General features: G+C 59.9%; 177 protein-coding genes, 5 tRNA genes and 4 pseudogenes (1 of these 186 running past the window's edge). 89 read left to right on the forward strand and 97 right to left on the reverse strand.

Annotated elements, in window-relative coordinates:
* A protein-coding gene (locus ABH944_RS13885; RefSeq protein WP_404607076.1) for a hypothetical protein crosses the window boundary here: on the reverse strand, window positions 1-210 show its 5' portion. It extends 12 nt beyond the left edge of the window; the window shows 210 of its 222 coding nt (coding positions 1-210); it begins with the start codon at window positions 208-210; its stop codon lies beyond the left edge, outside the window.
* Between the two features lie 289 nt (window positions 211-499).
* Here ABH944_RS13885 and ABH944_RS13890 point away from each other — a divergent pair, with 289 nt between their 5' ends.
* Together ABH944_RS13890 and ABH944_RS13895 are read left to right on the forward strand one after the other, a co-directional pair.
* The gene (locus ABH944_RS13890; RefSeq protein WP_404607077.1) at window positions 500-898 is read left to right on the forward strand and encodes a DUF1090 family protein; all 399 of its coding nucleotides are present in this window, start codon (window positions 500-502) and stop codon (window positions 896-898) included.
* A gap of 70 nt (window positions 899-968) precedes the next feature.
* Window positions 969-1,331, forward strand: a complete 363-nt coding sequence (locus tag ABH944_RS13895) for a hypothetical protein (protein WP_404659400.1) — start codon at window positions 969-971, stop codon at window positions 1,329-1,331.
* 18 nt (window positions 1,332-1,349) lie between these two features.
* On the opposite strand, the gene ABH944_RS13900 is transcribed toward ABH944_RS13895, so the two are convergent.
* Window positions 1,350-1,517 (reverse strand): hypothetical protein, encoded by a 168-nt coding sequence (locus ABH944_RS13900; protein ID WP_404607081.1) that lies wholly within the window; start codon window positions 1,515-1,517, stop codon window positions 1,350-1,352.
* Window positions 1,518-1,643: 126 nt separating this feature from the next.
* Window positions 1,644-2,330, reverse strand: coding sequence for a TetR/AcrR family transcriptional regulator (locus tag ABH944_RS13905; RefSeq protein WP_404607083.1), 687 nt, complete (start codon window positions 2,328-2,330; stop codon window positions 1,644-1,646).
* A gap of 172 nt (window positions 2,331-2,502) precedes the next feature.
* Here ABH944_RS13905 and ABH944_RS13910 point away from each other — a divergent pair, with 172 nt between their 5' ends.
* On the forward strand, window positions 2,503-2,988 hold the full coding sequence (locus ABH944_RS13910; protein WP_404607085.1) for a hypothetical protein: 486 nt from the start codon (window positions 2,503-2,505) through the stop codon (window positions 2,986-2,988).
* Window positions 2,989-3,008: 20 nt separating this feature from the next.
* On the opposite strand, the gene ABH944_RS13915 is transcribed toward ABH944_RS13910, so the two are convergent.
* Window positions 3,009-4,415, reverse strand: coding sequence for a sensor domain-containing diguanylate cyclase (locus tag ABH944_RS13915; protein WP_404607344.1), 1,407 nt, complete (start codon window positions 4,413-4,415; stop codon window positions 3,009-3,011).
* A 365-nt stretch (window positions 4,416-4,780) separates the two neighbouring features.
* Here ABH944_RS13915 and ABH944_RS13920 point away from each other — a divergent pair, with 365 nt between their 5' ends.
* From ABH944_RS13920 to ABH944_RS13945, 6 genes are all read left to right on the forward strand, one after another.
* The gene (locus ABH944_RS13920; protein WP_404607086.1) at window positions 4,781-5,284 is read left to right on the forward strand and encodes a YbhB/YbcL family Raf kinase inhibitor-like protein; all 504 of its coding nucleotides are present in this window, start codon (window positions 4,781-4,783) and stop codon (window positions 5,282-5,284) included.
* A 121-nt stretch (window positions 5,285-5,405) separates the two neighbouring features.
* A complete protein-coding gene (locus tag ABH944_RS13925) occupies window positions 5,406-6,773 on the forward strand; it encodes an MFS transporter (protein ID WP_404607088.1) in 1,368 nt (455 codons plus the stop codon).
* A 130-nt stretch (window positions 6,774-6,903) separates the two neighbouring features.
* A complete protein-coding gene (locus ABH944_RS13930) occupies window positions 6,904-7,158 on the forward strand; it encodes a type 1 glutamine amidotransferase family protein (protein ID WP_404607090.1) in 255 nt (84 codons plus the stop codon).
* Window positions 7,159-7,162: 4 nt separating this feature from the next.
* A complete protein-coding gene (locus ABH944_RS13935; protein WP_404607091.1) occupies window positions 7,163-7,522 on the forward strand; it encodes a DUF1488 family protein in 360 nt (119 codons plus the stop codon).
* A 67-nt stretch (window positions 7,523-7,589) separates the two neighbouring features.
* Entirely contained in the window at window positions 7,590-8,195 is a 606-nt protein-coding gene (locus ABH944_RS13940) for a hypothetical protein (protein WP_404607093.1), read from the forward strand.
* A gap of 264 nt (window positions 8,196-8,459) precedes the next feature.
* Complete coding sequence (locus tag ABH944_RS13945) at window positions 8,460-8,912, forward strand: PA2169 family four-helix-bundle protein (protein WP_404607094.1); 453 nt, start codon at window positions 8,460-8,462, stop codon at window positions 8,910-8,912.
* 224 nt (window positions 8,913-9,136) lie between these two features.
* Here ABH944_RS13945 and ABH944_RS13950 read toward each other — a convergent pair whose 3' ends face one another.
* Together ABH944_RS13950 and ABH944_RS13955 are read right to left on the reverse strand one after the other, a co-directional pair.
* Window positions 9,137-9,454 carry a hypothetical protein gene (locus ABH944_RS13950; RefSeq protein ID WP_404607096.1) on the reverse strand — a complete coding sequence of 106 codons (318 nt, stop codon included), beginning with the start codon at window positions 9,452-9,454 and terminating at the stop codon, window positions 9,137-9,139.
* A 188-nt stretch (window positions 9,455-9,642) separates the two neighbouring features.
* Complete coding sequence (locus tag ABH944_RS13955; RefSeq protein ID WP_404607098.1) at window positions 9,643-9,975, reverse strand: BON domain-containing protein; 333 nt, start codon at window positions 9,973-9,975, stop codon at window positions 9,643-9,645.
* 483 nt (window positions 9,976-10,458) lie between these two features.
* Here ABH944_RS13955 and ABH944_RS13960 point away from each other — a divergent pair, with 483 nt between their 5' ends.
* Window positions 10,459-11,943, forward strand: coding sequence for an RNA polymerase factor sigma-54 (locus ABH944_RS13960; protein WP_404607100.1), 1,485 nt, complete (start codon window positions 10,459-10,461; stop codon window positions 11,941-11,943).
* Between the two features lie 63 nt (window positions 11,944-12,006).
* Here ABH944_RS13960 and ABH944_RS13965 read toward each other — a convergent pair whose 3' ends face one another.
* From ABH944_RS13965 to ABH944_RS14000, 8 genes are all read right to left on the reverse strand, one after another.
* Complete coding sequence (locus ABH944_RS13965; protein WP_404607102.1) at window positions 12,007-12,888, reverse strand: YihY/virulence factor BrkB family protein; 882 nt, start codon at window positions 12,886-12,888, stop codon at window positions 12,007-12,009.
* Between the two features lie 186 nt (window positions 12,889-13,074).
* The gene (otsA, locus tag ABH944_RS13970) at window positions 13,075-14,517 is read right to left on the reverse strand and encodes an alpha,alpha-trehalose-phosphate synthase (UDP-forming) (RefSeq protein ID WP_404607104.1); all 1,443 of its coding nucleotides are present in this window, start codon (window positions 14,515-14,517) and stop codon (window positions 13,075-13,077) included.
* 200 nt (window positions 14,518-14,717) lie between these two features.
* A complete protein-coding gene (locus ABH944_RS13975) occupies window positions 14,718-14,978 on the reverse strand; it encodes a hypothetical protein (RefSeq protein ID WP_404607106.1) in 261 nt (86 codons plus the stop codon).
* 170 nt (window positions 14,979-15,148) lie between these two features.
* Window positions 15,149-15,436 (reverse strand): hypothetical protein, encoded by a 288-nt coding sequence (locus ABH944_RS13980; protein WP_404607107.1) that lies wholly within the window; start codon window positions 15,434-15,436, stop codon window positions 15,149-15,151.
* A gap of 340 nt (window positions 15,437-15,776) precedes the next feature.
* On the reverse strand, window positions 15,777-17,183 hold the full coding sequence (locus ABH944_RS13985; protein WP_404607109.1) for a sigma-54-dependent transcriptional regulator: 1,407 nt from the start codon (window positions 17,181-17,183) through the stop codon (window positions 15,777-15,779).
* Between the two features lie 334 nt (window positions 17,184-17,517).
* Window positions 17,518-17,778 carry a hypothetical protein gene (locus ABH944_RS13990; RefSeq protein ID WP_404607110.1) on the reverse strand — a complete coding sequence of 87 codons (261 nt, stop codon included), beginning with the start codon at window positions 17,776-17,778 and terminating at the stop codon, window positions 17,518-17,520.
* Window positions 17,779-17,854: 76 nt separating this feature from the next.
* Window positions 17,855-18,172 (reverse strand): ElaB/YgaM/YqjD family protein, encoded by a 318-nt coding sequence (locus tag ABH944_RS13995; protein WP_404607112.1) that lies wholly within the window; start codon window positions 18,170-18,172, stop codon window positions 17,855-17,857.
* Between the two features lie 101 nt (window positions 18,173-18,273).
* Entirely contained in the window at window positions 18,274-18,606 is a 333-nt protein-coding gene (locus ABH944_RS14000) for a hypothetical protein (RefSeq protein ID WP_404607114.1), read from the reverse strand.
* 525 nt (window positions 18,607-19,131) lie between these two features.
* Between ABH944_RS14000 and ABH944_RS14005 the strand changes: the two genes are divergently transcribed.
* The 3 genes from ABH944_RS14005 to ABH944_RS14015 all read left to right on the forward strand — a co-directional run bounded on the left by ABH944_RS14005 (window position 19,132) and on the right by ABH944_RS14015 (window position 21,538).
* Complete coding sequence (locus ABH944_RS14005; protein WP_404607115.1) at window positions 19,132-20,202, forward strand: sigma-54 interaction domain-containing protein; 1,071 nt, start codon at window positions 19,132-19,134, stop codon at window positions 20,200-20,202.
* A gap of 269 nt (window positions 20,203-20,471) precedes the next feature.
* Window positions 20,472-21,026: a hypothetical protein gene (locus ABH944_RS14010; protein ID WP_404607117.1), complete on the forward strand. Its 555-nt coding sequence runs from the start codon at window positions 20,472-20,474 to the stop codon at window positions 21,024-21,026.
* Window positions 21,023-21,538 (forward strand): hypothetical protein, encoded by a 516-nt coding sequence (locus ABH944_RS14015; protein ID WP_404607118.1) that lies wholly within the window; start codon window positions 21,023-21,025, stop codon window positions 21,536-21,538. Before ABH944_RS14010 ends, ABH944_RS14015 begins: the two co-directional genes overlap by 4 nt.
* A 181-nt stretch (window positions 21,539-21,719) precedes the next feature.
* On the opposite strand, the gene ABH944_RS14020 is transcribed toward ABH944_RS14015, so the two are convergent.
* Together ABH944_RS14020 and ABH944_RS14025 are read right to left on the reverse strand one after the other, a co-directional pair.
* On the reverse strand, window positions 21,720-23,054 hold the full coding sequence (locus tag ABH944_RS14020; RefSeq protein WP_404607120.1) for an ABC transporter ATP-binding protein: 1,335 nt from the start codon (window positions 23,052-23,054) through the stop codon (window positions 21,720-21,722).
* Window positions 23,055-23,177: 123 nt separating this feature from the next.
* Complete coding sequence (locus ABH944_RS14025) at window positions 23,178-24,971, reverse strand: ABC transporter permease (RefSeq protein ID WP_404607122.1); 1,794 nt, start codon at window positions 24,969-24,971, stop codon at window positions 23,178-23,180.
* 708 nt (window positions 24,972-25,679) lie between these two features.
* Between ABH944_RS14025 and ABH944_RS14030 the strand changes: the two genes are divergently transcribed.
* Both ABH944_RS14030 and ABH944_RS14035 read left to right on the forward strand, forming a co-directional pair.
* Window positions 25,680-27,356, forward strand: a complete 1,677-nt coding sequence (locus tag ABH944_RS14030) for a sensor domain-containing diguanylate cyclase (RefSeq protein ID WP_404607123.1) — start codon at window positions 25,680-25,682, stop codon at window positions 27,354-27,356.
* A gap of 117 nt (window positions 27,357-27,473) precedes the next feature.
* Window positions 27,474-27,737, forward strand: coding sequence for a double-stranded DNA-specific endonuclease (locus ABH944_RS14035; protein WP_050381213.1), 264 nt, complete (start codon window positions 27,474-27,476; stop codon window positions 27,735-27,737).
* Between the two features lie 66 nt (window positions 27,738-27,803).
* On the opposite strand, the gene ABH944_RS14040 is transcribed toward ABH944_RS14035, so the two are convergent.
* Both ABH944_RS14040 and ABH944_RS14045 read right to left on the reverse strand, forming a co-directional pair.
* Window positions 27,804-29,156, reverse strand: coding sequence for an ATP-binding protein (locus tag ABH944_RS14040; protein ID WP_404607125.1), 1,353 nt, complete (start codon window positions 29,154-29,156; stop codon window positions 27,804-27,806).
* Window positions 29,140-29,862 carry a response regulator gene (locus ABH944_RS14045; RefSeq protein ID WP_047896230.1) on the reverse strand — a complete coding sequence of 241 codons (723 nt, stop codon included), beginning with the start codon at window positions 29,860-29,862 and terminating at the stop codon, window positions 29,140-29,142. Before ABH944_RS14045 ends, ABH944_RS14040 begins: the two co-directional genes overlap by 17 nt.
* Window positions 29,863-30,081: 219 nt before the next feature.
* On the opposite strand from ABH944_RS14045, the gene ABH944_RS14050 reads away from it, so the two are divergent.
* Window positions 30,082-30,663: a Spy/CpxP family protein refolding chaperone gene (locus ABH944_RS14050; protein ID WP_404607127.1), complete on the forward strand. Its 582-nt coding sequence runs from the start codon at window positions 30,082-30,084 to the stop codon at window positions 30,661-30,663.
* Window positions 30,664-31,030: 367 nt separating this feature from the next.
* Here ABH944_RS14050 and ABH944_RS14055 read toward each other — a convergent pair whose 3' ends face one another.
* Window positions 31,031-31,729 (reverse strand): pirin family protein, encoded by a 699-nt coding sequence (locus ABH944_RS14055; protein WP_404607129.1) that lies wholly within the window; start codon window positions 31,727-31,729, stop codon window positions 31,031-31,033.
* Window positions 31,730-32,426: 697 nt separating this feature from the next.
* Here ABH944_RS14055 and ABH944_RS14060 point away from each other — a divergent pair.
* The 4 genes from ABH944_RS14060 (at window position 32,427) to ABH944_RS14075 (ending at window position 36,416) form a co-directional block, all read left to right on the forward strand.
* The gene (locus ABH944_RS14060) at window positions 32,427-33,116 is read left to right on the forward strand and encodes an ABC transporter permease (RefSeq protein WP_404607130.1); all 690 of its coding nucleotides are present in this window, start codon (window positions 32,427-32,429) and stop codon (window positions 33,114-33,116) included.
* 138 nt (window positions 33,117-33,254) lie between these two features.
* Window positions 33,255-33,968 (forward strand): ABC transporter permease, encoded by a 714-nt coding sequence (locus ABH944_RS14065; protein WP_404607132.1) that lies wholly within the window; start codon window positions 33,255-33,257, stop codon window positions 33,966-33,968.
* A 20-nt stretch (window positions 33,969-33,988) separates the two neighbouring features.
* Window positions 33,989-34,768, forward strand: a complete 780-nt coding sequence (locus ABH944_RS14070; RefSeq protein WP_404607133.1) for an ABC transporter ATP-binding protein — start codon at window positions 33,989-33,991, stop codon at window positions 34,766-34,768.
* 538 nt (window positions 34,769-35,306) lie between these two features.
* On the forward strand, window positions 35,307-36,416 hold the full coding sequence (locus ABH944_RS14075) for a porin (RefSeq protein ID WP_404607346.1): 1,110 nt from the start codon (window positions 35,307-35,309) through the stop codon (window positions 36,414-36,416).
* Between the two features lie 293 nt (window positions 36,417-36,709).
* On the opposite strand, the gene ABH944_RS14080 is transcribed toward ABH944_RS14075, so the two are convergent.
* From ABH944_RS14080 to zwf, 3 genes are all read right to left on the reverse strand, one after another.
* Window positions 36,710-38,638, reverse strand: a complete 1,929-nt coding sequence (locus tag ABH944_RS14080; RefSeq protein ID WP_404607134.1) for a bifunctional transcriptional regulator/glucokinase — start codon at window positions 38,636-38,638, stop codon at window positions 36,710-36,712.
* The gene (gene pgl, locus ABH944_RS14085) at window positions 38,616-39,338 is read right to left on the reverse strand and encodes a 6-phosphogluconolactonase (protein WP_404607136.1); all 723 of its coding nucleotides are present in this window, start codon (window positions 39,336-39,338) and stop codon (window positions 38,616-38,618) included. Before pgl ends, ABH944_RS14080 begins: the two co-directional genes overlap by 23 nt.
* Window positions 39,339-39,522: 184 nt before the next feature.
* Window positions 39,523-40,983, reverse strand: coding sequence for a glucose-6-phosphate dehydrogenase (gene zwf, locus ABH944_RS14090; protein ID WP_404607138.1), 1,461 nt, complete (start codon window positions 40,981-40,983; stop codon window positions 39,523-39,525).
* A 529-nt stretch (window positions 40,984-41,512) separates the two neighbouring features.
* On the opposite strand from zwf, the gene ABH944_RS14095 reads away from it, so the two are divergent.
* The 4 genes from ABH944_RS14095 to ABH944_RS14110 all read left to right on the forward strand — a co-directional run bounded on the left by ABH944_RS14095 (window position 41,513) and on the right by ABH944_RS14110 (window position 45,963).
* Window positions 41,513-42,766: an ABC transporter substrate-binding protein gene (locus tag ABH944_RS14095; protein ID WP_062087514.1), complete on the forward strand. Its 1,254-nt coding sequence runs from the start codon at window positions 41,513-41,515 to the stop codon at window positions 42,764-42,766.
* A gap of 193 nt (window positions 42,767-42,959) precedes the next feature.
* The gene (locus ABH944_RS14100) at window positions 42,960-43,883 is read left to right on the forward strand and encodes a carbohydrate ABC transporter permease (protein WP_306427183.1); all 924 of its coding nucleotides are present in this window, start codon (window positions 42,960-42,962) and stop codon (window positions 43,881-43,883) included.
* Window positions 43,873-44,730 (forward strand): carbohydrate ABC transporter permease, encoded by an 858-nt coding sequence (locus ABH944_RS14105; protein WP_062087516.1) that lies wholly within the window; start codon window positions 43,873-43,875, stop codon window positions 44,728-44,730. The genes ABH944_RS14100 and ABH944_RS14105 overlap by 11 nt, the downstream gene beginning before the upstream one ends.
* A gap of 114 nt (window positions 44,731-44,844) precedes the next feature.
* Window positions 44,845-45,963: an ABC transporter ATP-binding protein gene (locus ABH944_RS14110; protein ID WP_404607140.1), complete on the forward strand. Its 1,119-nt coding sequence runs from the start codon at window positions 44,845-44,847 to the stop codon at window positions 45,961-45,963.
* A 50-nt stretch (window positions 45,964-46,013) separates the two neighbouring features.
* Here ABH944_RS14110 and ABH944_RS14115 read toward each other — a convergent pair whose 3' ends face one another.
* Window positions 46,014-47,042, reverse strand: coding sequence for a hypothetical protein (locus tag ABH944_RS14115; protein ID WP_404607142.1), 1,029 nt, complete (start codon window positions 47,040-47,042; stop codon window positions 46,014-46,016).
* A gap of 921 nt (window positions 47,043-47,963) precedes the next feature.
* On the opposite strand from ABH944_RS14115, the gene ABH944_RS14120 reads away from it, so the two are divergent.
* Window positions 47,964-50,099, forward strand: a complete 2,136-nt coding sequence (locus ABH944_RS14120) for a prolyl oligopeptidase family serine peptidase (RefSeq protein WP_404607143.1) — start codon at window positions 47,964-47,966, stop codon at window positions 50,097-50,099.
* A gap of 75 nt (window positions 50,100-50,174) precedes the next feature.
* Here ABH944_RS14120 and ABH944_RS14125 read toward each other — a convergent pair whose 3' ends face one another.
* Window positions 50,175-51,398, reverse strand: a complete 1,224-nt coding sequence (locus ABH944_RS14125) for a Bcr/CflA family multidrug efflux MFS transporter (protein WP_404607144.1) — start codon at window positions 51,396-51,398, stop codon at window positions 50,175-50,177.
* 422 nt (window positions 51,399-51,820) lie between these two features.
* Between ABH944_RS14125 and hemL the strand changes: the two genes are divergently transcribed.
* Genes hemL through ABH944_RS14140 form a run of 3 tightly spaced genes read left to right on the forward strand, consistent with a single transcriptional unit; the run spans window position 51,821 to window position 54,931 of the window.
* Window positions 51,821-53,104 carry a glutamate-1-semialdehyde 2,1-aminomutase gene (gene hemL, locus ABH944_RS14130; RefSeq protein WP_404607146.1) on the forward strand — a complete coding sequence of 428 codons (1,284 nt, stop codon included), beginning with the start codon at window positions 51,821-51,823 and terminating at the stop codon, window positions 53,102-53,104.
* A gap of 10 nt (window positions 53,105-53,114) precedes the next feature.
* On the forward strand, window positions 53,115-54,251 hold the full coding sequence (gene ribD / locus ABH944_RS14135; protein WP_404607148.1) for a bifunctional diaminohydroxyphosphoribosylaminopyrimidine deaminase/5-amino-6-(5-phosphoribosylamino)uracil reductase RibD: 1,137 nt from the start codon (window positions 53,115-53,117) through the stop codon (window positions 54,249-54,251).
* 38 nt (window positions 54,252-54,289) lie between these two features.
* The gene (locus ABH944_RS14140; protein WP_404607150.1) at window positions 54,290-54,931 is read left to right on the forward strand and encodes a riboflavin synthase; all 642 of its coding nucleotides are present in this window, start codon (window positions 54,290-54,292) and stop codon (window positions 54,929-54,931) included.
* A 109-nt stretch (window positions 54,932-55,040) separates the two neighbouring features.
* On the opposite strand, the gene ABH944_RS14145 is transcribed toward ABH944_RS14140, so the two are convergent.
* Window positions 55,041-55,337 (reverse strand): cytochrome-c peroxidase, encoded by a 297-nt coding sequence (locus tag ABH944_RS14145; RefSeq protein WP_404607152.1) that lies wholly within the window; start codon window positions 55,335-55,337, stop codon window positions 55,041-55,043.
* Between the two features lie 32 nt (window positions 55,338-55,369).
* Window positions 55,370-56,467 (reverse strand): annotated as a pseudogene (locus tag ABH944_RS14150) (cytochrome c peroxidase).
* Between the two features lie 739 nt (window positions 56,468-57,206).
* On the opposite strand from ABH944_RS14150, the gene ABH944_RS14155 reads away from it, so the two are divergent.
* The 3 genes from ABH944_RS14155 (at window position 57,207) to ABH944_RS14165 (ending at window position 60,009) form a co-directional block, all read left to right on the forward strand.
* A complete protein-coding gene (locus tag ABH944_RS14155; RefSeq protein ID WP_404607153.1) occupies window positions 57,207-58,187 on the forward strand; it encodes an ABC transporter substrate-binding protein in 981 nt (326 codons plus the stop codon).
* 89 nt (window positions 58,188-58,276) lie between these two features.
* On the forward strand, window positions 58,277-59,251 hold the full coding sequence (locus tag ABH944_RS14160; protein WP_404607155.1) for an ABC transporter permease subunit: 975 nt from the start codon (window positions 58,277-58,279) through the stop codon (window positions 59,249-59,251).
* Entirely contained in the window at window positions 59,248-60,009 is a 762-nt protein-coding gene (locus tag ABH944_RS14165; RefSeq protein ID WP_404607157.1) for an ATP-binding cassette domain-containing protein, read from the forward strand. Before ABH944_RS14160 ends, ABH944_RS14165 begins: the two co-directional genes overlap by 4 nt.
* 30 nt (window positions 60,010-60,039) lie before the next feature.
* On the opposite strand, the gene ABH944_RS14170 is transcribed toward ABH944_RS14165, so the two are convergent.
* The 3 genes from ABH944_RS14170 to ABH944_RS14180 are packed head-to-tail and all read right to left on the reverse strand — an operon-like array spanning window position 60,040 to window position 66,667.
* Window positions 60,040-61,608: a flavin monoamine oxidase family protein gene (locus ABH944_RS14170; RefSeq protein ID WP_404607159.1), complete on the reverse strand. Its 1,569-nt coding sequence runs from the start codon at window positions 61,606-61,608 to the stop codon at window positions 60,040-60,042.
* 37 nt (window positions 61,609-61,645) lie between these two features.
* Window positions 61,646-64,525 (reverse strand): toll/interleukin-1 receptor domain-containing protein, encoded by a 2,880-nt coding sequence (locus tag ABH944_RS14175; protein WP_404607161.1) that lies wholly within the window; start codon window positions 64,523-64,525, stop codon window positions 61,646-61,648.
* Window positions 64,526-64,585: 60 nt separating this feature from the next.
* The gene (locus ABH944_RS14180) at window positions 64,586-66,667 is read right to left on the reverse strand and encodes a PGDYG domain-containing protein (RefSeq protein ID WP_404607162.1); all 2,082 of its coding nucleotides are present in this window, start codon (window positions 66,665-66,667) and stop codon (window positions 64,586-64,588) included.
* A gap of 695 nt (window positions 66,668-67,362) precedes the next feature.
* On the opposite strand from ABH944_RS14180, the gene ribBA reads away from it, so the two are divergent.
* Genes ribBA through ABH944_RS14200 form a run of 4 tightly spaced genes read left to right on the forward strand, consistent with a single transcriptional unit; the run spans window position 67,363 to window position 70,741 of the window.
* Window positions 67,363-68,535 carry a bifunctional 3,4-dihydroxy-2-butanone-4-phosphate synthase/GTP cyclohydrolase II gene (gene ribBA / locus ABH944_RS14185; protein WP_062087547.1) on the forward strand — a complete coding sequence of 391 codons (1,173 nt, stop codon included), beginning with the start codon at window positions 67,363-67,365 and terminating at the stop codon, window positions 68,533-68,535.
* A 45-nt stretch (window positions 68,536-68,580) separates the two neighbouring features.
* The gene (ribH, locus tag ABH944_RS14190; protein ID WP_047896193.1) at window positions 68,581-69,084 is read left to right on the forward strand and encodes a 6,7-dimethyl-8-ribityllumazine synthase; all 504 of its coding nucleotides are present in this window, start codon (window positions 68,581-68,583) and stop codon (window positions 69,082-69,084) included.
* Window positions 69,081-69,518, forward strand: a complete 438-nt coding sequence (nusB, locus tag ABH944_RS14195; protein ID WP_062087549.1) for a transcription antitermination factor NusB — start codon at window positions 69,081-69,083, stop codon at window positions 69,516-69,518. Before ribH ends, nusB begins: the two co-directional genes overlap by 4 nt.
* A 20-nt stretch (window positions 69,519-69,538) precedes the next feature.
* Window positions 69,539-70,741 (forward strand): pyridoxal phosphate-dependent aminotransferase, encoded by a 1,203-nt coding sequence (locus ABH944_RS14200; RefSeq protein ID WP_404607164.1) that lies wholly within the window; start codon window positions 69,539-69,541, stop codon window positions 70,739-70,741.
* Between the two features lie 144 nt (window positions 70,742-70,885).
* Here ABH944_RS14200 and ABH944_RS14205 read toward each other — a convergent pair whose 3' ends face one another.
* Window positions 70,886-72,043, reverse strand: coding sequence for a transglycosylase SLT domain-containing protein (locus tag ABH944_RS14205; RefSeq protein WP_404607166.1), 1,158 nt, complete (start codon window positions 72,041-72,043; stop codon window positions 70,886-70,888).
* Window positions 72,044-72,706: 663 nt separating this feature from the next.
* Here ABH944_RS14205 and ABH944_RS14210 point away from each other — a divergent pair.
* From ABH944_RS14210 to ABH944_RS14220, 3 genes are all read left to right on the forward strand, one after another.
* Window positions 72,707-74,314 carry a UbiD family decarboxylase gene (locus ABH944_RS14210; protein ID WP_404607168.1) on the forward strand — a complete coding sequence of 536 codons (1,608 nt, stop codon included), beginning with the start codon at window positions 72,707-72,709 and terminating at the stop codon, window positions 74,312-74,314.
* The gene (locus ABH944_RS14215; RefSeq protein WP_404607169.1) at window positions 74,311-75,336 is read left to right on the forward strand and encodes an asparaginase; all 1,026 of its coding nucleotides are present in this window, start codon (window positions 74,311-74,313) and stop codon (window positions 75,334-75,336) included. Before ABH944_RS14210 ends, ABH944_RS14215 begins: the two co-directional genes overlap by 4 nt.
* A gap of 109 nt (window positions 75,337-75,445) precedes the next feature.
* Window positions 75,446-76,123, forward strand: a complete 678-nt coding sequence (locus ABH944_RS14220; protein WP_404607170.1) for a LysE family translocator — start codon at window positions 75,446-75,448, stop codon at window positions 76,121-76,123.
* 18 nt (window positions 76,124-76,141) lie between these two features.
* Here ABH944_RS14220 and ABH944_RS14225 read toward each other — a convergent pair whose 3' ends face one another.
* From ABH944_RS14225 to ABH944_RS14235, 3 genes are all read right to left on the reverse strand, one after another.
* Window positions 76,142-77,107 (reverse strand): threo-3-hydroxy-L-aspartate ammonia-lyase, encoded by a 966-nt coding sequence (locus ABH944_RS14225; protein WP_404607172.1) that lies wholly within the window; start codon window positions 77,105-77,107, stop codon window positions 76,142-76,144.
* Window positions 77,108-77,329: 222 nt separating this feature from the next.
* On the reverse strand, window positions 77,330-77,656 hold the full coding sequence (locus ABH944_RS14230; protein WP_404607174.1) for a hypothetical protein: 327 nt from the start codon (window positions 77,654-77,656) through the stop codon (window positions 77,330-77,332).
* Window positions 77,657-78,039: 383 nt separating this feature from the next.
* The gene (locus ABH944_RS14235) at window positions 78,040-78,201 is read right to left on the reverse strand and encodes a hypothetical protein (RefSeq protein WP_165087753.1); all 162 of its coding nucleotides are present in this window, start codon (window positions 78,199-78,201) and stop codon (window positions 78,040-78,042) included.
* Window positions 78,202-78,420: 219 nt separating this feature from the next.
* On the opposite strand from ABH944_RS14235, the gene ABH944_RS14240 reads away from it, so the two are divergent.
* The 4 genes from ABH944_RS14240 to ABH944_RS14255 all read left to right on the forward strand — a co-directional run bounded on the left by ABH944_RS14240 (window position 78,421) and on the right by ABH944_RS14255 (window position 80,810).
* On the forward strand, window positions 78,421-79,338 hold the full coding sequence (locus ABH944_RS14240; protein WP_404607176.1) for a Rossmann-like and DUF2520 domain-containing protein: 918 nt from the start codon (window positions 78,421-78,423) through the stop codon (window positions 79,336-79,338).
* Between the two features lie 305 nt (window positions 79,339-79,643).
* The gene (locus ABH944_RS14245; RefSeq protein WP_404607177.1) at window positions 79,644-79,967 is read left to right on the forward strand and encodes an EthD family reductase; all 324 of its coding nucleotides are present in this window, start codon (window positions 79,644-79,646) and stop codon (window positions 79,965-79,967) included.
* 121 nt (window positions 79,968-80,088) lie between these two features.
* Complete coding sequence (locus tag ABH944_RS14250; RefSeq protein ID WP_404607178.1) at window positions 80,089-80,661, forward strand: YggT family protein; 573 nt, start codon at window positions 80,089-80,091, stop codon at window positions 80,659-80,661.
* Between the two features lie 75 nt (window positions 80,662-80,736).
* Window positions 80,737-80,810: transfer RNA gene (locus tag ABH944_RS14255), tRNA-Gly, on the forward strand.
* Between the two features lie 138 nt (window positions 80,811-80,948).
* Here the strand turns inward: ABH944_RS14255 and ABH944_RS14260 are convergent.
* From ABH944_RS14260 to ABH944_RS14280, 5 genes are all read right to left on the reverse strand, one after another.
* Complete coding sequence (locus ABH944_RS14260; RefSeq protein WP_404607180.1) at window positions 80,949-81,521, reverse strand: hypothetical protein; 573 nt, start codon at window positions 81,519-81,521, stop codon at window positions 80,949-80,951.
* Between the two features lie 28 nt (window positions 81,522-81,549).
* The gene (locus ABH944_RS14265) at window positions 81,550-82,923 is read right to left on the reverse strand and encodes an HdeD family acid-resistance protein (protein ID WP_404607181.1); all 1,374 of its coding nucleotides are present in this window, start codon (window positions 82,921-82,923) and stop codon (window positions 81,550-81,552) included.
* A gap of 146 nt (window positions 82,924-83,069) precedes the next feature.
* The gene (locus tag ABH944_RS14270) at window positions 83,070-83,735 is read right to left on the reverse strand and encodes an Lnb N-terminal periplasmic domain-containing protein (protein WP_404607182.1); all 666 of its coding nucleotides are present in this window, start codon (window positions 83,733-83,735) and stop codon (window positions 83,070-83,072) included.
* 420 nt (window positions 83,736-84,155) lie between these two features.
* Window positions 84,156-85,061 (reverse strand): LysR family transcriptional regulator, encoded by a 906-nt coding sequence (locus ABH944_RS14275; RefSeq protein WP_404607184.1) that lies wholly within the window; start codon window positions 85,059-85,061, stop codon window positions 84,156-84,158.
* A 72-nt stretch (window positions 85,062-85,133) separates the two neighbouring features.
* Window positions 85,134-85,907, reverse strand: a complete 774-nt coding sequence (locus ABH944_RS14280; protein ID WP_404607186.1) for an SDR family oxidoreductase — start codon at window positions 85,905-85,907, stop codon at window positions 85,134-85,136.
* An 833-nt stretch (window positions 85,908-86,740) separates the two neighbouring features.
* On the opposite strand from ABH944_RS14280, the gene trmB reads away from it, so the two are divergent.
* A complete protein-coding gene (gene trmB, locus ABH944_RS14285) occupies window positions 86,741-87,490 on the forward strand; it encodes a tRNA (guanosine(46)-N7)-methyltransferase TrmB (RefSeq protein WP_404607187.1) in 750 nt (249 codons plus the stop codon).
* 136 nt (window positions 87,491-87,626) lie between these two features.
* A complete protein-coding gene (locus tag ABH944_RS14290; RefSeq protein WP_404607189.1) occupies window positions 87,627-88,949 on the forward strand; it encodes an IS5 family transposase in 1,323 nt (440 codons plus the stop codon).
* Window positions 88,950-89,099: 150 nt separating this feature from the next.
* Here the strand turns inward: ABH944_RS14290 and ABH944_RS14295 are convergent, their stop codons facing one another.
* From ABH944_RS14295 to ABH944_RS14305, 3 genes are all read right to left on the reverse strand, one after another.
* Entirely contained in the window at window positions 89,100-89,933 is an 834-nt protein-coding gene (locus ABH944_RS14295; protein ID WP_404607191.1) for an undecaprenyl-diphosphate phosphatase, read from the reverse strand.
* 79 nt (window positions 89,934-90,012) lie between these two features.
* Window positions 90,013-90,600: a DUF1439 domain-containing protein gene (locus ABH944_RS14300; protein WP_404607193.1), complete on the reverse strand. Its 588-nt coding sequence runs from the start codon at window positions 90,598-90,600 to the stop codon at window positions 90,013-90,015.
* A gap of 59 nt (window positions 90,601-90,659) precedes the next feature.
* A complete protein-coding gene (locus ABH944_RS14305; RefSeq protein ID WP_404607194.1) occupies window positions 90,660-90,953 on the reverse strand; it encodes a YkgJ family cysteine cluster protein in 294 nt (97 codons plus the stop codon).
* Window positions 90,954-91,089: 136 nt separating this feature from the next.
* Between ABH944_RS14305 and hemN the strand changes: the two genes are divergently transcribed.
* The 3 genes from hemN to ABH944_RS14320 all read left to right on the forward strand — a co-directional run bounded on the left by hemN (window position 91,090) and on the right by ABH944_RS14320 (window position 97,024).
* The gene (hemN, locus tag ABH944_RS14310; RefSeq protein ID WP_404607196.1) at window positions 91,090-92,475 is read left to right on the forward strand and encodes an oxygen-independent coproporphyrinogen III oxidase; all 1,386 of its coding nucleotides are present in this window, start codon (window positions 91,090-91,092) and stop codon (window positions 92,473-92,475) included.
* Window positions 92,476-92,585: 110 nt separating this feature from the next.
* Entirely contained in the window at window positions 92,586-93,794 is a 1,209-nt protein-coding gene (locus ABH944_RS14315) for an efflux RND transporter periplasmic adaptor subunit (RefSeq protein ID WP_404607197.1), read from the forward strand.
* Between the two features lie 14 nt (window positions 93,795-93,808).
* On the forward strand, window positions 93,809-97,024 hold the full coding sequence (locus ABH944_RS14320; RefSeq protein ID WP_404607199.1) for an efflux RND transporter permease subunit: 3,216 nt from the start codon (window positions 93,809-93,811) through the stop codon (window positions 97,022-97,024).
* Between the two features lie 46 nt (window positions 97,025-97,070).
* On the opposite strand, the gene ABH944_RS14325 is transcribed toward ABH944_RS14320, so the two are convergent.
* Both ABH944_RS14325 and ABH944_RS14330 read right to left on the reverse strand, forming a co-directional pair.
* Window positions 97,071-97,538, reverse strand: a complete 468-nt coding sequence (locus tag ABH944_RS14325; RefSeq protein ID WP_404607201.1) for a DUF2442 domain-containing protein — start codon at window positions 97,536-97,538, stop codon at window positions 97,071-97,073.
* On the reverse strand, window positions 97,522-97,773 hold the full coding sequence (locus tag ABH944_RS14330; protein ID WP_404607203.1) for a DUF4160 domain-containing protein: 252 nt from the start codon (window positions 97,771-97,773) through the stop codon (window positions 97,522-97,524). The genes ABH944_RS14325 and ABH944_RS14330 overlap by 17 nt, the downstream gene beginning before the upstream one ends.
* A 383-nt stretch (window positions 97,774-98,156) precedes the next feature.
* Between ABH944_RS14330 and ABH944_RS14335 the strand changes: the two genes are divergently transcribed.
* The 9 genes from ABH944_RS14335 to ABH944_RS14375 all read left to right on the forward strand — a co-directional run bounded on the left by ABH944_RS14335 (window position 98,157) and on the right by ABH944_RS14375 (window position 110,329).
* Window positions 98,157-99,533: an amidase gene (locus ABH944_RS14335; RefSeq protein ID WP_404607205.1), complete on the forward strand. Its 1,377-nt coding sequence runs from the start codon at window positions 98,157-98,159 to the stop codon at window positions 99,531-99,533.
* Between the two features lie 133 nt (window positions 99,534-99,666).
* On the forward strand, window positions 99,667-100,179 hold the full coding sequence (locus ABH944_RS14340) for a disulfide bond formation protein B (protein WP_404607348.1): 513 nt from the start codon (window positions 99,667-99,669) through the stop codon (window positions 100,177-100,179).
* A gap of 426 nt (window positions 100,180-100,605) precedes the next feature.
* Window positions 100,606-102,108, forward strand: a complete 1,503-nt coding sequence (xdhA, locus tag ABH944_RS14345) for a xanthine dehydrogenase small subunit (RefSeq protein ID WP_404607207.1) — start codon at window positions 100,606-100,608, stop codon at window positions 102,106-102,108.
* A gap of 56 nt (window positions 102,109-102,164) precedes the next feature.
* Window positions 102,165-104,597, forward strand: coding sequence for a xanthine dehydrogenase molybdopterin binding subunit (gene xdhB / locus ABH944_RS14350; protein WP_404607209.1), 2,433 nt, complete (start codon window positions 102,165-102,167; stop codon window positions 104,595-104,597).
* Between the two features lie 19 nt (window positions 104,598-104,616).
* Window positions 104,617-105,642: a xanthine dehydrogenase accessory protein XdhC gene (gene xdhC, locus ABH944_RS14355; protein ID WP_404607211.1), complete on the forward strand. Its 1,026-nt coding sequence runs from the start codon at window positions 104,617-104,619 to the stop codon at window positions 105,640-105,642.
* Between the two features lie 28 nt (window positions 105,643-105,670).
* Window positions 105,671-106,696, forward strand: a complete 1,026-nt coding sequence (locus tag ABH944_RS14360) for an adenosine deaminase (protein WP_404607212.1) — start codon at window positions 105,671-105,673, stop codon at window positions 106,694-106,696.
* 11 nt (window positions 106,697-106,707) lie between these two features.
* Window positions 106,708-108,069, forward strand: coding sequence for an NCS2 family permease (locus ABH944_RS14365; protein ID WP_404607213.1), 1,362 nt, complete (start codon window positions 106,708-106,710; stop codon window positions 108,067-108,069).
* 35 nt (window positions 108,070-108,104) lie between these two features.
* On the forward strand, window positions 108,105-109,436 hold the full coding sequence (gene guaD / locus ABH944_RS14370; protein ID WP_404607215.1) for a guanine deaminase: 1,332 nt from the start codon (window positions 108,105-108,107) through the stop codon (window positions 109,434-109,436).
* Window positions 109,437-110,053: 617 nt separating this feature from the next.
* Complete coding sequence (locus ABH944_RS14375) at window positions 110,054-110,329, forward strand: hypothetical protein (RefSeq protein WP_404607217.1); 276 nt, start codon at window positions 110,054-110,056, stop codon at window positions 110,327-110,329.
* Window positions 110,330-110,433: 104 nt separating this feature from the next.
* Here ABH944_RS14375 and aepY read toward each other — a convergent pair whose 3' ends face one another.
* The 7 genes from aepY to ABH944_RS14410 all read right to left on the reverse strand — a co-directional run bounded on the left by aepY (window position 110,434) and on the right by ABH944_RS14410 (window position 117,606).
* Window positions 110,434-111,609 (reverse strand): phosphonopyruvate decarboxylase, encoded by a 1,176-nt coding sequence (aepY, locus tag ABH944_RS14380; protein WP_404607218.1) that lies wholly within the window; start codon window positions 111,607-111,609, stop codon window positions 110,434-110,436.
* On the reverse strand, window positions 111,606-113,306 hold the full coding sequence (gene aepX, locus ABH944_RS14385; protein WP_404607219.1) for a phosphoenolpyruvate mutase: 1,701 nt from the start codon (window positions 113,304-113,306) through the stop codon (window positions 111,606-111,608). The genes aepY and aepX overlap by 4 nt, the downstream gene beginning before the upstream one ends.
* Complete coding sequence (locus ABH944_RS14390) at window positions 113,303-114,070, reverse strand: phosphocholine cytidylyltransferase family protein (protein ID WP_404607220.1); 768 nt, start codon at window positions 114,068-114,070, stop codon at window positions 113,303-113,305. The genes aepX and ABH944_RS14390 overlap by 4 nt, the downstream gene beginning before the upstream one ends.
* Before the next feature lie 21 nt (window positions 114,071-114,091).
* Window positions 114,092-115,099: a flippase-like domain-containing protein gene (locus ABH944_RS14395; RefSeq protein ID WP_404607221.1), complete on the reverse strand. Its 1,008-nt coding sequence runs from the start codon at window positions 115,097-115,099 to the stop codon at window positions 114,092-114,094.
* Window positions 115,096-115,914 carry a HalD/BesD family halogenase gene (locus ABH944_RS14400; protein ID WP_404607222.1) on the reverse strand — a complete coding sequence of 273 codons (819 nt, stop codon included), beginning with the start codon at window positions 115,912-115,914 and terminating at the stop codon, window positions 115,096-115,098. The genes ABH944_RS14395 and ABH944_RS14400 overlap by 4 nt, the downstream gene beginning before the upstream one ends.
* Entirely contained in the window at window positions 115,911-116,609 is a 699-nt protein-coding gene (locus tag ABH944_RS14405; RefSeq protein ID WP_404607223.1) for a CDP-alcohol phosphatidyltransferase family protein, read from the reverse strand. Before ABH944_RS14405 ends, ABH944_RS14400 begins: the two co-directional genes overlap by 4 nt.
* 250 nt (window positions 116,610-116,859) lie before the next feature.
* Window positions 116,860-117,606 (reverse strand): DUF4136 domain-containing protein, encoded by a 747-nt coding sequence (locus tag ABH944_RS14410; RefSeq protein WP_404607225.1) that lies wholly within the window; start codon window positions 117,604-117,606, stop codon window positions 116,860-116,862.
* Between the two features lie 254 nt (window positions 117,607-117,860).
* Between ABH944_RS14410 and pepN the strand changes: the two genes are divergently transcribed.
* The 12 genes and pseudogenes from pepN to ABH944_RS14470 all read left to right on the forward strand — a co-directional run bounded on the left by pepN (window position 117,861) and on the right by ABH944_RS14470 (window position 130,263).
* Window positions 117,861-120,569, forward strand: a complete 2,709-nt coding sequence (gene pepN, locus ABH944_RS14415; RefSeq protein ID WP_404607227.1) for an aminopeptidase N — start codon at window positions 117,861-117,863, stop codon at window positions 120,567-120,569.
* Window positions 120,570-120,766: 197 nt separating this feature from the next.
* Window positions 120,767-121,792: a class 1 fructose-bisphosphatase gene (locus tag ABH944_RS14420; RefSeq protein WP_062090553.1), complete on the forward strand. Its 1,026-nt coding sequence runs from the start codon at window positions 120,767-120,769 to the stop codon at window positions 121,790-121,792.
* Between the two features lie 53 nt (window positions 121,793-121,845).
* A tRNA-Thr gene (locus ABH944_RS14425) sits at window positions 121,846-121,921 on the forward strand.
* A gap of 322 nt (window positions 121,922-122,243) precedes the next feature.
* The gene (locus ABH944_RS14430) at window positions 122,244-122,390 is read left to right on the forward strand and encodes a hypothetical protein (RefSeq protein ID WP_404607228.1); all 147 of its coding nucleotides are present in this window, start codon (window positions 122,244-122,246) and stop codon (window positions 122,388-122,390) included.
* Window positions 122,391-122,459: 69 nt separating this feature from the next.
* Entirely contained in the window at window positions 122,460-122,846 is a 387-nt protein-coding gene (locus ABH944_RS14435; protein WP_404607229.1) for a hypothetical protein, read from the forward strand.
* A gap of 196 nt (window positions 122,847-123,042) precedes the next feature.
* A complete protein-coding gene (locus ABH944_RS14440; protein WP_404607231.1) occupies window positions 123,043-123,300 on the forward strand; it encodes a hypothetical protein in 258 nt (85 codons plus the stop codon).
* 366 nt (window positions 123,301-123,666) lie between these two features.
* Window positions 123,667-123,987, forward strand: a complete 321-nt coding sequence (locus tag ABH944_RS14445) for a hypothetical protein (protein WP_404607350.1) — start codon at window positions 123,667-123,669, stop codon at window positions 123,985-123,987.
* Window positions 123,984-125,069: pseudogene (gene mdtN, locus ABH944_RS14450) on the forward strand (multidrug transporter subunit MdtN). The gene ABH944_RS14445 and the pseudogene mdtN overlap by 4 nt, the downstream one beginning before the upstream one ends.
* Window positions 125,050-127,073, forward strand: a pseudogene (locus ABH944_RS14455) (FUSC family protein). Before mdtN ends, ABH944_RS14455 begins: the two co-directional pseudogenes overlap by 20 nt.
* Window positions 127,060-128,626: pseudogene (locus ABH944_RS14460) on the forward strand (TolC family protein). The pseudogenes ABH944_RS14455 and ABH944_RS14460 overlap by 14 nt, the downstream one beginning before the upstream one ends.
* A 622-nt stretch (window positions 128,627-129,248) precedes the next feature.
* Window positions 129,249-129,395 carry a hypothetical protein gene (locus tag ABH944_RS14465; protein ID WP_165936517.1) on the forward strand — a complete coding sequence of 49 codons (147 nt, stop codon included), beginning with the start codon at window positions 129,249-129,251 and terminating at the stop codon, window positions 129,393-129,395.
* Between the two features lie 259 nt (window positions 129,396-129,654).
* A complete protein-coding gene (locus ABH944_RS14470; RefSeq protein WP_404607234.1) occupies window positions 129,655-130,263 on the forward strand; it encodes a chorismate mutase in 609 nt (202 codons plus the stop codon).
* Here ABH944_RS14470 and ABH944_RS14475 read toward each other — a convergent pair.
* A complete protein-coding gene (locus ABH944_RS14475; protein WP_404607236.1) occupies window positions 130,260-131,405 on the reverse strand; it encodes an exonuclease domain-containing protein in 1,146 nt (381 codons plus the stop codon). The genes ABH944_RS14470 and ABH944_RS14475 overlap by 4 nt on opposite strands.
* A 399-nt stretch (window positions 131,406-131,804) precedes the next feature.
* Between ABH944_RS14475 and ABH944_RS14480 the strand changes: the two genes are divergently transcribed.
* Together ABH944_RS14480 and ABH944_RS14485 are read left to right on the forward strand one after the other, a co-directional pair.
* The gene (locus ABH944_RS14480; RefSeq protein WP_404607352.1) at window positions 131,805-132,062 is read left to right on the forward strand and encodes a hypothetical protein; all 258 of its coding nucleotides are present in this window, start codon (window positions 131,805-131,807) and stop codon (window positions 132,060-132,062) included.
* A 548-nt stretch (window positions 132,063-132,610) separates the two neighbouring features.
* Window positions 132,611-133,756 carry a porin gene (locus ABH944_RS14485; protein WP_404607237.1) on the forward strand — a complete coding sequence of 382 codons (1,146 nt, stop codon included), beginning with the start codon at window positions 132,611-132,613 and terminating at the stop codon, window positions 133,754-133,756.
* Between the two features lie 97 nt (window positions 133,757-133,853).
* Here ABH944_RS14485 and greB read toward each other — a convergent pair whose 3' ends face one another.
* Window positions 133,854-134,414, reverse strand: a complete 561-nt coding sequence (gene greB, locus ABH944_RS14490) for a transcription elongation factor GreB (RefSeq protein WP_404607238.1) — start codon at window positions 134,412-134,414, stop codon at window positions 133,854-133,856.
* Between the two features lie 139 nt (window positions 134,415-134,553).
* Between greB and ABH944_RS14495 the strand changes: the two genes are divergently transcribed.
* Both ABH944_RS14495 and ABH944_RS14500 read left to right on the forward strand, forming a co-directional pair.
* Window positions 134,554-134,630 (forward strand) — tRNA-Arg (locus tag ABH944_RS14495).
* Window positions 134,631-134,707: 77 nt separating this feature from the next.
* Window positions 134,708-134,784: transfer RNA gene (locus ABH944_RS14500), tRNA-Arg, on the forward strand.
* Window positions 134,785-134,916: 132 nt separating this feature from the next.
* Here the strand turns inward: ABH944_RS14500 and ABH944_RS14505 are convergent.
* The 5 genes from ABH944_RS14505 to ABH944_RS14525 all read right to left on the reverse strand — a co-directional run bounded on the left by ABH944_RS14505 (window position 134,917) and on the right by ABH944_RS14525 (window position 139,892).
* Complete coding sequence (locus tag ABH944_RS14505) at window positions 134,917-135,408, reverse strand: phage protein NinX family protein (RefSeq protein WP_404607240.1); 492 nt, start codon at window positions 135,406-135,408, stop codon at window positions 134,917-134,919.
* Between the two features lie 122 nt (window positions 135,409-135,530).
* On the reverse strand, window positions 135,531-137,963 hold the full coding sequence (locus ABH944_RS14510; RefSeq protein ID WP_404607242.1) for a RelA/SpoT family protein: 2,433 nt from the start codon (window positions 137,961-137,963) through the stop codon (window positions 135,531-135,533).
* A gap of 62 nt (window positions 137,964-138,025) precedes the next feature.
* Window positions 138,026-138,229 carry a DNA-directed RNA polymerase subunit omega gene (gene rpoZ, locus ABH944_RS14515; protein ID WP_031359151.1) on the reverse strand — a complete coding sequence of 68 codons (204 nt, stop codon included), beginning with the start codon at window positions 138,227-138,229 and terminating at the stop codon, window positions 138,026-138,028.
* Between the two features lie 57 nt (window positions 138,230-138,286).
* Complete coding sequence (gmk, locus tag ABH944_RS14520) at window positions 138,287-138,952, reverse strand: guanylate kinase (protein ID WP_097261609.1); 666 nt, start codon at window positions 138,950-138,952, stop codon at window positions 138,287-138,289.
* Window positions 138,953-138,959: 7 nt separating this feature from the next.
* Window positions 138,960-139,892 carry a YicC/YloC family endoribonuclease gene (locus ABH944_RS14525; RefSeq protein WP_404607244.1) on the reverse strand — a complete coding sequence of 311 codons (933 nt, stop codon included), beginning with the start codon at window positions 139,890-139,892 and terminating at the stop codon, window positions 138,960-138,962.
* Between the two features lie 368 nt (window positions 139,893-140,260).
* Between ABH944_RS14525 and rph the strand changes: the two genes are divergently transcribed.
* From rph to ABH944_RS14550, 5 genes are all read left to right on the forward strand, one after another.
* Window positions 140,261-141,007 (forward strand): ribonuclease PH, encoded by a 747-nt coding sequence (gene rph / locus ABH944_RS14530; RefSeq protein ID WP_404607353.1) that lies wholly within the window; start codon window positions 140,261-140,263, stop codon window positions 141,005-141,007.
* Complete coding sequence (gene rdgB / locus ABH944_RS14535; RefSeq protein ID WP_404607245.1) at window positions 141,000-141,629, forward strand: RdgB/HAM1 family non-canonical purine NTP pyrophosphatase; 630 nt, start codon at window positions 141,000-141,002, stop codon at window positions 141,627-141,629. Before rph ends, rdgB begins: the two co-directional genes overlap by 8 nt.
* Window positions 141,626-142,873: a radical SAM family heme chaperone HemW gene (hemW, locus tag ABH944_RS14540; RefSeq protein WP_404607247.1), complete on the forward strand. Its 1,248-nt coding sequence runs from the start codon at window positions 141,626-141,628 to the stop codon at window positions 142,871-142,873. Before rdgB ends, hemW begins: the two co-directional genes overlap by 4 nt.
* Before the next feature lie 46 nt (window positions 142,874-142,919).
* Window positions 142,920-144,110, forward strand: coding sequence for an MFS transporter (locus ABH944_RS14545; protein WP_404607249.1), 1,191 nt, complete (start codon window positions 142,920-142,922; stop codon window positions 144,108-144,110).
* Between the two features lie 112 nt (window positions 144,111-144,222).
* A tRNA-Ser gene (locus ABH944_RS14550) sits at window positions 144,223-144,312 on the forward strand.
* A gap of 991 nt (window positions 144,313-145,303) precedes the next feature.
* Here ABH944_RS14550 and ABH944_RS14555 read toward each other — a convergent pair.
* From ABH944_RS14555 to ABH944_RS14585, 7 genes are all read right to left on the reverse strand, one after another.
* Window positions 145,304-145,522 (reverse strand): hypothetical protein, encoded by a 219-nt coding sequence (locus tag ABH944_RS14555; RefSeq protein ID WP_404607250.1) that lies wholly within the window; start codon window positions 145,520-145,522, stop codon window positions 145,304-145,306.
* A 1,115-nt stretch (window positions 145,523-146,637) separates the two neighbouring features.
* Entirely contained in the window at window positions 146,638-147,105 is a 468-nt protein-coding gene (locus ABH944_RS14560) for a hypothetical protein (RefSeq protein WP_404607251.1), read from the reverse strand.
* Window positions 147,102-147,524, reverse strand: coding sequence for a hypothetical protein (locus tag ABH944_RS14565; RefSeq protein WP_404607252.1), 423 nt, complete (start codon window positions 147,522-147,524; stop codon window positions 147,102-147,104). The genes ABH944_RS14560 and ABH944_RS14565 overlap by 4 nt, the downstream gene beginning before the upstream one ends.
* Window positions 147,517-147,732 (reverse strand): hypothetical protein, encoded by a 216-nt coding sequence (locus ABH944_RS14570; protein ID WP_404607253.1) that lies wholly within the window; start codon window positions 147,730-147,732, stop codon window positions 147,517-147,519. The genes ABH944_RS14565 and ABH944_RS14570 overlap by 8 nt, the downstream gene beginning before the upstream one ends.
* A complete protein-coding gene (locus ABH944_RS14575) occupies window positions 147,725-148,057 on the reverse strand; it encodes a hypothetical protein (RefSeq protein ID WP_404607255.1) in 333 nt (110 codons plus the stop codon). Before ABH944_RS14575 ends, ABH944_RS14570 begins: the two co-directional genes overlap by 8 nt.
* Window positions 148,050-148,334 (reverse strand): hypothetical protein, encoded by a 285-nt coding sequence (locus ABH944_RS14580; protein ID WP_404607257.1) that lies wholly within the window; start codon window positions 148,332-148,334, stop codon window positions 148,050-148,052. The genes ABH944_RS14575 and ABH944_RS14580 overlap by 8 nt, the downstream gene beginning before the upstream one ends.
* A 51-nt stretch (window positions 148,335-148,385) precedes the next feature.
* Window positions 148,386-148,823: a hypothetical protein gene (locus ABH944_RS14585; protein ID WP_404607258.1), complete on the reverse strand. Its 438-nt coding sequence runs from the start codon at window positions 148,821-148,823 to the stop codon at window positions 148,386-148,388.
* Between the two features lie 93 nt (window positions 148,824-148,916).
* On the opposite strand from ABH944_RS14585, the gene ABH944_RS14590 reads away from it, so the two are divergent.
* The gene (locus ABH944_RS14590) at window positions 148,917-149,174 is read left to right on the forward strand and encodes an Arc family DNA-binding protein (protein WP_404607259.1); all 258 of its coding nucleotides are present in this window, start codon (window positions 148,917-148,919) and stop codon (window positions 149,172-149,174) included.
* A 438-nt stretch (window positions 149,175-149,612) separates the two neighbouring features.
* Here the strand turns inward: ABH944_RS14590 and ABH944_RS14595 are convergent, their stop codons facing one another.
* The 19 genes from ABH944_RS14595 to ABH944_RS14685 form a co-directional block, all read right to left on the reverse strand.
* The gene (locus ABH944_RS14595) at window positions 149,613-150,185 is read right to left on the reverse strand and encodes a DUF2335 domain-containing protein (protein WP_404607260.1); all 573 of its coding nucleotides are present in this window, start codon (window positions 150,183-150,185) and stop codon (window positions 149,613-149,615) included.
* Window positions 150,145-150,480, reverse strand: a complete 336-nt coding sequence (locus ABH944_RS14600) for a hypothetical protein (RefSeq protein ID WP_404607262.1) — start codon at window positions 150,478-150,480, stop codon at window positions 150,145-150,147. Before ABH944_RS14600 ends, ABH944_RS14595 begins: the two co-directional genes overlap by 41 nt.
* A 219-nt stretch (window positions 150,481-150,699) precedes the next feature.
* Window positions 150,700-151,185 (reverse strand): AP2/ERF family transcription factor, encoded by a 486-nt coding sequence (locus ABH944_RS14605; protein WP_404607263.1) that lies wholly within the window; start codon window positions 151,183-151,185, stop codon window positions 150,700-150,702.
* A gap of 2 nt (window positions 151,186-151,187) precedes the next feature.
* Window positions 151,188-151,928 (reverse strand): hypothetical protein, encoded by a 741-nt coding sequence (locus ABH944_RS14610; RefSeq protein ID WP_404659404.1) that lies wholly within the window; start codon window positions 151,926-151,928, stop codon window positions 151,188-151,190.
* 245 nt (window positions 151,929-152,173) lie between these two features.
* Window positions 152,174-154,033, reverse strand: a complete 1,860-nt coding sequence (locus ABH944_RS14615) for a hypothetical protein (RefSeq protein ID WP_404607265.1) — start codon at window positions 154,031-154,033, stop codon at window positions 152,174-152,176.
* The gene (locus tag ABH944_RS14620; RefSeq protein ID WP_404607267.1) at window positions 154,030-154,239 is read right to left on the reverse strand and encodes a DNA-binding protein; all 210 of its coding nucleotides are present in this window, start codon (window positions 154,237-154,239) and stop codon (window positions 154,030-154,032) included. Before ABH944_RS14620 ends, ABH944_RS14615 begins: the two co-directional genes overlap by 4 nt.
* Window positions 154,240-155,029: 790 nt before the next feature.
* Entirely contained in the window at window positions 155,030-155,362 is a 333-nt protein-coding gene (locus ABH944_RS14625; RefSeq protein WP_404607268.1) for a hypothetical protein, read from the reverse strand.
* A complete protein-coding gene (locus ABH944_RS14630) occupies window positions 155,359-156,171 on the reverse strand; it encodes a hypothetical protein (protein WP_404607269.1) in 813 nt (270 codons plus the stop codon). Before ABH944_RS14630 ends, ABH944_RS14625 begins: the two co-directional genes overlap by 4 nt.
* Window positions 156,172-156,362: 191 nt before the next feature.
* Entirely contained in the window at window positions 156,363-156,899 is a 537-nt protein-coding gene (locus ABH944_RS14635; protein WP_404607270.1) for a hypothetical protein, read from the reverse strand.
* Window positions 156,862-157,071 (reverse strand): hypothetical protein, encoded by a 210-nt coding sequence (locus ABH944_RS14640; protein ID WP_404607272.1) that lies wholly within the window; start codon window positions 157,069-157,071, stop codon window positions 156,862-156,864. The genes ABH944_RS14635 and ABH944_RS14640 overlap by 38 nt, the downstream gene beginning before the upstream one ends.
* A 150-nt stretch (window positions 157,072-157,221) precedes the next feature.
* A complete protein-coding gene (locus ABH944_RS14645) occupies window positions 157,222-157,440 on the reverse strand; it encodes a hypothetical protein (RefSeq protein WP_404607273.1) in 219 nt (72 codons plus the stop codon).
* Between the two features lie 154 nt (window positions 157,441-157,594).
* Window positions 157,595-158,014, reverse strand: coding sequence for a hypothetical protein (locus tag ABH944_RS14650; protein WP_404607274.1), 420 nt, complete (start codon window positions 158,012-158,014; stop codon window positions 157,595-157,597).
* Between the two features lie 3 nt (window positions 158,015-158,017).
* Entirely contained in the window at window positions 158,018-158,377 is a 360-nt protein-coding gene (locus ABH944_RS14655; RefSeq protein ID WP_404607276.1) for a helix-turn-helix domain-containing protein, read from the reverse strand.
* A 13-nt stretch (window positions 158,378-158,390) separates the two neighbouring features.
* Window positions 158,391-158,594 carry a helix-turn-helix transcriptional regulator gene (locus tag ABH944_RS14660; protein ID WP_404607277.1) on the reverse strand — a complete coding sequence of 68 codons (204 nt, stop codon included), beginning with the start codon at window positions 158,592-158,594 and terminating at the stop codon, window positions 158,391-158,393.
* 91 nt (window positions 158,595-158,685) lie between these two features.
* On the reverse strand, window positions 158,686-159,399 hold the full coding sequence (locus ABH944_RS14665; protein ID WP_404607278.1) for a hypothetical protein: 714 nt from the start codon (window positions 159,397-159,399) through the stop codon (window positions 158,686-158,688).
* Window positions 159,400-159,490: 91 nt separating this feature from the next.
* Window positions 159,491-160,723: a tyrosine-type recombinase/integrase gene (locus ABH944_RS14670; protein ID WP_404607280.1), complete on the reverse strand. Its 1,233-nt coding sequence runs from the start codon at window positions 160,721-160,723 to the stop codon at window positions 159,491-159,493.
* A 232-nt stretch (window positions 160,724-160,955) separates the two neighbouring features.
* Window positions 160,956-161,243 carry a BrnA antitoxin family protein gene (locus ABH944_RS14675; protein WP_404607282.1) on the reverse strand — a complete coding sequence of 96 codons (288 nt, stop codon included), beginning with the start codon at window positions 161,241-161,243 and terminating at the stop codon, window positions 160,956-160,958.
* Window positions 161,230-161,442, reverse strand: a complete 213-nt coding sequence (locus ABH944_RS14680; RefSeq protein ID WP_404607284.1) for a BrnT family toxin — start codon at window positions 161,440-161,442, stop codon at window positions 161,230-161,232. The genes ABH944_RS14675 and ABH944_RS14680 overlap by 14 nt, the downstream gene beginning before the upstream one ends.
* Before the next feature lie 147 nt (window positions 161,443-161,589).
* Window positions 161,590-161,748 carry a hypothetical protein gene (locus ABH944_RS14685; RefSeq protein ID WP_404607286.1) on the reverse strand — a complete coding sequence of 53 codons (159 nt, stop codon included), beginning with the start codon at window positions 161,746-161,748 and terminating at the stop codon, window positions 161,590-161,592.
* Between the two features lie 114 nt (window positions 161,749-161,862).
* On the opposite strand from ABH944_RS14685, the gene ABH944_RS14690 reads away from it, so the two are divergent.
* Both ABH944_RS14690 and ABH944_RS14695 read left to right on the forward strand, forming a co-directional pair.
* Window positions 161,863-162,342, forward strand: a complete 480-nt coding sequence (locus tag ABH944_RS14690) for an energy transducer TonB family protein (RefSeq protein ID WP_404607288.1) — start codon at window positions 161,863-161,865, stop codon at window positions 162,340-162,342.
* Between the two features lie 364 nt (window positions 162,343-162,706).
* On the forward strand, window positions 162,707-163,966 hold the full coding sequence (locus tag ABH944_RS14695; protein ID WP_404607290.1) for an MFS transporter: 1,260 nt from the start codon (window positions 162,707-162,709) through the stop codon (window positions 163,964-163,966).
* An 83-nt stretch (window positions 163,967-164,049) separates the two neighbouring features.
* Here the strand turns inward: ABH944_RS14695 and ABH944_RS14700 are convergent, their stop codons facing one another.
* Entirely contained in the window at window positions 164,050-165,183 is a 1,134-nt protein-coding gene (locus ABH944_RS14700; protein ID WP_404607292.1) for an OpgC domain-containing protein, read from the reverse strand.
* A 99-nt stretch (window positions 165,184-165,282) separates the two neighbouring features.
* On the opposite strand from ABH944_RS14700, the gene ABH944_RS14705 reads away from it, so the two are divergent.
* Window positions 165,283-165,570, forward strand: coding sequence for a hypothetical protein (locus tag ABH944_RS14705; protein ID WP_404607294.1), 288 nt, complete (start codon window positions 165,283-165,285; stop codon window positions 165,568-165,570).
* Between the two features lie 297 nt (window positions 165,571-165,867).
* Window positions 165,868-167,238 (forward strand): chloride channel protein, encoded by a 1,371-nt coding sequence (locus ABH944_RS14710; RefSeq protein WP_404607296.1) that lies wholly within the window; start codon window positions 165,868-165,870, stop codon window positions 167,236-167,238.
* A gap of 238 nt (window positions 167,239-167,476) precedes the next feature.
* Here the strand turns inward: ABH944_RS14710 and ABH944_RS14715 are convergent, their stop codons facing one another.
* The 6 genes from ABH944_RS14715 to map all read right to left on the reverse strand — a co-directional run bounded on the left by ABH944_RS14715 (window position 167,477) and on the right by map (window position 171,669).
* On the reverse strand, window positions 167,477-167,782 hold the full coding sequence (locus tag ABH944_RS14715) for a YXWGXW repeat-containing protein (RefSeq protein WP_404607298.1): 306 nt from the start codon (window positions 167,780-167,782) through the stop codon (window positions 167,477-167,479).
* A gap of 243 nt (window positions 167,783-168,025) precedes the next feature.
* The gene (gene minE, locus ABH944_RS14720; RefSeq protein ID WP_031359136.1) at window positions 168,026-168,280 is read right to left on the reverse strand and encodes a cell division topological specificity factor MinE; all 255 of its coding nucleotides are present in this window, start codon (window positions 168,278-168,280) and stop codon (window positions 168,026-168,028) included.
* A gap of 9 nt (window positions 168,281-168,289) precedes the next feature.
* Window positions 168,290-169,105: a septum site-determining protein MinD gene (minD, locus tag ABH944_RS14725; RefSeq protein ID WP_031359135.1), complete on the reverse strand. Its 816-nt coding sequence runs from the start codon at window positions 169,103-169,105 to the stop codon at window positions 168,290-168,292.
* Window positions 169,106-169,201: 96 nt separating this feature from the next.
* Entirely contained in the window at window positions 169,202-169,960 is a 759-nt protein-coding gene (gene minC, locus ABH944_RS14730; RefSeq protein WP_404607301.1) for a septum site-determining protein MinC, read from the reverse strand.
* Window positions 169,961-170,167: 207 nt separating this feature from the next.
* Entirely contained in the window at window positions 170,168-170,689 is a 522-nt protein-coding gene (locus ABH944_RS14735; RefSeq protein ID WP_404607303.1) for a GNAT family N-acetyltransferase, read from the reverse strand.
* Between the two features lie 197 nt (window positions 170,690-170,886).
* Window positions 170,887-171,669 (reverse strand): type I methionyl aminopeptidase, encoded by a 783-nt coding sequence (map, locus tag ABH944_RS14740; RefSeq protein ID WP_404607305.1) that lies wholly within the window; start codon window positions 171,667-171,669, stop codon window positions 170,887-170,889.
* Window positions 171,670-172,067: 398 nt separating this feature from the next.
* On the opposite strand from map, the gene ABH944_RS14745 reads away from it, so the two are divergent.
* Window positions 172,068-172,304, forward strand: coding sequence for a hypothetical protein (locus ABH944_RS14745; RefSeq protein ID WP_404607307.1), 237 nt, complete (start codon window positions 172,068-172,070; stop codon window positions 172,302-172,304).
* 83 nt (window positions 172,305-172,387) lie between these two features.
* Here the strand turns inward: ABH944_RS14745 and ABH944_RS14750 are convergent, their stop codons facing one another.
* Entirely contained in the window at window positions 172,388-172,882 is a 495-nt protein-coding gene (locus ABH944_RS14750; protein ID WP_404607309.1) for an outer membrane beta-barrel protein, read from the reverse strand.
* Window positions 172,883-173,394: 512 nt separating this feature from the next.
* Between ABH944_RS14750 and ABH944_RS14755 the strand changes: the two genes are divergently transcribed.
* From ABH944_RS14755 to ABH944_RS14775, 5 genes are all read left to right on the forward strand, one after another.
* Window positions 173,395-173,691 (forward strand): hypothetical protein, encoded by a 297-nt coding sequence (locus tag ABH944_RS14755; RefSeq protein WP_404607311.1) that lies wholly within the window; start codon window positions 173,395-173,397, stop codon window positions 173,689-173,691.
* A 304-nt stretch (window positions 173,692-173,995) separates the two neighbouring features.
* The gene (locus tag ABH944_RS14760; RefSeq protein WP_404607355.1) at window positions 173,996-175,192 is read left to right on the forward strand and encodes a tyrosine-type recombinase/integrase; all 1,197 of its coding nucleotides are present in this window, start codon (window positions 173,996-173,998) and stop codon (window positions 175,190-175,192) included.
* A gap of 368 nt (window positions 175,193-175,560) precedes the next feature.
* Window positions 175,561-175,809, forward strand: a complete 249-nt coding sequence (locus ABH944_RS14765; protein ID WP_404607313.1) for a helix-turn-helix transcriptional regulator — start codon at window positions 175,561-175,563, stop codon at window positions 175,807-175,809.
* On the forward strand, window positions 175,806-176,813 hold the full coding sequence (locus tag ABH944_RS14770; RefSeq protein WP_404607315.1) for a hypothetical protein: 1,008 nt from the start codon (window positions 175,806-175,808) through the stop codon (window positions 176,811-176,813). Before ABH944_RS14765 ends, ABH944_RS14770 begins: the two co-directional genes overlap by 4 nt.
* Before the next feature lie 810 nt (window positions 176,814-177,623).
* Window positions 177,624-179,798 (forward strand): hypothetical protein, encoded by a 2,175-nt coding sequence (locus tag ABH944_RS14775; protein ID WP_404607317.1) that lies wholly within the window; start codon window positions 177,624-177,626, stop codon window positions 179,796-179,798.
* Between the two features lie 249 nt (window positions 179,799-180,047).
* Here ABH944_RS14775 and ABH944_RS14780 read toward each other — a convergent pair whose 3' ends face one another.
* Both ABH944_RS14780 and ABH944_RS14785 read right to left on the reverse strand, forming a co-directional pair.
* On the reverse strand, window positions 180,048-180,686 hold the full coding sequence (locus ABH944_RS14780; RefSeq protein WP_404607319.1) for a hypothetical protein: 639 nt from the start codon (window positions 180,684-180,686) through the stop codon (window positions 180,048-180,050).
* A 74-nt stretch (window positions 180,687-180,760) separates the two neighbouring features.
* Window positions 180,761-180,916, reverse strand: coding sequence for a hypothetical protein (locus tag ABH944_RS14785; protein WP_404607321.1), 156 nt, complete (start codon window positions 180,914-180,916; stop codon window positions 180,761-180,763).
* Between the two features lie 138 nt (window positions 180,917-181,054).
* Between ABH944_RS14785 and ABH944_RS14790 the strand changes: the two genes are divergently transcribed.
* Window positions 181,055-181,375, forward strand: a complete 321-nt coding sequence (locus ABH944_RS14790; RefSeq protein ID WP_404607323.1) for a helix-turn-helix transcriptional regulator — start codon at window positions 181,055-181,057, stop codon at window positions 181,373-181,375.
* A 127-nt stretch (window positions 181,376-181,502) separates the two neighbouring features.
* Here the strand turns inward: ABH944_RS14790 and ABH944_RS14795 are convergent, their stop codons facing one another.
* From ABH944_RS14795 to ABH944_RS14810, 4 genes are all read right to left on the reverse strand, one after another.
* A complete protein-coding gene (locus ABH944_RS14795; RefSeq protein WP_404607325.1) occupies window positions 181,503-182,126 on the reverse strand; it encodes a hypothetical protein in 624 nt (207 codons plus the stop codon).
* Window positions 182,127-183,286: 1,160 nt separating this feature from the next.
* On the reverse strand, window positions 183,287-184,327 hold the full coding sequence (locus tag ABH944_RS14800; RefSeq protein WP_404607327.1) for a hypothetical protein: 1,041 nt from the start codon (window positions 184,325-184,327) through the stop codon (window positions 183,287-183,289).
* A gap of 740 nt (window positions 184,328-185,067) precedes the next feature.
* Window positions 185,068-185,856 (reverse strand): IS21-like element helper ATPase IstB, encoded by a 789-nt coding sequence (istB, locus tag ABH944_RS14805; protein ID WP_404607329.1) that lies wholly within the window; start codon window positions 185,854-185,856, stop codon window positions 185,068-185,070.
* A gap of 8 nt (window positions 185,857-185,864) precedes the next feature.
* Window positions 185,865-186,581: Mu transposase domain-containing protein (locus ABH944_RS14810; protein ID WP_404607331.1), on the reverse strand; the 717-nt coding region annotated here is incomplete at its 5' end.

Below are 186,581 nucleotides of genomic sequence, written 5' to 3' on the forward strand. Positions count from 1 at the left end.
CGCCTCGCACCAGTCGAGCGCCCACGCCCGCGCGCATGTAATGGCGTCGCCGTCGTTATCGAATGCGTCGATGTCGCCCGACTCATGTTTCTCCGGATGCCCCTCGCCCGTTGTCGGCATACGGATCAGGCGAGCCTGCGCGTAATACATGCCATCCTGATCGTGTCTGGAGCGGCAGTCGATGTGAAAACCCTTGTAATCGAAACGCATCGGCGTATTCCTCGCGAAAAATGTAAACGTCTGAGAGGTTTCAGCAGGTTTGCGCAAGACGCATTCCGCATGGACGCGTAATCACGTGCATTATTGGTTGGCACACGGTTATCGCATTGGCCCCATCGGTCCCCATAGCTCGTTAAAATACGCCGACTCTGCCGGGATGAACGGATAAGCGAGGGCTATTTATTAATACCCCGCACTGTCGCGACCGATCGAGAAAATACTTCGTATCGGGTTAGACACCGTTTGCCCCTGCCCAATCTCGCCAGCCACGGATTCCGCTATGAAATTGCTTGCCGCTGTCGCCTTCAGCCTGTGTTTGTCGACTGCACACGCATCGCAGGAAACCGATGCCTGCGATGCCCATCGCCAGGCACTCGAAAGGCAAATGGCCACCGCACTGGAACAGGACAACTCGGGCCAACTTGACGCCCTGCAAGCCGAACTCGACAAAACCAATGCCGAATGCACGCCCGACGCCATTGCGCAAAAACGCGCAGATGCACTAAGACGCCACGACAGCGCCATAGCCGAGGCCAGGAATCGCTTGCGTGATTGGGAAGCCGAACTGGAGCGGGCCAGGAAAAAAGGCACGGATCAACTCAACATTGCGGCTTGGGAACGCAAGGTGAAGCGGGCGCGCACGGATCTGGACCGCGCAGTGGCAAGACCCATTCAATAATCCGCCAATTAGGGGTTTGTACTAATCTAAAATTTGCTAAAGTTTTTCCCGCCACTACCGTTAGGCATTGATGGACCCACTCATCGACATGAAACTCCAAGGCACGCCTTCCGCACTGTTGGCGGACCAGGAACTGACGCACCTCGAATTGGTGCTGCGGCGTTCATTGGTCGACGACGCCCTGAGCCCCATCATGCCGCCGAACTACTGGCGCGAGCGGCTTGCGGTGGTCGCGCGGAGTTCGCATCTTACGCACACGCAATTACAGACGATTCACCGGCTGTATTTGCAGATCGATGCCCACGAAGCGGATCACCGGACGCGCGACACCGCGCCCGAACTCACCCCCGATTCCACGTCGCCAATGCTTCCCGTGCCACGTATGGTTCTGCAACGGGGCCCGGCACATCCCTCCGGAAACGACGGGTCGTAAGCCGGTTCACACAGGCGCTCAGTGCCGGTGCCGAAGCCACCAGTCGCGTAACGTGCCGTAGCTGCCATGACTGCGGCGGCCCAGCATGCGTTTGCGGAATCCACCACTCCAGTCGTGCGCCAGCACCGCGATCGCGAGCACGGCAAGAGCCGCAAGCCCAACGAGGATATTCGCCAAACCCTCCATGGCGCCCTCCCTATCGGTCGACTGCCATGATTCAAGCATAGGTCAAGCGCCCGCAATCGGGGCGCAGACCGCGGACATGATCCGCTCGTCGCGTGTCATCGAATATTCTGCTTGCCGGCGCTGGACTCAGCGCTGCATGAACCGCATGACGGCGTCGACAACCATCTCGCGATGCCGGGCCCGCGATTTCGCTCCGGATGGATCACGCCCGAAAGCGACGGCGAATGTATGCCGGTTCGAGACACGATGAAAACACAGCGCGCTGATAAACAGATGCAGGTCCACGGGATCCACGTCGCTGCGAAATTGCCGCGCCGCGACGCCACGAGCGATCAGGTCCGCGATGGTTTTCACCACGCTTGCGTTACGCGTCCTGAACGTCTTCAACTGGCTCACATGCTTCGCGCCATGGATGTTTTCGATCGTCACGAGGCGGACGAAATCGCGCTCTTTATCGTGGAAGTCGAACGTGAGTTCGACAAGCTCGCGCAAGCCCTCGCGCGGGTCCATGGCGTCCAGATGCAACGACTGTTCAAGCGCGCGGATCCTGCCATACGCCTCCTCGATCACCGCTTCGTACAGCCCTTCCTTGCTGCCGAAGTAGTAATACAACATGCGCTTCGTTGTATTGGTGCGCTCCGCGATAGCGTCGACCCGTGCACCGCTCAAACCCATTGCCGCGAACTCCTCCGTGGCAATCTCAATGATGTTGCGTTTGGTTTGTTCCGGGTCGTACTTTCGCTTGATGTCCGGTGCCTTGCCCCGTACCTTGCTCGCACGAACCGGCGCTGCCACTTTGCTTGCTTTTTTCATCGTTTATTGTGCAGAGCGCCCCAGGGTAGAGAAGATTTTAGCATGGGGATTTGGGCGTTAATCGCAGGGGAAGTCCTCACGCAAACCCTTGTTTCAAGGGGTTTCGCCGGGGTTTCGCTATACTTCCGCAGAATTTTGCAGACCTCGGCTGCACGCCCCCACAAGGACCCGAATGACTCACAAGCAAGCCCTGCCGCGCATTGCGTCGGCCTTTAACTTGATGCTCAAGCCAACCCTGATTACATGTCTGATCGCAGGGAGCGTGTGCGCCCTGTCATTGAACGCCAACGCACAAAACGCGCCTGCCCAGCAGCCGTTTCCCGCTCAGGCGCTGCCGCCGGGTCATCCCGGAATGCAGCAGCCGACACCGCAAAGTCTCGCTGCCGAAGGCGTGCGGACGAGCGCCAACATTGCGCGCGGGGCAGCGGATATCTGCAACATCGACCGCAAGAAAATCGACCGGTTCAAGGTGCTGACGCGCAAGAATTTTCCCGCCGCGCCCGATTTCGACGGCGAGTGGAATCTCGGCTACAAGGAAGCGCAGTCGACCGTCGATCGCTTCACGGCGATGAAAACCAATAACCCCACCGAGTATGCAAAAGAGATCGGCGAGGCGTGCCCGGCGCTGACCCAGGGTATCGACGACCTGACGAAGTAACGAAGTGACGCCGCGGGGGCTCAGTCGGATGCGCCGTAATGAGCGCGCTTTTCGGCATACATGACGGCGTCGGCGCGCTGCAGCATGACTTCCAGCCGCTCGCCGTCCTGCGCGGTGGCTGCCCCCATCGCAAAACTCAAGGGCATACCCGAGTAGAACTGGTTATTGACCTCCAGCAGTTGCCGGATGCTTTCGATCACCGCCACGCCACCGCGCTCGTCCACGCCGGGCAGGAGCAGCACGAACTCGTCGCCGCCAATGCGCGCGGCGTGACTCGGCTTCTCCACCGCCTTGCCGAGTACTTCGCCTGCGCGCCGCAACAACGCGTCGCCGGCTGCGTGGCCGAGTTGATCGTTGACGGCCTTCAGACCATTCACATCAACGGCTACCGCGGTCACCGGGAACGGCCCCTTGCGCTCGAGCCGGTTCATTTCATCGATGTAGAACGAACGGTTCTTGAGCTTCGTCAGCGCGTCGTGCTTGCCGAGAAACTCCAGGTACGCCTCCGCCTTCTTGCGCGCGGTAATGTCGGTGAGCGCGACAAGAACGAGATCCCAGTCGGCTTCGTGACCCGGAAACACCGAGAATTGCAGATGCACATGCAACTGCTGCCCTTCCAGCGAATAGTTGACCACCTCGCGCTGATGGAAAAGCCGGTTCTCCCATAGATCGATGAGCTGCTCCTGGAAATGGCCCACCATCTCGTCGCGGAAGACGTCGCCGAGGCGAGAGAGCAAAGCGGCTTTATCCGGTGCGCCGAACATGGTCAGCGTGTGCTGGTTCACGTCGAGCACATGAATTTCCTGCATGCAGCGCTCGATGAATTCCGGATGAACATTCGTGAAGGTCCGGAAGTCGACAATCCCGCGTTCACGTATATCGTCGAGCAGCGCCTTCACGGTGCTGAAGTTTTCAACCCACAGGGAAACGGGCGAATGCTCGAACAGGCCGCGCGCATAAAGCTCGCTCAGCGCGGCCTTGCGGCGCACATTCTCCAGTTCGGTAATGTCCTCCACCGTCACGAGCACGCGGTCCCAGGTTGCTTCGTGGCCCGGCAGGATCACCGCTTTCAGCAACACGTCGAGCCGCTTGCCGTCGAGCGTGTAGTTCACCGTCTTGCTGGTGAAGGCCGACAGACCCGACCACAATTGTTCGAGTTCATCGACGTGAGTCAGCAGCATGTCGTCGCGGAAGACGGTGCCGAGATTGCTGACAAGATGGTCGACATCCTTCGCGCCGAACAGCGTGAGCGTGCGCTGGTTGACCTTGATCAGCCGGATACTCGACGAGCATTCGGCCACCCGCGCCAGGTCCTCAAGCAGAAAAGCGCGTAGATCGGCAATGCCTTGCGCGCGCCAGCCTTCGAATATCTCGCGCACGGCGCTGAAATCCTCAAGCCACAGCGAGACGGGCGCGAGGTCGAACATATCGGCATCGTCCGCCGGTGCGCTCGATGCCGTTGTCGATGCCGTCCCCACGTTCTGCAAGACGCGCCCCTGGTTGTTCGGCATGTCCATCCTTTTCCTATGATCCAGCTTGATATGGTCCGGTTCCGCCATTTTATGCGCAGACGTGGCGGAAAAAAGCTGAACGAAATACCGCGGGCGACGCGCTCGCGGCAGCGTTGAGCAACAATGGATGCACTTCAGGCATGTTTGCTGCACGAAGGCGCTGAACGGCCGCAGGCCATGCGGCCTCCACACGCCCGCGCGAACGGACTGAACGCGGCCAGGCGCCGGGGTTTCAAACCCCGTCAAACCCTGTTAAACCCCGTCAAAGGAGACACCCTTCCATGGCTGACTTCCACATCTGGTCCGATGAATTCGCGGCCAACGGACATCTCACGAAGAATCACGAGTTCGATCAGCAAGCATTCGGCGCAGACGGCAAAAACGTCTCGCCCGCGCTGCAATGGGACGGCGTGCCGCCCGAGGCCAAGAGCCTCGCCCTCACCGTCTACGACCCCGACGCGCCCACCGGCAGCGGCTTCTGGCACTGGATCGTGGTGAACATTCCGGTGGACACGCGCTCGCTGCCGCAAAACGCCGGCAAGGCCGACGGCAGCCTGCTGCCGGCCGGCGCGCTCCAAATGCGCAACGACTACGGCACCGTCGGCTTCGGTGGCGCCGCGCCGCCGCGCGGCGACAAACCGCACCGGTATATTTTCCGGATCCATGCGCTAAAGGCAGATCACTTGTCGCTCGATGCCTCCGCGACCAATGCAGTCGCGCGTTTCATGGTGCATCTGAACGAAATTGATTCGGCTACCTATACCGGCCTGTACCAGTTGAAATAAGCGCCGGATCACGGGGACGCGCGTTGGCTTGCCTGGCCGCGCGCGGCCCTGCGTGTGTTGCAGTAACCCGTCTGAAAGGCGCGAGCCTTACACTTCGCCGCTCCCCTCCTCTTCCCTACCGATGGACGCAGAACACGGTCTTCCTCTTCCCCAGCGCTATTGGGCCATTCTGGTCGTGGCGCTCGGCATCACGCTCGCAGTACTCGACGGAGCCATCGCCAACGTCGCGCTTCCGACCATCGCCCGCAATCTGAACGCCAGTCCCGCCGACTCCATCTGGGTCGTCAACGCGTATCAGCTCGCCATCACCGTCTCGCTGCTGCCGCTCGCCTCGCTCGGCGACCGGATCGGCTACCGGCGGGTGTATATGTCCGGACTCGCGCTGTTCACCATCGCGTCGTTCGGATGTGCGCTCTCGGGCTCGCTCACGTCGCTCGCCATTGCACGGGTGATACAAGGCTTCGGCGCGGCGGGCATCATGAGCGTCAACACGGCGCTGGTGCGCATGATCTATCCCTCCGAGCATCTGGGCCGCGGCGTGAGCATCAACGCCTCCGTGGTCGCGATCTCGTCGGTCATAGGGCCCACGGTCGCGTCCGGCGTCCTCGCGGTTGCACCGTGGCCGTGGCTCTTCGCGATCAACGTGCCGATCGGCGTTGCCGCATGCGCCGTTGGCTGGCGAGCGTTGCCGCGCACGCCGGGACACCGGCAACCCTACGACTATCTGAGCGCGGTAATGAACGCGGCGGTGTTCGGCCTCGCAATCACTGCTGTCGATGGGCTCGGCCACGGCGAGCATCGTCTGTATGTGTTCGCCGAGTTCCTGGTGGCCGGCGCGATCGGATACTTTTTCGTGCGGCGCCAACTGACCCAGGCCGCGCCGCTCCTGCCTATCGATCTGCTGCGAATCCCGGTGTTCGCCCTGTCGATCATCACCTCTTTTTGCTCGTTCACCGCGCAGATGCTGACGTTCGTCTCGCTGCCGTTCCTGCTGCAGGACACCTTCGGCATGAGCCAGGTGCAGACAGGATTCCTGATGACGCCGTGGCCGCTGGTGATCGTATTCATCGCGCCACTCGCCGGCATGCTGTCCGACCGGTATTCGGCGGGCATGCTCGGCGGCATCGGGCTGGCCATCATGTCGGTCGGCTTGCTGCTGCTCGCGACAACCGGTGCGCATCCTGCCCCCTTCGATATCGCGTGGCGCATGGCGTTGTGCGGCCTCGGCTTCGGTTTGTTCCAGTCGCCGAACAATCGCCAGATGCTGTCGGCGGCGCCGCGTCATCGCAGCGGCGGCGCAAGCGGCATGCTCGGCACTGCGCGGCTCTCCGGACAGACGCTGGGTGCGGCGCTCGTCGCGCTGATCTTCGGCATTGCACCGCAGCACGGCACGACCATTACGCTGGTTGTCGCGGCGGGCTTTGCTGCCGCGGCGGCAATGGTCAGCCTGATGCGCATTTCGCGCAGCGAGACGCGCGCGACAGCCTGAAGCTATCGCACATCCGCTCCTGTCATCCAGACCCGCATTACAGCTTTGTAGGCACACCCTTTGCTGAATTGAACGAACATGGCCCCGCTTGCGGGGGGCCGCTTTGTTCAATGCATCAGGGAGCTTATTCATGGCTGATTTCCTCGCCAGTTACAGGGTCGCGATCCTCGCTGTCGATGGCTTGGAACAAACCAAACTCGTCGCACCGCAGAAGGCGCTGAAAGCAGCCTGCGGGCAAGTCCACGTGATCTCGCAAAAGCCGGGACAAACTCGGGGTCTCGTGCACGCCCACAACGGCGACATGGTCAAGGTCGACGTCCACGCGCTGCCAGTTATCAAGCATCACTACGCAATGGCGCAGCAACTCGCCAGGCTCAAGGGGTGACGCCATGACGGCCTCCTCCGCTTCGCTCACCCCTGCATCCTTTCCGCAACCCCGGCCGGCCTACGAGGACTCGACCATGCACATCCGGTTTTCCGACGACGCCCCCATCTACGACGGCGACGATCTGGCGCTTCATTTCACTGCGCTGATCGACGCCCAACCGGTCGTGTGTTCCATCACGGCTGAAGCGCTCGAGGATCATTTCGGCGCCGCTTCGGCGCGGGAAGACGATCTGCTCCCGGCGTTCGAACACGGCCGCGCGAGAATCCGCGCGGTGTGTGCGGAAGCGCTTGACAGCAATGGCGGAGAGAGCGTCGTATTACGTAGCGGATTGTTCCGCGTGGCGGGCATGGAACCGGAGTGAGCGCGCGCTTCGTCCGTCATGGTTCATCGACGCGTTTCATTGAAACAAACGCTTCCTGGAGGTCCTCATGTCCCTCATCATTGCAGGACGGTTTCAAACCTTTCCCAAAGCAGAAGCCGCAGCCCAGCGCCTGTTCGCGGGCGGGTTTGTCGAAGAAGACGTCACGCTCTTTTATGTCGCCCCGAGCGGCCAGCACGCACGGATCGAGACGGGCGGCGACCACCACGCCGACGCCGGCGCCAAGGACGCGTCGAAGGGAGCAGGCAAAGGCGTCACGATTGGCGCGGTGATCGGCGCGATTGTCGGCGCAGGGGTTTTCGTATTGTCCAAGGCGCCCTGGCTCGCCGCAGTGCTTGCTGCCGGAGCAGGCGCTTATGTCGGGTCGCTGATCGGCGCCATGTCGCATGCGCGGTCCGGCAAACGCGACCCCGCCCAATGGACTACCGCAGAGAATCACGGGTCGGCCAATGCCCTTGACGCGAGGCATTCCGGGGTTGTCGTAGCCGTGCATGTCGGACCGGAATTGCAGGCGCAAGCAGCAGCCATTCTTCGCGACGCGGGCGGCATAGAAGTCGAACGTGCAACGGGTCAATGGCGCAATGGCCGCTGGGCCGACTTTGATCCGGTCAAGCCGCCGGAACCGGTTCGCGAGTTCGCCGAACCGCGTGCGTAAGGTTGTACATTGTGCGTGGGCCAGGAGATTCTGGCCGCTTTCCGGGCGGCCTGCATCACCTTTCGCGCAAAGCACGTGCTACATATTGGCTCTCTCCTTCAAGACGATGCGTAACCGCGAAGCGCGGCTTGTTTGTACGGATTTGCGACATCGAACAGGGTCAATCAGGTGGTATCGGGCACGGCCGTTGCGACTCTCCTGTGGACCGCGATGCAGGGATTCAGAAGATCGCGGGCCATCTTCGATCACTCACAGGAGGTTCATATGAGCACAAACGTCGTATCGGTATTGAACGATCTGGTTGAAACGTCGAAGGACGGCGAAAAGGGCTTCCGGAAGGCCGCGGAAGACACCAAGAACACGACCCTGAAGCAACTTTTCGCAGACCGCGCTGAGGACTGTGCGCGGGGTGCACACGAGTTGCAGGATGTGGTCGCGCGATTGGGCGGAAAGCCGCAGACCGGTGGCACGGTAGGTGGAGCGTTGCACCGTGGCTGGGTGGACATCAAGTCGGCGGTGACGCATCGGACCGATCACGCAATCCTTGAGGAATGCGAGCGCGGTGAAGACGTCGCGAAGAAGAACTATCGTGAAGCTCTGGACAAGGAACTACCGGCGGACGTGCGCGCTATCGTCGAGCGTCAATACCAGGGCGTAATCGAAAATCACGACCGTATTCGCAATCTGCGAGACCAATACGCCGTAGCGAAACCGTAGTTATTGACCGTATGCCGCCATCAAGCCGCTGCGTTGAAATTCGCAGCGGCTTTTTTGTTGGAGCGCGTTTTCATATATCGATTCGTTATACGTAATAAATTCTCGTATACCCAACCCGCTTGGCAATGCAAGCACGTGCCTGGCCAACATGCCAGCGCGTAAAAAACCCGCCGGTTGTCACAGCGGCGGGTCCTGTCATACCAACACCTGCATGCATAACCAAATCACTGCGGCGAGCCCTTGTCGTTGGTGCCCATTGCCGATGCTGCCGCGGCCGCCGACGCACCCCTGGCATGCATCGCCTTGTTCTGCTTGTGCAGGGTCGTCCCATGCGTGCCCTTCTTGCTCATGCCCATGCTCCCGGAAGCCGCCATCCCGCCTTCGGTGGGCGCCGCCGTTGCGCCAACGTGCCCACCTACTTCACTCGCGCCCGCGCCGGCCGTGGGCCCACCAGAAGAGCCGCCCGCGGATTGCGCCAACACCGGGCCTGAGAGTGCGAGAGACAGTGCACCGAGCACAGCCATATTTTTCTGTCGAGTCATGGAAATCTCCTTTTCCTGAGGATCTGGTTAGTCGATATTGACTCGAAACCAGAGCAGTTATGAGTGGTGGACTAGATCGGCATCAATGCAATTCGTACTTCTTATTAATTACTTCCTGAAACAGCCCCACTGGCAACCGGGTAAAAACAAAACGGGCAGCAAGCACGCTGCCCGCTTTTCTACAACACTTACTCTACGATCTTCAGGTGATTGCGCACCGACGCCACGCCGTCCACCTTCGACACCACGTCTTCCGCGCCGCTCTTGTCTTCAGCCGACGGCACCGTACCGGTCAGCGACACCACGCCTGCACGCGTCTTCACATGGATATGCGTCGACTTTACGTTCTTCGCGCCCAGCAATTCCGCCTTGACCTTGGTCGTGATCGCCGTGTCATCGACCTTTGTGCCAATCGACGTGGAGGCGCCTGTCGACGTCGTGGCGGTTTGTGCACTGACGTTGAGTGCAAACACGACACACGCGATACTGCCGGCTGCCTTCAGGATTTGGGTCGATTTCATCGTTGCTCTCCTTCTAGAGTGATTTAAAAAACTGCGGCGTTACCGCTGTCTTATTTGAGCGCAGGCCGCCTCGTACGGCCGCAGCATCTTTGCTGCAAGCCCTGCTCGTTTTCATACCGGCAGCGCCAGGCGCTACGAGTAGTGATAGGTCATACGCAATCAGCGTGCCGCATCGTCCGCTGCAATCGGCAAATGTAACCCGAAAGCGCGTTGAGACCATGCGCGGCAACGCTTACCCGCTTTTTTATCGATGCACTGTTTATTCACGGAGGAGGACCCGGACTGACCCTCCATACCCGCAGTGCTTTTGCCTGTGCGCGTGTAAAAAGTGCGCGCATTTGGCCGCCGATCGAACGCCTGGGCATACCGCCGGCGAACGAAAATCGTATTGAAATCCAGTGCTCACGCGCTCTGCAGCGTGCATGGCATGACTGTTGCTCTTAAAGGACCCACGAAAGTCCCAACATTGAGGAAAAACACGCAATGCCGCCTTCCCTCGAACTACGCACCAAGCAAAGTCTTGCGCTCACGCCGCGCCTTCAGCAATCGGTCCGTCTGCTGCAACTTTCATCGCTCGAGTTTCAGCAGGAATTGCGCAACGCGCTTGATACGAACCCCTTCCTCGAATACGACGAGACGCAAGCGGAAGACAACGCGCTCTCCACCGACAACGGCAACTCCATGGGCGACACGCCTGTGGCCAGCGATCAGACCGCGCCTGTCGATGCCCCCATGAGCGCCGAGAGCAACACCGACACATCGGACAGCAGCGAGTCGTCGTCGCACGAGGATTCGATGAACGAGTTCTCGTCGGACCCGTTCGGCCGGACCTCGACGCGCAACAACGGCGATGGCGAAGGCTCGGACCCGGCTGACTGGGTCCGCATCGAACCCTCGCTGCATGAAACGCTGCACGATACGCTGCGGCTCTATCCCATCAATGATCGCGACCGGGCGGTGGCGCAGCTCATCATCGAAGCACTCGATGACGACGGCTATCTGCGTCAGGATCTGCAGGAACTGTCGGAGCTGGTGGATATCGAGCCGGCGCTGTCAGAAGAAGAGTTGAGTATTGCGTTGAAGCTCGTGCAATCGCTCGACAAGCCCGGCGTGGGGGCGCGCAACCTGTCCGAATGTTTGTCGCTGCAACTCGACGCGCTGGACCCGGAAACGCCCGGACGCGAAGTCGCACTCGAGATCGTCACGCATCATCTCGAGCGGCTTGCGCGACGCGAGCAAGCCGAGTTGCAAAAGAAGATCGGCTGCAGCGCGGAAGAACTGCGCATTGCCTGCGCGCTCGTGCGCAAGCTCGACCCGAAGCCGGGCGCGAACTACGGCGTGGCCGAAGACAACTATGTGGTCCCCGACGTGATCGTGCGCCAGGTCAAGAAGAACTGGGTCGTGACGATCAACCCGGCCGTGCTGCCTCGCGCCCGTATTCATCGCATGTACGCCGAGTTGTTCGCGCAGTCGGCGGGCACAAGCCGCTCGCCGCTTGCTCAGCAACTGCAGGAAGCGCGCTGGCTGATCCGCAACGCGCAGCAACGCTTTACGACGATCCAGCGCGTGGCCGAATGCATCGTCTCGCATCAGAAGGCGTTTTTCGACTACGGTGAAATCGCGTTGAAGCCGCTGGTTCTGCGCGATGTCGCCGACGAACTCGAGCTCCACGAGTCGACCATTTCCCGCGCGACGGGCAACAAGTACATGTCCACGCCGCGAGGCATCTTCGAGTTCAAGCACTTTTTCCCGCGCGAACTCAGCACCGAAAGCGGTGGCACGTGCTCGGCCGCTGCCGTGCGCGCCCTGCTGAAGGAAATGATCGCGAAGGAGAGCAGCACGGACCCGCTGTCCGACGTGAGCCTCGCGAAGATGCTTGCGGATCAGGGCGTGATTGTGGCGCGCCGGACCGTGGCGAAGTATCGCCATTTGATGAAGGTGCCGCCGGCGGAACTGCGTCGCGGTTGAAGTAAAAACGTCCCGCTTCGTTGCCTGTAAAAAACGCCCCCGGAAGACTTCCGAGGGCGTTTTTTATCGCCAGCCGGAGACTCTTTGCGTGCGTCTGCGCGCGATCATTGCCGATACCTCCGCGCCCAGCAGGAAGACCGCCGCCGAGTAGTACAGCCACATCAGGATGATCGCAAGCGACCCTGCCGCACCGAAGGTATTCGCCGTGCCCGCGTGCTGCAGATAGAACGCAAAGAGCCGCTTTCCCCCCTCGAACAGCACCTCCGCGGTCAAGGCGCCGAGCGCGGCATCACGCCATTGCATGCGTGCGCTGGGCAGGAATTTAAGCAGCACCGCGAAAGCCAGCACCATCATCAGCAGGGAAATGGCGCGCTGCGCTACCGCCGCGATCAGAAAGGACGGGCCGCTCGTGCCCAGCACCCATTGACCGACCAGGACCACGAGGGCGTCGAGCACGAGCAACGCGACAATCAGCAAGGCCGCGCCCAGGACAAACGCGAAGGAGATCGCCCGGACTCGCAGAATCGCGATGATGCTGGCGCGAGTGCCGGTGATGGGCGCGGGCCAGATGACGTTGAGCGCGGTGTAAAGCGATGAAAAGGTCGCCGACGCCCCGACCAGCACGCCCACGCCCGACAAGATTGCAGTGCGCGTGGCTATATCAGCATGCCAGGCGTTGGCGACGATCGCTTCCAGGCCGTGCGCGGCGTCGGCGCCTACTATCCCGGCAATTTCACCGAACAGCCGCCCCTGGACCGCATCGGCGCCGAAGAAGATGCTCGCCACCGCGATGATGATCACCAGCGTCGGCGCCAGGGAGAAAGCCGCAAAAAATGCGATTGCCGCCGAAAACATCGCGCCGTGATCCTGCGACCATTGGACGATCGGGTCCTGTATCCAGGACCAGAAGGACTTTAGTCTTTGGTCTTTTGCTGCTGTGTTCAAGGCTTGGCGCTCCGCAAATATCGCTTCCGCGATGGTAGCGCGAATTTTAAGTTTGGCCGCGGCCGTCGGATTGGCGGGAATTCCGGCCAGTTTATTTAGTATTTCTGATTATTTTCCGCAAACAAAAAGCCCCGCGCCGTTTTATCGGTGCGGGGCTGGATTCGTCTTACGTTTTTATGTCTGCGTTCAGCTCGACGCGCGCGCCGGGCGTTTCGCCTCGGTCACTTGCCGCACCGCTTTCTTCGTGACCGACGCAGCCGTCGCCACGCTGCGCAAATCGCTCAGGAACGAGTCGCGCCACACCGACAGATTGTTCTCGCGCAGCGGCGCCATCATGTCCGTATGACGCGCCTGCCGTTCGGCGAGAGGCATGGACAACGCGCGCTCCAATGCCTCGGACATCTGCGACAGGTCGAACGGATTGACGACCAGCGCGCCCGGCAGCTGATCCGCCGCGCCGGCGAACTGCGATAGCACCAGCGCCCCCGGATCGGCCGGATCCTGGGACGCCACATATTCCTTCGCCACGAGGTTCATCCCGTCGCGCAACGGCGTCACGTACCCAACCTGCGACAACCGGAACAAGGCCATCAGCAAACTGCGATCGTACTTGCGGTTGAGATACTGGATCGGCGTCCAGTCGAGCTGGGCAAAACGGCCGTTGATGCGTCCGGCCTCCCCTTCCAGGTTCTGCCGGATGCGCTGGTACGTCTGCACGTCGGAACGCGTTGGCGGTGCGATCTGCACCATCGACACGCGCCCGTGCCACCCCGGCGCGTGCAGCAGCAACCGTTCGAATGCCTGGAAACGCTCGGCAAGCCCCTTCGAATAATCGAGCCGGTCCACGCTCATGATCAGCTTGCGGCCGCGCAAACTGTCGCGCAGGCTCTTCACCGGCTTGCGATTCGAAAATTGCTCGGCGGCCTTTGCAATGGCGTCCGGATAAATGCCGATCGGATAGGCCCCGACCTTCAACATGCGCCCGTGGGCCTGCAGCATCCCGTCTTCGCTGAGATGCCCCAACTGCCCGCGCTCGATGTAGTCGACAAACGACTGCTTGTCCGCCTCGGTCTGGAAACCGACGATGTCGTAACTGCACATCGCCTTGATCAGCTCTTCGTGCGGCGGCACGGTACGCAGGATCTCAGGCACCGGAAACGGGATATGCAGGAAAAAACCGATGGGATTCGTGATGCCCGCCGCCCGGCATTCCTGCGCGAACGGAAGCAAGTGATAGTCGTGCACCCAGATGATGTCGTCGGGTTCGAGCAACGGCTTGAGCTGTTTGGCCAGCGCCTCGTTGACCCGTGCGTAGCCTGCATATTCCTCACGATCGAACCGCGACAGATCGTTGCGATAGTGAAATGTCGGCCACAACGTCGCATTGGAAAAGCCGCGGTAGTACTGGTCGTAATCGCGCCGGGTGAGCCCGACGGTCGCATACGTCACGTTGCCGCGCTTCTCGATGACCGGCGCCGAGGCCTCGCCCACAATCTCGCCGCTCCAGCCGAACCACACCCCGCCTGTCTCCTTCAACGCGTCCAGAACTCCGATCGCCAAACCGCCTGCGGCAGGTTTGCCTTCCTGGATCGGCGCGACGCGATTCGATACCACGATCAATCTGCTCATTACTGCTTCACCTCATCAGTTGTCGTTGCTCGTTCGAATTGACCGACATAGCAACGCAAGACACGTGCCTTTTTTACAATTTGGAAAATAAAAATTGTGTATAAATGTGACAGACGAACGAAAACACGCGACGATAACGCGCCACGCAGAAGATTTTCATGGTGACGCGCATCGCACGATCTGGCTGCTTCAGGCCCGGTTCAGGCGTCTTGCTCGGACCCGAGATCCCGCTGGTAGTCGATTCCTTCCTTCCGGATGCCGCCCTGGTTATGGTCGCCGTCCGGCGGCACGCCCGGCGCCGGGCGGTTCTGCCCGGCTGGATCATGCAACGGCGGCACGGCGCCTGGATCGGCCGGATCGGTTGGAACAGCAGCGTCGGCTGGGATCATTTTGGCTGGATCGGGCCGCGGCTCACGCTTCGACGAATGGCGTGCTGAACGACGGAGTGCGGGGTGCCTCATGGGTGCCTCCAGGAAAGAAGGCCGTCGGAGAAGTGGTCGGCGGCAGATTACCAACAAAATCCTGCAGAAACGACCGGACTCAATGCTTAAACCCGGTCATTCTTGCCTAATGCGTTGTAATGCCTACAGCGGCGATGAAATATGTTCACAGCCTCTGCTAGCGAGCGGTTTCAATGCAGCGTGCCCGGAACCTGCGGCGAAACATGCGGCGTTTCGTTCGGCCCCGGAGGCGGATCGCCGATCGGTTGACTCGGCGGTGACGGCGGCTCGCGCGTCGGGTCGGGAATCGTGTCCGGGGGTTCTTGCGGCGACGGCGGCGGCGGCGTATCGGGATTGAATGGCGGGTCGGGCGGCTGCGGTGTCTGAGCGCGGACTGGCGTGAAGTACGCCGGCCACACAATACGCGACACATGCAGTACGTTCCGGGATTGGCGTTGATGCGAGACGAGATCGGTCATGGCGGGCCCCCTGGATCTTATGATGATGACACTCGTTCGGATCGGGCGCAGCGGCCAATCCGGCCAAGGACTCTCGAGCCGGGCTCCATGCCGGCGCGGTAGCGCACCGCCGGCGAGCCAGGCCATTGCGTCACAGCAAAGGCCATGCCCCAGGTTCAGGTCCCTCTCATTCAACCCATGGGCCTTGAAACATTATCGGCGCTGCATTCGCGCGCACCAACGAAAATCGCCCGTCCAAAGCGGACATCTTTCGAAGTCCCAATGACACGGGCGTCTCACGCATTCACTGCACGTCGCCGGCGACTACGCCAGCGATTACATCGACAACAAACCCTGACCCTCAGGGGCCACCCGCGTCGGCATCGCCTACTTCGCTGGCTTCGCTTAGCGCCGCCTTGTTCGCTGCGTCCTCGCCGTACTCAACCAGCCGGTTGTACAGCGTCTTCAGGCTGATCCCGAGAATCTCCGCGGCACGTGTCTTCACGCCGCCGCACTGTTCAAGCGTGGCGAGGATCAACTGGCGATCCGCTTCGGCGAGCGACGTGCCGAACGCGATGGTGACAGCCGTTCCCGCCGATGGCTTCGCCAGCGAGATCTGCAGCGGCACGGTCGCGGTACTGTCCGACTCCGCGCCCGACATGATGTACGCGCGCTGCACGTAGTTCTTCAGCTCGCGCACGTTACCCGGCCACGGATACGACGCAAGCATGTCGCGCACCGAAGCCGGAAACGTCTTCTTGGTGTTGTAGCGGGAATTGAGCTCGTCGAGGAACGCCTGGCCCAGCAACTCGACGTCCGTGCCGCGATCGCGCAAAGGCGGCAGGTTGATCGGGAAGACGTTGAGCCGGTGATAGAGGTCGAGCCGCAACTTGCCTTCGAGCACCGCCTGCTCCGGGTCGCGATTGGTCGCGGCGATCAGGCGTACATCCGTCTCGAGTTCTTTCGTTGTACCCACCCGCATGAACATGCCGGTCTCGAGCACGCGCAGGAGTTTCACCTGCAGTTCGATCGGCATCTCGGTGATTTCATCGAGGAACAGCGTCCCTCCGTTCGCGCGTTCGAAGTAGCCCTTGTGCTGACGATCCGCGCCGGTGAACGAACCGCGCTCATGCCCGAACATCTCGGACTCGATCAGGTTCGGCGAGATTGCTCCGCAGTTCACCGCAATAAACGAATGCTTGCGACGCAGGCTCAACTCATGAAGCGTCTGCGCCGCGACTTCCTTGCCCGTACCCGACTCACCGATCAGCAGGACCGACGCCGCCGTGGGCGCTACCCGGCCGATCTGGTCGTAGACCGTTTGCATCGCTGGCGAATTGCCGAGCATGAGGCCAAAGCGGCCCATGCGGCGCAATTCGCCACGCAACGTGCCGATCTCCGCCTTTAGGTCGCCGGGACGCGGCAGACGGCTCAGGATCGCCTTCACGCGTTGCATGTTGATGGGTTTGACGAGGTAATCCGTCGCACCCATCTTGAGCGCGCTGACCGCGGACTCCACCGTGGCATGTCCGGTGATGACGATGATTTCCACGCCGGATCGGGGATCGAGATCCTCGAACAGGTCCACGCCCAAACCATCGGGCAACTTGAGGTCGGTGAATACGACGTCCGGCGTCTGGCGCACAAGCTGAATCCGCGCTTCGCGCAGATCGCCCGCCGTAGCTGTCGTCAGTCCGTCTTCGCCGATGATCGCGGCTAGTGCCTCGCGGGTACTGGGATCGTCATCGACAATCAATACGTGTGGCATGCGTCTCGAATTTATCCAAAGCGTTGAGGGTCACACGGCGCAGAAAGCGTCGTGGAGGTCTCTGGGACGGTGCTTATAAGAGCAGTACGCCGCCAGGCCGAATGCGCACTGAGAGAAACTCAAGTACGCCGAAAGATGAAAGTCTTTCCGGTTTCGCGAATGGCGCCTGACTGCATCGCGCAATTATTGCCATATAGCGAACTTATTACTATGAGTTAGTCGATTATAAGGCTTTATCAAGATGAAACGCACGCCGGGGCGTGCGTTTCGAATAACCCATTCATCTCGTCGATCCGGGCTCGGCTGAGTGCCGAAGGGCAGATGCGTGCCTGTATCAGCTATGCGGAAAATGCCATGCTTCCGGCGTGCTGCCGAGTGCGCCGTTGCCCAGGCCGTTCGACGGCTTGACCGGCGCCGCAGGCGTAGCACTTGAAGCGCTGGCAGGCGTGACGACCTTGCCGCCCTCGCCTTCCCAGCGATGTAGTTCACGTGCTCCGCGTTTTGCAGCGTCGCGCTGCGCTTGCGCCCATCGCCAGGCAAGGACGCTGCCTATGGCGAACAACGCACCGAACAGGCCGAGTTTGGGTCGTGCCATTGTGTTTCCTCCGTTTATCGCGGTTGGAGTGGTTGGAGCGGTTAAAGCAGTTGGAGCGCTTACGACGCTCAGGCGGTTATCGCGAAACCAGGATGCCGGCCAGAAAGCCGATGCCCGCAGCAATGCCCAGCGCCTGCCACGGGTTGTCGCGCGTGTATTGCACCGTGCCGTCCAGGCTCGCGCGATACCGCTCCTGCGCACTGGATTGCGCTGTTTCAAGCGCGATGCGCGCCGCATCGACGTGATCCCGGAGGCGCGTGCGCAGCGCGTCAACCCCTTCGGCGGGTAACAACGCACTGAGCCGGACGAGCTCTTCCGAATCGTTCAGCAAGACCTTGATGTCTTCGATGACCTTTTGCTTGCCCAGCGACATCTGGGCTGTGGTTTGACTCATGTTATGAAACCCCTTGCCATTAACGTGATCGACGTCGTCAGCTTTAGTCACCTCACCGACGTCGAATACCTATGATGAATGTGCCGTCGCGTGCGCTCGCGTCATGATGCCCGGGTATCCAGCGGCGCCTGATGTTCCGCACGCCGCAGCCGCATCGCTCGCAGCATGGCGCCTAGTGCAAGCACGCCACCGAGCGCCGCGAACACCGCACTCGTGACGCTCGCTGCTCGCGTCAGCGTCGGTGTGCCGGCAGCGCACGCCATCACCGTGCACATCAGCGCGGTCACGAGCGCGACGGCGGCCCAGTGATAAAGATTGATCGGTTCGGCCGCCACGAGTTCCGGACGTCCTGCCGAGCGCTGCGGCACTCGAGCCCGGCGAACGGGACGCACGCGCTGCTGCACGGGAATGTCGAAATGAAGGGAATCTTCCATGGCTTGGTGCCGGAAACCGGCCTTTCAATTGCAGATGCCACCCATAGACGCAGGTTTCGTTCCATCCCGGTCCAAGCGCATACGGTGGTGACAATGGCCCTCCGCCCGTGTGCAAGCGGACCTTCTGGACAACACGTCTGACGCGTAACAATTACGTCTGCCGTCAGTAATTTTCAGACGATATCGGTGAAGCTTTCCGGCTTGTCACCCACGTTTTTCAATTCGTATGCAGATTCATGGATGCAATTGCGCGACAAAGGACAAAGAAGGGCAAAGCCCACGCAAAGCACATTGCCGCTGGGTCGTTACGGATGGTTAAATACGGTTTATGAGATAAGCCGCATGCACGCACCGGCCCCAAAAATAACGGACCAGGTGCCCGTCGAACGATGCTCCCCCACTCGAGCGGCAGTCAAACCGGCCTGCCATCTGACTGGCGGTGACCGCCTCGACCTTGCGGCGCCGCCTTGTCTTCCGTCAGCGGCAAAGCTGTCGCTCGAACCACATTTGCAGGACAAAAGACTCATGGCGTCAACCGATCTGGACTCGCCGGCCGTCGCCTCCGGCGACACGCCATCGCAAAAAAAACGCAACGCGGGTGAAATTGCCGGGCTGAAATCGTATGGACTTCTGTACGGCTCATCGCCCGTGATGATGGAGCTGTATTCACAAATCGAACGCGTAGCCGCAACCGATGCCACCGCGTTGATCATCGGTGAATCGGGAACGGGCAAGGAACTGATTGCCCGCACGATCCACGACCAGAGCGCCCGTCGCGATGCCCCGTTCGTTGCCGTGAATTGCGGCGCGATCCCCGATAACCTCATCGAACCCGAACTCTTCGGCCACGAGAAAGGCAGCTTCACGGGCGCCGTGCAGGGACGCCTCGGGTACTTCGAGCATGCGAACGGTGGCACGCTGTTCCTCGACGAGGTGACCGAGATGTCGCCGGTTCGACAGGTCAAGCTGCTGCGTGCGCTGGAAACAGGAACGTTCTTCCGCGTGGGCGGCAATGACCTGATTCACTCCGATGTCCGCGTGATTGCAGCGACCAATCGTGATCCTATCGTGGCGGTCAAGGAGAACGGCTTGCGAGAGGACTTGATGTATCGGCTCGCGGTGTTTCCGCTGCGCGCACCGCCTCTTCGTGAACGCGATACCGACCGCGAATTTCTCGCGCAGCATTTCCTCTCGGAGATGAATGCGCAGGAAGGCACGAACAAGTCGTTCAGCAAACGCGCGCTCGACATGCTGCGCACGTACTCATGGCCGGGCAATGTGCGCGAGTTGAAGAACACCGTGTACCGCGCGTTCATCCTGGCTGAGAAGACGGTGGAGATCGCGCATCCTCACCTGGCGTCGCGGGTTAAAAAGCCGGTCACGCAAGGCGATGCGATGAACGTATGGGTCGGCACGCCACTCGCCGATGCGCAGAAACAGATCATCCTCGGCACGCTCAAGCATTGCGGAGGAGACAAACGCCGCGCCGCCAAGGCGCTCGGCGTGAGTCTCAAGACGCTGTACAACCGTCTCGGCATGTACGAAAACGAAGGCGGCGACGCGGATTCATCGACGTCGGCAGGCACGGAAAGCTAAGTCTCAAACAAGCCGGTGAGTCCTGGTTCGACTCATCGGCTTATCCCCCAGCGACTCGCTCATCAGCGATGATTGTCACGATAGTTTTTCATTTTCCGCACTACGTTCCCCGCATTTGCAATTTCTTGCAAATTTCTTTGCCCCTCATCTCTCTGCGTCCTTCAAAATGCGCGGGCGCTCCTATTGCTTAGTGTTCCTTCAGTGCAGGCACAGGCAAGCCGGTTGTCGTTTATCGAAAGAATAAGGAAAGGCGAGGAAGGTACAGCACTATGCAGAAAATGATTCACCGGCGTCCCCCCCACGCCGTTGCACTGACAACGCTCCTGATTGGAGCAATTGCATGCGCCACCCTCTCGGGGTGCAGCTCCTTATATACCGAGTCTGCCGTGGCTGGCGCCGGTGTAGGTGGCGCCGCTATCGCCAGCAGCGTGACCCGCAATGCCGCGGTGGCGACCGGCATCGGTCTTGGCGCCGTTGCTGCAGCGAAAGCCGGCGTTCAGTACAGCGAGCGCGTGATGCACACCTATACCCAGGACCGGATCGCCGGCGCAGCCGGGCCGCTTGCCGTAGGGGCGGTAGCGCCGTGGGCCGCGGTGCATACCGTGCCTATCGAACCGGACGAGAAAGGCCGCGTGACGGTCAGCCGTGTCATCAGTACCGGTACGCTCGATTGCAAGGAGATCGTCTTCTCCGTCGATACCGACGCCACCAAGGATCATCCCGCCGACAGCGGCTTCTACGTAGCGTCCATCTGCCGTGACGGCCAGACCTGGAAGTGGGCGTCGGCGGAACCCGCCACGCCGCGCTGGGGTGCGTTGCAATGAGGCCCGGCCTCAGCCTGATGCTCGCGGCCGGCGTGGCGGCGAGCTGCGTTCTGGTGAGCGGCTGCTCGTCTATTGGCGCCGCGGCCGGCGCGGTCGCGGGTGTATCCACCGGTGCGGTCACCAGCAATCCGGCGATTGGTTTCGGCGTGGGTATCGCGGTCCAGGCCGCCACCGACGAAGCCGTCAATCGCCTGATGAAGCGCCTGCACAGCGACCAGCAGATCGCCATTGCGACGACTGCAGGGGATCTGCCGATCGGCGAAACGAAACCCTGGAGCGTGAAACATACGCTGCCGGTAGAGAACGGTCATGGCGACGTGCGGGTGCTGCGCGAATTCAGCAGCGCACTGGCTACGTGCCGTGAGTTCGCGTTCTCGGTGGCTGACGGCGACAAGCCGGACGCGCATGAGGACTGGTTCCTCGCCCAGGCGTGCAAGGGCAATGACGAAAGTGGCGGCTGGAAGTGGGCATCGGCGGAACCGGCCGTGGAGCGCTGGGGCAACCTGCAGTAGCAGCTAGCCGTCGCCGATGCAAAAGGCGCGTCGCTTACGTTGTTGCGCCGTGCACGCGCGCGCTCCGGTTCACGACCACGTCCGATGAAGCCCGTTCTCGGCAGGCACAAAAAAACGCGGCGTCCGTTTCCGGATCAGCCGCGTTTTCTCGCGCCAACTGGCGCCCTTCAATTTCCCCGCATCAGGACTCGACGTCTTCGAGGCTGAAAATTTCGGTCTGGTCGTTGTACGAGAAGATCTCGCCGTAACGGCCCCAGTTGATCACCGCGTCCAGCGTTTCCTCGGCGGCGCTATCGGAGAGGAAATCTTCCAGCTCCTGCTCGAAACGCACGCGCGGTGCGCGATGCCCCGGCCGTTCGTTCAGCACCTTCTTGATCCGTGCGGCGAGCGGCACGTGCCGCAGCAGATGCTCCGCGAACATCATCTTGCGTTCCTGCGTGCCGAACTCGGCGAACACGCGCGCCGGCGGGGTCAGGAAGATGTCGCCTTCCCGCACATCGGCGAAACCCAGGTGCTGCAGCACTTCGGCCACCGGGAACAGATCGTCCACTTCCAGATGCAGCGACCGCGCGATCTCCGGCATGTCGGCGCGGCCGTGGTACGGCTCGGCGGCAAGCGTTTCGATCAGACCGGCCATCAGGTTGGTCGACACCTGCGGCAGCCAGCTGCTCAGCTCCAGGCCCTTCTTCTTCCCTTCGTCAAGTTGACGCGCGGTCATCTTGGCGTAGATGTCATCGACCAGGCGGCGGAATGCCGGGTCCAGCCGGTTGCGCGGATGCGCGAACGGCACCTTGATCTCTGCGATCACCCGCCCCGGATTGGACGACAGCACCAGGATCCGGTCGCACATGAACACCGCTTCCTCAATGTTGTGCGTCACGATCAGCACCGACTTGATCGGCATCTTGCCCTGCGTCCAGAGATCGAGCAGGTCGGTACGCAAGTTCTCGGCGGTCAGCACGTCGAGCGCGGAGAACGGCTCGTCCATCAGCAAGAGCGTGGGGTCGACTACCAGCGCACGCGCAAACCCCACGCGCTGGCGCATGCCGCCCGATAACTCGCGCGGATACGCGTTCTCGAAACCGTCGAGACCGATCAGGTCGATTGCCGCCAGCGCCCGTTCGCGCCGCACCTTAGCCTGCACGCCCTGCGCCTCCAGCCCCGCTTCCACGTTCTGCAGCACGGTCAACCACGGAAACAGCGCGAAGGTCTGGAAGACCATGGCCACGCCCTTCGCCGGGCCATGCAACGGCTCGTTCAGATAGGTGACCTCGCCGCCTGTCGGCTCGATCAGGCCGGCGATGATCCGCAGCAGCGTTGACTTGCCGGAACCCGAACGACCCAGCAACCCGACAATCTCGCCTTCGTTAAGCGTCAGGTTGACGTCTTCGAGCACGAGCAGTTCGCCCTGCGTCTTGTTGAAGCCCCGGCTGACGTCGTGGACCCGCAGGATTTCCTGGCCGCGGCGCGGCGGTGTCGGCGGCGTTTGGGTGGTCGTATTCGTCTGCGTTGACATAGGCGCTCGCGTGTTGCTGATTACGGAAATTTCACGATGGGGCCGCTGGCGGCGGGCATTCAGTCAGTTACCGGTTCGCGCCGGATAAACGGCCGGATAGCGGTCGGATGAGTGGCGTCCGACTCAGTCCAGCCTCAGACGCGATTCCGCATAAGCGAACATCGGCCGCCACAAGAGCCGGTTAAAGAGTGTTACGAACAGCGACATCACGGCAATGCCGAGAATGATTTTCGGATAATCGCCGTCGGCCGTGCTTTGCGCGATATACGCGCCGAGCCCGTGCGCCACGATCTTGGTATTGCCCCATGACACCGCTTCGGCAACGATACTGGCGTTCCACGCTCCACCCGACGCGGTGATCGCACCGGTCACGTAGTACGGGAAGATGCCCGGCAAGATGGCCTGGCGCCACCACTGCCAGCCCTTGATCTGGAAATTGGTGGCCGCTTCGCGGTAATCGTTCGGATACGACGTCGCTCCGGCAATCACGTTGAAAAGGATATACCACTGCGTGCCGAGCACAATCAGCGGCGAGAGCCAGATATCCGGATTCAGGTCGAACTTCACGATCACCACGACAAACACCGGAAACAGCAGGTTTGCCGGGAATGCGGCCAGGAACTGCGCAATCGGCTGGATCTTCGCGGCCAACGCGGGCCGCAGGCCGATCAGCACGCCCACCGGTACCCAGATCACCGAAGCCAGCAGAATCAGCACCATCACGCGAAACAACGTGATCAATCCCAGCCAGATGACGTGCCAGACTTCCCCCCACGTGACGCCGGTACTCACAAAAACCGTCACCTTCCACACCACGAACACCGTCAGCGCGAGCACGACAGTGGCCCACGCAATGTCGCCGGCACGGGACGGATTGCCAGACTTGCCGCGCGCCCCAGGGGGTGAGCCTACAAGGGCGCGAGCTATCGGGAGCTTCGGCAGGCGGCCTTGCAGCGAGGGCAGCTTCAGCGGCACCCGCGCCATCTTGCCGATCATCCAGCCCGCCGGTACCAGCAACCGGTGAATCAAACGCGTGCGGCGAATCAGGTCGAGCAGCCACGACTCCGGCACGTTGCCCGAGCTCGTGTTTTCCATGCGGAATTTATCGGCCCAGGCCACCAGCGGACGGAACATGAGTTGATCGTAGGCCAGGATCACAATGGTCATTGCCAGGATCACCCAGCCGATTGCGCCGAGATTGCGCTCGCCAATCGCCGTCGCCAGATAAGCGCCAATGCCCGGCAGCACGATGGTGCGGTTGCCGACCACAATTGCTTCGGAGGCGACCACGAAGAACCAGCCGCCGGACATCGACATCATCATGTTCCAGATGAGGCCGGGCATCGAAAACGGCACGTCCAGTTTCCAGAACCGCTGCCAGTTGGTCAGGTGAAAACCGCGCGAGACTTCATCGAGATCGCGCGGCACGGTGCGCAGCGACTGATAGAAGCTGAACGTCATGTTCCACGCCTGGCTCGTGAAGATCGCGAAGATCGCCGCCAGTTCCGCGCCGAACACGCGCCCGGGAAACAGGGCGAGGAAGAACGTGACGGTGAACGAGATATAACCGAGCACTGGCACCGACTGGAGAATATCCAGGATCGGCACGAGCACCATGGACGCCCGCCGGCTCTTTGCCGCGAGCGTGCCGTAAATCAGTGTGAAGACCAGCGACGCCACCATGGCTGCCAGCATGCGCAAGGTGGTGCGCAACGCGTATTCGGGAAGGTTGGCCGGGTCGAGCGAGATGGCCTGGGTCTGTAGCGTCGAGATGGGCGCCAGCGTCTCGTGGAAGCCGACTACGGTCAGCGCGAGCACGCAGATAATCAGTGGGAACGCGACGAAGTCCCAGCGATTGGGCAATAGACGCCACGCTGAAGCGTTCGCCGTTCGAGTCAGGTTAAAGCCAAAATCCATTCCACGCCCTTCCCGTTGAGGCTCGTTGCAGCAGGCTACCGTTGCGTGAGGCGATGGTAGCCGCTTATGTTCTTGTTTTTAAGCGAATACTCCGCTTTTCTTTCATCCGCCGCGCCCGGCTCGGGTACGAAGAGTACAAATACGCTCGCCTACCCTCGCCTACTCTTTACGCCGGAGGGGTTCCGTGCGGCCCGGGACTGCATATAGCTTGATCATTTCAGAAACGCACGACAGTACACCAACCTTCATTTCAGGCACAACCTCTTCCCAGGGGATTGAAGCGTGTTCATATTGCTGCGTCCCACCTCGGCACTTCCCTGGCTAAACGCCTAACCCGCTGCAGACGTGGACACGCCGTTCAGAAAAGCGCGCTCACGCCGATAACAGCTTGATGGCCGGGAGAAAACGTCGTCCAATCGAGGCGTAGAGGCGTGCCCCGGGCAGGTGAACCGGAGCGAACCCGGGCAGATCGGACTGCGTGAGATCACAACGGGTCTGGACAGGTCACCACGGGTCACACCAGGGCACAAGCGCAGCGAACAAGGCATGAGTTGCAGCTGAAGCCGGTTCCGGCCTTCAGCAACGGCGTTTGGCGAACTACCGGCATATGCGCGGCGCTTGCCCGGTAAGATGCTCACATGCAGGTAAAACACTCATAACATGCTCGTTGCGCCAGGTTGCGCCACAGTGAGACAGGCCAGAGGATAGATGAACAAGACAACCTTCCACCGCGCCATCGCGACGCTCGCCTTCGCGTTGCTCGCATGCGTGTGCTGGGTTGCCGCCGGAATGGTGTCGGACCGAATGGTACAGCAAGAACTGGCCACGTCGGTACGGGTCGAGCAGCAAATGGCCGCATCGATTGTCGACAACACCGCGCAGATCATTGCCAGCGACCTCGCCATGTCCCGGGCGATTCCGGCCACCATCGCCGAAATGGACATGATCCAGCTCGCGCTCGCCCAATCCCATGGTTCCACTGAAGAAAGCACACTGACCGAGCCCGAGCGGCGGGCCAGGTGGCTCGCCGTGCCGGCGCTCGCCAAACTCGACAATTTCCTGCGCAACGCCCGCGGTTTTACGGGTCTCGACTACGTGTGGGTCGTCAATAGCGAGGGTTTTTGCGTGGCGTCGAGCAATGGCCTCGACTCGAACAGCTTCGTCGGCACCGACATGCGCATGCGCAGCTATATCCAGAAAGCGCTGCTCGGCGCGTTCAACGAAACCTACGGCGTGGGCAGGATGAGCGGCGACCCCGGCATTTTCATCGCCACGCCGGTGTATCGCGACGGTTTCCTGGTGGGCGCGGTGATCGCGAAAGTGAGTGTCGACCGGTTGCGCCACTGGGTGGCGCGCGCGGGCACGTTCGTCACCGACAACAACGGCGTGATCGTCATGGCTCACGAAAGCCGGCTCGAAAACCAGGTACTGCCCGATTCGCCCGTGCTACGGATGTCGCGGGCGCAGCGGATGGATGCATATAGACGGGTCGACTTTCGTACCCTGCCGATCACGAACATCGGGGACCGGGTGCGCGCGGATGCGCCCTGGCTGCCGCCTGCGATCGCGAGCACATTTTTCAGCACTGGCAACAGCATCGCGCCGTCTCTCTACGACGAACGTACCGGCCTGAACTCGGGGCTGGCCGCGCATATTGTCCATCCGCTGCCGAACTGGGCGGAAATCGTGAGCAATCAACGGCGCGACCGGCTGCTGGTGTTCCTGACGGCACTCGGCGTGAGCCTGCTGGCCATTGTGATCACCGTGTCGTACCTGCGCGAACGGCGGTTGCATCGGGCCACGCGTCATCTGGCCAACCAGTTGCAGTCGGCCAATGCGCTGCTGTCCGCCGAAGCTCGCCACGACGCGCTGACCGGGGCGCTGTCACGGCGCTATTTCCTCGATACCTTGCGCCGCGAAGTCGATCTGGCGCGCTCGGCGGGCGTGCCGATGTCGGTTGCAATTGCGGATCTGGATCACTTCAAGCAGGTGAACGACCGCTTCGGCCATGCCACCGGCGACCGCGCGCTCGAACATTTCGTACGGATGTGCGAGGAGCAGCTGCGCGCAAGCGACGGTGTCGGGCGATTGGGCGGTGAAGAGTTTGGGCTGCTGCTGCCACAGACAACTCTCGCCGATGCCCACATGGTTCTCGAACGCCTTCGCAAGCGCTTCAACCAGGAGCATTGCGCCTATCTCCCCGATGACACCACGCTCAGCGTGAGCATCGGCATCACTGAACTGAGCGACGGAGACACCGCCGAAAACCTGCTCAAGCGCGCGGATCTGGCCTTGTATGCGGCAAAATCGGGCGGGCGCGACCGCAGCGAAGTGCGTCCGGCCGACACCCGGCCACCCATGCCGCGACATCCCGAAACCGCCTGACCCGAAGTCAAAACGGCATTTGGCGGAACATTGGCTGAAAGGCGGACTGCGGCAGCGGCACGACAGCAGGTATTATCGATCTTCGAGTTCGATATCTGCCGTTATCAGGAGGGGTGCATGAAGGGAAATCTGGTCATTGTCTGCCGCGATCAGGACGCTGAAGCATTCGATCACTTGCTGGCCGAGTATGGTGCGTTCCAGACGCGGCTCTCTTCTACCGCCTGGTATTTGCGTCTTGATGTCGCCCCCGAAGTGATCCAGGAGGAAATTCTGGCGCGGTTCGGTAAATACACCACGCATTATATTTTCGAGGCCGCGACGGTGACGTACAACACGGTCGACAGCGAAGCGGCTTCCGCGCTCAATACCTTGTTCGACTAAAGGTTCGCTCGCGCGGCGGGGTTCCGGCGGTGGCGCCGAACCCCGGCAGAAGGATCACACTGCGGATCACATCACGCGCGCTTCATGCAGCACGTCGCCGTGCAACATCTCGGCCGAGCGTGCCACTACGTCAAAAGGAAAGGTCATCACGACTTGCAGGCCGCCTTCGGCGCGATTGCCAATTTCGCACTCGCCGCCGGCCCGCCGCACCAGCCGCTCCACAATCGCCAGTCCAAGCCCGCTGTGGCCGCTGCCGCCACGCGCCGGATCGAGCCTCACGAACGGACGGGTGGCCTTGACCAGATCCTGCGCCGCGATCCCTTTGCCGTTGTCCATGACGCGCAACACCCAGCCGTTCGAGCCGCGCAGCGTTTCGATCACCACGGGTGGCGCGCCGTAGGCATGGGCGTTATCGAGCAGGTTCGACAGCAAGCGGTCAAGCGTGGCTGCGGGCAACGCAAAATCCCGCCCGGCCGTAAGCCGGGTCTGTACGGACGGCGCGCCCACCGTGACCGCGCGATAACTGCGCGCAATCCGCTCGCAATGCTGATCCACCTCGGCGGGCTCGCTGCGATCCGCGCCGTCATGCGCGAACACGAGGAACTGGTCGACGATATGCGCCATGGAATCCACGTCGCGCACCACGCCGTCCCGCAGTTTCGCCTCGTCCATCATTTCAGCCCGCAGGCGCAAGCGCGCAAGCGGCGTCTTCAGGTCGTGGGCGACGCCCGCCAGCATGACCGCGCGATCGCTTTCCGTCTGCTCCACTTCGCGCACCATCTGGTTGAAACCGTGGGTCAACTGCCGCAGTTCGCGGGGACCCCGCTCAGGCACCGGCGGAGTGGGTTCGCCCCGGCCGAAACGGCCGACAGCCTGTGCCAGCGAACGCAACGGCGTCTGTAATTGCCACGCAGCAAACAGCGCGGCCATCACGGCGGTGGAGAAAATAATCGCGAGCCAGAGCAGCATCCGGTCGCGCGAACGCGGCGGACGCAGAGGCTGGACCGGAACGACGATCCAGTTGGCGTCCTTCGCGCCTCGCACCCACAGGCGCGGCGGACCGCCCGGCTCGCCGATGCGAACGTCGGTGCCGTCAGGCAAACGATCCCGCAAGTCGTCGATAAACCGCCCGAACTGCGGCGGCACGCGGCTGGTATCGGCGTCGGTGATAGGTTTGGGAACGTCAGGACTGTTGGGCTCAACCACGCGAACGCTCGACGGCAGTGGCTGATCCGGTGCATTCGCGATGTGCTGGCGCACCGCGTCGACCAGGAACGCGGCCTCTTCTACCGCGTAGCGCGTTTGCGTCTGATCCCGCTCGAGCCGGATAACCGTGAACCATGCGACATGCGACAACACCAACACGCCGATGACCAGGACAACCAGCCGGCCGAACAGTGAATCAATGGGCCGACGCATTTTGCTCGCCGTCCGGCACGAACACATAACCGCGCCCGCGCACCGTCTGGATGAAGCGCGGCGTGGACGGATCGGTTTCGAGGATCCGGCGCAGACGCCACACCTGCACGTCGATACCCCGGTCCGTGCCGTCGTATTCGGGACCATGCAGCAATTCGAGCAGACGCTCCCGCGTCAGCGTGCGCATGGGGTGATTGACGAAAATCTTCAGCAATGCGAACTCGCTGCCCGACAGCGTGAGCGGGGTTTCGTCCTGATGAAGCGTGCGCGACTGGAAGTCGAGCCGGAACCGCCCGAACGAAAACGGTTCGCGCTGCTCGGGCGCCGCCGACGGAATCGTCCGGCGCCGGCGCAGCACCGCCTGCACGCGGGCCAGCAATTCGCGCGGATTGAACGGCTTGCCGAGGTAGTCGTCGGCGCCAAGCTCCAATCCGACAATGCGGTCCACGTCGTCCGCGCGCGCCGTCAGCATGATCACCGGGATGTCGTCGCCCGATGCCCGGAGCTTGCGCAGCGCGGTCAGTCCGTCCACACCCGGCATCATGAGGTCGAGCACGATCAGATCCGGGCGCTCGCGTTCGAGGCGCCGTTCGAGCGTACCCGCGTCATGCAGCACCGATACCTCGATGCCTTGCCGGACCAGATAGTCGCGCAAGAGGTCGCGCAGTTCAGCGTCGTCGTCGACGACAAGTATTTGAGTAGCCATGCGACGCAGTTTAACGCCTGCGCGCCGCCTCTACGTTGCAAATGCTTCGGAAACGTTTACTAGGTGTTACCGCGAAAGGCGAGAGTAAACCGGCGTAATAACGTGGTCCCCGCTCGTAACACGCGCTTTGCGGCGACTGTCTACGCTGTGTCTTACCGAAGGCGCGACCACCGAAACGGCGCCGCCAGATCGGCTCTGGAAATTAAAAAGGAGTAGACCATGTTGAAGCAGTCCCGATTCCTCGCCATTACCGCCGCTGCGCTCGCCCTCTCGATCGGCGCGGTCAACGCCGCGAGCGCCGCCGCGCCCGACGTGCCGCCGCCGGGAGGCCCGGGCATGATGGGCGGCCCCGGGGGCCCGGGCGGGCATCGTGGGGGAATGCAGATGAAGAAGGCGCTGGACAAGTTGCACAGCCAGCTGAACCTCAATGCAGACCAGGAAAAATCGTGGCAGGCAGCGCTTAACACCATGAAGCAGAATCACGAAGCCATGCGTGAGAGCCACAAGCAGATGCACGCCCAAATGGAATCAATGAAGCAGCAGCCCATTCTCGACCTGAACGCCATGTACGCGGCGCACCAGAAGATCGAGCAGCAGAATGCCCAGTTGCGCGACCAGACCAGCGCCGCGTGGCTGAACTTCTATAACACGCTGAACGACCAACAGAAGACCACGGTCAGCACGGCACTCAAGCAGCGCTTTGCAAGAATGGAAGCGCGCCGGGAAAAGATGCATGAACGCTGGGGTCAGCACGGCGGCATGCACGGTGCGCCGGCCGGGGCATCCGCCACCAATCCGTGAGCATGGTTTGAGGTTGGAGTCCGGGGCTGGTGATTGAGGCGGGGTAGCCCGCCGGTTCAATCGCCTCGCGCCGGACAGGCCGCTCCGATCAACCCTGGAGCGGCCTTTTTTTTGCATCGGCTTGGCGGTATTGCTTTTAGCGTGGAAGTCATGAGTGACACATATTGAGCAGACGGCGCAATAGGCGCGATACGCGACGATTTGTCCGGACACACCCGGGGCAATCGAAGCGCACCAGCCAACGCAAAAGGCCGCGGGATTACTTCCGCGGCCTTTTGTCGTTTTGTCGTCCTCCCCGGCCGAAGCCGGCAAAAAATCAGCCAGTGGCGTAGCGGTAACGCAGTAACCGCAGTAACCGAAATAACGCTTACGCCAAGTCGAACAGGATCACTTCAGCGCCGGTGCCCCGCTCCAGCGTGACCTTCGACACCCCTTCCAGCTTCGCGGCATCGCCGGCCACCAGCGCTTCGCCGTTCACCGAAATCGCGCCGCGCGCCACGTGTACATACACCCTGCGCCCGGTCGGCACGTCGAATTCCGCGCGTTCATCGCCGTCGAAAAGACCTGCGTAGACTTCGGCATCGGCACCCAGCTTCACCGCGCCGTCCCGTCCCTCCGGTGACGCGATTACCCGCAGCCGGCCACGCTTTTCGGCGTCGTCGAAACGCTTTTCCTCATAGCCCGGCGCATTGCCCGCGGCGTCCGGGATGATCCAGATCTGCAGGAAATGCGCGGTTTCAGTGGCCGAGCCATTGAACTCGCTGTGCCGCACACCCGTGCCGGCGCTCATGCGCTGGACATCGCCGGGACGGATGGTCGAGCCGTTACCCATGCTGTCCTTGTGCGACAGCGCGCCTTCGAGCACGTAACTGATGATTTCCATGTCGCGATGGCCGTGCGTCCCAAAACCCTGGCCACCCGCGACGCGATCCTCGTTGATCACGCGAAGCGCACCGAAATGCACATGCTTCGGGTCGTCATAGCCGGCGAAAGAAAAGCTGTGATACGAATCAAGCCAGCCGTGGTTAGCGTGGCCGCGTTCATTGGCGCGTCGAATTTCAAACATATCGAACTCCCGGTGATATTGCGATGGAGAGAATGTAAGGGCGCGCACCCCGCTCGACAACCGCCCGCGCGGGCACCACACCGTCCTGAAAATGCATGCAATCGCACCACTGCCCGCACACGACCGGGAGAATCGGGACAACAAGAGGCCGGGACCGGGACCCGGGCAAACGTCCTGGCGCATAGGTGGGCTTCGGGTAGAATACCGGCCTTTTCGAGGGTCAACGGGTGCCGAAGGTCCTAACGCCCCGCCGGAAAGCCACACGGGGAAAGCCGCATGGTGCGCCGCTGCAGGCTTCAGCCGATGTCGCGTTTTTTCGGATCCAAGGTCCTTGTCGACAAATCGCACCAATTTTGGACACCTAGAATAAGCACCGCCGAAGACGGTCGGCTGGAAGCAGTGCTCCCGGACGCGGTCGAGACGGCAGCGCCCGGAAGGGTCCGGTGGTGCGTGGAAAGACAGCAACAGGAATAGCGGCGGACAAAAGCAGCACGGCGGGGGAGGTACAACCTGGTACAAGCAGATACGACCAGGTACAAGCAGCAACAAGCGAGGCGAGAGGCCCGGGCTCACCGAACACCCGAAGCAGGCTGCCAGACGGCGGTTATGCGAATTCAGGCAAAAAAAGCGCGGCTGAACAGGCAACAGCAAAAACAGCGAAGGCCACGGCACACGCGCACGTCATCAAGGAATCACCATGTTTCTGCAAGGCTACGGGCCGCTTATCCTCTCGGGCACATGGCAAACCGTCAAGCTGGCGGTCTTGTCGCTCGTGTTCGCATTCGTGATCGGGCTCCTCGGCGCGGCGGCGAAACTGTCGAGAAACCGCATTTCGTCGGGCGTCGGCACGATCTACACCACCCTTGTGCGCGGCGTTCCCGACCTCGTGCTGATGCTGCTGCTGTTCTACAGCATCCAGATCTGGCTGAATCACCTGACCGATTTCCTGGGCTGGGATCAGATCGATATCGATCCGTTCGTCGCCGGTGTCATCGTGCTCGGTTTTATCTACGGCGCGTATTTCACCGAAACCTTCCGCGGCGCATTCCTCTCCGTGCCGCGCGGCCAGCTCGAGGCGGGCGCGGCTTACGGCATGACTCCGTGGCAAACCTTCTCGCGCATCATGTTCCCGCAGATGATGCGTTTCGCGCTGCCGGGCATTGGCAACAACTGGCAGGTGATGGTGAAAGCAACCGCGCTGGTGTCGATCATCGGTCTGGCGGACGTGGTCAAGGCCGCCCAGGACGCCGGCAAGGGCACCCTGCGGTTCTTCTTTTTCACCCTGCTCGCGGGCGCGGTCTATCTCGTGATCACCACGGTATCGAATCTCGTGCTGATGTGGCTTGAAAAGCGCTACTCGTCGGGCGTGCGCAAGGCCGACCTGTAGCCATGAAAAGCCACCTGCGGCCGAAAGCAGCCATAGCCGGCACGCGGCGCATCTGTTCCTGCGCCCGCCACGCCCTCGCCTGAAGAAGAACACAGCGAACCCAGACACCACCCAAGCAACTCCCACGCGGCGGAATCCATGCTCGAAATCATCCAGGAATACTGGCGCAACTATTTGTTCACCGACGGTTATCGCATCACCGGTCTTGCCATCACCATGTGGCTGCTGGTTGTATCGATCGTGCTCGGATTCTGCCTGTCGATCCCGTTGTCGGTCGCGCGGGTATCGAAGAACAAACTCCTGTCGCGCGGCGTCTGGATCTATACGTATATCTTCCGCGGCACGCCGCTCTACGTACAACTGCTGCTCTGCTACACGGGCCTCTACAGCCTGCAAGTGGTTCGCGACCACGTGCTGCTCAACCAGTTTTTCCGCGATGGCATGCACTGCACGCTGCTCGCGTTCACGCTGAATACCTGCGCGTACACCACCGAAATCTTCGCCGGAGCGATACGGGCGACGCCCTATGGCGAGATCGAAGCGGCACGCGCGTACGGGATGTCCTCGTTCACGCTCTACCGCCGCGTGATCCTGCCGTCGGCACTGCGCCGGGCGCTCCCCTACTACAGCAATGAAGTGATCCTGATGCTGCATGCGACCACCGTCGCGTTCACCGCCACCGTGCCGGACATCCTCAAGATTGCCCGCGACGTGAATTCCGCTACGTATCAATCATTCCAGGCGTTCGGCATTGCCGCCCTGCTTTATCTTTGCATCTCGTTCGCGCTCGTGTGGCTGTTTCGCCGTGCTGAGTACCGCTGGCTCGCTTACTTGCGGCCGCAGGGTAAATAAGCCTCAAGGATCGGCACATCATGAACACAGTGGCATCCAAGCTTTTCGTCGATGACCTGCATAAGCAGTACGGCGACAACGAAGTCCTGAAGGGCGTCTCGCTAAGGGCGAAAGCCGGCGATGTAATCAGCGTCATCGGCTCGTCCGGGTCGGGCAAGAGCACGATGCTTCGCTGCATCAACTTCCTGGAGCAGCCGAACCAGGGCCGGATTTTTGTCGATGGCGAGGAAATCCGCACGCTCAAGGACAAGTACGGCGCGCTGAAAGCGGCTGAACCCAAACAGTTGCAGCGCATGCGCACGCGTCTGTCCATGGTGTTCCAGCACTTCAACCTGTGGTCGCACCTGAGCGTGCTGGAAAACGTGATGGAGGCGCCATTGAAGGTGCTGGGATTGTCCAGGCAGGAAGCGCTCGACCGCGCGCGCACCTATCTTGAGAAAGTGGGCCTCGCACCGCGACTGGAACAACAGTACCCGTCGCACTTGTCGGGCGGCCAGCAGCAGCGTGTGGCTATCGCACGAGCGCTGGCAATGCACCCGGACGTCATGCTCTTCGATGAACCTACCTCCGCACTTGATCCCGAACTGGTGGGCGAGGTGCTGAAGGTAATGCAGACGCTTGCCGAGGAAGGCCGCACGATGATCGTGGTGACGCACGAAATGGCGTTCGCCCGCAACGTGTCGAATCACGTGGTGTTCCTGCATCAGGGACGCATAGAAGAAGAAGGACATCCCGACGCAGTTTTCGGCCACGCCCGCAGCGAGCGGCTCAGGCAATTCCTGTCGGGTAGCCTGAAGTAAAACTACAGAGCAGCCACTTTGCAAAACCGAAAGCGCCCAGACGGGCGCTTTTTTAGTTTGTATATCTAAACACGCAAACGTTTTTAAGCCGCCGGTGTATAAACCTCGCGCGCATCGTCCGTCAATAGAGGCAATCCATAGCGTAGAGAGTAAAAATCCATCACATCCTTATTCCGTAAGGGTTTGCGGAATTTTTCACCTACCTCGTGCAAACCCGCAACACACCAACCATTGCATTTTCGAGACAGAAAATGGGTTGACAACAATTTTCTTGGCGGCACAAAGGTATTTTGCTAAATTAGTAATCAAAGTACGGAAACGAAGTTCATTAAAAGTAGTTTTACTTCAAAAAGAACTGAGGAGACACCAATCCCAAGGGTTGGTTGTGATATTGGGGGGCAGTCAATGTCCCGCCTGATGTCATGGACACCATCCCTTTGCGTGTCATCTCTCTAAATAGTTTCCGGTTCGGTGCGCTGGCGCCGAACCAATACCGCCGCACTTGGGCTTCTATTTTTTGACAGGGTTGGAGGAGATGATGAAGAAAGCTTTGCTCGCGGCTTCGCTGCTGACGGTCGGCGTTGCAGCACACGCTCAAAGTAGCGTGACGCTCTACGGCCGGCTCGACGCCGGTATCGAATACATGTCGGGCGCGCCTACAAGTAATAACGCTGCTGGCGTTACTACTGGCAGCTCCAATCGTTTCCGTGCGGAAAGCGGCGACTGGGGTACCAGCCTGTGGGGCTTGAAGGGCGTCGAAGACCTGGGTGGCGGCAACAAGGCTGTGTTCCAGTTGGAAGGCAGCTTCAACACCATGACTGGCGCTGGCCCGGGCAACAACGGTCTCTTCAATCGTTGGGCGACAGTTGGTATCGCCAACGACCAGTTCGGTACCTTCTTGCTGGGTCGTGAACTGTTCATCTCGAACGGCGTGTGGGACTTCGATCCGTTCGGTCAGTCGAACTGGTCGTCGGCGTCGCTGGTGCGTGGCCGCAACTGGCCGCAATCGAGCAACAACGTGTCGTGGCAATCGCCGAAGATCGCTGGCTTTGACGTCTACGGTCAGTACGCTTTCTCGAACGCTACGAGCTTCAACGGTAACGGCACGACCACGCAAGGCCGCGAAGCTGGCCTGCAGGTCACCTACACCACGTCGCTGTTCCAGTTGCGCGGTTTGTACGACGAAATTCGCGATGCAGCCAACGGCCAGCTGGACAACCCGTTCACGGCTTCACGTGAGTACTTCGCCGGTGTCAACGTCTTCCTTGGTCAGTTCAAGCTCCAGGCCGTTTATCAGGCTTCGCGTACGTCGGGCATGACGAACACGCCGTCGGGCACGCCGACGACGACCGATCAGGAATGGGGTGGCGTGACGTGGCAAGCTACGCCGGCTGCAGCTTTGATCGCAGCGGTCTATCACGTCAATGCGAACAACGGTGGCGGCAACGGCAACATCTACACGATCGGTGGTTCGTACAACCTGTCGAAGCGCACGCTGCTCGACATCCAGATCGCAACGGTACGCAACAGCAAGTCGGCTAATTTCGGCCTGAACGCGAACAGCGCGGGTGACACGGTTTCGACCGACAACCCGTTGCCGGGTCATAGCCAGTCGGGCGTGTACGCAGGCATCCAGCACTCGTTCTAAGCCGAACGAATCAGCCGGAGCAAGTACGACAGAGAGAGAGTCATAAGGTTTTCACGCTGCTGCGAGAGGCGCGTATCGGTGCGGTGTCCGAAAGGGCATCGCACCGTTTTTTATTGTTTTTCGGCACCCGTTGCACCACGCTCCCTCCAATGCAAAAAGCCGCCGATGCGAACCTCGCATCGGCGGCTTTTAACTACGGCTTTTAACTACGGCTTTTAACTACGGCTTTTAACTACGGCTTTTAACTACATCAACTACAGCGCCAAATCCCGCGCGTCACGCCACAAGCAACTTTAATCGCGCGCTATGCCCGCCGCGCCATGGCTCAGCCAGTCAAGCACCGCGCCCGTCTCGTCGTCGCCCGCTTCCCTGACCTTCGTCATCGCTTCACTCACGTCGGCACCCGCGTCCGGCACCGCGCGGCGAATGGCCACGCCGACCGCAAGAATGTCGATCATCACGAGATGCAAAATGCGTGAAATCATCGACATCTGCGATTCACGAATCTCGATGTGATCCGTCTCCAGCGCCACCGTTGCCCGCTTGGCCAACGGCGTATTGCTCGACGTAATCGCAACCACGGTCGCGCCCTGCTGCATCGCAATCTCAAGCACACGCAACAATTCAGGCGCACGCCCCGACTTCGACACCGCTACGATCACATCGCCCTTGCCCAACAACGCCGCCGACGCCGCCTGCATGTACAGGTCGCCATAGGCGATAGTCGGGATACCGAAACGGAAGAACTTGTAGTGCGCGTCCTGCGCCACGATATTCGAATTGCCTAGCCCGTAGAACTCGATCCGCCGCGCACCGTTGAGAATGTCAATGGCGCGTTCGACATGGTCGAAGTTCAAATGCTCACGCAATTGCAGGATTGCCGACACGGTGTTGTCCAGCACCTTCGCGCCGAAATCCGTGGCGGTGTCGCCCAGATGAACCTGGCTGTGACTCACCGGAATCGTACCGGTCAACCCCGTCGCCAGCTTCAGCTTGAAATCGGACAACCCCTGGCAACCCAGCGACCGGCAGAAACGAATCACCGTCGGCTGGCTCACGTCAGCCTTGCGCGCAATGTCGATGATCGGATCATTGATGATCGAACGCGGATGGTTCAGCGCAAGATCAGCCACGCGGCGCTCGGCAGGCGTCAATGCATCGCGCATCTGGCGAATCCGCTCGAACACCGCGGACGACCCGCCATTCGCGCGATTCGACAACTGCTCCGACAAAATGGCCGATACCCCGAGAAACGCCGGATATTCCGCAGTGATGATGAACGTGGGCACGCTCGACAAATACTGCTGAAAGCGCCCTTTCGCTTCGAACCGCTCGCGAAACGGCGACTTCGTGAACAGCTCGCCCAACTTCAGCACCACCCCGCCGCCGATAAAAATCCCGCCCAGCGCGCCCAGCGTCACCGCAATATTCCCGGCAAACGTGCCAAGAATGCCGCAGAAGCAGTTCACGGCCTCAAGCGCAAGCGCCTCGCCATCGTGTGCGCGCTGCGTAATGCTGGCCGACTCGAGATCGTCCGGCACGCTCACACCATCACGTTCGGCAAGCGCCTGATAAATCAGCAACAAACCCGGTCCCGCTGCCACACGTTCGAACGACACATGCGAGAATTTTGTGCGCGCAAAACGCATGACCAGATCTTCACGTTCGTTCGACGGCGCGAAACTCGCATGGCCGCCTTCGCTGCCGAGCGCAATCCAGCGGTCGTCCGCCGGAATCAGGCCGGACACGCCCAGGCCCGTACCCGGCCCGAGCAAGCCAATCACGCTGTTCTGCCGGCGCGAACCACCGCCCACCTGCACTCGCTGGGCGTCGGTCAGGCCGGGCAACGCCATTGCAAGTGCGGTGAAGTCATTCACGACCAGAAGCGTGTCGAAGCCGAGCGCACGGCGCGTGGCCTCGATCGAAAAGCTCCAGTCGTGGTTCGTCATGGAGACGTGATCGCCGTCCACCGGATTCGCAATCGCCACCGCCGCGTGGTTGACGCGGCTCACCTTGATGTCCTTCAGATACTGCTGCATTGCCTCGGCAATGCCCGGATAGTCACGGCCCGGATACACGCGTATTTCGCCAATCACGCCCGGCGCCGTCTCGAGCGCAAATCGCGCGTTCGTGCCGCCAACATCGGCCAAAAGCCTGGGTCCGTCGGCGTGCTGACTTCCGGCCGCTACCGTTACGGCCTTACTTTGCACACCAGTAGACATCGAGCCTGACTCCCTGAGCATTAGCCAACGTCGAGATGGCGTTTTTTTGCGGTGCGGCAAGCGCAGCATTGAGTACGTCCAGCTTCTTCTGCCCGCTAATGAACAGATAGAGCTGCTTGACACCCTTGAGCGCTGACATGGACAACGAAACACGCGCGTGCGGCGCGCTGCCCGGATGAACCGAGATAAACCGGTCAGCCGTCGATATGGCAAACGCCCACTCGGGGGCATCGGCGAAAATGGACGCCGTATGGCCGTCCTCGCCCATGCCGAGCACGGCAACATCGGGTACCCGGCGCTGTGGATCGGCGTTCAGGTCCGCAATATGTGCGTCCAGCGGCCGCGCGATGTCCACCAGCGGCAGGAAATACGCGCCGCTCGCCGCATTCTGCAACAGCGTCTCACGCGCCAGGCGCGCATTGCTTGCGCCGTCCGTCTCCGCCACCCAGCGGTCATCGACCAGGGTGACGTCGATATGCGCCCAGTCAAGCGCACGGGTCGACAGGGTTTGCAAGAACGGCTTCGGGCTCGTGCCGCCGGATACCGCAAGCGTTGCGTGTTGGGTGGGATTTCCAGCCACAGCGGCATCAGCCGACGCCGCTCCGCGAGCCGCGAGCGTTGCGGTAAGCGCGTCGCCTACCGCTTCTGCCAATGCGTCGGATTGGGCGCCTGGCTCATCAAAAGTATGAAGCTCGATCACTGCTCCTCCATGCTGCCTTGTTTTGGTTTCATTTCGCCCGTTGCGACAACGCTCGAACCACACTGCTTGAACTCGTTCTCGCGTCGCACAACAGGATTTGTCTCGGCTTTAATTGCAACATGTCTACAGCACGTACGTCCTGAACACGTCCCACCGACCCATTACAACGGTCTCAATACCAGTTTCAATTCTCTTCTTCCAGCCAGCACGTTCCGTGCTGCGCCAGCATCGCGCTTGCAGCCGCCGGTCCCCAGGTGCCCGAAGCATAAGGCTTGGGCGGCTTCGGCGACGCCGCCCATTCGTCCAGGATCGGTTCCACATAACGCCACGCCGCTTCCTGCTCGTCACGCCGTACGAACAACGCCAGACGTCCGTTGATCACGTCGAGCAGCAGGCGCTGATACGCCTCCATCTGCCCTTCCTTGAAAAACTTGTCGAACGCGAGATCCAGGTGGACGCTCGCGAGATTCATGCCCTCGCCGGGTTGTTTCGCAAGGCAATACAACCGGATGGTTTCGTTCGGCTGCAGGCGGATCACCAACCGGTTCGCGCCCGCGCGCAACGCGTTCGCACCGAGCGCCGAATGCGGCACGGGGCGGAAGTTCACGACGATCTCCGCCGTCCGGTCCGCCAGCCGCTTGCCTGTGCGCAGGAAAAACGGCACGCCGGCCCAGCGCCAGTTTTCGATTTCCACCTTCAACGCAACGAACGTCTCTGTATGACTATCCGGGCGAACGCCCTTTTCGGTCGCGTACGCCGGCACCGACGTTCCCTTGATCACACCCGCATGATATTGCCCACGCACCGCGACCTTGCTGATGTCGCGCGGATCGACGGGCTTGAGCGCGCGCAGCACCCGCAGCTTTTCGTCGCGCACGGAATCGGAATCCATGGAATGCGGCGGTTCCATCGTCACGATGGAAAGCAGTTGCAGCAAGTGGTTCTGCACCATGTCGCGCAAGGCGCCGGTGTTGTCGTAGAAATCGCCGCGCGCTTCCACGCCCAGTTCTTCCGCAATCGTGATCTGGATGCTCTCCACCCATTCGCGGCGCCACAGCGGTTCGAACAACGCATTGCCGAAGCGCAGCGCGAGCAGGTTCTGCACCGGCTCCTTACCCAGATAGTGGTCGATCCGGTAGATCTGCTCTTCCGCGAAGATTTCGCCCACCGCGTCATTAATGGCCTGCGACGACTTCAGGTCGTAGCCCAGCGGCTTTTCCAGCACGATCCGCGCATTTTCGTTCAGGCCGACATCGGCGAGCGCACGGCAGATCGGGACGAACAGCGACGGGCCGGTAGCCAGGTAAAACACGCGCGTGCCGCCGTGCTCGTTGACCGCATCGCGCAGCAGCTTGAAATCTTCCGGCTTGCCGAGGTCGAGGCGAACGTAGACGAAACGCGCCAGGAAACCCTTCCACACGCTTTCGTCGACGCCATTCTTCGACACGTGCGGCTTGACGTGTTCATCGACCCATTTCAAATACGCCTCGCGATCTTCGGCGGCGCGCGCCACCGCGACGATCTTGCCGCCTTCGGCGAGCATTCCGCCACGGTGCGCTTCGAACAGCGCCGGCAGGATCTTGCGCATCGAAAGATCGCCTGTTCCGCCGAACAGAACAAAGGTGAAATTCGAGTCGTTTTGCATGTGTCTCCGCTGGGGTTCAGTAGGACCGTAGTCCAATAAAATTTTTTTTGACACTGAATTGTAGTTTAACTACAATTCAAATCAAGGGGTAACGTGATCCCGGAAAAAAACACTTAGTCAACCAGAACATGCGTGTTTTCCCGGAGATTGACGTCTAGTTGCATGGTAATTGACCTGAGCCGAAGACGCTTTTGCCAGATAGGCAACGGCGCGGCAAGGGAAAAAAGCTGCGTTGATGCAAAACCCCGGACGCACGCCGCGCTGGCCGACGCCAGTGTGAACGGGCAAAAATCAAAAGAGGAGACACAAGTTGCGATTCGACACACTCATCTCTTGAGAGCCGTGCGGCCGTGGTTCGGTCTGCCGGCCAAGCTGGCGTGCCCAGGGTTTCTTGCCCTGGATAACGCCAGCCTTATCTCGCCGACACCGCCGATACCGGCCACTTCTGTTTGTTCATGTTCCAGCCATCGCTTCCTGGCGGCATCAGGGGCCAATCGTTTTTTGTTCAGGTGTTCGGAGGAGATAAACAATGAAATTTCGCAAGCTCATCGGCGCGCTCGGCGCCGCAGGTCTGTTGTGCGGTGTGTCGGCGCAAGCGGTTCAGGCTGCTGAATCCCTGTCAGTACTGCACTGGTGGACTTCCGGTGGTGAGTCGAAGGCCGTTGGCGTGTTGAAAGACGACATGACCAAGCAGGGCTACACCTGGAAGGACTTCGCAGTTGCAGGCGGTGCGGGTGCTGCGGCCATGACGGCGCTCAAGACCCAGGTCATCTCGGGCAACGCCCCGTCGGCCGCACAGATCAAGGGTCCGCTGATCCAGGAATGGGCTGAACAAGGCGTACTCGTGCCGATCGATTCGGTTGCCGGCGACTGGAAGAAGAACCTGCCGCCCGAAATCGACAAGATCATGCACGCCGATGGCCACTACGTTGCGGCACCGTTCTCGGTGCACCGCGTGAACTGGCTGTGGATCAACAAGGCAGCACTGGACAAGGCCGGCGGCAAGGTTCCGACCACGTGGCCGGAATTCTTCGACCTGGCTGACAAGATGAAGGCCCAGGGCATCATTCCGGTGGCAGCGGGCGGCCAGCCGTGGCAAGACCTGACCTTGTGGGAAGACGTCGTGCTGTCGCAAGGTGCGGACTTCTACAAGAAGGCGATTGTCGACCTGGATCAGAAGACGCTGACGTCGGACCAGATGGTTGGCGTGTTCGACACGGTGCGCAAGATCGAGACGTACTTCGATAACGGCCGCACCGGCCGCGACTGGAACCTGGCTACAGCCATGGTCATCAACGGCAAGGCCGGCATGCAGTTCATGGGCGACTGGGCCAAGGGCGAGTTCGCAGGCGCGAACAAGACCGCCGGTACGGACTATGTCTGCGCACCGGTGCCGGGCACCGCCAAGCAGTACACGTTCAACGTCGACTCGTTCGTGTTCTTCCAGCAGAAGGGCTCGAAGGAAGCGTCGCCGGGACAACTGGCGCTCGCCAAGACCATCATGTCGCCTGCGTTCCAGGAACAGTTCAGCCTGTACAAGGGCTCGATCCCGGTTCGCCTGGGTGTGTCGATGGCCAAGTTCGACGCGTGCGGCAAGCAGTCGTACGCTGATGAACAGACCGCCATCAAGGCAGGCGGTTATGTGCCGTCGCTGGCTCACGGCATGGCGCAAGGCGACGCAACGGCAGGCGCAATTACCGACGTCGTGACGAAGTTCATGAACTCGACGCAGGATTCGAAGAGCGCAGTGCAAGCGCTCGCGAATGCCGCCAAGACGAAATGAGCGAAGTGAGCGAAATAAACGCGAAGTAAGCGTTTGATTCGGCAACACCGGGCGCGCGGTTTTTTCAACCGGCCGCGCGCCCGGGCAAATCCCAAGCATGAGTTGGCGTAAAAACTGCTGTATACCTGTTCCGGCCTGAGACTCTTGCCGGCAAATTTTCAGGAGTCGAGAAGTGGCTGCCTCCCCTAGCGGTATCGCGAGCAAGACGTCGCGCACCCCGCCCCGCCGCACGTCGCCTCTGGCGGCGCTTGCCGATACATACATTCCGAAGCTCGTACTCGCACCAAGCGTGCTGATTGCACTGGTGTTCGTGTACGGCTTTATCCTGATCACCGGCTGGCTTTCGCTGACGAATTCGCGATTGATGCCGCGCTATGAATTCACCGGCTTCCAGCGCTACACCGAGCTGTTCTCAAACGACGTCTGGTGGACGTCCGCGGCGAACCTTGGCTGGTTCGGCATTCCGTTCATCGCGATCTGCGTTGGACTCGGGCTGTTCCTCGCCATCCTGCTCGATCAAAAGATCCGCAACGAAGGCGCATTGCGTGCGATTTTCCTGTATCCGATGGCGCTGTCGTTCATCGTAACGGGTACCGCGTGGCAATGGATCCTGAATCCGGGCCTCGGGCTGGAAAAGATCTTCCACGACTGGGGCTGGACAAGCTTTTCGTTCGACTGGCTCGGTAACCCGGACAAGGCAATCTTCTGCGTCGTGATCGCGGCCGTATGGCAATCCACGGGTTTCGTGATGGCCTTGTTCCTCGCCGGTTTGCGCGGCGTGGACGCGGAAATCTTCAAGGCCGCGCAGATGGACGGCGCATCCTTGCCGAGGATCTATCGCAGTATCGTGATCCCGAGCATGCGGCCGGTGTTCTTCTCCGTGCTGTTGATCCTCTGCCACATCACCATCAAGACGTTCGACCTCGTGGTTGCGTTGACCGCGGGCGGTCCGGGCACGTCGTCGTCGCTGCCGGCCATGTTCATGTACACGTTTTCGTTCAATCGCGGGCAACTGGGCCTGGGCGCCGCTTCGTCGATGATGATGCTCGCCACCGTCGTCGCCGTGCTGGTGCCGCTCATGTACCTGGAATCGAGGAGCACGCGCAATGGAATCTAAGATGACGATCAGCCGCGCCGTCATCTATGCGGCACTGATCCTGTTTGCCCTGTATTTCCTGTTCCCGATCTACGTGATGCTCTCGACGTCCTTCAAGGACCTCGACCAGTTGCGCACCGGCAACTTGCTCACTCCTCCGACGCACTTCACGTTCGCGCCCTGGGTCAAGGCGTGGTCGCAGTCGTGTACCGGCGTGCGCTGCGACGGCATGGAACCGTTCTTCATGAACTCCGTGCGCATGGTGATCCCGGCCGTGCTGCTCTCGTCGATCATCGGCGCATTCAACGGCTATGTGCTCACGCACTGGCGCTTCCGCGGCGCCGACGCCGTGTTCACCATGCTGCTGGTCGGCTGCTTCATCCCGTTCCAGGCCATCCTTTTGCCGATGGCGCGTTTGCAAGGCATGCTGGGACTCGCCAACACCACGACCGGTCTTGTGCTTGTGCACGTGGTCTACGGTATTGCGTTCACCACCATGTTCTTCCGCAACTTCTACGTGAGCATTCCGGCGGAACTCGTGAAGGCGGCGCGGATTGACGGTGCGGGTTTCTTCACCATCTTCACGAAGATCCTGCTGCCGGTATCGTTGCCCATTTTCATGGTGTGCTTGATCTGGCAATTCACGCAGATCTGGAACGACTTCCTGTTCGGTATCGTGTTCTCCGGCGTCGATTCAATGCCGATCACCGTCGCCCTGAACAACCTGGTCAACACATCGACGGGCGTGAAGGAATACAACGTCGACATGGCTGCCGCAATCATTGCCGCCCTGCCCACCCTCCTCGTCTACATGGTCGCCGGCCGGTTCTTCGTGCGCGGCCTGACTGCAGGCGCGGTGAAGGGCTGAATTCGGGGGCTGAATTCCCGCGCGGCGCCTTCAGTTGCTGAACGGCGCTCGCGGTAGAAGATCAACTGATGTGCGCGATGACATTCCGCGCAGAGACATTAAAGGATTCATAGCATGGCAAGCCTTTCAATCCGTGACGTGTACAAGACTTATGCGAACGGCGTTCCCGTTCTGAAGGGCGTGAACATCGACATCGAGGACGGTCAGTTCCTGATCCTCGTGGGCGGTTCGGGCTGCGGCAAGTCGACGCTGCTCAATATGATCGCCGGGCTGGAAACGGTCACCAAGGGCGACATCATGATCGACGGCAAGACGGTGAACAACCTCTCGCCGAAGGATCGCGACATTGCGATGGTGTTCCAGTCGTACGCGCTGTATCCGTCCATGACCGTGCGCGAAAACATCTCGTTCGGCCTGAACATCCGCAAGGTGCCGAAGGACGAACAGCAGGCAATCGTCACGCGCGTGTCGGACACATTGCAGATCCAGCATTTGCTCGACCGCAAGCCGGGCCAGTTGTCGGGCGGTCAGCGTCAGCGCGTGGCCATGGGCCGTGCGCTTGCTCGCGACCCGGTGATGTTCCTGTTCGACGAGCCGTTGTCGAACCTGGACGCGAAGCTGCGGATCGAAATGCGCTCGGAAATCAAGCTGCTGCATCAGCGCCTGGGCACGACGATTGTGTATGTGACGCACGATCAGATTGAAGCCATGACGCTGGGCGACCGGATCGCGGTGATGAAGGACGGCGTGGTGCAGCAGTTCGGCGCGCCGCAGGATATCTATGACTCGCCGGCGAACTTGTTCGTGGCGGGATTTATTGGCGCGCCGCCAATGAATTTCATCGATGGAAAGCTGGTCGAGGCCGGCTCGGGTATCGGGCTCGAGATTGACACGGGCGTGTCGCGTACCGTGTTGAACCTGCCGTTCGATGCCGCTTCAGTGCGCGGCAAGATTGGTCAGAACGTGATTCTTGGACTTCGTCCGGAGCGGATCACCGATGCGCGCAGTGCGCATAACGTGGAAGACGCACGGTTGCAGCCGATCGAAGTGAAGATCGATGTGATCGAACCTACGGGTCCGGATACGCTCGTGTTCACGCAGGTGAACGGCAAGCGCGTGGTGAGCCGCGTACACCCGGCGAGCAACCCGCAGCCGCTGACGAACATGACGCTGTTGTTCGATGTATCGAAGGCCGTATTGTTCGATTCGAAGACGGAAGAACGGCTGGCTTAACAGGTCTCGGCCGGCTGAACGAAGGGCTGCGAAAACGCAGCCCTTTCGTTTTATGCGGTTCGACACCTGCGGTTGTCCGCGCTGCCCGATCCTTGCAACGTCAGCACATTGTTTGTGCCGGTACTGGCGACACTGCCGTTGAGCGCTGATCCTGTTCCAAGTACCAGCGTGTTACCGCTGCCTGTGAGAGAAACCGCTGTGCCGCCCGTACCGGTGATGGTGCCGGTGTTGGTCAGGGTAACGCCGTTGCTTGCGAGCACGGCGCCCGTACCCGCGCTGAACGTGCCGCTGTTGCTGAAAGTGCCCGTTGCAGCACCCCGGGCCCAGAATGCATACGTGGCCGATGCGCCATAAACCATGCCGGCGTTGGTACCGGCGACACCACCGGTATTGAAGACAACTCCGTAGCCGGTGCCCCCATTCGTGCCGACCGTGCCAGCTGCGCTTTGTGTAAAGCTGCCGCCGGCAGCGAAGTACACCCCGGCGGAAGAGTTGCTGCCCGTTGTAACAAAGCCATCATTGCTGACTGAAGATCCGGCGCCAATAACCGAAACGGCATCCAGTGCGCCAGCAATGGTGGCGCCCGCATGATTGGTCAGTTGACCGCCATTCGTCAGCAGGACACCCTGCGCGGTTTTGCATTGAATGGAGGAAAAATTGTCCAAGGTGAGGCCGTTGAGCGTAGCCGACGACAACGAGATACCCAAAGACGCGCCGGTTATCGAACCGTGGTTGGTGAAAACCCAGTTCTGCGCGTTGTTGCCGTCGACACCATCGCCCGTCGATGCGTTGATCATCGTGCCCACCGACGCATCGAAAGTGGTCGAACCCGGACTCAGGGATTGCAGGGTAACCGTGCTGGTAGCGCTGGGGAGTGCAATGGTTTGCGCGTGTGCCTGACTCATGATCGCGGCAATGCTGATCAATAGAATGCCGGCGCTAATGGGTGTCAGGCAGCTGCAAGGACCGCCGCTCACGGTTCGTCGGTTTCTATAACCGAAATGCAATTGGGCAAACACTGCAGCCATTTGCACGGAATCAAGCGCCCAGTCCGGCGCGGCATGACGAATTCGGCTCATTTACCGCCTCGCTATGGATTCTGTTTCGTTATGCGCGACACCGTTCAACTCACGATCACCCCATTTCATCAAGCGGCCTCAATGGCATTTGGCATTTACGATCCCTCATAACGTCGATACCGGCATTCAACGAAACTCAACGTTACCCCGGATTGAATTGCATACGCACGAACGATTGTTATTACGGAGATCACGGGGGCTCACGGCATTGGTTCGCTTTTCGCGGATATCACGTCACGGCAATGAAACAACGCATTGACAAGGGAAGAGCGGCTACGAGCAGCCGTTTGAATCAAGCGCGATGCCGGAGATCGCACTGCTGTATAGATCAACTCCCCGTGCAATTGATAAGCAGCCCGCCATCTCTAACAAAATGGCTTGCAGATATAAAATATCTTCGCATTCCGAATAAAAGCATTTCTCTCAAAATCATCTTATCTCAAAGAAGTGATTTTGTTTGCTTTGCGTGTAGTTGGACTCGCTTTGCGTACCACGCGTTTTATTGGCATACCGATTCGAGTTCAATTCACGCATTGCAAGTCCATGAACTGCAACGGCCACGTGGTCAGCCCGTATTTTTTATTCAGAAACTCTCAATGAAGTGCGCGTCCGAATTGAATCTTGTAATCTGATTCTTGCAGGCGGGATCGATCAGATGTCCTGGAATCGGGAACCTCCGTATCGTCGTGCCTCTTTTGCGGCTATCGAATAAGAATTGCTTGCCCCGCGCGATTGCGCGCGCAAGAACTGGCACGCAGCGAACCTGAAAATTGATGTGATCGAAGTTGCCGAAATCGCGTTAAGGCCCCGGGTCCCCGGCATTAATGCACGTCCTGCGCGTCGAACAGGCACAATCCCTGTTCACCGACAATATCGGCGGCGGCGCCTTGCGGCGTTTGCCGCTGTGCACACTCTCCCGACATGACCCAAAGCTTCCTCGCCAAACACCCCGACCTTGCGTGGACATCCGCGCCGCAAAAGTCCAGCCCCGAGGATGCGTTTATTGAACTGGAAGCGCTCGACGACGCCCGTGTCGACGACTGGGTCGACGCGCAAAACGCCCGGACAACGACGGCTTTCGGTAAAACGCCGCAAACCGATGCGCTGACCGCGCGCCTGAAAACCGCATACACCTCGCAGGAACGGATCGTCTCGTGCTCTCGCTACAACGACTGGGGCTACAACACGTGGCAAGACGAAACGCATCCGCTTGGAATCGTCAGACGCACTCCGTGGTCATCGTGGCTCGCCGGCACGCCCGAATGGCAAACCATCCTGGATGTCGACCAGATCGACTTGAACACGCGCGCCGCCAAAGACGGTATCCGCTGGGCGCTGCATGACTTCGACATGCTCTACCCGACCTGGGACCGGGCGTTGGTGAGCTTGTCGCCGGGCGGCTCGGACGCATGCATGGTCCGCGAGTTCGACATCGAATCGCAGCGCTTTGTGGAAGACGGCTTCACGCTTCCCGATGTGGGCAAGCACGGCATTTCGTGGATCGATCGCGACACGGTGTATGTGGGCTGGGACGACAGCGCGCACAGCAAGAAGCCCGCGCTGACCACATCCGGTTTTCCGCGTCAGGCGCGCAAATGGAAGCGCGGCACGAAGCTGGCCGACGCCCCCGTGGTCTTCGAAGGCAAGCGCCGCGATGTCTCGGCGGGCGTGGACTACGATCAGCTCGAAAAGCTGCATCTTGCGTCACGCGCGACCTCGTTCTTCGACACGCTGCAATACTGGCTGGATGAAGCCACCGGCGAATGGCAGCAATACGATGTGCCGCTGCACGCGGAACTGGAGCATTGGAACGGCTGGCTGTTTGTCACGCCGCGGGAATCCTACGACGCCGGCGATGCAACCTACGCGAGCGGTGCGCTGCTCGTCATCCGTCGCGACGCCTTCCTGAAAGGCGCGCGCAATTTCACCGTGCTGTTCACGCCGTCAGGGCGAACCGTTCTCGCCGATATCGACTTCACGAAGCACTGGCTGGTTGTATCGCAGATGGACGATGGTTCGCCGCGCGTGGAACTGCTCGCCCCGCCGGCCGGCTTCGAAGGCGAATGGACCCGCCGTCAGTTCGCGCTGCCGGCTGCCAGCCAGTCGTATGTGGATTCCATCGACAGCGAACGTGACGATACCGTGCTCGTTCACGTCGAGCATTTCCTCACGCCGCCGTCGCTGTACTACGCCGATTTCGCGCAACCGGAAAACGAATGGCAACTGCTCGCCCGCCTTCCGGCTCAATTCGACGCCACCGGCCTCATTGCCGAGCGTCGTCACGCGATATCAACCGATGGCGTCGCCATCCCCTACTGGCTGATCGGCCGTGAAGCGAACGTCAAGGGTCATGAAACCGCGCCCTGCCTGCTCTACGGTTATGGCGGTTTCGAAGTCGCGCTCGACCCGCATTACGACGCAACAACGGGAATCGCGTGGCTCGAAAGCGGTGGATTGTACGCAGTCGCGAACATTCGTGGCGGTGGCGAATTCGGACCGGAGTGGCATCAGGCGGCGCAGCGCGAGAAACGCCAGGTCGCCTTCGATGACTTCATCGCGGTTGCGGAAGCGCTGGTGGCGTCGGGCGTGACGACATCGAAACAACTCGCCATTCGTGGCGGCAGCAATGGCGGCTTGCTGACCGGCGTGATGCTGGTCCAGCGCCCGGCGTTGTTCTGCGCGGTGCTGTCCGAAGTGCCATTGCTCGACATGGCGCGTTTTCACTTGCTGCTGCAAGGCGCGTCGTGGATCGATGAATACGGCGACCCCGCCGATGCCCAGGACCTGCGCTTCCTGATGACATACTCGCCGTATCAGAACGTCAAGGCCGATGCGGCTTATCCGCCGGCGCTGTTCACGTCGTCGGCGACCGATGACCGCGTGCATCCCGGCCACGCTCGCAAGATGGCCGCGAGGATGCAGGCGCAGGGGCACGAACGCGTATGGTATCTGGAGAACCGCGACGGCGGGCACGGGGCCGGCGTGGAGGCAGAAAGCATCGCCCGCGTGGAAGCGACCGCGTTCACGTTCTTGCAGCAGATGGTGGGAGACAAGTGACACGCGGCTGAGAAGGCGGCAACGCGCCCGGTTCCCGTGAACGAACCGTGTTCACGGGAACCGGGCGCCGATCCATCACCCCACCCTGCTCGCCCGCACCGGCGTGCCGTGCCAGCGCAGCACCAGCGTGCGGCCAACGAAAGTCAGCACGCCCGTCACCCCGATCACGATCCCCATCCCTTGCGGCGTGCCGTCGTGGAACATCCCGACCGCGACACTCGCCAGCGCGCCGAGCGCCAGCTGCACCGCGCCGAACACAGCGGCGGCGGCGCCTGCGTTGTGCGGGTATCGATGCATCAGGTCGGTCGTGCAATTCGCCGATAACAAACCGACTACGCCGACCACGAAGAACAGACAGCCGACGATCGACCACAAGCCCCCAAAACCGGTGATACACACGAACGCTGTTGCGAGCGCTGCGATCACGCTGACAAACGACGCGATCGAAATCAGTTTCAGCGATCCCAGCTGCCCGACCAGCCGCGTGTTGACGACGTTCCAGCCGATGATCCCGATAATGTTCAGCCCGAAGAAAAACCCGTAATGCTGCGGCTTCACATGAAAGTAGTCGATATACACAAACGGCGTCGCGGTGATGTACGCGAACATGGACGCGAACGCCATGCCGCCGCAAAGCGTGTGGCCCCACGTGACGGGATCGGTGAGCAGACGTCCGTACGCGGCGAACGATCGGCCAAGCGCTGACGTCGCCCGTTTTTCACGCGGCCAGGTCTCCGGCACCCGCAGATAAGTGGTCACCGCGCAGATCGTGCCGAACACCGTCAACGTGACGAACACCGCGCGCCAGCCCCCAAGCAGCAGCAACTGCCCGCCTATCAACGGCGCGAGCAACGGTCCGATCGACGTGACAATGGCAAGCATCGAGAGCACGCGGGCCGCGTCCGATGGTGCGTGGGCGTCGCGTGCAATCGCCCTCGCCAGCACCGACGCCGAGCCCGCGCCGAGCGCCTGCAGGAAGCGCAGGATAACCAGCGAATCGATAGAAAACGACAGCGCGCAGCCCACGCTCGCGAGCGTGTACAGCACAATGCCGCCGAGCAGCACTGGCCGGCGGCCGTAGGCGTCGGAGAGCGGACCGTACACCAGCATGCCGAGCGAAAAGCCCAGCATGAAACTGGTCAGCGTGATCTGCGCGGCGGCGGCGGTCGTGCCGAACGACACGGCGAGCGCCGGAAGGCTCGGCAGATACATGTCGATGGAAAGCGGGCCGCACGCCGCCAGCGCGCCGAGCAACAGGATCAGTCGGCGGTCGGCACGGCGCTTGATGATTTCGGGCATGAGAGGCGAAAGGAAGCTTGAGGAAAAGGCGCGGTTTCCGGGACTGGCGGCCGATGGCGGCCAAGCGACGGGTAGCGAAACGAACCCGCATACGAATGCGAAAAACCTCGCAACGGCCACGTCCGGCGTGCAGGCGAACGGCTTAAACAAAGCCTTAAAACAGTGTGCATTGTACGCGCCCCGCTTTCACAAGCCTCGCGGCTGTCCTTTCGTACGCGGCGCCGGGACGGAGCGTCGCGGGCCGAAGCCAGGCGACTCCGGTACAATTTCACCTTGATTTCCTGCAGCCGCGGGCGGCCTCCGGACCCCGCCGGATCCCGCCGGATCCCGCCGAATCCAATCCCGGCGCCGATCCAGGCTTGATCGTTGCCAGCGGCCGCAGCCCTCTCCAGCCGAACCCGTCATTCAGCGCAGGCCCCGTCATGTCCAGAAATGAAGCTCTCTTCGAACGCGCCCAGAAAACCATTCCCGGCGGCGTGAACTCGCCGGTGCGCGCGTTTCGCTCGGTCGGCGGCACGCCGCGGTTCATCGAACGTGCGCAAGGTCCGTATTTCTGGGACGCCGACGGCAAGCAGTACATCGACTACATCGGTTCCTGGGGGCCAATGATCCTCGGTCACGTTCATCCCGAAGTGCTCGAAGCCGTGCAGCGTGTGCTCGCGAACGGGTTTTCGTTTGGCGCGCCGACGGAATCCGAGATCGAGATCGCGGAGGAAATCTGCAAGCTGGTGCCGTCGATAGAACAGGTTCGCATGGTGTCCAGCGGCACGGAAGCGACCATGAGCGCGCTGCGCCTCGCGCGCGGCTTCACGAAGCGGGACCGGATCATAAAGTTCGAGGGTTGCTATCACGGTCACGCCGACAGCCTGCTGGTGAAGGCGGGTTCCGGTCTGCTGACGTTCGGCAACCCCACGTCGGCAGGCGTTCCCGTCGATATCGCCAAGCACACCACCGTGCTCGAATACAACAACGTCGAGCAGCTTGACGAAGCGTTTGCCGCGTTCGGTGCGGAAATCGCGTCGGTGATCGTGGAGCCTGTGGCCGGCAACATGAACCTCGTGAAGGCCACGCCCGAATTCCTGCAAGCGCTCCGTGCACGTTGCGACGAGTACGGCTCGGTACTGATTTTCGATGAAGTGATGTGCGGCTTTCGCGTGGCGCTGGGCGGCGCGCAGCAGGTCTATGGCATCAAGCCGGACCTGACGTGCCTGGGCAAGGTGATCGGCGGCGGCATGCCGGCGGCGGCGTTCGGCGGACGCCGGGACATCATGGCGCATCTCGCGCCGCTTGGCGGCGTGTACCAGGCGGGCACGTTGTCGGGTAATCCGATCGCGGTCGCGGCCGGGTTGAAAACGCTGCAACTGATCCAGGCGCCGGGTTTCTACGAAACACTCACCAAGCAAACGCGCCGTCTCGCCGACGGCCTCGCGGCCGTTGCCAAAGAAGCCAGGGTGCCGTTCTCGGCGGACACTATCGGCGGCATGTTCGGCTTGTATTTCGCCGCGAATGTGCCGGGAAGCTTCGCCGAAGTCACGCAGGGCGACACGAAGCGCTTCAACGCGTTTTTCCACGAAATGCTCGATGCCGGCGTGTACTTCGCGCCATCAGCGTATGAGGCGGGGTTTGTATCGATGGCCCATGACGACGCCGTCATCAACGCGACGCTCGACGCCGCCCGCGGCGCGTTCGCCCGCGTTGCCGCCTAGAGCCGCCGCCATGTTCTCGCAGACCGATTTCTCGCACATGGAGCGCGCGCTGGCGCTGGCCGCCCGCGGCATGTACACGACGACGCCGAATCCGCGCGTCGGCTGCGTGCTGGTGAAAGACGGCGATGTGATCGGCGAAGGTTTTACACAGCCGGCCGGTCAGGACCACGCCGAGATTCGCGCGTTGAAAGACGCGCGGGCGCGCGGCCACGATCCGCGGGGTGCCACCGCCTACGTCACGCTGGAGCCGTGCAGCCATTTCGGCCGCACGCCGCCGTGCGTGCATGCGCTGATCGACGCGCGCGTCGCCAAGGTGATCGCAGCAATGGAAGATCCGAATCCGGCGGTGTCCGGGCGCGGACTGTCGATTCTCCGCGATGCGGGTATTGATGTGCGCTGCGGCCTGCTGGCCAATGAAGCGTACGAGATGAACATCGGCTTCGTGTCGCGCATGACGCGCCGCCGTCCGTGGGTACGCATGAAAGTCGCGGCCACGCTGGACGGCCGCACCGGGTTACCGAGCGGCGAAAGCCAGTGGATCACCGGCGAAGCGGCGCGAGCCGACGGTCACGCATGGCGTGCGCGCGCATGCGCGATCCTGACGGGCATTGGCACGGTGCGGGAGGACGATCCGCAACTCACCGTGCGCGCAGTGGAGACGCCGCGTCAGCCGCAACGCGTGCTGATCGATAGCCGCCTGGACGTGCCGCTCACCGCCCGGATTTTGGAAGGCGCGCCGCCGTGGGTGTTTTGCGGCGCTGAGCCCGACCTTGCAAAGGCCGATGCGCTGCGAGAACGCGGTATCGAGTTCACGTCGTTGACGAACGAGCACGGCAAGGTCGATCTGCCTGCCATGCTGGGTATCCTCGCCGATCGCGGTATCAACGAATTGCACGTGGAAGCGGGCCACAAGCTCAATGGTTCGCTGCTGCGCGAGGGGTGTGTCGACGAACTGCTGGTCTATCTCGCGCCGAGTTTGCTGGGCAGCGCGCCGGGCATGTTCGACTTCACGCCGCCCGATACACTCGATGCCCGGCCGCATCTGCGGTTTCACCGCATTGACCGGCTGGGCGATGACCTGCGCATCCTGGCGCGCTTTGCGGTGGTGAAGACCGATGTGCCCACGGACGCTAAACCGGTCATCTGACGCACAACACAACACGCACAACCTAAGGAAGCTCCACGATGTTCACAGGAATTGTCGCGGCGGTCGGCCGCATTGAAGCCGTTACGCCGCTGGGTTCAGCCAACGATACTGACACCGGTGTTCGTCTCACGGTGGCGTCCGGCGGGCTCGATCTCGCGGACGTGGAGCTTGGCGACAGCATCTCCATCCAGGGTGCGTGCATGACGGTGATCGAGAAGTCCGCCGGCTCTTTTGCCGTCGATGTATCGCGTGAAAGCCTTAGCAAGACGGCAGGCTTGTCCGAACCCAGCGATGTGAACCTGGAAAAGGCCTTGCGTGCGCATGACCGGCTGGGCGGGCATCTGGTGTCGGGACACGTTGATGGTCTTGGTGAAGTGACGCATTTCGCCCCGGTCGGCGAGTCGCATGAACTGCGGATCCTCGCGTCGCGCGATATCGGCAAGTACCTGGCTTATAAGGGTTCCGTGACGGTGAACGGTGTGAGCCTGACGGTGAATACCGTGAACGACCGGCCCGATGGCTGCGAGTTTTCGATCAACCTGATTCCGCATACGGTGGAAGTGACGACGTTGCGGCATTTGAAGGCCGGCGCGAAGGTCAATCTGGAGATCGATTTGATTGCGCGGTATGTGGAGAGGATTTTGTCGTCGTCCACGGACGCTCACAAGCCGCTGCAATAGTTGGCTTTTCCGGCGGCGGCGACAGTCAACTTCTGCGCCCCCGCCAAGCGCCTGCGAATGACGGCAAACAGGATGAGCGCCGCTGTTTCGCAGGCAGCGGCTCAATCGCTCAAGACGGGTTGTGCGCACGCGCCGGCACATCCCCCTTCTCGCTGCCGCTCAACGGTGTGTAAGTCCCGGTCAGCGATTTCAGGAATGCGACGAGCGCATCGACATCCGCATCGGGCAACTCCTTGCCGACCTGATACTTCAGCATGGTACGAACCGCCTGATGGAGATCGGCAGTACCGCCATCGTGGAAATACGGTGCGGTCAGTTCGGCATTGCGCAGGGTCGGCACCTTGAATCGATAACGGTCATGCTCGTCTTTCGTGACGTTCGCGCGACCATGGTCCGCTGCGGTCACACTGTCACCGCGGTCTCCAAAATAATGGCCCTTCAATTCCATCGCTCAAACGACTGACCGCCGAGATTCTGACCGACGTGACAGGTAAAGCAGCGGTTTGCCTTGAACAGCTTGTAACCATGCAGTTCCTCGATGGTCAATGCTGTTTTGTTTCCCCTCCGATAAGCATCGAAGCGGCTCGGAGTCAGCAGGGTTTTTTCGAATTCGGCAATTGAATCGGTAATGTTGGCACCCGAGTAACCCTCTGGATACACCTTGCTGAAGGCTTCGGTGAAGGAGGAGTCCTTTTGCAGCTTGCCGATGATTTACTCCCAGGACGTAGACGCCATCTCACCCGGGTTAAGCGGCGGACCGCCGGCCTGATCCTGCAACGTGGCAGCGCGGCCGTCCCAAAACTGCGTGTCATTCAGCGCTGCATTGAAAACGGTCGGCGCGTTGATTGGCCCCACCTTCCCGCCCACGCCGAGCGACGTTTTACGGCCATCGCCCCCCGCCGACAACGAATGACAGCTTGCGCAGGACACGGTGTTGTCCGAGGACAGCCTGGGATCATGGAACAGCTGCATGCCCAACTCCACTTTGCGGGAATCGACTGGAATCGACGTTGGCAGCGGCTGCACGGGCTCGTTCTGGAACTCGGCTGCAACACCGGGAGTGGCGTAGTACATGTCGCGTTCCTTCGCAATCCAGTCCTGCAGCACTTGCCGGTCAGCGTCGGAGAGGCTCGCGCTCCAGTGCACCGAGCGGAAGAGTCTGGGTGGCATGGTGCCTTCTTTCGCGACCGCTTCGAGCTTCGCGAGATCCGCTTCAGGCACGGGCGTCCCGTCCCGAAGCGCCGCGAATACGGGATCGATCCGGAAATTCTTCTGCCCGGTGCGGACGTCGTAACTGGACAACTGCTTCATGCCTGGCAAACGTGAGTAACCCGGCAGCGTGGCCTGGGTAGAGTGGCAGTAGTAACAGGCTTTCTCATCCAGCAACACGCGAATCCGACCGCTCTCCACCGAATGGGCTGCCAGGGACGCGGACTGCCTGGCATAGTTCCTGTCGTGGAAATTCGCATAGGCAGCGAGGACTAAATACCCGAGGACCACGCAACTGCCGCCGGCAATGAGCAACTTCCTGATCATTTCACGTCACCTTTCATTCACTTCTTCGGGCTTGATAGCCACGGGATCATCATGCAGACGGCTAACCGCAGCGCGCAAGTGTCATCTGCATCGCAACGAAAGACCCCCAACGAAGCAAGCGAAGAATCCGACAGGCGCGAGACCGGTGCCATCGTCATTCACTCGGAGAGTGTGCGCTTCATTCGCAATGCAGATGATTACTTTAAGACTGCGTAATATCATGCAAGCCCCCGATTACGCATTTGACAATTATCAAATTGCTACACACTATTCGCGGCGATCAGGTGAAAGGGTTCACGTCGGCAAATAGGTTCGTACGATATTTTTATGTATCAGACAGGATCGAATTTTGGGGCTCCAACGCCCGAACACGCGCGAGCGCAGCGTGGTTCATCTGCGTGCCGCCAGGACGCTCGCCCGGGTGCCCACCGGGTCCATGTGCCGCAATGGCGAGATCAGGCACGTGACCGTCGTGATACGCCATCACCTTATGCGGTTCATCGCGTCGAGCGAGAACCTGGTGGCGATGATCGCCGCAGGCATCGCCAGAATTTTCGCGAAATCACTAAACACCATACCCCGTCGATGTGCTATCGGTTGCGCCGCCGCTAGCGTTCTCATTCCAATGGTCACTGACAGCGCTCACGCCTATACTGCCCAACAGCCGATTGCAGTCGCCATGGAGCGTGTAGAACAAGTCGGGCGTCGCAAGTCGGACTCAAAACTGGAGGAAGACAAAATGAAGCGATTCGTTTCCCGCTGTATGGTTGCCGTCTCAACAATCATCGTTTTTTCGCTATCAGGACCCGCACGGGCGGATGCTGCCCATCCGGTGGTTGCACTCCTGCCCGGTGTGGTTGATCCGTTCTACTTCACCATGCATCGCGGCGCGGAACGGGCCGCCAAGGAAGAGAACGTCGAGTTGCTGTTCCAGGTTCCCAAAGCGTGGAACACCAGTGAGCAAGTGCCGATCCTCAAGGCGTTTATCGCCAAGCATCCTGACGTATTGCTGATTTCGCCAGTCGACAAGCAACAGCTGATTGGACCGCTGAAGGAAGCCGCCGACGCCGGCATCAAGGTCATTACCGTCGACACCTATATCGGCGATGGACATTATCAGACGGGCAAGGGCGATGCGGATTTCCCGCTTTCGTATATTGCTTCGGACAATCTCGAAGGCGGCCGGGTCGCAGCACGCGCGCTTGCCAAAGCTATCGGCGACAAGGGCACGGTCTATTGCGAGAACAACAAGCCGGGTATATCGAGCACGGACGCGCGGGCTGAAGGTTTCGCGGAGGAGATGAAGAAGCACCCGAACATCACCGTGCTGCAAACGCTGTACAACGAGGACGACGCCAACCAGGCCGCTGCTCACGTAGCGGCGGTCTTGGCGCGCAATCCAGATCTCGCCGGCGTGTTCGGCGCGAACACCTTCTCCGGCAGCGGCGCGGCCCAAGGCGTCAAGGCGGCGGGCAAGCAGGGCATCGTCAAGGTCGTTGTATTCGATGCCGTGCCTGGTATCGACAAGCAAATCAAGAGCGGCCTGGTCGATATCGCGATTGCGCAGCGCCCGGACGAAATCGGCTACTACGGCGTCAAGTTCGCCGCCGACGTCATTCACGGCAAGAAAATTCCCACCCTCAAGAGCACGGGTTTCGAGGTTCTCGATAAAACCAATATCGACAAGCCCGACATGCAGCAATACATCTATTCGAACTAGCTAAAGCAGGCCGGCTGAAGTGATGGACCGGCACCACCGCGTGCGCGGCCGCGCACGCGGGTCCTGCTCATGACAACGCGGATAACTCCATGGATAACTCGCGTCTCGACAAGATCGCGCTGATTACCAAGCTATGGCCGTGGCTGTTCCTGGCCGCCCTGCTCGCCTTTTTCGAGGTGTATGCGCAGATCTCGGCTCATCGGTCGTTTCTTTTTAACGCCTACAACCTGCAATCGATTGGTCTTGCCGCCGCCGCTCCGCTGCTGCTGGCCATCGGCCAGACCTTCGTGATCATCACGGCCGGCATCGACTTGTCCGCGGGCTTCGTGATGGGACTGGCGGCCGTCTGCGTCGCGCAGTTCACGCTGTTCGGCAGCGGCTCGCCGTGGATCCTGATCGTGTCCATTCCGCTCACGGTTGTGGTTTGCCTGATTCCCGGGCTGGTCAACGGCGTGCTGATCGCGTGGCTTGGCGTGCCGGCTTTTATCGGCACGCTCGGCATGTATGGCGTGGCGCGCGGTGCAGGCTTTCTCGCGGCCGGCAGCGGCATGACCGTCTCGGTGGACAACGCGGGTCTTGCGTGGCTCGGCGCTGGCTGGACGCCGGTGGTGCTGACCGGAGTGTTGCTGGTGATCATGCATCTGCTGCTCTCGAAGACGCGTTTCGGCCAGTACACCTATGCGATCGGCGGAAATCCGCAGTCCGCGGTGCGGGCCGGCATCAACGTCAAACGCCACTTGCTGGTGGTCTATCTGATCGCCGCCGCGTTCGCCGCGGTCGGCGGGATCATCTATACCGCGCGTTTTGCCGCAGGCGCCGCCAACGCCGGTGAGCCCATGTTGCTCGATTCGATCGCCGCCGTGGTGATCGGTGGCGCGAGCCTGTTCGGTGGGACCGGCAACGTGATCGGGACGCTGATCGGCGCGCTGATCATCGCTGTGATCCAGTTCGGACTGGTGTTCGTCGACGTCAACGCGTTCTGGCAATTCATCGTAGTGGGCATCGTCATCATCCTGTCGGTACTGATCGATCAATACAAGGACCGTCTCGGAGGCGCCCAATGAGCACGCCCATCCTTGAGGTACGCGACGTCTCGATCCGCTTTGGCGGCGTGGAGGCGCTCAAGCACGTTTCATTGCAGTTGCTGCCGGGCGAAGTGCTGGCGCTGGCCGGCGACAACGGTGCGGGCAAGTCGACGTTGATCAAGATCATTTCAGGCGTCTACCGGGCCGACCAGGGCGAACTGCTGTTCGACGGCGCGCCACTGCAATTGCGCGATCCGCAGGACGCTCGAGCCCGCGGGATCGAGACGATCTACCAGGACCTTGCGCTGGCCGACAACCTGGACGTCGGCAGCAATATCTTCCTGGGACGCGAACCGCTACGCCGGCAACTGGGCTTCCAGGTCATCGACCGGCCGCGCATGGCGCAGGTCGCGCGCGAGGTGCTGGAGCGCCTCGACATCGTGATTCCCGAGCGCAAGCTCGGCGGTCCGGTGAAGATGCTCTCCGGCGGACAGCGACAGGCCATTGCGATTGGCCGGGCCATTTACTGGAACGCCCGGGTTCTCATCATGGATGAGCCCACCGCCGCGCTGGGCGTGCCCGAGCAGCGCAAGGTCATGGAGTTGATCACGGCGTTGAAGGCCCAGGGTGTCTCCGTGCTGCTGATCTCGCACAATCTGCACGACATCTTTGCAATCGCCGATCGCATTGTCGTGCTGCGGCGCGGCGAGGTGGCCGGCGAGCGGCAGGTCCAGCAAACGAACGGCGATGAAATCGTGCACCTGATGGTCGGCGATACCTATGTGAGCCCCGGTTAGCAGAAGCTACCGGTGCCCGCGAGCACGCGCTCAAAGCAGGCTTTTCACGATAGCTTCCGCAGCATGGCGCCCGCTTTGGGCCGCTCCGTTCATGAACCCCTGGAACTCCCGGCTGCAATGCTCACCGGCAAAAAACAGGTTGCCGACGCGGCGGCCCACGGCATCGGCAATCGTAGTCCATTGCCCGGGGCGCAAACAGGTATATGAACCGAGACTAAAGGGTTCTGTCGGCCAGTGAATACGGGTCGCATTGCCTGTACTGCTCGCCTTGAATCCAGGGAACACCGGGTCGAGCTGCCGCGCCCCGGAAGCAGCCAGAGACTCCACGCTTTCTCTGCCGACCGACTCGCCCTCATGGCCACCCAGGAAAAACGTGAAGACCCCGGTCGTTCCGCTGCGCAACCGGCTGGCGTCCCAGCCCGTCTGAAACGGGAAGTCGCCATAGAGATCTCCATCCCTTCCCTGGTCGCGCCACAACCTCGTGCGAGTTTCAAGCAACAGCTTGGCATTGGTTCCCATGCCGATGTTCCTGATGGCATCGTGTTTGGACGGCGGCATTATGTCTCCCACATCGACGAGACGAAGCAGGGTGAAAGGTAGCGTCAGGACCACGATGTCGGCGTCCACCACGTCGGTGCGCCCTGGCGCGTCGAAAACAAGCCGATAACCCCCTCCACGTGTGCGAATTTGTACAAGCCTGCGTTCAAGATGGACGGGTCTTGAAATCCTCTCGGACAAGCGTTGTGCGATCAGCTCGTTGCCGCCAGCCACCTTGAATCTCTGGTCGCTTGCACCGAAAATCTCGAAACCGGGAGAGACATCGCTATTGAAAAGGGACAGGAAATTTAAACTGGACTGTTCGGATACATCGAGGCCGTACTCGGTCGCATAAGCGACCTCCAGCAGACTCCTCAACCAGCCCGAGATGCCGATTTCATCAAGGTATTCCGACAGCGGCAGGCAATCGAACCGGCGATCGATCTCCGAATGGCGCCTTGAGCCCATCTGTTTCGACAAGCTTGCAACGTCGGCCGCGATTCGCGGCAACACGTCTCGAACGCCGAGGATGATTTCGGCCTCGGTGCGATGCTGGCCACCGAAGTAGTAGCCTGGTGCAAGCGACGCTTCCGAAGCCGAAACCATGTCGATCAGGGGCAGGCTCAACTCCCTGGTCAGGGCGAGCATGTCCTTGTGCGTACTGTCGATAAATTCCCCGCCTGACTCGGTGACGACATCAGAACCGAAAGTACGCGCATCTGATCGAACTCTGCCGCCCACGCGCTCTGACGCCTCATATACGGTAGAAGCCAAGCCACGCTTGCCAAGTTGATAGGCCGCGTTCAAGCCAGCCAGACCCGCACCGACGATAGCAATACCAGGAGCGTTCTTTGGACCTGGAAGCGCAGCCAATCCTTGTGAGGCTGAGGTATCGGTCTGGCCACGGATCGACGATGCGTTCGGTGAAGACAGATCAACGCGCCGGGCGATGAGGATACCGGGGGAAGAAGCACAAGGCCCCGTGACCAGTCCGCGCGCAACCAGCGCCCAGAGCCGGGTCTTGTAAGGACGCTGGTTGAAGAGCGGTCCGCAACAGTTCATTCACGGCTCCGGTTGATTACATAGGACGTGACCCGCGTTATCTCTCGAAGTGGAAGTTCGCCGCCGCGAGGTAGTCCCTGACAGTCTTTGCGTATTTGATTTTTGCTTCGGAGTCGCCCAGGTTCTCCATCGAAAAAATTGGGGCAAACAGGCAGGCCGAAAGATTGTCCGGATTGGCGGAATCCAACGCCGCGCGAACTTCTCCGCCATCGCTTTCACGCTGCCAGCGTGCCCGAAGCGCGCCGGCTATTGTCAAAGCCGATGCAGGGTCAATGGCATATAAACGCAGAAGGCTGTTGCTGCATCGTTTTATGATCATCGGATAGAACTGAACCGTGTATCCGTCCGGATCGTTTTCGGTCGTTGCATCTGAGAATGCCTGAAATGCGTAGGCATTGGCCACTGAACGGTTGAACTTCTCGATGGCGGTGCCCAGGTCATTTCTGCTCACCGCAATATCCGCCTGCAGCCGGAGCAACTGCGATTGTATTTCCAGGTCGCCTTGCTCCTGCCCCTGCTTGTAAGCGTCGAGGGTGATTAGTTCAGCATCGTCCATGCGTCCCGCTTCGTACAGGCAATCGGCCAGGTGATAGCGAACCCAGGGTCTGTTCCACGACACCTGGCTCGCGCCAGCCGTTGGTTCAAACATCAGAACCGCATCTCTGTAAAACTCTTCCGCAGCTTGGAAATTGTCTTCCCCATAGCGATAAGTTTCCGCCAGAAAGATGCTCATCAAGCCGCGCAGTTCTCGCTGTTCACTGTTGAAATCCGAAACGTCGCCGCCAAGCTGACGCGCGAGACCAATGCGCTCCAGGCTTCTCCTGACCGCATGCCAGCGTGGACTCTTGCCCACGCGCCTTTCGCCGGTTTCCTTAGGATAACTGGAAAGTATTTGTATCAGCTCGTGCTGGTCCTTTTCGGCGTCGTAGTTGGCGAAGCCCTCTGTAGGCCAGTCCCTCACGAGTTCATCGCAAAACTGGAAGTTGTCGAAGCAGCCCCACCACCAGAAAGCGCAGAACCACGAGTGAGTAAATTTGAAGGCAGCGGTTTTATAGTCACCTTGGATCATCAGATAGAACCGCCAGTTGTCCATTGCATCCTGCCACGCTGCACTCTCATAACGATATGAACTTTTAAAATCCGTACCCTCTTCCTGGAATTTCTTTTCAATGGTTGTCAGCCGCTCAGCAAAGTATTCAGCAGCGCTTTGATAGATAGATTGTTTCTCAGCCGGACTCAGATACAGCGCGACACAATCCGAGATCGTTCGATGGATCGTGTAAAGCTCCTTTTCCGACACATCCGCATCGTGACGGTTGAGGTCCGACTGCGCATCGTACGAAGAGAAGCCGACAAGTCCGGAGTCGGTCAGCTGATCCAGTATCGGCTTTTGGTCCGGCGCCTCGCTTTCCTGCAAATCCCTGATGACCTGCGCCGCCAGCTCCGGCGAAAATGATTCGGGATCGGGCCGTAAAACCGTCAACCGGCAAAGCGCCCTTTGCAGGGTCGCGCCGTTTGCACGGCGTTCGTTCAGCGCCTGGTAGCTCGCATTGATCACTGCCGCAAGGGTAATTTCCTTTAAAGTCGAGCCGGGCGAAGGAATTCTTTTGGCCAACCGCTCAGTAGCCCGATCGAATAGATTCAAGGCCTGTTCGATGTGGCGAGCAGGATTTGCATTTTGACTCTCTATTTTAAGCGTCGAACCGATCAGGACCAAAGCCAGGGGTAATCCATCGACCTTCTGGACAACCGACTTGATATGGTCGAACACCCTCTCCCCGGAGTTTCCGGCGAAAAAAGCACCGGGCGCGATTTCTCTCAGTAAAGCGAGACTTTGTTTTTCCGTCAGCTTGGGCATCGGTATGACGAGATTGCCGAGATCGTTGGCCACGCGCCTTTGACGCGTCGTGAACAAATACCCGCAGTCCTTTCCCCCTACCATCAGGGCACGCCCAATGCCTTCATCCCAGACGTCGTCAATGACGAGAAGCATTTTTCTTCCCGCAAGCTCCCTCGAAATGATCTCCTGCCATTGCCGCAGCTGAACTTCGGTATCCTTGATCCTCTCCATGTCGGCAATATCAGCCGGCGGAATATCGAGTTTGTCCTTTCGAGCCCACTCCTCAAGACTCAAGATGACCTGCCGGTCCGTGGCATCTTTCCCGACCCGGCAAAAGAGGACACCGTCCGGATAAAACTCGAAAATACGGTCATCGCTTGCAATATGCTCGACCAGCGTCGACTTCCCCATTCCCGGAATACCCCAAATGGAAATCGACAGGTTTTCCCCGCCTTTCTCTATTTCCCTGGATAACCATGAAAATATCTCACTACCCAGGCGCTTGATTTCCTCCCAGCTCACCGGGTACCGGCCGGGCGTCGGCGCATAGCGAGGGATCGGCTTACCCGAACGCGTACGAGGGACGCCGGGAATCATCCCGATCTCGCGCATCAGGTTCTGCGTCTTGGCTTCGTCTTCGATCATGCAGTTGTACTGGCGCAGATGCACCACATGCAGAGAACATAGTCCCTGGAGCGAAGCGGGAAGAAGCGGCGCCTTGATAGCGTTTTCCGGACGGCCGACAATAACCGGAATGATCCTGATATTTGCCTCAAGGGCCGTGCGTAACTCTTCAAGAACAAAGTCGACCTGATGTTTCGCGGCTCTTCCCGCCAACGCCTCTTCCCAATGCGGACCAATGATCGCGATAACTACCTTCGCATCTTGTATCGCCTGCTTCAGCCCATCGGGAAAATGATCGCCGGGCCGAAACGCCATCTGATCAATGAACACATGTTCAGCGCCGAAGCTCTCCCGCAAGCGAATAGCCAACCCTGATATGTTCGCTTCATTCGTTCTTCTATAACTGACGAAAATTGGCTTATTCACATTTGTCCCGAATGTTCCGAATGTCACTCACTTTTCTTGCAGCGCTTAACGTTCGCGGTTCCCCTGGCGCTCGCGCGCCCGGCCAGTTCAGCTACCCGTTGCGACATCGATTGGCTTGCTACGGTGAAGCGCGTGCCAGGCAGCTTGATCGCGAATGAAATACCTGCACACGTGCAGAATCGCAGCACGCGCATCTACCCGGCATTGCTCTTCTGCGACCTTCAACTTGTGCTGAACCAGAAGGCCCCGGTGAATCTCCTGTTCGAAGCCGAACGTCTCATTGACTTTGCGCATGCCGCCCCACCCAGCCAACGCGAGAATCTGGACCACGACCAACAGATGGTGCGCCATGGGGCTGAGGAATCCCTGTAGTTCGGACCCTGGCTGAAGCCGTCTGGAAAGTCCGGACGCATGCTGCACGAGCAGATCCGCCGCGAGAACAAGTATGGCGAGCAGGAAAATCCTTGATGCGAATTGCCCCCAGCCCTCAAGCGTATGGAAAGCCTTCTTTCGCCGGGCAATCAGGTTCGTTCGGTGATATCCGAGCTGATCTTGGACAAAGGCTTCGAGTGCCCATTCCTCGGCCCGGGCATTCCTCGCTTGATCACCCACGCCCTGGGCGAAAAATATGGACCGCAGGGAAAGCCTCACCCAGCTCGACTCGGCATGATCCATTAAAGGAAGGTAGTCTGCGACGCACCGGTCTTCGCCCAACGCGGCCATCACATATTGCGCACGGAGACACTCCGCGAGGAGCCGCAGGTCGAAGTGCCGTTCTTGCCATTTGCCGCTTCTCGCTGTCGCAAAGCGTATCCACCCAAGGACAAGTACGGCTGAGTAAAAGCCAAAAAATATCGGACCTGCCAGATACGACCATGCACCGGCATGGCAACCGAGCAACGAGAAGGGATCGCCCTCCGCACAGCCGCTGGACAACTCCGTGAAGGCGACAAGGAAAAGTGCGGCCAATAAACCGCATGCCGTCAGACTCGGCCGGCAGAGTAATCGAACAAAGGCCAATATGCGTCTGCCGTAAGCAGCCGCAACGTTCACCGGCCGCATCGCAAACGGGGCCTTTCGATGGCTCCGCGCGTGAACCTCCGATCTGGATCCCGCCTCGCCTATTTCCCTTGCCGTACCCAGAACCAGTCGCTGCCAGAGCGTCTGATATTGGCTTGCCTTCCGGTCTGCGATGATTCCGACTTCCAGAATTCGCGCTGAACCAGGCGGAGACAGATCACCCGGGCAAGGCTCGAGAAATCCGGAATTCGTCGTTTGACCATGCGCCAGAACGAGTGATTTATTGAACTGGTCGATCGCAGCGAGTTGGTCAGCGATGATGTAAATGTCGTCTTCCTGCTCGGTGATTTCACGCGCGCGGCCGAATAAACGCTTGATAGCCTGCCGGGTATATGCCCACCACGTTTCACTGTGCAGTGCCTGCTCCAGCAATGCCCGCAGGCTACCCCGCCCGTTTTCTGGCAAAAGCTGCGCCAAATAGATTTCCAACGTCGGGGTTATCTTCTCCCCTTGCACCGGTGCTTCTCTTACAACCTTGAACCAGACTCTCGGTTCATTCATCTCCTGGTCCGCACTGGTTTCAAGCACGACCAGCTCGGTATGCTTTATGAGTGACTTCAAATCCCTCAGTGACGACTCGGCTGATAATCGTTCGGTATCCGTAAGATTGCGCGAGATCTCGACATAGACGGGAACGGTTTCGAGCTGGTAAGTCGTGAGAAAGATATCGTGGCGCACAATGGCGGCGTCTTCCGGTCCATACCAGACGCACCATGCCCCGGGCTCCCCGTGCAATAGGCCGCGCCCTCCCGTCAATGTCACTTCAAGCGGTTCCTTCAGGCGGACGGCATGAACGCGTCGATGGCGTTTCTTGTAGCGCATTGGCGCGCCGGCAGCCCCTGCTTCGAGCGCGTGATACGTTTCATCGAATCGCTCCTTTGAAACCGGCCATCGTTCGCCGGCTGCCCCTGTGATTATGGCGTCGCCGGGATTGCAGACGACCGGACCCTCAAGAGTCTGAATAACGGAAGTCTCTGTTGAGAATTCGACTGTCACGACTACATGGAGGGTTTCGTACAGGGCCGCCGAGTCTTTCAGCCGGGACAGCATGTGTGCCTCAGGCGCGGTATCGGACGGTATGGCGAGCATGAGGGAGCCTCACGGATATTTTTATATGTCAGGGCCGAACTTGGGCTGATTCCTCACAGCAAAGAGCACACATCCTTGCGCACTTATGCCGCCTCATCAGGCGGGCGCATGAATTGTCAAACCAGCCATAGATTGCATGGTGCGCCGGTCAAGCGAATGTTGGTGACCCCACATCAGCAAATAGTTTTGCCGAAAATTGGCGAAGCGATATAACAAATTACCGACTTTATAATTTCATTTACATTCAAACCAACTCCGTACTCCTTACATTGAAGTAATCAACAGTGGCGTCAAGCGAATACCCAGTGCCACTGCTTTTCAGGCGTCCGTCACGGCGCATCCGTTTTCTCACGAATGATCAATCAGTCTTGTCCGGATCGTGCCCTCGATGCTTGGGGCGCTCAAGGTTCCGCCGGGGGCAATCGATCTCCATCGAAGTGGAACGCGCCGCTACGTTGTCAGCAACCAGGCGATAACCGGGATCGTGCCCGGCCGGCATCGAACGCAAGGAGATTCCGGCTGGAAGGCATTGCTCGCAGATTCTCTTTCCACCCGACCCGGGCGCGCCCAAGCGCCCGTCGATCCGGCGAATACCCGGCCGGATGGCCAACGCCAGCCCAAAACCGGCAAATCCCGGGCGTTGCCATCGGCGGTGGCGTAAAATACGCCCTTTCTCGCACCGGACGACTACCGCAATGACGCTCGCCTCCACTCCAGAGATCATCGCCGAGCTGAAGGCTGGCCGGATGGTGATCCTCGTTGACGAAGAAGACCGCGAAAACGAAGGCGATCTCGTCATCGCCGCCGATTTCGTGACGCCGGAAGCGATCAATTTCATGGCGCGCTACGGCCGTGGACTGATCTGCCTGACACTTACGCAGGACCGCTGCCGTCAGCTGAACCTGCCGCTGATGACACAGCGAAACGGCACCCAGTACGGGACGGCGTTCACGGTGAGTATCGAGGCGGCCGAAGGCGTGACTACCGGCATCTCCGCGGCGGACCGTGCGCGCACCATCCAGGCAGCGGTGGCGCACGACGCGAAAGCCGAGCATATCGTTCAGCCGGGGCACGTGTTTCCGATCATGGCGCAACCGGGCGGCGTGCTGGTCCGCGCGGGGCATACGGAAGCGGGCTGCGACCTGACGGCAATGGCAGGCCTGACGCCGGCATCGGTGATCTGCGAAGTGATCCGCGACGACGGTGAAATGGCCCGGCTGCCCGACCTGATCGAATTCGCCGAACTGCATGGCATTCGTGTTGGCACGATCGCCGACCTGATTCACTACCGCTCGCGCACGGAATCAATTGTGGAGCGCGTGGCCGAACGCACCATGCAGACAGCGCATGGCGCGTTTCGCGCGGTGCTGTATCGCGACCAGCCCAGCGGCTCGCCGCATATCGCGCTGGTGCGCGGCCGGCCGTCGCCGGACCGGGAAACGCCGGTGCGCGTGCATGAACCGCTGTCGGTGCTGGATCTGCTCGAAGTGGACTTGTCCACGCACTCCTGGACTCTCGACGCCGCGATGAAGGAAATCGCCGCGCGCGACCTGGGCGCTATCGTGCTGCTCAATTGCGGCGACACGAAAGAACATCTTGTCGATGTATTCCAGGCGTTCGAGCGTGAGGACAAGGCAGCCGAACTCAAACGCCGCCCGGTCGATTTCAAGACTTACGGCATCGGCGCACAGATTTTGCGCGAACTGGGCGTGGGCAAGATGCAAGTGCTGTCGAACCCCCGCAAGCTCGGCAGCATGTCGGGTTACGGCTTGGAGGTGACCGGCTTCATCCCCATGCCGGGCTGCCCCGCCACGAGTTCTGCGGAATCGGCTGATCCCGCTTCCATCGCTCATTTGCGCTCGGTCTGACCGGCGCCAACCACCACACCGCATCACACTGAAAACGGACAAATAATGGAAATCGGACAATATCAACCGAACCTCGACGGCGACGGACTGCGTATCGGCATCGTGCAATCGCGCTTCAACGAGCCCGTCTGCAACGGCCTCGTGGACGCCTGCACGGAAGAACTCGAACGACTCGGCGTGATCGGTGAAGACGTGCTGCTCGTCACCGTGCCGGGCGCACTCGAAATTCCGCTGGCGCTGCAAAAGCTGGCTGAATCGGGTCAATTCGATGCATTGATCGCTCTCGGCGCGGTGATCCGCGGCGAAACGTACCATTTCGAGCTGGTATCGAATGAAAGCGGCGCGGGCATTTCCCGTATCGCGCTCGACTTCGGCACGCCGGTCGCAAACGCAGTCCTGACGACCGAAAACGACGAGCAGGCCGTGGCCCGCATGACGGAAAAAGGCCGCGACGCTGCCCGCGTGGCGGTGGAAATGGCGAATTTGTCGGTCGCGCTGGAACAACTCGGCGGTGACGACGAAGACGAAGACGACGAGGACCGTGCATGAAAAGCGCTCGACGACGCTCGCGCGAACTCGCGACACAAGGGCTTTACCAATGGTTGCTGTCGGGCTCGCCCGGCGGCGAGATTGACGCGCAGTTGCGCGGCGCGCAAGGCTTCGATAAAGCCGATCAGGAGCATCTGGACGCCATCCTGCATGGCGTGATCAAGGAAGCGGACACCATTTCCGCCGAATTGCAGCCGTGCCTCGACCGTCCGCTCGAACAGCTTTCGCCAGTCGAACGCGCGGTGCTGATGGTCGCCGCGTTCGAGTTCAAGCATCACCTGGACATTCCGTATCGCGTGGTGATCAACGAAGCAGTTGAACTGACGAAGACGTTCGGCGGCTCCGACGGCTACAAATACGTAAACGGCGTGCTGGACAAACTCGCCGTTCAGTTGCGGCCGACAGAAGCGCAAGGCCGCGGGCAGCGCAGCTGAGCGGACGCTCTTTTCCATTTATGAACTTCGCAAAAGAACCGTTGAACGGCGCTATCCGATACGCCGCCCGCGTCGACGCCATCGAGCCGTTCTATGTAATGGAACTGGCGAAAGAAGCGCAGGCGCTCGAACGTGCGGGCCGCAACATCATTCACATGGGTATCGGCGAACCGGATTTCACGGCGCCGGAACCGGTGATCGCTGCCGCCACCGAAGCCTTGCGTCGCGGCGTCACGCAATACACGAATGCGCTCGGACTGGCTTCGTTGCGCGAGGCAATTTCCGGTCATTATCGCGACACGTTCGGGCTTGATATCGATCCGGCGCGCATTGTGGTGACAGCGGGTGCGTCTGCCGCATTGCTGCTGGCGTGCACCGCGCTGGTCGATCGCGACGACGAAGTTCTGATGCCCGACCCGTGCTACCCGTGCAATCGTCATTTCGTGGCTGCCGCCGAAGGCCGTCCGGTCCTGATTCCAAGCGGTCCGGCCGAACGGTTCCAGTTGACGGCCGCTCAGGTCGAAGCGCATTGGACGCCCGCTACGCGCGGCGTGCTGCTCGCTTCACCGTCGAATCCAACAGGCACGTCCATTGAACCGGACGAACTGGCGAAAATTGTTGACGTCGTGCGCGCGCACGGCGGCTTTACGATCGTCGATGAGATTTATCAGGGCCTGAGCTACGAGGCGAAACCCGTCTCAGCACTTTCGCTCGGCGACGACGTAGTCACGGTGAACAGCTTTTCGAAGTACTTCAACATGACCGGCTGGCGCCTCGGGTGGCTGGTCGCGCCGCCGGCGATGGTCCCCACGCTGGAAAAGCTCTCGCAGAACCTGTTCATCTGCGCGTCGGCGATCGCGCAGCATGCGGCGCTGGCGTGTTTTGAGCCGGCAACGCTGGCCATTTACGAATCGCGACGCCTGGAATTCGGGCGCAGGCGGGATTTCATCGTGCCGGCATTGCGTTCGCTCGGTTTTGAAGTGCCTGTCGTACCGGACGGCGCGTTCTACGTTTATGCCGATACGAGGCACGTCGCGCATCCCGCTGCCGGCGACAGCAACGCATTGACGCGTGCCATGCTGCACGACGCGGGTGTCGTGCTGGTGCCGGGTACCGATTTCGGCTTCCATGCACCGCAGGACTATATCCGGCTGTCTTATGCGACCGCCTACTCACAGCTTGAAGAGGCCGTGCAACGGCTGGGAACGCTGTTTCGGGTTTGAACCACGCGTTCGGGGCAGCCCCCTGCACTTCAGGAAAGCAGAAGCAAAAAAGCCGTTCCAACGCGAGTTGGAACGGCTTTTTTGTTTTGCCCGGCGGTGATCAACAACCCGAGCCGCCCTGCTTTTACTTCTAACCCAACGCCTTTAAGCGCCGAACTCCGCCGAAGCCACGTGCTTCGTTTGCGTGTCTGCGTCATCGGTCTCGTTGTGATTACTGACTTGCGGAGCGGACGACTTGGCCGGCGCCGTGATTGCCGGAGCACCGTCAAGCGTCACGTGCACGCGCTTTTCGCCTGTTCCCGAGGTTGACGGCGAAACCGACGCCACGACCTGCTTCGGCGCGGGCTGCGCCGGCGCTTGCGGCGTGTTGATCGGCACATTGCGGCCACGCGCTACATCACGCAGGCGTGCACGTTCGGCCAGCACCTTCGCGCCATAACCACCGTCGTCCTGTGCCGTCGATCCCACGTAGAAGCGCAATCCACCCGCCACCGAACCACCGCGCGCGATGCAATCCTTCAGAACCAGCGCCCCGACCTTGATGTTCGCGAGCGGTTCGAGCGCTGCGTGCGAACCACCGAAGTACTGGAATTTGTCCGAGTGGACCTTCGACATCACCTGCATCAACCCTTGCGCGCCAACACCACTTTCAGCATACGGATTGAAACCCGATTCGATCGCCATGACGGACAGCAGCAACAGCGGATCGAGGCCCACTTCACGGCCGGTATCGAAGGCCGCTTTCACAAGCTCGCTGACCGGTTCCTGCGCCACGTGGTAACGCCGCGCAATGAAGTTGGCCACCAGGTTCTGCTCACGATCCGACACGAGCACACGGTCGTCGCGGGCATCGGCTACCACCCGCTGCGATGAAATCGCGCTGGCGAGCGTCGAAACGGTCGGCAACGTGCGGGGATCGAGTCCATTTGGCGACACGGCGAGACTCAGGCCGCCGGTGAGCTTACGGGTGCTGTCGTCGTCACTGGCTGCGGAGCCAAGCGATATTGGCTCGGCGTTGCGCAGGTCCTCTTCGCGCTGATGACCGATCGCGAAGGGCGGGAAAGGTTGTCCGGAGAGCAACCGGGCCGGGCCGGCTTGTACCGCGGCCGAGACGAGGGGCATGAGTTTGGCGGCGAAAGAGCCACGCCAGGCTGGAAGCAGCCAAAGTGCCAGTGCGGTCACGACAGCAGCACAACCGACCAGACTGAAAACTGTAAGACTCATGTGTTTGGCGCGACGCAGCGTGGCGCGTAGATGAAGCGCCAGGCGAGCGTCGGGACGCCACGACAACCAAGCATTCATTGGATGGATCTCCCAAATTGCATGATTTCTGCAGATGAAAAACCTAAAAACAGGCCCACCACGCAGAAATCGACACCGCCAGCCCTGGGTTAGCCACAAGCGGTATCGGGAAAACGGCACAGACCGTTGGGGAAACCTGACCGGAACATTTCGTTTCCGGGTGCGCGCAGCACGAAGGACATGCCGGGGCGCGCACACAGGTCACCACGCGAAAAACCGGCGAAGAAGAGCGCCGGCAAGAAAACCAAAGCCTCGATTCACCGGACTATTCCGGCGCAGGTGACGCGTCGCGTCGTTTCAAAAGACCTGGGGCACTGGTAAAAAGTTTCAATTGGTGTTGTCAATGCCAAAGGATTCTAGCAGGCTCAAATGATCCGTCAATGCTGGTAAATGTAAAAGCTATTACTTTCAGTAATGATGAACACCGTTCAGAGTGGCTAGAACGGCCTGCCAAGCCACTTTCCAGCGGAATCGCCCTAGTTCCACCATTGTGTGCTCTGACGTACCGACATCAACACAGGTAAAATCGACAATCGCCCGCGCGCGAAAGTTCCCCATCAGGTGCTTGAGCCGCTGCTTGAGCCACTTGCCTGGCCACTACATCAGCCTCTGCCGATCCCTCGCGCAGACCGTCTTTCCCGCAGGCCCCCTTCTCTTTAGCCGATGAAATACAAAGACCTGCGCGACTTCACCGCCCGCCTCGAAACACTGGGCGAGTTGCGCCGCATCAGCCAGCCAGTTTCACCCGTTCTTGAAATGACCGAGCTCTCGGACCGCGTTCTGCGCGCGGGCGGACCGGCCTTGCTGTTCCAGGCGCCGACGGGACACTCCATGCCCGTGCTGGCCAACCTGTTCGGTACACCGAGGCGTGTGGCGCTCGGCATGGGTATCGAAACGGAAGCTCAAGCGGCGGCCGACCCCAGTCTTCTGAGCGATAAAGCCGCGCTCGAGTCGCTGCGCGACGTCGGCCGGTTGTTGTCGGCGCTCAAGGAGCCAGAGCCGCCCAAGGGCCTGAAGGACGCGGGCAAATTGCTGTCGCTGGCGAAAGCCGTCTGGGACATGGCGCCGAAAACCGTCAGTTCACCGCCTTGCCAGGAAATCGTGTGGGAAGGACAGGATGTCGATCTGGCGCGCCTGCCCATTCAGACATGCTGGCCCGGCGACGCCGGTCCGCTCATCACCTGGGGACTCACGGTCACCCGCGGCCCGAACAAGACGCGGCAAAACCTGGGGATCTATCGGCAGCAACTGATCGGACGCAACAAATTGATCATGCGCTGGCTCGCGCACCGGGGCGGCGCGCTGGATTTCCGGGAGTTCGCGCTCGCCAATCCGGGCAAGCCGTATCCGGTGGCGGTCGTGCTTGGCGCCGATCCGGCCACCATTCTCGGCGCTGTCACGCCGGTGCCGGACTCGCTTTCCGAATATCAATTTGCCGGGTTGTTGCGCGGTGCAAGGACCGAGTTGGCGAAATGTCTGACGCCGGGCGTCGATACATTGCAGGTTCCGGCGCGTGCGGAGATCGTGCTCGAAGGCTTCATTTATCCGCAGGACGGCCCTGTTGCGCCACTGCCCGCCGGAGCGCCGCCGCGGCCATCGGCTAGTGCGTCGTCGAAATACGAACACGCGCTCGAAGGCCCGTACGGCGACCACACCGGCTATTACAACGAACAAGAGTGGTTCCCGGTCTTCACCGTAGAGAAGATCACCCTGCGCAGCGACGCGCTCTATCACTCCACGTATACAGGCAAACCGCCCGACGAACCGGCCGTGCTCGGCGTCGCGCTCAACGAAGTGTTCGTGCCACTGCTGCAAAAGCAGTTCACGGAGATCACCGACTTCTATCTGCCGCCCGAAGGCTGCAGTTATCGAATGGCGATCGTGCAGATCAAGAAGAGCTATCCGGGCCATGCGAAGCGCGTGATGTTCGGCGTCTGGAGCTTCCTGCGTCAGTTCATGTATACGAAGTTCATCGTGGTGGTGGACGACGACGTGAACATCCGCGACTGGAAGGAAGTGATCTGGGCGATCACCACGCGCATCGATCCATCCCGCGATACGGTGCTGGTCGATAACACCCCGATCGACTATCTCGATTTCGCGTCGCCGAAAGCGGGGTTGGGATCGAAGATGGGGCTCGACGCCACCAACAAGTGGCCTGGCGAGACCGACCGCGAATGGGGCCGGCCAATTACGATGGACGATGCGGTGAAACGGCGCGTCGACGCGTTGTGGGACGAAATCGGTTTTTCGGGAGGGAAACGTTCATGAAGGTTGCAGCGACCGTTTATCGAGGGGATCTGGTTGAAAACACCCATGCCGCGCACGTGGCGGTTGTCGACGCCGAAGGCCGGTTGATCTACGCGTTCGGCGATCCGTCACGCATGACGCTTGCGCGTTCGGCGGCGAAACCGGCGCAAGCGCTCGCGGTGCTGGAAACGGGCGCACTGGAACGTTTCGGTTTCGACGATGCCGATCTCGCGTTGATATGCGCATCGCATAGCGGCGAGCCGCGCCACATCGAGCGCACGCGCGCCATGCTGGCCAAGGCGCAGGTCACAGAAGCCGAGCTTCGATGCGGCGGCCACGCGCCTTTGTCGGACGCGGTCTGGAAAGAGTGGATCAGGCGCGACTTCACGCCAACCGGCGTATGCAGCAATTGCTCGGGCAAACATGCGGGCATGCTGGCGGGCGCGCAGGCGCTGGGCGCGGCCGTTGCCGACTATCACCTGCCTGAGCATCCGCTGCAGGTTCGGGTGAAACGGACCGTTGCCGAGCTCTGCGATCTGCCGGAAAACGGCGTGCAATGGGCTACTGATGGCTGCAATCTGCCTACTCCGGCGTTCCCGCTGGATCGGCTCGCCCGGCTGTTCATGAAGATGGCGAATGCGGATACCCAGACGACTGACACTGCGCCGCGTTCGCTGGCCCTTGCCCGGATCTATCGCGCGATGACAGCGTATCCCGAACTCGTCGCCGGCGACGGCCGGTTCTGTACCACCTTGATGCAAGCCTTCGACGGCGATCTGGTCGGCAAAGTAGGCGCCGACGCGAGTTACGCGATCGGTGTACGTGCTACCGGCACGCGCGGGCCGCTGGGCATCGCCGTCAAGGTGGAAGACGGCAATACAACCGTGCTTTACGCCATCGTGTCCAATGTGCTCGGGCAACTCGACATCGGCCGCGAAACGCAGCGCGCAAAACTCGCCGCTTATGGAAACCCGCCAATGCGCAACACGATGGGTATCGAGACGGGACGGCTGGCGGTGACCGTACCGCTCGAACGCATTTAGCACGCTAGCGTTGGACCTGCTGCTACCGCGCGCGCCAGCAGCAGGTCCAAAACGAGAAGCCGGGCTCCCCGCTTCGCTCAATACAAAAAGATTAAAAAGGAAAGTCGGGATGCACGTGTTGCCATTGCTGTCTGATGGATTTTTTCTGTCGCTGTCGCTGTGCCTGGATATTGGTATCGCAAACGTCGCGATCATCTCGCTAACGCTTTCCCACGGCTTCAAGCCTGGCATGATGCTCGGCCTGGGCACCTGTTTCGGCGATCTCGTCTACGCGGCGCTCGCGCTCGCAGGCATGGCCGCACTGCTCCAGTTCGATGCCGTGCGCTGGGTCGTCTGGATAGGCGGCGCGATCGTGCTGCTGTTCCTGACCTTCAAAATGGCGCGTGAAGCGCTGTTTCCGGCGTCCGCCCCGCCAGTGGAGGGCGAGCCCGACCTCGTCGCCACGGCACAGCCCTCTCACCTGCGCAGCTTCATGCGCGGCACCCTGCTCGCTGTGTCTTCACCAAGCGCGATCCTCTGGTTTGCCGCCGTGGGCGGCGCACTGATCGCGAAGGCCGGCGCAACGGGCCCGGCGAGCGCTTCAGTGTTTCTGATCGGCTTCTTTTGCGGCGGGCTCGGCTGGACGCTCTTCATCTGCTCGCTCGCCGGCCACGGCCGCAAACGCGCCGGGACGGCATTGCTGCGCGCTTGCCACGTTTTATCGGCGGTGCTGTTCGCGTATTTCGCGTACAGCGTGATCGTCAATGGTTATCACGACCTGATCCTGAACGGCGCGCAGAAGCCATGACGTCATGACGCCACGCGATCAGGCGAGGAATTGAGCTAGCCGCGCCAGGTCGACGTTGCCGCCGCTGACGATTATGCCCACGCGCTTGTCCTTCACCGGCACCACGTTCTGCAACACCGCGGCCGCAGCCAGACAACCCGTGGGCTCGACCACCATCTTCATGCGCTGCGCAAAGAACTTCATGGTCTGCACGAGCTGGTCGTCGCTGACGGTGACGACCCGGTCCACATAGCGCTTCAGGATCGGGAAGTTGTATTCGCCCACATGCGTGGACGCGGCGCCGTCGGCGATTGTGCGCGGCACCTCTATATGAACGATCTCGCCGCGTTCGAGGGATTGCTGGGCGTCGTTACCTGCCTCCGGCTCCACGCCGATCACGGTACATGACGGGCTCAGCTCGGCGGCCGCCAGCGCACACCCGGCGAGCAAGCCTCCGCCGCCGAGGCACACGAACAGATAATCCAGCGGCCCGGTGTCTTCGATGAGTTCCTTCGCCGACGTCCCCTGCCCCGCGATCACATGCGGATGGTCGTAGGGCGGAATCAGCGTCATGCCGCGCTCTTGCGCGAGCCTGGCGGCAATCTCCTCGCGATTTTCGCTGTACCGGTCGTAGGTGATCACTTCGCCGCCATAACCCCGCGTGGCGTCCATCTTCGCGGCCGGTGCATCCTCCGGCATGATGATCGTCGCCTTGATACCGGCGATGCGTGCCGACAGCGCAATTGCCTGCGCGTGATTACCCGATGAAAACGTCAGGACGCCGGCCTGGCGCTGGGACTCGGAGAAATGCGAGATCGCGTTGAACGCACCCCGAAACTTGAATGCGCCCATGCGCTGGAAGTTCTCGCACTTGAAGAACAGACTCGCGCCGGTAAGCTCGTCGGTAGTACGGGAGGTCAACACAGGCGTGCGATGCGCAGCGCAGGCAATATGTTCCGCGGCGTCAGCAACGTCGGCGTAGGTGGGTGCGGGGAGAATTGACATCGGAACTCAAGGGCGGCAGTTGAGAAACCGCTATTGTCCGCGCATCGTGGAGCGTTTGGAAACCTGGCCAAATGGCCAGGTGGCTGAAAAGCGCGGCCGTATCGAGCCCCCGCGTAAACAACCCGCGCAAAACAAGACAGCGCAACCCGGCTCGACGCCGACGTTGCGCTGTTCGCGTTCTCAGGATCGGGTAGCCATCACGCTACCGTGAACTCCCGGACTTTAATGACGCCAACCACCGTAGCCGCCGCGGTATCCGTACCCGCCGTGACGATAACCGTACCCGCCACGGTAATAACCGCCGCGGTAATAAGGATGACCGTAATACCCGCCAACCACAACGGCCGGCGGCCCGTAATAAACGGGCGGCGGCGCATACACAACCGGGCCCGGCGCGTAATAAACGGGCGGCGGCGGTGCCGCGTAGACGGGATAAGCAGGCGCGATCGGCACCCCAATGCCGATACCCACCGAAACGTGCGCTTGGGCGGCGCTCACAAAGCCTACGCCAAGTGCAGCTGCAGCCAGAATCTGGATGATCTTTTTCACTTTTGTTCTCCGCGCCGCGGTCCTGTACACACGACCGGTTACCGCAACGACATGCAATCAATGTAGCTAAAAACCCTGAATCCCACCTTAAGCATTTGTTGCAAATTGCAATATCCACGGCCCTAAAAGTGGGTTTTGTCTGCCGAATTTCAAGCAGCCGGACAGCCGCGCGGGGCTTGGCACAAAGGATTAACGAGACGGATTAAGGGTTTGTTGAGAAAGGTGCCGCCCGCTGCCGTGGCCCGCGACCTTATTCCGAATGTCACCAAAGTAATGATTCATTACACTTTGCTTTAGGCGCCACGAAAATGGAAAACCCCGCAGACCGGGAAGCGTCGAGCGGGGCATCGTCAAACGGTGCTGCTTTTTCAGTCAAACAGCGCTCAGCCGACCTTCACATACGCGAACTCGCGGGTAACGCTGGGTGGCACATAAGCCCCGCTGATCCTGACCCGCGGCGTGAGCCGTTTGCGCTGATCCCACCACTGGCGCCGATGCGTCTGGCTGAGAAAACGCAGGTGTTTCCGATACGCAAAAATACTCATGGCGACCCCCAAACGTTGCAAAACAAGCACTGGCGTACATCGGCCAAAGGACCAACTCCGACTGTTCAGGCCCGAAACGCAAGTTTGCTCGAGCCTCGCAAAACCGTTGGCGGCGGCGCTGCGCGCCGTTTTTATGGCGCCCACGCCGTTGCGCGATACTTCATCTTGCGCCGCAAACGCGAAACCGCGCAGCGCAACATATCCTGTGGAGCAACAACCATGCCTTTTTCAACGACGCCTCGTTTGGGCTTCGTCGGCGCGGGCCGTCTCGCGCGTTGTCTGGCGGCCATCTGGTCCCGCGCGGGCTATCCGGTCACTGCAATAGCGAGCCGATCGGCGGCATCGGCGCGCGAATTTGCGGGCGAATTGCCGGGCTGCCAGATCGCCGACGACGGCAGCGCCGTTGCGCGACATGCCGATATCGTATTTTTAACCGTTCCCGACGACGCCATTGGTGCGACGGCGAACGCTTTGCAACTGGATCAGGCTCGCGCCAGCTCACAGGCGGTGGTGCATTGCAGCGGCGCCACGCCCGTCGATGTCCTCGCCCCGGCTCAGGCGCAGGGTGCGGAGATCGGCGGATTCCATCCGTTGTTCCTGTTTGGCGGCCTGGCGAGTGACCAGACGCGTATTGCGGGCTGCTCGGTCACGATCGAAGCCCGCGGCCCGTTGCACGACACATTGACGGCGCTGGTCCGGGCACTCGGCTGCCATCCGCTATCCATCCCTCCGGGCGGCCGACTGCTGTACCACGCCGCCGCGCACTACGCGGCCAGCTTCGCACTGTGCTCCCTGTCGGAGACGGTGACGCTCTGGAAGGAACTCGGTTTCGACGAAGACGACGCACTGCGCGCGGTCCTGCCGATGCTCGCCGGCACCATCGAAACGGCGCGTGAAAAGGGTTTGCCGGGCGCGCTTGCCGGCCCGGTATCGCGCGGCGATGCGAGCATTGTCGTAAAGCAACTGGCGCTGCTGCAAAACCTGGGCGGCGATCACGCCACGCTTTACGCGCTGCTGTCGCGGCGTGCTGTCGCGCTGGCGAAACGGCGCGCATCGCCACCGCCCGCGCAAGCGCTCGACGCGATGTCGCATGCCATCGAACTCGTGCTGAACGGGACCGCGCCGCGCGACGATTGATTGCCCGATCCGACACCTGTGGCAGGCCGTATGGGGGCACCCGTGTGCCCGCGTACGCCAAGCGGCACAAGGCGCCATCAAGCCATGCTATCGTGATGCCCGGCGCGCCAGTGTGGCAAAGCCGCCGAGGGGTTCGGCCAGCGCGCCGGACGCTGGCAGGAAACTAGAGAACAAGTGTGCAACAAGCGCTCCGAACCACGGTTTGGAGCCTGGTTCAGAACCTGGGCCCGTGCGTTGAACCCAGCGAAGTTGCGGCTTTAGCCGCCACCCTCGACGCCAACCCATTCCAGCTACGAGAACGAACAATGATCAAGGTGAGCTTTTTTTATCCGTATCGCGAGAATGCGCCCTTCGACATCGACTACTACTGCACGAGTCATATGCCCTGGGTGGCCGGCTTGCTCGGCAGCGCATTGAAGGGCTGGTCGGCAGACGCAGGCCTCGCGGGCGGCGCGCCAGGTTCTTCGCCCACGTACATTGCGGCGGGCCACCTGCTGTTCGATTCCGTCGATGCCTTCACGGCCGCGGTCTCGCCACACGCAAAAGCCTTCTCCGCGGACGTAGTTCACTACTACCCTGACGGTGTTCCGCCGGTCGTACAAATCAGCGACGTTCGCGCCAGTAGCTGACCGGCAGTAACGAATTGACGAAGCTGACGAAGCCGGGCGGTTTGCCGTTGCAGCTTTACTTGCCCTCGTGTCACTCCGCGCGGCCATGAGCGCCGCGCTTTTGCCTTGAAAAGGATTTGAGATGTTCGGCGAGATCGCCCGTTTTCTACTCAACACAATCTTCACGCTGTTCGGCGCCGCGCTGCTGCTGCGCGCCTGGATGCAGGTCGTCCGCATGCCCCCGTACAACCCCGTGTCCAACGCGGTGATGCAAGCCACGAACTGGCTCGTCCTGCCGCTGCGCAAGATCCTGCCGACGGCGAAGACCATCGACTGGGCGAGCATTGTCGCGGCGTTCCTTGCGGCGCTGGTGTTCGTGGTCCTGCTGGTTCTGCTCGCGGGTGTCGATCCCGCCGGGCTCGCGGTCATGCTGCCCACGCTGCTGGCGGTCGCGGTGATCACCGTGATCAAGTGGGCGCTGAACCTCATCATCTGGATGACGATCTTGATGGCGTTGCTGTCGTGGCTGAATCCGCAATCCCCGGCCATGCCGTTGCTGTTTCAGCTCACGGCGCCATTCCTGGAACCGCTGCGGCGCGTGTTGCCGCGCATGGGCGGTATCGACTTGTCGCCTATTCTGCTGTTCGTGATCGTTCAGGTACTGCTGATGGTCGTGACGCGGCTGGCCGTGACCATGACCATGTTCGGGGTGTGATTTTCGTGTTCCCATACCCGTCGATCCGGGTAAAGTTGCGGTAGACAGGGTATTCCGCGTAAAATCGCGGTCTCTGCGGGCGTCGTATAATGGTAATACCCTAGCTTCCCAAGCTAGAGCCGTGGGTTCGATTCCCATCGCCCGCTCCAGTTTTAGCTTCCATGGAACTCCGCCGAGTTCCGTAGGCTGTTGTCCACAAAGGGGGTTTCCCCTCGACACTCATCCGGCAAGATCCACCGAAATTCGCCCACCGCCCTTACGCAAACCACAGGGCGATTGCGAGCGCGTTATAAAAACTCGTGGCCGTAAAGCCTGAAAATGTAAGTCAATTGATAGACCACGCTCGCTACGACAAAAACCTCGTGGTAACGCCTGCTTCTGGTTCTGATCGCCACCGCGGATCCCACGATGAAGAGTGCGGCCCGCAGCGCATATTCGGGACCGAGGTGTAAGTAGTATTGCCGCCCCTTCAGGAACGTGTCTTCCAGGTCCAGCGTGAAAATCATGATGAGAAGCCCGAAAAACCAGCGGCGCCGTGAATAGAAATAGTCCTCGTAACCGGTGTAGTCGGCAATTGATTCAGGATACAAAATCGAGCACATCAGATAAATCAGCACTGCATATAAAATCGTAAATAGATAGACCGCGAAGTTCCAGTCCTTGAGTTCGCGCAGCCAGAACTCCCACCACCAGAAATGCAGCACGTACAGGAACATGAACGCGACCCAGCCAAGATGAACCCAGTAGATCTGCTCCTTCTTCGGGTGTTGGATGAGATAAGCAGAACCACGCAGGAGATGGGTCAGTCCCAGACTGATTACCACCCCCACAATAATCCGAACATGCGTATAGACGTCCATATCGTCGATCAGGAATTGCTACCGGCCATCAGCGGGCCACATCCGCATCTTGCTTGCGCCATGTCCTGCGCTGGCGGAACAGCCTACCGACCGCGATCCGGGCCGCCTTCCACCACGCAAAAGGTCGTGGATCCGCAAGCATGCTCAGTGCGCGCGCGTAGTCGAGCGTCAGACCGGGTGTCCACGCCATCGTAACGGCGCGCTTCCTGATCTGGGCCGCGACCCACAATTCCGGCGTGACAAGCACACGCAAAAGACTGCCCCAGCCGGCACGGCTTCCACGCAACCGGCCGACTGCGCCCTCAATGGCTGCCTCGAGCGCATTTGACACAGTGCTTGAGCAATTCCGATGCGTCAGGTTGTACGTGGTATCCCGGCGGAAGCTCTCCCAGAACGCCTGCAGCTTGGCGGGGTCATAGTTCCGGATTCGCACGCGAACTGTTGACGGGCACCACGCCTTCGATTCAGTCGCGTAGTCAGGTTGGAACACGCCAGGAACATCGTTGTCGCTGGTCGCGCGAAGGATGCGTCCAAACTCGTCCGGCGAGCGGTCGATCTCGACGCCCGGATAAAGACTTATATAGACGCCCTCAGGCGATTCAAGCGCTGCGTGCCCGGTGGAAATCGTGCCGTTGACATCGACCGCGGCTATATAACGGTCGACAACCGGATGATGCTGCGCGGGCGCCTTCGATGAACCGGTCGGTGTCCACACGTGTACCGTCAATGCTTGCTCGCTGTCGGCCGGAGGACCATCCCATTCCGTCCGATCAAATTTGCGTTCGTCGCCAGGACCATCGACGTCAGGCAACAATGCAGATCGCCGCGAGCTGCGTAGTGCCGGGTTACTCGCGAGGTGCCGGACACGCGTGGCAAGCGAAATCAGGTTAAGGCCGCCGAAGAGCAGGAACAGGCCGAGGCAATAGGGCAGCGTGCCAACATAGTGTGTCGGATAAGGCTGGTAAAAGAACACTGCTATGAGAATCTCAACGATACCCCACGAGATAGTGACCTTCCATCGGCGGTAACGAACGAGCCAGGCCGAAACGCATTGAAGAAGTCCATCCACCAGGAAGAGCGTGCCGAAAATCATCGACAGAATGAAATTACCGTGGTGATGCCCGGCGAAAATCAAAATGGCGGCGCCCACCACCGCGAAGCCCTTGATGTAACGCAACACACGCTGGCCACCAACGCCGGTCCACGCGACTGCAAGCGTGGCAAGACCTTCCGCCAGGAAGAGCCAGGCAAAGACGGTGATGGGGAAGTAAGACGCCCCGTCCAGGCCATCAACGAAAACGACGAGGCCTGCCACCAGCCAGACCACTCCGATCCAGAAAATGGCGCGCGCTCGCGTACGCAGGTAATCAATGCCCAGCAGGAGCAATACCAGTCGAACCATAGCTTTCCCCGCAATTCCGATGAATCAATAGATATCCGACCTGATGAAGCACAATCTCACCCGCAGAAATGCGCTGTCCTGCAGGAGTGCCGCCGGCATGCCTGTTTGCGCGGAAGATTGATTCGGAGAACCTGCCGGACTCCGTCTCACACCTTTGCAAGATTAAGCGGAGCACGGATTTCCTCCGAAAAAAAATGCCCGATGGACGCGTAAAGCGGTCGTCGGATCGAGCTTCGCTCCTTCAGTGTTTCGAAGGGAAGCGTACGATCAAGCAAACCGAGCTCATAGCCATACCGATCCGCATATCCGCTCAGTAATACCCTCCAGCTATATTGGACATCGGGCGCCACGGCGCGCACGTGACGGAGAATGTTCGTCGTGCAATTGTTGAACAGCGTGTGATAAAACTCCGGCTCTCCATTGAGTGCCTGAACCCGGCGCAAGTAGTCGGCGAACAGCGCCTGGGCAGTCTCCGGCTTGATGTCGGCACGAAAAAGATGAACCCGCTCTTTCCGGACATCGGTTCGCACTCCAAGCAGGTCGCGCTCATCTGCAACCACATACACGAGATCATAAAGAGGCAGGAAGCCTGCATACGGCGAATACCTTTGCCCCTCACGCCGACGCGTCTCGATTGATATAGCCAGATACCGGCCATCCTGAAAACCAAAGCTCAGGAAAACATGGGCAATGGCTTCCGCCGCCCATCTTGATACAACGAGATCAACAGAGCGGACCGAATCAAGTTCGTACGCTGCGTCGTAATAGCCCGGCTCGCAGTCGTCGCGTGTGCGGTACGCAAAATTCCGCACGTTCCTGATTATGGCGCGGGAACTGTGCCATTCAACGCTTGCAGTTTGCGCATACTCTGTAACCCAGACACAGCGACCACGCGCAGAACGGATCATTGACGATAGCAACCTCATGCATCTTTCCGTAGTATCCGAGTACGCCGCCGTCCCTGCAGCGGAAAGGGAGATTCAGCCCTCGTTACAAACATTCCGCAACAAGCGGGGAAAATCCGATCTTTCCCTTATCCGGACTGATCCTCGCTCTACGTAGATCTTAAGATCGCGAACCGGAGAACGACAAGCGAATCGCTTCTCGGTGGACCAAATATTCTAAATCCAAAGAAAGGTGGGATTTTCAAAAATTTACGGCAAATAAAATGAAATTTGAGTCATTAGGCGTCGGGGAGACCTTCTGGAGTGGCCCATCGGAATTATTTCTTATCAGGATTCCAGGCAGGGCTTCAAAATCCCCTCAAACCATTCGATGAATACATTCAGCCTGCGTGAACGCTGCCGCCGGTGCGTATAGAGCACGGAGATTTCCATCGAAGAGGCGCGGAAGGTCGGCATGACTTCGACCAGCTCGCCCATGTCCAACAGATGCTGCACATCAAAACGCGGGATCTGGATAAGCCCCAGTCCCGCCCGGCAGCAGGCAATGTAGCTTTCGGCGTTGTTGACGATGACCCGGCTGGATACTGCCATCTGCTGCTCGCCATTCGCGTCCGGATATTCCCACGCCAGTTCCCGTCCTGTCGTTGCGGACGCGTAGCCGACAGCCCAGTGCCCCTCGGCAAGATCGCCCGGCTGCTCTGGAATACCGAACTCGCGCAGGTACGCGGGACTGGCGCAATTGATCAACGCGATGCGTCCCAGAGGACGCGCCACCAGGCTGCTATCCCGCTGGCTGCCTACCCGCACGACGCAGTCCACAGCCTCGTGCACCAGGTCGATCGCACGGTCGGTCGAACCCAATGCCAATTGGAGGCGGGGATAGCGGCGCAACAAGCCTGGTAGTGCGGGAGCGATCAGCCGGCGGGCAATGCGGCTAGGCACGTCCACACTGAGACGCCCCGAAATCTTGCGCTGGTTGGCATGAAATAGTTGGTCGATGTCCTCCGCGTCGGCGAGAAGCGAACGCACACGCTCCAGCAACTGGACGCCATCCGCAGTCAATCGCACCTGGCGTGTCGTCCGATGCAGCAAGCGCGTACCCATGTTCGATTCGAGCTGCTGGATGGCGGCGGACACTGATGCGCGCGGCAACGCCAACGCATGGGCGGCTTTGATGAAACTGCCCATCTCCGCAACTTGCGTGAACACGCGGTACTGATCGAGTTTGTCCATTCGTCCTTCTGACACGAACCGCGCGCAAGTTGGCTACCCCGCCCGGGCGATGCGGAAAGCGGCCGAGTGGGCTTACTTGGTGGTATAGCCGCCGTTGATCAGGATCGTCTGACCGGTGATCCACCAGCCATCGCTGACAAGGTGGCGAATGAACGGCACCACGTCCTCGATGTCGGTCAGGCCAGTCTTGCTGAATGGCGAGAGCGCCGCGGCCGTCTTATGGTACGCCACCGCATCGGCACCTTCAGCCGGGTAGAAGAAGGGGGTGTCCATCGGGCCTGGACCGACTGCGGTTACTGAAATACCGCGTGCTCCGAATTCCTTCGATGCAGCCCGCGTGAAATGCTCCACGGGTGCCTTGGTGCCGGCATAGGCGGCGTAGAACGGGGTGTATGCACCCAGCAGCGACGTCACCAGGGTGCAGATCTTGCCGTTGTCATTGACGTGCTTGCCCGCTTCCTTCAGGAAGAAGAAGGCGGTTTTCGAATTGACCGCCGTCATCTCGTCGTACTCAGCCTCGGTGATTTCAGTGAACGGCTTCTTCAGCACTTTGCCGACCGTGTTGATCGCAATGTCCGGACGGCCAATAGCCGCAACCGCGTCGGTGAACAGCTTCTCGAGCGCGCCGGCCGTCGTCAGATCAGCCTGGATGGCGACGGCCTTCGCCCCGGCAGCCTCGATGGCCGCAACCGTGGCATCAGCGTCGGCCTTGCTGCCTGCGCTGTTGTAATGGACTGCCACCGCCCGGGCGCCGTGTCCGGCGAGGTCGCGAGCGATCAACCCGCCCAGATTCTTTGCGCCGCCCGCGATAAGGACGGTTTTGCCTTTGATTGAATGGTCTGCCATGTCAGATCTCCTGGACTGTTCGCGGAAATTGGAGTCTAACCGGACCCGGGAGACAGATAAGCCCGCGCCGTCTGGATAGATAGTCCAGAAAAACAAACCAATGGGATCGTGTTCGGCGATTCGGGAGGGTCGCTCCGGTTAGACGCGTCGGTAATCCGGCATTTAAATATTTTATCCAGAAAGTCCCGAAGGATTACTTACAGCCAATCGCTATAATTTTATTAAGCTCCCGAATTTCAGGAGCGCGATCCAAAATAATCAGAGTCATGACGCGTCAATTGAAGACCATAAAACGATGTATTACCGAAAAATCGGATAAGTACGCATAGGCCCCACCGATCACGAGAAACGGACGTATCTGTTTCCTCACATTTTTACTTACGTCCTTGTTGTCCACGTCAACAATAGCAAATCATTCAACATGACAAATGAGCCGGACGGAAACACGTCCCCTACCGTGAGGTGTCACCGAAGCTCCCGCACACGGGATGCAGTGAATATACGGTTTCGATTTTCACTTCAAATGGGACGCATGGTGGAAGAAAGAAGACGTATACATTGGATGGTGGTCATTCATATAACATATTCTGGAACAGTCGTTACCGGGATATCGGTGGAGACGTGGATTAATCTGATTAGTTACTATTTATTGAAAAGATTCCAAGCTGATTATTGCGCAGGACCGTATAGTGGACGGATCATTTTGGGTTGTGCTACCCTACCGCACTCGCTCACAAAAAGCCGCCTTCGAAGGCGGCTTTTTGATTTACAGCAGCGCCAGATAGCTGTCGCGTTTGCCCCAAGTTCCGCTCAACCCAGAACCGCCCTTTCCGATGATCCACCATTCCCCCTCCGACCAAGACGACAAAGCCGAAAGCGACGAAACCGGCGAAGCCAAAGACAGCGGCACGCTTCGTCATCGGCGGATTCGCAGCTTTGTCACGCGTGCGGGGCGGGTATCAACAGGACAGCGTCGTGCGCTCGATGAATTCGGACCACGCTTTGTCGTGCCATTCACGCCGCAACCGCTCGACTGGGACGCTGCATTCGGCCGCACGGCACCGCGTGTGCTGGAGATCGGCTTCGGCATGGGTGCGACAACGGCGGAAATCGCGTCGGCACGCCCCGCTGACGACTTTCTCGGCATCGAAGTGCATGAACCGGGCGTGGGCGCGTTGCTGAAGCTGATCGGCGAACAGGAACTGACGAACATCCGCGTCGTTCAGCACGACGCCGTGGAAGTGCTGGAACACATGATTGCGCCGGACAGCCTCGACGGAGTCCACATCTATTTCCCCGATCCGTGGCACAAGGCGCGTCACCATAAGCGCCGGCTCATCCAGCCGAAGTTCGTTGCGCTGCTTGTTTCGCGGCTCAAGCCGGATGGCTATATCCATCTCGCCACCGACTGGCAGAACTATGCCGAACAGATGCTTGAGGTCTTATCGGCGGAACCTGCGCTGGAAAACACGGCCGGCTCGGACTACGCGCCACGTCCCGATTACCGTCCCGTCACCAAATTCGAGCGCCGCGGATTGAAACTCGGCCACGGTGTGTGGGATCTGGTGTTCAAGCGCCGTTGAACCGCGGCTAAATAGTCCGCCCTGAACAATCGCTGACGCCTTTATTGACGAGCGTTTAAGGGCGAAACCGCATTGCCGGAATTGCAGGATTCGTTCAAATTAGCACTTGAAACCTGCAAATTCTGACGAGGTCCGAATGGGTCCGAAAGCGCGTGTGACAGAGCAAGATTTCTTCCGCCAGCCACTGCTTGAACAGATCAATTTGAAGCATCCTCTGGTGCGTTTGGCCAGTCTGATTGATTGGGCACAGCTGGGCGCAGCGATGAGCGAGAGCTTCGTGTCGCGTGCCGGACGACCGGCGACTTCACCCCGCCTGATCGCAGGGCTGCTTTATTTGCAACACGCGTTCGACCTGTCCGACGAGGAAGTCGTATGGCAGTGGGTCGAGAACCCTTACTGGCAGGTCTTCACCGGCGAGACGTTTCTGCAAACCGAGCCGCCGATCGATCCGTCGAGTCTGACCCGCTGGCGCAAGCGCCTCGGTGAAGCGGGTGTTGAAGAACTGTTGGCGGCGACGATCGAAGCGGCCAAACGTGCCGGCGTGATCAAAGCGTCGAGCGTGAAGCGCGTGATCGTCGACACGACAGTGATGCCAAAGGCAATCGCCCATCCAACTGATTCGCGCTTGCTGGAGCGGTGTCGTGAGCATTTGGTCAAAGCCGCCGCGCGCCACGGGCTCAAGCTCAGACAGAACTACAATCGCGAGGCGCCGCGCCTGGCAGTGCAGATTGGTCGCTATGCGCACGCCAAGCAGTACAAGCGCATGAGGAAGACGTTGCGCACGCTGCGCTCGCGTGTGGGCCGGGTGATGCGCGATGTCGAACGGCAGATCGACCAAGCGTCGGACGCAGGCCGTTCTGCGCTGCTGGAGTTGATTGCCCGTACGAAGCGGATTCTGTCGCAGAAACCCAAGGATAAGAACAAGCTCTACGCGCTGCACGCACCGGAAGTCGAATGTTTGGCCAAAGGAAAGATTCGCACGCCGTATGAATTTGGTGTGAAGGTGTCGATCACGACGACTCACAAGGAAGGGCTGGTAGTCGGAGCGCGCTCGATGCCGGGCAATCCGTACGATGGGCACACGCTGGCTGAGGCTTTGGAGCAGGCGGCAATTCTGAGCGATGTCAGCCCCGAAGTGGCGATCGTGGATCGCGGCTACAAGGGCGTTGCGATCGATGGCGTGAAGATCTACCACCCTGGCTTGAGGCGTGGCATCACGCGTGGACTACGGGCGATGATCCGACGACGCAGCGCGATCGAGCCGGCCATCGGTCACATGAAGACGGATGGCAAACTCGATCGAAACTGGCTCAAGGGCGCACTGGGCGATGCGATGCACGCGGTACTGTGCGGCGCCGGCTACAACCTGCGGATGATCCTCAGGAAGCTGCGGTTTTTTTACGCCCTTTTTTACACTCTTATGCCGGCCTTGTTCTCGAACCCGCCCGCTCACGTGTGACTCTAGCGATTAGACCTGCAGCCGACAAAACCGATTGTTCAGGGCGGACTAAATAATCCGCCGACCCAACACGAAAACAGGCCATTCCAACGCGGGTTGGAATGGCCTGTTTCGTATGCATTTGCGGACTTTTACAGCCGCGCTGAAATATCAGTCCGTCCAACTCAACCCGCCGCTGTACCCGACGATCAGGATCAGCAGCCCAAAACCGATCCGATACCACGCAAACGCCGTGAAATCGTGCGTGGCGACGTAACGCAAGAGCCATCGAATACACACGAAAGCGCTGAGAAACGCAGCCACCAACCCAACCATAAACAAGCCCAGCGAATCGACAGACAGCGTGCGCCACTCTTTCGCGAGCTCGTAAAGCGTAGCGCCGAAAATGATGGGAATGGCCAGGAAGAATGAAAACTCGGTGGCGACTTTACGCTCCAGCCCGAACAACATCCCGCCAATAATGGTCGACCCCGAGCGCGATGTGCCCGGAATCAGCGCGAAACATTGGGCGAGCCCGACTTTGAGGGCATCGGAAAAAGAAAGATCGTCCACCGACGTCACTCTCGGCGCGACATTGCGCTCGCGGTGCCGCGCTTCCGCCCACAAGATCACGACCCCTCCCACGATCAGCGCCACGGAGACCGGCACCGGCGCGAACAACACGGCCTTGATGTGCTTTTCGAACAGCAGGCCGAGCACGACAGCCGGAATGGTCGCAATGATCACGTTCAACGCAAACCGGCGGGCTTTAGGCTGCGTGGGCAACCCGGCCACCACGGAGCCAATCTTGCGCCGGTATTCCCAGACAATCGCCAGGATCGCGCCAAATTGAATCACGACGTCAAAGGTCTTTGCCTGGGCATTTGTGAAATTCAGCAGGCTGCCGGCAACAATCAGGTGTCCCGTGCTCGATACCGGCAAAAACTCGGTCAAACCCTCCACCACACCCAGAATCAGCGCTTTGCAAAACAGAATCCAGTCCATCACTCCGTCCTTTTGGCACAGTTTGGCTGTCGCCAGCCAATTGTTCAGGCGCGCGCGTACTGGACTTCATCGGGAAAATTTACTTCTCGACGATCTGCACGCGTATGCCGTTTGTAAGGACGGTGATTGTACCGGGTTCGTAGTTAACACCGGCAAACTGTAATTGTTCTGGCTTGAATGTGTAGATGGGGTAACGGTCCAGGAACTGCGTCGCCATGACCGCGCCGACCGCGTTGATCTGCTGGTTGTATTGCGCAGCCTCGCCGGAGACCTGGGCATCGTCGACAGTCGGCGACATCAGAACGACCGAGTGGCTGGGTGCGTCGTAAGTAAGTTGACTGGAAAGCGTAAATATTCCGGTGACCGGATTCGGCATGAACGGCGTGGCCAGCCGTGCGTCCAGCCGCACGGTGATCCGGTTGCGGTCGGGCGCGAGGCCCACCAGCGGATTGCTCAGCGTGACATCGAAGATCTGCGAGGCCCGACGCTCCAGCGGAAACTTGCGCTGCACTGCGTCCTGGACTTGCGCCTGGCTGAACGTGTAGTGATCGGGGATGAACGGAAATATCGAAGCGGCGCATCCCTGGGTTCCCAGCGCCACCGCGCCTGCGCCGCCAACGGCAGCGAGCAGGAACCGGCGCCGCTTCGGCGCAACGGCTTGAGTCATGCGAAATTCTCCAGTGACTTGAACTTGAATTTGAAACAGAGCGGTGAGCGTTCGACCGGCTAGACGCGCTCAGGTTGCGTATCGATCTCGAGTTGCGTGAGCCAGGCCAGCGCGTAAGTCCGCGTGTCGCCGCACATGGACTCCGATGGCTGCAAACCCGAGCAGCAGGCCGGCCTGCGCGGATCGCCGAAAATCGCACAGCGCAGATCCGCCCCTAGCTGGACGCAACGCACGCCAGCCGGTTTGCCGTCGGGCATGCCGGGAATCGCGCTCGAAATGGACGGCGCGATACAGCATGCGCCGCAGCTTTCGCGGCACGCGTGGGCAGAGTTCGGATCGTGGACAGTGGACATCGGTTCGGGCTGTTCGGGCACATTTGACGCGAGAGGCAACCCGACATTGTGCCACTGCGCGGCTGCGGCGTTATCACGCAAGAACCGGGGAAACGTGTCGGCTAGACTCGGACCACCCTCTTCAAGTCTGTCCACAATGTCCCTCTTCCGCCCCGATCTGCTCACTAAATACGACGCGGCCGGTCCGCGCTACACGTCGTACCCAACCGCCGTTCAATTCACGGACACCTTCGATCCTGCCCATTACCATCGGGCGGCGGCAGACCCGGGTGCGGCATCGGCGGATCTTTCGCTCTACTTCCATATCCCATTCTGCGACACCGTCTGCTTCTATTGCGGCTGTAACAAGATCGCTACGAAAAACCGTTCGCACGCACGCCCGTATCTTGACCGGCTGAAACGGGAGATCATCCTGCAAGCGGCTTGTTTCGATACCGCCCGGCCCGTCTCGCAATTGCATTGGGGCGGCGGTACACCCACGTTTTTGTCGCACGATGAGATGGCCGAGTTGATGGCCGCGACCGCCAGGTCGTTTCGTTTGCTGCCCGACGCTCAGGCGGAATATTCAATCGAAGTCGATCCGCGCGAGGCATCGGCGGAAACCATCGGCGTATTGCGCGAGCTGGGTTTCAACCGGCTGAGCTTCGGCGTGCAGGACTTTGATCTGCGCGTGCAGCAAGCGATCAACCGCGTGCAACCGCTCGAGATGACGCAAACGGTGATGTCGGCGGCACGAACCGAAGGGTTCAAGTCGGTCAGCGTCGACCTGATCTATGGCTTGCCGCATCAGAGCGTGGAGAGTTTCAGCCGAACACTCGACACCATTATCACGCTCGCGCCCGACCGGCTTTCGGTGTTCGGCTATGCGCATATGCCGGGCGTTTTCAAGATGCAGCGGCAGATCGACGAAACCACGTTGCCCTCGCCGGGCGTGCGTCTGGCGATCCTCGAACGGGTTATCGAGAAACTGACCGAGGCAGGTTACGTGTACATCGGGATGGATCATTTCGCTCTGCCCCACGATGAACTCGCCGTTGCGCAGCGAGCCGGGACGCTTCATCGCAACTTTCAGGGCTACAGCACGCAGGCGGATTGCGATCTGATCGGGTTGGGGGTTTCTTCTATCGGCAAAGTCGGCGATGTCTACGCGCAGAACGCCAAGGACATGACCGGTTATGCCGCTGCGGTCGATCGTGGCGAGCTGGCTATTGCGCGCGGGGTCCGGCTGAGCGCCGACGATCGGCTGCGACGCGACATCATCACCGGAATCATGTGTCAGTTTTCACTGCGCTTCGACGCCATGGAAGCGGCTTATGGGATTCGTTTCCGCGAGGCTTTCGCGGGTGAGCTGGAGCGGTTGAAACCGCTTGAATCCGATGGGCTGGTTCACGTGACGCACGATGGGATCGAGGTGCTTCCCGCCGGGCGCCTGCTCGTGCGCAACGTGGCGATGATCTTCGATCAGTATCTGGCCGGTACCCTCGCCGGTAACACCCAGCAGCGGTTTTCGCGGACGATTTGATCGCATGCGTCAAGCTTGGGGCGGCCCTCTATACGGCCTCCCGCAACTTTGACGCCCGCCAGCCGTAAATGCGCTATCGTGCGGCGTGCTTTCAGATCCGCTCACTCGCAATGCATTCATCAAGAAAACGAAACATCCTCATCGCAGTAATCATTGTGGTCATCGTGCTGGCGCTCAGCATCGCACACACACTCAGGAAACGGACAAGCGTCACCGTCCCGGCATCAGCATCAGCGTCGACTCCGTCCTCAGCGGACGAGTCCGTCATTGAATTCACGCCCGGCGACCTTTCCAGCCTCACGCGCCACACACTGTCTGAAACGCTGCCGCTCACTGGATCACTTCGCGCCGTCACACAGGCCGCTGTCAAAGCGAAAGTAGCCGGCTCGGCGCTCGACGTGCGGGCGCGTGAAGGCGATACCGTCAAAGCCGGACAAATACTCGCGACCATCGACGCTCGCGACTACACCGCGCGCGCCGAGCAATCACGCGGACAAATGGCCGCGATGGCCGGCCAGTTAGATATCGCGAAACAAACGCTCGAGAACAACCGCGTGCTGGTCGAAAAAGGCTTCATCTCGAAAAATGCCTTCGATACCGCCCAAAGCCAGTACGCCATCGCCGCCGCCAATCTTGCCGCGGCCCGGGCGGCGCTGGCGTCGTCGAATCTGTCGGTGGCGGACACCGTCGTGCGTGCACCGTTCGGCGGCCAGATCGCATCGCGCAGCATTGAACCCGGCGAACGGGTGGCCGTCGACAGCAAATTGTTCGACGTCGTCGACCTGACCCAGCTCGAACTCGAAGCCCCGGTGCCGGTCGGGGAAATCGGCCGCGTACGGATCGGCCAGACCGTTTCCATTCGCTTCGACGGCATCGATGCGCCCATCGCCGCCACGGTCACGCGCATCAATCCGGCAGCGCAACCAGGCTCGCGCTCGATCATGATTTATATCCAGGTGCCCAATCCGGCCACGACACTGCGGATCGGCATGTTCGGCACGGGCAGCCTGACCGTAGGCAGTACGCCGAATGCGCTGGTGGTGCCGGCATCGTCAGTGCGCACGGACGGCCCAAGCCACAGCGTCTACGCAATCTCCGGCGGCAAGCTCGTCGAAGTACCCGTCACCACGGCCGCAACGGGCGAAGCCGACGGCGCGAGCTGGACCCAGCTCGTCGATCCCCCGCTCAAGGAAGGCCAGCAGGTCGTGAAAAATAACCTCGGAGCGCTGCGTGTAGGCAGCGTCGTGCGCATGACAGGACAAGCCGCCGCGGCTCCGGCGGCTGGGTCTGCAGCGACGGCTGCGGCCACTACTCAATAGCGGAGCCGCAAGCCATGTGGTTCACGCGCGTCAGCATCAATAACCCCGTATTCGCCGCCATGATGATGGCGGCGTTTCTCGTGATCGGACTGTTCTCGTACGAGCGCCTGAAGGTCGATCAGTTTCCGGATATCGCCTTTCCCGTGGTCGTTGTCCAGACGGCGTATCCGGGGGCATCGCCGGAATCGGTCGAATCCGACGTCACTCGCAAGATCGAGGAAGCGGTCAACACGATCAGCGGTATCGACGAAATTTCATCGCACTCCTACGACGCGTTGTCGGTCGTGATCGTCCAGTTCGATCTCTCGACGAACGTCATGCAGGCCGCGCAGGACGTCCGCGACAAGGTCGCGCTGATCCGGCCCGATCTGCGCGACGGCGTGAAGGAACCGCGCGTGCTGCGTTATGACCCGGCCGACATGCCGATCGTCACGGTTGCCGTGTCCAACGCGCCGGGCGCAGCCCTGAGCACGCGCGACCTCACGACTGCCGCCGACCAGATCGTACGCAAGCGCCTGGAAACGGTGCGCGGCGTGGGCTCGGTCAGCATTGTGGGCGGCGTGAAGCGGCAGGTCCGGATCGATGTCAGCCCGGACAAGCTGCAGGCGCTTTCGGTTGGCGTGGATCAGGTGATCCGTGCCGTGCAGAACGAAAATCAGGAGATTCCGGCGGGGCCGCTGACGTCGGCCGGCGTTGAACAGACGGTGCAGGTCAAGGGCCGTTTCCAGACACCCGATGACTTCAAACGCATCATTGTCGCGCGCCGCGGCACGTCCAATGCCGCGCATCCCGTCACGCTGGATCAAGTGGCGCAAGTAGTCGACGGGCAGGAAGAGCCCGACAGCATGGCACTACTGAACGGCAACCGCGCACTGTTTTTATCGGTGGTCAAGGCGCAGGGGGAAAACACGGTCGACGTGGCGCATGGCATCCGGGCGGAGGTCGAGGCGCTGCGAAAAGCGCTGCCGCCAGGCGTCAAGCTCGACATCACCGACGACTCGTCGCTCGATACCGAAAACAGCGTGAACGAAGTCAAGGGCACGCTGCTCGAGGGCGCGCTGCTGACCATCGCGATCGTGTTCCTGTTCCTCGGCTCGTGGCGCAGCACCGTGATCACCGGACTCACGCTGCCGATCGCGTTGATCGGCACGTTCGCGTTCATGTACGCGGCCGGGTTCACGATCAACGTCATCACGCTGATGGCGTTGTCGCTGTGCGTGGGTTTGCTGATCGACGACGCGATCGTGGTGCGCGAAAACATCGTCCGGCATGTTCAGCTTGGTTCGGACCACCGCACCGCTGCCCTCGATGGCACGAAGGAAATCGCTCTGGCCGTGCTCGCCACGACGTTTTCGATCGTTGCCGTATTCCTGCCGGTGGGGTTCATGAGCGGGATCATTGGCCGGTTCTTTCACCAGTTCGGCGTGACGGTCGCGGCCGCGGTGCTGATCTCGATGTTCGTGTCGTTCACGCTGGACCCCATGCTCTCGTCGATCTGGCCCGATCCCACGCTGCACGTTCGCGGCACAAGCCATCTCACACGTTTGCTGGCCTTCTTCGAACGCGGCGTAGAACGGCTCGCGCGGTTCTACCAGCGGCTGCTCGGCTGGTCGCTCAGGCATCGCATCATCACCCTCTCGGTCGCGTTCTCGACCTTTGTGGGCAGCCTGTTCCTCGTACCGCTGATCGGCACTGAATTCATACCGAATGCCGACTTCTCCACCACGCAAATTGGCTTGAACACGCCGGTTGGAACCTCACTGGAAGCGACCGCCGACAAAGTCCGGCAGGTTGAAGCGGCGCTCGCGCAATTCCCCGAAGTCCGCTACAGCTACGCAACGATCAACTCCGGCAACGCGCAAGGGAAAAACAAGGCGCAGATCACCGTGCGCCTGAAAGAACGCCGCGAACGCACCCGCGGCGTGCAGGAGCTGAATCAGGTATTCCGCACGCGCCTGCAGAGCATTGCCGGGATCGTGGTGACTGAAATCGGCATGTCAGACGGGGCCGGGTCAAGCAAGGCCGTGCAGTTCAGCCTGCAAGGCGACAACCTGGGCGAACTCAGGCGTCTCTCTGCAGAGGCGCAGCAGCGCTTGCGGAAGATTCCCGGCCTGGTTGACCTGGACGCGAGCCTGAAGGACGACAAACCCATTGTCGCCATCGACGTCCGGCGCGAACTCGCGTCAGACCTCGGTGTGGGCGTAGCCGAAGTCGGCCAGGCACTGCGCCCGCTGCTGTCAGGTGACGCCATCAGCACATGGCGTGCGCCCGACGATCAGGATTACGACGTGAGCGTGCGTTTGCCCTCGGAGCAGCGCCGCAACGTAGACGACCTGTCAAAGCTGATGATCACCACCAGCCGTACCGACGCCAACGGCGCGCCGCTGCTCGTGCCCCTGCGCCAGGTTGCCGCCATTACCGAAACCACCGGACCGGACGTGATCGGGCGACGGGATTTGTCGCGGGAAGTCGAGATTTCGGCGAACGTCATGGACCGCTCGTCAGGCGAAGTGGCCGCCGACGTGAAGAAGACGCTCGACGAGATGCGCCTACCCGCTGGGTACCGCTACAGCTTCGGCGGCTCGACCAAGAGCATGAACGAGTCGTTCATCTACGCGGTCGAGGCGCTCGCGCTCGCCGTGATCTTCATCTACATGATCCTCGCGTCGCAATTCGGCAGCTTCCTGCAGCCGCTCGCGATCATGACGGCCTTACCGCTGACGCTGGTGGGCGTGTTGCTCGCGTTGCTGCTGTTCGGCAGCACGGTCAACATGTTTTCGATCATCGGCTTCATCATGCTGATGGGCCTTGTCACGAAGAACGCAATCCTGCTGGTCGACTTCGCGAATCAGGCGCGGCGCGGCACCCTGCTCGACGCGTCGGGCAAAGGCCACCCGATGACCCGTACCGACGCGTTGCTGGAAGCAGCACGCGTCAGGCTGCGGCCAATCCTGATGACCACGCTCGCGATGATCTTCGGCATGCTGCCGCTTGCGCTGGGCCTGGGCGAAGGCGGCGAACAACGCGGCCCGCTGGGCCAGACGGTGATTGGCGGCGTGATCACCTCGTCTTTATTGACGCTGGTGGTCGTGCCGGTGGCGTACACGGTCCTGGATGATTTCGGCGCGTGGGTAACCAGGAAATGGCGGCGCGGTGCAAAGGAAAAGATGCCCATTGCGCCCCCCGAACATTCTCGCAGTGTTCCCGCCGAGGTGGACCGCGTGCCTTGATGCGATTACGGCGCCGGCCGCGCAAGCGCGCTTGACCGAACCCCGGCTATTTCTTCGTAAGCACGGCACCTTCGTTACGCTCCACGTTTTCCGCCGTGACCTTGCGCGGCCGGCCGCCGCGCGCGCCGTTCGCGCGCGCCGCGGCAGCTTTGGATTCGCTGCGGCTGGCCCCCCCCTCCTTGCCCAGTCGCCTGGCCATGAACGAGCGCGACCCCAGCACGCCGGCAAGCAACGGCGCCACGAGAATGTCGACGTCGACGGCAGGAAAATACAGACCCGATCCCGATGCGGTGATTTCGATGGTTCCCAGGTCGGTGTCCGAAGCATTTTCCAAACCCTGGATAATCCGCGCGGGAATCGCAAACAGCGCGCCATTGGATAATTCGATAGCCACCCGGCCATCAGCGGGATTGAACAAAGCTGACAGAGCGACCGGATTGCCGGCGAGGTGCTTGCTCATCCGCTCTTCGGCTTCGAGCATCTGGTGCTCGGTGATCTCAACAAAAGCAGTCATGAAGTGTTTTCCATTCAGTGCACAGCGAGCCGACTACGTTTTGCATGCGGCGGGCAAAGGTGTTTGCATCAACGTGTGAAAAGCCGTGATTCCTTTGCAGGGTCGGCGGTCCCGCCGGACAGTGCAGGTCGAATATGGCATGTTGCTTGCCATCAAGAACATGCACGTGGGCAGGATGATGGTCGTTCAAATAAATCACAACGCGGGCAGCGCCGATGCGGAAAATCGTTGGCATGCAGTCACTCTATCTGTTGGTAGCGCGCAAGTAAACCTAAACGCTTGGGTTTTTATAAGGCTGTTGTTTTCCGCCGTAAAAGACGCCTGCAGGACCTGACCAAGCTTAGGGAGGAAGCCGCTGCCGCGCTATCAGCCGAATGGCCGAGGAGCCCGGTTAATCAAGCGCCGCGCGCGTCGCGTCGAGTATTTCCTACTCGACTGGCTTAGAATGACAGCCACTTTTGGGCAAGTTATCCCAAGCGTTTCATGGTGGGCGTCAGCGCAGCAAAGCCGCGGCGCCATGGCGTGAACGGATCACTTCCCGCGCGTCCCAGCCCGTTTTGCAACGTCGTTTTGCAGCGCTGTTTCTAGCCCGTCAAGCCACCGGTTTCTCTCGACATCATGCCCACCACTTCGCCTCAGTTCGCGCCTCTCGCACAACTCGCCGCCTCGCTACGCGACGGTAAAACCACCAGCCGCGAGTTGGTGGAGCAGGCGCTCGAGCGCATTGCAGACCCTTCGGGACAAGGAGCGGTCACCTTCCTGCACGTCGATGCAGAGCGTGCCCGCGCTGCCGCCGACGCCCACGACGCACTGCGCCGCGCCGGCACGGTGCTTTCGCCGCTCGCAGGCATTCCCGTGTCAATCAAGGACCTCTTCGACATCGAAGGCCAGGCGACACGCGCGGGCTCGCGTGTACTGGCTGACGCGCTGCCGGCCAAAACCGACGCCATCGCCGTGGCGCGGCTGCGGCGTGCGGGCGGCGTGATCGTCGGGCGTACCAACATGAGCGAATTCGCGTTCTCCGGACTCGGGCTGAACCCGCATTACGGAACGCCGCGCTCGCCGTATCGAAGGGATGTGCCGGGTGACGAGCGGATTGCCGGCGGCTCGTCGTCCGGGGCTGCGGCGTCGGTGGCGGACGGCATGGCCGCCATCGCACTCGGCACCGACACCGGCGGTTCCATCCGCATCCCTGCCGCGCTTTGCGGACTCACCGGTTTCAAACCGACCGCTGCCCGTGTGCCCACCCAAGGCGCCATCCCGCTCTCCACTACACTCGACTCGTTCGGACCGATAGGCTTGTCGGTTGCGTGCTGCGCACTCGTCGACCGTATCCTGGCCGGGCGCGACTCCGGTGTGCCCGCCACGCGGCCACTGGATGGCGTGCGTCTTGGCGTGCTGACCAACTACGTCATGGACGGCGTTGACGAAACGGTCGCCAACGCATACTCCGCTGCAATCGGACATCTGTCGGCAGCTGGCGCCCTGGTGGAAGACGTGCGTTTCGCACCGCTCGAGCGGCTCGCCGAGATCAACCGCTTCAGCTTCGCGTCTGTCGAGGCTTATGCATGGCACCGGCCGCTACTGCAGGCCCATGCCGATCAATACGATCCGCGCGTGCACGTACGGATCATGAAAGGCCAGCCCGCCAGCGCAGCCGATTACATAGACCTGTTGCAAGCGCGCGCGGCGATGATCGAGCAGGCGCGCGCGCTGTGGCAGCGGTTCGACGCCATCGTGTGTCCGACCGTGCCGGTCGTGCCGCCGCGCGTGGCCGGTCTCGAACACGACGACGAAGCGTTTGCCACGACCAACGCGCTGATCCTGCGCAACCCCTCCGTTTTCAATTTCCTCGATAGTTGCGCGTTGTCGCTGCCGTGCCATCCTCGGGGAGAAGCGCCGGTCGGCCTCATGCTGGCCGGGGCGCCGTTTGGTGACGACGCCCTGCTCTCCATCGGCCGTGCCGTGGAAGCCGTACTCGAAACCACGCGCTGAGCGACTCATGCCGCGCCTGAAACCGCCTCACTTACAGCGATCGCGATAGAATTCCGTCGCCAGATGTGCTCTTTCAGGTGCTTTTTTCTCGAACAATTCGGAAAATATGAACAACTCCTTGAATCATTTCACCATGCACCAGGACGAGCGCGGGATTCGCCGCGAACGCCGGTTGTTGGTTTTGCTCGCTGTGATTTGTCTGGGGCTCGTTGGCGGAGCACTCTATCTTCAGTTCGTCAAAGGCGAAGATCCCTGTCCGCTGTGCATTATTCAACGATACTTTTTCGTGCTGATCGCAGTCTTTGCGCTGCTCGGCGCTTCCTTCAATGGGTGGCGCGGGATTGCATTGCTCGAGACGCTGGTCGCGCTTTCCGCCCTCGGGGGCGTGGTGGCAGCCGGACGGCATGTCTATGTGCAGGCACATCCCGGATTCAGCTGCGGGTTCGACGCACTTCAACCCGTCGTGGATGCTCTTCCCCCCGCGCAATGGCTGCCTCAGGTATTCAAGGTCGCGGGACTTTGCGAAACGCCCTATCCGCCCATTCTGGGGCTCTCGCTTCCGCAATGGGGCCTTATCGCATTTGGGGTGATCTTCCTGGCTGTCGCCGGCAGCTTGTGGGGTAAGCGCAGATTGCGGGCGGGTTGAAGACAATTGCCGGGCGGTTCGGATCCTCGCCGAACCGTTCTTTTCGCTTGATGCAAGCCAGAGGTCACCGTGCGCGGCAGGCTCCTGGCTGACCAAAACCACCTCGTACCTTTCTTGCGCCGCCGCCCCCCGCCATCCGGGTGCGTCCGGTTTGAACACCGGCCAGGCCCTCGCCCATTCGGCTCGCCGCAGTCTCCCTCATTCCCTCAATATCCCTCTGTATGGGGTTTTGGCGCTTTTTTCGCCGACCCTCATTCGGCTGTTCGCATAGTCTTGATACGTTCACCGGAATCTATTTGAGATATTGCGGTGATATCGTTATTTCTGGATGGCGATCCACGTGCGCTCTTTCGGCCAGGTTTCTTTTAAGTCCTGAAGCCGATTTCGCGTAACGCGCGCCCGATCCGCAATGTCTCGGACTTCTATATGACAACGCAAACCATCCGGTTTTTTCAGCACAACGCCATCCGCGAAGTGCGCGACGTACCCGCCTCCCGCACGGTGCTCCAGCATTTGCGCGAGCATGACCAATGCACCGGCACCAAAGAGGGCTGCGCCGAAGGCGACTGCGGCGCCTGTACAGTCGTTATTGGCGAACTCGATGCAGACGGCCAACCCGTCCTCAAAGCGGTCAACGCCTGCATCCAGTTCATGCCGACACTTGATGGCCGGGCACTCTTTACTGTAGAGGACCTGCGCGCCAAGGACGGCACGTTGCATCCGGTCCAGCAGGCCATGGTCGATTGCCACGGCTCGCAATGCGGCTTCTGCACGCCGGGTTTCGTGATGTCGATGTGGGCGCTGTATCAGAACCAGCCCGCCGACGCAGGCCTCCCCACCCGCGACGAAATCAACGCCGCCCTCTCCGGCAACCTCTGCCGCTGCACGGGTTATCGGCCGATCGTGGATGCATCGCAGAAGATGTTCGAGTACCCTCGCGCAGCCCTCGATCACGACCATCTCAAACGCCAGCTCGAAAGCATCCAGCGCAAGGAAACGTTCGAATACGCCGCGCCCGACGCACGCGGCGCCGCATTCGGCCACCCGACGTTCTTCGCGCCCGTCTCGCTCGCCGAGTTCGCCCGCCTGCGCGCCGAGCACCCGGATGCGCGCATCCTGGCCGGCAGCACCGACGTCGGCCTGTGGGTCACCAAGCAATTCCGCAATCTCGGCGACATCCTGTATATCGGCAATGTGACCGAGCTCAAGTCGATCACCCGCGACGGCCAGTGGCTGACCATAGGCGCTGCGGCGTCGCTGGAAGATTCGTATGGCGCGCTCTCGTCGGTTTATCCGGAACTGGCGGAATTGTGGACGCGCTTCGCATCAAGGCCGATCCGCAACGCCGGCACGCTCGGCGGCAATGTGGCGAACGGTTCGCCCATCGGTGACTCCATGCCCGCGCTGATCGCGCTCGATGCGGAAATCGTGCTGCAGAAAGCCACCAAAGTCCACACGATGCCGCTCGACGCCTTTTATCTCGGCTATCAAAAATCCGCGCTGGAACCCGGCGAATTCGTTGCCGGGGTTCGGGTGCCGCTGCCGTCGGCGAAATTGCGCTTCCGGACCTACAAGATCTCCAAGCGCTACGACCAGGACATCTCGGCTGTGTGCGCCGCGTTCGCCGTGACGCTCGACGGCACCCGCGTAAGCGCCGCGCGTTTCGCGTTTGGCGGCATGGCCGCCACGCCCAAACGGGCATCGAATGCGGAAGCCGTGCTGGTGAACGAAGAGTGGAACGAGGCCAATGTGGAAGCGGCCATGCGCGCGCTGGACGTCGACTTCCAGCCGCTCACCGACATGCGGGCGTCGAGCGCATACCGCAGCAAGGTGGCGCGCAACGTGCTGTGGCGTTTTTTCCTCGAGACCCGTGAGGATTCGCCGCTCGCACTCCACGATGTCAACGCGTTCGTATTCGACGTGCAATGAGCGGCCTGACGTCACATCCGTCACGCCACGCCATACCAAGCTTTAAGGACCACGCGATGAACAAGCGTACCGATCCACACCACATCGACCGTGCTGCCGACAACGCACTCGCATTGCAAGCCGGCGCGGCAAAACCGCAGCGCGCGGCGATCGGCGTCGGCTTGCCGCACGAATCGGCGAACCTGCATGTCAGCGGCGAAGCGACTTACGTTGATGACATCGGCGAAGTGCGCGGCACGCTGCACGCGGCGCTCGGCCTGTCGCGGCATGCGCATGCGCGCATTGTCTCGATCAATCTCGACCTCGTGCTGGCCGCGCCGGGCGTGATCGCCGTGTTCACCGCCGACGACATCCCCGGCGAGAACAATTGCGGTCCCGTGCTCCACGACGACCCGATCCTCGCGAAAGACGAAGTGCTGTACCTCGGACAGCCGGTGTTCGTCGTGATCGCGGAAACGCACGATCTCGCGCGCCGTGCGGCAGCGCTGGCGAAGAGCGAAGAAGTGGTCCGGTACGAACCGCTCGAAGCCATCCTGACGCCACGCGACGCGAAAGCGAAACAGCAGTTCGTGCTGCCGCCGCTGCATCTCAAACGCGGGGATCCGGACGGAAAAATCGCATCGGCGGCGCATCGGCTGCAAGGTGAATTCGAAGTCGGCGGGCAGGAGCAGTTCTATCTCGAAGGGCAGATTGCCTATGCCATTCCGAAGGAACTCGACGGCTTGCTCGTCTACAGTTCCACGCAGCATCCGAGCGAGATGCAGCATCTGGTCGCGCACATGCTCGACTGGCCGACGCATAACGTCATCTGCGAATGCCGCCGGATGGGCGGCGGTTTTGGCGGCAAGGAATCGCAGTCGGGGATCTTTGCGTGCATCGCTTCGCTGGCGGCGCATTTGCTGCATCGGCCGGTGAAATTGCGCGCGGATCGCGACGACGACTTCATGATCACCGGCAAACGCCACGACGCCATCTACACCTACGAAGCCGGTTTCGACGACGACGGCCGCCTGCAAGGCGCGCGTGTGGAAATCGCGTTGCGCGCGGGTTATTCGGCGGATTTGTCGGGCGCGGTGGCCACGCGCGCCGTCTGTCACTTCGACAACGCGTATTACCTGCAGGACGTCGATATCACCGCGCTCTGCTGCCGCACCAACACGCAGTCGAACACGGCGTTCCGCGGTTTCGGCGGTCCGCAAGGCGCGCTGGTGATGGAAATCATGATGGATGAAATCGCCCACCGGCTGAAGCGCGATCCCGTCGATGTCCGCCGCGTGAACTACTACGGCATCACCGAGCGCAACGTCACGCCGTACGGCCAGACCGTGGAAGACAACGTGATCGCGCCGCTGACCGACGAACTGGTGGCATCGAGTGCGTATCTGCAGCGGCGCAAGGCCATTGCCACGTTCAATCAAACGAGTCCCGTGCTCAAGCGGGGCATCGCTTTCACACCGGTCAAGTTCGGCATTTCGTTTAACGTACCGTTCCTGAACCAGGCCGGTGCGCTCGTACATGTCTATAAAGACGGCTCCGCGCTCGTGAATCACGGCGGCACGGAGATGGGCCAGGGCCTGAACACGAAGGTCGCGCAAGTCGTGGCGAACGCGCTGGGCGTGCCGTTGTCGCGCGTGCGCGTGACCGCCACCGATACCTCGAAGATCGCGAATACGTCAGCCACCGCCGCGTCCACCGGTAGCGACCTGAACGGCAAGGCGGCCGAAGCCGCCGCGCTCACCATTCGCGGACGGCTCGCGGAACTCGCCGCGAAACAGCTCGGCGGACGCGCGGAAGACGTGCGTTTTCACGACGGCGTGGTCGAGTCGAACGGCGGCCAGATGCCGTTCGACCAGCTCGTCGGGGCGGCCTATCTGGCACGCGTGCAGTTGTGGTCGGATGGCTTTTACGCCACGCCCAAGGTCAACTGGGATTCGAAAACGCTGACCGGCCAGCCCTTCTACTACTTCGCGTATGGCGCGGCGATCTCGGAAGTGGTCGTCGATACGCTCACCGGCGAATGGCGCCTGTTACGCGCGGACATCCTCCACGACGCGGGGCAGTCGATCAATCCATCGCTTGATATCGGCCAGGTGGAAGGGGGGTTTGTCCAGGGCATGGGCTGGCTCACAACAGAAGAACTCTGGTGGAATCGCGACGGCCGCCTGATGACGCATGCGCCGTCCACGTACAAGATTCCGTCGGTGAGCGATATCCCGGCTGCAATGAACGTCGCGCTCTACGAGAACCAGAACGTCGAGCCGACCGTGTTCCGCTCGAAAGCCGTGGGCGAACCGCCGTTGCTGCTCGGCTTCTCGGTGTTGCTGGCCATCCGCGCCGCGGTGGCGTCGGTCGCGCCGGACTCGGTCGACGCGCCCGCCCTGCGCGCCCCCGCCACGCCCGAGTCGATCCTGAATGCGCTTGACGCGCAGGCATCGAAAGCGCTCGCCGCGACGGCTCCGGACCTCGCCCAGCCCGTGCCGGTCAACTAACGAACCCGGAGCCTATTCGATGCAAGCCTGGCTGCACGATCTGCAACACCTCCTCGCACACGGCGACGCCGTCGTGCTGGTGACGGTCGCGCGCGTGGAAGGCTCGGCGCCGCGCGAAGCGGGCACGAAGATGATCGTCACACGCGACGACGCACGCCACACCATTGGCGGCGGGCATCTGGAGTGGAAGGCTATCGAAACGGCGCGGCAGGTCCTGAAAGACGGCGCGCGCAGTCTGCACATGCGCCGGCTCGAGCGTTTCGCGCTTGGTCCGAGCCTCGGCCAGTGCTGCGGCGGCGCGGTCGTGCTGGCGTTCGAACGGCTGGATATAAGCGATCTTGGCTGGGTTACGTCGTTGAACAAACGCATGGCGCAAAGACTAGCCACCGTCCGCAGCGTCGGCTTTGGCCCGACTCCGGACGGAGTGATGATCTCTGACCCGGAACCGGGCGTGACCGGTCCGGATTGCTTGCTCTGGGACGGTGCGGGTTTCGATGAAAGCGGCGCATTGCTCACGGAAATCATCACGCTGCGCGAGTTTCCAGTCGTGCTGTTCGGTGCCGGCCACGTGGGCGCGGCGCTGGTCAGGGTGCTCGCGAATTTGCCCTGCCACGTAGTGTGGGTGGACGAGCGCGATGAAACCTTCCCGCCCATGGACCGGCTCCCCCCGAATGTCACGATTGACGCCAGTGGAATCCCGGAAGCCGCCGTGGACGAGGCGCCGGCCAATAGCTACTTTTTGGTGATGACCCACAACCACGCGCTCGATCTCGCGCTCGCCGAACGTATCCTCCGGCGCGGCGATTTCGCCTACTTCGGCATGATCGGTTCGCATACGAAGAAGGTGCAGTTCGAACGGCGGCTGGCGGCGCGGGGCATCGACAACATGCGAATCGGGCGCATGACGTGTCCCATCGGCGTGCCCGGCATAGCCGACAAAGCGCCGGAGATGATTGCCATATCAGTCGCAGCGCAGTTGCTGCAGAAGGTCGAGGAACGCGCGGCGCACAGCTACAATTCCGCGCAGCATCCGCAAATCGCGTGATCCAGACCTTTTAAAGCACAAGACAAGCATGAATCCCACTCTCGCTGACAAGATCGCCCGCGCGCCCAAGGCCGAACTCCATATTCACATTGAAGGTTCGCTCGAACCCGAACTGATCTTCGAACTCGCAAGACGCAATGGCGTGACGCTGGCGTACGACTCTATCGACACATTGCGCGCGGCCTATGCGTTCACCGACCTGCAGTCGTTCCTCGATATCTACTACGCGGGCGCGAGCGTGTTGCTGCACGAGCGCGATTTCCACGACATGACGATGGCGTACGTTGAACGCGCGCTCGCCGACCATGTCACGCACACCGAAATTTTCTTCGACCCGCAGACGCACACCGAACGCGGTGTATCGATCGCCACAGCGGTCGCGGGTATCGAAAGCGCGCTGGCCGAAGGCGAGCGGCGCGGTTTGACGAGCAAGCTGATCCTCTGTTTCCTGCGTCATTTGCCGGAAGAAGATGCGCTCAAGACATTCGATGAAGCGTTGCCCTTGTTCGACCAATACAAGCATCGGCTGATTGGTGTAGGGCTGGATTCCTCCGAACGCGGCCATCCGCCTTCGAAGTTCGAACGCGTGTTCGCGAAGGCACGTGAGAAGGGCTTGAAACTCGTGGCGCACGCGGGCGAAGAGGGGCCGCCTGCGTATGTGTACGAAGCGCTTGATCTGTTGAAAGTGGATCGTGTGGATCACGGCGTGCGCAGCATGGAAGACCCGGCGCTGGTCGCCCGTCTGGCCGGTGCGCGCATTGCATTGACCGTCTGCCCGCTGTCGAACCTGAAGCTGCGCGTGTTCGACGACATGACGAAACACACGCTCAAGGCGCTGCTGGACCAGGGCGTGGCCGTGATGATCAACTCCGACGACCCCGCGTATTTCGGCGGCTACGTGAACGCCAACTACTTCGCGATCACTGAAGCCTTGAAACTCACCGATGCCGAGGTTTACACGCTGCTGAAAAACAGCCTGCAAGCGTCGTTCGTGACAGATGCCGAACGCCTTGCAATGGTCGCGAAACTCGATGCCTACTGGCACGCGGCGTGAGCGAGAACGCCATGGCTACGATTACCAACGACACCACCACGCTCGAACGTTTCTTCGGCATCCGCGCGGCGGGTTCGCGCACGAAGACCGAGATTGTTGCGGGCATCACGACCTTTCTCACGGCGATGTACATCATCGTCGTCAACCCCGGGATCCTGTCGCAGGCCGGCGTGCCCTTTCCGGCCGCGCTGACAGCCACGGTGATCGTCAGTTTCCTCGGCAGTTGCGCGATGGGCCTCTACGCGCGCAACCCGGTGCTCGTCGCGCCCGGCATGGGCATGAACGCGCTGTTCGCGTTCGTGATGGTTCACGCCGGCAAGATGCCCTGGCAGACGGCGCTCGGCTGCGTGTTCTGGTCCGGCGTGATCTTCGCGGTGCTTGCGGCGTTCAACGCTCGCAAGCTGGTTGTCGATGCGATTCCGGCGAACCTGCGTCATGCGGTGTCCTGCGGAATCGGATTGTTTATCAGCCTGATCGGGCTGGTCAACGCGAAGTTTGTTGTCAGCGATCCGGTGACGATCGTGCATTCCGCGTCGCTGAATCCGGTGGTGATCACGTTCCTGATCGGTCTCGCGGTGACCACCATCCTGGTCGCGCGGCGCGTGACCGGCGCACTGATGCTCGGGATCATCTTCACGACCGTGATAGCCATTCCAATCGGCCGCTTCTGGGGCGACGGCACCGCTTACTGGCCAGCCGCCATTGCCACCAAAACGCTGGTGAACTGGAACGGTTTGTTCTCGGCGCCGGACTTTTCGGCGGTCGGCCAACTGGATCTGCTCGGCTCGCTGAAACTGATCTACTGGCCGTTTATTTTCGTGATGCTGTTCACGTCTTTCTTCGACGCCCTCTCCACCTTCATGGCGATCTCGGAAGCCGGCAAGCTCTACGATAAAGACGGCAACCCGCGCAACATCCGCCAGTCGATGATGGTCGATTCATTCGCTGCGCTGGTCTCCGCACCGCTCGGCACGAGCCCGGCGAATGCGTACATCGAATCGGCGGCGGGCATTTCCGCGGGCGGCCGCACGGGGCTGGTCGCGGTGGTCGCAGGCTTGTGTTTCCTGCCCTTCCTGTTCCTCTCGCCGCTGCTCTCGCTGGTGCCTGCCATTGCAACTGCGCCCGCGCTGGTGCTCGTCGGTGTGTTCATGATGGAGTCGATCACGCAGATTGAATGGAGCCGTTTCGACGAAGCCATTCCCGCCTTCCTGGCGATGATCCTGATCCCGCTGACGTATTCGATCACCGACGGCATTGCGTACGGTTTCCTCGCATTTGTCGTGATCAAGTCGTGCGCCGGCCGCAGAAAAGAAATCAAGCCGGCGATGTGGATTGTCGCCGCGCTGTCGTTGCTGTTGTTGACACAGCTATAAGGGCGTTGACCCGCTTTACTGGAGATGTTTCACCCATGACTCAGACCGCTTACCGCGCACAGCTACTCACTTTCCGCGACGACCCTGCTTTTTCCGACGACAACGCCGTGTACGAAACCGACGGCATGCTGCTGGTGGAAGATGGCCGCGTGGTGGCGGCCGGCGCGTATGCGGCGTTGCGTGCCGCCATTGCGCCCGACGCAATCCTGAAGGACCTGCGGGACAAACTGATCGTGCCGGGTTTCATCGACTCGCACATTCATTATCCGCAGACCGACATGATCGCTTCTCCTGCGCCAGGTCTGTTGCCATGGTTGAACACCTACACGTTTCCGACCGAGCGCAAGTTCGAAGATCCGGCGTACGCACGCGAGACGGCGGGCTTTTTCATCGATGAACTGCTGGCTTGCGGCACGACCACAGCGCTTGTGTATTGCACGGTCCACAAGCAATCCGCCGATGCCTTCTTTAGCGAAAGCGAGTCGCGCAACTTGCGCATGATCGCAGGCAAGGTGCTGATGGATCGCAATTGCCCGGAGTATTTGCGGGACACAGCGCAATCGGGTTACGACGACAGCGCCGAACTTATCGCGCGCTGGCACGGCCGGGGACGCCAGGAATACGCGCTGACGCCGCGTTTTGCTCCGACCTCGACGGAGGCGCAACTCGAAGCATGCGCCGTGCTCGCGCGGAAGCATCAGGACGTGTATATCCAGAGCCACGTTGCAGAAAACACCGATGAAATCAAATGGGTCGAAAGCCTGTTTCCGGGCCATCGGAGCTATCTGGATATCTACGATCACTACGACTTGCTGCGTGAGCGCGCGGTGTACGGCCATTGCATCCATCTCGACGATACGGACCGCCAGCGCATGGCTGAAACCGGTGCGGTGGCGTCGCATTGCCCGACATCGAACCTCTTCCTCGGCAGCGGTCTGTTCGACATGGAAAAGGCCGGCGCCGCGAAGATGCCGGTGGCGCTTGCAACCGACGTAGGCGGCGGCACGACGTTTTCGATGCTGCAAACCATGGGCGAAGCGCACAAGATCGCGCGCCTGACGGGTCATCATCTGAGCGCGGCGCGGATGTTCTGGCTCGCGACCACGGGCGCGGCTCAAGTGCTCGACATGTCGGACCGCGTCGGAACACTAAAGCCCGGCAGCGAGGCCGATTTCGTCGTGCTGGACCCCGCCGGCACACCCCTGCTTGCGCGCCGGACCACGCGGGCGGAATCGCTGGAAGAACTGCTGTTCGCGTTCGCGATGCTCGGCGACGACCGCGCCGTGTTCGAGACGTATGCAGCGGGAAAATGCGTGCATCGGAGAGAAACGCGGCGCGGGACGGTGCCCGAGTTGGCAGCGGCTTGAGGGACTGCGGTTCGCTTGTCCTTCGCTGTTCCGGTTGATCGGAGCAGGTTAGCCCGAACCTGAGCGCACCGTGGTGCTCCAGGCGTTCCATACGAACAATTCGAGCGCGCCGGATAAATTCGGCGCGCTCGCTGCCTTCACCGCTGAAGCCTGCATACGCGCCTTGATTTCGCTTAATCATCCTTATTGACGGGGCGGGTTCAACTGCCTCTCAAACTCGTTCCCACAGTTCACCTTAATTCCGCTGAGGATTATTCATCGGCGAATTTCACTGTGAACGGAGCAGAACGCACTTCCCGCAGCGCCCCGCCAGACGGGCTCTAAGCTCTTGTTTAAGCACACTTTCCAACTTCCGGCTAAAGTTTAGGTTTTTGGCGACGCCGTGTGCGTACTCACGTCGCGTCCTTTACAGGCGCGTGGATTGAAATAAATAAGCAAACAATCAAATAAGCATGAAGTCACTTGTACAAGCCGTCCGCATCGGCTTATTCATATTTATTGGAGCATTGTCGACACAGGCTTCGGCCTATGCACTGGACTCCCAGCTCGATTGCAAATCGACCGCGCATGCGTTCATCGCGCCGCTTCAGGAAAACCACACGATAGAAACTACGCCCATGCGCGTGGAATCGAATTCGATCAACGCTTTTAAACCAACCAACGGCAGTCATCTCACGGCGTTTGATTTCGGCGTGTTCGCGGTAGTTGGGTATCAGAAGAATGACGCGATTTTCAAGCAGGGCAGCGGCGAGCCGATCGCTGATTCGGCCTACGGCGCCGTCGTGATCGGCGGGGAAGACTCGGTCAAGGAAAAAGTCCGCGCGGCCGGCAGCGACGCGGTTATTCGCCACGTCGCGCCCTTCATCACCGCGATTTTCTGCAACAACGATTGATCTGCCTCGGTTAGTTGGCGTCACAAAGTCAAAGGCCGCGCCAACATCGGTTGGCGCGGCCTTTGGGTGAGCCAGCAAACGCTTGAAGCAGGATCAGCGCGCGCCTAGCGTCCAATATGGGTTTGCAACCGGCGACGCACGTCTTCCGGCGTGATCGACGGGCGCGGCAAATCGTCCGGCGTGCCCGTATTGATCGACAGCCGCGCGAAACGCACCCCGTCGATGTCCTTCGCGTCGAACAACCGGTCGATGACCGCGAGCTCATCGCCATCCAGCGCCAGCGCGTACCCGCACGCCGAAGCGATCCGCGCGAACTCGACACCTTGCGACACCGTCGCCTGACCGCCGGTCGACTCATGCGCGCCGTTGTCCAGCAGCAAGTGCGTGAGATTGGCCGGGCCATAAGCGCCGAGCGTGGCGAACACGCCCATGCGCATCAGCGCGGCGCCGTCGCCATCGAGCGCCACCACGTTCAGGTCAGGGCGCGACAACGCCAGGCCGAGCGCCATGGGCGTCACGCATCCCATTGATCCAACCAGGTACAGCTGGTTCTCGCGGTCATCGATAGCGTAAAGCTCCCGACCGCAAAATCCCGTCGATGCCAGCACGACCGTCGACTCTTTCGGTGTATGCGCAATCACGCGCTGCAACGCGTCGTGACGCGACACGCGTTCGCCTGTGCCCGCGAACGACTGAACCTCGGCGCGCTCGTTCAACGCGCGTTGACGCACACCGCTCAAGCCCTTCCTGGTCAACTTGTACGGCGCGACACTGCCCTTCTGCATCACCAGCGCGTAAGGGCGCCCGGTGCTGTCCATATGCGCGGTTGCACGATCGAGCGCGGGGCCGATTGCATCGGCTTCGGTCGGGAACAGCTCCCACGCAATCTCCATGGTGTCGAGCATGGCCGGCGTGACCGGTCCCATCAGCGCGTGCTGAGGCTCATCGGCGACACCCGGCTGACCGCGCCACGTGACGATCAGCAATTGCGGCAGCCTGAACGTCCACGTGAGCGAGGTCAGCGGGCTCACCGCGTTGCCGAGCCCGGAGTTCTGCATCATCGCAATACCGCGACGCGCCTTGAACGCACCCGACGCGCCAAGCGCCACGCCCGCGATCAACGCAACAGCGTCACCCTCATTCGCCGCCGACACGTAATGCAGCGACTCGTCCTGCAGCACGTAATTGATGAACGGCGTCAGGTACGAGCACGGCACGCCCGCGTACCAGTCGAACCCCCGCTCGCGCGCGGCTTCGACAAATTGTGCAGCTTCAATCACGCGCCAGCCTCCGAGGAGCCCGCGCCGTTCGATCCGTACGGCGCTTGTCCGTGGGCGAAATCGCCGGCCTGACGCAACTCGTCGAGGTCGTTCACGCCGCGCCAGTGACCATGCACGTACTGCACTTCGATCTTCTCGTCCGCAGCCACCAGCGCGTTGAGCAGTGCGGCCATGTCGAGCTTGTCGAAGTCATCGCGTTCCTGCAGTTTTTCGAGCATGGCCACAAGGCGTTCACGGCCCTCGCCGCGTACGTTGAGCAGGCCCATCCAGCGGCCGTGCGGTGTCTTCGGATTTGCCGGACCGGCCGAACTGGTTACGCTTTCCAGCCAGACCTTTTGTCCGAACAACGCACGATCGTCAGCGGTCGAGCAGTACGCGAAGTCCGTCGACGCCCCGCCGGCTGCCGGCGTCTGCGACGAATCAACGACCACGCAGAAATCGCTGTCCGATTCCACCAGATCGCGAAGAATGTAGCTGCGGAACAAGAGGTCGCCATAGGAGATCACGGTGTCGGCGGTGAACGACTTCGCCGCACATGCCAGCGACGCCAGTTCGCCCGTTTGCTCGTGCTTCTCGTTCACGACCAGCCGGATCCCCGATGTATCGATGGCGTCGGCGCGATAACCGCCTACCACCGTAATGTCGTTGATACCTTCTTTCTTGAACGCTTCGACCAGACGGCGCAAGAGCGGCTTGCCCGCGATCGGCAGCATGACCTTGGGTTTATCGGCGGTAACGGCTTCCAGCCCGGCGCCTCGGCTGGCCGCGAGCACGACGGCATTGCGCGATGCGCTCGCCGACGACAGATACACGCTCTCAGCGGTCGAATATTCCTCGGCATCCTGGAGACGGAAGATTTCGTTCACCGTCGCCACGCGATCTTCCACGTTCACGAGCGTCTCGCTGCTGTGGATTTCCTTCGCGATCGCCTGCATGGTCGACGCTGCGCCGCGCAGCAAATGGTTCGCCCAGATCACCGTGCTGATGCCGGCCTGGCGAAACACATCGGTCGGCGTGCTGTAGTACTTGGTCGGCACGATCACGAGCGGGCCGCGGCCGGCCCATTCGCGCGCGAACGTGAGGATTTCGTCCGGCTTGGAGAGCTTGCTGTGAATCAGGATGGCGTCCGCACCGGCCTGGCGATAAGCCTCTGCGCGCTTCAACGCTTCTTCCATGCCCCAACCCGCGATCAACGCCTCCACGCGCGCCACGATGGAGAAATTCGGATCGCTCTGGGAGTCCTTGCCGGCCTTGATCTTGCCGCAGAATTCGTCCATCTCGGCAAGCGGCTGACGCTCGCCGTTGAGAAAACTATTGGTCTTCGGAAACTGCTTGTCTTCGATACATACGCCGGCAATGCCGCGTTGCTCCAGCTTTTTCACCAGCCGGCGCACGTTGTTGAAGTTGCCGTAGCCGGTGTCGCCATCCAGCAAGATAGGCAGATCGCTCGCGTCCGCCATGAACTCGAGCGTGTCGACCACCTGGGTCCAGCTCGCTTCGTTGTTGTCACGTACGCCGAACTGCGCTGAGATCGTGAGACCCGATCCCCAGATTGCCTTGAAACCGGCTTCCTTCACAATGCGCGCGGACAGGCCGTTATGCGCCTCCATCAGGAATTCGAGCTGATTGCTCTGCAGCATCTCGCGCAGGCGAAGGCTGCGGGCATAGGCAGCGGGTAGTTGATACGGTGCGTTCATCGTAGAGCTCCTGCAAGCTGACGCAGTTGCGGCAAGACTTCGTCGGCCGCGCGTTTAACGTCGTTCTGAAAATCGATTTCTATCCATGGCGCGCCGGTTACGTCGGCCACGTCGAATACCTGGCTGCGTTCCAGCAGCAAATCACGCACGGCTTCCTCGTGCGGCAAGTTGGCACGGCCTGTCGCGACATAACCCGCGACGAGTTCGGCCAGACGCCGCGCCGCGATTTCGTCGAAGCGGAAAAAGCCGACTGATTCGCCGATCACATCGAACTGCAAGTCCGCCAGCACCTGCTTGCGCAACTCCACCGGCACGCCGTTCGCGACACAAAGCTTCACGGGCTCATCGCCGGCTTCGAAATCACGGTCGATCAACAACCGGTTCACCGGTCCCGCGCCCGCCACCAGCGGGTCGAGAATGCGTTCGTCGTAGAGCACGTCGGCGTCCATCAGCAGCACGTCGCCGCCGCGGGTCAGCGCTTCGGCCGCCGTGTGCACGGACAGCACGCTGCCGAGCGAAAACTCGCGGTTCACGACCACTTCCGTATGCGGTTTCCAGTCGATCGCGGCGAGTTCCGCTTCCACCTGTTCATGCTTGAAGCCGAGCACAAAGACGATTTCGTCAACGCCGGCCGTCTTCAGCAGTTGGAGATGGCGTTCGAGCAGCGACGACTCGCCGAAACGCAGCAGGCACTTCGGCTTTTGCTGCCCTTCCGGCTGAACCAGGCGCAAACCCATCCCGGCGGCAAGAATAATTGCGCGCATGTTGATCCTATCGGTGATGCTTTATTCGATTTCCGGCACGCGCGCGAGACGACGGCGCTGCCAGCCCTTTTCAGCGAAATGCAGATAAACGATACCCGGCAGGCCGAGCAGCAGCTCCCGCGCGCGCTTGGCTAACGAAAGCGCGAGCGCGGCCTCCGGCGGCAGACCGATCAGGCGCGCGAGCAGCAAATAGCCGCCCTCTTGCACGCCCAACGAACCGGGAATGGCGAACGCCGCGCCTCGAATAGCCTGGCCGAGACTTTCCAACATCAGCGCTTCGCCCCAGCCAACCGGCGAGCCCAGTAAACGCAAGGCAAACCACACCTCGCCGGTACCCACGATCCAGCCCAGCAAACTCAACGCGAAACTCGCCGCGACCGGCCCTGGTTTTTTGTAGAGATCGACCACGGCGGTGTCCACCGCTTCGGCGCGCGACACCAGCGACGACCAATCGCGCTTCTTTGAAAAGCGGGCGGCAAATTGCGAAGCGAAACGCGTCGCGCGAGCGAACAAACCCTTGCGCTGCGCGAAGAAAAACCCGACCACCATCAGGGAGCACACCACGATCACGATCAGCACCGGCAGCAGCATGCCCACACCCGAGGCGTAGCTGCTCAGCAACGCGAGGCCGATCATGGCGAAGATCATTTGCCCGACGGATTGCATCGTCGTGCTGACGGTGATGACCGCCGCGGCGTCGCGCGCCCGCATTCCGCGCTGTGACAGGTAACGCACCATCAGCATGGGCCCGCCGATTTGCCCCGCCGGCATGAGGCTGTTCACCGACTCGCCGGTCCAGCGCGCAAGCAGCGCGTCACGGAAGCTCACATCGCGTTCATGGCGGGGGAAAAGCGTTTCAATAGCCAGTGCGTCGATCACGACAGGCAGCAGGTGGAACGCCGCCACCGCGAGCAGGCCCCAGCCTGCGGCCGCGAGCGCGGTCGCGACGGAACCGAAGCCCTGCCAGCTCAGCAACGCGATGAACAACACCACGCCGAGCGACAGGAGGACTGTTCCGGCGCGGCTCATGCGGCGCCGTTCTTCCCGCCTTTGCGGCGGAAAACCTGCCCGAAGCCGAAGTACGCGATCGAGTCCTTCATGTTCGAGATGAAACGCTGCCACGGCCGCATGTTCGGATTCGTGACGTACTCGAATGTCAGCGACACGCGGAATTCATTCGCGCGAGCCGGCGTGATGCGATGACGCAGCTTGTCGCCATCGAAGAAAACGAGGCCGCCCGGCGGGATCTGCACCGAACCCGGCTGGTCGGGAATCTCCGGCGTACGGGTATGCAGTTCGTACTCGAGACGGCACGACGAGTCGTCCATCACGCCGAGCAGCAGCGTGTAGCGGCGGCCTTCGTAGTACGACGTATCGTAGTGCCAGCCGATATGGTCACCCGCCTTCGTATAGAAATACAGCGCGTACGCATGCGGGTCGTCGGCGGGCGACTCCTGGAGCGTGTCGCCGCTGATTTTCGCAAGCCAGCTGATCAGCGCCGGCGACCGGTACAACTCGGCAATGAACGGCGCGAGTTCGTCGATCGCGTGGCGGCTCACGCTGCCACCCTGCTTGTGTCCCGGCAGGTAATTGCGGTTGATGGCGGGCGTGACGGCGTGGACAGCGGCGACCAGCTTCTCGGTGAATTCGCGCGGCAGGAAGTCGTCCAGGTACAGGAAAGCACCTTGGGTTTCGAACGTTTCGTGCAGCTTCGCCGTCTGGCGCTCAGGGGACAGGCGCTGGAGATGCGCGGCCAGGGTTTCATCGAGAGCGTGAAGGCTCTTGCGCTCAGCGGACTTGCCGCCAACCGCACGGGGGGATAAGGAATCGACCGATGAATTCATTGAACAGCCTGCAAATCTTGACCGTCGGCGTCTTTGGCCCGCGCCGTGGCCTGGGCGAAACGCCGGAGCGCGCGCTGATAGTCCACGACGACCCACACGGCAAACAACGGAGCGCCAATGGAGGCGGCCACCAGGAACGGCGTCATGCCGTTGAGCAGCGTCACCACTGGCAGCAGATACAACACGTCTTCGGTCTCGAAACCCGCCATGGAGGCCTGCTTCGTGCCGCTCTTGCCCGCCATTGACTCAATCCGCATCCGCAGGAAGAAGATCAGCGCGACGGCGACACCCGCAATCCCGCCAAGCCACTCAGCCGGCACGATCATGGACGGATGATGCGCGCTCACATAGAACCCGAGACCGACGAACAGCAGCACGGTCACCACGGAATCGCATGCGAGATCGTAAAAATGACCGATTTTGCTCGATTGCCCGCTGATCCGCGCGAGCTCGCCGTCGGTGTGATCGACGAAATTGGAGAGCGCGATCAGCAAAGCACCCAAACTGCACAACCAGAAGCTGCCGGCCGACAGGTAATAAGCGCCGGCAATGCCAATCAGCAAGCGCAAACTGGTCAGGTGATTCGGTGTAATCGGGGTGCCGACGAGCGGCGTAACGAGCCGCCGGGCGAGCCGCGCATCCCAGGTTGGGGGCTCAGGAAGCGTATGGGGTTGGGCGTTGCGGGGTTTGTTCATCCTCGAAATATATCTCGTTTCGAATTTAATTGCATATAAGGGCGCTGTGCCACACGCCTGTAAGAATGCTGTTTTTTGTCCGGAATTCGAGTGCTTCTCGAACCTTTCGCCAACCTCTTCGCTGCCGCCTCACAGAGCGCTCGCAGACTATTTCGCAAACCACAACGGAGGCAGCGGCCGAATCAATTTGCAGGCCTTCGCAACGGTAAATATTTCTCGACTTGAGCGGCAGGCCGAGTCAGCGCGCCGCCTACTGCACGGGTACCGGTGCCGGACCAGGCGCTGGGGCGGCAGCCTTCTCGTTCGCCCCCACGGCAACCGGCGCTTCATTCCCGACACCGCCCGTCTTGTCGAGCGGAATCTTCACTGTGCGCACCGTTCCGTTGCCGAGCGGAAAATCCGCGAGCGCGCTGCGGATCAGATAAGGCATGGCCCGGACCAGCGACGATTCGCCGCCTGAATTGCTCGCGGTCACTTTGTACACTTCGCGCCCGCTCTCACGTTCGGTCATGCGGATCTGCAGCGAGTGGACGAAGATTGGATAGCTTTGGTCGACATACCCCGTCGGCCCCATATCCCAACCTCCCCACGGCCCCCACCCTCCGTATCCGCCCCAGCCGTAGGGCCGGCCGTACCAGCCGCCGTACATTGGCCACGGATCGTAGTAGACGGGCTGCCGCACGGTGACCATGTCGCCGCGAATCGAATAGGACAATTCCACGCGATAGTTCGCGCTGGCGTCGGGAACCTGCTTGAACGAATGGGTGGCAAGTTCGTTCGCGGCGAGCGCTTCGTACGTCTTTTGTTCAATGCTGTTTTGCTGCTGTGCCGAGCGCTCGAACGCGTAGGTCCGCGTGGCGTCTGTCCCGGACCAGTCAGAGAACGCGGCCACCTGCGTCTGAACGTAGGTCGTGCACCCTCCGAGCAGCGCGAAACCCGTTATCAGCGCCACACGCACGGCACCCTTCAACTCCCCGTACAACCGTCCCAACGTCATGGCCGACCTCATTTGTCTTGTTGATTTTCATTGCGATGTTGTTTGTAAAACAGCAACCGTGAAGTGTCGCATGCACCGCACGAAAACTGCCTGATTCCACCTGTCTAGAGACCGTCGCAGGCAGTTGAAGTTCGGGAAACAGGCCATTCGGCCGACCCCGAATCGAGCACACGATCCCGCGAGCCTTTGTACAATGGTCCGACACCAGGCCGCCTGGAAAGCAAAGGCACCCGCTCAACTCAATCAGAACCGCCATGTCCAACTCGACCGCACCCGCCGTAATCCGCCGCGCCGACTACACGCCGCCCGCATTCCTGATTGACACCGTCGCGCTCGAATTCGACCTCGTCCCCGAACGCACGGTGGTTCGCAACACCATGCGGCTGCGCCGCAATCCGGACGCCGCGCCTGCGGCTACGCTGGAACTGATGGGCGAGCATATGGAGTTCATCGGCGCAACGCTGGACGGGCGCCCGCATGCGGATGTCCGCGTTACCGAGAACGGTTTGTCGGTGAGCAATATTCCCGACGCGTTTGAGCTGACGCTGGAAAGCGCGTGCAATCCGGGGGAGAACACAAGCTTGTCGGGCCTGTATGTATCCGGCGGCAATTTCTTTACGCAATGCGAGGCCGAAGGCTTCCGGCGCATCACGTATTTCCTTGACCGCCCCGATGTCATGGCCACTTACACGGTCACGCTGTGGGCGGACCGGGCAGAGTACCCGGTGCTGTTGTCGAACGGCAACCTGATCGAAGAAGGCGATCTGGAAGACGGCCGGCACTTCGCACGCTGGGAAGATCCGTTCAAGAAACCCAGCTACCTGTTCGCGCTGGTGGCGGGAAAGCTGGTCAAGCTCGAGCAGCGCATGAAGACGGGTTCGGGCAAGGAAAAACTGCTGCAGGTCTGGGTGGAACCTCACGATCTCGACAAGACCCGGCACGCCATGGATTCGCTGGTTCATTCCATCGAATGGGACGAACGCCGCTTTGGGCTTGAGCTCGATCTGGACCGCTTCATGATTGTCGCCGTGAGCGACTTCAACATGGGCGCGATGGAAAACAAGGGCTTGAACATCTTCAACACGAAGTACGTGCTCGCGAATCCTGAAACGGCTACGGACGTGGATTTCAGCAACATTGAAGCCGTGGTCGGCCATGAGTACTTCCACAACTGGACGGGCAACCGCGTCACCTGCCGCGACTGGTTCCAGTTGAGCCTGAAGGAAGGCCTGACGGTGTTCCGCGACCAGGAGTTTTCCGCCGACATGGCTGCCGGGCTCGAACCGGGCGCGGCCAGCGACGCAGCGCGCGCGACCAAACGGATCGACGACGTCCGTGTGCTGCGCCAGATGCAGTTCGCCGAGGACGCAGGTCCGATGGCGCACCCGGTGCGTCCGGAAAGCTACGTGGAGATCAACAATTTCTACACGATGACCGTCTATGAAAAAGGCTCGGAAGTCGTGCGCATGTATCAGACGCTGCTTGGCCGCGACGGCTTCCGGCGCGGCATGGACCTGTATTTCCAGCGCCACGATGGCCAGGCCGTCACTTGCGACGACTTCCGCCACGCAATGGCGGACGCGAACGGGCGCGACCTGGCGCAATTCGAGCGTTGGTACAGTCAGGCCGGCACGCCCCGGATCACGGTAAGCACGCGCTACGACGCCGCCACGAAGCGTTATGCGGTGACGCTCACGCAAGGCTATGGCGAGGCATCGGAGGCGGCACGCGCGACCCAGAAGGGGCCGCTGCTGATTCCCTTCTCGGTTGGCCTGATCGGCAAGAGCGGCGCCGACTTGCCGCTGAAACTTGAAGGCGAGAAAGAGGCGCAAGGCACCACGCGCGTTCTGGAATTCACGGAACAGGAACAAACCTTTACGTTCGCCGACGTCGCTGAAGAGCCGTTGCCTTCGTTGTTGCGCAACTTCTCGGCGCCGGTCGTGGTGGACTACGACTACACCAATGAAGAACTGGCCTTCCTGCTTGCTCACGACAGCGATCCGTTCAACCGGTGGGAAGCCGGGCAGCGCCTTGCCACGCGCGAACTGCTTGCGCTGGCGGATCGGGCGTTGAAGGGTGAGGAACTGACGCTCGACGACCAGGTGGTGTCCGCGTTTGCCCAGGTACTCGACGACAGCACGCTTACCCCGGCATTCCAGGAGCTGGCGCTAATGTTGCCGTCCGAGGGATATCTCGCAGAGCAGATGGCGGTGTCGGACCCCGCCGCCGTCCACGCGGCTCGCGTGTTCGTCAGCCGCCGTCTCGCGACGGGTTTGCGCGACCGGTGGCACGCCGTATATGAAGCGAACCGCACGCCGGGCGAATATCGCGCGACGCCGGACGACGCCGGCAAGCGCGGCCTGAAGAATCTCGCCCTCGCCTACCTGAGCCAGCTCGACGATCCCACCCGCGCCATCGAACTGGCGAGCGCCCAGTATGACGCCGCGAACAACATGACCGACCGGTCGGCTGCGTTGTCCGCGTTGCTGACGGCGGGCGCGTCAGGTTCCGTCGATACCACCCTTGCCGACGCCGCGCTCAGCGACTTCTACCAACGCTTCGAGAAAGAACCGCTTGTCATCGACAAATGGTTCGCGCTGCAGGCCACGCAACGCGGCGGCCCGAAGCGCAATGTGCTCGACATCGTGCGCAAGCTGATGGAACACCCGGCGTTCACGTTGAAAAATCCGAATCGCGCCCGCTCGCTGATTTTCAGCTTCTGTGGCGCGAACCCGGCGCAGTTCCACGCCGCCGACGGTTCCGGGTACGCGTTCTGGGCCGAACAGGTTGTTGCGCTCGACGCAATGAATCCTCAGGTGGCAGCTCGCCTCGCGCGCACGCTCGAGCAATGGCGCCGGTACACGCCGGCCTTGAGCGAGAAAGCGCACGCGGCGCTGGAACAGGTGGCGTCAAAAGTTAAATCGCGCGATGTGCGCGAGATCGTGGAAAAAGCGCTGGGTTGAGGGTTTAATCGTTTGTCTCGGTTGACGGAAACCGGCGCTGCGGCGCCGGTTTTTTTATGCAAGGACGTGTCGAAAACCCGCCGGTACCCGCTTCGCAGAAATCCGTTAAACGTGCGCCGCATTCCCGTGACATCGGGAGACACATTCCGAGCGGGTAGAATCTGAGGCATTCGTCTAACGCTCCTGGAGCCAACGCAATGTCGACCCCCTCATCCATTTCCCGCCGCACCACGCTGACCAAGTATCTGATCGAGCAGCAGCGGGAACATCAAAACCTACCCGCCGACTTGCGGCTGTTGATCGAAGTGATCGCACGCGCATGCAAACAGATCGGCTACCAAGTGAGCAAGGGCGCGTTGGGTGAAGCGCTGGGCACCGCCGGCAGCGAGAACGTTCAAGGCGAAGTGCAGAAGAAACTCGACATCCTGTCGAACGAAATCCTGCTCGAAGCCAACGAATGGGGCGGCAACCTGGCCGCGATGGCGTCGGAGGAAATGGAAAAAATCTTCCCGATTCCGAACCGCTATCCGAAGGGCAATTATTTGCTCACGTTCGATCCGCTCGACGGCTCGTCGAACATTGACGTGAACGTGTCTATCGGCACGATCTTTTCAGTGCTCCGATGCCCGGATGGCATGGAGCCGAGCGAGCAGGCATTCATGCAGCCGGGCTCGGCGCAGGTTGCGGCCGGTTATGCAGTCTATGGTCCGCAAACTGTGTTCGTGCTGACCACCGGCTACGGCGTGAACTGTTTCACGCTCGACCGCGAACTCGGTTCGTGGGTGCTCACGCATAGCAACATGCAGATCCCCGCCGACACCCGCGAATACGCGATCAACGCATCGAACAGCCGCCATTGGTATGAGCCGGTGCAAAAGTATGTGAACGAACTGAACGAAGGTAAGGACGGCCCGCGCAAGGAAGACTTCAACATGCGCTGGATTGCGTCGATGGTGGCGGATGTGCACCGTATCCTGAACCGCGGCGGCGTGTTCATGTACCCCGCCGACAAACGCACGCCGGATCGTCCTGGCAAACTGCGCCTGCTGTATGAAGCGAACCCGATGGCGTTCATCGTCGAACAGGCGGGCGGTGCCGCGACGGATGGCGAGCAGCGCATCCTCGACATCGTTCCGACCAACCTGCATCAACGCGTGCCGGTGTTCCTCGGATCGAAAAATGAGGTGGAGCGCGTGACGCTTTACCACGCAGAAAAGAATTGATCCGGGGTCTTGCCAAAATCGCCGGAAGGTACTTATAATCTCGTTTCTCTGATGCCGGAATAGCTCAGACGGTAGAGCAGCGCATTCGTAATGCGAAGGTCGGGGGTTCGATTCCTCTTTCCGGCACCAAATAGAATCAAGCAATTTAGCCCAGTCCCCGGATTGGGCTTTTTGTTTTTCGATTCTGAATCTTTTCGATGTTCAAGTAACTGCCATGCAACCGGATTGGCACAATATTCCGGTGCCCCGGGCACAGGCGCCCCTCGCTTCGGCGGCCATGCGCCTTGTTCATGCGATCGATGCTGAACAGCTTCCCCAATCGACTTACCCTTTCTAGCTCCTGCGGAAGAACGTTGCTCGCCCGCAACCGAATCGCAGTCGCGGGTTCAGGCTCGGTTAAAAGAATGTCATGCTGGAATCCTCATGTAAATCAACGCCGGGAGCCACGAAAATGGCTAAGTCCAGCGACACTCACGAGCTCACGCCGGAACAGACAACGCGATGCAAGCGGCAGATCGGTTTGGCGACCGCAGCGGCCGTCATAGTTGCCGCATTGTTATGGATCGTCGCTGTACGACTCGGCCTCACCAGCTTGTGATCAGCGGATGCATGGCAGACAGAAATTGCTCGTGCTAGCATTTTCGCTGTCCGATCTGCCCCGTTTGACATGTTTAAATCCGCTTGTGTGATCGTGTTGTGCGCCGCCGCGCGAACTGCGTTGGCCGGCGATTTCACTGTGCCAGTCGCAATGACCAGCGAGACGCAGCTGGGCGAGGCCGCTGAACTCCTATTTGATCCCGGGACCGCCAAGGTCGGGAAACTGTTAATCCTCGGAAACACCACGGCGGGTGCGCAGACTGAACGGAAGTTCACCTATGACGTCTCGGGCGGCGACCGGAAAACCGCACGTGGGGCAACCGTTGTTGTCAGCTTTGACGACAAACAGTCCCTCCAAATCTCTTGTGATCCGATGGCCGATAACTGCATCTCGTCTGGATTTGTCACGGAAAACGGTTCAACGTTTTCAATTTCGTGGACGATTACGAATCACTGATCACGCGATCTACGCTGTTTATGTTCATATCAGGACGCACGCTCCTGCTAAATGAAACAAGAATTAAGGGTTTACCCCTAAAAACCGCAAAAACCAATTGCGCGTGCAGATCTTAATCTTAAGAGACCTCTTACCTACACTTGGATCACCGGCTTCGAACAACGGTTCGCAGCCAAACCAAGAGTGGAGGTTCATCATGAAATCGCTTATTCAAGCTGTTGTGGTTGCCGCAGTGCTCGCCGTACCCGCCGTTTCTTTCGCTCAATCGAATGCGCCACAGCAGAACGCTACTGCGTCCGGCTACGGTGGTGCCGCCGACGGTACATCGGCGTCAAGTTCACACCGTGCGCTTCGTTCGTTCGATCGAGTGGTGCATCGCGTGGATAACACAATCCGGTCGTCGATTCGTCCGGACGCCAATAACGGCATGAAACCCGTGTATTTCGGTTCCTGAATTCCACGAGAGTGTCAAAGTCGCCACCGCATACAGTGGCGACTAATTCGGGCGGCCGCACACGCGGTGAACCCGGAGAAAGCGGCGAGACGCCAACGTGTTTGTCGCATTACTTGATTCGACAGATCTATTCAAGTTCCCAAAACCCTCCGCGACACAGCGCGTTAATCTGGCCGACCAGTATTCAGACACACGGGCCACAATCATTAACCATTTCGATTTTGTGCACGAGTCAGCGCAAAAGGTAATAAAAGTTATCCGGCGGCGGAAAACGTCGAAATGAATGGGCTGCGCTGGTAAAGTCCCCGTGATTTTTCTGGCTTTCCTATGGTCTTCATTGACTTCGCCCCACCTCACCGCGCCGCAATGCCGTTCAAGCCAAATCAAAGAAGCGCCTGCGACGGGATTGCGTACCGCACGCGGCATCTTCCGACCGTTGCGTCGCTGACCCTGTCCTTGCAGGGATGCACGCTGCGTGGCGCACCGTCTTATGAAATCTTCGGCGCGTATTTTCCGCTCTGGCTGCTAAGTGCCGTGCTTGGACTCGTCGGCGCGCTCCTCACCCATCGAATATTCGTTTCCACTGGATGGGCGCAGATCGTCCCGTTTCAGCTCTTTGTCTGCATGGCCATCGGCTTGATGGTTTCCGTGATTTTTTGGCTTTCGGTAACCGGATCGCTCCTATGAAAATAGCCGGCTTGCGCAAAGGCGCTCTTAAAGGCCGCATGGTCGCGTGCGCGATCGTCGCGCTTGGTATTGCCGCGCTGTATTACGCCTCTGACCGGTCAAGCCGATATCCGTCAACGGATGACGCGACAATCGATGCCGACGTCGTGCATATTGCATCGCCGGTGAGTGGCCGGATCATCAGGCTCGCTGTGACAGACAACCAGCGGGTCGCGAAAGGCGATGTGCTGTTCGAGGTCGACCCGGTTCCGCATCAGCTCCTCGTGGCGCAGACCCAGGCCGACCTCGATCTGGCCCGTGCCACGTTGGACACCCGCCGCAGGACCCTGGTCGGCGAGCGCGCGAACGCGGTCATCGCAGGCGACCAGACCGGCAAGGCCGCGCACAACTATGAGCTGAGTTCGCGCAGCGTTCAGCGGCTCACGCCACTCGCGGCAAAAGGATATGTCCCGATCCAGCAACTGGACCAGGCGCAAGTCGCGCAACGCGATGCCGAGCTATCGCTTAAGCAGGCACGAGAGCAAAAGCGGGCGGCCGCGCAGACCATAGGTGATGAGTCAGACGCCGTCGCTGTGGTGCGCGCACGCGAGGCAGCGCTCGCCCTCGCGCAGCACAGCCTTGACTCAACGGTTGTACGCGCGCCGCACAACGGTTTTGTCACAGGCCTCTCGGTGCTGGCGGGCGAGACGGTCGCACCGAATTAGTCGATCTTCACACTTATCCACGCGGACGAATGGTTCGCCGTCGCGAACTTCCCGGAAACGGCGCTTGGCGCAATCCAGCCGGGTGATTGTGCGACCGTCTATTCAATGATCGACCGAAGCCAGGCGATCCACGGCAAAGTGGTCGGCATTGGCGCGGGCGCCGCCGATGCCGATGCCGATGCCGATGCCGATGCCGATGCCGATGCCGACCGGATCAATTTGCCGCACGCGTTGCCCATCGTGCAACAGTCCGTGAACTGGGTGCGGGTTGCACAGCGCTTCCCCGTGCGTGTGCGTCTGGATGAGCCGGCCGCCCGGCTCGTCCGGGTCGGTGCAAGCGCGATAGTCGAGGTCCGGCATGGCGCGGCCTGCCGGTGATCTCGCCCGGCCAGGCGCGGCCGATTTCCTGAGACTGCTTGCGCCCTATCCGGGGCGAGCGGAAATGGCGTGCCGCGTCGCATTGATCTGCGCGCTGACGGTCTGGGTGACGAGCGCCTACGGCACGCCGGAAGCGGCGATCTCGGCCTACGTCGTGTTCTTCCTGAACCAGCCGGACCGGGTATTGAGCGTGGTGCAGGGCCTGGCAATGCTGGTGCTGGTCACGCTGGTCGTCGCGCTGATCACGGTCGTGGCCTTATTCGTCCTCGATGACCCCGTCTGGCGGGTTGCTTGCATCGCGGGGCTCTCGCTCGCCCTGCTGTTCGTCACGTCGGCGAACAAGCTGCGGCCAGTCGGTGCGATCGTCGCGATGATCGTCGGATTCACGCTCGACGAACTCGGCAGCGTGCCGTTCGGCGAAGCGGCAACACGCGCCCTGCTTTACGCTTGGGTGATAGTCGCGATTCCGATCGGGGTATCGATCTGTGTCAACCTGACGCTTGCACCGTCGCCACGGCGGCTCGCCGGCCGCGAGTTGGCGAAGCGCCTGCGGCTCGCGGCTCGCTGCCTCGCTGAACCCGACGCAACGCACGACGCACTCGGCGCCTGCTTGCTCGAAGGGGACGCGCAGATAAGCTCGTGGCTGGCGCTTTCGGCAGTCGACGGATCGTCGGCACGTGCCGATATTGCCCCCCCTGCGGCAAGCCGTGTCATCGACGCTTGCGATCCTCGTCGCAGCGGATCTGGCGGCCCGCGAACCGTCGAGCCGGCTGCCAGCATCGTTCGTCATGCCGATCATCGACACGCTGGAGAATATGGCCGGCATGCTCGAGGCGGGCGGCTACCCGGTGCATATCGAACTCAATCTGCCCGGCGTGGCAGAACTGACCCCGCTCGCGCGCATCGTGGCTGAAGAACTGCAGCACGCAATCACCCGCTTCGCCGTGGCCGAAACCGATGTCACCGTCGATCTGAAAACCAGTGCCGAAAGCGCCCCGCCTGCGGACAAGCGTGGCGGGTTCTTCCTGCCCGACGCGTTCACGAATCCGGAGCACATCCGCTACGCATTGAAGACCACCGCAGCGGCAGTGTTTTGCTATCTGCTTTATTCGCAGCTCAACTGGCCCGGCATCCACACCTGCTTCATCACGGTCTACATGGTGTCGCTCGGCACCACCGCCGAAACCGTCGAGAAAATGACGCTGCGCATTGCGGGGTGCCTCGCGGGCGCGCTCCTCGGTACCGCGGCGGTCGTGTTCGTGATACCCGCGATGACCTCCGTCGTGGGATTGATGGGGTCGTGCTCCTCGGTGCGTTGCTGTCGGCATGGATTGCCTTCGGTTCACCGCGCATCTCTTATGCAGGATTTCAGATCGCATTGGTTTTTTTCATGTGCGTGATCCAGGGCGCCGCGCCCGGCTTCGATCTGACGGTCGCGCGAGATCGCACGATCGGGATACTAATCGGCAACGTGGTCGTGTATCTGATCTTCACTCGCGTGTGGCCCGTCAGTGTGGCCGCGCGCGTCGACACCACGCTCACCTCGTTGCAGCACCAGTGGGAGCGGCTCTCGGCGCTGGCGAATTCCGCCACGCGCCGCGCGCAGGCCGCGAGTGCAATGGCTCAGCGCGGTGCGCTGGAACAGGACCTGGCGCTGATGCATTACGAGCCGTCGTGGGTTCATCCGGAACCGCAATGGATCGCCGAACGTCGTGGCGTGCTGGCAAAGCTCGCCGCGCTCGAGGCGCCAATATTCCTGTTTGCCGAACGGAGACCGGGCGATGCCGCGATCGGCGGCTGGCTCAGACGGATCATGGGCAATCCGCCGCAACACCTGGCTGAAACCAGCGCGACAACCGCGTTGCAGCCATTGGCGGACGCAAATGCGCCAATCGACGACACCCGTGCAGCATTGCTGCATCTGGCGATGCACGCCTCGCTCAACTCGAACACGCCGCGCCGAACAGCGCCGCGAAGGACTTCACGACCCATGCTCCGGCTTGATCCTTCATTCGCGCTGGCGATCCTCGCCGTGGCGAGTTTGGCCGGCTGCGCCACGTCGTCCGTAGACATGGCTCCTGACAGCCCCGACCGTCCCTGGCAACCTCTGACGGACACGGACGGCGCCATCGTGCCCGGGCCGGCGGAGTCGACCCGATCGACAGCAATGGGAGGTGGCTACACACTTGGCTACACGTTACCCGCGAATCCCGCACTCGCCACCGTGCCTCCTCCGCCGACGCTTGACCCGGCGCATGCGTACGAGGTGCCCGAACTGATCGACCTTGCTGAATCGGCGAACCCGCTGCCTCGTATCGCATGGAACGATGCGCAACATGGCGCTCGCGGCCGGCATCGCGAAGAGCGCGTATCTTCCCCAACTGTCGGCTGCGGCGATGGGGCAGTACGCGGGCGCCCGGAATTCGAGCTCGTCCATACCCGGTGCTTCGTCAACCGGCGGAACGGGACATGGCACGACCTCGGCGCTGTCGCTGCAATGGCTGCTCTTCGATTTCGGCGGACGCGCTGCGCGCGTCGAGGCGGCATCGCAGGCATCGGTGGTAGCGAACATCGGCTTCACCGCTGTCCACCAGCAGGTGATCTTCGATGTCAGCGTCGCGTTCTACGGGTACCAGGCCGCACGCGCCCGCGTCGCCACGGCCGGCCAAGCTCTCGGCGACGCCGCAGCAATCCTGGCGGCAGCGCAGTCGCGCTACGGGCATGGCATCGGCACCGTGATCGAAGTGGCGCAGGCCAACCAGAATCGCGCGCAGGCGAAGCTCGCGCTGATTCAGGCCCAGGGAGCCGAAAGCAACAGCTATCTGGCGCTGATCTCCGCAATGGGTATCTCGCCGCTCTTGAAACCCATGATCGCGGAGATGCCCGCCCATACGCTGCCGGCGCCGACAAGCGACTCGATCGAGCAGATCGTGTCTTCCGCCATCGCCCGGCGCCCGGATGTGTTGAGCGCCTATGCTGCCGAACGCATCAATCTGGCGAAGGTGAAGGCGGCCGAATCGGAATTCATGCCGAAGATATTTCTCTCGGCTAACGGCGCGTACAAACCCGGCAGTTCATCGATTTCGGCCATCCCATCCATCGGTCAGCAATTACCGACGGTGAACCTGAGCGGTGGCCGGTATGGCGGCAGCGTGATCGTTGGCGTGACAATTCCGCTGTATGACGGCGGTTTGCGCCAGGCGGTACTTGGACAGGCACGCAACGATGCAGACAGCGCATCGACCCGCCTCGCCCGAAGCCGCGAAGAAGCAGTCCGGCAGATCGTGGTCTCCCAAAACACGCTGCAGACCAGCCTGAGCGCGCACGGCGCCGCCAAAGAGTTGCTGGCCGCCGCGCAGACGACCTACGACGCCGCATTCGATGCGTATAGCCAAGGGATCGGCTCGGTCACCGACTCGCTGCTTGCACAAAATCAGTTGTTGGCGGCGAAGAACGCCGAGGCCGATAGCTACAGCAGCGCGCTTTCGGCCGCGGCCGCGTTTGCGCTGGCCACCGGCTCAGTCGAGTCGATACCCGCGCAAACCGACTGGCGCTGACCGTTTCGAGTATCGAGTTCAGCGGTATCCGCTCGCCACATTGCCCCGAGCGGTTAACTTAACGTAACACCTTAGGTTAACAACGATTAAGTGACTGCTCACTCAGCGCAAATCGAACATTTCACGTCGCCTCGCCGATGCTTAGGATTTATCCAATTTGCGAACATGAGCTTGTGTGCATATGTGCGCTTGCGGACACATTGAAGAGAGGAAATTCCCTAAAAGATAATAAACCGGTCAACCGCGCGCATTTACTGCCGTTATCAATATCAGGAGGGGTGCGTTATATGGCGTGAAGTGCGGCTTGCGCCACCTCAGGCAACACCCGAGTCGCATAGGGTTGAGTTTGAAACGTCTTGCGAAATAGTTACCGCAAAGCAGCATATGGCATCGGTAATAGAGTTAACCACGAATAGCCGCTTTGCGCCGGGAAGGAAGGGACGGCAGTGAATTGGGTCATCGGGAAACACAAACGTCGCCATTAACTGTGACGTGCCTGAGTCATCCGACTGGTGTTCCGTTAAAGCAACAGAGCAACCGGTAAAAGTTCCAACAGCGCATTCGGCGCTAGCAGGAAGCCAGAGTCGAGATTGATAATCGACCCATACAAGGAGAGAAAGTGATGGACGCCAAGCCGACCAAAATCCCGACACCCGACAAGGTGCAATGTCCGGATCAAGAACCGGTCGCAGTTGAATTTCTCGCGGAATTGCCCGAACACGTCCGGGCTTTCTTCGACGAACAGCGCAACCTGTGCGATTCGAAGTAATTGCTGGAACTTGCCGGCGTGCGTTCAACGCATGTGAGCGTCATGCGGTCTTTTTGCGGACCTCGGGCAGGCTGCGGTTTTTGCACGCTTGAACAGCGCGGCATCACTTACTGGCGATGCCGCGAAGGCGCGCAAGCATGGCGTTGAGCCACGCCAACTGAATTAACACGAACCAGGATTGCCAATCTTGCGTCGCGCTGCATGATTGCCGCGAACACGATGGGTTAAGCTGCAGATCTTTGCACGCCATCGGTCACTCATGCTTTCCACTCGCTTCTCACGCACTCTGCGGGCCATTGCCTCATTGCTCGCTGTCTCTTCACTTGTCGCCCTAAGCCAGTCGGCCGCTCGCGCTGATGGCGACGACACGCCCTTCACCAATCTCATCGCATTGTCGTCACAACGGCTGGCGCTCGCAGAGCCGGTCGCGCGCTGGAAATGGGCGCACCACGAACCGATCACCGATCAACCCCGTGAAGCCGCGCTGCTGACCGGTATCAATAATCGCGCGAAGTCCGCCGGTATCGACCCGGCATTTGCGCAGCTGTTCTTTCGCGATCAGATAGAAGCGAGCAAGGACGTGCAGAACGCCCTCTTCAATAACTGGCGGAAGTCACATGCCCCCGAAGGGACCCCACCGGATCTTGCCCTCGATACCCGGCCGAAGCTCGATAGCGTGACCAACGCGTTGCTCTCCGCGCTAGCTGGCGTCGAGCCGCTGCGCCATGCCGACGACTGCCCGCTGCGGCTGGCCGACAGCATCGCGCGCTGGAAACATCTTACCCGCTACGATTCCGCCCAGAACGCGCCGCTCGCGCGCGCGTTGGCGCACGTGTGCGCATCGGGCGGCGTGGGCGCGGTCGGCTAGACCGGTTCGCCCGACAAGCACGGCGTGGCCGCGAGCGGCACAATTGTCAGTCCGCGCGACAGCCGTTCGCTGAGGATTCGATACGTCGATAACTCGAAGCCTGCCGCAGGCGCCGCGGCTCGCAGCTGCGCGGCTTCGGCGAGTGACCCGGCCATGCCGAAATAATGCCAGGCGTCGACCACATGCCACACGCGTGCGCAGGTGGCCGCATCTGTTTCCTCTATCGCGATGGCGCCCGGATACGTCCAGGGTGCATGGCTCGGGTCATCGCGGCGCGCTTTGGACAGCCGGTTATGTGCCGGACGCAGCCGCGCGACCGAGCGCCCTTCCGCCAGCATCGCCCCGATCTCGCCGCCGGTCGCGGTCCATTCCACTCGCCGGACGAGTTCCGCGAGCCGCAGATCCTTCGCCGAGCGTTTCGGACCCGACAGATGTGCACGCACCCGCTGGCGCAAGCGCACACTTCGCCCGACATACAGTGGCGCATCGTCCTCGCCATAGAACACATAAATGCCGCAGCCGGCCGGAATCTGTTCGATGGTGTCCTCGTCGATATCGCCGGCAAGCCGGAAACGTCGCGCGACCTGTTCTATATAGCCATGCAGGACATCGGTGGAAAATGCGCGATGCAGATGCTGCCAGAATTGCCAGAGCAGATCGGCGTCGGCCAGCGCGCGGTGGCGGGCAGCAGGAACAAGCGCGTGCCGCTCGATCAGCGCGTCGAGCCCATGCCGGCGCTCCGCCGGATAGATGGCGCGCGACAACTGCACCGTGCACAGCACGTCGGGCTGGAACTTGATGCCGGCACGCTTGAACTCGCTGCGCAGAAAGCCGTGATCAAACCGGGCGTTGTGTGCAATAAACAGCCGCCCATCGAGGCGGGCCAGCAAATCATGCGCGATGGATTCGAACGTTGGCGCGTTGCGCACCATCGAATCGCTGATACCAGTGAGTTGCTGGATGAAGAACGGAATCGGCTGCTCCGGATTGACGAGCGAACTCCACTGCGTCACACCGGCCGGCCCGACCTCGACCACCCCGATTTCAGTAATGCGATTCACGCCGAAGGTACCGCCCGTCGTTTCGAGGTCGACGAAAACCAGCGGTTCTGAACTGACTATATTGGCAACGATTGGGAGCACAGCGCTGACCGCTAAAAGAGGAATGGACGCGATCCGCGCAGTAAGACGGCGTATCGATCGAACATTTTAGCTCACGTCCATTCGAGCGCGGCCGATTGGACGCTCCTGCCCCCAGCCACACCGGCTACGCCGCGTTCAGACGCACGGGCGGCGCGGACCACGAGCGGATCCGTATGAATCTCCATTTACGAGGGTTTAAAAAGAAACAACCGGTCGTAATAATCCGGGATTTAAACCCTCCAGATCCGCCAAAAGGAAATATTTACTTGGTTTGTAACTGCTCTTATCCAATCGTAAGCGTTTACGAGTCTTGTTACCGAAACGAGCTATCGGCATCATAAAAGAGTACCGCAAGCACTTTTAAAGGAGGTCATTGCTGTGACGACCGAACTCAAAAGCATGTTTTCGTGGATCAGGACGTTGGTAGCGCCCCAGGCAGTATTGGAATCGCATTCAGCTCTGGATTTCGATCCGGCATGGCACGGCGATCACTGGCAGAACCTGTTGTCCTCGCCAATGGATGCACGCCGTTATGTAATGGAAGACTGGACAATATCGAGTTCGCCTGCATTCGATAACAACGAGGCTGCGGAATCACCCGCAGTTGAGAATGAAGCCGAAGCTATCCGGGAAGAAGAACTGGAAGCGGTTAACTAGGCAAACAGCGCCTGACGCGGGTTCAGCACCTGAGTCCGTTCAGGCAAAAAAAAGCGCGACTGGGAAGTCGCGCCGACAAGGTTTGGAGATCTTTTCCGTCAACGAAAAAGTCTGCTTTGGAAAGCAGCAATTGAAGTATAACGGCGCAACATCTCGCAATCATCAACAGATCTGGCAATCATCTATTGCGGTTCCGTCAACAATCCCCTTTTAGGATTATTGGCGTTGTATTTTAACGATAGCGCATGTAGCAATTGCGCAACGACGCCCTGTTGACACTCTGCATTAACTCCCGCCATTCCCCCGCGAAGCCTTATCTATAAAGGCTTGGAGCGCGTTTCTTAATCATTGCCGATCGCAGAATACTTTATTGCGGAAATCGGAATGCCACCGCTGTAACACCGTCTTTACACTTCGTCTGGTCCGGAAACGACTGTGTCTTCTGTTGGCACATGAAATCACCTGACAGCGCCTCTCGCAGCGCGTCGGAGTGAAGGTTTCCTTCAAGCCTGGGTTGTCAGACCCAAATTGCTCTCGGAGTTACAAAGATGAAAAAGACTCTCATGGTCGCCGCCCTGTCGGGCGTGTTTGCAACCGCTGCTCACGCTCAAAGCAGCGTGACGCTGTACGGTTTGATCGATGCTGGCCTGACGTACACGAACAACCAAGGCGGCTCACATAACTTCAAGATGACCAGCGGCTCGGTAAATGGCAGCCGTTGGGGCCTGCGCGGTTCTGAAGACCTCGGTGGTGGCCTGAAGGCAATCTTCACGTTGGAAAACGGCTTCAGCATTGCTAACGGCACGCTGGGTCAAAGCGGTCGCGAGTTCGGCCGCCAAGCCTTCGTTGGTCTGTCGAGCACCCAGTACGGCGCAGTCACGTTGGGTCGTCAGTATGACTCCGTGGTCGACTATCTCGGCCCGTTGGCTCTGACCGGCACGCAATACGGTGGCACGCAGTTCGCACACCCGTTCGACAACGACAACCTCGACAACTCGTTCCGTATCAACAACTCGGTCAAGTACCAGAGCGCGAACTACGCCGGCTTCAAGTTCGGCGCGCAGTACGGCTTCTCGAACCAGCAAGCTGGCTTCTCGAACAACCGTGCTTACAGCGTTGGCGCATCGTATAACTACGGTCCGTTGAACATTGCTGCTGCGTACTTGCAACTGAACAACGACATCTCGGGCGGCGCGCTGACCAACACGGCAAACGGCGCTGTGACCGGCGACAACACGTTCGTCGCAGGTCTGCAACGCACGTTCGGTGCTGGCTTGAACTACGCGTTCGGCCCGGCAACGGTTGGTTTCGTGTTCACGCAAACGAAGCTTGAAGACGCAGTCGGCATCTCGGCTGGCGCGATCAGCGCATCGAACGGCGTGAATTTCACGAGCAACTACGCTCGCTTCAACAACTATGAGTTGAATGGCCGTTACGCACTGACCCCGGCCCTGAGCCTGGCTGGCGCGTACACGTACACGGACGCACGCCTCGATGGCCAGAAGCCGTCGTTCCATCAGTTCAGCCTGCAAACAGCTTATTCGCTGTCGAAGCGCACGGACGTGTACCTGCAAGGCGAATACGTTCACACGATCGACCTGAGCAACGGCCTGGGCGCACCGATCACGGGCGTAGGCATGTCGTCGACCCCGAACCAAGTCTCGGCAACGGTTGGCATTCGTCACCGCTTCTAAGTCTTGTTCAAGGTTGTACCGATGTGAAAAAGGCGCCGCTTGCGGCGCCTTTTTTTCGTCCGGAGTTTCCTGGCGTGATTGCTTCGGGTGAAGCGTCTCAGGTTTTGGGCGGATAACGCACATCGAGGATATCGATCTGCTGGATACCGGCCGGCGTATGCAGCGTGACCGTATCGCCAACTTTCGCCTTGAGCAAAGCGCGGGCGATAGGCGAAATCCAGCTTACGTGCCCGACGTCCAGATTCACTTCGTCCACGCCCACGACAGTCACCGTGTGCACTTCCCCGTCGTCACCCGCGTATTCCACCGTGGCGCCGAAAAACACCTGGTCGACATTTTCCTGCCGGCTGCTGTCCACCACTTCCGCCAGGTCAAGCCGCTTCGTCAAAAAGCGAATCCGACGGTCGATTTCCCGCAACCGCCGCTTCCCGTAGATATAGTCGCCGTTTTCCGAGCGGTCGCCGTTGGACGCCGCCCAGGAAAGCAGTTTCACGACATCCGGCCGCTCGACATCCAGCAGATGCAGCAGTTCGTCGCGCAGGCGCTGGTGCCCTGCGGGCGTGATGTAATTCTTGGTGCCGGGAGGGACGCCCGGCGGTTGCTCGAGATCGAGATCGTCGTCGCTCTCGTCCGATTCCTTTACAAATGCTTTGTTCATGGTGCAAACCGCTCAAAATAACGTGATGAGGAGCGAGATAGCTCCTCTGCACGGTAACACGAAGGAGATCGGCATTACAGAAATCGAGGCCTAACCCTTCCTTTTTTGGGAGAGCTTGGCTATACTCTTGGTCTCGCGTGCGGCTGTAGCTCAGATGGATAGAGTACTTGGCTACGAACCAAGGGGTCGTGGGTTCGAATCCTGCCAGCCGCACCACTTCTTCAAAGCGTTTAGTTGTTTTGTTTCAAGCAAGCGTTTCCTGTCTCGGCTTTTTGTATTACCCTGCTTCATGCGCGGCTGTAGCTCAGATGGATAGAGTACTTGGCTACGAACCAAGGGGTCGTGGGTTCGAATCCTGCCAGCCGCACCAGTTTTAGAAGGGCCTTCCTCACGGAAGGCCCTTTTTGTTTGTGGGAGCGGAAAGCGGCGCGCAGGTCGAGCGGGTTTACCGCTGGCGGCAGGGGTACTCCGCCGAGCCTTCAAGAGCGCAGCCAAGGCAGGCTTACTGTCGCGCGGTCGATCCAATATCGCCGATACGACCGTCCGGCAACGGCGCATCTTCAACCGTCGCGGCCGCGCTCGGCTCTTCCAACAGTTCCGCCCGTTCCCCGAGCAGCATTTGCGAACGATGCGGAAACTCGTCGTCCACTGTATCCCCGAACGCATGCAGCAGAAACGCTCGCAGCAACGCGATGCGCAACGACGCCCCGCGCCCTTCCACTTGCGCACCGGTCTTCCCGAATATCGCCGTGCACACAACTTCGCCGCGTCCGTGGTCGTTCATCTCGAGCCGACACGCGCGCTCCAGCACGACAGACGCCGCTTCCCACGACGTCGACGGCAGGAAGCGCCCATCCCATGCCCGGCCACGGTCGTTGCCGCGGATGGCGAGCGTCTGGCCGCCATCGGTAAAATGAATTTCGCGGATGAAGTCATGCAGCCCGCGCGCGACCCAATAGTCGAGCTCGGCGCCTTCCAGTTCTGATGTTTTCATAAGTGCCCCTGTGTACGCAGAATGGGTACAGGCACGCAGGTCGCGTTCCAACGCCAGCGGATCGAGCTCGGACCCAGACTCAGGCCGCGCCGGCCGCTGCGCCAGGGGGCGAACCCCAGGCGTTAATAATCGCCGCGTTCGCGATCGATCCGCATGCCGCCTTCGGTGTTGCGATGATGCGGCTCGTCACTCGGCCGCTCACGCGCGATGCGCATTACGTCCGGGTTCGTGCGCACGCGCCGCATGACGTTCGCCAGATGCACGCGATCGCTGACCTGGATCACGAAACGCAGCACGGTGGATTCCTGCGTCACGTCCTCGTCCATGGCGATATGGACAATGTTGGCATCGGCGGACGTGATATCAGCCGCTACGCGGGCAAACACGCCCTTCGACGTGCTGACGAGCACCTTGATGGAGACGTCGAACAAGCGGCCCGGCTGCGGCGCCCAGGCTACGTCAATCCACCGACCCGGATCGCGCTTGTGAATCCGCTGGGCCACACGGCATTCGGTGGTGTGGATCGCCATACCCAGCCCAATGCCGATGTAGCCCATGATGTCGTCGCCGGGAATCGGGCGGCAGCAGGCGGACAGCTGCACCGACATACCCTCGGTGCCGGTGATCACGACCGGCGGTGCGGTATTCGTGCTGAAGCTCTCGCGCGGGGAATCGTCGTCGTCGCGGCCAGTCATCAGCACTTCGATTCGCTTCGCCATGACGGCAGCCACGCGCCGGCCAAGGCCGATATCCGCGAAAATTTCCTGACGGCTCTTGTTGCCCGTCCATTGCGCCAGCCTTTCCCAGACTTCAGGCGTCACTTCGGACAACGCCAGGCCATAGCCCTTGAGGCTTTGATCGACGAGCCGCTCGCCCAGTTGCACCGACTCGTTCAAGCGCATGGTCTTGAGATAGTGGCGGATGGCCGAACGCGCCTTGCCCGTACGCACGAAGCCAAGCCACGCGGGATTCGGCTTCGAATAAGGCGCCGTGATCACTTCCACAATGTCGCCGCTCTTCAATTCGGTGCGCAGCGGCAGCAACTCGTTATTGATCTTCACCGCGACGCATTGATTGCCGAGGTCGCTGTGAATGGAATAGGCGAAATCCAACGCCGTCGCGCCGCGCGGCAGCGGCATGATCTTCGACTTGGGCGTGAAGACGTAGACCGCATCGGGGAACAGGTCGATCTTGACGTGTTCGAGGAATTCGCTGGAATCCCCGGCTTCGCTCTGGATGTCGAGCAACGACTTGAGCCACTGGTGCGCGCGCTTTTGGACGTCGTTCAGATCTGCGCCACCATTCTTGTAAAGCCAATGCGCGGCCACGCCCGCTTCCGCGATTTCGTGCATCTTGCGCGTGCGGATCTGGAACTCGATTGGCGCACCGAACGGGCCCACCAGCGTGGTGTGCAACGACTGATAGCCGTTCACCTTCGGAATGGCGATGTAATCCTTGAACTTGCCCGGCACCGGTTTGTACAGCGCGTGCAGCGCGCCAATGCACGTATAACATTCGAGCGCGGTATCCACCACCACGCGAAAGCCATAGACGTCGAGCACTTGCGAGAACGACAACTGCTTGTCGCGCATCTTCTTGTAGATGCTGAAGATGGTTTTCTCGCGGCCGGTGACGTCGGCCTTGATTTTCGCGTCCGCAATGGTGCGCTGAACCGCTTCCAGGATCTTGCCCACCACTTCGCGCCGGTTGCCGCGCGCGGCCTTCACGGCGCGCTCGAGCGTGGCATACCGATGCGGATTGAAGTTCGCGAAGCTCAGGTCCTGCAGCTCGCGATACGTGTTGTTCAGACCAAGCCGATGCGCAATAGGCGCATAAATGTCGATGGTTTCGCGCGCCACGCGACGCCGCTTTTCCGGCGGCACCGCACCCAGCGTGCGCATGTTGTGCAGCCGGTCTGCCAGCTTGACGAGAATCACGCGGACGTCGCGCGCCATGGCGAGCAGCATCTTGCGGAAGTTTTCCGCCTGCGCTTCCTCGCGATTGCGGAACTCCATCTTGTCCAGTTTCGACAAGCCATCGACAAGTTCTGCAACCTTCGGCCCGAAACGTTCCGCAATCTCGGTCTTCGTCACGCCCTGATCTTCGATCACGTCATGCAGCAACGCCGCCATGATCGATTGATCGTCGAGTTTCCAGCTGGCGCAGATTTCCGCGACCGCCACCGGATGCGTGATGTACGGCTCACCGCTCTGGCGATATTGCCCGAGATGGGCTTCATCGCTGAAATGGAAAGCCAGCTTGACCTGCTTGATTTCTTCCGGCGAAAGGTACGCGGCCAACTCGGTGGTCAGTTTCGCGATGGAAACTACGTCGTGGCGGCGCGGTTTTTCCGGTGTGGCAGTTGGCCCGAACAGATGGCGAAACGATTGTTCGAGGACTGCGTCGATGTACTTGCGCGCCGCCGAGGGCGAATCGGCATCATGAGCAGTGTCATGATCGTGCGCGTGGTCTTCGGGATGTGACCCGGAATGATGCTCTGTACTGAGGACGTCGTGATGCGGGTCCACAGAGACGGACGATGGAACAGGATTCAAGGTCGCCTCCGTGGTTAGCTGACGCGGTTAGTGACAATGCGCGTAGACGTCCGGACCGGCTATCAGACCGGCACCTTCTTCAACATCTCGACACCGACCTGACCGGCTGCGATTTCGCGCAGCGCAACAACAGTCGGTTTGTCGCGGCTTTCGATCTTCGGCGTATGGCCTTGAGCGAGCTGGCGCGCACGGTACGTTGCTGCGAGCGCGAGCTCGAAGCGATTGGGGATCATTTTCAGACAGTCTTCGACGGTGATGCGGGCCATGGTTGATTCCTTCTTGATATGTTCTTCATTCTACCTTATGTGACCGGAAAGCCCCGTTCACTCGGCGTGCGGCGAGTGTATGCCTAACTCGACAAACAACTGCGTATGACGGGCGTACTGTGAACCGAAACGTAGCCGTGTGGCAGCAACGAGACACTGCAACTCGCCGAGCGCGCGCTCGAAGTTCTCGTTGATCAGCACATATTCGGCTTCCGGCGCATGCGCCATCTCGCTGCCGGCCGCCAGCAAACGGCGCACGATGACGTTCGGAGCGTCCTGGCCGCGCTTCTTCAAGCGTTCTTCGAGCGCATCCAGAGACGGCGGCAGGATAAAGATTTCCACTGCGTTGCGAAAGCGTTTCTTGACCTGTTGCGCGCCTTGCCAGTCGATTTCAAGCAGCACGTCGTGGCCGCTTTTCATCTGCTCTTCAATCCATACGCGCGACGTAGCGTAGTAGTTGCCATGCACTTCCGCGCTTTCGAGGAACTCGCCGGCGGCGTGGCGCGCCATGAAGTCATCGACGGAAGCGAAATGGTATTGAACGCCATCTTGCTCGCCCGGACGCGGTTCGCGCGTCGTGTACGACACAGACAGGCGGATCGCCTGGTCCTGCGCGAGCAGCGCGTTGACCAGCGTCGACTTGCCGGCGCCCGAGGGCGCCACGACCATGAACAGGTTGCCCGGATAAACCCCGGCGTAGGTGTTGCGTTGTGCGTCGTTCATAGCAGCGTTACTCCAGGTTTTGCACTTGCTCGCGCATCTGTTCGATGAGCAATTTGAGCGTCATCGACGAATCCGCCAATTCTTTCGCAGCCGCCTTCGACCCGAGCGTGTTCGCTTCGCGATTCAACTCCTGCATCATGAAATCGAGCCGCTTGCCCACTTTCCCGCCCTTTTGCAGCACGTGACGTGTTTCCGTGAGATGCGCGGAGAGACGCTGCAATTCCTCCGTGATGTCGATACGGATGCCGTACATGGTCACTTCCTGGCGAATCCGTTCCGCAATCTCCTCGCGCGGAATGCTGGTTTGCGTGCCTTCCGGCGATGCAACCCCCAGCGCGTCCTGCAAACGCTCGACAATTTTCTGCTGATGCTTCGTGATCAGTTCCGGCACCAGCGGCGTGACCCGGGCAACGATCGCCTCCATTTCCGTCACGTTCGCGATCAGCACCGCGGCGAGCGCGGCGCCTTCGCGGGCACGGACATCGATGAGTTCGGTAATCGCCTGCTTGCCACACGCGAGCACCGCGTCGCGCAGCGTTTCCGCCGATACCCCGCTCTCCGACAAAATGCCCGGCCAGCGCAGGATTTCGCCGGTGCGCATGCGTTCGGCATCGGGGAAGATATCGAGCACCGAGCGCTCGAGCGCGGCCAGTTGCGACAGCGCATCGCGATTGAGCACGCCCGCAATGGTGGTCTGCTCCGCGCGATTCAGGTTGATCCGGATATCGACCTTGCCGCGCGACAGCTTGTTCATCATCATTTCGCGCAATTGCGGCTCACAGGCGCGCACGTCTTCGGGCATGCGGAAATTCATGTCGAGAAAGCGCGAATTCACCGTGCGCAGTTCCACCGATACCCCGACGCCCGAGCCATTGGCGCCCGCACCGTCCGACGCTACTTCGCGCGTTGCGCTGGCATAGCCTGTCATGCTGTAGATCATTGTCGCGTCCGTGATTGAAGGCCGTGGCGGCTTCGCTGCTTGCTTGCGTGTTACTTGTTGCTTGCTTGGCTGCTTGCGCGGCACGGCCAGTTCGCTTCGAAACGCCCGGCGTGAAGCTGCACGAGAATGGCAGGCAATGTTGGCCGGGCGAGGAAGCTGGCATTATCCCATTTTTGCCGATCCCGCCCGGGGAAACGCAATGCCGCAATGCGGCGGATGAAGATCAATACGGGACGCTGCCCCGGACGCTCGCTCCGATTGCGGATAAAATTCGAACCTTGGCGCGATTTTTACGCTTTTTTTACCGCGCGCCCAAGCTCCTTTCACTGCATTTCTTTCACTTTGCCTCCTCCATGACCGACTCCACGCTGAACCCGTCCGCCCCGTTCAATCGCCCGAGCGGCCGTCGCGCGGACCAATTGCGCGACGTGCGCATCACGCGGCATTACACGAAGCATGCGGAAGGGTCAGTTCTCGTCGAGTTCGGCGATACCAAGGTGATCTGCACCGCGAGCATTTCCGAGCGCGTGCCCGAATTCCTGCGCGGACGGGATCAGGGCTGGCTGACGGCCGAATACGGCATGCTGCCGCGTGCCACCAATACCCGTAACGACCGTGAAGCGGCGCGCGGCAAGCAAACCGGCCGCACGCAGGAAATCCAGCGCCTGATCGGACGCGCACTGCGTTCCGTGTTCGATCTGAACAAACTGGGCGCGCGCACGCTGCATATCGACTGCGATGTGATCCAGGCCGACGGCGGCACGCGCACGGCAAGCATCACGGGCGCGTTTGTCGCGGCCCACGATGCGGTCACCAAGCTGCTGGCCGCCGGCAAAATCGCGGAATCGCCGATCAATCAATTCGTCGCGGCAATCTCGGTGGGCGTGTACAACGGCCAGCCGGTGCTCGATCTCGACTATGACGAAGACTCGCAGTGCGACACCGACATGAACGTCGTGATGACCGGCGCCGGCGGTTTCGTGGAAGTACAGGGGACGGCCGAAGGCGTTCCGTTCACGCGCGCCGAAATGAACGCGCTGATGGATCTGGCGCAAAGCGGTATTGAAACGTTGATCGCGAAGCAGAAGGTCGCGCTGGAGCTGCTCAGTGTCTGATTCTGATTCCCTGAGCGCGCTGGGACGCGTCGTACTCGCGTCCAATAACCCGGGCAAATTGCGCGAGTTTGCAGCGCTGCTGAGCACGGCCGGCATCGATCTCGTGACGCAGGGCGAACTGGGCGTGTCCGAGGCCGAGGAACCACATGTGACGTTCGTCGAGAATGCGCTCGCGAAGGCGCGGCATGCATCGGCGGCAACCGGATTGCCCGCGCTCGCCGACGATTCCGGCCTGTGCGTGCACGTGTTGCGCGGCGCTCCCGGTGTGTATTCGGCGCGTTATGCGCAATTGCTCAACGGCGGCGAGAAAAGCGACGCCGCCAACAACGCGCGGCTCGTGAAGGAACTCGCCAGTGAAACCGATCGCCGGGCGTATTTCTTCTCCGTACTCGTGCTGGTGCGCCATGCCGACGATCCGGAACCGCTGATTGCGGAAGGCCGCTGGCACGGCGAAGTCATCGATACCCCGCGCGGCGCAAACGGCTTCGGTTATGACGCGCATTTCCTGGTGCCGTCGCTCGGACAGACTGCCGCCGAACTCGATCCCGCCGTGAAAAACGACAGCAGCCATCGGGCAATTGCGCTTCGCCATCTGTTGGCCCGGTTGAAGGAAGTATCGTGACGGCCAGCTCCAGTGGTCCTCAGACGATCAACGTGGTCAAGGCGTTCACGTCGCCGGGCAGTATCCGGCTGACGTCGCTGCCTCCGTTGTCGTTGTACGTGCATTTCCCGTGGTGCGTGCGCAAATGTCCGTATTGCGATTTCAACTCGCACGAGTGGAAAGGCGAAACCTTTCCCGAGGATCGTTACCTCGATGCCTTGCGCGCCGATCTCGAGCGCGCATTGCCCATGGTGTGGGGCCGCCAGGTGCACACTATTTTCATTGGCGGCGGCACACCCAGTTTGCTGTCGGCGAAAGGACTGGACCGACTGCTTTCCGATGCCCGCGCGCTGCTGCCGCTCGACGCCGACGCCGAAATCACGCTTGAGGCTAATCCCGGTACGTTCGAAGCCGCGAAGTTCGCGCAATTCCGGGCGAGCGGCGTGAACCGTTTATCGATAGGCATTCAAAGTTTCAACGAGCAGCACCTGAAGGCGCTCGGCCGGATTCACGATGCAAAGCAAGCACGTCAGGCGGTGGAAATCGCGGCAAGGAACTTCGATAACTTCAACCTCGACCTCATGTTCGCGCTGCCCAGGCAGACCCTGGACGAATGCCGGGCGGACATTGAAACAGCGATCAGCTTCGCGCCGCCGCATTTGTCGCTGTATCACCTGACGCTCGAACCGAACACGATGTTCGCCAAGTACCCGCCGCCCGTTCCCGACGACGACGCGTCCGCCGACATGCAGGACTGGATCCACGAGCGCACGGCTTCAGCAGGGTATGAGCGCTATGAGGTGTCGGCCTATGCGAAGCCGCACAGGAAGAGCCAGCACAACCTGAACTACTGGCGCTTTGGCGACTACCTCGGCATTGGGGCAGGCGCGCATACCAAGCTATCGTTTCCGCAGAAGATCGTGCGGCAGGTGCGTTACAAACATCCGGGAACGTACATGGACGAAGCGCTTGCCGGCGCAGCGGTGCAGGAAGAGCACGAGGTCGGGCCGCGCGACCTGCCATTCGAATTCATGCTGAACACGTTGCGGCTCGTGGAGGGGTTTCCGGTGCACTCGTTCAACGAACGAACCGGGCTTGCGATGTCCGCGATCGAGCCTGGACTAGTGGAAGCGGAACGTCGTGGCTTGATCACGCGTGATATTGAACGCATTGCGCCAACGCAGCGCGGGCAGGATTTTCTCAACGACTTGCAGGCGCTCTTTCTCAGGGACACGCCCTCTATAAAGATCAGGGAAGATCGTTAAATTGGACGCGCCCGCCCCCGCCCCGGCCCTGACCGCCAGTTCCGTCATGCGACACCGGCCCTTCGCGCTCTTCTGGAGCGCGCGGGTGATGTCATCGGTTGCGTTCCAGATGATGTCGGTCGCCATTGGTTGGCAGATCTACTCAATTACGCATAGCGCGTTCGCACTCGGACTCGTCGGCCTCTCGCAATTCCTGCCGATGTTCATGCTCACCCTGCTGGTCGGCCATGTGGCGGACCGCTACGACCGCCGCACGATCGCGTTCGTTTGCCAGGCGATCCAGGGCATGGCTGCATTGACGCTGTGCATGGCGGCGTGGCGCGGGATGACCAGTCAGGGGCTGATCTATCTGATCGCGGCAGTCGCTGGGTCGGCACGCGCGTTCGAGTCGCCGTCCATGTCCGCGCTTTTACCCAACCTGATTCCACGCGCCCAGTTGCAGTACGCGACCGCGTGGTCGACGTCGGCGAACCAGACCGCACAGATCCTCGGACCGGCAATGGGCGGTCTGCTCTACGGCCTCGGGGCGCTTACCGTGTACGGAGCGGTGGCGGTGGCATTCATCGGCGCGGCAGTATTGTTGTCATCGATAAAAATTGAACAGGTGGTGAGAACACGCACGCCGCTGACGCTTGAGTCGCTCTTTTCCGGCATCGCTTTCATTCGACGCAAGCCGGTGATCCTGGGGGCGTTATCGCTGGATCTGTTCGCGGTATTGCTTGGCGGCGCGACCGCGTTGCTGCCCGTTTTCGCTCGCGATATCCTGCACGCCGGTCCGTGGGCACTTGGCGTATTGCGTGCGGCGCCCGCGGTGGGCGCCCTGACCGGATCGATTTATCTCGCGCACTTTCCGCTGCGGCGACGGGCCGGGACGGCGCTGTTCGGCGGCGTGATCGCGTTTGGCATCGCAACGATCGTGTTCGGGTTATCGCGGAATTTGTACATTTCGCTGATCGCGCTGGCCGCGCTCGGCGCCTCCGATGTGATCAGCGTCGTCGTACGCATGTCGCTCGTTCAACTGCAAACGCCCGACGATATGCGAGGACGCGTGGGGGCCATCAATTCGCTGTTTATCGGGACGTCGAATCAGTTGGGCGAGTTCGAGTCGGGGATGACGGCTGGGCTGTTCGGCGCGGTGCCGGCAGTATTGATTGGCGGTGTAGGAACGATCGCCGTCGCGTTGCTATGGATGCGGTTGTTTCCGGGTTTGCGGGCGACCAGGTCACTGGAAGGGTGAGGTGGTTTTGCTTGCTGGACGCGGGGGAAAGTTGCGCTACAATACGCGCCTTGCCGGAAAGGTGTGGCGCGGTTTGATTGCACTTTTCCCGGTATTGCTGTGTGTGAAACGTGGAAGCGTGGCCGAGCGGTTTAAGGCACTAGTCTTGAAAACTAGCGACGGGGTGACTCGTCCGTGAGTTCGAATCTCACCGCTTCCGCCACAGAGCCTTATCTCATAAGGCAGACAGCCTCCCATCTGGTTATACCCGCCAAACGTCCCGCCAATCGACAAAGTGTTGTTCCGACGCAAAACTGCGCTCAGTGAACAGTACCGAAATCGGGACTCTTCTATCACCAAAGCCTCCCGAAAACGGTACCGTTGCCTTCACCAAAGGTAGGCATTGGTGTAGACGCATCACCGTCTACCGGCGCGTCTCCGGGGCGGTCCCCCAATCGGGGGACACCTACCCCGTGGAAATCACGGGACAAGTTCGGGGACTTCCGGTGCTAGCACCATGCTCGCACGTGCCTAGCAGATGCTAAGCATTCGCGTTCGAAACGCGGCTTCTGCGATCAAGTCGTAAAACTCCGAACGGATTTCCAATCTGATTGGGCAAAGTAAACCAGATTTGAAATCTGACCCTGGCCGGATGCTCCAAGCATTGCTTCAAGGACTCCATGACGACTCCTTGAGCCCTCCTTGAAGGACGGTTCAAATGTCCTGCTACGGGACATTCTGAACGTGGCGGCGAGTCACATTTAATCGACGTCCTTCGAACTACCGGGAATTCGGTAGTTAAGATGCCGCCAGATCTGGCTTTTGCCGTGTTCGAGCCTAAGCAGGAATTCCGGCTTAGGTCTAATTACGGGAATTCCCGGTAATTGCAAACGTCTCCCCCCACTGGGGGGTTGTTCACTGAGCGCAATACTGCGCCGGCGCAGAGTTAGGCCTGGGTGGAATCGGATTCCACTCGATCGAGCAGCTGCTGACTTCTTAGCAGCCGCTCGCGGATGCTACGGGCGTCCTACAAGCAGCCTTGAATGATCGACCACAAGTCGCGGTTCGAATCGCGGTTCGTTATGCAGCGCGGATCGCCGCGATTGAACTGACGCCGATGGCGGAGGTTCTATGCAACGGCTCGCAACGCACTGCAACGCAAGGCACCGAAGTAACGCTGCGGGCGTTACCAGAGCGTTACTGTCACGTGACGGCTATTGCTCAATGTACTGGCGCCACTCCGGAAATTGCTCGAAAAAGCTTTCGTCAACGTAGACCAGATACCGGATAGGCGAACTCATATTCGTGGTTTTTCCGGGATCAGGGAATGAAGTCAGGCGAGGGTCAATACCACTACTGCTCGTCCAGGCAGTCAGGTCATCTGAAAAGGATGCAACTTCCTCGCGCGGCACGTGCAATATGATCGGGTTCACGGCAGATCCTCACTTGGCATTTGCCAAGTGACCATGTTGGCAAATTGCCTTCTAACTTGGAAGGCATTTTCTGTGGACTGAGACCGTTATGTGTAACGGTGACGCGTCAGTGACGCAGCGTGACGCGTGAACTCACCGTGAAGCCACCGTTATCTCACGGTTGCTCTTTCGGCAACTGGGTTGCTGATTCGGCAACCAAGGGGCATCGATGGGCCTTCGAAGGGGGGATATAAGGGGGGTTACCAAATCGGTAATGGGGGGGTACTGAAACGGTAACCCTTGAATGCCCGTTGCGCGGGTATTTCGAAAACAAAGAGCCCGCTGAGTAACGGGCTCTTGGCCATTCTTTTCGCGATTTTCAGCGGCCAATTTTTTGGCCGAAATTTTTGGCGATTTTGCGCCGCGCGCCCCTTTTACCCTTTTTTTACCCTCTTAACAGAGTAAAACCAGCAAAGGCTTTGCTCCCCGAGATGTTGCCCCCTACCCCAGAGCGGTCTCCGTGGTAGAAGGAATAGGCTTTTGCTCCCCTTTCTGCGGCGTTTTATCAGCGGTCGATCGAGCCCCCGCTTTACCCTTATTGGCCACGCCACTGCCGGCCCACGAGATACGGAATTGCACCGGCCAAACTTCGGCGACGTCTCGAATTACCAGTTTTTTGGGTGGCGGATGGTGCGCTACGTGTTTCTTCGTCTGTCGGCCCATGCAGGCCCAGTGACATTTTCCCGGACGAAAGGATTAAACCGTCCGGTGCGCCAAAAGCAAAAACCCCGAGAATGCTTTGCTGGGGCATGGGCTTGGCGAGCCAGGCAACTGAGATCCCCACATGGTCGACGCAACCAATAGATCCAAGCTGCCATAACAAGCCCCAGCAAAACTCTCTCGGGGTTCGATCGTGCAACGTCTATCTTGTGGATGTCCAGTTGCCATACCGGACCGACTAATAGTATTGAATATTCGTCGTGCACGCAAGAAAGATCGTTCGGAATGCAGATAAAACTATTTGATATAGATTCCCGCGTACGCGTGTGGCGGGATGCATGGCGGGTGTGGCCAAAGGATCGCTCCCAAGCGCCTACAGAGCATTGATTGAGGGCGGACTATTCCTCCGCCTACCCTCAATAAACTTCATCATTCGCTGCCGCTTGGTTCACGAAACGGCGAAGCTGCCAGTCGCGGATGTGCACAAGCGCCTCGGCCCACTCCTGTGGCGAGAGCGTGCGCCAGTCCGGCTCAGGTTTCGGCCAGACGCGCTTAACCCGGAACTCATCGATATCGTTCCACGCCGGTGCCGTCGGATTGGCCGTCGATGCCGGCGTGTACAGCGCGACGAAGGCGGCCAGGTTCGCGAGCTTTGCCAGCTCGTGGATCACGCCCGTAGGCTTCTCCTGGCCGATGTCCATCGCTACCTCAACCAACGCGAGCGGCAGCTTTCCCGAGTGGCCGTATTCGATGAATAACACGCTATCGAGATCGGCCATGGTCAGGGTTCGCGCCTGGCGATGATCGAGAAACCGACTGATCGATTTCTCTCGATGCCAGACGCCGTAGGCCCGATCGCGGATGAGGTAGCGCTCAGGTGTCATCGCATCTCCCGCGACGCCGGCTTATCCAACGCACGCTCAAGGATTGCATCCAGGTCACGCCTTTTCTTCAGGCGCTCTAAGCGCTCGACCTCTCCAGCGCAATTCTTCTTCCGCACCTCCTCTTCTGTGAAGACTCCCTGCGAAACCCCGATGACTCGTATGGCCCTCAAGAGATGCCAATTATGTTCTTCCCTGTCTCGAACCTCATCCGCAGCAAGTTTCAAAAAACCCGCAACCAAGCGCAGATCGTTCTCTAACCGAAGTGCTTTTTCTGCAGCGGTCTCAGGTTTCAGATATTTTTTCCTTTCCAATCGATCTACCACGCTCACTACCTTTGCAAGCGGAACGTTTGGTATCGGCCGCTCGCGGCGCCGGCCGGCTTTGCGCGGAGCGCCGATGATGTGGACATTACTAGACATTGGTTACCTCCGCGGCGATTTGCCTGATACGGTCGACGAGGTCGACGGCCAACCACAAAACCGTGTCCTGATCGCTTGAGCTACGTGAACGGAATGATTCTCCGTTTGGCCCGTAAGTGCCATTCAGCAGCGCCTTTAACTTCAACGCCTTGTCTTCGATTTCGTCGAAGCGTTCGAAATCGTTCGTCTCGTTGATCGGCTTATCCATGACTCGCCTCCATGTTCGCAGGGTACGTGTCGAGATCGCTCGCCATCTCGGTGAGTGCCAAGACCTCATGGGCCAGGTCGTCGAGCATCCAGATGACGTTGCGCTTGTGCGATTTGGCCAAGCTTTCGAACGCGTCGAAACCTTCTCCGTTTATGAGACATATGAGCGCACTGAGTTTGCCGGCCTGAGTCACAGCCCTCGCGCAAGGGGGTTCCATGCAATCGATGCTGGAAACGACGGTGTCGCCGTTGGTGTCGTAGGTGACGCGCACGCCGAAGCGCGCATGATCGGCGACGACAATTGGAGTCGGGGAGCTCTTAGACATGATTCATCTCGGAGAAGAAGGTATCAGCTTGCTGCTCCACGAATTCACCCTGCATGCGCGTGAGATCAATGCCGATTTGAACAAGTGAAACCACACGGGTTTTATCAAGGTTTCCGCCACTTTCGAGTTCACCCCTGATAACGAGAAACAACTGCTCGACGTTTAGAAACGCGTTGCTTGCCAGAAATAAGGCATCAGTAGCGCGGTTGCAAACCGCTTTATGTTCTGTACCCAAAACAGCGGCGGTTTCCTCGGGATTGCTTGTAAGCCGGTTCATGATTCGCCTCCAGATATCGATTGATAGAAGCCGCAAAGCGGCCTTTCTAGACTAGGCCGTCCGCGCGAACAGCGGCCATGCGGCGAGCGGGCGAACCGTTTGTTGCGACGTTTTCACTTCCGTCCGCTTGGCTGCAGCGATCAGTCGACGCGCCTCAGCCATCGACAGCGGCTCCAAACCCTTCACGGTGCCGCGGTGGGGTAGGAAGCGGAAGAACCTCGCGACGCCCTTCTCTTCCAGCACGAACGCATCGGGATCGAGGTCGAGTGAGTCAGTGACTGCAGCTTTCACAACCAGATCCCGACCATCGAGGCTCACGGTGCTACCGACGGTCCAGATCGACTTAACACGCTTGATCGACACGATTGCATCGAACGACATACCCATGGATTCGAGGTTGTCGATTGCCTGCTCTTGCGCGCCGTCCGGCCCGATGCCATCGACGGTCATCTGAAAGCCATCTGCGAAGGTGACGAGGTATTCGTTCATGGTGGTTCTCCGGGTTCGCTTGTTCAGCGCATGGCGGGAATATAGCACCGTGGTTCATTGCGTGCAAGCACCGTGGTGCATTAAAATGGAGACATGTCACGAGACGATCCGCAATTCAATCTTCGCGTTCCAGCTGATCTCAAGGGTCGGCTTGAACGCGCTGCAGCCGCAAGTAAGCGATCAATGACCGCGGAAGTACTCGCACGCCTAGAGGAGAGCTTCGATAACTCGGCAGGTAGCGAGAAGGCAGCGCCCATCGACACCAAGACGATGGATCTCTTCGCCGACGACGTCGCCGGCAGGGTCGTCAAGGCGCTGGATGAGCGGGAAAAGAAGCGAAAGAAGGTCTAGAATCTAAGCACCAGCAGTTTTCTGAGCCCGCCGCGCGCGGGCTTTCGCACATTCAGCTTACGAAACTGAGGTGCAAGATGGCACAAACAGCAAAACGACGTGCGGACCGCGGCCGGCTTCGGCACAATCGGCTTTATTGGTGGGGCCGCAAGCTCTGCGACGGACGTGAACTTGGCGCAGTAATCGACACACCCACGCCCTGCAGCTGCTGGATGTGCGGCAATCCGCGGCGGCATTTGAAAAAGGATAGGCTCTCTATCTGGGAGCAACGCTGGTTCCAAGAGATCGGCGACGAGAATAGCGGGCCAAGCTATGGCAGCCCTAGCAGCCGGCGAGCTGGCGCTCCGGATGGCTGCTAGGTGTTCGCGCTGCGAGGGGGTCAGGATAGCGCAGATATAAAAAAGCCCCGCTCGGAGCAGGGCTTGATTGCGCGATTATTCACTTTTCAGCGTCGTTCTCGTCTTCGTTATCCGCGTTGCTTTGCGCGTCATCTTTTGTTTTCCCTCTCAGATAGCCTGTTATAACCGCTACGAGCAACGTGCCGATAATCACTACCGAGACCCAAGGTTGTTTCATGTACCCAAAGATGAGCGCTGCCGCGATCCCGAAGACAACGAGGCCAGCCGCGAGGTACTGGGCGCGCTGGTCTTTGCTGGAATCGGCCGCGTTGTCTCTGCCTTGTAGCTCTACGACGCGCTCTTGGATGACCATCTGGCGTTCTTCCATACGCCTTTGGTGCTCGGCATTCGCTTGGAATTGGTCGAAGATTATTTTTGCTGCGCCAGGCAGAATTTGATCGTACTGCTGGACGTGCTTGGGATGAGGAGTGGGTCCGCTAAAGGACTCAGACATCATGATGCGCCGAACTTTCTCGGTGAGCCGCTTTTCTTCTTCTGCTACCTCGAACTTACCATCTTCAGTTTTGGAGGCGCTCCCCACGGGTAAAGGGAGCGCCTTTGCGTCAACATCATTATTTTCGCTTTGTTGTGGTTGCAGTGATTCGTCTGTCATGAGCGTCGCGGAACATACTTACAGATTGGTTCAACTGCTTGCCGGTAACAGCCCAGGCATGCGCGGTGGTGGCTTTTGATTTGGTTCCGTGGGACGTAATTTTTTTCGAATTACCGCGACGCGCGACGTCGAAAACCTCGGGGAAAGATTCTAAGATCGACGTGTACGCGTTTGAAAGGTTGCGTTTCATCGCTTCTCTCCGTGCCGCGCCCTTACGGGTAGCGGCGATACTTGCGAACATTTCTAGTGCTTTGACGGCATTGTAGCCCGAAAGTTTAGCGTCGCCTAAAGCCAAATGGAGTCCAGAGGGTGTTTTAAGACACTTTTCGGCTTGCCTTTCTATTTTGGGGCTTTGCAACCGGTTGCAAGATCCATGACAGCCCTGCGCAATTGATTGCGAAACACACGATACGGCCCTTTTTATCTCATTGGCGGAGCCTCTCTCCGCCACACAGCGCCTGTGAGCAAGGCAGAGCGACACGTCTGGGCGCCCTACCCGCCCTAGTCCCGCCAACTACGCTGGCGGCGATCCATAGCCAGCCAGTTCCTTCACAGCATCTAGATACGCTTGGCTTGCATCCTCCGGCGCATCGAAGGTTCCGAGATGCACGACCCTATTTCCGACACTCATCGTAGCCACGACCCGATTCTTCTGATGCGCACGTTTCACGCCCCGCGGCAAGTCGCGTGATGGCGTCCGCAAATCACGATTTACCTTGGCCCTCGTTGTAACGACCAGATTCGGCCGCCGATTGTCCAGACCATCCAAGTTCAAAAACCTCACTACATCCCCAGAGCCCGGCCGCATGATCTCCCTCTGCATCTGAACGCTTTGGAATCGACCGGTGACAGGGTTTTTCAAACTGCGATAGGCATACCAGGCATCGTCGAAAAACAAGCGTTTATCGCGCATCGCATACCACTTGAACTGCGATAGGTGTTCGTAATCCTCATCGTCGACGATCGCGACCTTACCCTGGGTGAGCGGGATCTCTTTCATGATCAATTGCTGATGTAGCAGCCACTAATCGTCAATATATTCCCGGCAGTGATTGCCGAGGTTGCGTCGTAGTAACGAATTGAAATCGTCGCGGTACCCGCGATCGCGAAAGCCTGAAGCATCTTGCCCGTAGATGCTGACTCATACCCCGCCACGACCACGGTTCCACCTGATCCGTTCAACGTTGAAGGAAGCGAGGCAATCACGAGACCACTGGCCGTCCCGACTGTCGTGATGGTTACGTTCAGTTCGAAGAAGACCAGTTTCCCGATGACGTAGTAATGTCCCGTGGCTGAAGTCGTTGTGAATGTACCCGACGATGCAGTAACAGTTGGCGTATAGCTCGTCGTTGCGGTGGGTGTAACGGCAGCGGCTGCTGCATTTGCAAATGTAGTGGTGGCAACTTGAGTGGTGTTTGTACCGGCCGTTGCTGTCGGTGCTGTCGCAGCTCCGAGCGCAGGCGCGTTAAGACTCGTGATATCTGTGTTTGCACCGGATGCCGCCGCGCCCAGATTCGTGCGCGCTGCTGCGGCCGTCGCAGCGTTCGTCCCCCCGTTTGCGACTGGCACCAGCGACGACCCGAGCATCGCTGTAAGCGCGGCTGCTTGCGTCACCTGGCCAGTTCCGCCGTTGGCGAAGGCAACGGTACCGGAGACATTCGATGCCACGACGGACATATTGCACACGAAGCCTGTGCCGGACGTCCATTGCAATGCGCTGGACGAGGTGCTGCAGCTCGGCATTGCGAAAGCGGTGGGACTCGCCGCCGACCCGCTGACGTTCGCGACGACAGTATTCGCTGCTTGCGCCGCCAGTGAGGCGGCTGAAACATTCCCCCACACAGCAGTACTTGTCGGCCCGCTCGATACGACGGCCTGTCCCGCCGTCGATCCTGCAGTATTGAGCGTAGAAACGGGGCTTGGCGTTGTCCCAAAACACACCAACGGAATTAACGCGAGAAGCGAAACAATAATTTTGCGCATGGGAATCAGGTCGCGTAATTGGGGTAGGTAACGCCGGCGAGATTGGTTCCGGCACCAACCGGAGCAACCGTATTGCCGACAAGATAAGGGCTGCCACCGATCGATAGCGTTGATCCGTTGGTAGCCAAAATGCCGTATTGCTGAGCTGTCGACCCGGCGACGTTGCCGGACGTGCCGCCCTGCACGATCATCCGGCCGGCGGCGTTGTAGATTCCGTTCATCTGGCCGGGCATCCCGGCGCCTCCATTGTTGGAACACGCCACACCCGTCAGCACGGTCATCGTCGCGGACGAATTAATCCCGTTCCAGGAGTGCCCGTTGTGATTGCCGCCCGAGATATAGACATCGTCATTGTTCGGGTCGATGTATATCCCGTTGCCCGTGTGCGTAGCAGGAGTTCCGAAGGCGGGCCCTGTCGCCCCAACGCCGCACTGTTCGGTGTAGTTGTTACTGAGGATGTGGCTCGTGCCGTAAGTCGACAGATAGATTTCCTGAGTACCGTCTCCACCGAAGAAGCTGTTGAATATTCTCAGTCCGTAGATTCCGCACGCCGCAGACCCGAATGCACCGAAACCCGCACCGACGTTGCCGTAGGAATTGATATTCACCATCGTCCCGACAGATGTGTTTCCAGACGACGCCTGAGAAATCAACGAATAGCCGTGTCGACCATTCCTCTGTGAGGTCAGGCTGAACCCGTTCCACTGGAGAGCGCCGCCAGTCGTAGGCTGCAGAAACTGGATTCCGTCGACATTGTTCTGCTGTGCAATGCAGCCTTCGATTCGCGAATAGTCAGTGACCGAGAGCACGAACCCGTTATAGCAATACTGCGCGAAGACGTTGCTGATCACGCCCTGGCTATTAGATGCGAGCCATTCGACTCCATTGCCTGTCACGCCTACATAAGTGGGCCGGGTTATGCCGAAGTCCCGAAGCTCCACCCCAGTCAAATATGGGGTTACGCTCACCGCGGCAGCTGCATTGTTTTGCACAAGGAAAAATGAGGCTTGCTTGCCTGCGCCCTGCAAGACAGTGCCAGGAGCGGATATTGTCGCCGGGCTCTCAATAATGCAGTTGCCGGGAGGAAACCAGAGGCTCAGCTCGCCAGAGGCAAATGCTTTATTTACTGCAGTCGTATCGTCGGTCGAGCCATTGATCTGGGCGCCAAAATCCTTCAGGCTCCACGTGTCGCCCATCTTCCCGTTGAGCGCGCGCGACATGCTATTCGGCGCGGTCGGAACGTATAGGATCTTGCTGGCGTTGATGTTTGCGCCTGGCGCGACTTGAAGATCCGTGACCGAAGAATTGGCCGGTGTGCCGATTGAGCGTGCGGGCCAGCCAATCAATACGACCTGCTGAATGCCAACCGGTACCGTCGGATTGAAACCAAGCGTTTGCCCGCTCAGCGTGTCATCGGTTTGAACATTTGCGTCGAACAGAACGAGGACGTTGTTGATGCTGCCGTACGTGCCAGCAAGCGTGATGCTGGTGCTGATTCCGGGAACAAACTGAGTGGCGCTCGCCGCGCCCATGGCTTCACTGGTGACCGTTTGCGATGGGCTGACCGTCCACGACGTACCTGAGCCGGCGGTGATGGTCGTATTGGCGGTAACGCCAGCTCCGTAGACCGTTTGACCGATCGCGATGGTGCCTGTTACGCCGCTGACAGCCAGTGCGGTTCCAGTGATCGATCCCGTGAATGTCGGGCCTGCGGTGAACGTCTCTTTAGCCGCGTTACCAGCGATGCCAGCCGCCAGTTGCGCGGGAGTCGCCGCAACAGATACGCCGTTTTGGCTCATAAAGATGAGGTCAGACGCCGTAACCGCTCCAGCACCCGGAAATTGATATAGCTGCTTCGTCGTCATGCGCGCGCCTCACTCGCAAGACGGCTTACCGCATCGGCAGGCCACAGCAGGCGCTTATTGGGCAGCCTGACTGGCTCCAGGCCCCAGTAGGTGCCCGTGACGGTCAAACGTTTGTAGATCGACTGCGGGCGCGTCTTGAGCAGCGCCGCCAGTTCTTTCGTGCCGATCATTGGCAATTCGGTCGCTGAAGATATCAAATCAGACATTAAGTACACCTAATCCAGCAGTGCGCGGGCTGAGACGTCTTTGCGCTTACTGCTGGGAAATCGGTATGGACTCAGCTTGATTTAGATACTATTGATCGCCTCTTTGAAAACGAAGGGTGTCCAAGTTTCAAACTCTTCGGCGGGAGAGTTGGCGGGTACGTCCCCCACTTCGGCAGGAGACTGTTTACCTGCTTGGCAGTACAGCGGAATGATCGTCCGCCGATCGCTTATTTCGCAAAAACCGCGCGACAACAGGAACGTTCGTCATCTAGACTCACCGAAAAATTCGATAACAAATCGGGGTAACGAATGGGGCAGAGAGAAGGGTTTGACGCAGATCAATCATCTGCTGGAGACACGGAGCGCAAGCCATTGGCCTGGCGCTACATGCTAGGCGACGGCAAATGGCGCTATCAATGGGAATGGTCCAACGGGGCGGAGATGCACCCGGTTTATGAGCTAACGGACGAGATCAGAGCCGAACTCGACAGATAAGGGGTCACGCGTGAAATGCGACCCCTACACCGCTGACAACCCGGCAACATTGCCTACTTAAAGAGTCAAGCGCTTGACCATTTATCTTGGGAATTTCCCAAGATGTTGGTGTGGTCACGACCGAGGACCGCAGCTTATTCTGTGCCGGCGCAGAGTTAGGCCACTTTCCGTGCGTACTGCGCTGCGTACCAATCGCTGCGCACCGCGCTTTGTGGTCAGATGCGCTGCGTCTTGTCGCTTGCGCCCGATTGGGCTACGCGAGAAGCGACAGTATCTAATCCGGTAACGTTACCGGTTATGCTCGCGCGAACTCGCCACCCAGCGGGAACGGCCGGGCCCGGTACGCCTTGATCAACGTGCCCCATGCATCGCAGAAGATCGGATCGATCCATTCGTCGAGCCAGGATGGATCGTCGGCGGTGTAAGACTGTTTGAACTGGTGCAAATCCATCTCGCGGGCGATCGACTCGACACTCAGGGTTCCTGTAGCACCCCACAGCCAGCAGGCGGCCCCGTAGGCGCCTCCGCTGGCCACTTCCCATGCCTCAGGGTTAGCGACGGCACAGGAAGCCGCTACGGCGCTCATTAACGCATGCATTGCTGGCGGAAGATCGATGACGTCCATCATTCGGCTCCTTCCCTACCTAAACCCGCTTCAGTTGCTCCCTGCACCAACGGAGCAGGCCGTTCAAGCGTTTTTGATCTTCGAGCCATTCTTCCGACCGCAGCCCGTGCTTTGTCGCGTTTGCCGACGACGTCGCTTTCCCTTGTTCCGACTTCGGCCCCGTCGATCGTTCCCACGGCCGCCATTTCCTGATTGCCTCGGCTTGCTTCGCTCGCCGCTCCGGCGTCCAGCCATTCGCCATGCTGATGCTCCAAAAGTTCGTTTGGCGTGCCCGGATTTTCTCCGTGCGCGCACGCGACGGTCGGCGCCACGCCGTTATTCACCTGCTGATGCCCAGCCGCGTTGTTCTGTTGCTTGATGAATGCAACCTGACGCGGGTTTCTAACCTCGCCCAAGACTCGAAGGGTCGACGCCGATTGCTGCTGCGACTTAAGAGCTAGCCGCATGTATGCCTCCAGGCGCGGCAGTGTTTCGCTACGAAGCGCGCGCCGGGCAAATTCGTGGAAGATGAGTTCGCATGTATGAGCTTGAGCTAAGAGCATCGCTTCTACCTTGCTCATATCTCCATCAATCACCGTCTTATCAAACCGCTCCGACAATGACGCCGTGAAATCGCCTACGTTCGGTTCGAGCCCCGCCATCGACGAGCCAATGATCTGGCGCGCGGTTACCGCGGCTCGGAATGTCGCAGTGCCCGCGAGGTCGGCCATGGTCCTTTCATCTGACTTTCCATCGCGCGCATCCACCACCATGTCGACTTGCTTGTCTGGTGCGGCCGCTACCTGCTTTTGTTGTGCCGGATCTGGTTTCATACCTCTAGTTTTCCCTAGTAGTTTCGCTGCTGCAATGTCACGCTTTGTCAGGTTTTCCGAGTGGCGCAAACTGGAGTTTTCTGGAGTAGTTATTGGTGCCGGCCGCGGGGGCACACAGGACGATCCCCCCGCCGGCAGTCGTGGTTATTTTTACCCCTGGACACTCGGCGACTTGTCCAGTACTCCCACCGTTAAACTATTCGGGGCAGCAGGCCGGTGTATAGGATCTGCTGATGAAACTGGGTGCCCGCATGGCGCAACAGGTGCACGCTGTAATCTGCCCCGCTGAACGCGACAGGCATCATCACGCGTTTTGCGCCCTGCTGGGCAAAGTGGTGAACCGTCATTGACTGCGCCTGCGCCGCTCCCTGCGCTTGCTGCCACGCATCTAGCGCCGCCCTGGTTTGCGCAAAAAGGGATTCAACGTGTGCCGCGGCGTCGCCCGCTTTCGCCTGCAGATCCTTGAAGACGATCACCGCATCGTCATGGGCCTTCTGTAACTGCTTCTGCGCCTCTTCACTGGCGATGTTGGCAGCGGCCCGGGCTACCTGGGCGGCAAGCGCCTGTTCCTTGTCGGCGGTCACTTGGGCTGCGTCGAGGGCGTAAATGTCTTTCGTAACGTTCTCGCCAGCAGCAGCACGGCGCAGCAATTGTTCGCGGGTTTCAACGTATGGGGTCATGGTCAGCTCCTTAATAGCGCTTGATGCGGATGCCGTTTTCGCGGGCATGTTTGGCGATCTCTTCGGGCGTCGCGGTGCGAGCATCGAAGTTAGGGTCGATCGACTTTGCTTTGGGAAGCGTGAGGCCGCCGTCTTTCGAGCCCCACTTGATCCGTTGCAGGCCCTCACGAATCTGCTCGGGCGTCATGTCGCGGACGTGCTTGGGTGTTTCATCAGTCATGGTCTTGCTCCTTGCCGCTATGGCATCTGGTTGAAAAATTCCGCTCGAAGGCGGGTAGCATGGCCGGTACAGAATGGAGTCAGACTCCACCCGTTTCACTGCCTAGCCAAGATGCGGAACACGCCTCCGCCATGGTTTGGCTAGTTATCCTCACCACTGACCTCCGAGCCCGTCGAGTTTTTGAAGTACCCTCCGCACGTCATCGTTCCAAACGTGTCCGCGGCTCATGCGTTGGATCGCACCGACCAGGTACAGCAGATAGTCGCGCTGCGTCAGCCGCTTCCATTGCGCCTGATCTCCCGTTGAGGGCCGCACCTTCATGCGAGCCGGCCGCAATTTCTCGGGTTGCAGTCCACCGATCAAAGACATGCGGCACCTCCGCGAAAAGCACGTGTAGATGGCATATCTAGAGGGTCACCGCCAGACGGTGTAGAGAGAAGCTGAAAAACAGCCCTAATTGCACCGTCTCCCGGTGTAGGAGACCGTTTCTCTACACCGCCAGACGGTGCAATTAGGGCGCTCTCTACACCGCCAGACGGTGTAAGGCCTGCGTTTTCAAATAGGCGCTTCGCACGAATCCAGAAGCGGCGCCCTGATCGAACCCGTCCAGCTTGTCCAGGCTTAACCACGTCAGCGCATACCAGCTCGCTTTGTGCGGCCGGTGCCCTTTCACCGTCTCGTGAATGAGTCCGGCGCTCAGCAACTCCTGCTTGGCCCGTTGAATGGTGTCGTACGAATTCCATCCGCGGGGCTTCAGGTGTGCCAACGTGACGATCATTCGACCGTTGTCGTCTCCGTGGAATTGGCGTGCTATCTCCAGCAGCAATGCTTTTGCGGGGTGCGACAGAGCGATGTACGCGGGACTGTCCAGGACCATCCAAGGGATCGGCACAAAACCACCCGCGTCGCGACTGGAGGTGCTGTGTCGCTTTGACTTGGCCATACATCACGCGACCTCCATGTCGAAAAGGTCGCGGGTATCGGGCTCACCGCCGAGCGAATACAGAGCAACGCGCGAATGCCTATAGCCATCGCTATCGATCGCTACAACGGGGTCGCTGTTGATAAGATAACCGTCAATGCAGATCAGCTCACGAACCCGCTGTGCAGGGTGTGAGATGCCGTGAGCACGAAGGCTATAGGTCGTCTGCGGCGAGGCGCGAAGGAACTCAAGAACTCGAAGTCGCTGAGCCTGAGCGCTCATATCTTGCTCTTTGCGCGCCGTCGGCTTAGACTTGTTTCCGGTGGTCGTTTTCAGGGTCGCACTCTTGCCGGAGTCGCGGCCCTTGTTGTTTGTGGTGGTCATGGGCGGGCTCCTCTTAGGCTCTGAAACCAGCCGGGTTTTCGAGGAACCTGTCAATGTCGCCAGCTCTCCAGCCGACAGCCTTCACGCCGATCTTGATCGCCGACGGAAAAGTGCCGTCTTTCATCCTGTCATAGATCGTCGATCGGGCAAGCCCGGTTTCGTTTTCGACTTGTTTGCGTCGCAGAATTGCTAGCGAAGTGCGGAATTGCTCGGTCATGTTTCACCTCAAGTGAATCGTCCCGGAACGCCCCGGAACTCATGACCCAACCATAAATATCAGCAGTTTGAAAATGAATGGTGATAGCGCTTCAAAGAACTCTCTTTCGGTAATCTGACTTTTTTGGCTTCGAAGTCGCCGCCTTTCTCTTAGATCTTTCTTTATTCAGGCGTTCTTTTGCGAGAATGCCGCGCCGGTTGGCGTGAGCCTCGATGCCCTCTGCCCACAACGCCTGATGTGGTTCGCGCTTTTTCTTGGCAGACCAATGATTTATAGCGGTCCGGGAAGAGACGGACATCCTCTTGGCGATTTGTTGTGCGATTTGATTTTCTGATAAATATTCGCCGTCATCTTGCATCGCGAGGTATGCATCGACCCATTGCTGTTCGATGGCCCATCGCCTCTGGGTTTCGCGATTGTCGACTGGAGCACGCCCCTTATCTATTTGAAGTAAGAGGCGAAGCTCGCTCAGTTGGTCCTTGCCCTTCGGTTGATTTCCACAAAAAACCAATAGAGCGCGGAGGATGTCGTCAAGCTCATTTAAGATTTGGAGGCGCAGAAGTTCGACTCTTCGTTCGCCAACCAGATCGAGTGCTAGGCCGTCAAAGCTCGCGAGGATTTCGTGGACCCTTTGTTCGTCCCGGGCCGAAGTTGCGGCTCTGTGCTCGACATAAGCTCTAAAAAGCTCCATCCCTCCAGGGCCGTCTGGCAGCTCCCCGGCAACCTCACTAAGCTTGGTGCTTCTGTACCGCCGCAACGCCGCTTCTCCGGCTTGTTCAAATGGTTTTTTCTGTTCTTCGCTCACTGCTCCCTCACGCAACGCCTTGTTTGGGAACCGCGCCAACAGGGTAAGGGAACCCTGCTTTCGCCCCGTCGGGCTAGGCGCGGTTGTTCGGTCAAGCCTGCTTGTGCAGCGGAATAACGGCACCCTTTGGCATCGGCGCCGCGATGAATCGAGCCCATTCATCCATCATGCGCCGGCGCTTTTCCAAGATGTCGCCGCGCCAGTAGGCCATTTCCGACGAGCCGCCTGGTATGTGGGCGAGCGCCACTTCGGCCAGCTCGCGCGGATAGTTGGTTATCTCTCCGGCCCAGTCGCGAAACGTACTGCGGAAACCATGCGGCACGGCGTCAGCACCCATACGTCGAACGATCATGAGCAACGTCATGTCAGACAGCACCTTGCCGCGCGGGCTCGGAAATATCAGTCCGTCATCTTCGGTCTGCGGCATCTTTTCGATCAAAGCAAATGCGGCTTCCGAAAGCGGCACGCGGTGTTCCTTCTTGGCCTTCATGCGCTCGCCCGGGACGCGCCAAACCTTTGCTTCCCGGTCGATTTCGCTGAAGCGGGCACCGCGGGCCTCTCCAGAGCGGGCTATCGTCAGGATCGCGAACTCCAAGCAACGAGCGCCGACGGCATCAATCTTCCGAAGGTTCTGCATAAACTCGCCCATTTCCGAGAAAGGCAGCGCCGGATGATTACGGACCTTCTGAACCTTTGACGGCTTAGAAAGCAGGTTTTCCAGGTTGCCACGCCAAGCGGCTGGGTTCTCTCCGGAGCGGTAGCCCTTCACCTTGCACCAATTGAGGATAGCCTCGACGCGGCCGCGAAGGCGCGATGCGGTTTCATTCTTGGTGAGCCAGATCGGGTCAAGCACCTGCATGACGTGGTCGCGGCCGATATGGCGCACGTAGAGGCGGCCGATAAACGGGTAGGCGTAGGTTTCCAGGGTGTTGCGCCATTGGTCGCCGTGCTTTGGATTTTTCCATTCAGACGATTTGGCATCCATGAATTTCTTAGCTGCGGCCTCGAAAGTCATCTCCAGATCCTGGCTTGCCTTGAGACGACTAGCAGCTTCACGGCGCTCAAGGATAGGGTCGACGCCCGTTCGGATTTTGTCGCGTTCTATCTGAGCTTTTAAGCGCGCATCAGCGAGAGAGATTGCCGGGAAAGCGCCGAGCCCGATCTCGCGCCGGCGATCGCCCACCTTAACGCGCAAAATCCACGAACGCGATTTAGCGCCGGTTACCTGCAGGTACAGTCCGGCCACCTTGCCGACGGGGTGCATTCCTTCTTGAGTAAGGCGGGACACCGCCAGCGCCCCGAGCTCTTTAGCTACCTTCGGCATTTCGACCGCTCCAGTAAACCCATCATCGTACCCGCCATATAATTCAGGATTTGATCCTACCATCCCGGTACGCAGCGGACAATGTATTTACGGAACCCTTGTCGGGTAAAGGCTTAGCTTAGTTCCGGTATGTTCCGAAGAATTCCTATTATGGCGGACACCGCTTCCGCCAAAAACAGCACCCCTGCTTGTCTGCAACCCTCTGCTTCAAATTCCCCGCCACGCAAATAGTTCACACGGCCAGTTCGTCCGGCGAGTGGGTTTTTAGCCATTCGGCCAGAACCACGTCAATTCGCGTCTGCCATCCCTCGCCCGACGCGCGAAACGCCTCCACGACCTGCGGCGAAAGCCGAAGCGACAGCGGAATCTTCGTCGGTGCTTTCTGAGGACCGCGAACGCCCGTCTTAGCCCGCAACGATGCGGGTAGCGCAGCGGCACCACGCTTGAACGTCTTGATTTCCGCGGCCGTCAGTTCGCGTACTTCGCCGCTCTCGTCAATCATGGCCTTACGTGCTGGCATAGCGATTCACCTCTCTCGGATTGGCCTTGCGAAAACTGATCACGCGAATTCCATCGTGGGTTTCAGTGAAACAGAGAACATGCAAGCGTTCGTCGAGATACCCCAGCACGACGTACCGTACTTCGCTGTAAAAACGCCGATCATCAGAGCCGATCAACGCTGTCTCGAAATTGAATTCTGCAGCCCGTTCGAACGACAAACCCCGTTCAGCTAATGTTGCGGGCGCTTTTATTCACATCGAAAGAGACTTGCATCGATCAGATTGTATATACAAAATTCTGTCTGGGCCAGGCTTTTTGTATATACAAAGATCGAGGAGAGGCGCGTCACACCCGCAATTGCACCCTCACCCCACCTCAGGCTCACCCTCTCCCGGTTTCTTTCCCGGTTTATCGCTTGGGGCCTGCTTGCGGTCGTCGTCGGCGCGCTCGGGCATCTTGCTTGCCTCGTTGTCGCTATGCTCGACGGGCTTCGGTTTCTTCAGGTCGGTGGAATCGTTGCTCATGGTCTTCTCCTTACGCATCAAAATGCAGTGGACATGCAAAAAGGGGCAGCAAGACCCGGACCCGCCGCGTATTGTTAAGCATGAGTGCAACGAATTCGTGGAGCTTCGCCCGCCATGTCCTCCCATCTGAAAATCGCGCGTATCGCGCTGACCTTATCAATCGCGGCAACCATCGCCGCCTGCACGATCACCCCGCCGCCCAGCGCGCTCGAATCAAAACCGGCCGCGGCCGTGAGCGGCGCGACGCTCGATCAATACAAGGTGCGCGTGGCGCAACATATCTTCGACCGCAATCCATCTCTGGTACTCAAAGGCACGCCGCAAGCCATGCTTCGCTCGCTCGTCGTGGTCGCGTTTACCGTGGACCGCAACGGCCGTGTGATCCGGTCGTCGGTTTACCGGACCAATGGCGACGACGAAGCCGAAGCCACCGCCCTCGCGTCGCTGCGACGCGCGTCGCCATTACCCATACCGCCCGCGCGCCTGCTCAACGGGAACGGCCAGCTCGATTTGTTCGAAGACTGGCTCTTCAACGACAACGGCCAGTTCCAGCTACGCAGCGTCCATTCGCCGCAGGCAACGACTATCGATTAAATGGAACCAAGGGGACATTGATCAATACGGTTTCCTTGCCGGCCGCGGCGCACGGTCGTTATAATTTTTGATACCCGGCGCCGGCCATGCCGGCAAAGCCGTCGCCGCAGCCCTCCAGCGCTTGAGCCGGGGCCTGACCGGTCGACTCCGCGACACAATCGCGCAGTCCAACACCGTTCGTTTTCACTGCTGCACACCGCTTCGAGCGCCCGACGTCCGTTGCCCGTTGCACATTCAATACAAAGTGTCCCGACGCGCGTTCCCGGACGCGTTCAAGGGGCGAACCGGAGACACCATGTCATCAGCCTCACCATCGGGCTCACCGTTGGGCTCGTTGCCCGCATCGTCCGCAAGCGACGCGAAAATGAGCAGCTCCCGCGTCATCTTCGCGAGTTTTATCGGCACGGCGATCGAGTTCTACGATTTCTATGTCTATGCCACGGCCGCGGCACTGGTCATCGGCCCGGTCTTTTTCCCGCACAGTTCGCCCGCCGCGCAAGCCCTGTCGGCGTTCGTCACGTTTGGCATCGCGTTCATCGCGCGGCCGATCGGCTCGTTCATCTTCGGCCATTTCGGCGACCGTATCGGGCGGAAATCGACGCTCGTTGCGTCGCTGCTCGTCATGGGCATGTCGACCACGCTGATCGGCTTCGTTCCCGGCTACGCGTCCATCGGCAGCCTCGCGCCGGTGCTGCTGTGCATCCTGCGCTTCGGCCAGGGCATCGGGCTTGGCGGCGAATGGGGCGGTGCAGCGCTCCTCGCGACCGAATACGCGCCGCAAAACAAGCGCGGCTGGTTCGGCATGTTCCCGCAACTCGGGCCGTCGGTGGGGTTCCTGGCATCGAATGGATTGTTCTTCGGGCTGGCGCTCTCGCTCACCGACGAACAATTCCGCAGCTGGGGCTGGCGTGTCCCGTTCATCGTCAGCGCGGTGCTGGTGGCGCTCGGACTTTATGTGCGCCTGAAAATCGCGGAAACGCCGGCGTTTCGCCAGGCCATCGAGAAAAAGGAACGCGTGCGCGTACCTATCGCAACGCTGTTCGGCCAGTACCTGAAACCCACGCTGCTCGGCGCGATCGCGATGATCGTCTGCTACACGCTGTTCTACATCTCGACGGTTTTCTCGCTTTCTTACGGCGTCTCGACGCTGCATTTCACGCGCGAGAAATTCCTCGGCCTGCTGTGCTTCGCGGTGCTTTTCATGGCTATCGCGACACCGATTTCCGCCTTGGCCAGCGATAAATTCGGCCGCCGGCCGGTGCTGATCGTGGGTTGTATCGCGGCTATCCTGTCCGGCTTCACCATGGCCCCGCTGCTCGGCAGCGGCAACACGTACGCGGTCGCGCTGTTTCTCACCATCGAACTGTTCCTGATGGGCGTGACTTTCGCCCCGATGGGCGCGCTGCTGCCCGAGTTGTTCCCGACCAACGTCCGCTATACCGGTGCGGGTGTCGCGTATAACGTGGGCGGCATTCTGGGAGCATCGGTGGCGCCGTACATCGCCCAATTGCTGGCGAATCGCGGCGGCTTGGCGTGGGTCGGCGCGTATGTATCGGTCGCCGCCGCAATCAGCCTGATCGGCGTGCTGTGCATGCGGGAAACGCGGGACATCAAGCTTTCGTAGAACGCGTGGAACGCATTGCGTGCCGGCAAGGCTTCGGGAAATCGCCGGCACGCGTTGTTCATGCGTTGTTCACACTCGCGCTCTCATCTGTCACGCCGGTTGGTTGCATGCGCCGGCACTGCCTGGCGTTTCGGCAGCCGCGCCCGCTGCGCTTCCTTGCGATCGCGCCAGAACGCCGCAAGCCCGATCAGGCTGCCGATCGCGACGGCATCGCCGGTCAGCCCCGCCATCCACTGGTATTGCCCGACCGATATGAGCCGCAAGGCGGTATCGATGACCAGCGACATGCACGCGCCCGCAATGAAACACACCAGCCCCTGCTTGCCGATGTTCACCACGCTCGGCAAGCTCTTCGCCAGCCCCTTGATCCATCCGGCATGCACCGCGTGAGCAAACAGCCACGCGATCACCACAAAACTCACAATGCGCAGGCTGGCCAGGTTCTGCTTCATATATCCGGGCGGCGCCTGCGTCTCCAGGAACAGCTTCGCGAACGCGAAGGTCAGGAACACGACAATCGCCGCACGCGTCATCCAGCGCGCTGTTTTCGAATCGTGGAATTCGGCGGGGATGGGCTGCACGCGCGCCAGGATGCCGAGCACAAACATCAATTGCCAGGCGAACGGGTTGAACGACCATCCTTCGGCGTAAGCCGACGGCAGCCACTGCGCGAGCGACGACGCGAAAAGCCATACGCCCAGACTGCCGAACAACACGACAACCGGCTTACGTTCGGCCAACGGCACCACGAACGGCACGGCGAGCGCGTACATGGCGTACATGGGCAACACCGCCGACAAATACGGCTGATGCCGCAACGTCGCGACATCAAACGTCAGCCCCAGCGGCCGGGCCAGGAATGACGGCCATTCGGTGATCTGCATCATCGGGGTGTCGATTCGCAGCCACATCAGTAGCGCCCCGCCCAGCAGCATCATTACCGCGGTGAAGAGATACGCGCGATAAATCTCCCAGCTGCGCTTCAGGAAGCGCCGGCGCGCGGCCGAGGGACTGCGGTTCGCTGCGAGCGTTGTATAAGCGGCGGCCGATGCATACCCACCCAGGAACACGAAAACCTCTGCGGAATCGCAGAACGCGTAACTGTGGAGTGTAAATCTGGACAAGACGCTTCCCGAAATATGATCAACGGCAATCACCAGCAGCACGACTCCCCGGAAAAAATCCACTTCCAGAGAACGGCGATTCGGGGAATTCATAACTGCGGCTCCGTGGATAAAGCTTGCCCTGCACGGGAAAACACCAATTCGGGTTAGTACGGACAGCGCCCGGAAAATTCCCATCGGATCATTAGATAAATGCAACGACCGGGCCTTCGCGTATTTTTGTGCAACTTGCGTACCGGCACGTGCTGTCTATACTCAACAAACATTCAACACAGACTGAACATTCGTGAGGCCGGCGTCATGCGCATTCATCTCCAAAGTGCTGATGTTGTTGCGATAATCGCCATCGCGCTTTTCACCGCACTCATGCTGGCCGTGCGTTTTCGGACCACCAGCTGGCGCGGAATCGTGCTGCAGGCGCTGCTTGCAAACGTCGGCGCCATTGCCGCCGTGGTTGCTTTCGAAGTAATGACAACCTGATCTTCAGTAAGCGCTTCACGTCCCGACTAATACAGTAATTGATAAAACTTTCAATTCCCCTGGGCCTTTGTTGAAACGTTTGCGCATCATTCAAAAACCTGAATAAGACATTACTTGTCAATTACGTCCTTCTCTCCGCTCTCGCCACCCCGACGAGAGTGTTTTCGGGGCGCCAGCTCATAGCTGCGCCCCGTTTTCTTTTTCAAAGTGCATTACCAGGCACCAATCGGCTCGATTATTGAGACAGATCGGTATAATCACCGCTTTGCCGACAGCCGGTCGCATGGCTCACTGCACATGATTCGCGCGTTACGCTCTCTCCCCCGATTTACTTTTCGACGTGCGCGCAGCCTCTGGTACCGCTACGGCATCTTCTGGGTTGGCGCAATCGCGGTCGGGTTGGTTGCGGTGCTGTACGCAAAGGTAATCGACTGGGGCTATCACGCGTTTCGCGCGGTTCAGCACGAGCATGTCTGGCTGCCGCTGATCCTGACACCGGCGGTGGCCGCGCTATCCGTCTGGCTCACGCGAAAGTTCTTTCGCGGCTCGGAAGGCAGCGGCATTCCACAAGTCATCGCCGTATTGCACAGTCCGCCGGGACTGGGGACGCGGCTGCTGTCGCCCGCCATCCTCATCGCCAAGATGGCGATCTCGTTCATCGCGATCCTCGGCGGTTTCACGATTGGCCGCGAAGGTCCGACCGTGCAGGTCGGCGCGGCACTGATGTACAACCTGCGGCGGCTGTTCCCGCGCTCGAACGCCCGCATTGAACGGCAGCTTGTGCTGGCGGGTGCCGCGGCGGGGTTATCGGCGGCGTTCAACACACCGCTGGCCGGTATCGTGTTCGCGATCGAAGAGCTGACGCGCAGCTTCGAAGCGCGCACGAGCGGCGTGCTGATCACGGCCATCATCCTCGCGGGTATCGTCGCGCTTGGGCTTAACGGCAACTACACCTATTTCGGCACCATCGAGATCAGTGCGCATTTCCCTGACCTGCTGGCGGTCGCGGTGCTGCTCACGGCCATCGTGACGGGTATCGCTGGGGGCGTGTTCTGCTGGTTGCTGCTCAATACATCCAAATGGATTCCGGCACGTTTGCGCGAGATGCACGCGACTCGCCCCGTTGCATTCGCCACGCTCTGCGGATTGATCATCGCCGTGGTCGGGCTCGTGTCGGGCGGCACGACCTTCGGCAGCGGTTATGCAGAAGCGCGCGGCCTGCTCGAAGGCCATGAGCAGCTCTCGCTGTTCTATCCACTGCTCAAGATGGTTTCGATGATCGGCTCGTATCTGCCCGGCATCCCGGGCGGGATCTTCGCGCCGTCGTTATCGATCGGCGCCGGATTCGGCAACGTGCTGCACATGGTCTTCAGCCACATGCAGTTGTCGATGCTGATTGCACTCGGCATGGTCGGTTATCTGGCGGCTGTCACGCAGTCGCCGATCATGTCGTTCGTGATCGTGATGGAAATGATCAACGGCCATGCGCTCGTGATTTCGCTCATGGCAACGGCCCTGATTGCGAGCCGGGTGTCGCGCTTCTTCTCGCCGCCGCTTTACGAAGCGTTGGCTGAGCGCTATATGACGCCACTGCCCTTGCCTGTGCCCCGGGCATCGCCGGAAGTGCCGGAGACGCCTGTCGAGGACAAAGAGCCTGTTGCCAAATAAAGCGCCGGCCAGCCTTAATAAACGTAGACGCGCGGCACCGGATGATAAGCATACGGATGCGCCGGCACGACGATACATCCACCCAGCAAGCTTGCGAGCAAGCCGATAATCAACAGTTTGGTTTTCATGTGGAACTCCGGTAACGGGTTCATCGGTTTCGGGCGGCGCTTAAGCGGCCGCCCGTGAAGCTAACGGGGTGCCGCAACTATCGAGTACGGAAGTGCGGGCGGGTCAGGCGTCAGGCCCAGTGTCCCGGCATCCAGCGCCACGCACCTTCGCGCGCGATCCAGTGCCCCGGTACCCAGTGATACCCCACGCGTTCGACTTCCCAGTGCCCCGGATTCCACATGTATTGACCGTGCTCCCAGCGCCAGTGACCGCGATCCCACACATAACCGACACGAGCCGGCGGAACGGATTCCACGCGCACGGGCGGCGGCGCATTCGGCGCCACGATGATGACTTCAGCCGACGCACCTCCTGCGACAGCCGCGATGCCGGCCACAACAATAGCCGCCTGGGCAATGAACAAACGTATTTTCATGATCGGCCTCTTGAGTTGGTCGCCTCGTATCGGCGATACCCAATCAATGCGCGAGGACACGGATTAGCCGACAGCGCCCGTGTAACGGCGATGGCTAATCTGCAACGGAATATTGATGTAAGTCGTGTATGCGACTTAAGGGTGCAAGCGCACTAGTGAAAAAGCCGGAATCGAATGATTCCGGCTTTTGGATGCTGCGCACCAAGGCAATACCTCAGCGCTGGTTCAAACCGTCATCCACCGTCAAACCGATGGAATTTCGATCTTCACTTCGAGTACTTCGAGATCGTCCTGACGTTCGAGGCTAACCCGGATATCGTCGCTTGAAATCTTCACATACTTGGAAATCACGGCAACGAGTTCTCGTTGCAACGCCGGCAGATAATCGGCGGGCGCATGTCCGCCCGCTCGCTCGTGCGCGATGATCAACTGCAAGCGTTCCTTCGCGACCGAAGCGGACTTCTTTTTCTCGCCCAGCAAAAACGAAAGAATCGACATTGCGTCCCCTTACTTGTTGCCGAAGATGCGTTGCAACAGACCCGGCTTCTGATAGTCGGTGAAGCGCAGGGACTTTTCTTCGCCGAGAAAGCGCGAAACGATGTCCTTGTAGGCTTCAGCCACATCAGTGCCATCGAGGTGCACGGCCGGCAGACCCTGATTGGACGCATGCAGCACGGCTTCCGATTCAGGGATCACGCCAATCAGTTCGATCCGCAGGATCTCCTGGATGTCGGTCAGCGACAGCATCTCGCCTTCGCTCACGCGCTTCGGGTTGTAGCGCGTGATCAGCAGATGTTCCTTGATAGGCTCTTTGCCTTCTATAGCCCGCTTCGTCTTCGACGAAAGAATGCCGAGAATGCGGTCCGAATCGCGCACGGACGACACTTCCGGGTTCGTCACGATCAGCGCTTCGTCGGCGAAATGCATGGCCAGCAACGCGCCCGATTCAATCCCCGCCGGCGAGTCGCAGACGATGTATTCGAAGTCCATCGCGATCAGGTCGTTGATGATCTTTTCAACGCCGTCTTGCGTCAGCGCGTCTTTATCGCGTGTCTGCGAGGCCGGCAGGATGAACAGGTTCTCGCACTTCTTGTCCTTGATCAGCGCCTGGTTGAGGTTCGCTTCACCCTGGATCACGTTGATGAGGTCGTACACCACGCGGCGTTCGCAGCCCATGATGAGATCGAGATTGCGCAGGCCGACATCGAAGTCGATAACAGCCGTTTTATGCCCGCGCAACGCGAGGGCCGATGCGAAGCTCGCGCTGGTGGTCGTCTTGCCGACGCCGCCCTTGCCCGAAGTCACCACAATGATTTTTGCCATTCCTGTACCTTGTGTTCGTCAATTAAATCCGCTTGCGTCCTGTCCGAGAGCGCGCCGTCCCCATCAGGCGCGCCTGGCTGATTCGTCTCAGGCCTCTCAGGTCAGCCGCAGCGGTTCGATCATCAGTTTTTCTTCGTCGAGCCAGATCTGCACCGACTTGCCCAGGACATCGGGGGCGAGCGGTGTTTCCATCGTCCTGTAGATGCCGGCAATAGAGATCAGTTCCGGCTCCAGACACGTGCAGAAAATGCGCGCGTCAAGGTTGCCGTGCACGCCCGCGAGCGCCCGGCCGCGCAACGGCGCATAGATATGAATGTTGCCTTCCGCGATCACTTCCGCGCCGTAGCTCACGAGCCCCAGCACGACGAGATCGCCCTTCGCATAGACCTGCTGGCCGGAACGCAACGGCCGGTCGATGATGGTCGTCTTCGGCACCGGCGCGCTGGGCGCAGGCGTTTGCGCCACGGCCGCTTCGATCACGGCAGCCGCCTCGGTGTTCTCGACGCCCGCATCCACCGACGGCTTTGGCGCACCGCGCCGGTCGCGCGCCTCGAGCAAGGGCAGCGCCCCGCTTTCGGACGCCCATGCCTGGTCCGCCGACGCGACTACACCGATCGGGCGCATGCGTACGCTGTCGAGCAACGCCGCGAGTTCGCTAATCGATATACGCTCGTCGGCAGCCATACGGCGCACGTCGATGGCGACGGTATCGTTCGCGAAAAACTCGGGAGTCGCTTCGAAGCGCCGCGTGAGTTCCGTGCGCAGCGCGTCGAGGTCGGTAGTCTTGACGACAAACAGAAGCGTGTCGACAGAGCCGCTGCGCAATTCGAAAAAGGGCGTTTTTTTGAGCGACATAGGTAAAGCCAAAAATTTTGCGTATTTTACAGGCGTGAGGCAAGCAAACGGAATATTTCAGATTGCCGCCCGAACGCGGGCAGCATGATGTGACACGAGATAGGCGAGACAGGGAACGGCAAGATGAGCCGGGACGGACAAGCCACGCGAGCCGTGGCCAATCCAGCCGCGACGAAAGCTGGCGGATCGGATGCTCAGGTCATACGCTCAGGTCACGTGATCAATCACGCGGCGCACGAGCAGCGTTTCATATTCTTCGGGATGTGCCGGGATCCGGCGGCGTTCGCCGGTCGGGCCGAAACCCAGACGTTCGTAGAAACGCATGGCGTTGCGGTTTTCGTCGGTGACCCAGGCGAAGACGTCGTGCACACGCCGCTCCGCGAGCCATTGCGTGGCGGCATTCACGAGCAGCTCGCCGCCGCGCAGATGCCGCACTGCCGGCGCGACCCACAACGCATAGACGAATGCGCGCGTTGCCGGCGCTTCATCGATAAACGCACCAACCAAGCCCGCCGGATGACCTTCGGTGTAGAGGATAAACGATGCGGTGGTCGCAGAATTCGCGTGGCGGTCGGCCGTTTCGTCGAAGCTCGAGACATCGGCAGACAAGGCCTCCTCCAGCGTCTCACCGAACGCATAAGGCGCCTCGCGCAATGAGGCCGTGCGAAGCTCGCGCAGGACTGCACCTTGATGCGCGGTGATCCTGCGAACAGTTAGTGAAGGACTCATGCGGGTGTTTTTCTCTCAAGCTTTCACAAGCTTCTTAAGCTTTCTTAAGCCGGCTTGGTCTGTTTAATAGCTTCAACCGAACAGGCGAACGAGTCAAATCATTATTTCAGTCGATGCGCGAAGTGCCCTTCCCGTGGGTCTCCCAGCCCACCACCTCGCTTGGGTCTCATGGTGCTTCAGCACCTTTCCATGCAGCTTTATGGTGCCTCGTATTCGCCCGTGCCGTCCGGCCAGGGCGTGAGTAATTCAAAGCCGTTGTCGGTCACCACGACCATATGTTCCCACTGTGCGGACAGTGACCGGTCCTTCGTCGTCACGGTCCAGCCATCACGCGATTGCTGCGTTGCAGCGCGACCCGCATTGACCATGGGTTCGATCGTGAAAACCAACCCGGGCTTCAAACGCAATCCGGCTCCCGGTTGCCCGTAATGCAGCACTTGCGGATCCTCGTGATACACCCGCCCAATGCCATGGCCGCAATACTCGCGCACGATCGAATAGCCTTCACGATTCGCCACGTTCTGGATCGCATAACCGACATCACCCAGCGTCGCGCCCGGACGCACCGCGCGAATGCCGGCGACCATGGCTTCATACGTCGTGTCGCACAGCCGCCGGGCCTCGCGGCTCGGTGTGCCGGCGTAGTACATGCGGCTGGTATCGCCGAAATAACCGTCCTTGATGACCGCGACGTCAATGTTGACGATGTCACCGTCCTTCAGCGCCCGAGGGCTCGGAATGCCATGACAGACCACGTGATTCACCGACGTGCAAATGGTCTTGGTGAAACCCATGTAGCCCACGTTCGCCGGAATCGCCTTCAGCTCTTCGACAATGAAGCGGTTGCAGATCGTGTCCAGCTCTTCCGTGGTGATGCCGGGCTGCACATGCTCGCCGATCATCTCGAGCACTTCTGCGGCCAAACGCCCGGAAATACGCAGTTTTTCGATGTCGGCAGGCGACTTGAGTGTGATGGCCATGGAGCGTAGGTGTGTCGGCGCGCGATGTGGATAGTTCGCTGGCGCATTAATTCAGGATGCCGGCGATGATAGCATCGCGCGCTTTTCTCCTCTTTTTTCGGTCTTTTTTCGATGGCTGGTTCGATTGCCTTGCGGCCATGCGACGTCATGCTTTAGGCTTGATCGATCTTGATTCAGTTTGCACGCGCGGGGCGTTTTGGCCCCTGATTTGCGGCCTGTTTCTGTCCTTTCGTTGCCTGGTTTCTGCTGACTTCCACTGACGCCCATTGCTTATGCTTTCTCGCCGAGTTGTCCCGTTCACCTCCTTGCTTGTGTCCTTGGCCGGGTCCGTACTTGCCCTTGCCGCATGCAGTTCAGCGAGTGTCCCTGAACTTCGCGCTTCGAGTCCTGTGATCTACGTGTCGTCGCACCGCCAACCCCGTGACGTGCTGAATTGCCTTGAGGACAAACTGCCTTCGGTGTCCACGTCGAAGCTGGGCAGCGCCTCGGAATTGCTGGTTGGGCCGAACGCGTGGCTGGTTACGCTCACACCGTCGCAATATGGGTCAACGGTGAAGGTGCAAAAGTCTTCGGAAGATTACGGCGGATTGTCCGAACCCGAAATGCGCTTCGATATAGCGCGTTGCACGACTTGAATGTGATTGGCATCAGCCAAATAAAATCCCCGGAAGATAAATAATCTTCCGGGGATTTTTAAAATTAACTCCGAATTTATAAATCAGAAGTAATAGTGAACACCAACTGTCATGCTGTCATTACGGCGTTTGGTTCCTTCATGGCTGCTTGAATCAGCGGTCCATTCGGCTGCAACGCTGAATTGCTTCAGGAATTTATATTCAACGCCCATACCGCCATGAAGCCGTGCGTCAGGCCAGGTTCCCGTCATGCCTAAACGCGCGTAGGGCATGATCATGTTGAATGGCATGCCGACCTTGAGGGCCACGCCACCGTCCTTGTAGGTGGTCGAACCGTGGTGGAAGTCGGCGAACACTTCTGCGCCGATCATGAACTGCTTTACATCGAACCCGTAGCCCGCAGTCAGGCCGGGGAAAGCCGTTGCGTGGGACTTGACATTGACGGCACCGGACGCGTCAGACCAGTTCTCGCCAACTTTGACGCCAGCGTAGGGGCCTGCGAACTCGCTTGCTTGAGAACACGAAATGCTGGTCAGCGCAATGACCAGTGCGGCAAAAAATTTCTTTAAGTTGGACATGGGGATTGGTACGTAACATTAAATCGAAAAGCAACGTTAATTGCCACAGTCGTGCACATTCATCGTGAATATGATTTCACAAATTCTTTCATTGATCTGAATCTGGCAACGAAGCGAAAGATTAAATTGCAAGGATGCGCAACTCCAATCGGAGCGATTCTAATTACCTTTTTGGCGTTATTATTTATAAGATTTTTCTTCAAAACGGCCCAAAAGTAACAATGCTTCCATAGCTTTGTTATTTATTTTCAACAACGATTAATGGCATGCCGGCATGGTTAATTTTAATAAAATTCAACGAATTAACGATTTGAATCGCACATTGATATAATGGCGAATTGCGAAAGGATCAATAAGTGAAATCGCAATTTCATTTCACGGAACGCTTCGCCTTTGCCTGGACGTTCACGTCGCACCCGCCATCGGGCTCTCGCAACGGAAGTACCCGCCTCTCTCTCAACGTCCGCGGGAGCTTGCTGGCGACAGCCGTGGCCTCTGGATCGCTTTGCTTCATGGCAGAAACGCACGCGGCGGACTCGGCCGTCCCGGCCGCCGACAAACCGGTCTCGCTGTCCGTGGCGCCTGTGCATGTGTATCGGCCGCCCTCTATTGTCGGGACGTCACAGCCGGCGTCCGATCCGAAGCCCGCATCCGGAATCGATGACTGGTCGAGCCGGCAGACACAGAGCATTGAGAAGCCGGACAACGGGGCCTGCCGGGCATCGAATAATCTGGCGCGAAGTTCAGCCGGCAGAAATCCTGACGGCAAGTCGACCTTTGATATAGAGCGTTTGCTGCCGAAGTGCTGAGATGAGAACGCGTGGGGCGCTGCGCATTGGCGTGGCGCCTAAGTCGCACACCTCGCGAGACCTTCTAGCCTGCGCCAAAACGACAAAACCCCCGCTGATCTTCCGATCAGCGGGGGTTTTTGAATTCTGGCGGAAAGGGTGTCCGTCAATACTGAATGCGCCTGGGTTCATTAAGATTCAATTAGTTTCCCTAGAACCCTTTACCCTATTGAGTTCAACGGCAGCGTGCGCGTGTTTGAAGTCACTTGAACGCAAATGAACTTCGGTATAATCAGACTTTAAATTGATAGTTGATTTGATAGTCATGCCGAGAGCCGCTAACAGACTGAGTCCACTGACGGTCACCAAAACTACCAAGCCGGGGTTGTACGCCGACGGTGGTGGTCTGTATCTGCAAATCACTTCCGCCGGAGTCAAATCGTGGTTGTTCCGTTACATGCGTGCGGGCAAGGCTCGCGGCATGGGTCTTGGCCCCACGCATACAATCGGTCTGGCCGACGCCCGTGCACGTGCCCTGAATTGTCGCCGCCTGTTAATAGACGGCACCGACCCAATTGATGCACGCGACGCCGAGCGGGCTGCCCAGCGTTTGGACGAGGCCGCCGGTATGACATTCAAGCAATGCTCAGAGAAGTACATCGAAGCACACCGGGCGGGATGGAAAAACGCGAAGCACGCGGATCAGTGGACGAACACGCTAACGACCTATGCCGACCCTGTCTTTGGCTCAAAAGCCGTCTCAGCTATCGACACCACGCTGGTCATGAAGGTACTTGAACCGATCTGGACGACAAAGACCGAGACGGCATCGCGCCTTCGCGGCCGCATCGAGTCGGTGCTCGACTGGGCCACGGTTCGCGGTTATCGCTCCGGTGAAAACCCCGCGCGACTGAAGGGCCATCTGGACACGCTGCTGCCGAAGCGCTCGCGTGTTCAAAAAGTAAAGCACCATCCGGCCTTACCGTACGCCGATCTACCCAAATTCATGAAAACGTTGCAATCGCAGGAAGGCATCGCCGCTCGTGCGCTTGAATTTCTTATCCTGACCGGAACCCGAACCAATGAAGTGATCGGTGCGACGTGGCAGGAGGTCGATCTCAACGAAGGCGTGTGGACCGTCCCTGCCGAGCGCATGAAGATGGGAAAAGAACACAGAGTGCCGTTGTCCGCCCGAGCCGTCGCGCTTGCCAAGGCACAGGAAGACGTGAAGCGGGGAGACTACGTTTTCCCGGGTGCGCGTGACAAAAAACCGCTATCCAACATGGCGATGCTGCAACTGCTGGAGCGCATGAAGCGCGACGACATAACCGTGCATGGCTTTCGCTCGACGTTCCGCGACTGGGCAGGCGAAACCACGAACTATCCGCGCGAGGTCTGCGAGGCTGCTCTGGCCCACGGGATCAAGGACAAGGCGGAAGCGGCGTACGCACGCGGAGATCTTTTTGAAAAACGACGTGCGCTGATGCAAGACTGGGCAACCTACGCAAACGCATTACTTTAAAGCGTGACGAGGCAATTCCGCGACAGTCGAATTGACAGAGCGCCTCAGTTTGGGTAAAAAGACTGTCCGGGGTTGACTAGCTTTGGCCCCCATCACACGTTGGCGTCTCTCATTGACGCTGACAAGCGTCCGACGCGGTCGCGACGCGCAACTTGCGTATGTCTTAGTTGCGCGAACAAGGTTAATTTACAACATGCCGCCCGGCTTAACGGCCGTCCCTTCGTCCTCTGGACGAAGAGTACTTGCGCGCACTAAATGCGCTCCAGCAAGTCGTTGACGTCCTTCCGCCACCAATCCGCGCCAAACCTTTTGCCATAAATACCTGCCGCCGCATCGGCGCGGCAGTCATTTGGCTACGGACGGAATAAATGGTCTTCGGTCGCACACTTAACCCTAACTCCGCGCCACTCGGCATTGCGGATGCTTCTGCACCTACATTCGACCCTGTTCTTCTTCGGCCCCAAGTGCTTCAGATGGTCGGGGTCGGCCGAACTACGTTATTTAAATTAATAAAAGCGAAGAAATTTCCGGAGCCATTGCGTTTATCAGAGCGAATTCGTGGGTGGCGGCTTTCCACAGTGGAAAAATACCTCGCGTCCTTGGAGGTGCAATCATGAGCGCCAATGATAGCCGCACCGCCGCAATGGCACTGACGTCCCGTCGAAATAACAATAACAGCATCCGGGAAGTTGTCCGCGAGGCCATCATCAAGGTTGGACCGTGCGTAATGGTGTTTTTGGTTCGCGAGTCGCCCCAGATGCTCCACGTTCGGTCCGCAATTCAGCGAATAGCGATCGACGGCGGGAAGGTTGCCGACTTGCCGATGCGCCGAGCCGCGACGCTAAACGCGCTATACGGCGAAGGACAGAGAGATGCGGAGCTTGCCGAAGCGTTTACGCACTCGGACGGGTCTGTACAGATGAACGGTGAGCACTTGACCATTGTCCGGCTCGCGGGCTGCCGGCGCCTCACCGCTCTCTCGAACGAAGGCATCCATGTGGCTCTCGAACATCTCGCTGACAATGGATACGTCACAGCGGAGCAGTCCATCGACGGTACGGCGCGCGAGGACATTATTGATGCACTCGCGCGGCTCGATGCCGGGGCCAAGGAAAAGAACGGGCTTGTCCTTCTTTTTCTGCATTGCCGGGGCGACGACGCTATTTGGATTCGTGAATATTGTAGCGAACTTATCGTGGTCGAGAAATGCGAGCCAGGCCCGGGAGCATCGATTGCATTCTCAATGACGGCCATGTCATTGGAAAGCCAGCATTCTGATGGCATCGGCCGAACGATGTGCGAAGTGTTCCAGCAGAATGGCCGCCTGATGCGACGCTATGCGGTATTCATCGCTGCGACGGCTCAAGATCGGGCTATGTGGTATCTGAAGCGGGAAAAGGAATCGCTCAGCTTCATTGCCGAACTGATGGATATCAACAAGGCGACAGTCATGCGACGCCTTAAATCGTTGCCGTTACCGCCAGATGTCGACGCGAATCTAGACCCGCCCGAAGGCTGGCGCGACGAATGGTTCGATTTTCTCGGACTCGAATTTGAGGAAGAGCCCGACGTAGAAGTCCCGAGCCACACAGTGAAGCGACCCGGCGGCCAGCGGTTTTAGTCGCAGGCGTTGCATCCGTTGCACGAGTCGTAGGGGGCTGATGCTTCCGCAACTCGTGCAACGCCTGCAACGAGAAACGCCGCGAAATCTCGCGAAGCCTGGCGCGGGACGAACTCGTTCTAGCAGAGAGTTCTTCCCGCCCATTTTTCCACTGCAAGCCTCCCAGTCTGTGCCGCCATTCGTCGGCCCAGCGATGACGCTCGGAACAAACTCATGCTGACCACATCCCGCAACAGGCTATCTCGAGAAGTCCGCGAGACACGCGAACAGATTGACCGTTCAGCGACAAAGCTCGACCGACTCTCATTCCGGATCGATCGCCGTAAATCGCAGATGGCGGCCGAACTATCCAAGCGTCCCGTCAACATCGCGAAGCCGCTCAACCGTTTCCTCTGCGTCCTGCTGAAACACGAGCCCACGGTTTCAATGCGCCAGCACTGCATTGGATCGTGTTGGTGTTTCCCCCCCCATTAAAGAGAAGAGTTTCTATGGGGGGGGAAACATCTATCGCAGACGAACGAAATGAGTTTCCCCATGTGCGGAGCAGCGGCGCTGCATCGTACATAAATTAACTCTTGAGCGTTCGTGCGGCGAGCGCATCTGAATGTCCTTGCACCTTAATTCTCGAGTGGGGTCGCTCCGCTCCCACACACATCCCCTTCGAGAATCCCATCGTAGTGCTGGCGCGCGTAAACGGGTCGCTCCTGTTTCAGCTCCGGCTATCGAAAACTCGGATCTCGTTTCACTAATTTTTGAATCGTAAGCACGCTGCATTCGATCCCATTAATCTGACCGCCAAGGAACGCCAGCATGGACTACAAAACCGAGGAAGCAAAAATCGAAAGGGAGTTTATCCGCAACCGGCGCCGGGTGACCGCCGATATCGGTATCGATATGCCTGTCACCGCTAAATCAAGGAACACCTACAACCCCTTTGTGACTGCGCCGCCTCTGGACAATCTGACTGTAGTTCATACGTGCAACGCCTATCCGGGCACCGGGAAAACATATTACGCCCGCCAACGCATGAAAGATGTGCTCTCGTCCGAAAAGCCTCACGACACCATTCTCATCTACGCGGCCCCAACGCTGCTCCTGCTTTACCAGCAGCTTGAGGACATGTTCAACGATCTCAAACACGGCATCGGGGATTTGCTAAAAAAGATTCATATCGTAGTGAACAAGAAGAACGCGAAGCTCAAGGAAAATGCGCCCGCGAAAGGTCCGGCTCAGGCGTACATAAAATCTTTGATCGACTGCATCCCGGAGAATCCTGCTGACATTCGCACCCGAGACCAGTTGGAGAAATTGCTGAGTGGACCCGGTGCGTTGCCCGGCGGCCACGTCATCCTAACGACCCACGAAACCATCGTGAACATTCCACCCGTCGACTGGAAAGCCCGCTGCTCCCTGATCTTCGATGAAGCCCGGTCGTGCCTCATCGAGAACGAGACCATCATGATCCCCCGAGAACTGCAGGAGTACCTTCGCTCTCGATGCGACGTGAAGCCCCATCCCGGAGGCGAATTTCTCAACTGGCGCCGCTTTCATACATCTATAGATGACCCGAAGTGCGGTGAACTGATCAACAAGCATTTGCCGCTCTCAACCCTCAACAGGAACGGTCAACATAGACGGGAAAACGTGCTGCAGTTCATTGCTAGCATCCAAAACGACCTCATCGATGTGTGGACCGACATGGGCACAACTGACGAATTGGGCAACCTGTGGATCAATCTCATGCTGTGCCCGTCCAACGTCTTTTACGGCTGGGGGAAGGTCCTCTGCTTGTCAGCTTTCTTCGAACGCTCACAGATGGGACGGGCATTGAAGCGCCTCGAAGCAGAGACAGAAACGACCGCCCTCGGCAGTGACTGGTACCGCGTCAAGCTCATTGATGTGACCGACACCGTCGTGGAAAGAAATCGCAAGCAGGAAGCACAGAAGCGGGTGCGGCAAGCGACGATTACATACATCCACGAAGACCGCACATTGTCCAAGACGGCCATCGCCTATGGAGCCGTTATCCCCGCATCCACATCCGTGGAAACCATTTCGCACGCCCACAAGCAATGGAACAAAATTTACCGCAGGCTTCGCGACGAAGGCGCTCTCACTCCCAACGTCAAGCTAACACCCTATCGCATTATCAACCCCCCGCCTGATCCTGATGCCAAGCAGACCCTTGCGGAACTCGAGCTCTCAAGTGTGCTGGATGCGCTGCGTCCCAACAAACTTGGCGTTGCGGGTCACATGGCCGTACAGGCTCTGCGCCTTTCAGAAGAGTGGTATCGGCGCGGCGGGGCCGAACCAAAGCCCCTGCTTTACGCCTTCAACGCCAGCGACCTCGTGCAGCGCAAACGGAGCGTGGTAGAGGCGTACAACATTAAGAACATTATCAACAGGGGCAGGAACCACCCGCGTGGCATTTTTCCGCCCAAGCTCACACTGAACGGGATCAACAGATACTCCCGCCTCAGATCAGCCGCGTTTCTAGCCTCTCTCGCGCTCACACCGACCGAGACCGCTCTATTCGAGGTAATCTATCCCGACTACAACTGCGAAATTGACCGCACTGTCGACAATTGCATTCAGTTCCTCTGGCGCATCAATGTTCGTGATGCTTCTTCCAGCGCTCCGTGCTTGTTCATTGTTTCGGACAGGAAAGTGGCTGAGGCGGTCAACGAGCAGTTGGGTGGCATTCTCAAAATCGTGCCCCCGCAATCCATAGTGGCCGACTGGAAACCATGCAAGATCGAAATTTTTGATGCGCCAATCACTCAGGAACGGCAACGCATGAAAGATCGGCGTTACTACGACAAAAACCGGGAGATGCATAAAGCTAAGGTTTCTCTGAATCGCGCCAAGAAAACATTACTTGAAAAACCCGGCGATCCTGTGTGGCTCGCATCCAAAAAACGCTACGAGGACACGATCGCGAGGTTATTGAACCCGTCTCAACGAGAGAGTTACGAAGAGGACTAGGGCAGCTCTATGGGAGAGCTGGGGAGGTCACACACCCGGTCGCGTCCAGCATGGCAGCACCTTTGATGCGTCCTGGCTGTTCGCGCCTAACGGACATCTAGTTTGCTCGACGACCGCTACGGTCAAGCACGCCTTCTTGTGCATAGGCATGCGAAACCATTCGCATGCCTATGGATTCGCAGTCACGGTCCGAAGAATGACGGCGGCCTACGGACAACGAGCCAGGAGGAAAACACGTGCCCCGACTTGTCACCAAGCTATCCGCTGGCAATTATTTCTTGCTGTGCAAGTGGCGTCGTACTTGGCGATGGCGTCACCCTTCTTCTGGTCTGTTACGTTGTTATCGAAGATATCTTGAATGATGTCCGTAAAGAGCGCTTGCTGCATCATCGGAAGAGCGCCGAGACGGGCAAGCAGTTGCTGTTCGGTTGCCCCTGCATTTTTGCAAGCCACTATGAAGGCACCGGCAGTGAGCTTGGGACTCACGCTCGGACAGGGAGACGGCATTGACTGGGCTTGCGCCGCGGCTTGCTGTTGACGTTGCGCGTCCCGTCGGATGTTAGCGTTCTCGACCGCTTGCGCTTCTGCATCCGCTTGGTCGGACGCTTGCTTCGCCGCTGCCTGCCGACGTTGGGTCTGTGCTTGATACTGCGCTTGATCCGCTGCCGATATTGCTGCGCTGTTGTTTTGCGCTTGCTGCTCCCGAGTACTCATCGACTGCTGCGCGTCACTCGCGGCGTTGCTTTCAGGCGTCTGCGGCAACAACTTCTTGGTTTGGTTAATCACACTTTGAACCGACTGAAGAGCGCCGAAAATCGGGTTCGTTTGCGCATCCGCGGCAGGCACTCCAAACAAGAGCACAAGCGGAAATACAAGTGAGGGTTTCATGATGATTCTCCGGGTTATAAATTATTGCTAGGGGTATACGGACCGTATCTGTGCAACATGTGCCGCTTAAGGGACTAGTGGGTGCGCGCGCAGGTCGCTTGATCCGCAACGACCACGGTCACGCGCATCGTTTCGCCGAGCCGTTCGTCGTAATGCGCTCCCACGCGCGCCACGTCCTCCGATATCGGCATATTTCCAGCACCCGAGCGTCGGTCTTGTTTGATTCTCATGTGGTATTTGCTGACATCTTGTTTCCCGTTCGAAGGCTTTCAGGGCCAGATAATCGTCGAAATTGTACGATAAATACAGCAAACTATGTATGGTTCAGGCGATGGCGTTTGGGGCTTTGGGAAGGCATCCTGAGATTTATGAAATCGACCCCGAAGCGGCCCGCGAGGCGCAATCCAATCACCGCCGCCGTCGGACGACGACTAAAAGAGGTAAGACGGAACGCAGGTAAAAGTCAGGAGGATTTGGCTCACGAGGCGTCCGTCGGTCGCGCCGCGATCAGTTCAATTGAATCGGGCGTAACGAATCCGACTGTCTTAACCTTGGCGGCACTGTGCGCGGCGATGGGGGTCTCGCTCTCGGAACTGTTTGCGCCACTCACGATGACGCTGGACTCTGGGGAGACCCGGCGGGCCAACGCCGCAAACCCTCCGAAGATCGAGCGGTCCCGCCTGCGGTAGCGTCTGATATTCCTTGACGCCCTTGAGGCTGATCCGCACCCGTTCATCGACCGCGTGTTACAGCAGCAACCCATTACGGCGCTACCGCGTGGCGAGTAGGTGCCGCATCAGGCTTGCCGTTGCACGGTCACGGTGGCTTCCGGTCAGGCCGTTTTGATCCGTTAAGCCGCAAGGACATAGCGGCGGACAGCGTGACCCGATAGCTTTCCCATGCTGTGACATACAGGCCGCTGCGCTCACGCTTGGCACCCGGAGAAAACTCTAGGCGGGCGTTATGGGGCAGGAGGCCAGGGGACGATTCAGACGAGTCAGTGATGAGGATCGCCGAGGGTACATAGCGGCGTGCCACCACGCGCCCCTGCGTTGCTGTCGCGATCACGGCATGGTGCTGTCGTGGCGCATTGAGAGGTGCGAAACTTAAGATGACTGGTTGCCCTTTCCGCAAGGCCGTCTGGGTGAAGTCGAGCACCCTGTAATGAGGGCCGTCCACGTGGGAGATGGTCAGGCCGAAATCCAGTTCGCGAAGCCGTTGCCCAAGCTCCTCAAGGCCGATCCCGTCCGCATACACGTCTTTCACCTTTCGCCAGAACCGTCTTGCATTCGGCTCGCATCGCGGGCTGGATATCCTGCTCGGCGTGCCGATGATGCCGAGGATGGTCAGCGCTGCCGCTGCTGCATGGGTGGCACAGCCGCCCGAAATTTCGCCCTGCGAGCAATACAGTTCCGTTCGCGTCGACAATAATTTTTGCACGATGAATCCTGCCACCCTAGTGCCCGTCCATGACCGGGAAGGTGACGGCGCAGGTGCTTTGCCATAGCTTTTCCTGTCTGGCTCCGAGTGGGAATAAGGGACGTGCCAAGGCATCGGTTTTCATAGGTATCCTTAGTAAATTCAGTGTGAGCAGAAGCACCGGAATAACTACCCGGATTCAGGCTCGATGGCGTGGAAAAATCAGAAGGAACAGACAGCGGAACAGCGCGGTGCGAGGTCGCTCGAAATAGTCAGCGTACGGGCGGCATAACGTCCGGAACAGGCCCTGCCCGAAGCAAAGAAAATCACTGGCTGGTTTGCCGCACAAAGGCGCGCCAAAAACAGCCGCGGAAATCATGGTTTGAGGCATCCGTTACCGTAATACCTCCACCCGATCTCGAGTTGTACAGGCGCATCTTTTGGCAGCCAAAATACGGATTTTTAGCCAGAAAATTGCGCCGAAAACGTCATTTTGAGTGAATCCTAGCACGAAATTTCATCCGCGCAGCCGGTCGAGCTATCCAAAAAACAAACTGCCCGGCAGAAAAATGTCGCAAAAACATGACAATTTCCGGTCCGACGGACCGGCGCGGGCGGCGGAAAGCCGGTTTGACCGCCCGTCAACGGGGTAAATCGGCCCTCCACCGGCTCCAAACAGCCAGAGTGAGCGTGAGCCAGTTCCTTTAATGCGAACCCGCCAGACGGGGCCGTTGTCAACCAATTCGAAAGCTAAATGTAATCTCATAGCTCTCACCGCTCGTCGGGACAGGACCGGTCTTCGGGAAAAGCTCGAAGGAACGTCAAGTCCGCTTGATCGATCGCATCGCCGTAGTAGTGGTGCAGTTACTAGACGTCGACGGCTCGCACCTCACTCGCTAGCAATCGGCCGCAGACCCGAATCAGCCGGTCGAGATTCTTCAAAACGGACGTTCAGGACACTCCCCGCCGAGCGCTTCCGTGATCTGGCTATCAATAAAGTTCGGCTTCTTCTTTGCGTAGAGCTTCCTTTGCTGGAAATTCTGCTTCTGATCCCGGTTACTGGGTGGGGGGATTACCAAGGAACTCCGCCATCTCGGCTACGGATCGGGAAATCACCAACTGAGCGTGATGGACTGAACTAGCTTAATCAAGCCCTGCACATTTGAAGGGCTCTTATACTGTTACAGCCTCCGCGTCACTTCGGCAGAGATGCTGCAGGTCGATGTCGTCTTGACATAGATAGAAATACCCAACTCGCTGCTAGACCTAGCATGAATGCTTCTAGTTTGGACCATTGCGGATTGCTTATCCCTGGTAAGAATCGCTAATTGATCGGTGATGTCGGCGGTCGCGGTGCACCTGAGGTCGCTATCCCCGCAAGCAGGGGCTTTACCGCCCTGGATATAGTTCCATGGATCTGCTGCGTTACGTGACTTGGTTGTAACCGGGCTAGATGTCAATCCTACGGCCCTAACGAAGTAATTTGCTGTCCGGTCAGCAGCAGCATCGCAAAGTGCATCGGGCTCAACTGGTCCTTCACCAGATCTTCCAAAAACATGATCGTTACGGGCAGTTGTGTATCGGCTTGAAGAGATTGTCCATTCAACTTTATACAAATGTCCGTTACTATCCACCCACAAGTTAATCTTGGCGGGAGTATCCGCTAAATCGCCGTCGATGACCGCGTAGTCACCACCTTGCGCGTTGTGCCAGCTGCCATTACGGGATTTAGCGAAACTCTCCACTGACTCTCTAGAAGAGCCAAGCTTTGGTAACCCTAGCGCACTGGGAACATCAGATTCCGGAGGGGGCGGTTGATTGCCACCGTTAGGTTCCGGCGAAAGCTTCACGCCCTGCAACTGCATCAACATGTCGAACTTCTTACCCGTGTTGATATCTTTCGCGTTGGCGACCATTCCGCAGAACAGATAAAGGGTTCGGGCCTTGAGCGCCTGCGGATCGTCGGTCGGTGCGTTCTGCTGAGCCATTGAAAGACTCTTTTCACCAGAAACTGTTACATCCCCTCCAAACTTGACCGCCTTCAGAATGGCATCAGCTGCTGTCTTTGCTTCTACTTTCCCCTTTTCGCTCACTGCGGCGCCGGGCGGCGCAAGCAGATTACAGTCGACATCAGCTCTCGCCATATTGGCATAAGCACCAGAGATCAAGACAAAACCGACCGCTGCGAGCGATCGTGAGTGTGGTCGAATCGACGTGCGCACGGATGTTTCCCCCGACAGTCTTTGCGTATTGCCGCCCCACTACCGACGGATGGTGAGTGGACCTATTAGCATCAAAAATCCCAACGATAATAAGACGTTTGTGACAGGAGGAGAAGATCTTTACATGTGGCATGCGGCATCTCGGGAAGGCTTGCGCCTTTAGCGTATGGCACATGCACCGAATGCCAGTCTGTCGTGGCTGGTGCCGGGAGCCTATTGTCAATGATTTGGGCAGAATTACCAGGCGACCCCTTCTGGCCGATTGTCTTCGACTAAGCCTAAGCAACGCCAGTCTCAGTAATAGTTCGCTGATGCTTTGGAGGATTTTCGTCTACTCGAGATTTGCTATAGCAGCGAACACAGACCTTATCTGACAAAGCTTTCGTCTATCATTCCACCCCTTAACTGTCGTCGACTTAGAGCAGCCGGTCAAAATGACTTTGTTCGTCTCAGTTCGGACCCTTTCCTGTCTTTCCCGCCCTTATCCAACTAACGGCCAACGTCAAGGAGCAACAACCATTCACGAAACCATGCCAGCCGACGGCGGCCCATTGCAGGCCACCGTCTGTCGCGAAGGTCTCGTGCCGACCGGACTTGGTCCAAAGGGAGCCCTCCTTGGCTGCTCCACAATTCGGTTCTCTCAGGTTCCGACGCGGTGTCACCTTTCGGCGTAATCGCGCCGGGCATTTTCGCCGTATTGACGCCACCGGAAACGAGGAATTGGAGGGTTCGAACGGGGATCAAGGTTGCTTGATTTTGCCTCCTTTTGCAAGCTCGGTTCTAGGTGACTCGACGCCCGGTTTTAGTCCGCGATAGCTCTCACCGTCGAGGACGATTTTGTGTGCGCCGTGACGCAAGCGATCAAGGGTAGCGGCGCCGATCATCTTGTTACCGGGGAATGCTTCGCCCCATTCGGGGAAGTCCAAATTTGAAGTCAAGATCGTGGCCGCGCGCTCGTAACGCTCGGCGATCAGATCGTGGAAATCTTCATCGTCCGGCGAACGCAGTGGCTTAAGTCCGAAGTCGTCAATGATCAGAAGTGGAAGCTTGGCGAGATACTGGAAACGGCGGTCGTAGGTGCCCACGGCCGCCGCGCTGCGTAGACTTGCTAGCAATTGGCTTTGCGTAGAGAACAAGACATCGTGTCCTTGCCGCGCAGCTGCATGTCCCAGCGCTTGTGCGAGATGACTCTTGCCAGTCCCACACGGGCCGGCGATCAGAACGGCTACTTTCTCGTCGATGAATCGGCACGTGGCCAGATCGTGGATGGCGGCTCGATTCAAACCTGGCAGCCGATCAAAGTCGAATCCTTCAAGTGTCTTCTGGCTACGGAAGTTGGCGCGTCGCATGCGCAAGCTGAGTTTCTTGTTATCGCGCCGGGCTACTTCATCATGGATGAGTAGCGAAAGGAATTCGGTGAAGGCGAGCTTGCGATCAATGGCCTCGCGGTTTCGCGCTTCCAGCGAATCGAGGATGCCAGACAAGCGCAGTTGTTTAAGCAGTGGAGTCAGTTCAGGAATGGGATGCATGGCCGGCCTTATTGGAGAATGGTTTGTGTATTGCGGCAGAAACGGCCCCCTTCGGTGTAGGTGCTCGCCAGCGCATCAAAGGCGTTTAACATCGTCAGCTGATCCAATCCCTTTTGCAGGATGGTTTTAACTGCCGTGTAATGCGGCGTGCCGTAGTGGTTGGCGCGCGAGCAAGCGGCTTCGAGTCGAATCGCGCCGTATTTCTGTTTGAGCCGCAACACGCCTTGCACCGAGCGCATCTTGATTAAGACTTTGTCGCCGAAGAGCGCATGAACCAGGGCGTAGCAGGCAGGCCCGATCTGCTCAGCAGTTGCCAGACACCATTGGGTGTCCTGCAGTTGCCACGCTTGAGCAGCGGATGGCAGATGATCGTCTACGGTGCGGCGGCCGCCTGGACGGGTAAGACGCACGTGGGCGGCAACCGATTCCTGCCCGCGATACAGCGTCACCATGGTGTCGGTCGCCTTGAGCCACAACTCCTGGCCGACCAGTCGATACGGGACCGAGTAAAAACTCTGCTCGAACTGGACGTGAGCGTCGCGATGCACCTTCCCCTTAGCCCACACCGCAAGCTCTGGTGGGACGTCTGGCAAGCTGCTTAGCAGGCTACGTTCGACTTCCGCGAAGCGTTTGAGCGGCATCTCGCGGGTGGTCCCGTGAATGCGGTTGCCGGCCTCGTTCATTACCCAAGCGTGTATCTGGCGGTTGGCGTCAGCCAGACCACG

The organism is Caballeronia udeis (assembly GCF_044909315.1).
Classification (GTDB): Bacteria; Pseudomonadota; Gammaproteobacteria; order Burkholderiales; family Burkholderiaceae; genus Caballeronia; species Caballeronia udeis_A.

Coding starts and splice junctions, on each gene's coding strand:
- ABH944_RS14240 (WP_404607176.1), top strand. CDS start 78,421: ATGCCTTTTTCAACGACGCCTCGTTTGGGCTTCGTCGGCGCGGGCCGT.
- ABH944_RS13995 (WP_404607112.1), bottom strand. CDS start 18,172: ATGAGTCAAACCACAGCCCAGATGTCGCTGGGCAAGCAAAAGGTCATC.
- ABH944_RS14715 (WP_404607298.1), bottom strand. CDS start 167,782: ATGAAAATACGTTTGTTCATTGCCCAGGCGGCTATTGTTGTGGCCGGC.
- trmB (WP_404607187.1), top strand. CDS start 86,741: ATGATCCACCATTCCCCCTCCGACCAAGACGACAAAGCCGAAAGCGAC.
- ABH944_RS14615 (WP_404607265.1), bottom strand. CDS start 154,033: ATGACGACGAAGCAGCTATATCAATTTCCGGGTGCTGGAGCGGTTACG.
- ABH944_RS14670 (WP_404607280.1), bottom strand. CDS start 160,723: ATGCCGAAGGTAGCTAAAGAGCTCGGGGCGCTGGCGGTGTCCCGCCTT.
- ABH944_RS14755 (WP_404607311.1), top strand. CDS start 173,395: ATGGCAGAAACGCACGCGGCGGACTCGGCCGTCCCGGCCGCCGACAAA.
- ABH944_RS14390 (WP_404607220.1), bottom strand. CDS start 114,070: ATGCGCGCAATTATTCTTGCCGCCGGGATGGGTTTGCGCCTGGTTCAG.
- ABH944_RS13910 (WP_404607085.1), top strand. CDS start 2,503: ATGACTCACAAGCAAGCCCTGCCGCGCATTGCGTCGGCCTTTAACTTG.
- ABH944_RS14655 (WP_404607276.1), bottom strand. CDS start 158,377: ATGACCACCACAAACAACAAGGGCCGCGACTCCGGCAAGAGTGCGACC.
- ABH944_RS14105 (WP_062087516.1), top strand. CDS start 43,873: ATGGAATCTAAGATGACGATCAGCCGCGCCGTCATCTATGCGGCACTG.
- ABH944_RS14205 (WP_404607166.1), bottom strand. CDS start 72,043: ATGAATGCTTGGTTGTCGTGGCGTCCCGACGCTCGCCTGGCGCTTCAT.
- ABH944_RS14055 (WP_404607129.1), bottom strand. CDS start 31,729: ATGTTTGAAATTCGACGCGCCAATGAACGCGGCCACGCTAACCACGGC.
- ABH944_RS14605 (WP_404607263.1), bottom strand. CDS start 151,185: ATGAAAGAGATCCCGCTCACCCAGGGTAAGGTCGCGATCGTCGACGAT.
- guaD (WP_404607215.1), top strand. CDS start 108,105: ATGACTCAGACCGCTTACCGCGCACAGCTACTCACTTTCCGCGACGAC.
- ABH944_RS14685 (WP_404607286.1), bottom strand. CDS start 161,748: ATGAGCAACGATTCCACCGACCTGAAGAAACCGAAGCCCGTCGAGCAT.
- ABH944_RS14210 (WP_404607168.1), top strand. CDS start 72,707: ATGAAATACAAAGACCTGCGCGACTTCACCGCCCGCCTCGAAACACTG.
- ABH944_RS13890 (WP_404607077.1), top strand. CDS start 500: ATGAAATTGCTTGCCGCTGTCGCCTTCAGCCTGTGTTTGTCGACTGCA.
- ABH944_RS14435 (WP_404607229.1), top strand. CDS start 122,460: ATGTTTAAATCCGCTTGTGTGATCGTGTTGTGCGCCGCCGCGCGAACT.
- ABH944_RS14315 (WP_404607197.1), top strand. CDS start 92,586: ATGCATTCATCAAGAAAACGAAACATCCTCATCGCAGTAATCATTGTG.
- ABH944_RS14660 (WP_404607277.1), bottom strand. CDS start 158,594: ATGACCGAGCAATTCCGCACTTCGCTAGCAATTCTGCGACGCAAACAA.
- ABH944_RS14690 (WP_404607288.1), top strand. CDS start 161,863: ATGTCCTCCCATCTGAAAATCGCGCGTATCGCGCTGACCTTATCAATC.
- ABH944_RS14440 (WP_404607231.1), top strand. CDS start 123,043: ATGAAATCGCTTATTCAAGCTGTTGTGGTTGCCGCAGTGCTCGCCGTA.
- ABH944_RS14505 (WP_404607240.1), bottom strand. CDS start 135,408: ATGAAAACATCAGAACTGGAAGGCGCCGAGCTCGACTATTGGGTCGCG.
- ABH944_RS14750 (WP_404607309.1), bottom strand. CDS start 172,882: ATGTCCAACTTAAAGAAATTTTTTGCCGCACTGGTCATTGCGCTGACC.
- ABH944_RS14140 (WP_404607150.1), top strand. CDS start 54,290: ATGTTCACAGGAATTGTCGCGGCGGTCGGCCGCATTGAAGCCGTTACG.
- ABH944_RS14200 (WP_404607164.1), top strand. CDS start 69,539: ATGAACTTCGCAAAAGAACCGTTGAACGGCGCTATCCGATACGCCGCC.
- ABH944_RS14770 (WP_404607315.1), top strand. CDS start 175,806: ATGAGCGCCAATGATAGCCGCACCGCCGCAATGGCACTGACGTCCCGT.
- ABH944_RS14675 (WP_404607282.1), bottom strand. CDS start 161,243: ATGCCAGCACGTAAGGCCATGATTGACGAGAGCGGCGAAGTACGCGAA.
- otsA (WP_404607104.1), bottom strand. CDS start 14,517: ATGAGCAGATTGATCGTGGTATCGAATCGCGTCGCGCCGATCCAGGAA.
- ABH944_RS14790 (WP_404607323.1), top strand. CDS start 181,055: ATGAAATCGACCCCGAAGCGGCCCGCGAGGCGCAATCCAATCACCGCC.
- ABH944_RS14645 (WP_404607273.1), bottom strand. CDS start 157,440: ATGTCTTTGATCGGTGGACTGCAACCCGAGAAATTGCGGCCGGCTCGC.
- ABH944_RS13990 (WP_404607110.1), bottom strand. CDS start 17,778: ATGGCACGACCCAAACTCGGCCTGTTCGGTGCGTTGTTCGCCATAGGC.
- ABH944_RS14590 (WP_404607259.1), top strand. CDS start 148,917: ATGTCACGAGACGATCCGCAATTCAATCTTCGCGTTCCAGCTGATCTC.
- ABH944_RS14625 (WP_404607268.1), bottom strand. CDS start 155,362: ATGATGGACGTCATCGATCTTCCGCCAGCAATGCATGCGTTAATGAGC.
- map (WP_404607305.1), bottom strand. CDS start 171,669: ATGGCCATCACACTCAAGTCGCCTGCCGACATCGAAAAACTGCGTATT.
- greB (WP_404607238.1), bottom strand. CDS start 134,414: ATGAACAAAGCATTTGTAAAGGAATCGGACGAGAGCGACGACGATCTC.
- ABH944_RS14420 (WP_062090553.1), top strand. CDS start 120,767: ATGTCGACCCCCTCATCCATTTCCCGCCGCACCACGCTGACCAAGTAT.
- ABH944_RS14630 (WP_404607269.1), bottom strand. CDS start 156,171: ATGAAACCAGATCCGGCACAACAAAAGCAGGTAGCGGCCGCACCAGAC.
- ABH944_RS14275 (WP_404607184.1), bottom strand. CDS start 85,061: ATGGACAAACTCGATCAGTACCGCGTGTTCACGCAAGTTGCGGAGATG.
- ABH944_RS14265 (WP_404607181.1), bottom strand. CDS start 82,923: ATGGTTCGACTGGTATTGCTCCTGCTGGGCATTGATTACCTGCGTACG.
- ABH944_RS14060 (WP_404607130.1), top strand. CDS start 32,427: ATGTTTCTGCAAGGCTACGGGCCGCTTATCCTCTCGGGCACATGGCAA.
- ABH944_RS14595 (WP_404607260.1), bottom strand. CDS start 150,185: ATGACAGACGAATCACTGCAACCACAACAAAGCGAAAATAATGATGTT.
- ABH944_RS14360 (WP_404607212.1), top strand. CDS start 105,671: ATGAATCCCACTCTCGCTGACAAGATCGCCCGCGCGCCCAAGGCCGAA.
- ABH944_RS13975 (WP_404607106.1), bottom strand. CDS start 14,978: ATGAGGCACCCCGCACTCCGTCGTTCAGCACGCCATTCGTCGAAGCGT.
- ABH944_RS14330 (WP_404607203.1), bottom strand. CDS start 97,773: ATGCCAACGATTTTCCGCATCGGCGCTGCCCGCGTTGTGATTTATTTG.
- ABH944_RS14325 (WP_404607201.1), bottom strand. CDS start 97,538: ATGACTGCTTTTGTTGAGATCACCGAGCACCAGATGCTCGAAGCCGAA.
- ABH944_RS14000 (WP_404607114.1), bottom strand. CDS start 18,606: ATGGAAGATTCCCTTCATTTCGACATTCCCGTGCAGCAGCGCGTGCGT.
- ABH944_RS14070 (WP_404607133.1), top strand. CDS start 33,989: ATGAACACAGTGGCATCCAAGCTTTTCGTCGATGACCTGCATAAGCAG.
- ABH944_RS14585 (WP_404607258.1), bottom strand. CDS start 148,823: ATGAACGAATACCTCGTCACCTTCGCAGATGGCTTTCAGATGACCGTC.
- ABH944_RS13980 (WP_404607107.1), bottom strand. CDS start 15,436: ATGACCGATCTCGTCTCGCATCAACGCCAATCCCGGAACGTACTGCAT.
- rpoZ (WP_031359151.1), bottom strand. CDS start 138,229: ATGGCCCGCATCACCGTCGAAGACTGTCTGAAAATGATCCCCAATCGC.
- ABH944_RS14170 (WP_404607159.1), bottom strand. CDS start 61,608: ATGAACTGTTGCGGACCGCTCTTCAACCAGCGTCCTTACAAGACCCGG.
- ABH944_RS14065 (WP_404607132.1), top strand. CDS start 33,255: ATGCTCGAAATCATCCAGGAATACTGGCGCAACTATTTGTTCACCGAC.
- minE (WP_031359136.1), bottom strand. CDS start 168,280: ATGTCGATTCTTTCGTTTTTGCTGGGCGAGAAAAAGAAGTCCGCTTCG.
- ABH944_RS14225 (WP_404607172.1), bottom strand. CDS start 77,107: ATGTCAATTCTCCCCGCACCCACCTACGCCGACGTTGCTGACGCCGCG.
- ABH944_RS14610 (WP_404659404.1), bottom strand. CDS start 151,928: ATGCCGAGCTGCAGCACCTCGTCCAGCGCATTGCAATGGACGTCCGGC.
- ABH944_RS14635 (WP_404607270.1), bottom strand. CDS start 156,899: ATGCCCGCGAAAACGGCATCCGCATCAAGCGCTATTAAGGAGCTGACC.
- ABH944_RS14640 (WP_404607272.1), bottom strand. CDS start 157,071: ATGACTGATGAAACACCCAAGCACGTCCGCGACATGACGCCCGAGCAG.
- ABH944_RS14290 (WP_404607189.1), top strand. CDS start 87,627: ATGGGTCCGAAAGCGCGTGTGACAGAGCAAGATTTCTTCCGCCAGCCA.
- ABH944_RS13925 (WP_404607088.1), top strand. CDS start 5,406: ATGGACGCAGAACACGGTCTTCCTCTTCCCCAGCGCTATTGGGCCATT.
- ABH944_RS13985 (WP_404607109.1), bottom strand. CDS start 17,183: ATGCCACACGTATTGATTGTCGATGACGATCCCAGTACCCGCGAGGCA.
- ABH944_RS14260 (WP_404607180.1), bottom strand. CDS start 81,521: ATGGACGTCTATACGCATGTTCGGATTATTGTGGGGGTGGTAATCAGT.
- ABH944_RS14695 (WP_404607290.1), top strand. CDS start 162,707: ATGAGCAGCTCCCGCGTCATCTTCGCGAGTTTTATCGGCACGGCGATC.
- ABH944_RS14650 (WP_404607274.1), bottom strand. CDS start 158,014: ATGGCCAAGTCAAAGCGACACAGCACCTCCAGTCGCGACGCGGGTGGT.
- ABH944_RS14445 (WP_404607350.1), top strand. CDS start 123,667: ATGCCGTTCAAGCCAAATCAAAGAAGCGCCTGCGACGGGATTGCGTAC.
- aepX (WP_404607219.1), bottom strand. CDS start 113,306: ATGAACGCACCGTATCAACTACCCGCTGCCTATGCCCGCAGCCTTCGC.
- ABH944_RS14075 (WP_404607346.1), top strand. CDS start 35,307: ATGAAGAAAGCTTTGCTCGCGGCTTCGCTGCTGACGGTCGGCGTTGCA.
- ABH944_RS14035 (WP_050381213.1), top strand. CDS start 27,474: ATGAAGGGAAATCTGGTCATTGTCTGCCGCGATCAGGACGCTGAAGCA.
- nusB (WP_062087549.1), top strand. CDS start 69,081: ATGAAAAGCGCTCGACGACGCTCGCGCGAACTCGCGACACAAGGGCTT.
- ABH944_RS14470 (WP_404607234.1), top strand. CDS start 129,655: ATGCTTTCCACTCGCTTCTCACGCACTCTGCGGGCCATTGCCTCATTG.
- ABH944_RS14565 (WP_404607252.1), bottom strand. CDS start 147,524: ATGTCTAGTAATGTCCACATCATCGGCGCTCCGCGCAAAGCCGGCCGG.
- zwf (WP_404607138.1), bottom strand. CDS start 40,983: ATGCAAAACGACTCGAATTTCACCTTTGTTCTGTTCGGCGGAACAGGC.
- ABH944_RS14025 (WP_404607122.1), bottom strand. CDS start 24,971: ATGGATTTTGGCTTTAACCTGACTCGAACGGCGAACGCTTCAGCGTGG.
- ABH944_RS14365 (WP_404607213.1), top strand. CDS start 106,708: ATGGCTACGATTACCAACGACACCACCACGCTCGAACGTTTCTTCGGC.
- ABH944_RS13960 (WP_404607100.1), top strand. CDS start 10,459: ATGCCGCCTTCCCTCGAACTACGCACCAAGCAAAGTCTTGCGCTCACG.
- ABH944_RS14580 (WP_404607257.1), bottom strand. CDS start 148,334: ATGAACCGGCTTACAAGCAATCCCGAGGAAACCGCCGCTGTTTTGGGT.
- ABH944_RS14395 (WP_404607221.1), bottom strand. CDS start 115,099: ATGAGCCGCGCCGGAACAGTCCTCCTGTCGCTCGGCGTGGTGTTGTTC.
- ABH944_RS14125 (WP_404607144.1), bottom strand. CDS start 51,398: ATGCCCGAAATCATCAAGCGCCGTGCCGACCGCCGACTGATCCTGTTG.
- ABH944_RS14040 (WP_404607125.1), bottom strand. CDS start 29,156: ATGCGTCGGCCCATTGATTCACTGTTCGGCCGGCTGGTTGTCCTGGTC.
- gmk (WP_097261609.1), bottom strand. CDS start 138,952: ATGAACGACGCACAACGCAACACCTACGCCGGGGTTTATCCGGGCAAC.
- ABH944_RS13940 (WP_404607093.1), top strand. CDS start 7,590: ATGTCCCTCATCATTGCAGGACGGTTTCAAACCTTTCCCAAAGCAGAA.
- ABH944_RS14400 (WP_404607222.1), bottom strand. CDS start 115,914: ATGAATTCATCGGTCGATTCCTTATCCCCCCGTGCGGTTGGCGGCAAG.
- ABH944_RS14235 (WP_165087753.1), bottom strand. CDS start 78,201: ATGAGTATTTTTGCGTATCGGAAACACCTGCGTTTTCTCAGCCAGACG.
- xdhA (WP_404607207.1), top strand. CDS start 100,606: ATGACAACGCAAACCATCCGGTTTTTTCAGCACAACGCCATCCGCGAA.
- xdhC (WP_404607211.1), top strand. CDS start 104,617: ATGCAAGCCTGGCTGCACGATCTGCAACACCTCCTCGCACACGGCGAC.
- ABH944_RS14410 (WP_404607225.1), bottom strand. CDS start 117,606: ATGACGTTGGGACGGTTGTACGGGGAGTTGAAGGGTGCCGTGCGTGTG.
- ribH (WP_047896193.1), top strand. CDS start 68,581: ATGGAAATCGGACAATATCAACCGAACCTCGACGGCGACGGACTGCGT.
- ABH944_RS14095 (WP_062087514.1), top strand. CDS start 41,513: ATGAAATTTCGCAAGCTCATCGGCGCGCTCGGCGCCGCAGGTCTGTTG.
- ABH944_RS14295 (WP_404607191.1), bottom strand. CDS start 89,933: ATGGACTGGATTCTGTTTTGCAAAGCGCTGATTCTGGGTGTGGTGGAG.
- ABH944_RS14780 (WP_404607319.1), bottom strand. CDS start 180,686: ATGAAACCCTCACTTGTATTTCCGCTTGTGCTCTTGTTTGGAGTGCCT.
- ABH944_RS14050 (WP_404607127.1), top strand. CDS start 30,082: ATGTTGAAGCAGTCCCGATTCCTCGCCATTACCGCCGCTGCGCTCGCC.
- minD (WP_031359135.1), bottom strand. CDS start 169,105: ATGGCAAAAATCATTGTGGTGACTTCGGGCAAGGGCGGCGTCGGCAAG.
- ABH944_RS13935 (WP_404607091.1), top strand. CDS start 7,163: ATGACGGCCTCCTCCGCTTCGCTCACCCCTGCATCCTTTCCGCAACCC.
- ABH944_RS14765 (WP_404607313.1), top strand. CDS start 175,561: ATGGTCTTCGGTCGCACACTTAACCCTAACTCCGCGCCACTCGGCATT.
- ABH944_RS14785 (WP_404607321.1), bottom strand. CDS start 180,916: ATGAGAATCAAACAAGACCGACGCTCGGGTGCTGGAAATATGCCGATA.
- ABH944_RS14570 (WP_404607253.1), bottom strand. CDS start 147,732: ATGGATAAGCCGATCAACGAGACGAACGATTTCGAACGCTTCGACGAA.
- ABH944_RS14245 (WP_404607177.1), top strand. CDS start 79,644: ATGATCAAGGTGAGCTTTTTTTATCCGTATCGCGAGAATGCGCCCTTC.
- ABH944_RS14700 (WP_404607292.1), bottom strand. CDS start 165,183: ATGAATTCCCCGAATCGCCGTTCTCTGGAAGTGGATTTTTTCCGGGGA.
- ABH944_RS13955 (WP_404607098.1), bottom strand. CDS start 9,975: ATGAAATCGACCCAAATCCTGAAGGCAGCCGGCAGTATCGCGTGTGTC.
- hemL (WP_404607146.1), top strand. CDS start 51,821: ATGTCCAGAAATGAAGCTCTCTTCGAACGCGCCCAGAAAACCATTCCC.
- ABH944_RS13945 (WP_404607094.1), top strand. CDS start 8,460: ATGAGCACAAACGTCGTATCGGTATTGAACGATCTGGTTGAAACGTCG.
- ABH944_RS13930 (WP_404607090.1), top strand. CDS start 6,904: ATGGCTGATTTCCTCGCCAGTTACAGGGTCGCGATCCTCGCTGTCGAT.
- ABH944_RS14575 (WP_404607255.1), bottom strand. CDS start 148,057: ATGTCTAAGAGCTCCCCGACTCCAATTGTCGTCGCCGATCATGCGCGC.
- ABH944_RS14115 (WP_404607142.1), bottom strand. CDS start 47,042: ATGAGCCGAATTCGTCATGCCGCGCCGGACTGGGCGCTTGATTCCGTG.
- ABH944_RS14735 (WP_404607303.1), bottom strand. CDS start 170,689: ATGAGTCCTTCACTAACTGTTCGCAGGATCACCGCGCATCAAGGTGCA.
- ABH944_RS14160 (WP_404607155.1), top strand. CDS start 58,277: ATGGATAACTCGCGTCTCGACAAGATCGCGCTGATTACCAAGCTATGG.
- ABH944_RS14340 (WP_404607348.1), top strand. CDS start 99,667: ATGCACCAGGACGAGCGCGGGATTCGCCGCGAACGCCGGTTGTTGGTT.
- ribD (WP_404607148.1), top strand. CDS start 53,115: ATGTTCTCGCAGACCGATTTCTCGCACATGGAGCGCGCGCTGGCGCTG.
- ABH944_RS14560 (WP_404607251.1), bottom strand. CDS start 147,105: ATGACACCTGAGCGCTACCTCATCCGCGATCGGGCCTACGGCGTCTGG.
- ABH944_RS14030 (WP_404607123.1), top strand. CDS start 25,680: ATGAACAAGACAACCTTCCACCGCGCCATCGCGACGCTCGCCTTCGCG.
- minC (WP_404607301.1), bottom strand. CDS start 169,960: ATGTCGCTCAAAAAAACGCCCTTTTTCGAATTGCGCAGCGGCTCTGTC.
- ABH944_RS14775 (WP_404607317.1), top strand. CDS start 177,624: ATGGACTACAAAACCGAGGAAGCAAAAATCGAAAGGGAGTTTATCCGC.
- ABH944_RS14180 (WP_404607162.1), bottom strand. CDS start 66,667: ATGCTCGCCATACCGTCCGATACCGCGCCTGAGGCACACATGCTGTCC.
- ABH944_RS14375 (WP_404607217.1), top strand. CDS start 110,054: ATGCGCGTGGAATCGAATTCGATCAACGCTTTTAAACCAACCAACGGC.
- ABH944_RS14215 (WP_404607169.1), top strand. CDS start 74,311: ATGAAGGTTGCAGCGACCGTTTATCGAGGGGATCTGGTTGAAAACACC.
- ABH944_RS14480 (WP_404607352.1), top strand. CDS start 131,805: ATGTTTTCGTGGATCAGGACGTTGGTAGCGCCCCAGGCAGTATTGGAA.
- ABH944_RS14525 (WP_404607244.1), bottom strand. CDS start 139,892: ATGATCTACAGCATGACAGGCTATGCCAGCGCAACGCGCGAAGTAGCG.
- ABH944_RS13895 (WP_404659400.1), top strand. CDS start 969: ATGGACCCACTCATCGACATGAAACTCCAAGGCACGCCTTCCGCACTG.
- ABH944_RS14110 (WP_404607140.1), top strand. CDS start 44,845: ATGGCAAGCCTTTCAATCCGTGACGTGTACAAGACTTATGCGAACGGC.
- ribBA (WP_062087547.1), top strand. CDS start 67,363: ATGACGCTCGCCTCCACTCCAGAGATCATCGCCGAGCTGAAGGCTGGC.
- ABH944_RS14405 (WP_404607223.1), bottom strand. CDS start 116,609: ATGAACAAACCCCGCAACGCCCAACCCCATACGCTTCCTGAGCCCCCA.
- ABH944_RS14080 (WP_404607134.1), bottom strand. CDS start 38,638: ATGTCTACTGGTGTGCAAAGTAAGGCCGTAACGGTAGCGGCCGGAAGT.
- ABH944_RS14220 (WP_404607170.1), top strand. CDS start 75,446: ATGCACGTGTTGCCATTGCTGTCTGATGGATTTTTTCTGTCGCTGTCG.
- ABH944_RS14020 (WP_404607120.1), bottom strand. CDS start 23,054: ATGTCAACGCAGACGAATACGACCACCCAAACGCCGCCGACACCGCCG.
- ABH944_RS13920 (WP_404607086.1), top strand. CDS start 4,781: ATGGCTGACTTCCACATCTGGTCCGATGAATTCGCGGCCAACGGACAT.
- istB (WP_404607329.1), bottom strand. CDS start 185,856: ATGCATCCCATTCCTGAACTGACTCCACTGCTTAAACAACTGCGCTTG.
- ABH944_RS13915 (WP_404607344.1), bottom strand. CDS start 4,415: ATGTTCGACCTCGCGCCCGTCTCGCTGTGGCTTGAGGATTTCAGCGCC.
- ABH944_RS14710 (WP_404607296.1), top strand. CDS start 165,868: ATGATTCGCGCGTTACGCTCTCTCCCCCGATTTACTTTTCGACGTGCG.
- ABH944_RS14760 (WP_404607355.1), top strand. CDS start 173,996: ATGCCGAGAGCCGCTAACAGACTGAGTCCACTGACGGTCACCAAAACT.
- ABH944_RS14320 (WP_404607199.1), top strand. CDS start 93,809: ATGTGGTTCACGCGCGTCAGCATCAATAACCCCGTATTCGCCGCCATG.
- hemN (WP_404607196.1), top strand. CDS start 91,090: ATGTCCCTCTTCCGCCCCGATCTGCTCACTAAATACGACGCGGCCGGT.
- ABH944_RS14430 (WP_404607228.1), top strand. CDS start 122,244: ATGGCTAAGTCCAGCGACACTCACGAGCTCACGCCGGAACAGACAACG.
- ABH944_RS14705 (WP_404607294.1), top strand. CDS start 165,283: ATGCAACGACCGGGCCTTCGCGTATTTTTGTGCAACTTGCGTACCGGC.
- ABH944_RS14545 (WP_404607249.1), top strand. CDS start 142,920: ATGCGACACCGGCCCTTCGCGCTCTTCTGGAGCGCGCGGGTGATGTCA.
- ABH944_RS14015 (WP_404607118.1), top strand. CDS start 21,023: ATGAGGCCCGGCCTCAGCCTGATGCTCGCGGCCGGCGTGGCGGCGAGC.
- ABH944_RS14300 (WP_404607193.1), bottom strand. CDS start 90,600: ATGACTCAAGCCGTTGCGCCGAAGCGGCGCCGGTTCCTGCTCGCTGCC.
- xdhB (WP_404607209.1), top strand. CDS start 102,165: ATGAACAAGCGTACCGATCCACACCACATCGACCGTGCTGCCGACAAC.
- ABH944_RS13905 (WP_404607083.1), bottom strand. CDS start 2,330: ATGAAAAAAGCAAGCAAAGTGGCAGCGCCGGTTCGTGCGAGCAAGGTA.
- ABH944_RS14045 (WP_047896230.1), bottom strand. CDS start 29,862: ATGGCTACTCAAATACTTGTCGTCGACGACGACGCTGAACTGCGCGAC.
- ABH944_RS14280 (WP_404607186.1), bottom strand. CDS start 85,907: ATGGCAGACCATTCAATCAAAGGCAAAACCGTCCTTATCGCGGGCGGC.
- ABH944_RS14335 (WP_404607205.1), top strand. CDS start 98,157: ATGCCCACCACTTCGCCTCAGTTCGCGCCTCTCGCACAACTCGCCGCC.
- ABH944_RS14005 (WP_404607115.1), top strand. CDS start 19,132: ATGGCGTCAACCGATCTGGACTCGCCGGCCGTCGCCTCCGGCGACACG.
- ABH944_RS13950 (WP_404607096.1), bottom strand. CDS start 9,454: ATGACTCGACAGAAAAATATGGCTGTGCTCGGTGCACTGTCTCTCGCA.
- pepN (WP_404607227.1), top strand. CDS start 117,861: ATGTCCAACTCGACCGCACCCGCCGTAATCCGCCGCGCCGACTACACG.
- ABH944_RS13900 (WP_404607081.1), bottom strand. CDS start 1,517: ATGGAGGGTTTGGCGAATATCCTCGTTGGGCTTGCGGCTCTTGCCGTG.
- ABH944_RS14010 (WP_404607117.1), top strand. CDS start 20,472: ATGCAGAAAATGATTCACCGGCGTCCCCCCCACGCCGTTGCACTGACA.
- ABH944_RS14485 (WP_404607237.1), top strand. CDS start 132,611: ATGAAAAAGACTCTCATGGTCGCCGCCCTGTCGGGCGTGTTTGCAACC.
- ABH944_RS14465 (WP_165936517.1), top strand. CDS start 129,249: ATGGACGCCAAGCCGACCAAAATCCCGACACCCGACAAGGTGCAATGT.
- ABH944_RS14250 (WP_404607178.1), top strand. CDS start 80,089: ATGTTCGGCGAGATCGCCCGTTTTCTACTCAACACAATCTTCACGCTG.
- ABH944_RS14120 (WP_404607143.1), top strand. CDS start 47,964: ATGACCCAAAGCTTCCTCGCCAAACACCCCGACCTTGCGTGGACATCC.
- ABH944_RS14620 (WP_404607267.1), bottom strand. CDS start 154,239: ATGTCTGATTTGATATCTTCAGCGACCGAATTGCCAATGATCGGCACG.
- ABH944_RS14305 (WP_404607194.1), bottom strand. CDS start 90,953: ATGTCCACTGTCCACGATCCGAACTCTGCCCACGCGTGCCGCGAAAGC.
- ABH944_RS14155 (WP_404607153.1), top strand. CDS start 57,207: ATGAAGCGATTCGTTTCCCGCTGTATGGTTGCCGTCTCAACAATCATC.
- ABH944_RS14165 (WP_404607157.1), top strand. CDS start 59,248: ATGAGCACGCCCATCCTTGAGGTACGCGACGTCTCGATCCGCTTTGGC.